This window comes from Lacticaseibacillus suilingensis, from assembly GCF_016861845.1.
GTDB lineage: Bacteria > Bacillota > Bacilli > Lactobacillales > Lactobacillaceae > Lacticaseibacillus > Lacticaseibacillus suilingensis.
Map to the genome: position 1 here is coordinate 57134 of NZ_BOLV01000001.1, position 229191 is coordinate 286324.

General features: G+C 54.0%; 217 protein-coding genes, 2 tRNA genes, 1 pseudogene and 1 riboswitch (2 of these 221 only partly in view). Of the genes and pseudogenes, 141 read left to right on the plus strand and 79 right to left on the minus strand.

The window, feature by feature from the left end; genetic code table 11:
• The 8 genes from JUF11_RS00270 to JUF11_RS00305 form a co-directional block, all read left to right on the plus strand.
• Positions 1–243 carry the 3' portion of an SIS domain-containing protein gene (locus tag JUF11_RS00270; protein ID WP_373305844.1) on the plus strand. Its footprint begins 903 nt before the window's first position, so the window shows 243 of its 1146 coding nt (coding positions 904–1146); the start codon falls outside the window, past its left edge; it ends in the stop codon at positions 241–243.
• Between the two features lie 177 nt (positions 244–420).
• A complete protein-coding gene (locus JUF11_RS00275; protein ID WP_125579208.1) occupies positions 421–909 on the plus strand; it encodes a PTS sugar transporter subunit IIB in 489 nt (162 codons plus the stop codon).
• Between the two features lie 12 nt (positions 910–921).
• Positions 922–1824 carry a PTS mannose/fructose/sorbose/N-acetylgalactosamine transporter subunit IIC gene (locus JUF11_RS00280; RefSeq protein ID WP_204117802.1) on the plus strand — a complete coding sequence of 301 codons (903 nt, stop codon included), beginning with the start codon at positions 922–924 and terminating at the stop codon, positions 1822–1824.
• Positions 1811–2617 carry a PTS system mannose/fructose/sorbose family transporter subunit IID gene (locus JUF11_RS00285; protein ID WP_204117803.1) on the plus strand — a complete coding sequence of 269 codons (807 nt, stop codon included), beginning with the start codon at positions 1811–1813 and terminating at the stop codon, positions 2615–2617. The genes JUF11_RS00280 and JUF11_RS00285 overlap by 14 nt, the downstream gene beginning before the upstream one ends.
• A gap of 26 nt (positions 2618–2643) precedes the next feature.
• Positions 2644–3024: a PTS sugar transporter subunit IIA gene (locus JUF11_RS00290; protein WP_164507798.1), complete on the plus strand. Its 381-nt coding sequence runs from the start codon at positions 2644–2646 to the stop codon at positions 3022–3024.
• A gap of 454 nt (positions 3025–3478) precedes the next feature.
• Positions 3479–4639, plus strand: a complete 1161-nt coding sequence (gene nagA / locus JUF11_RS00295) for an N-acetylglucosamine-6-phosphate deacetylase (RefSeq protein ID WP_125579204.1) — start codon at positions 3479–3481, stop codon at positions 4637–4639.
• A 157-nt stretch (positions 4640–4796) separates the two neighbouring features.
• Complete coding sequence (locus JUF11_RS00300) at positions 4797–6146, plus strand: TPM domain-containing protein (RefSeq protein ID WP_204117804.1); 1350 nt, start codon at positions 4797–4799, stop codon at positions 6144–6146.
• A gap of 101 nt (positions 6147–6247) precedes the next feature.
• The gene (locus tag JUF11_RS00305; protein ID WP_125579202.1) at positions 6248–6736 is read left to right on the plus strand and encodes an AP2 domain-containing protein; all 489 of its coding nucleotides are present in this window, start codon (positions 6248–6250) and stop codon (positions 6734–6736) included.
• A gap of 157 nt (positions 6737–6893) precedes the next feature.
• Here the strand turns inward: JUF11_RS00305 and JUF11_RS00310 are convergent, their stop codons facing one another.
• The 4 genes from JUF11_RS00310 to fba form a co-directional block, all read right to left on the minus strand.
• Positions 6894–8354, minus strand: a complete 1461-nt coding sequence (locus JUF11_RS00310; RefSeq protein WP_204117805.1) for a mucin-binding protein — start codon at positions 8352–8354, stop codon at positions 6894–6896.
• Positions 8335–9855, minus strand: a complete 1521-nt coding sequence (locus JUF11_RS00315; protein ID WP_204117806.1) for a hypothetical protein — start codon at positions 9853–9855, stop codon at positions 8335–8337. Before JUF11_RS00315 ends, JUF11_RS00310 begins: the two co-directional genes overlap by 20 nt.
• A gap of 171 nt (positions 9856–10026) precedes the next feature.
• Positions 10027–11496, minus strand: a complete 1470-nt coding sequence (locus tag JUF11_RS00320) for an ABC transporter substrate-binding protein/permease (protein WP_204117807.1) — start codon at positions 11494–11496, stop codon at positions 10027–10029.
• Positions 11497–11672: 176 nt separating this feature from the next.
• Positions 11673–12554 carry a class II fructose-1,6-bisphosphate aldolase gene (gene fba, locus JUF11_RS00325; RefSeq protein ID WP_125580586.1) on the minus strand — a complete coding sequence of 294 codons (882 nt, stop codon included), beginning with the start codon at positions 12552–12554 and terminating at the stop codon, positions 11673–11675.
• A gap of 247 nt (positions 12555–12801) precedes the next feature.
• Here fba and JUF11_RS00330 point away from each other — a divergent pair, with 247 nt between their 5' ends.
• From JUF11_RS00330 to cysK, 4 genes are all read left to right on the plus strand, one after another.
• Complete coding sequence (locus JUF11_RS00330) at positions 12802–13257, plus strand: CopY/TcrY family copper transport repressor (RefSeq protein ID WP_204117808.1); 456 nt, start codon at positions 12802–12804, stop codon at positions 13255–13257.
• A complete protein-coding gene (locus JUF11_RS00335) occupies positions 13250–15382 on the plus strand; it encodes a copper-translocating P-type ATPase (RefSeq protein ID WP_204117809.1) in 2133 nt (710 codons plus the stop codon). Before JUF11_RS00330 ends, JUF11_RS00335 begins: the two co-directional genes overlap by 8 nt.
• A gap of 146 nt (positions 15383–15528) precedes the next feature.
• Positions 15529–16341 carry a homoserine O-acetyltransferase/O-succinyltransferase family protein gene (locus JUF11_RS00340; protein WP_236000344.1) on the plus strand — a complete coding sequence of 271 codons (813 nt, stop codon included), beginning with the start codon at positions 15529–15531 and terminating at the stop codon, positions 16339–16341.
• Position 16342: 1 nt separating this feature from the next.
• Complete coding sequence (gene cysK, locus JUF11_RS00345; RefSeq protein WP_204117810.1) at positions 16343–17257, plus strand: cysteine synthase A; 915 nt, start codon at positions 16343–16345, stop codon at positions 17255–17257.
• 61 nt (positions 17258–17318) lie between these two features.
• On the opposite strand, the gene JUF11_RS00350 is transcribed toward cysK, so the two are convergent.
• Complete coding sequence (locus tag JUF11_RS00350; protein ID WP_204117811.1) at positions 17319–18032, minus strand: glucosamine-6-phosphate deaminase; 714 nt, start codon at positions 18030–18032, stop codon at positions 17319–17321.
• A 261-nt stretch (positions 18033–18293) separates the two neighbouring features.
• On the opposite strand from JUF11_RS00350, the gene JUF11_RS00355 reads away from it, so the two are divergent.
• Both JUF11_RS00355 and JUF11_RS00360 read left to right on the plus strand, forming a co-directional pair.
• The gene (locus JUF11_RS00355; protein ID WP_204117812.1) at positions 18294–19562 is read left to right on the plus strand and encodes a hypothetical protein; all 1269 of its coding nucleotides are present in this window, start codon (positions 18294–18296) and stop codon (positions 19560–19562) included.
• Positions 19562–21019 carry a hypothetical protein gene (locus JUF11_RS00360; protein ID WP_204117813.1) on the plus strand — a complete coding sequence of 486 codons (1458 nt, stop codon included), beginning with the start codon at positions 19562–19564 and terminating at the stop codon, positions 21017–21019. The genes JUF11_RS00355 and JUF11_RS00360 overlap by 1 nt, the downstream gene beginning before the upstream one ends.
• A gap of 70 nt (positions 21020–21089) precedes the next feature.
• On the opposite strand, the gene JUF11_RS00365 is transcribed toward JUF11_RS00360, so the two are convergent.
• Complete coding sequence (locus tag JUF11_RS00365; RefSeq protein ID WP_204117993.1) at positions 21090–21872, minus strand: alpha/beta hydrolase; 783 nt, start codon at positions 21870–21872, stop codon at positions 21090–21092.
• A gap of 122 nt (positions 21873–21994) precedes the next feature.
• On the opposite strand from JUF11_RS00365, the gene JUF11_RS00370 reads away from it, so the two are divergent.
• Both JUF11_RS00370 and JUF11_RS00375 read left to right on the plus strand, forming a co-directional pair.
• Positions 21995–22843, plus strand: a complete 849-nt coding sequence (locus JUF11_RS00370) for a metallophosphoesterase family protein (protein WP_204117814.1) — start codon at positions 21995–21997, stop codon at positions 22841–22843.
• 66 nt (positions 22844–22909) lie between these two features.
• Positions 22910–23065, plus strand: coding sequence for a hypothetical protein (locus JUF11_RS00375; RefSeq protein WP_204117815.1), 156 nt, complete (start codon positions 22910–22912; stop codon positions 23063–23065).
• 61 nt (positions 23066–23126) lie between these two features.
• Here JUF11_RS00375 and brnQ read toward each other — a convergent pair whose 3' ends face one another.
• Positions 23127–24500, minus strand: coding sequence for a branched-chain amino acid transport system II carrier protein (gene brnQ, locus JUF11_RS00380; RefSeq protein WP_204117816.1), 1374 nt, complete (start codon positions 24498–24500; stop codon positions 23127–23129).
• 461 nt (positions 24501–24961) lie between these two features.
• Between brnQ and JUF11_RS00385 the strand changes: the two genes are divergently transcribed.
• Positions 24962–25396 carry a hypothetical protein gene (locus JUF11_RS00385; RefSeq protein WP_204117817.1) on the plus strand — a complete coding sequence of 145 codons (435 nt, stop codon included), beginning with the start codon at positions 24962–24964 and terminating at the stop codon, positions 25394–25396.
• An 80-nt stretch (positions 25397–25476) separates the two neighbouring features.
• On the plus strand, positions 25477–26166 hold the full coding sequence (gene rpiA, locus JUF11_RS00390) for a ribose-5-phosphate isomerase RpiA (RefSeq protein WP_204117818.1): 690 nt from the start codon (positions 25477–25479) through the stop codon (positions 26164–26166).
• A gap of 193 nt (positions 26167–26359) precedes the next feature.
• Here the strand turns inward: rpiA and JUF11_RS00395 are convergent, their stop codons facing one another.
• The gene (locus JUF11_RS00395; protein ID WP_204117819.1) at positions 26360–27721 is read right to left on the minus strand and encodes an aspartate kinase; all 1362 of its coding nucleotides are present in this window, start codon (positions 27719–27721) and stop codon (positions 26360–26362) included.
• Positions 27722–27827: 106 nt separating this feature from the next.
• Positions 27828–28003, plus strand: a riboswitch (Lysine riboswitch).
• Positions 28004–28078: 75 nt separating this feature from the next.
• Between JUF11_RS00395 and dapD the strand changes: the two genes are divergently transcribed.
• The 8 genes from dapD (at position 28079) to JUF11_RS00435 (ending at position 37898) form a co-directional block, all read left to right on the plus strand.
• Positions 28079–28795 carry a 2,3,4,5-tetrahydropyridine-2,6-dicarboxylate N-acetyltransferase gene (gene dapD, locus JUF11_RS00400; protein WP_204117820.1) on the plus strand — a complete coding sequence of 239 codons (717 nt, stop codon included), beginning with the start codon at positions 28079–28081 and terminating at the stop codon, positions 28793–28795.
• A gap of 121 nt (positions 28796–28916) precedes the next feature.
• A complete protein-coding gene (locus JUF11_RS00405; protein ID WP_204117821.1) occupies positions 28917–30080 on the plus strand; it encodes an N-acetyldiaminopimelate deacetylase in 1164 nt (387 codons plus the stop codon).
• On the plus strand, positions 30073–30951 hold the full coding sequence (gene dapA / locus JUF11_RS00410; RefSeq protein WP_204117822.1) for a 4-hydroxy-tetrahydrodipicolinate synthase: 879 nt from the start codon (positions 30073–30075) through the stop codon (positions 30949–30951). Before JUF11_RS00405 ends, dapA begins: the two co-directional genes overlap by 8 nt.
• A complete protein-coding gene (dapB, locus tag JUF11_RS00415; RefSeq protein WP_204117823.1) occupies positions 30948–31694 on the plus strand; it encodes a 4-hydroxy-tetrahydrodipicolinate reductase in 747 nt (248 codons plus the stop codon). The genes dapA and dapB overlap by 4 nt, the downstream gene beginning before the upstream one ends.
• Positions 31695–31709: 15 nt before the next feature.
• Entirely contained in the window at positions 31710–32882 is a 1173-nt protein-coding gene (locus tag JUF11_RS00420; RefSeq protein ID WP_204117824.1) for an aminotransferase class I/II-fold pyridoxal phosphate-dependent enzyme, read from the plus strand.
• Between the two features lie 5 nt (positions 32883–32887).
• Positions 32888–33979 carry an aspartate-semialdehyde dehydrogenase gene (locus JUF11_RS00425; RefSeq protein WP_204117825.1) on the plus strand — a complete coding sequence of 364 codons (1092 nt, stop codon included), beginning with the start codon at positions 32888–32890 and terminating at the stop codon, positions 33977–33979.
• Positions 33980–34395: 416 nt separating this feature from the next.
• Positions 34396–36120 carry an ABC transporter ATP-binding protein gene (locus JUF11_RS00430; RefSeq protein ID WP_204117826.1) on the plus strand — a complete coding sequence of 575 codons (1725 nt, stop codon included), beginning with the start codon at positions 34396–34398 and terminating at the stop codon, positions 36118–36120.
• Positions 36117–37898, plus strand: a complete 1782-nt coding sequence (locus tag JUF11_RS00435) for an ABC transporter ATP-binding protein (protein ID WP_204117827.1) — start codon at positions 36117–36119, stop codon at positions 37896–37898. Before JUF11_RS00430 ends, JUF11_RS00435 begins: the two co-directional genes overlap by 4 nt.
• 79 nt (positions 37899–37977) lie before the next feature.
• Here the strand turns inward: JUF11_RS00435 and JUF11_RS00440 are convergent, their stop codons facing one another.
• Positions 37978–39123, minus strand: a complete 1146-nt coding sequence (locus JUF11_RS00440; protein WP_204117828.1) for an ArgE/DapE family deacylase — start codon at positions 39121–39123, stop codon at positions 37978–37980.
• Between the two features lie 453 nt (positions 39124–39576).
• Here JUF11_RS00440 and JUF11_RS00445 point away from each other — a divergent pair, with 453 nt between their 5' ends.
• The 5 genes from JUF11_RS00445 (at position 39577) to lpdD (ending at position 44120) form a co-directional block, all read left to right on the plus strand.
• Complete coding sequence (locus JUF11_RS00445) at positions 39577–40410, plus strand: MetQ/NlpA family ABC transporter substrate-binding protein (protein WP_204117829.1); 834 nt, start codon at positions 39577–39579, stop codon at positions 40408–40410.
• Positions 40411–40637: 227 nt separating this feature from the next.
• On the plus strand, positions 40638–41510 hold the full coding sequence (locus JUF11_RS00450; RefSeq protein WP_204117830.1) for a LysR family transcriptional regulator: 873 nt from the start codon (positions 40638–40640) through the stop codon (positions 41508–41510).
• Positions 41511–41621: 111 nt separating this feature from the next.
• Complete coding sequence (locus JUF11_RS00455; RefSeq protein ID WP_204117831.1) at positions 41622–43094, plus strand: UbiD family decarboxylase; 1473 nt, start codon at positions 41622–41624, stop codon at positions 43092–43094.
• Positions 43095–43120: 26 nt separating this feature from the next.
• Positions 43121–43732 (plus strand): UbiX family flavin prenyltransferase, encoded by a 612-nt coding sequence (locus tag JUF11_RS00460; protein WP_204117832.1) that lies wholly within the window; start codon positions 43121–43123, stop codon positions 43730–43732.
• Complete coding sequence (gene lpdD / locus JUF11_RS00465) at positions 43725–44120, plus strand: prenylated flavin chaperone LpdD (protein WP_204117833.1); 396 nt, start codon at positions 43725–43727, stop codon at positions 44118–44120. The genes JUF11_RS00460 and lpdD overlap by 8 nt, the downstream gene beginning before the upstream one ends.
• Before the next feature lie 93 nt (positions 44121–44213).
• On the opposite strand, the gene JUF11_RS00470 is transcribed toward lpdD, so the two are convergent.
• Positions 44214–45083 carry an ROK family protein gene (locus tag JUF11_RS00470; RefSeq protein ID WP_204117834.1) on the minus strand — a complete coding sequence of 290 codons (870 nt, stop codon included), beginning with the start codon at positions 45081–45083 and terminating at the stop codon, positions 44214–44216.
• A 163-nt stretch (positions 45084–45246) separates the two neighbouring features.
• Here JUF11_RS00470 and sstT point away from each other — a divergent pair, with 163 nt between their 5' ends.
• Positions 45247–46530 carry a serine/threonine transporter SstT gene (gene sstT / locus JUF11_RS00475; RefSeq protein ID WP_204117835.1) on the plus strand — a complete coding sequence of 428 codons (1284 nt, stop codon included), beginning with the start codon at positions 45247–45249 and terminating at the stop codon, positions 46528–46530.
• A gap of 403 nt (positions 46531–46933) precedes the next feature.
• Positions 46934–48277: an NADP-specific glutamate dehydrogenase gene (gene gdhA, locus JUF11_RS00480; RefSeq protein ID WP_204117836.1), complete on the plus strand. Its 1344-nt coding sequence runs from the start codon at positions 46934–46936 to the stop codon at positions 48275–48277.
• Between the two features lie 66 nt (positions 48278–48343).
• Here gdhA and JUF11_RS00485 read toward each other — a convergent pair whose 3' ends face one another.
• Positions 48344–48883, minus strand: coding sequence for a hypothetical protein (locus JUF11_RS00485; RefSeq protein ID WP_204117837.1), 540 nt, complete (start codon positions 48881–48883; stop codon positions 48344–48346).
• Positions 48884–49201: 318 nt separating this feature from the next.
• Between JUF11_RS00485 and JUF11_RS00490 the strand changes: the two genes are divergently transcribed.
• The gene (locus JUF11_RS00490; protein ID WP_054662248.1) at positions 49202–49402 is read left to right on the plus strand and encodes a cold-shock protein; all 201 of its coding nucleotides are present in this window, start codon (positions 49202–49204) and stop codon (positions 49400–49402) included.
• A 120-nt stretch (positions 49403–49522) separates the two neighbouring features.
• On the plus strand, positions 49523–50191 hold the full coding sequence (locus JUF11_RS00495) for a Fic family protein (protein WP_204117838.1): 669 nt from the start codon (positions 49523–49525) through the stop codon (positions 50189–50191).
• 59 nt (positions 50192–50250) lie between these two features.
• Here the strand turns inward: JUF11_RS00495 and JUF11_RS00500 are convergent, their stop codons facing one another.
• Positions 50251–50811, minus strand: coding sequence for an NADPH-dependent FMN reductase (locus JUF11_RS00500; protein WP_204117839.1), 561 nt, complete (start codon positions 50809–50811; stop codon positions 50251–50253).
• Positions 50812–50873: 62 nt separating this feature from the next.
• On the minus strand, positions 50874–51431 hold the full coding sequence (locus JUF11_RS00505; protein WP_204117840.1) for a TetR/AcrR family transcriptional regulator: 558 nt from the start codon (positions 51429–51431) through the stop codon (positions 50874–50876).
• A 142-nt stretch (positions 51432–51573) separates the two neighbouring features.
• Between JUF11_RS00505 and JUF11_RS00510 the strand changes: the two genes are divergently transcribed.
• Both JUF11_RS00510 and JUF11_RS00515 read left to right on the plus strand, forming a co-directional pair.
• Positions 51574–52275, plus strand: a complete 702-nt coding sequence (locus tag JUF11_RS00510; RefSeq protein ID WP_204117841.1) for an ABC transporter ATP-binding protein — start codon at positions 51574–51576, stop codon at positions 52273–52275.
• Positions 52276–52288: 13 nt separating this feature from the next.
• Complete coding sequence (locus JUF11_RS00515; RefSeq protein ID WP_204117842.1) at positions 52289–54898, plus strand: ABC transporter permease; 2610 nt, start codon at positions 52289–52291, stop codon at positions 54896–54898.
• Positions 54899–54952: 54 nt separating this feature from the next.
• Here JUF11_RS00515 and JUF11_RS00520 read toward each other — a convergent pair whose 3' ends face one another.
• The 4 genes from JUF11_RS00520 to JUF11_RS00535 form a co-directional block, all read right to left on the minus strand.
• A complete protein-coding gene (locus JUF11_RS00520) occupies positions 54953–55393 on the minus strand; it encodes an OsmC family protein (protein WP_204117843.1) in 441 nt (146 codons plus the stop codon).
• A gap of 68 nt (positions 55394–55461) precedes the next feature.
• Positions 55462–56949 carry a ribosomal protection-like ABC-F family protein gene (gene abc-f / locus JUF11_RS00525; protein ID WP_204117844.1) on the minus strand — a complete coding sequence of 496 codons (1488 nt, stop codon included), beginning with the start codon at positions 56947–56949 and terminating at the stop codon, positions 55462–55464.
• 290 nt (positions 56950–57239) lie between these two features.
• A complete protein-coding gene (locus tag JUF11_RS00530) occupies positions 57240–57857 on the minus strand; it encodes an SDR family oxidoreductase (RefSeq protein ID WP_204117845.1) in 618 nt (205 codons plus the stop codon).
• An 18-nt stretch (positions 57858–57875) separates the two neighbouring features.
• Complete coding sequence (locus JUF11_RS00535; RefSeq protein WP_204117846.1) at positions 57876–58718, minus strand: aldo/keto reductase; 843 nt, start codon at positions 58716–58718, stop codon at positions 57876–57878.
• Between the two features lie 140 nt (positions 58719–58858).
• On the opposite strand from JUF11_RS00535, the gene JUF11_RS00540 reads away from it, so the two are divergent.
• On the plus strand, positions 58859–59560 hold the full coding sequence (locus JUF11_RS00540) for a TIGR00266 family protein (protein WP_204117847.1): 702 nt from the start codon (positions 58859–58861) through the stop codon (positions 59558–59560).
• Positions 59561–59654: 94 nt separating this feature from the next.
• The gene (locus JUF11_RS00545) at positions 59655–60542 is read left to right on the plus strand and encodes an NAD(P)H-dependent flavin oxidoreductase (RefSeq protein WP_204117848.1); all 888 of its coding nucleotides are present in this window, start codon (positions 59655–59657) and stop codon (positions 60540–60542) included.
• Between the two features lie 106 nt (positions 60543–60648).
• On the opposite strand, the gene JUF11_RS00550 is transcribed toward JUF11_RS00545, so the two are convergent.
• From JUF11_RS00550 to JUF11_RS00560, 3 genes are all read right to left on the minus strand, one after another.
• Positions 60649–61026, minus strand: coding sequence for a hypothetical protein (locus JUF11_RS00550; protein ID WP_204117849.1), 378 nt, complete (start codon positions 61024–61026; stop codon positions 60649–60651).
• A 366-nt stretch (positions 61027–61392) separates the two neighbouring features.
• Positions 61393–62133 carry a permease prefix domain 1-containing protein gene (locus tag JUF11_RS00555; protein ID WP_204117850.1) on the minus strand — a complete coding sequence of 247 codons (741 nt, stop codon included), beginning with the start codon at positions 62131–62133 and terminating at the stop codon, positions 61393–61395.
• 2 nt (positions 62134–62135) lie between these two features.
• Entirely contained in the window at positions 62136–62459 is a 324-nt protein-coding gene (locus JUF11_RS00560) for a PadR family transcriptional regulator (RefSeq protein ID WP_204117851.1), read from the minus strand.
• A gap of 142 nt (positions 62460–62601) precedes the next feature.
• On the opposite strand from JUF11_RS00560, the gene JUF11_RS00565 reads away from it, so the two are divergent.
• Entirely contained in the window at positions 62602–63150 is a 549-nt protein-coding gene (locus JUF11_RS00565) for a GNAT family N-acetyltransferase (protein WP_204117852.1), read from the plus strand.
• A gap of 73 nt (positions 63151–63223) precedes the next feature.
• Here JUF11_RS00565 and JUF11_RS00570 read toward each other — a convergent pair whose 3' ends face one another.
• On the minus strand, positions 63224–63760 hold the full coding sequence (locus JUF11_RS00570; protein ID WP_204117853.1) for an NADPH-dependent FMN reductase: 537 nt from the start codon (positions 63758–63760) through the stop codon (positions 63224–63226).
• An 83-nt stretch (positions 63761–63843) separates the two neighbouring features.
• Positions 63844–64794 (minus strand): Dyp-type peroxidase, encoded by a 951-nt coding sequence (locus tag JUF11_RS00575; protein WP_204117854.1) that lies wholly within the window; start codon positions 64792–64794, stop codon positions 63844–63846.
• A 206-nt stretch (positions 64795–65000) separates the two neighbouring features.
• Here JUF11_RS00575 and JUF11_RS00580 point away from each other — a divergent pair, with 206 nt between their 5' ends.
• On the plus strand, positions 65001–66623 hold the full coding sequence (locus JUF11_RS00580; protein WP_236000346.1) for an ABC-F family ATP-binding cassette domain-containing protein: 1623 nt from the start codon (positions 65001–65003) through the stop codon (positions 66621–66623).
• A 97-nt stretch (positions 66624–66720) separates the two neighbouring features.
• On the opposite strand, the gene JUF11_RS00585 is transcribed toward JUF11_RS00580, so the two are convergent.
• From JUF11_RS00585 to JUF11_RS00600, 4 genes are all read right to left on the minus strand, one after another.
• Positions 66721–67299, minus strand: coding sequence for a DUF4230 domain-containing protein (locus JUF11_RS00585; RefSeq protein WP_204117855.1), 579 nt, complete (start codon positions 67297–67299; stop codon positions 66721–66723).
• A 106-nt stretch (positions 67300–67405) separates the two neighbouring features.
• On the minus strand, positions 67406–67912 hold the full coding sequence (locus JUF11_RS00590; RefSeq protein WP_204117856.1) for a GNAT family N-acetyltransferase: 507 nt from the start codon (positions 67910–67912) through the stop codon (positions 67406–67408).
• Positions 67909–68385 (minus strand): hypothetical protein, encoded by a 477-nt coding sequence (locus tag JUF11_RS00595; RefSeq protein WP_204117857.1) that lies wholly within the window; start codon positions 68383–68385, stop codon positions 67909–67911. The genes JUF11_RS00590 and JUF11_RS00595 overlap by 4 nt, the downstream gene beginning before the upstream one ends.
• An 83-nt stretch (positions 68386–68468) precedes the next feature.
• Entirely contained in the window at positions 68469–69092 is a 624-nt protein-coding gene (locus tag JUF11_RS00600) for an HAD family hydrolase (RefSeq protein WP_204117858.1), read from the minus strand.
• A 223-nt stretch (positions 69093–69315) separates the two neighbouring features.
• Between JUF11_RS00600 and JUF11_RS00605 the strand changes: the two genes are divergently transcribed.
• From JUF11_RS00605 to JUF11_RS00640, 8 genes are all read left to right on the plus strand, one after another.
• Positions 69316–70440: an exonuclease SbcCD subunit D gene (locus JUF11_RS00605; RefSeq protein ID WP_204117859.1), complete on the plus strand. Its 1125-nt coding sequence runs from the start codon at positions 69316–69318 to the stop codon at positions 70438–70440.
• A gap of 11 nt (positions 70441–70451) precedes the next feature.
• Positions 70452–73535, plus strand: a complete 3084-nt coding sequence (locus JUF11_RS00610; RefSeq protein ID WP_204117860.1) for an AAA family ATPase — start codon at positions 70452–70454, stop codon at positions 73533–73535.
• Between the two features lie 111 nt (positions 73536–73646).
• Positions 73647–73790, plus strand: coding sequence for a hypothetical protein (locus tag JUF11_RS00615; protein WP_164507870.1), 144 nt, complete (start codon positions 73647–73649; stop codon positions 73788–73790).
• Positions 73791–74004: 214 nt separating this feature from the next.
• Positions 74005–74481 carry an NUDIX hydrolase gene (locus JUF11_RS00620; RefSeq protein WP_204117861.1) on the plus strand — a complete coding sequence of 159 codons (477 nt, stop codon included), beginning with the start codon at positions 74005–74007 and terminating at the stop codon, positions 74479–74481.
• 165 nt (positions 74482–74646) lie between these two features.
• Positions 74647–75132 (plus strand): DUF3278 domain-containing protein, encoded by a 486-nt coding sequence (locus tag JUF11_RS00625; RefSeq protein ID WP_204117862.1) that lies wholly within the window; start codon positions 74647–74649, stop codon positions 75130–75132.
• Positions 75133–75279: 147 nt separating this feature from the next.
• On the plus strand, positions 75280–75660 hold the full coding sequence (locus tag JUF11_RS00630) for a GntR family transcriptional regulator (protein WP_204117863.1): 381 nt from the start codon (positions 75280–75282) through the stop codon (positions 75658–75660).
• 1 nt (position 75661) lies between these two features.
• Positions 75662–76606, plus strand: coding sequence for a DUF5808 domain-containing protein (locus tag JUF11_RS00635; protein ID WP_204117864.1), 945 nt, complete (start codon positions 75662–75664; stop codon positions 76604–76606).
• Positions 76607–76616: 10 nt separating this feature from the next.
• Positions 76617–76955 (plus strand): DUF1648 domain-containing protein, encoded by a 339-nt coding sequence (locus JUF11_RS00640; RefSeq protein ID WP_204117865.1) that lies wholly within the window; start codon positions 76617–76619, stop codon positions 76953–76955.
• A gap of 85 nt (positions 76956–77040) precedes the next feature.
• On the opposite strand, the gene JUF11_RS00645 is transcribed toward JUF11_RS00640, so the two are convergent.
• The 4 genes from JUF11_RS00645 to JUF11_RS00660 form a co-directional block, all read right to left on the minus strand.
• On the minus strand, positions 77041–77655 hold the full coding sequence (locus tag JUF11_RS00645; protein WP_204117866.1) for a sugar O-acetyltransferase: 615 nt from the start codon (positions 77653–77655) through the stop codon (positions 77041–77043).
• Entirely contained in the window at positions 77652–78716 is a 1065-nt protein-coding gene (locus JUF11_RS00650) for an MFS transporter (RefSeq protein ID WP_204117867.1), read from the minus strand. Before JUF11_RS00650 ends, JUF11_RS00645 begins: the two co-directional genes overlap by 4 nt.
• Positions 78717–78811: 95 nt before the next feature.
• A complete protein-coding gene (locus JUF11_RS00655; RefSeq protein ID WP_204117868.1) occupies positions 78812–79369 on the minus strand; it encodes a chromate transporter in 558 nt (185 codons plus the stop codon).
• On the minus strand, positions 79366–79908 hold the full coding sequence (locus JUF11_RS00660) for a chromate transporter (RefSeq protein ID WP_204117869.1): 543 nt from the start codon (positions 79906–79908) through the stop codon (positions 79366–79368). The genes JUF11_RS00655 and JUF11_RS00660 overlap by 4 nt, the downstream gene beginning before the upstream one ends.
• Before the next feature lie 97 nt (positions 79909–80005).
• Between JUF11_RS00660 and JUF11_RS00665 the strand changes: the two genes are divergently transcribed.
• Both JUF11_RS00665 and JUF11_RS00670 read left to right on the plus strand, forming a co-directional pair.
• Complete coding sequence (locus tag JUF11_RS00665) at positions 80006–80884, plus strand: LysR family transcriptional regulator (RefSeq protein ID WP_204117870.1); 879 nt, start codon at positions 80006–80008, stop codon at positions 80882–80884.
• A 124-nt stretch (positions 80885–81008) separates the two neighbouring features.
• Positions 81009–81458, plus strand: a complete 450-nt coding sequence (locus tag JUF11_RS00670; protein ID WP_204117871.1) for a helix-turn-helix transcriptional regulator — start codon at positions 81009–81011, stop codon at positions 81456–81458.
• 48 nt (positions 81459–81506) lie between these two features.
• On the opposite strand, the gene JUF11_RS00675 is transcribed toward JUF11_RS00670, so the two are convergent.
• Positions 81507–82313, minus strand: a complete 807-nt coding sequence (locus tag JUF11_RS00675) for a Cof-type HAD-IIB family hydrolase (RefSeq protein ID WP_204117872.1) — start codon at positions 82311–82313, stop codon at positions 81507–81509.
• A 102-nt stretch (positions 82314–82415) separates the two neighbouring features.
• On the opposite strand from JUF11_RS00675, the gene mutY reads away from it, so the two are divergent.
• The 4 genes from mutY to JUF11_RS00695 all read left to right on the plus strand — a co-directional run bounded on the left by mutY (position 82416) and on the right by JUF11_RS00695 (position 84950).
• Entirely contained in the window at positions 82416–83513 is a 1098-nt protein-coding gene (mutY, locus tag JUF11_RS00680; protein WP_204117873.1) for an A/G-specific adenine glycosylase, read from the plus strand.
• Position 83514: 1 nt separating this feature from the next.
• Complete coding sequence (locus tag JUF11_RS00685; RefSeq protein WP_204117874.1) at positions 83515–84177, plus strand: NAD(P)H-dependent oxidoreductase; 663 nt, start codon at positions 83515–83517, stop codon at positions 84175–84177.
• Between the two features lie 2 nt (positions 84178–84179).
• Positions 84180–84359: a hypothetical protein gene (locus JUF11_RS00690; protein WP_204117875.1), complete on the plus strand. Its 180-nt coding sequence runs from the start codon at positions 84180–84182 to the stop codon at positions 84357–84359.
• Positions 84360–84428: 69 nt separating this feature from the next.
• On the plus strand, positions 84429–84950 hold the full coding sequence (locus JUF11_RS00695; protein WP_204117876.1) for a DUF308 domain-containing protein: 522 nt from the start codon (positions 84429–84431) through the stop codon (positions 84948–84950).
• 74 nt (positions 84951–85024) lie between these two features.
• Here the strand turns inward: JUF11_RS00695 and thiD are convergent, their stop codons facing one another.
• From thiD to JUF11_RS00715, 4 genes are all read right to left on the minus strand, one after another.
• Complete coding sequence (thiD, locus tag JUF11_RS00700; protein ID WP_204117877.1) at positions 85025–85864, minus strand: bifunctional hydroxymethylpyrimidine kinase/phosphomethylpyrimidine kinase; 840 nt, start codon at positions 85862–85864, stop codon at positions 85025–85027.
• A gap of 571 nt (positions 85865–86435) precedes the next feature.
• Positions 86436–86933 carry a hypothetical protein gene (locus JUF11_RS00705; RefSeq protein ID WP_204117878.1) on the minus strand — a complete coding sequence of 166 codons (498 nt, stop codon included), beginning with the start codon at positions 86931–86933 and terminating at the stop codon, positions 86436–86438.
• Between the two features lie 129 nt (positions 86934–87062).
• Positions 87063–88118 (minus strand): hypothetical protein, encoded by a 1056-nt coding sequence (locus JUF11_RS00710; RefSeq protein WP_204117879.1) that lies wholly within the window; start codon positions 88116–88118, stop codon positions 87063–87065.
• Positions 88111–88950 carry an SbcC family exonuclease gene (locus tag JUF11_RS00715; RefSeq protein ID WP_204117880.1) on the minus strand — a complete coding sequence of 280 codons (840 nt, stop codon included), beginning with the start codon at positions 88948–88950 and terminating at the stop codon, positions 88111–88113. The genes JUF11_RS00710 and JUF11_RS00715 overlap by 8 nt, the downstream gene beginning before the upstream one ends.
• Positions 88951–89167: 217 nt before the next feature.
• Between JUF11_RS00715 and JUF11_RS00720 the strand changes: the two genes are divergently transcribed.
• The 3 genes from JUF11_RS00720 (at position 89168) to JUF11_RS00730 (ending at position 91072) form a co-directional block, all read left to right on the plus strand.
• Entirely contained in the window at positions 89168–90328 is a 1161-nt protein-coding gene (locus tag JUF11_RS00720; protein WP_204117881.1) for an MDR family MFS transporter, read from the plus strand.
• A gap of 276 nt (positions 90329–90604) precedes the next feature.
• A tRNA-Ala gene (locus JUF11_RS00725) sits at positions 90605–90677 on the plus strand.
• Positions 90678–90751: 74 nt separating this feature from the next.
• Positions 90752–91072, plus strand: a complete 321-nt coding sequence (locus tag JUF11_RS00730; protein ID WP_204117882.1) for a YjgN family protein — start codon at positions 90752–90754, stop codon at positions 91070–91072.
• Between the two features lie 35 nt (positions 91073–91107).
• Here JUF11_RS00730 and JUF11_RS00735 read toward each other — a convergent pair whose 3' ends face one another.
• On the minus strand, positions 91108–92892 hold the full coding sequence (locus JUF11_RS00735) for a glycoside hydrolase family 35 protein (RefSeq protein ID WP_204117883.1): 1785 nt from the start codon (positions 92890–92892) through the stop codon (positions 91108–91110).
• 114 nt (positions 92893–93006) lie between these two features.
• On the opposite strand from JUF11_RS00735, the gene JUF11_RS00740 reads away from it, so the two are divergent.
• Complete coding sequence (locus tag JUF11_RS00740) at positions 93007–93864, plus strand: helix-turn-helix domain-containing protein (RefSeq protein ID WP_204117884.1); 858 nt, start codon at positions 93007–93009, stop codon at positions 93862–93864.
• A 47-nt stretch (positions 93865–93911) separates the two neighbouring features.
• On the opposite strand, the gene celB is transcribed toward JUF11_RS00740, so the two are convergent.
• Entirely contained in the window at positions 93912–95261 is a 1350-nt protein-coding gene (gene celB, locus JUF11_RS00745; RefSeq protein WP_125580407.1) for a PTS cellobiose transporter subunit IIC, read from the minus strand.
• Between the two features lie 350 nt (positions 95262–95611).
• Between celB and JUF11_RS00750 the strand changes: the two genes are divergently transcribed.
• From JUF11_RS00750 to JUF11_RS00760, 3 genes are all read left to right on the plus strand, one after another.
• Positions 95612–95684, plus strand: a tRNA-Ala gene (locus JUF11_RS00750).
• A 139-nt stretch (positions 95685–95823) separates the two neighbouring features.
• A complete protein-coding gene (locus JUF11_RS00755; RefSeq protein ID WP_204117885.1) occupies positions 95824–96306 on the plus strand; it encodes a DUF2975 domain-containing protein in 483 nt (160 codons plus the stop codon).
• 9 nt (positions 96307–96315) lie between these two features.
• Positions 96316–96519, plus strand: a complete 204-nt coding sequence (locus JUF11_RS00760) for a helix-turn-helix domain-containing protein (protein ID WP_204117886.1) — start codon at positions 96316–96318, stop codon at positions 96517–96519.
• 57 nt (positions 96520–96576) lie between these two features.
• Here JUF11_RS00760 and JUF11_RS00765 read toward each other — a convergent pair whose 3' ends face one another.
• A complete protein-coding gene (locus tag JUF11_RS00765) occupies positions 96577–96747 on the minus strand; it encodes a hypothetical protein (protein ID WP_204117887.1) in 171 nt (56 codons plus the stop codon).
• A gap of 278 nt (positions 96748–97025) precedes the next feature.
• Here JUF11_RS00765 and nrdD point away from each other — a divergent pair, with 278 nt between their 5' ends.
• Positions 97026–99212 (plus strand): anaerobic ribonucleoside-triphosphate reductase, encoded by a 2187-nt coding sequence (nrdD, locus tag JUF11_RS00770; RefSeq protein ID WP_204117888.1) that lies wholly within the window; start codon positions 97026–97028, stop codon positions 99210–99212.
• A 224-nt stretch (positions 99213–99436) separates the two neighbouring features.
• Here the strand turns inward: nrdD and JUF11_RS00775 are convergent, their stop codons facing one another.
• Genes JUF11_RS00775 through JUF11_RS00785 form a run of 3 tightly spaced genes read right to left on the minus strand, consistent with a single transcriptional unit; the run spans position 99437 to position 101915 of the window.
• Positions 99437–100696, minus strand: coding sequence for an MFS transporter (locus tag JUF11_RS00775; RefSeq protein WP_204117889.1), 1260 nt, complete (start codon positions 100694–100696; stop codon positions 99437–99439).
• 15 nt (positions 100697–100711) lie between these two features.
• On the minus strand, positions 100712–101470 hold the full coding sequence (locus tag JUF11_RS00780) for a LiaF transmembrane domain-containing protein (protein WP_204117890.1): 759 nt from the start codon (positions 101468–101470) through the stop codon (positions 100712–100714).
• A gap of 1 nt (position 101471) precedes the next feature.
• Positions 101472–101915, minus strand: coding sequence for a LytTR family DNA-binding domain-containing protein (locus tag JUF11_RS00785; RefSeq protein ID WP_204117891.1), 444 nt, complete (start codon positions 101913–101915; stop codon positions 101472–101474).
• 270 nt (positions 101916–102185) lie between these two features.
• Between JUF11_RS00785 and JUF11_RS00790 the strand changes: the two genes are divergently transcribed.
• The 6 genes from JUF11_RS00790 to JUF11_RS00815 all read left to right on the plus strand — a co-directional run bounded on the left by JUF11_RS00790 (position 102186) and on the right by JUF11_RS00815 (position 112095).
• Positions 102186–102977, plus strand: a complete 792-nt coding sequence (locus JUF11_RS00790; RefSeq protein WP_204117892.1) for a transporter substrate-binding domain-containing protein — start codon at positions 102186–102188, stop codon at positions 102975–102977.
• Positions 102978–103005: 28 nt separating this feature from the next.
• Positions 103006–103707, plus strand: a complete 702-nt coding sequence (locus JUF11_RS00795; RefSeq protein ID WP_204117893.1) for an amino acid ABC transporter permease — start codon at positions 103006–103008, stop codon at positions 103705–103707.
• Between the two features lie 212 nt (positions 103708–103919).
• Positions 103920–110555, plus strand: a complete 6636-nt coding sequence (locus tag JUF11_RS00800) for a mucin-binding protein (protein WP_268886756.1) — start codon at positions 103920–103922, stop codon at positions 110553–110555.
• 367 nt (positions 110556–110922) lie between these two features.
• On the plus strand, positions 110923–111279 hold the full coding sequence (locus JUF11_RS00805; RefSeq protein ID WP_204117895.1) for an iron-sulfur cluster biosynthesis family protein: 357 nt from the start codon (positions 110923–110925) through the stop codon (positions 111277–111279).
• 79 nt (positions 111280–111358) lie between these two features.
• Positions 111359–111778 carry a GNAT family N-acetyltransferase gene (locus JUF11_RS00810; protein ID WP_204117896.1) on the plus strand — a complete coding sequence of 140 codons (420 nt, stop codon included), beginning with the start codon at positions 111359–111361 and terminating at the stop codon, positions 111776–111778.
• A 23-nt stretch (positions 111779–111801) separates the two neighbouring features.
• Entirely contained in the window at positions 111802–112095 is a 294-nt protein-coding gene (locus JUF11_RS00815) for a hypothetical protein (RefSeq protein WP_204117897.1), read from the plus strand.
• 55 nt (positions 112096–112150) lie between these two features.
• Here the strand turns inward: JUF11_RS00815 and JUF11_RS00820 are convergent, their stop codons facing one another.
• Positions 112151–113170, minus strand: a complete 1020-nt coding sequence (locus tag JUF11_RS00820) for an alcohol dehydrogenase catalytic domain-containing protein (RefSeq protein ID WP_204117898.1) — start codon at positions 113168–113170, stop codon at positions 112151–112153.
• Positions 113171–113286: 116 nt separating this feature from the next.
• Between JUF11_RS00820 and JUF11_RS00825 the strand changes: the two genes are divergently transcribed.
• Positions 113287–113721, plus strand: coding sequence for a hypothetical protein (locus JUF11_RS00825; RefSeq protein WP_204117899.1), 435 nt, complete (start codon positions 113287–113289; stop codon positions 113719–113721).
• A gap of 36 nt (positions 113722–113757) precedes the next feature.
• On the opposite strand, the gene JUF11_RS00830 is transcribed toward JUF11_RS00825, so the two are convergent.
• The gene (locus JUF11_RS00830; RefSeq protein WP_125582188.1) at positions 113758–114228 is read right to left on the minus strand and encodes a hypothetical protein; all 471 of its coding nucleotides are present in this window, start codon (positions 114226–114228) and stop codon (positions 113758–113760) included.
• Positions 114225–115388, minus strand: a complete 1164-nt coding sequence (locus JUF11_RS00835) for an AI-2E family transporter (RefSeq protein WP_204117900.1) — start codon at positions 115386–115388, stop codon at positions 114225–114227. Before JUF11_RS00835 ends, JUF11_RS00830 begins: the two co-directional genes overlap by 4 nt.
• Positions 115389–115640: 252 nt before the next feature.
• Here JUF11_RS00835 and JUF11_RS00840 point away from each other — a divergent pair, with 252 nt between their 5' ends.
• The gene (locus JUF11_RS00840) at positions 115641–115835 is read left to right on the plus strand and encodes a hypothetical protein (protein ID WP_204117901.1); all 195 of its coding nucleotides are present in this window, start codon (positions 115641–115643) and stop codon (positions 115833–115835) included.
• A 135-nt stretch (positions 115836–115970) separates the two neighbouring features.
• Entirely contained in the window at positions 115971–116597 is a 627-nt protein-coding gene (gene lexA, locus JUF11_RS00845; RefSeq protein ID WP_125582194.1) for a transcriptional repressor LexA, read from the plus strand.
• 43 nt (positions 116598–116640) lie between these two features.
• Here the strand turns inward: lexA and JUF11_RS00850 are convergent, their stop codons facing one another.
• The 5 genes from JUF11_RS00850 to JUF11_RS00870 form a co-directional block, all read right to left on the minus strand.
• A complete protein-coding gene (locus JUF11_RS00850; protein WP_204117902.1) occupies positions 116641–117414 on the minus strand; it encodes an AEC family transporter in 774 nt (257 codons plus the stop codon).
• A 50-nt stretch (positions 117415–117464) separates the two neighbouring features.
• Positions 117465–118007, minus strand: a complete 543-nt coding sequence (locus JUF11_RS00855; protein ID WP_204117903.1) for a 5-formyltetrahydrofolate cyclo-ligase — start codon at positions 118005–118007, stop codon at positions 117465–117467.
• Complete coding sequence (locus JUF11_RS00860; protein ID WP_204117904.1) at positions 118000–118365, minus strand: DUF488 domain-containing protein; 366 nt, start codon at positions 118363–118365, stop codon at positions 118000–118002. The genes JUF11_RS00855 and JUF11_RS00860 overlap by 8 nt, the downstream gene beginning before the upstream one ends.
• A 112-nt stretch (positions 118366–118477) precedes the next feature.
• On the minus strand, positions 118478–119845 hold the full coding sequence (locus JUF11_RS00865; protein WP_204117905.1) for a class II fumarate hydratase: 1368 nt from the start codon (positions 119843–119845) through the stop codon (positions 118478–118480).
• Entirely contained in the window at positions 119829–120734 is a 906-nt protein-coding gene (locus JUF11_RS00870; protein WP_204117906.1) for a LysR family transcriptional regulator, read from the minus strand. The genes JUF11_RS00865 and JUF11_RS00870 overlap by 17 nt, the downstream gene beginning before the upstream one ends.
• Before the next feature lie 114 nt (positions 120735–120848).
• Between JUF11_RS00870 and JUF11_RS00875 the strand changes: the two genes are divergently transcribed.
• The 5 genes from JUF11_RS00875 (at position 120849) to JUF11_RS00895 (ending at position 127739) form a co-directional block, all read left to right on the plus strand.
• Entirely contained in the window at positions 120849–122504 is a 1656-nt protein-coding gene (locus JUF11_RS00875; protein ID WP_204117907.1) for a malolactic enzyme, read from the plus strand.
• Between the two features lie 3 nt (positions 122505–122507).
• Complete coding sequence (locus JUF11_RS00880) at positions 122508–123485, plus strand: AEC family transporter (protein WP_204117908.1); 978 nt, start codon at positions 122508–122510, stop codon at positions 123483–123485.
• Positions 123486–123631: 146 nt separating this feature from the next.
• The gene (locus JUF11_RS00885; RefSeq protein WP_204117909.1) at positions 123632–124228 is read left to right on the plus strand and encodes a YitT family protein; all 597 of its coding nucleotides are present in this window, start codon (positions 123632–123634) and stop codon (positions 124226–124228) included.
• A complete protein-coding gene (locus tag JUF11_RS00890; protein ID WP_204117910.1) occupies positions 124228–125730 on the plus strand; it encodes a metallophosphoesterase family protein in 1503 nt (500 codons plus the stop codon). Before JUF11_RS00885 ends, JUF11_RS00890 begins: the two co-directional genes overlap by 1 nt.
• A 629-nt stretch (positions 125731–126359) precedes the next feature.
• A complete protein-coding gene (locus tag JUF11_RS00895) occupies positions 126360–127739 on the plus strand; it encodes an LPXTG cell wall anchor domain-containing protein (protein ID WP_204117911.1) in 1380 nt (459 codons plus the stop codon).
• Between the two features lie 91 nt (positions 127740–127830).
• Here the strand turns inward: JUF11_RS00895 and tpx are convergent, their stop codons facing one another.
• Positions 127831–128328 carry a thiol peroxidase gene (tpx, locus tag JUF11_RS00900; protein ID WP_204117912.1) on the minus strand — a complete coding sequence of 166 codons (498 nt, stop codon included), beginning with the start codon at positions 128326–128328 and terminating at the stop codon, positions 127831–127833.
• 146 nt (positions 128329–128474) lie between these two features.
• Between tpx and JUF11_RS00905 the strand changes: the two genes are divergently transcribed.
• Positions 128475–128966, plus strand: coding sequence for a flavodoxin domain-containing protein (locus tag JUF11_RS00905; protein ID WP_204117913.1), 492 nt, complete (start codon positions 128475–128477; stop codon positions 128964–128966).
• On the opposite strand, the gene pepF is transcribed toward JUF11_RS00905, so the two are convergent.
• Positions 128967–130775, minus strand: a complete 1809-nt coding sequence (pepF, locus tag JUF11_RS00910) for an oligoendopeptidase F (protein ID WP_204117914.1) — start codon at positions 130773–130775, stop codon at positions 128967–128969.
• Positions 130776–130899: 124 nt separating this feature from the next.
• Here pepF and JUF11_RS00915 point away from each other — a divergent pair, with 124 nt between their 5' ends.
• The gene (locus JUF11_RS00915; RefSeq protein ID WP_204117915.1) at positions 130900–131244 is read left to right on the plus strand and encodes a hypothetical protein; all 345 of its coding nucleotides are present in this window, start codon (positions 130900–130902) and stop codon (positions 131242–131244) included.
• 389 nt (positions 131245–131633) lie between these two features.
• On the opposite strand, the pseudogene JUF11_RS00920 reads toward JUF11_RS00915, so the two are convergent.
• A pseudogene (locus JUF11_RS00920) lies at positions 131634–132539 on the minus strand (proline iminopeptidase-family hydrolase); the annotation flags it as partial.
• A 126-nt stretch (positions 132540–132665) separates the two neighbouring features.
• Here JUF11_RS00920 and JUF11_RS00925 point away from each other — a divergent pair.
• Positions 132666–135011, plus strand: coding sequence for a cation-translocating P-type ATPase (locus tag JUF11_RS00925; RefSeq protein WP_204117916.1), 2346 nt, complete (start codon positions 132666–132668; stop codon positions 135009–135011).
• Here the strand turns inward: JUF11_RS00925 and JUF11_RS00930 are convergent.
• Positions 134985–135446, minus strand: a complete 462-nt coding sequence (locus JUF11_RS00930) for a universal stress protein (protein WP_204117917.1) — start codon at positions 135444–135446, stop codon at positions 134985–134987. The two genes, JUF11_RS00925 and JUF11_RS00930, sit on opposite strands and share 27 nt — an antisense overlap.
• Before the next feature lie 141 nt (positions 135447–135587).
• Between JUF11_RS00930 and JUF11_RS00935 the strand changes: the two genes are divergently transcribed.
• From JUF11_RS00935 to JUF11_RS00950, 4 genes are all read left to right on the plus strand, one after another.
• Entirely contained in the window at positions 135588–135890 is a 303-nt protein-coding gene (locus JUF11_RS00935) for a hypothetical protein (protein WP_125582229.1), read from the plus strand.
• Positions 135891–136472: 582 nt separating this feature from the next.
• Complete coding sequence (locus JUF11_RS00940) at positions 136473–136991, plus strand: GNAT family N-acetyltransferase (protein ID WP_204117918.1); 519 nt, start codon at positions 136473–136475, stop codon at positions 136989–136991.
• A 24-nt stretch (positions 136992–137015) separates the two neighbouring features.
• Positions 137016–138176: a cation:proton antiporter gene (locus JUF11_RS00945; protein WP_204117919.1), complete on the plus strand. Its 1161-nt coding sequence runs from the start codon at positions 137016–137018 to the stop codon at positions 138174–138176.
• Positions 138173–138829: an HAD hydrolase-like protein gene (locus JUF11_RS00950; protein ID WP_204117920.1), complete on the plus strand. Its 657-nt coding sequence runs from the start codon at positions 138173–138175 to the stop codon at positions 138827–138829. Before JUF11_RS00945 ends, JUF11_RS00950 begins: the two co-directional genes overlap by 4 nt.
• Positions 138830–138877: 48 nt before the next feature.
• Here JUF11_RS00950 and JUF11_RS00955 read toward each other — a convergent pair whose 3' ends face one another.
• Complete coding sequence (locus JUF11_RS00955; RefSeq protein ID WP_204117921.1) at positions 138878–139114, minus strand: winged helix DNA-binding protein; 237 nt, start codon at positions 139112–139114, stop codon at positions 138878–138880.
• Positions 139099–139320, minus strand: coding sequence for a helix-turn-helix domain-containing protein (locus JUF11_RS00960; RefSeq protein WP_204117922.1), 222 nt, complete (start codon positions 139318–139320; stop codon positions 139099–139101). The genes JUF11_RS00955 and JUF11_RS00960 overlap by 16 nt, the downstream gene beginning before the upstream one ends.
• A gap of 139 nt (positions 139321–139459) precedes the next feature.
• Here JUF11_RS00960 and JUF11_RS00965 point away from each other — a divergent pair, with 139 nt between their 5' ends.
• Entirely contained in the window at positions 139460–140341 is an 882-nt protein-coding gene (locus JUF11_RS00965) for an alpha/beta hydrolase (RefSeq protein ID WP_204117995.1), read from the plus strand.
• Here the strand turns inward: JUF11_RS00965 and nrdI are convergent.
• Positions 140329–140793 carry a class Ib ribonucleoside-diphosphate reductase assembly flavoprotein NrdI gene (gene nrdI, locus JUF11_RS00970; protein WP_204117923.1) on the minus strand — a complete coding sequence of 155 codons (465 nt, stop codon included), beginning with the start codon at positions 140791–140793 and terminating at the stop codon, positions 140329–140331. The genes JUF11_RS00965 and nrdI overlap by 13 nt on opposite strands.
• A 182-nt stretch (positions 140794–140975) precedes the next feature.
• On the opposite strand from nrdI, the gene JUF11_RS00975 reads away from it, so the two are divergent.
• The 3 genes from JUF11_RS00975 to JUF11_RS00985 all read left to right on the plus strand — a co-directional run bounded on the left by JUF11_RS00975 (position 140976) and on the right by JUF11_RS00985 (position 143866).
• On the plus strand, positions 140976–141884 hold the full coding sequence (locus tag JUF11_RS00975; RefSeq protein ID WP_204117924.1) for a hypothetical protein: 909 nt from the start codon (positions 140976–140978) through the stop codon (positions 141882–141884).
• Positions 141885–142222: 338 nt separating this feature from the next.
• Positions 142223–143350 carry a vitamin B12 independent methionine synthase gene (locus JUF11_RS00980; protein ID WP_204117925.1) on the plus strand — a complete coding sequence of 376 codons (1128 nt, stop codon included), beginning with the start codon at positions 142223–142225 and terminating at the stop codon, positions 143348–143350.
• Positions 143351–143392: 42 nt separating this feature from the next.
• Positions 143393–143866, plus strand: a complete 474-nt coding sequence (locus JUF11_RS00985) for an S-ribosylhomocysteine lyase (protein ID WP_204117926.1) — start codon at positions 143393–143395, stop codon at positions 143864–143866.
• 69 nt (positions 143867–143935) lie between these two features.
• Here the strand turns inward: JUF11_RS00985 and JUF11_RS00990 are convergent, their stop codons facing one another.
• Positions 143936–144751, minus strand: a complete 816-nt coding sequence (locus tag JUF11_RS00990) for an HAD family hydrolase (protein ID WP_204117927.1) — start codon at positions 144749–144751, stop codon at positions 143936–143938.
• Between the two features lie 106 nt (positions 144752–144857).
• Positions 144858–146279, minus strand: coding sequence for a DHA2 family efflux MFS transporter permease subunit (locus JUF11_RS00995; RefSeq protein WP_204117928.1), 1422 nt, complete (start codon positions 146277–146279; stop codon positions 144858–144860).
• 242 nt (positions 146280–146521) lie between these two features.
• Between JUF11_RS00995 and JUF11_RS01000 the strand changes: the two genes are divergently transcribed.
• From JUF11_RS01000 to JUF11_RS01015, 4 genes are all read left to right on the plus strand, one after another.
• Positions 146522–146938, plus strand: coding sequence for a MarR family winged helix-turn-helix transcriptional regulator (locus tag JUF11_RS01000; protein WP_204117929.1), 417 nt, complete (start codon positions 146522–146524; stop codon positions 146936–146938).
• A gap of 1 nt (position 146939) precedes the next feature.
• A complete protein-coding gene (locus JUF11_RS01005) occupies positions 146940–148301 on the plus strand; it encodes a DHA2 family efflux MFS transporter permease subunit (RefSeq protein WP_236000352.1) in 1362 nt (453 codons plus the stop codon).
• A 111-nt stretch (positions 148302–148412) separates the two neighbouring features.
• Positions 148413–149852, plus strand: a complete 1440-nt coding sequence (locus JUF11_RS01010) for an ABC transporter permease (protein ID WP_204117930.1) — start codon at positions 148413–148415, stop codon at positions 149850–149852.
• Positions 149853–149871: 19 nt separating this feature from the next.
• Positions 149872–150558 carry an ABC transporter ATP-binding protein gene (locus JUF11_RS01015; RefSeq protein ID WP_204117931.1) on the plus strand — a complete coding sequence of 229 codons (687 nt, stop codon included), beginning with the start codon at positions 149872–149874 and terminating at the stop codon, positions 150556–150558.
• 47 nt (positions 150559–150605) lie between these two features.
• On the opposite strand, the gene JUF11_RS01020 is transcribed toward JUF11_RS01015, so the two are convergent.
• The 3 genes from JUF11_RS01020 to JUF11_RS01030 all read right to left on the minus strand — a co-directional run bounded on the left by JUF11_RS01020 (position 150606) and on the right by JUF11_RS01030 (position 154182).
• Positions 150606–151100 (minus strand): DUF4811 domain-containing protein, encoded by a 495-nt coding sequence (locus tag JUF11_RS01020; RefSeq protein ID WP_204117932.1) that lies wholly within the window; start codon positions 151098–151100, stop codon positions 150606–150608.
• Complete coding sequence (locus JUF11_RS01025) at positions 151097–152497, minus strand: MDR family MFS transporter (RefSeq protein WP_373305845.1); 1401 nt, start codon at positions 152495–152497, stop codon at positions 151097–151099. Before JUF11_RS01025 ends, JUF11_RS01020 begins: the two co-directional genes overlap by 4 nt.
• Positions 152498–152793: 296 nt before the next feature.
• The gene (locus tag JUF11_RS01030; protein ID WP_125582262.1) at positions 152794–154182 is read right to left on the minus strand and encodes a hemolysin family protein; all 1389 of its coding nucleotides are present in this window, start codon (positions 154180–154182) and stop codon (positions 152794–152796) included.
• Between the two features lie 118 nt (positions 154183–154300).
• On the opposite strand from JUF11_RS01030, the gene JUF11_RS01035 reads away from it, so the two are divergent.
• Entirely contained in the window at positions 154301–155038 is a 738-nt protein-coding gene (locus tag JUF11_RS01035; protein WP_204117934.1) for a TIGR02452 family protein, read from the plus strand.
• A gap of 66 nt (positions 155039–155104) precedes the next feature.
• Here the strand turns inward: JUF11_RS01035 and JUF11_RS01040 are convergent, their stop codons facing one another.
• Together JUF11_RS01040 and lysA are read right to left on the minus strand one after the other, a co-directional pair.
• Complete coding sequence (locus tag JUF11_RS01040) at positions 155105–155668, minus strand: class I SAM-dependent methyltransferase (RefSeq protein WP_204117935.1); 564 nt, start codon at positions 155666–155668, stop codon at positions 155105–155107.
• A gap of 65 nt (positions 155669–155733) precedes the next feature.
• The gene (gene lysA / locus JUF11_RS01045) at positions 155734–157023 is read right to left on the minus strand and encodes a diaminopimelate decarboxylase (protein WP_204117936.1); all 1290 of its coding nucleotides are present in this window, start codon (positions 157021–157023) and stop codon (positions 155734–155736) included.
• A gap of 145 nt (positions 157024–157168) precedes the next feature.
• Between lysA and dapF the strand changes: the two genes are divergently transcribed.
• Positions 157169–158158 (plus strand): diaminopimelate epimerase, encoded by a 990-nt coding sequence (gene dapF / locus JUF11_RS01050; RefSeq protein ID WP_204117937.1) that lies wholly within the window; start codon positions 157169–157171, stop codon positions 158156–158158.
• 47 nt (positions 158159–158205) lie between these two features.
• Here dapF and JUF11_RS01055 read toward each other — a convergent pair whose 3' ends face one another.
• The 3 genes from JUF11_RS01055 to JUF11_RS01065 form a co-directional block, all read right to left on the minus strand.
• Positions 158206–158571, minus strand: a complete 366-nt coding sequence (locus JUF11_RS01055) for a hypothetical protein (RefSeq protein WP_125582273.1) — start codon at positions 158569–158571, stop codon at positions 158206–158208.
• 350 nt (positions 158572–158921) lie between these two features.
• Positions 158922–159707 (minus strand): tyrosine-protein phosphatase, encoded by a 786-nt coding sequence (locus JUF11_RS01060; protein ID WP_204117938.1) that lies wholly within the window; start codon positions 159705–159707, stop codon positions 158922–158924.
• An 87-nt stretch (positions 159708–159794) separates the two neighbouring features.
• Complete coding sequence (locus JUF11_RS01065; protein ID WP_125580171.1) at positions 159795–160187, minus strand: helix-turn-helix domain-containing protein; 393 nt, start codon at positions 160185–160187, stop codon at positions 159795–159797.
• 288 nt (positions 160188–160475) lie between these two features.
• On the opposite strand from JUF11_RS01065, the gene JUF11_RS01070 reads away from it, so the two are divergent.
• From JUF11_RS01070 to JUF11_RS01080, 3 genes are all read left to right on the plus strand, one after another.
• Positions 160476–160922: a universal stress protein gene (locus tag JUF11_RS01070; RefSeq protein WP_125580169.1), complete on the plus strand. Its 447-nt coding sequence runs from the start codon at positions 160476–160478 to the stop codon at positions 160920–160922.
• A 148-nt stretch (positions 160923–161070) separates the two neighbouring features.
• Complete coding sequence (locus tag JUF11_RS01075) at positions 161071–161613, plus strand: DNA-3-methyladenine glycosylase I (protein ID WP_204117939.1); 543 nt, start codon at positions 161071–161073, stop codon at positions 161611–161613.
• A gap of 11 nt (positions 161614–161624) precedes the next feature.
• Positions 161625–162578 (plus strand): DMT family transporter, encoded by a 954-nt coding sequence (locus JUF11_RS01080; protein ID WP_204117940.1) that lies wholly within the window; start codon positions 161625–161627, stop codon positions 162576–162578.
• A gap of 7 nt (positions 162579–162585) precedes the next feature.
• On the opposite strand, the gene JUF11_RS01085 is transcribed toward JUF11_RS01080, so the two are convergent.
• Positions 162586–162762: a hypothetical protein gene (locus JUF11_RS01085; RefSeq protein WP_164507854.1), complete on the minus strand. Its 177-nt coding sequence runs from the start codon at positions 162760–162762 to the stop codon at positions 162586–162588.
• A gap of 181 nt (positions 162763–162943) precedes the next feature.
• On the opposite strand from JUF11_RS01085, the gene JUF11_RS01090 reads away from it, so the two are divergent.
• Positions 162944–163435, plus strand: coding sequence for a hypothetical protein (locus tag JUF11_RS01090; RefSeq protein WP_204117941.1), 492 nt, complete (start codon positions 162944–162946; stop codon positions 163433–163435).
• On the opposite strand, the gene JUF11_RS01095 is transcribed toward JUF11_RS01090, so the two are convergent.
• A complete protein-coding gene (locus tag JUF11_RS01095; RefSeq protein WP_125580161.1) occupies positions 163432–163671 on the minus strand; it encodes a hypothetical protein in 240 nt (79 codons plus the stop codon). The two genes, JUF11_RS01090 and JUF11_RS01095, sit on opposite strands and share 4 nt — an antisense overlap.
• 178 nt (positions 163672–163849) lie before the next feature.
• Here JUF11_RS01095 and JUF11_RS01100 point away from each other — a divergent pair, with 178 nt between their 5' ends.
• The 5 genes from JUF11_RS01100 to JUF11_RS01120 all read left to right on the plus strand — a co-directional run bounded on the left by JUF11_RS01100 (position 163850) and on the right by JUF11_RS01120 (position 169362).
• Positions 163850–165016: a GNAT family N-acetyltransferase gene (locus tag JUF11_RS01100; RefSeq protein ID WP_204117942.1), complete on the plus strand. Its 1167-nt coding sequence runs from the start codon at positions 163850–163852 to the stop codon at positions 165014–165016.
• A gap of 138 nt (positions 165017–165154) precedes the next feature.
• Positions 165155–165895 carry a heme ABC exporter ATP-binding protein CcmA gene (gene ccmA / locus JUF11_RS01105; protein ID WP_204117943.1) on the plus strand — a complete coding sequence of 247 codons (741 nt, stop codon included), beginning with the start codon at positions 165155–165157 and terminating at the stop codon, positions 165893–165895.
• Positions 165873–167033 carry an ABC transporter permease gene (locus JUF11_RS01110; protein ID WP_204117944.1) on the plus strand — a complete coding sequence of 387 codons (1161 nt, stop codon included), beginning with the start codon at positions 165873–165875 and terminating at the stop codon, positions 167031–167033. The genes ccmA and JUF11_RS01110 overlap by 23 nt, the downstream gene beginning before the upstream one ends.
• Positions 167034–167048: 15 nt before the next feature.
• Positions 167049–167708, plus strand: coding sequence for a TetR/AcrR family transcriptional regulator (locus JUF11_RS01115; protein WP_204117945.1), 660 nt, complete (start codon positions 167049–167051; stop codon positions 167706–167708).
• Positions 167709–167916: 208 nt separating this feature from the next.
• On the plus strand, positions 167917–169362 hold the full coding sequence (locus tag JUF11_RS01120) for an amino acid permease (protein ID WP_204117946.1): 1446 nt from the start codon (positions 167917–167919) through the stop codon (positions 169360–169362).
• Between the two features lie 39 nt (positions 169363–169401).
• Here the strand turns inward: JUF11_RS01120 and add are convergent, their stop codons facing one another.
• Positions 169402–170421 (minus strand): adenosine deaminase, encoded by a 1020-nt coding sequence (add, locus tag JUF11_RS01125; protein WP_204117947.1) that lies wholly within the window; start codon positions 170419–170421, stop codon positions 169402–169404.
• A gap of 117 nt (positions 170422–170538) precedes the next feature.
• Here add and JUF11_RS01130 point away from each other — a divergent pair, with 117 nt between their 5' ends.
• The 6 genes from JUF11_RS01130 to JUF11_RS01155 all read left to right on the plus strand — a co-directional run bounded on the left by JUF11_RS01130 (position 170539) and on the right by JUF11_RS01155 (position 178810).
• A complete protein-coding gene (locus JUF11_RS01130; RefSeq protein WP_204117948.1) occupies positions 170539–171846 on the plus strand; it encodes a pyrimidine-nucleoside phosphorylase in 1308 nt (435 codons plus the stop codon).
• Positions 171847–171991: 145 nt separating this feature from the next.
• Positions 171992–173413, plus strand: coding sequence for a cytochrome ubiquinol oxidase subunit I (locus tag JUF11_RS01135; protein WP_204117949.1), 1422 nt, complete (start codon positions 171992–171994; stop codon positions 173411–173413).
• Complete coding sequence (gene cydB, locus JUF11_RS01140) at positions 173410–174408, plus strand: cytochrome d ubiquinol oxidase subunit II (RefSeq protein ID WP_204117950.1); 999 nt, start codon at positions 173410–173412, stop codon at positions 174406–174408. Before JUF11_RS01135 ends, cydB begins: the two co-directional genes overlap by 4 nt.
• Positions 174409–174441: 33 nt before the next feature.
• Complete coding sequence (gene cydD, locus JUF11_RS01145; protein WP_204117951.1) at positions 174442–176169, plus strand: thiol reductant ABC exporter subunit CydD; 1728 nt, start codon at positions 174442–174444, stop codon at positions 176167–176169.
• Complete coding sequence (cydC, locus tag JUF11_RS01150; RefSeq protein ID WP_204117952.1) at positions 176156–177877, plus strand: thiol reductant ABC exporter subunit CydC; 1722 nt, start codon at positions 176156–176158, stop codon at positions 177875–177877. The genes cydD and cydC overlap by 14 nt, the downstream gene beginning before the upstream one ends.
• A gap of 39 nt (positions 177878–177916) precedes the next feature.
• Entirely contained in the window at positions 177917–178810 is an 894-nt protein-coding gene (locus JUF11_RS01155) for a GNAT family N-acetyltransferase (protein ID WP_204117953.1), read from the plus strand.
• A 71-nt stretch (positions 178811–178881) separates the two neighbouring features.
• On the opposite strand, the gene JUF11_RS01160 is transcribed toward JUF11_RS01155, so the two are convergent.
• A complete protein-coding gene (locus JUF11_RS01160) occupies positions 178882–179838 on the minus strand; it encodes a polyprenyl synthetase family protein (RefSeq protein ID WP_204117954.1) in 957 nt (318 codons plus the stop codon).
• Positions 179839–179927: 89 nt separating this feature from the next.
• Here JUF11_RS01160 and JUF11_RS01165 point away from each other — a divergent pair, with 89 nt between their 5' ends.
• From JUF11_RS01165 to sfsA, 4 genes are all read left to right on the plus strand, one after another.
• Complete coding sequence (locus JUF11_RS01165) at positions 179928–180839, plus strand: 1,4-dihydroxy-2-naphthoate polyprenyltransferase (RefSeq protein WP_204117955.1); 912 nt, start codon at positions 179928–179930, stop codon at positions 180837–180839.
• A gap of 31 nt (positions 180840–180870) precedes the next feature.
• Positions 180871–181962, plus strand: a complete 1092-nt coding sequence (locus JUF11_RS01170; RefSeq protein WP_204117956.1) for a metallophosphoesterase family protein — start codon at positions 180871–180873, stop codon at positions 181960–181962.
• Between the two features lie 656 nt (positions 181963–182618).
• The gene (locus tag JUF11_RS01175; RefSeq protein ID WP_125580127.1) at positions 182619–183080 is read left to right on the plus strand and encodes a universal stress protein; all 462 of its coding nucleotides are present in this window, start codon (positions 182619–182621) and stop codon (positions 183078–183080) included.
• 57 nt (positions 183081–183137) lie between these two features.
• Positions 183138–183860 (plus strand): DNA/RNA nuclease SfsA, encoded by a 723-nt coding sequence (sfsA, locus tag JUF11_RS01180; protein ID WP_204117957.1) that lies wholly within the window; start codon positions 183138–183140, stop codon positions 183858–183860.
• Positions 183861–183897: 37 nt separating this feature from the next.
• Here the strand turns inward: sfsA and JUF11_RS01185 are convergent, their stop codons facing one another.
• Complete coding sequence (locus tag JUF11_RS01185) at positions 183898–185268, minus strand: MFS transporter (protein ID WP_204117958.1); 1371 nt, start codon at positions 185266–185268, stop codon at positions 183898–183900.
• A 475-nt stretch (positions 185269–185743) separates the two neighbouring features.
• On the opposite strand from JUF11_RS01185, the gene JUF11_RS01190 reads away from it, so the two are divergent.
• Together JUF11_RS01190 and JUF11_RS01195 are read left to right on the plus strand one after the other, a co-directional pair.
• Positions 185744–186451 carry a class A sortase gene (locus tag JUF11_RS01190; RefSeq protein WP_236000354.1) on the plus strand — a complete coding sequence of 236 codons (708 nt, stop codon included), beginning with the start codon at positions 185744–185746 and terminating at the stop codon, positions 186449–186451.
• Positions 186452–186527: 76 nt separating this feature from the next.
• A complete protein-coding gene (locus JUF11_RS01195) occupies positions 186528–187583 on the plus strand; it encodes an AI-2E family transporter (protein WP_204117959.1) in 1056 nt (351 codons plus the stop codon).
• A 55-nt stretch (positions 187584–187638) separates the two neighbouring features.
• On the opposite strand, the gene JUF11_RS01200 is transcribed toward JUF11_RS01195, so the two are convergent.
• A complete protein-coding gene (locus tag JUF11_RS01200; RefSeq protein WP_204117960.1) occupies positions 187639–187845 on the minus strand; it encodes a hypothetical protein in 207 nt (68 codons plus the stop codon).
• A 315-nt stretch (positions 187846–188160) separates the two neighbouring features.
• Here JUF11_RS01200 and JUF11_RS01205 point away from each other — a divergent pair, with 315 nt between their 5' ends.
• Entirely contained in the window at positions 188161–188853 is a 693-nt protein-coding gene (locus JUF11_RS01205; RefSeq protein WP_125580116.1) for a 2,3-diphosphoglycerate-dependent phosphoglycerate mutase, read from the plus strand.
• 126 nt (positions 188854–188979) lie between these two features.
• On the opposite strand, the gene JUF11_RS01210 is transcribed toward JUF11_RS01205, so the two are convergent.
• Complete coding sequence (locus tag JUF11_RS01210; RefSeq protein ID WP_204117961.1) at positions 188980–189594, minus strand: DUF805 domain-containing protein; 615 nt, start codon at positions 189592–189594, stop codon at positions 188980–188982.
• A gap of 236 nt (positions 189595–189830) precedes the next feature.
• On the opposite strand from JUF11_RS01210, the gene efp reads away from it, so the two are divergent.
• Both efp and JUF11_RS13160 read left to right on the plus strand, forming a co-directional pair.
• Positions 189831–190388 (plus strand): elongation factor P, encoded by a 558-nt coding sequence (efp, locus tag JUF11_RS01215; RefSeq protein WP_204117962.1) that lies wholly within the window; start codon positions 189831–189833, stop codon positions 190386–190388.
• A gap of 171 nt (positions 190389–190559) precedes the next feature.
• Positions 190560–191900 (plus strand): polysaccharide deacetylase family protein, encoded by a 1341-nt coding sequence (locus JUF11_RS13160; RefSeq protein ID WP_236000356.1) that lies wholly within the window; start codon positions 190560–190562, stop codon positions 191898–191900.
• 51 nt (positions 191901–191951) lie between these two features.
• Here the strand turns inward: JUF11_RS13160 and JUF11_RS01225 are convergent, their stop codons facing one another.
• Entirely contained in the window at positions 191952–192725 is a 774-nt protein-coding gene (locus JUF11_RS01225) for a MurR/RpiR family transcriptional regulator (protein ID WP_204117963.1), read from the minus strand.
• 154 nt (positions 192726–192879) lie between these two features.
• Between JUF11_RS01225 and JUF11_RS01230 the strand changes: the two genes are divergently transcribed.
• Both JUF11_RS01230 and JUF11_RS01235 read left to right on the plus strand, forming a co-directional pair.
• Positions 192880–194283 carry a glycoside hydrolase family 1 protein gene (locus JUF11_RS01230; protein WP_373305843.1) on the plus strand — a complete coding sequence of 468 codons (1404 nt, stop codon included), beginning with the start codon at positions 192880–192882 and terminating at the stop codon, positions 194281–194283.
• An 11-nt stretch (positions 194284–194294) separates the two neighbouring features.
• Positions 194295–195626, plus strand: a complete 1332-nt coding sequence (locus JUF11_RS01235; RefSeq protein ID WP_204117965.1) for a PTS sugar transporter subunit IIC — start codon at positions 194295–194297, stop codon at positions 195624–195626.
• 301 nt (positions 195627–195927) lie between these two features.
• Here the strand turns inward: JUF11_RS01235 and JUF11_RS01240 are convergent, their stop codons facing one another.
• The gene (locus JUF11_RS01240) at positions 195928–197121 is read right to left on the minus strand and encodes a GNAT family N-acetyltransferase (protein ID WP_204117966.1); all 1194 of its coding nucleotides are present in this window, start codon (positions 197119–197121) and stop codon (positions 195928–195930) included.
• A 26-nt stretch (positions 197122–197147) separates the two neighbouring features.
• Complete coding sequence (locus JUF11_RS01245; RefSeq protein WP_204117967.1) at positions 197148–198446, minus strand: PTS sugar transporter subunit IIC; 1299 nt, start codon at positions 198444–198446, stop codon at positions 197148–197150.
• Between the two features lie 146 nt (positions 198447–198592).
• Here JUF11_RS01245 and JUF11_RS01250 point away from each other — a divergent pair, with 146 nt between their 5' ends.
• The 13 genes from JUF11_RS01250 (at position 198593) to JUF11_RS01310 (ending at position 212919) form a co-directional block, all read left to right on the plus strand.
• Positions 198593–199297 (plus strand): GntR family transcriptional regulator, encoded by a 705-nt coding sequence (locus JUF11_RS01250; RefSeq protein WP_204117968.1) that lies wholly within the window; start codon positions 198593–198595, stop codon positions 199295–199297.
• A gap of 88 nt (positions 199298–199385) precedes the next feature.
• Positions 199386–199649 (plus strand): hypothetical protein, encoded by a 264-nt coding sequence (locus JUF11_RS01255; protein WP_204117969.1) that lies wholly within the window; start codon positions 199386–199388, stop codon positions 199647–199649.
• Positions 199649–200740: a DUF871 domain-containing protein gene (locus tag JUF11_RS01260; RefSeq protein WP_204117999.1), complete on the plus strand. Its 1092-nt coding sequence runs from the start codon at positions 199649–199651 to the stop codon at positions 200738–200740. Before JUF11_RS01255 ends, JUF11_RS01260 begins: the two co-directional genes overlap by 1 nt.
• Position 200741: 1 nt before the next feature.
• Positions 200742–201851, plus strand: coding sequence for an amidohydrolase/deacetylase family metallohydrolase (locus JUF11_RS01265; RefSeq protein ID WP_204117970.1), 1110 nt, complete (start codon positions 200742–200744; stop codon positions 201849–201851).
• Positions 201852–201853: 2 nt separating this feature from the next.
• The gene (locus JUF11_RS01270) at positions 201854–202963 is read left to right on the plus strand and encodes a DgaE family pyridoxal phosphate-dependent ammonia lyase (protein ID WP_204117971.1); all 1110 of its coding nucleotides are present in this window, start codon (positions 201854–201856) and stop codon (positions 202961–202963) included.
• A complete protein-coding gene (dagF, locus tag JUF11_RS01275; RefSeq protein ID WP_204117972.1) occupies positions 202963–203706 on the plus strand; it encodes a 2-dehydro-3-deoxy-phosphogluconate aldolase in 744 nt (247 codons plus the stop codon). The genes JUF11_RS01270 and dagF overlap by 1 nt, the downstream gene beginning before the upstream one ends.
• An 11-nt stretch (positions 203707–203717) precedes the next feature.
• Positions 203718–204716: a sugar kinase gene (locus JUF11_RS01280; protein WP_204117973.1), complete on the plus strand. Its 999-nt coding sequence runs from the start codon at positions 203718–203720 to the stop codon at positions 204714–204716.
• Between the two features lie 97 nt (positions 204717–204813).
• Entirely contained in the window at positions 204814–205449 is a 636-nt protein-coding gene (locus tag JUF11_RS01285; protein ID WP_204117974.1) for a histidine phosphatase family protein, read from the plus strand.
• Between the two features lie 351 nt (positions 205450–205800).
• Positions 205801–206772 carry an ABC transporter substrate-binding protein gene (locus JUF11_RS01290; protein WP_204117975.1) on the plus strand — a complete coding sequence of 324 codons (972 nt, stop codon included), beginning with the start codon at positions 205801–205803 and terminating at the stop codon, positions 206770–206772.
• Positions 206773–207184: 412 nt separating this feature from the next.
• Positions 207185–208138 (plus strand): ABC transporter substrate-binding protein, encoded by a 954-nt coding sequence (locus tag JUF11_RS01295; protein WP_204117976.1) that lies wholly within the window; start codon positions 207185–207187, stop codon positions 208136–208138.
• Positions 208139–208173: 35 nt separating this feature from the next.
• On the plus strand, positions 208174–209073 hold the full coding sequence (locus JUF11_RS01300) for an ABC transporter permease (protein WP_204117977.1): 900 nt from the start codon (positions 208174–208176) through the stop codon (positions 209071–209073).
• On the plus strand, positions 209073–209882 hold the full coding sequence (locus tag JUF11_RS01305) for an ABC transporter ATP-binding protein (protein WP_125580080.1): 810 nt from the start codon (positions 209073–209075) through the stop codon (positions 209880–209882). The genes JUF11_RS01300 and JUF11_RS01305 overlap by 1 nt, the downstream gene beginning before the upstream one ends.
• A gap of 949 nt (positions 209883–210831) precedes the next feature.
• Positions 210832–212919 carry an ATP-dependent Clp protease ATP-binding subunit gene (locus JUF11_RS01310; protein ID WP_204117978.1) on the plus strand — a complete coding sequence of 696 codons (2088 nt, stop codon included), beginning with the start codon at positions 210832–210834 and terminating at the stop codon, positions 212917–212919.
• Positions 212920–212962: 43 nt separating this feature from the next.
• Here JUF11_RS01310 and JUF11_RS01315 read toward each other — a convergent pair whose 3' ends face one another.
• Positions 212963–213781: an alpha/beta hydrolase gene (locus JUF11_RS01315; protein WP_204117979.1), complete on the minus strand. Its 819-nt coding sequence runs from the start codon at positions 213779–213781 to the stop codon at positions 212963–212965.
• Between the two features lie 502 nt (positions 213782–214283).
• Positions 214284–216104, minus strand: coding sequence for a pyruvate oxidase (gene spxB / locus JUF11_RS01320; protein ID WP_204117980.1), 1821 nt, complete (start codon positions 216102–216104; stop codon positions 214284–214286).
• 207 nt (positions 216105–216311) lie between these two features.
• Between spxB and JUF11_RS01325 the strand changes: the two genes are divergently transcribed.
• From JUF11_RS01325 to glgD, 4 genes are all read left to right on the plus strand, one after another.
• Entirely contained in the window at positions 216312–218222 is a 1911-nt protein-coding gene (locus JUF11_RS01325; protein ID WP_204117981.1) for a fructose-1,6-bisphosphatase, read from the plus strand.
• Positions 218223–218284: 62 nt separating this feature from the next.
• A complete protein-coding gene (locus JUF11_RS01330; RefSeq protein WP_204117982.1) occupies positions 218285–219115 on the plus strand; it encodes a YitT family protein in 831 nt (276 codons plus the stop codon).
• A 190-nt stretch (positions 219116–219305) separates the two neighbouring features.
• The gene (locus JUF11_RS01335) at positions 219306–220448 is read left to right on the plus strand and encodes a glucose-1-phosphate adenylyltransferase (protein WP_125580068.1); all 1143 of its coding nucleotides are present in this window, start codon (positions 219306–219308) and stop codon (positions 220446–220448) included.
• Complete coding sequence (gene glgD, locus JUF11_RS01340) at positions 220445–221623, plus strand: glucose-1-phosphate adenylyltransferase subunit GlgD (RefSeq protein ID WP_204117983.1); 1179 nt, start codon at positions 220445–220447, stop codon at positions 221621–221623. Before JUF11_RS01335 ends, glgD begins: the two co-directional genes overlap by 4 nt.
• A gap of 634 nt (positions 221624–222257) precedes the next feature.
• Here the strand turns inward: glgD and JUF11_RS01345 are convergent.
• Positions 222258–222983 carry a GntR family transcriptional regulator gene (locus JUF11_RS01345; protein ID WP_204117984.1) on the minus strand — a complete coding sequence of 242 codons (726 nt, stop codon included), beginning with the start codon at positions 222981–222983 and terminating at the stop codon, positions 222258–222260.
• A 169-nt stretch (positions 222984–223152) separates the two neighbouring features.
• Between JUF11_RS01345 and JUF11_RS01350 the strand changes: the two genes are divergently transcribed.
• From JUF11_RS01350 to JUF11_RS01365, 4 genes are all read left to right on the plus strand, one after another.
• Positions 223153–224526, plus strand: a complete 1374-nt coding sequence (locus tag JUF11_RS01350) for a glycoside hydrolase family 1 protein (RefSeq protein WP_204117985.1) — start codon at positions 223153–223155, stop codon at positions 224524–224526.
• A gap of 828 nt (positions 224527–225354) precedes the next feature.
• The gene (gene glgB / locus JUF11_RS01355) at positions 225355–227208 is read left to right on the plus strand and encodes a 1,4-alpha-glucan branching protein GlgB (RefSeq protein WP_204118000.1); all 1854 of its coding nucleotides are present in this window, start codon (positions 225355–225357) and stop codon (positions 227206–227208) included.
• A 13-nt stretch (positions 227209–227221) separates the two neighbouring features.
• Positions 227222–228658: a glycogen synthase GlgA gene (glgA, locus tag JUF11_RS01360; RefSeq protein WP_204117986.1), complete on the plus strand. Its 1437-nt coding sequence runs from the start codon at positions 227222–227224 to the stop codon at positions 228656–228658.
• Between the two features lie 78 nt (positions 228659–228736).
• On the plus strand, positions 228737–229191 hold the beginning of the coding sequence (locus JUF11_RS01365; protein ID WP_204118001.1) for a glycogen/starch/alpha-glucan phosphorylase. It continues 1915 nt past the right edge of the window; 455 of the gene's 2370 nt are visible here — the first part of the coding sequence; the start codon lies at positions 228737–228739; its stop codon lies off the right edge, out of view.

Below are 229191 nucleotides of genomic sequence, written 5' to 3' on the forward strand. Positions count from 1 at the left end.
AAGCGCATTGTGGCCATTGGCACCACGCAAGACCAAACCAACTTCTCCGGCGAAAACTTTGCCTTTGAAACTGGCGTTAAAGATTTACCAGAAGCTTACCAAGCCCTGCCTGACGTGATGTTCGCCCAGACCTTGGCGCTGCTGGCTTCCATCAAAGTCAACAACACACCTGATACACCATCACCATCTGGCACCGTTAACCGCGTGGTCAAAGGGGTTATCCTGCACGACTACGAAGGTTAAACCTAGCACTAAGCTGGGCAGCCAAGTTGCTGTCTGGCTTAGCCTGACGCCCTGAAGCTTCAGCGCGTGAGGCTAGGCTAGTCAGTAGCCTGGAGTGATGCCCGGTTGCATCATTGGTTGTACCAAAGCCATTATTTACTGGTTAGTTTTATCACTTTATTTTAGGGGGTATGAAGTATGGCAATTATTGCATCTCGCATTGACGGCCGTTTGGTACACGGTCAAGTTGCGAACCTGTGGACAACCAAGCTCCAAGCAAGCCGCATCATCGTGGTCGATGATGAAGCTTCCAAGGACAAGATCCAAAAGAGTGGCCTGCGGATGGCTGCTCCGATGAGTGTTCGGCTTTCAGTTTTGGATGCTGACACTGCGGCTGATCACATCAACGCTGGTAAGTACGACTCACAGCGTGTCTTCGTGGTCGCAAAGCGTCCAGCAACATTCCTGAAGCTGGTTCAAAAAGGGGTCCCGATCAAGGAACTCAACGTTGGGAACATGTCACAGACGAACGAAACCAAGTCTGTGTCCAAGTCCATCAACGTGGTTCAAGAAGACATCGATGCCTTCCACGAACTGGACAAAGCCGGAGTTAAGCTGACGGCCCAAATGGTGCCAGCTGATGACTCACACGACTTTTTGCCGATGCTTGCTAAGGTTGAAGGGTAAGGAGGAAGAAAAATGATTGCATGGTGGCAAATTGTTCTCTTGACACTCTATGCTGGGTATCAAATCCTGGATGAACTCCAGATTTATTCCTCAATGAGTGCACCTGTGTTCGCCGGCTTCTTTGCTGGTTTGGTCATGGGCGATATGAAGACTGGCCTGACGATCGGGGCTGCGATGCAGCTGACCGTTCTGGGTGTTGGGACCTTTGGTGGTGCATCTAAGATTGATGCTAACTCCGGTACCCTGCTGGCCGTTGCGTTCTCTGTTGGTACCGGGATGGATCCTAACCAAGCCATCACCGCGCTGGGTGTTCCAGTTGCCGCGCTGATGATTTACACGGATATCCTGGCTCGTTTCTCCAACACGTTCTTCGCACACCGGATCGATGCCCAAGTTGAGAAATTCAACTACAAAGGCATCGAACGTTACTTCGTTGCTGGGGCACTGCCATGGGCTTTGTCTCGGATGATCCCTGTTGGCTTGGGCTTGGCCCTTGGCGGCGGTGTTGTTAACACGATCGTTGCTTACATCAACGGTCCTCTGAAGTGGTTGGGTGATGGCCTGTCCGTTGCTGGTGCTGTATTGCCAGCCGTTGGGTTCGCTATCTTGCTGCGGTATCTGCCTGTTCGCAAGCACATCGCATACCTGCTGCTTGGCTTCACCATTACCAGTTTGCTGACCACGCTGTTCGGCTCCATTCAGAACATCGGGACTGCGCTGGCTGCTGCGCCTAAAGTTGCTGCCGGCCTTGGCAGCTTCAACGGCTTGTCCATGTTGGCCATTGCGCTGATTGGTTTGGCCCTGGCGATCATTGCTTACAACAACAGTACTTCTCAGCCGGCACCAGCTGCCGCTGCATCCACGAAGCAGGCTGATTCTTCAGACGAGGGGGAAATCACTGATGACGAACTATAAGTTGAACGATAAAGACTTCAAGCAGATCAACGAACGCTCACTGTTCGGTTTCCAACTTGGCTGGAACTACGAACGTATGCAGGCTTCTGGTTATCTGTATCACATCCTGCCACAACTGCGTAAGATTTACGGGGATGGCACTCCTGAATTGAAAGAAATGATGGAGACGCACACCCAGTTCTTCAACACCTCAAACTTCTTCAACACCATTATCACTGGTATTGATCTGGCGGTCGAAGAAGAACAAGGCATCAAGGGTAAGGAAACTGTTGCCGGGATGAAAGCCGGCTTGATGGGCTCCTTCGCTGCGATTGGTGACTCTATCTTCGCTGCCTTGATTCCTGCTATCTTTGGTGCGATTGCTGCTTCCATGGCGAAGCAGGGCAACCCAATCGGGATCTTCATCTGGATTGCGGCTCAAATCGTCGTTGACGTCTTCCGTTGGGTTCAACTGAAGATTGCCTACAAAGAAGGGGTTAACCTGGTTACAACCATGCAGCACACGCTGAATGCGTTGACCGATGCCGCTTCCTTGATGGGTGTGTTCATGGTCGGCGCCTTGGTCGCAACCATGATCAACGTCAAGTTTGCTTGGGCCCCAGTTGTTGGGACCGTGCCTTTGAACATCCAGAACAACCTGGACATGATCTTGCCTCGCATTTTGCCAGCCTTGATCTGCGGCTTCGTTTACTGGATGCTGGGTAAGAAGGGCATGACCTCCACCAAGGCGATCTTCATCGTTTTGGTCTTGGCCATTGCTCTGGGTGCCCTTGGTATCATCGCGAAGGCATAATTTCAGAATAGAAAAGGACGGTTATTATGAGTGAATTGGTATTGGTAAGTCACGGTCAGTTCTGCACGGAACTGAAGAAGAGTGCTGAAATGATTATGGGTCCTCAGGAAAACATTCACACGGTCGAACTTCTGCCCAGTGAAGGCCCTGAAGACTTCAAGGCAAAATTTGACAAGACGGTCGAAGGTCTCGGAGATTTCACCGTATTCGCTGATTTAATGGGCGGCACGCCGGCCAATGTGGTAGCGCGTATCCTCATGGAAGGCGAAGGTCATTTCGACCTCTTCACCGGGATGAACCTGCCAATGATCATCAGCTTTATCAACGCTGAGATGGTTGGTGGCGAACCAAACATCGTCGACGATGCCAAAGCCGGCGTTGTCCATGTCAACGAAATGCTGAGCTAATAACCACTGAGGGCCAAGGAGCGATCCCTGGCCCTTTTTTTACAGGCTGCGAAGCGGGGCGTACTTAGCTCGACAATTAGCCTAGCGCTGAGTCTTGTCGGCGGTTTGGGCCGGCTGGGCTCGGCGCGTAGCTAATTGCTCGAGCGTTGCCCCGCTGAGCGCAACTAGAGCAGGCTGCGAAGCTCGGCGGCCTTTGCACGATGGCTAGCCTAGGTTAAGGTTTTGCCGCTGGTTTTAGGCGGCGAGACCTTAACCGTAGCTAGACACTCGTGCATTGCCGAGCTGAGCGCAACTACAACAGCGAGGCGCCAAAGCGAAAAACTCTATTTTTACCGCTGACGCCCTTCAGCCAACCTTTTGTCAGATTCGGGTGTTTGGACTAGACCACTAACCCGAATCCGTGCTACACTGTTGTATGGAAACGCATTACAAATAAACTTAAGGAGATTGTGCAATGAGCTACTACATTCACGCTGCGAAGTTTTTCTTAAAGAACACGACCGAAAATGGCGGGTGGCTTGAAGTCACCGACGATGGTAAGTTCGGCGATTTCATTCCTGCCTATGGTGAAAAGCCAGCCGGCGAAATCAAGGACTACGGGGATCAATGGATTGCCCCTGGCTTGGTTGATACGCATATTCACGGCATGTTGGGCCATGACGTCATGGACAACGACTGGGAAGGCATCAACGAGATGTCTGAAGGCCTGCTGAAGGCTGGGGTGACTTCCTGGTTGCCAACCACGCTGACCGGTCCGTTCGAACAGTTGAACGACGTCTGCAAGACCATCGGCGACCATGCCGGCGAAGAAAAAGGCGCCAAGATCCAAGGGATTTACTTTGAAGGCCCATTCTTCACTGAAGAACACAAAGGCGCGCAAAATCCTAAGTACTTCCGTGATCCTTCCATCAAGGAATACGACGAATGGCAAGCCAGCGCCAAGGGTCTGCTCCAAAAGATGGCTTTGGCCCCAGAGCGTGAAGGTGCCGTTGAATTCACTAAGCACATGAGCCAAGACGGCAAAGTGGTTGCTTTGGGCCACTCCAGCGCGACCTTTGAACAAGCTAAGGCCTGTGTTGAAGCCGGTGCCACCGTCTTCTGCCACACCTTTAACGGCATGTCCGGTTTGAACCACCGCGCACCAGGGATGGTTGGCGCTGCGATGTACATGCAAATCGTTGACGACGAACTGATCTGCGACGGCCACCATGTGCGCCCAGAAGTCGTTGGGGCCTTGATCAAAGACAAGACGCCAGAACACATTGCCCTCATCACCGACTGCATGCAAGCCGGCATGATGCCAGACGGCGAATACATGCTGGGTGAATTCCCGGTTATCGTCGCTGACGGCATGGCTAAGCTGAAGGACGGCGCGCACAGTCTCGCTGGCTCCATTTTGCAGCTTAAGGATGCCATCAAGAACGTGGTTGACTGGAACGATGTTGTCCCAGAAGATGCCATCAAGATGGGCGCCTTAGTGCCTGCTCGTTCATGCAAAATCGACGACAAGTGCGGCAGCATCCTGCCTGGCCGTGACGCCGACTACTTGGTTCTGAACAAGGACATGAGCTTGGCCGAAACCTACCTGGATGGGGTTTCTCGTTACCAGGCTTAATCATTAAGCATCATGCTTCTAAGACTCACCGCATTTGCGCGGTGAGTCTTTTTTTGTTATCGGTAACTCCAAATATCGGCCCTTAGTTGGTGGTCGTCGCTGTTTTTTGCGCGTACACTTAAGGTACCGAAAACGCTTCACGCAATGGAGGATGGGTATGAGTAAAAAGCAATTCAGCGGCTGGGTGTTGCTGCTGGTGGGCCTGATGGTTGGCTTGTGGCGCGGGGGCCAGCAAGTGCAGGCCGCCACGTTGACGCCAGCGCAAGTGACCGAAGCCAAACGCTGGTATCAAGATCCGCAAGGGGTGATTAAGGCCAAGACGCAGCAGGCGCTTTATCAAGCCAATGCCAAGACCTTTGCCAAACTGCCGGGCCATCCGCAAATCGCCGTTATGGTCACCAGTGGCAAAGACGAAGATGAGCTGCAGGACTATGCTAATGAGCAGTTTAAGCGTTATGGTTTTGGCCAAAAAGGCTGGGATAACGGCTTGCTCCTAACGATTGAACCGAAAGAGAAGCACTACTGGTTAGAGGTCGGCTATGGGTTAGAACCGGTGGTCCCCGATGGTGCTGGCGCGGACATCGTTACCGGCAAGGTCAAAACCATGCTTCGGGCCAAGCAGTTCGATCAGGCGATTGCGGCGATTGTCAACAATACCGCCAAGCGCGTGCAGGCGCATGCCAGTGCGATTTCGACCCCGGCCCAAATTACCGCGCGGCGCGCAGCCGAAAAACGGCGTGATCGCGTGATTGTCGGGCTGGTGCTGGCCATGTTAGCCGTTGCTCTTGGCATGACAGTGCGCTTTTTCAGTTTGCGCAATCGCCTGGCGCTAATTTTGACCACACAACCGGATCAGTTTCCGATTCTGGGTCTGCTGGCTTCGGCTGGTATTACGCTGAATCCTGATCGGGTTCCTGGGGGCGGCTGGCAGCTGTTCAATCAGCAAAAAGCGATGCAGCATAGTTTTGCCAAAATCATTCGCCGCGATTATGTGACCTGGCTGGTGAAATTGCCACATCAGGCCCCGCAGCCGTATTTCTACTATCGCAAGGACAGCCCGCAATTAGCTAAAATGCCTGATGCGGCGCTGGCCCAAATGCCAAGTCTGACCGCAGTGGTGACCGATGAAACCCTGCTGGCAGATAATGAATCCATGGCTGGTGTCGTGCGGTCGGAAGTGCAAATCGCCGGCGCCTATGCGGAGCGCTTCGCCCGGTGGCTGCAACCGCAGTCCATCAAGCCGGATGAAGCTAGCAGCGTGTGGTGGGAGTTCTTTATGCATGTGCAGCCGGCAGATGCTGAGTTGAGTGATGAACAGCTGGCTGCGACTTGGCAAATGATACTCAACCACCTGCGCCATCCCGACACTGCCCAAACCGCGATGGCCGGTGTGGCACCCTGGGCAGTCACCTCCTTTGCCCCGGCCAATACCACCAGCGCTGGCGGCTTTGGTAGCGGCGGCGGCGGTGGCGCCAGCGGTGGCGGTGGTTTTGGCGGCAGCTGGTAAAAAGCTTTCGCAAAATTTGCCAAGATAGCGAAAACTGCGGAGAAAGGCCCCCTGCTTTCTAGCCTACAATTTACTTGTAAGCTGGAGAGGGGGAGACACCAATGCGTGTCATGGATTTAACGGGCCAGAAGTTCGGCCGTTTATTGGTTTTACATCGCGCAGGGACCGCAGCGAACGGGAATGCTTCTTGGCAGTGCCGCTGTGATTGCGGCAATATCGTTGTGGTTGATGGGTATCGCCTGCGCCATCACCAAGTGAAGAGCTGTGGTTGCTTGCGGCGAGAGGTTTCCCGGCGTTATGCGGCGAATAACCCAGCGTTTACCGCCCATCAAAAGGCTCACGGCACTGATTTGGTGAGCGATGATGGGGTGCCACTGAATTCATTGATCCGGAGCAAACGAAATAAATCAGGCGTGATCGGCGTGTCTTACAATGCCGCCAATCAACGCTGGTTCGCTCGGCTTCGGCACAATGGTAAGTATGTGTTGCTGAAGGCTTGCGACAGCTTCGACGAAGCCGTTGCCCTGCGCCGCGCTGCGGAACGGCAATATTTAGGCCGGCAGGATACTGCGATTAGCAGTGAAGCATAACGTGAAGGATTGGCCGGCGGGTCAATCCTTTTTGGTCGCAAAAGAGCCGCACTGCTCATCAATCTGGCGATGAGCGGCGCGGCTTTATTTTGTATTTGTTTGAGTGAAGGCTAGGCTACCCATCCGACTAAGTGCGGCCGAGCTCCGCAGACTGATTTTAGCTTGCGGCGCCGAAGTTAATCACGCCGGATAAGGCTTGCCAGTATGAGGCGAGGACCATGGCAGCGGCGACAGGGTCGTTGCCGGCCGCGCCGCCACCGCCGCCGTGACCGCCATGGCCAGTGCCGCCAAGGCTAAACGGGGTGTAAACCATTGGCCGGTCGCGCTGGGCGTCAGTGCTGGTTTCGGTGCGCGTCTTGACAGCTTTGCCAGTCGGTTGCGGAATGGCTTCAGCCACCAAGCTCGGGAGGGGCCGGGAAAAATCATGCGGTGCCGGTTTCTTTACGGCAATGGTCAGGTTTTCTGACTGTTGCGGGAACTCGGTTAAGTCGGCTGTGGCATCATCAGTCACCTGATAGCCTTGCTGTAGGTAAGGCAGGGTGAATTCATGGCGGTTGAAGGCAATCGGACTACCAGCCTCACCGGTGATGGCGATAGCGGTTAGCGGCTGCTTGGTGGTTTCATCCACGATGGTGACCGTGATTTGCGGCTGCCGCTGCTTGGTCAAGTTGACGATAAACTGATTCATGCCAGCCGTGAGGCGATAGTGGTAGACATTGCTGCTGAGCACGTAACCTGCCGGTGCCACCAGCACACGGCTGCCAGTTTCGCCAACCGTGCCGATGAAAGAATCGACTTTGAGCACGCGGCCTTGGTAGAGGTAAGTGATGGCGGCTGGGACAGTGGCGGTAGTTTTGGTCAGTTGCACCGTGAAGGCATTCATGCCGGCCCTGAGCGTATACATAATGGCATTTGCTTGGCCGCTGGCGAGGTGATAGCCATTTGGTACGGCCACTGAGTAGCGGCCGCTTTCGCCCACTGGGCCGACAAACTGATCGGTTTTTACGACTTGGCCATTGTACAAATAAGTAATGGTCGCAGGCACCAGCGCTTTGGCAGTTTTAGCCAACTGCACGACGAACTGGTTGGTGCCAGCCTGTAAGGTATAGGCCAGAGTGGCGGATTGGCCAGCAGCCAATTGATAGCCAGCTGGCAGGTCTACCTGATAGCTGCCGCTGTCGCCAACGAGGCCTTTGAATTGGTCGGTTTTAACAATCTGGCCATTGTAAAGATAGGTCACCGTGGCCGGGACCGTTGCTGGCGTCGGGTCATTTGGCGCGGTGGCGCCAGTTGCTTCGACTCGGACGCGATACAGCGTTTCTGCATGTTGGACGTTGTAAGTCAATGTCGCCTGCTGACCAGCGGCCAACGTGTAGCCGGCGGGTAAGGTGTACGCGCGCGTGCCGTGATCGCCGATGTGGGCGGTGAAGGTTTCGGCGCTAATCTTCGCGGTATCCGTCCAGTACTCGATGGTGACCGTGGCGGCGGTAGCATCGGTTGGCGTGGCAGCTAACACATGGTGCGCCGGCTGGTTGCCCTGCGCCAAAAACGCCCCGGCCATGGCACTGGCTAGTAGCAGCGGTAAAGCGAGATAACGATCATTTTTCGGTTGAGTCATCAGGAGACTCCTTTCCGGCAAGGTCAAAAGGATCAGGAACTGATTCCGGTATCGCTACCATTTTAGCCTGTTTGATCTGAATTGTCAGCTCTGCTAATTCTTGCCAGTCCGTTGAAGTGGGTGGATTGGCCCAGGTCACTTGCGCGATGTTCAAATGATCATCATGAAAGTCTGATAAATAAACATCCGTGTTACGCGACAAGCGCGATTCAATCACGATAAATGCGTTGTCAAAACTGCGCAAGGTGCGGGCAATGTAGTCGCTGTAAATCTGGCCTTGCGCAAAGTCGACACAGACATAAACGCGGTCGCGCACAATCGCGGCAGGCAGGTAATTAATCAACGTGAACATGTAACTGAAGTACAGATTGACCGCCATCGTGTGATTGAGCTGCGGTGCCGGAGTGGCGCGCAGCCGGGCGATAAAGGTCAAAATCAAATGGTCGAAAGCGGGGTAGAGATTGCGGAAAAAGCTGATTTGATCATCATCAATAAAGGTCGTCGGCGCCAAGTAGAAGGTCGTAATCTGAACATGCAGGCCTTGCAACGCCGCTTCAATCGCGGCGTTTTCATGGGCCGGTTCATCCAGCAGGTGATAATCGGCAATCAGCTGCAAAAAGTCTTTGGTCAAATGGTCAGCGACTGGGAGCTGGGCGCCAGCCAGAGCCGCTTTTTCCTCGGCAGCGGGTAAATAATGCCAAGTGACTAAGAAGGCATACAAATAATCCAACTCGTGGTCATCGAGGCCAAAACTGGCCGGTAAAATCCGGTGCAGGCCATTCAGTTGGTCGGGATGACTGGCGATGGTTTGGCTGCCTGGCAGTGCCTTGCCTGTGTGCTGACCGTTGAGCATCCGCAGCAGCCAGATTTTAAGGAAAAACTGTAGCTTAGTCACTTGCGTTGGCATCAAGGTGTGATGGAATTGCGATTCCAGTAGCCGCGTGATTTGCGCCACGGTGCCCTCTAACTCCGCAAACGGACTGGCCACGCCGTTATATGCCACAAAATACAGCTGAAACAGCGCCAGCCGCGTCGCAAACTCTTCGTCTTCAGCTGGGTGCGGCGGCAAGAACTCCTCTTGCTTCAGAAGATGCTTGAGGTGTTCAGCCGTTTCGTAGAACTTGGCATTGCTGATGTAGTGATCTCGCATATAAGCGGTTTTGGGGTAGCGATTAGAGAAAAAGTACTGGTATTCAAAGACCGTAAACAAATAGGACCGCTGCAGATACAGCAAGCGGAGTCGCTGCATGACCACTTTGGTCAGATGATGCCCACGCCAATGGCCCTTGTCGAGGTCATCCAGGTAGCTAGGGGTATCATCAGAGACCTCCACCAGATCCGCGTTCAAGGTGTCGAACATTTTATTCAGCTTGTATTTCGTCTGGCCAAATTCGGCTTGAATGCGCTCGGTTGCCATCAAAAGCGAGGGCTGAGCGCTTAACTTTTGTAGAACCCGAAAATTGGTCGCATCTTCCTGATTAAAAAGTGCGGCTTCATCCACTTTGTTTCACCCTATCTATCAAATTCCCCTTCGTTACCACAAGTATACAGCAAGTTATCTCAAAATATGGTATTCGTAGGAATAAATATATTGGTGAACGTGTTATTTTTTTGGAACATGACAACAAAAAAGTGCGGGCCAAGGCTCGCACTTTCGCGGTTCACAAGTGAATTAAGCATTCGCGTGATGCATTTTCTTTTCAAAATGCTTCAGCACCTTGGACAGACTGTAGGTCATGATGAAGTACAGCACCATCGCAATGGTAATCGGGAGCACCCCGCGGTAGGTATCGGCTTGCACAATCCGCAGCTGGTAAATGAGGTCCGCCACCCCAATGATGGAGACAATGGAAGTTTCCTTGATCAGGGAAATGAATTCATTGCCCAGCGCCGGCCAAATGGCGGTTAAAGCCTGCGGGAACACGACATAGCGCATGGTGTCCTTTTGCGATAGGCCCAGTGAGCGCGCCGCTTCGCTTTGGCCCGGGGCGATGGCTTCAATGCCGCCGCGGAAGATTTCGCTGACATAAGCGGCGGAGTTCAGGCCCACCGCCAGCGTCCCGGCGACGATGGCGGAGATGTTATAGAACATCCCGAGGCCAAAGTAGATGAACATCACTTGCACCATCAAAGGTGTGCCCCGCACAAAGGCGACATAAGCATTCGCCAGCGTTTTGAGCCAAGTGATTGAACCTAGGCGCACGAACGCGAGCAATGCGCCTAGCAGCGCCCCGACAATCAAGGCGACGAAGGAAATGCCAATCGTGTAGCCGACCCCTTTGGCAAAATAAGTCCAGTAATGCCACATGGAGTGGGTTTCAGCACCGGTGCTGATGTACTTGGCGGCGGCTGGGAGGAACTGTTTGTTGATTAGATCCTTTTGCTTGATTTTCGCAATGCTTTTGTTAATGGCAGTTTGGAGGGCGAGGCTACCTTTGGGTAGGGCAATCGCATTGCCGGACTCGCTGCCAGAAACGGTGAAGTGGCCATCAATGGCAGCGAGGCTGGTGTCAGCATTGGCGTAAGCCACCGCTGAGGCGGAGTCTTTAACGATACCGTCGATTTTGTGCGCCTTGAGGGCCAACACTAAGTCGGAGGCATTTTGCATACCCACCGGAGTGGCGCCAGGCATTTGCTGCTTGATCAGGTCGTAGGCAATACTCCCGACCACAGCGCCGACTTTCTTGTTATTGAAGGAGGTGCGGCTTTGGTAATACCCTTTGTCGGTTTTCAACACGATGATATCTTGCTTGGCGGTGTAGTAGGTGTCAGAGAAATCAACGTGTTGCTTGCGTTCGGCGGTGGGGGAGAAGCCAGACAAAATCATGTCGACTTTCCCGGTTTCCAGCGCGACCAGCAGCGAGTCGAAGTCCATTTTCTTGACCACCAGTTTGACGCCGAGATCTTTGGCGATTTGCTTGCCGATTTCAATGTCCATGCCGACAATTTTCTCTTTGCCATTCACATTGGTGGTGAATTCATAAGGCGGGTAGTTCGGCGAATTACCCATAATCAGGGTGCCTTTTTGCTGAATGCGGGCCAGCGAGTCGTCAGTGGCGGCTTGCGGCTGCTGGGGCGGGGTGAGACTGAGAATCATCAGCGCGCTGAAGATAGCGGCAAATACAAGCGAAAGTTTTTTCATGGCCAGGCTCCTTACATAACGATGTCAGGGGCTTATTTTACACATATATTCATAAATATGCAATTAAAATTCAATATTCATTCACAATCGTTTTGCTGCTTGGACTGCCATCACGGTTCCCGACGCAAAAAAAAGCCGCCTCGCAAGAGACGACCATTTTTGGTAAAAGGTTAAGCTTACAGTTCTTCAGGAACCAGCTTAACTGGCTTGGTGCCCATCCAGCCGCTGATTTCCTTGAAGGTATCAGTGATGGCCTTGGTCCCAGGAGCCAGCAACTTACGAGGGTCATAGCCCTTGCCTTGTTGGTCCTTACCAGCTTCGATGTATTCGCGAGTTGCCTTAGCAAAGGCCAACTGGCATTCGGTGTTGATGTTGAGCTTAGCAATCCCCATGGAGATGGCCTTTTCAACTTGTTCCTGAGGGATGCCTGAACCGCCGTGAAGAACCAGTGGTTGAGGAACCGCTTCAGCGATTTCTTGCAGACGGTCGAAGTGCAGGCCCTTCCAGTTGTCTGGGTATTGGCCATGAATGTTACCAATCCCAGCAGCCAAGAAGTCGATGCCGGTGTCGGAGAAGGCCTTAGCATCTGCAACAGAAGCTAATTCGCCTTCACCGATAACGCCGTCTTCTTCACCGCCAATTGAGCCAACTTCAGCTTCAACGGAGATACCCTTGGAGTGAGCCAACTTAACGATTTCCTTGGTCTTGGCCAAGTTTTCGTCAACAGGCAGATCGTGGCCATCAAACATAACGGAGTTGTAACCAGCTGCGATGGCAGCCTTGGCAGCCTCGAAGTCACCGTGGTCCAAGTGAATAACAACTGGCACAGTGATGTCCATTGCCTTAACCAAAGATTCGATCAGCTTTTGGCAAACTTCGTAGCCGCCCATGTACTTAGCAGCGCCCATGGAAGTTTGGATCAGGATCGGCACATTGAGATCTTGTGCACCCTGCAAAAGTGCGCGAGTCCATTCCAGGTTGTTGGTGTTGAACGCACCAATCGCGTAGTGGCCCTTACGAGCAGCCTTAAACAATTCAGTGCCGTTAACTAATGGCATAAGTGAATTTCCTCCTATTGGAAAACAAATTTTTAACTTCATCATTTTAGCATAGATTTTCAGAATATGCGAAGGCAGATTATGCCTCTTTTCATTTTGCCAAAACCGGCCGACTGGGGCCGCGCGTTCGTGGCTTAACGCAACCGAGCTTAAATGAGATGAGTTTTCAGCTTTTGATGCGAAAATTATCGTTGACAAATGTAAACGTCGCTTGTATAGTTTACAAATGTAGACAGGAGGAACGAACATGACCCCAAAAATCGATGATATTAGCCCAGCTGAATGGGAAGTGATGCGCATCGTCTGGACCAAAGGCGAGGTGTCAAGCCATGATCTGATCAGCTTGTTGCAACAAAAGCGCGATTGGAGCGACTCCACCATTAAAACCCTGATTGGGCGGCTGGTGAAAAAAGCGCTGCTGCAGACGACCAAAGACGGCCGCCGGTTCCTTTATACCGCCACAGTGGCAGAAGGCACCGCGATGGACAGCAACGTTCAGGCGATGTTCGCCAATCTTTGTGCCATGAAGCGGGGCCAAACCTTGGTCAACTTGATCAAAGCATTGCCGCTGGCGCAGGCCGATATCACTGCGCTGCAAGCGGTCCTGGCAGACAAGGCGAAGACGGCGCCGGAAATGGTGCCTTGTGATTGCCTGCCGGACGAAACGCAATGCGAAACTTGCGAGGTGAAGGACCATGAATAACGAAGAACATAAGGCAGCAAGCATGACTGAGGACAAGGCGATGGACCATGGGACGAACCATGAGATAATGAATCACGACATAGGTGAGATGGATCATATGGCCATGAGCCACGATATGGACCACATGAACATGGATCATATGGACATGAACCATGGCGATCACATGGGCCACATGGATATGGGCGGCTTTAAGCAGAAATTCTGGTGGTCTTTGATCGCCGCCATCCCAGTATTTATCTTGTCGCCGTTCATGGGTCTGCACTTACCGTTCCAAACGAGCTTTCCGGGCTCGAATTGGGTGGTGCTGGTACTGGCGACGTTCCTGTTCTTCTACGGTGGCCAGCCGTTTTTGAAAGGCGCGCAAGGCGAACTGAAAGCCAAGACGCCAGCGATGATGACCCTGATCGCCATGGGGATCAGCGTTGCTTACCTATACAGTCTGTATGCTTTTGTGATGAATCAGTTCATTGACCCCAACGGCATGGTGATGGATTTCTTCTGGGAACTGGCCAGCTTGATTGTGATCATGCTGCTGGGCCACTGGATTGAAATGAACGCCGTGATGAATGCCGGCAACGTGACCCAGAAAATGGCGGCACTGCTGCCAGGGGAAGCGCATGTGCTAGGGGCTGACGGTAAAGTGACCGCTCTGCCGTTGGCGCAGCTGCAGGCCGGCCAGCAGGTCATCGTCCAGGCCGGGGAAAAGATTCCCGCCGATGGGCTGGTGATTGCCGGCAGTAGTGCGGTGAATGAAGCGCTGGTCACTGGGGAAGCCAAAGCGGTCGCCAAGCAAGCCGGTGACCAAGTGATTGGCGGCGCGGTCAACGGCGATGGTTCGCTGACGGTGAAAGTGACTGGCACCGGCGAATCTGGCTATCTGGCCCAGGTCGCCAAGTTGGTTAGCGATGCCCAAGCTGACAAGTCCAAAGCCGAAACCCTGGCCGATCAAGTGTCGCGCTGGCTGTTCTACGCCGCGGTTTTGGTCGGGCTGATTACCTTTTTCGTTTGGACCGGGATCAGCGGGCTGTCCACTGGGCTCGAACGCCTAGTCACGGTGCTGGTGATTGCATGTCCACATGCGCTGGGGTTAGCCATTCCGTTAGTGGTCGCGCGCAGCACCAGCTTGGCGGCGGCCCATGGGTTGCTGGTTCGTGATCGGCAGGCGCTGGAAACAGCCGGAAAAATCGATACGGTGTTGATGGATAAGACTGGGACCTTGACTCAAGGCACCTTCAAGGTTAACCAGGTGCAGGCCCTGCAGTCTGGCTTGAGTGACGATGACGTGTTAGCGCGCTTTGCCGCGCTGGAGGCACATTCCAGTCATCCGCTGGCCACCGGGATCTTAGCGGCGGCCAAGGCGAAATCACTCGCGGTGGCAACGGCTAGTGACGTTCAGACGGTGCAAGGCGTCGGGCTGACCGGCCACATCGACGGCCAAGCCTATGCGATTGTGACTGCTAGTTACCTACGTGATCATCAGGTGACCTATGATGAATCGCAATACCAGACATTGGCCGCAGCGGGCAATTCGATTAGTTTTTTGCTGCAGGATCAAACCGTCCTGGGCTTGGTGGCGCAAGGGGATGAAATCAAACCCGATGCGCTAACCTTGATCAAGGCGCTGCGGGCGCAAGGGATTGAGCCAGTGATGTTGACCGGGGATAATCAGGCAGCGGCTGAGGCCGTAGCGGCTAAATTGGGCAACATCAAAGTACATGCCGAGTTGAAGCCTGAAGATAAGGCTAAAATCGTCTGGGATTATCAGCACCAAGGCCATCAAGTGGCGATGGTCGGCGATGGCGTCAATGATGCGCCAGCCTTGGCCCGCGCGGCGATTGGGATTGCCATCGGGGCCGGGACAGATGTAGCGATTGACTCCGCTGACGTGGTCCTAGTTAAGAGCGCACCGCAAGACATTTTAACCTTTCTCAATCTGGGTCGAGCCACGACCCGTAAGATGATTCAAAACCTCTGGTGGGGGGCTGGCTATAACATTCTGGCCATTCCGCTGGCCGCCGGCGTGTTAGCCGGCGTGGGCATCATTTTGAGCCCAGCAGTTGGGGCCTTGATTATGTCGGCCTCGACCATCATCGTGGCGCTCAATGCGATGAGTTTGAAGCTTTAACCACAACCCACTGAACCCAGTACTGGAATTAACAAAAATGCAAGCCTTGGATCAGCAAAAAGGCTTGCATTTTTGCTTACGGAAAGATAGTCTAAACCTTGTGACCGGTTACAAAAGGTCAGTAGAATCGAAAGGGGGGAATAGCAATGCGGCCGTTAAAAATTGGCGTTTTGAATGTGATGCATGATAAACAAGCGACGAATGAACGCCTGACCCGCGTGCTCACGCACAGCGGCCAGCCGGTTGAGCTGCATTTCTATTACCCCACTTTGCACTACCCGCAAGGCGCCCCGGCGGCGGTTGCGGCGATTTTATCCCCACTCTCGATTACTGAAGCGCAAACGATGGATGCCTTCATCGTCACTGGCGCGCCGCTTGAGGCGTTGCCTTTTTCAGCAATCACTTATATCGATGAAGTTAATCAACTGTTTGATGCGCTAGCAGCGGCTCATGTCGTCCAACTGCATTTATGTTGGGGCGGCATGGCCGCGCTGGCCCATTTTTATGGCATCGAGAAGCATCTGTTGCCGCACAAGCTGTTTGGCGTTTATCCCCACAAGATCGTGGCCGAAACGCCGCTGCTTGCCGGGTTGCAAGATGGCTTCAAGGCGCCCCATGCGCGGTATGCCGAGATGGATCTGGCCCAGATCCGCCAGCAACCTCAGCTGACGCTCGAAGCGTTGACCGAGACTGGCGATCTACTGCTGGTGGAAAACCATCATGCCGAGCAAGCCTTCATGTTTGCGCATCTCGAATATGGCAGAAAGGGCCTCCTGCACGAGTATCAACGGGAAATCAGCACCTATCCAGACCGCCACTATCGGCAGCCGGAAAACTATTTTGCTGATCCCGCGCACCTGGCAGGCCCGCAGTTTGATTGGGCGGCCACCCAAGCCGTCTTTTTTGACCAATGGGTGGCGCATGTTGCTGAAGTTGTGAAAACTAAGGGGGATAAATAAAATGATTGCAAATAACATTACTGAATTGATTGGCCACACCCCGATGGTGAAGTTGAACCGCGTCGTCCCAGAAGACGCCGCTGATGTGCTCGTGAAGTTGGAATTCTTCAATCCCGCTGGCTCTGTCAAAGATCGCATTGGCCTGGCGATGATTGAAGCTGCCGAGCAAAGCGGCGCCTTGAAGCCAGGTGGCACCATTGTGGAGCCAACGTCTGGGAACACCGGCATTGGCCTCGCTTCAGTCGCTGCGGCCAAGGGCTATCATCTGATTGTGATGATGCCTGAAACCATGAGTGTGGAGCGCCGGGCCTTGATGCAGGGCTACGGCGCTGAACTCGTGCTCACGCCAGGAGCTGAAGGGATGCCTGGCGCGATTGCCAAGGCGGAAGCGCTGGCCAAGGAAAAAGGCTACTTCCTGCCGATGCAATTTGAAAACCCGGCTAACCCTGATATTCACGAACGCACCACCGGGGAGGAAATCATTGCTGATTTAGATGGCACCCCAGATGCTTTCGTGGCCGGCGTCGGCACTGGTGGCACCTTGACTGGGGTTGGGCGCGCGCTACGCAAGGCCAACCCGGAAGTTCAGATTTATGCGCTCGAAGCGGCTGAATCCCCAATGCTGAAGGATGGCCACGGCGGCAAGCACCAGATTCAAGGTATTTCCGCTGGGTTCATTCCGAAGGTGCTGGATGTCGATTTGTACAATGACATCATTGAAGTGACCTCAGAGCAAGCACTGAACATGGCTCGCGAAGTTGGTCACAAGGAAGGCTTTTTACCAGGCATTTCCGCCGGCGCCAATATCTTTGGCGCAATTGAGCTGGCCAAGAAGCTGGGCCGAGGCAAGACCGTGGTCACCGTGGCGCCTGATAATGGCGACCGGTACCTGTCCACTGCCTTGTTCAAATATTAATTACAACCAAAAACGCGCCAGCGCTGGGCCAAACCAGCACTGGCGCTATTTTTGTGCGAAATTATAGTAAGCTGCATGCTGCTTCGTCGGCAATCAGCACAAAGCTTGGGTGCAATGTGAGCAGCGTGGCCGGGACGTTGGCATCGAGTTTACCTGCCATCAGCGTCTTCACAATTTCCTGTTTGCGGGTGCCAGTGGCAATCATCAAGATGTTTTTGGCGGCCATGACACTGCGCGGCCCCATGGTGACAAAATAGTCCGGCACATCAGCCAGATCACCACTAGAAAATTCTGCTACCACCTGCTCGCGGGCCGCTTGGTTCAGCTCAACGCGAGACGTCCAACTATTGAAGGTGGTGGTGCCAGGCATGTTGCCACAGTAATGGCCATCGCTGCCAACCCCAATCAGCATCAGATCCAGCCCGCCATCGCGACGAATACGATCGTCTTGCTCGAGGTAATTATGCTGGTCAAGCCGGTGCACATTCTCCGCGGCGATGCCGGCCGGCTCAAGAAAGACGCGCCGGAGTTCAGAGATAGTGACGCCTTCTTGGTCCTCACTGGCGTAAGGCACTTCATCGAAGTTGTAGAAGTGGACATTGCTGAAACCAGCTTGCCCTTTCACCTGTGGAATTAGGGCTTTGTAGACTTCTTTCGGCGAGGTGCCGCCGGTGATGGCCATGTTCACACGGTGGGGCTGCATCATCATGCCAATCATGTAACTCGCAGTGAGGGTGCCAAGCGCTTCTTCAGTTGCAACTTTGTACAGTCTCATGGTAGGGCCTCCTTGGCAAAACGTGATTGAGATAAGTTTCTCCTATTTCAATCATATCAAAACCAAAGTGAACATGACCAAAATGACACATTGCAAACAGATATAGAGCACCAAAGTAATGGTTGGGACACTTTAACAGTTGTGAATTGCGCAAAGAAACCGCTCACTTTAAAGGCCGCCGCTGGTATGATAGAGAGGAATGGCAACAGCAAACCAAGTATGTTGGACAGGTGAGGATTCTGCTTAGTGGTGGAGGCAAAAATGAGTGAACAAATGATGCGCCAAAGGTTTTATCGATTGGCGCAGATCTGGAGCAAAAATTTTTATCTCAAGGCTGATTCTATTGTGCTAGAGGACCTTGAATCTTCACTTCAGGTACTCAGGGTTGCACTACCCCAAAATTTGGTGGCATGGCTGGAACAGCACCATTTGACTGTTGATGTGATGCGAGACCCTCAGGCGTTAAGCTATCAGCTTCATCGGGGTCAAGACTGGCAAGTGTACGCGGTGCTTGCCCAGTTAAAGTGTCTGGAGTTACGTGACTGGGCACAATTGCTTAGCGTGAACGATGAACAAAATGTTAAGTGGTTCGCCATGCTTTTTTCGGTATATCAGGCTACCTATCAGTTAAGCCCTGACGAACAAGCTGATGCAATTAAGCTCCATGAAACGATTGGTTTACGGCTGACAAGCCATGTGCCTAATGCAAATCAACGGCCTAAATACCAGCGACCCGAAACGGTGCAAACCTTGTTGCTTAATAATCAGGGCGATGCGGTACTCACTGCGGGTAAGGAGCATACTGCAGTAGCCAGATTTGTGAAGACGCGACAGGAGCAAGGACGCCTATCATTGCGTCAGTTCACCTCGCTGGTCAATTTACTCTACCATCACGTGAGAAACTTTCCTGATATGATCCCCACAGATGAATTGAGTACCTGGCAGCTAGAGTTCATCATGATTGATCAAACCGTCATCACCATTAGGGGCAAAATCGGTCAGGATGTCTTCCTAGACCGCGTGACGAGATTGCTCCAAAAATATCTAGGTATAACCGATTTTTGGGGGTTCACAGGGCCAAAGCTTGATCGATTGGTCATCATGGAGATGCGCCTCAACCGCCGACCTGGCTCGTCTTTTCAAAGTCAGGAGGAGTTGGTCTCAATCAACCGGGTGACCGGTCAGCTGCGAGGCCTCAATCAAAGCGGCAACGGTGTGCAGTCCTCAGAGATTGTCGTGCAATTGAACGATATTGATTTTCTTTTGGATCGGATTACTCCTGATGCGTGGACGGACCTTCAGTGGCGAATTCATCATAAAAATAGAAGCGATAACGAAGGCCCGTTTCGTTTCACAGTGAAAGTGGTGACTGAGCAAAGGGGACTAATGGTGCTAACCGACTCTTTTGAGCCCGGTGCAGTACCAAGGCTTTGGATAGAGATTGTACCTTTCATAGAGGGACCGTTAAATCGCGGTCAGGCAATGATTCTTTTTGACCGCGACCGGTTGAAGATTAGGAGGCGAAGGTGATGAGTGTCCAGTTGATTGCCGCAAAATGGCGGGCGTTTTTTGAGCAAACCTGGCACCCTCAGCTTGCTGATTTAGCTAAATGCGAGAAGGAATTACGGCAACAAGGTACTGGCAAGCGGTTGACCAGTTTCACGCCTTCATTACGTCTGGCCTTTTTTTCGGTTCCAGAGTTGATGGATTTAATTGATGATTTGACCGCAAATGATGTTGAGTGGTTTGAGCGCTTGATTGTTACCAAACTCAACTATTTGCAATACTGGCCGAAGCGTACTGTAACCGCCGGTGAGCGAGAGTGGTTGATTGTCGCTTTGAATGCAGCTGCCGGATTGTTTGCCCCATTGCCACCAGGAAAAACTGGAACCATTCTTAGAGTGGCCGTAACCGCTTCATCCGCGGGTGATGAAGACACCCGCGTTGTGAATTCACTTGTGCTTGATGCTGAGCATGGTCAATTTGAACAACGAAATCTCGAGGGAGATGGGAGTTATCAGATTGACGGCGAAAAGCTGTCGACAGGGTCGGCAAAAATACTTTTTTCACAGATTAGTCGTCTATTTGCGACTTGGACCCCTCAGCCAGTTCGTGCTGGTCGTCTGGCGGGCCAAAACAATTGGCTTGTTGAAATGACATATGATGATGGGCATGTGCGTGCCGTGCAGGGCCAAGTTTTTGAACAAGTCGAAGCGCCCTTGGTTTCACTTAGCAATCAAATTCGGAAGGTGCTGGCCAGTCCAAATCTAACTTGGTTTGATTCGCCAACTGATGAACCTATAGTGGCCATAAATTTGGCATTAAATACGCAGAAGCCAGATTATTTAGGCCGCTTCCTTGCGTATTCCGAAAAGATTACCCTCGATTATCTGAACGAGCGTGCTGCTTTCACTCAGTGGGAAGCATACGGGGAGGTGGCACACGCTGAGGCCGATTTCATTCCGGGCAAGGATACTATGAGTCCTTCCCCTTTGGCTTGGTGGAATTTACCGGCTGAGAGGCCAGCCTTTAGTGGCGACCAGCCCAGCCCAATTAGCCTCAGCATAACAACGCCTAATCGGGTGGTACAGCGCTGGTTAATTCCGGACAATCCCCCAGTGGGTTGGTGGCAGTTTGCTCAATCTTTAAAGAGTTTGTTTGGAGATCATATCTTGACTTCTAACAATTTATTACCTCTCTGGTTCGGAGTCGAAATAGATGATGACAAAACCTCAGATGAAATTGATGCTGAAGGACGTATCTTAGTTGTGTCAGTGGTTTTCCGACCAGGGGGTAAAAGATACGATTATTCAGCCGACTCATTCCACCCCAAAATTGGCAGTCGAGTGCTGGTGCCAGTTGGTCAAGACGACGAAGAAAAATGGGTTACCGTGGTCGACCTTCAACGGAAAACGCCGGCCGAAATCAGTCGAGATTTTCCTAGATTGAAAAGTATCTTGGATGTTGAAGGCGGATCTAATGACTAAATGATTTCCAATTGTTTCAACTAACGACCCTTAGCACCGCTTCAAGCGGTGTTAAGGGTCGTTTGTCGAACTAGCCCAGATAAGTGGCCAAAAACAGCTGCAAAGCTGGGAACACATCAGCCAGATACCCTTTGGCATGCCGGCTGCCTGGCAGGGTCTGCAGGGTGAAGGGGATGCCGTGTTGCCCCAGGGCGGCCCCCATTTGAAACAGGCCACTGGTGGGTACGAACTCATTCAGTGAATTGGCCAGATACATCGGCCCGGTGGCGCTGGTGACTTGCGGGGCGACGGAAGCGGCATTGTCATCCGCGGCGGGGATATAGTTCGTGATGAACCACTTGTAAAACGGGTCATTGGCGCCGGTTTGATTAATGGTGGCGCTGGCTTGCTGATTGAAGTGGCTGGTGTCGCCTTCTGCTGCCACCACCGCTTCATGCTGGCTGAGCCAATCGCCAATGTCCAAAATTCCAGATAACGCAATGGTCGGCAAGCCGTGGTTAATGCCCAGCATGGCGGCCAGGTTGCCACCAGCCGAGGAACCCACTGCCGCCAGCTTGGTCAGCGGGAAGGGGAGATCGGCTTGCTGGAGCCACTGATACAAAGTTTCCATATCGTCCTGGGCGGCCGGAAAATGAGCCGCTGGGGCGATGCGGTAATTGGGTACAATGACAAAGTAGCCGAGTTCGGCCCACTGTTCGGCCCAGTCGGCATCTTTGCTTTTATCGCCTCGAAACCAACCGCCGCCGTGAATTTGAATGATGCCGGCGTGGGCTTGCGCAGGGGCGAATAAATCGGCAGTGAGCTGGTGCGCTGGATCGTAAACAACGTCTTTTGTGATTTGGGTCAAAATCATCACCTCCAGCGTCACCTTAGTGGATTTGGCTGGCAACTGCAATTAATTGGCCTTGAACGAAGCCGCTGCCCTTTGAACGCTGGTTTCTGGTACAATAAGCCCGAGATACTGGAGGTGGGCGGATGCAAAATGAAACGATTGCAGTGATGGCAGATGTGCACGGTAATGCGGGGGCATTGCGCGCAGTTTTGGCAGATGCCAAGCAACATGCCGCAACGCGGTATTGGTTTTTGGGCGATTTGTTTTTACCAGGACCAAGCACCATCACGTTGATGAAGCTACTCGAAGATGTGCAACCCGAGGTCTGGCTGAATGGCAATTGGGAATTGGATATGTATGCCATTATGGCCGGGCACTTTAGCTTGGATCACCCCAGTGCGGTGTACGTGGCGCGACTAACTGAGTATGCGCGGCAGTTCATCTCGGAAGCGCAGTGGGACCAGTTAAAAGCGCATCCGATTGCCACCACGCTGACCGTGAATGGCTTAACCATCGGCTTATCGCACAATGACCGTAAGCGGCCAGGCGGGCGCGATTTGTACCCTGCGCAGCCGCAAGCTAATTTTGATCGGTTCGTGACTTCCGACCAAGACTTGGCGGTGTATGGCCATACCCATCAACAGCTGATGCGGCCGACGACTTCCGGCCAGCTGGTGATCAATCCCGGCGCAGTCGGCCAGCCGTATAGCCCATGGCAGCCGTTCTTTGATGATCAGCGGGCGCATTATGCCTTGCTCCACATCGACACCGCCGGCCGGCTTGACGTTGAATTCCGCAAGGTTGAATACGACATTGAAGCGGAAAAACAATTGGCCGCGGAAAAAGGTGTGCCGTATCTGGACCTGTATCGTTACCTGCGCGACACCGGCAACACGATTACGCATAATTTGCCGCTACTCACCAAGGTGAATCAAGAGGAAGGTTACCTGCAGGATGTCGCGGCATATTACCACAAACCGTTGCCAGAATAGCCCACTGATGAAAGCCCTTTACTTATGCTAGCGCCAGGTCTATTCTGAGTGAAAATGAGGCATGGGGTGATTGCCGTGATTTGGTTTCTGGGCATTGGCATATACGGGTATTTTCTAATCGCAAAGCCGCAATATCGGCGGTTCATGATTCCGCTGACCAAGATTTTGATCGTGGGCTTGGCCCTGTATTTTCTGATCATGCGCTGGTGGCTTCAGCGCTAACGGTAGCGACAATAAAAGCGTTCATTCACTGCGAATGAACGCTCTTTTCATGCCGGTCGGGCTATTCCATTTCTTGGGCGCCCGCGTGTTGTCGTTGTTGGACGGCGTAAACCGTCAGGCCCAGCGCTAGGCCAATCAAGGCCGGCACCAGCCAGCCTAGGCCCACCGTGGCAAACGGTAGGTAATCGCGCAAATGCGTAACCGCCAGCCCGACTGCGCTTTTACTGATCACAGCTGGGAAGGCAGCAACCATGTCCATGAGGGCGGGAACGACCGTGAACGCCACGACAAAGCCGTACACCACCGGCGCCCGGTGGAACCAGGCGGAAGTGGTTGACAGGCCAATTAAGACCATGGCCAGCGGGTAAAGGAACATCAACATCGGCGTTGACCATTGGATGATGGTTTCGAGGCCGAAGTTGGCCGTCAGGAACGAAGCAAAACTCATCATCGCGAGCCATGCCGTGTAGCTGACTTTGGGGAAATGCTTGTGAAAATCCTGGGCGAAGGCGGCCACCAAGCCCACCGCGGTGGTTAGGCAGGTGACCGTCAGCATGGTGGCCAAAAGCGCATGCCCGGCGGCACCGAAGTAGTAGGTGATGATTTGGTTGAACGCAGTGCCGCCTTCAGCGCTGGCGGTGAAATAATTAGTCGACATCGCCCCGAGTAAAATCAGCAGCACATACACCAGACCAATTGCGGCAGTGGCGAGTACCCCAGCTTTGGCGGTCACCGCCGAAACGGTGCGATCTCGCTTTAAGCCTAAGCCCCGGACCGCCGTGACCACGGTGACGCCAAAGGCTAAACCTGCCAAGGCATCCATGGTGTTGTAGCCTTGCAAGAAGCCGTTCAGCAAGCCGGCCTGCTGGTAATGTGCCGTGACCGGCGCGCTACTTGGGGCACCGAAGGGATGCAGGAAGCCGACGAAGAACACCACCGCCAGCAGCAGGAGGAAGGTCGGGTTCAGCACCTTGCCAATGGCACTCGTGATTTTGCGCTCTTTGTAGGATAGCAGGAATGCGGCCAAGAAAAACAAGGCAGAGAACACGAGCAAACCGGCACTACTCCATTGTTTCGGCAGCATCGGCGCAATGCCAGTGGTGAAAGCGACAGTGGCGGTCCGTGGCGTGCCGAACAACGGCCCAATGGTGGCGTGAATCAACACCATGAAGGTCAAGGCAAACCATTTACCCAGCGGTCGGCCGATATCATAGACTCCTTCGGCATGCGTGGCACTGATGGCCAGCACCGAAAGCAGCGGCAGCACCACCGCGGTGACCAAAAAGCCGAGGGTCGCTGGCAGCCAGTTGGCCCCAGCAATTTGCCCTAAGTGGAGAGGAAAAATCAGATTGCCGGCCCCGAAGAATAGGCCGAATAACATAGATGCCACCACGACATAATCGCGGGGCTTTAATTGGGGTTCTTCTAGTTGCATAGGGTTTCCTCCTGATTGGTTTGCAATCGCGGCACCAAAAAACGCACCCTCATTCCGAAAATATCGGAATTAAGGGTGCGCTGCACGTTACCACCTTAAATCGTTGCCCTGTCACCACGGCAACCTCTATCTGTACGGCCAAAAAAGGCGATACATGACCACGATAATGGGTGGTTGCCATGGCACGTTACTTAATTCGGTGCCCCGCTCGAAAGGGATATTCGCCGCTACCTTTGTGCTTCCTCTCACCTCACGAAGCTCGCTGACCAAAGAAAGGCGGCTACTGATCTTTCTCATTGCAATTTGATTTGTTAGCGGTGAGTATACGCTGAGAAAACGTGGCGGTCAAGCCCGGACCTAAATCTTTTTCATCGACTGTGTGATTCAGTCGTTAGGCCGATTCACAGCTCGTTGGCTTCCGGTATAATGAAACTAATCAAGGCCAGTCAAAGGAGATTACCATGAAAATTCGTTATGTTGGTTTCGCGCTTGCCCTGCTCCTGGTGAGCGGCCTCGGCGCATGCGGCGTCCATGAGGCCACCCCAACCAAAACGACCACCAGCAGCGCTGCCGCCTCGGTGCGCACCAAGAAACCGGCCGATTACCTGGCAGGGGTGCGGAGCCGGGGGTTATCGATTAAAGGCGTCGCTGATGTCGATGTGAACAATCAACCACAGGCCGTGCAGGCCCAAAGCGGGGTGAAGTTTGTCACCGATAACAACACCGTGTTTACCCTGCTTCAGTTCAAGTCGCAGGCACTGGCCAACCAAGCCCGTAGCTACTATGCACGTCAGGACAATCGGGTTTACAGCAATCGCGGGTTGCTTTTGACCGCCAGTCGCGGCATGGCCAAAGGCTGGTTTGAAAAATACCAACGTGCGATTTTCCGCCAGTAAAGCCGCTGCCGCTTGACAGCACCAAAACTGCTCGCTAAAGTCAAGAGAGAAGCTTTGACATCACCATTTAGGAGGCAATCATGGCGACACAAGACGAACTCAAGCAACAAGCAGCAACGCAGGCCGCAGCAATGGTGCAGCCAGACACCGTGCTCGGGGTCGGTACCGGCTCCACCGTGGCGTTTTTCATTGATGCACTAGGCGCCCGCAACCGGCAGACGCCGCTGAATCTGCAAGCGATTGTCACCACCTCGAATCGCAGCCGCCAGCAGCTTGAAGCCAATGGTTTTACGGTGAGTGAGCTGGCAGCGGTCGACCATGTGGATCTGTGCATCGATGGTGCCGACCGCGTTGACCATGACCTCAACGGCATCAAAGGCGGCGGCGGGGCGCTGACACTTGAGAAAAACGTGGCCATCAACGCCACCCACAATGTCTGGATTGTCGATCAAAGCAAAGTGGTGGACCGGCTGGGCGGCTTTCCGCTGCCAGTAGAGGTCCTGCCTGTATCCTGCGAGCAGAACTTCCGCCGCTTTGACCAGCTGGCACTGCAGCCGCAGTACCGACTGAACGAGGACGGTTCGCGTTATGTCACGCATTACGGCAACTACATCATTGACTTAGCCGTCGATCCGCTGCCAATTCCGGCTGGGCTCGCGGCCTTACTCGATCAGACGGTCGGAGTCGTGGAACACGGGCTGTTTTTGAACATGACCGATGAAGTGCTGATTGCCACCCCAGAAAAAATTGAACACTGGACGCGCCAGTAAGCGCGGAGTCAAAGTGATTGAGACATTATTTGAGACGAGGATAGGCACACGACTATTCCGGAACAGTACGAGCCAAAATGCGACGCCCTAGCCGTATAAGCCAACCGGCCTGCAAAACCTAAGTTCAGGTTTTACAGGCCGGTTGGCTTATACTCTGGGCTAAAACCGCATTTTGTCTCAGCCTCATTTTCGTTTAGGCGTGGTGGTTACTGCTTAAGCCATAGATGGCTTGCACCGCGGCTTGGGCTTGCGCGTTTGGCACCGCCAGCATCAAACTGATGCGCGAGGCCCCTTGGTTGATAACGGCTGGGGTGACGCCAGCGTCAGCCAAGGCCACCATGATGCGCGGCACCAGGTCGATGCTGGCGTAAAGGCCTTCGCCGACGACCATCACAATCGCGAGGTCATCAAGGCATTCCAAAGTGTCAGGCTGAATTTGGGCTTGAACTTCCTCGGTGATGGCCTGCTGCTTGGCGGCGGTCAGTTCATGCTTATCGATGATGACAGTGAGGTCGTCGATCCCACTAGGCATATGTTCATAGGGCACACCGTAATTAGACAAGATCTGGAGTAGCTTCAAGGTGAAGCCAACTTGGGCGTTGATTAAGTAGCGGTGCAGGTAAAGCGCGGTGAAATCCTTCTTGGCGGCGACCCCAGTGATGTGGTGGTGATGTTTAACATTTTTCGTCGGTGAAATCAGCGTGCCCGGGGCAGTGGGGTCGTTGGTGTTTTTGATATTGACGCAAATGTTGGCTTCAATCACGGGAATCAAGGCTTCATCATTGAACACGGAAAAGCCGGCATACGCCAGTTCCCGCATTTCTCGGTAGGTCACCGTGTTGATTGCCCGGGGACCTTTGACCAGGTGTGGATCAGCGGCATAAACCCAGGAAACATCGGTGAAGTTCTCGTACAAGTCGGCGTGCAACCCGCGGGCGAGAATTGAACCGGTAATGTCCGAGCCGCCGCGCGGGAAAGTGACGATGCGCTGCTGTGCATCGAAGGCATAAAACCCTGGCACCACGATGTCGGCATCGGGGAAAGTGAATTGGGCTAAATTGCGATAGGTTTGCGGATCGACTTGCACATGGCCGGGCTGCCCAGCGAGCACAATCCCCAGCGTTTGGGGGCTGACAAAGCAGGCTGGCAGGCCTTGCGCCTTCAGCACCGCGGCCACGAGTTGGGCATTCATGTGCTCGCCTTGGGCCATGAATGCATCCCGCAGATAGGCGGCGCTGCTGTAGGTTTGCTGGGTCAGGCTAATCAGGTGCGCCCGCAGTTTGGCCACCACGTCTTCAGCTAAGGCAAAGTGAGTTTGGATTTCGCTATACCGGGCCAAAATCACGTCAATCAGCGGCAGGGGGTCCTGCCGGCTGAGCACGGCATCGGCCAGTTCCTTCAGCAGGTCGGTGACTTTGGTATCGCCGGCATGGCGCTTGCCTGGGGCCGAGACCACAATCACGCGGCGCTGCGCATCGGCTTGAATAATGCGGCTGACTTTTTCCAGCTGGGCGCCGGTGGCCAAAGAGGAGCCCCCAAACTTAATGACTTTCATAATTTTCTCGCTCTTTTCTCATCAATTGGCTTAAAATTAGCGAAGCGTTCGGATTTTGTCAAGGGTTGACGGTCTCTGGTTATAATTGTATTCTAAGCTTAATCAAATAACTGATAGAGGTTGCGGTCGCCATGAGTACCTTATCCAAGCCCTGACACGGGCAGTGCGGATAAGCGAAAGGGAACACCGCCGAAATCCGCTGGCGGGTGTTGCCACCGGCGGGTTGGGCTACTGGAGAAGATCCGGTGGACTGTCGCAGTCATGCGGGGCGCTATCGTTAATCAATGGTCATTTGACGTCCATCTGGTGAGCGAAACTGCGCACCAGATGGACGTTTTTAATCTAGGAGGAAAGTTTATGCCAGCCCCATTTAATGCCGAACAAATCATCGATTACATTGCCAATGCCCCGAAAACCACACCGCTGCATGTCACGCTGGCTGGCGATATGGCTAAGTTGAGTCCAGTACCGGCAGGCGTGCAGGCCTTTTTCGAGACTAAAACCGGTCAGTTGTACGGGGATGCCGGGGTGATCAAACCGTGGTTAACCGCGAATCAAACAGCCACGACCTCAGTGCGGGTTGAAGCGCTTGGCCGCAACACCGGGGTCCCAATGCTCGACATCAGCACCGTGAACGCCCGGATTGAACCTGGCGCCATTATTCGCGAACATGTCACGATTGATGACAATGCCGTTATCATGATGGGCGCCATTATCAATATCGGGTCCAAAATCGGGGCCGGCACCATGATCGACATGGGCGCCGTGCTGGGCGGCCGCGCCACCGTGGGCCAGCATTGCCACATCGGGGCCGGCGCAGTGCTGGCCGGGGTAGTAGAACCCGCTAGTGCGACCCCAGTCATCATTGAAGACGATGTGCTCGTTGGCGCCAACGCCGTGGTGATTGAAGGGGTGCATGTCGGCCAAGGCGCGGTCGTGGCCGCCGGCGCGATTGTGATTGACGATGTGCCAGCCGGCGCCGTTGTGGCCGGCGTACCGGCCAAAATCATCAAGATGAAGGATGATAAAACCGCCAGCGAAACTGGTTTGATCGACGCTTTGCGGAAGTTGTAGGCTGCCAACCAGGCTGCGGAGCTGGGCGCCCTTAGCCCGACTAACCAGGCTGCGGTTAGCCTGCCGTGCAGCTGTTTCGTGCGTTACTAACCGTCATCACTTTTCCTAAGAAAGGCCGCTTATGCCAGCATTAACCGAATCCGAACTGATTCAAATCCGCCGCCACCTTCATCAAATACCAGAGCTGGCGCTACATGAAACCCAAACCCAGGCTTATCTGGAGCAAGTCATCAATGCTTTAAATTGCCCGTGGCTGACCATTAAACACGTGCCCGCGGTGCCAACCGCGCTGTTGGTCCGCCTGCAAGGCACCGCGCCGCGCCGCACCATTGGTTACCGCACCGATATTGATGCGCTGCCAGTCACAGAAGAGACCGGTTTGCCGTTTGCCTCTCAGCATGCAGGCGTGATGCACGCGTGCGGCCATGATATCCATATGACCGTGGCGCTAGGCGTACTGGCCCATTTTGCCAGCGTTCAGCCGCGTGACAACTTGCTGTTTTTCTTCCAACCCGCGGAAGAAGCGGAGTATGGCGGCAAGCGGGTTTTCGATGCCGGGGCGTTTACCGGCGACTGGCGGCCCGACGAATTTTACGGGCTGCATGATGATCCGCAGCTGCCAGCTGGCCAAATTGCCACGCGCATGGGCACCTTGTTTGCCGGCACCACTGAAATCCACGTCACGTTCACTGGTAAAAGCGGTCACGCTGCTTTTCCCCAAAAGGCCAATGATGCGATTGTGGCGGCAGCGGCGTTCGTCATGCAGGTGCAAACCATCGTCGCCCGCAACGTGGATCCGGTGCGCGGTGGGGTGGTGACCCTGGGCACATTCCATGCCGGTACTATCGGTAATGTGATTGCCGGCAGTGCCCATTTGGATGGCACCATCCGCGCCTTTCGCCAAAGCGATATTGAAATGATGCAGCAGCGCGTGCGGCGCATTGCCGAAGGCGTCGGGGCGACTTACGACGTGCAGGTCGCTTTGAAGCTGATTCAAGGCGGCTATATGCCTGTAGAAAACGCGCCGGCGCAAACCGAAGTTTTGATCGATTACATGACCCAAGCTCCTGATGTGGATTTTGCCCTGGTTCCGCCGGCGATGACCGGCGAGGATTTCGGCTTTTTGCTCCAGCAGTTCCCAGGCACGATGGTCTGGCTGGGGGTGGGCGATCCGGCGCACAGCTTACACTCGGCCCAGCTTAATCCTGATGAAGCCGCGTTGATGCCAGGCGTGAAGGCCTGGGTGGGCTTTTTGACAGCACGAATGGAGGCAACTCATGTTTGAAAATGATGCGATTATCACCGCCATCATCACCCCGTTTACCGATGATGACCAAATCGATTATCCGGCGCTGGATGCGCTGATTGAACGGCTGCTAAGTGAAGGCAGCACCGGCTTTGTGGTAGGGGCGACGACCGGGGAAAGCCCGAATTTGAGTCATGAAGAGAAAATCGCCTTGTTCACCCATTTCAGCGCGCAACTGCACGGCCGGGGCCGGTTGATTGCCAATGTCGGCACCAACAGCACCCGCCAATCCGTGGCACTGGCCCAAGAAGTGTCACGCCTGGCTGGTGTTGATGCCGTGCTCGCTGTGGTGCCGTACTACAATAAGCCAAGCCAAGCGGGCATGGCGGCGCATTTCACTGCGATCGCCGACGCCAGTGCCAAGCCGGTGATGATCTACAACATTCCTGGTCGCAGCGTGGTGCAGCTGAGCAACGTCACCTTGGCCGCGTTGGCGCAGCACCCGAATATTCAGGCGGTCAAACAGTGCACCACGATTGAGGACTTGGCCTGGTTGGTGCAACACACACCGGCGAATTTTGCCGTGTATACCGGAGATGATGATCAGTTCCTGGACGCCCTGCGCGTCGGGGCGAATGGTGTCATCTCGGTAGCGTCGCATTTGTACGGGTCACAAATGGCCGCAGTGCTGGCGGCGCAGCAGCGTGGCCAGCAGGCTGAAGCTGACGCCCAAATGGCCTGGCTGGTACCGCGGATGCATGCCCTGTTTACCTTTCCATCGCCGGCGCCAGTGAAAATGATGCTGGCGCGGCGTGAGGAAGTCAAAAACAAGTTACGGCTGCCACTGCTGAAGCTGAATGCCAGCGAAACCGCGCAGGTGCTCGCGGTATTAGAGGAGGATGCAAAATGACCGAAGTATTCATTGGCGGCGTGCTAGGTAAAATGGGCCGCCAGGTGACAGCCATGATGGCGGAAACCCCAGACCTGACCGTGGTCGGAGGGCTGGTCCCCGCGGCCGCGGCCCCGACGGCTTTTCCGGTGTTCGCCCAGCTGGATCAAATTGATGTCACTGCTGACGTCTGGGTTGACTTCACAATTCCGACGGCGGCGCGGGCGAATGCTGAATATGCGTTGACCCATGGCATGGATGTCGTGATTGGCACCAGTGGTTTGACCCAAGCCGATGAAACCGCGCTGGGTGAATTGGCCCAGGCCAAAGGCAAACATGCGCTGATCGTACCGAATTTTGCCATTTCGGCAGTGCTGATGATGCAGTTCGCCGCCAAAGCGGCCAAGTATTTTCCTGACGCCGAGGTGGTTGAGGTCCATCATTCAGACAAACTCGATGCGCCTTCGGGTACTGCCCGGGCCACGGCCAAATTGATTAGCCAAGCGCGCCAGCACGCGCCATTAGCCCCGCATCAAGACGCGCCGGCGCGCGGCGAGTGGCTCGATGATGTGCCCGTCCACGCCTTGCGGTTGCCGGGTTATGTCGCTCAGGAGGAAGTGCTGTTTGGTGCTACCGGCGAAAGCCTGAGTATCAAGCAGGTCTCTTTTGACCGCTCCAGTTTCATGGCCGGGGTCGCGCTGGCAGTGCGCCAGGTGGCTAAATTGCCCGCGGCCTTGACCATTGGCCTCGATTCACTGCTTTAAGAAAGGAAGCCCCTCATGCCAGCATTAAAAACCGGGCTCGCGTTGGGTAATCGGCGCGTGGCCGCTATTCCGCCTTCTGCGATTCGCGCCGTGGACAACCAAATCTCAAAAATTCCAGGCATCATCAAATTGACCCTCGGCGAGCCGGACTTTCCGGTGTCTGAACATATCAAAGCGGCGACTAAAGCCGCGATTGATGCCGATTACTCACACTACGCCCCCTCATTTGGTTACCTGCCGCTGCGGGAAAAAATCGCCGCCTATCTGGCCAAGCGTTTTGATGCCCACTATGATCCGGCGACCGAGGTGGTGGTCACAGTCGGGGCGACTGAGGCGATTCACGCGGCGATTGCCGGCCTATTCAATCCCGGTGACACCATCATTATCCCCACGCCGACCTTTCCCCTGTATGAAGCCGTGGCCCATTTAGCCGCGTTAAATGTGGTGCTGGTTAATACCGCGCCGGACTTTTTGTTCACGGCGGCCAAACTCCAAGCCACGCTCGCGGCGCATCCTGAAGCCAAGGGGTTGGTGCTGAATTATCCCAGCAATCCCACCGGCGTGACTTACGCGCCCGCTGAACTGCAGGCCTTGGCCCAGGTGGTCAAGGCCAGCAACTTGGTGGTTTTGTCTGATGAAATCTATGCCGAGCTGACTTATGACACCAAGCACCTCAGTATGGGGGCCTTAGTGCCTGAGCAGACGCTGCTGATTTCCGGCTTTTCCAAGTCGCATGCGATGACCGGCTACCGGGTGGGGTATTTTGCCGGCCCGGCCGCGCTAGTGGCACTGGTAGGCAAAATGCACCAGTTTATGGTCACCTGCGGCGCGAGCCCGATGATGATGGCGGCGCAAGAAGCGCTGGCGACCAACTTCGACGATGCCAGCGAGATGAAAGCTATTTATCAACAGCGGCGCGATTTGATGCTGAAGGCGTTGACTGCGGCTGGGTTTACCGCGCCGCGGCCAGCCGGGGCGTTTTACATTTTTGCCAAACTACCGGCCGGCCAAGTGGACGATGTCGCTTTTGTTTACGACTTGGCGGCCAAAGCCAAGGTCGGCGTGGTCCCAGGTTCGGTGTTTGGCCCAGGCGGTGAAGGGTACGTGCGGCTGTCTTATGCCGCTGCCACCGCCGATTTGATTGAAGCCGGCGAGCGCATTCAGCGCTATGTCGCCACAAAGGAGTAGTGCGTATGCAAACAAAGGGTTATGTCGTCGCCATTCTTGGCGCCACCGGGGCAGTCGGCACCCGGATGATTGAACAGCTGGCTGAATCAACCATTCCGGTGAGCGAGCTGCGGTTATTAGCCTCACCGCGTTCTGCCGGCAAAGAGCTGACCTTCAAAGGCCAGCGCATTGCGGTCACCGTGGCCACGCCGGATTCGTTTGACGGCGTTGATCTCGTGCTGGCCTCGGCCGGCGGCGCAGTTTCCGCCAAGCTGCTACCAGAGGCGGTGAAGCGCGGCGCGGTGTGCGTGGACAATACGTCGCATTTTCGCATGGATGACAACGTACCGCTGGTGGTGCCGGAAGTGAATCCTGACGCCTTGAAGGATCATCACGGCATTATCGCGGATCCGAACTGCTCCACCATTCAAATGATGATGGCACTCGAACCGGTGCGGCGCGCTTTCGGATTACGCCGGATCATCGTGTCGACTTATCAAGCGGCCTCTGGGGCTGGTCAGTCGGCCATTGAAGAACTGAAAACTGAGGCGCAAGCGTACCTTGCCGATGAGCCCATGACCGCCAGCGTCCTGCCAGTAAAAGGCGCCGCTAAGCACTATCCACTCGCCTTTAACCTGCTGCCGCAAATCGATGTGTTCGAAGATGACGGCTACACGCATGAAGAGTGGAAAATGATTCACGAAACCAAAAAAATCATGCTCGGTGACAAAAATGCCCCTAACATCAAAGTCACCGCCACCTGTGTCCGGGTGCCGGTGCCGATTGCCCATGGCGAATCCGTCTGGTTTGAAGTAGCTGAAGGGCAAACCCCGACTGCCGCTGAGCTGCGGGCGGAAATGGCCAAATTTCCCGGCCTCGTCGTCCAAGACGACCCCGCCCAGCAACTCTACCCGCAACCGCAAACCGCTGCCGGTAGCCGCGACACCTTCGTCGGCCGCATCCGGCCCGACCAAGAAACTCCCGGCGCCTACAACTTATGGGTCGTTGCCGACAACCTGCTGAAAGGTGCGGCCTGGAACGCCGTGCAAATCGCAGAGGAATTAGTCGCCAGAGACTTAGTTCGCGTCCCCGCCGGCAGTGCCGAGTTATTTGAATAATAGAATGAAAGCCGCAGCAATGCGGCTATTTTTGACCGTGCAATTAGCATGTAGCTTTTCTTGAACAGCCATCGTGCAACAACAAGTCACTCTTCAGCCAACTGATGCGTCACAGGCATTGATTAGCGTAGAAACACCATCGTAGGGCCGGTCAACCGGAGCAGGCAGGGGCTCAGTGGTGAAATTGTTCTTAGTCAGCGGTTTTAGCTGACTTAGAACAAGCCGCGACTTTGAGACTCGCAGCGCGAGGCTCAAAGCGCTGGCCACCACGTTCCAGCCCCTGCCTGCGGAGGTTGACCGGCCCGGCTCTAATCTAAAACTCCTAATCGAGCTTAGCCAATCTTGACTGGCCCTGCCTTGATTCTCATCAATTATTCAGATACGCTTATCTAACTAAGCATTATAAGGAGAACCATATGAAAGTACTCATACCGTATCTGAAACGTTACTGGGTCAACGCAACGGTGGCGACAGTGGCGGTGCTGGTGCTCGTCTTCGCGACGCTGTGGCAGCCGCGGCTACTGCAAACCGTGATGGAAGCCATCATGGCGAACGATAAAAGTACCGTCTGGCAGGACGGCCTGTGGCTGATTGCCTTGGCCGTGATTGGCATCATTGCCGGCATCATCAACACCGTCTATTCGGCTAAGCTGGCGCTAGGGGTGGCCACGGATTTGCGGGCCGACCTCTACCAACACGTGCAAAAATTTGCCTATGCCGATATCGAAACTTTTTCTGCATCGAATTTGGTCGTGCGGATGACCAACGATATCCAGCAGGTGCAAGGGGTCGTGATGGCCACCTTCCAGCAGGTCACGCGGATTCCGTTCTTGTTTTTAGGCGGCCTGATTTTGGCCTTAATCACCATGCCTCAGCAGTGGTGGGTGATTTTGATCATGCTGGTGATCATTGTGGCGGTGGCGATTGTCGCCTTCAAGCAGTTGAGCCGGTTATTTGGCCGGACTCAGCAACTGATTGAAAATGTGAACACCGTAGCCCGGGAAAATCTGATGGGCATTCGTGTGGTCAAATCCTTTGTTCAAGAAGACAACCAGATTGCCACCTTTGCTAAGCCCTCTGACGAGCTGCGTGACGTGACCACGCGCATTGGCGAGGTCTTTGCCGTGTTGATGCCGGCGTTCTTCCTGACAGCCAATATCGCCATTGCGGTGGCGGTTTATTTGGTCGGGCAAGAAGCCACGCTGCATCCGACCTACATTGCCGCCATCAGCAGTTTCACGTCCTACCTCAGCCAAATCCTGTTTGCCGTGATTAACGGCAGTTTCATGATGACTTTTGCCACCCGTGCGTTTATCTCGCTGAAGCGCATCAACGAGGTGCTGGATCATGCGCCAAGCATGACGTTTGCTGAGGGACCGGAGCGCGAAGTGGCAGGCAACATTACTTTTGATCATGTCACCTTCACCTATCCCGGCGACGACAAGCCGACGCTGCAAGATGTGTCCTTCACGATTGCGGCGGGGGACATGCTGGGCATCGTCGGCGCCACTGGCTCGGGGAAAACGACCCTCGCCCAACTGATTCCGCGCCTGTTCGACCCAGATTCTGGCCGCGTGCTCATCGGCGGGGTCGATGTGCGCGACTTGCCGGAAAAAACGATTCGCGACGCGGTGGCTTTTGTGCTGCAGCGGTCGACGCTGTTCTCAGGCACCATCGCGGATAACCTCAAGCAGGTGCAGCCTGAAGCCACCAGCGCAACGATGCGCCGGGCGGCGGAAATTGCGCAGGCGGCTGAGTTCATTGAGCGTCTGCCGGAAGCATACAACGCACCGGTGGAAGAGCGGTCAGCGAACTTCTCTGGGGGCCAAAAACAGCGGCTGGCGATTACCCGCGGCGTGATTGCAAATCCGGAAATTTTGATTTTGGATGATGCCACCTCGGCGCTTGATGCCGAATCGGAAAAGCTGGTGCAAGAAGCCTTGGACCGCGATTTGAAACATACGACCACGGTGGTGATTGCGGAAAAAATCTCCTCGATTATCCGGGCCGACCAGATTTTGGTCATGGATGAAGGCCGCGTCGTGGGCGCCGGCACGCACCGGGAATTGGTGGCAAACAACACGATTTATCAGGAAATCTATCAAACCCAGAAGGCCAAGGAAGGGAGGCTGCCAGCATGAAAGATTTGAAAATCGCCGGGCGTTACTACTGGCATTACCTGAAACCTTATGGCTGGGGCTTCCTGTTCACCGCCATTTTGATTGGCATCAGTACCGCCTGTGTGGTGATCGCGCCGACTTACCTAGGCCGCGCCATCAGCGAATTGACGGAATACCTGAAACTGTGGTCGAATCCGGCCACTCGTGGCGGCGCTAATCTAGCTGATTTCCACGGCACGTTGATTGCCTATGTGTTATTTTATTTTGGCGATGCCAGCTCATTGTTGATTGCTAGTTGGCTGTTAGCCAAGATTACGGCGTACTCCACCGGCACCATGCGGATTGGCTTGTTTCGGAAAATGCAGCGCATGCGGGTGCAGTATTTTGACCAGCACAGCGACGGGGATATTCTCGCCCGTTACACCTCGGATTTGGACAACATTTTCAATGCGTTGAACCAGGCGCTGATTGACGTCTTCCTCGCCATTGCCCAGCTGATTGGGATTTTGATCATGATGTTCAATCAAAATGTCACCTTGGCCTGGATTACCATGGCCACGACGCCAGTAGCATTGGGTTTGGCGGCGTTCGTCATGCATAAGGCCGCGGCCGCCGTAGATCAGCAGCAAACCGACGTCGGGGCGCTGAACGGTTACATCAACGAACAAGTCACGGGTCAAAAGGTGATTATCACGAACGGCCTGCAAAAAGACTCGGTGGCTGGCTTCCAAGTCCACAACCAAACCGTCCGTAAAACCGCCGAACGCGGCCAAATTTGGTCCGGGATTCTTAGCCCCTTGCTGTCTGGTTTGTCCTTGCTCAATACCGCCATCGTCATTTTTGCCGGGTCCTGGCTGGCCCTCAATGGTCAAATGAGCACCGGCGCGGCTTTGGCGTTGGTGGTTGTGTTCGTCAATTACGCCCAGCAGTACTATCAGCCGATTATCACCTTGACAAGTTTGTATGGCATGATTCAGCTGGCCATCACCGGCGCACGGCGGATTGACGAGGTCCGCAGCCAGCCTGATGAAGTGCGGCCGGTCAACGGCAAAGCGATCAATGGTATCAAGTCCGAGCTTAAAATCGATGACGTGCGCTTCAGTTACCTGCCAGGCAAGGAAATTTTGCATGGCGTGACCATTGACGTCCAGAAAGGCGAAATGGTGGCGCTGGTTGGACCGACTGGCTCCGGGAAGACCACGGTGATGAATCTGCTGAATCGCTTCTATGATGTTGATTCCGGGCAAATCACCATTGACGGGGTGGATCTGCGCGATTTGGATCTCACCCAGTTGCGGCAGACGGTGGGTATTGTGCTACAAGATCCGCAGTTGTTTACCGGTACGATTGCCGATAACATTCGCTTCGGCGAACCCACCGCGGGGATGGACCGGGTGATTGATGCGGCCAAGCAAGCCAACATTCACGACTTCATTATCAGCCTGCCTGATGGCTATGATACCAAGGTTTCCGACGAGCAGAATATTTTCTCTGCCGGTCAGAAGCAGCTGATGTCGATTGCCCGCACGATTTTAACCGATCCGCGGTTGTTGATCTTGGATGAAGCCACGTCGAACGTGGACACCGTAACCGAAGCCAAGATTCAAAAGGCCATGGATAACGTGATTCAAGGGCGCACCAGCTTTGTCATAGCGCACCGCCTCAAGACGATTTTGAATGCTGACCGAATTGTGGTGCTGCAACATGGTCGCATCATCGAACAAGGCAGCCATCAGGAGCTGTTGGATGAGCATGGCTTTTATGCGAAACTGTATCGCAATCAAATGGTGTTCGACTAATTTTCTGAAAATCAGCGTCAAAAAGCCATCGGCAAGCTGCCGGTGGCTTTTTGAATGGAATCATGTTATTTAATTCAACTTAGGCGAAGTAGTTCTTAGCGAAAGTTTCGTAAATGTCGATAGCCGCTTCGTAGCGTTTGATCGAAACGAATTCATTCAGCTGGTGGGCCTTTTCCGGGCCGTCGCTGGTTGGGCCATACCACACAATATCGAACTTGGTCGGGCTCTTAACGAACTCTGAGGCATCGGTAGCGCCGTTAACGAATTCGCGCTTCAGTTGCTCGCCCCGCACGGCCTGGATGGCATCATCCAAAACGTTGACCGCTTTGCTATCGGGGTTGTCGTTAACCGGAATAAAGCTATGAATCAGCTTAAACTCCAAGGTGCCAGGGCGCCCGTCATTCGACAACTTTTCTGCTAAGCCTTGCAGGCGCTTGGTGACCTCATCGTTTAAGAACACTGGCGTTGGGCGGGCGTTCCCACGTAATTCAGCGTAATCAGGAATGGTGTTGATCTGCTTGCCGCCGTTGATGATGGTGATGGTGTGGACAAACGGGCCGAGGGCTGGATATTCTGGCGCGTCGTCAAACAAGTGGCGTTCTTCGGTGATAAAGTCGGCCAGTTTTTGGATGGCGTTAATGCCTTTGCTTGGCTGGGAGCTGTGAACAGACTTGCCGTGGCTGATAATCCGGTAGTTGTAGGAGCCGCCATGCCCGGTCTTGATGGTCTTGTCGCCGCCTTCACCCACCAGCAAAGCGCTGAGATCATCGGCATAGCCTTCTTCGGTCAGTTGCTTGGCGCCATACGCGCCATATTCTTCGCCAACAGTCGCCAGCAAGCGCACGTGATGCGGGAAACCGGCCTTTTTCAGGCGAATCAACGCCAGTACCAAGCCGGCTAAGCCAGATTTCATATCCGCAGTGCCGCGGCCGTAAAGCTTGTCGCCGTCTTCATACGGTTCGAAGGGATCATGGTCCCACTTGTCCGGATCGCCAGGGTTGACCACATCTTCATGACCGGTGAAGCCCAAAATTGGGCCAGGGGCATCGGGGTTCAAATCGGCCACCAAAGAATCACGGCCAGGGGCATAGTTCACCAGTTTGCTATCAATGCCATTTTCAGCCAATTTGGCTTGAATCACCTTGGCGACGCTGGTTTCGTTGCCGTTAGCGGTGGATGAATCAATGCGAATCAGGTCTTTCAAAAACTCTAAATCTTCACTCATTTCTTTCACGCTCCTTTTGGCTAACAGCTAAACACCAAAAAAATTAAAATGCAAGGGTTGACATTAAATTTTTGCGAGGCTATACTCATGCTAATTTCATAAATGCATCACGTGATCGAGTGAGTAGATTTCCCAAGACTGTACAGAAAACCTGGCAAAGCTGAGAGCAGGGTAGCAAGGGTAATCGAACATGGCTCGAAGATGATCGTTCAGCTGAGCAGACGCAAAGTTGAACTGGCCGGCTCCCATTACTGAGCACCCGGATGTTTGTCCGGATGAGGTCGCTAGTTTTAGCGACGAATTAGAATGGTACCGTGGGCCCGCTCACTTCTAACTTGGTTAGAAGTGGGCGTTTTTTTGTGGCATGTGCAGCGCACACATGCCACCGATCACGGGGTGCAAGCATGAATCGCGATGCCAGCGCATCACGCAACTACACGAGGAGGAACTCACATGAAAAAAGTGTTGAAGACATTAGCATTGGTTGGCGTATTTAGTTTAGGACTGGTCTTGGCGGCTTGCGGTAGCAACAAGTCAGCCGATACGACGAAGACCACCACCGTCAAAATTGGGGTCGTTGGCTCAGACAACCGAGTGTGGAAGCACATTCAGCCGAAGCTGAAAAAAGAAGGCATTAACCTCAAAATCGTTGAATTTTCTGACTATTCTCAGCCCAACAGTGCCTTGGCCGATGGCGACGTTGATTTGAACGCCTTCCAGCACCAGTTCTTCCTGGATGACTGGAACAAGAAGCACAACCAAAACCTGACCACCATTGGTAAAACCATCATCGCCCCAATGGCCATTTTCTCCAAGAAAATCACCAAACTCTCCCAGCTGAAGAAAGGCGATTCCGTTTCCATTCCTAACGACGCCACCAACGAAGCGCGGGCATTGGAACTGCTGAAGACGAACGGCTTTATCACCTTCAAGAAAGGCACCGGCAACCTGCCAACACCAAATGATATCAAGACCAACAAGTTGAACCTAGATATCAAGGTGCTGGATGCCGCTCAGCTGCCATCTTCCCTGCAAGACGTGACTGCCTCTGTCATTAATTCTGGGGTCGCCTTGAACGCCAAGCTCGACTTTAACAAAGCGCTGGATATCGAAAAAGTCACCAAGGCTTCCATTCCGTGGATCAACATCATCGTGGCCAAGAAGAAGGACGTCAACAACAAGACCTACAAGAAGATTGTGAAGGCCTTCCAGACCAACGATACCAAGAAATATATCAAGAAGATTTACGGCAAAACTGAACTGCCAGCTTGGGACTACAAGTTCTAGGCTTCTATAATAGAAGAAAACGACCCTTGACTCGCAGTTGAAGCCGTACAAACTGTGGTCTGCCGCCAATCAGCGGCCGCAACCCAATATCCCTTAGTCTGACCGGATGACCTGTCTGCATCCTCCGGTTAAGACTGAGGGATATTTATTTGTTCAGCTTGCGCTTTTCCCGCTGGCCTTTCACCGCTATAATATGCCTGACTGGAATAGATGGGGAGGTTGCGCTGATGGATACGCAGAAACTGCGGACTTTTGTGACGGTGGCGGCAACGTTGAATTATACCGAGGCGGCGGCGCGGTTGTATACCACGCAAGCCACCGTCTCCAAACAAATTCTGGCACTGGAGAAGCAGTGGCAGGTGACCTTGTTTTCCCGCGCCCATCGCCAGGTCCAGCTGACAGCGGCGGGGCAAGCCCTGCTGCCGAAAGCGCAGGCGGTGGTGACCGCAGCTAACGCCTTGCAAGCCGCAGCCGCCGCGGTGCAAACCGGGGCCGGTAGTCGGCTGCGCATCAAAACGATTCCTTCGATTGCCAATTATCGAGCTTTTAACCAGATTGCGGCGTTTCACCGCACGCATCCGGAAATCCGGTTGCAGCTGACGGAAGGCGAAACCGATGCCGTGGCCGAGGCCTTAACCGCCGGCGAAGCGGACATCATTTTTACGCGCCTGTTTGATCAACCTGATGCGGCGACGGAAAGTGTGATTGGTGAAAGCGACGCGCTGCAGGTGCTGGTGCCTAAAACCTCGCCGCTGGCCCGCCGCCAGGCTTTGACCGTGCAAGATTTGGCCAATGAGGATTTACTGCTGCTAGGTGAAAGCACCTACCTGATGCAGCCGGTGCGGCGGTTGTTTGCGGCGCAAGGGCTGACGCCGCATCTGACCTACCAAGGCCAGCGCATTGATTTGATTCTGGGGATGGTCAGCCGCGGGTTAGGCATTTCCATTGTGATGCAAAAAGCGGTGGCATTGACTGATTATCCGGCCTTAACCTTGGTGCCGCTGACCCCAACCGTGACGTCACACCTGGCCTTCGTGCGCCGCCACGGCCATCATCATCCGGCTAGTGATGCGTTTTGGGCCTTTATTCAGCGGGGCTAATTTCGCCTTGACGTATCTATTCCATATTGGCATAGATGCGTGTTGGCAATGAATTGTTCGCCTCGTGGCTTGCCTCCATAATGAAGTTATCAACTCACGGAGGTATGCGAAATGGCAGAAAAATATGACTTACGCAAAGTGTTGGCCGAAATCCAGGCCGTGCCTGGCCAGTACCACGAAACCGATAAGGAAATCGATCCTGATGCCGAATTGGCTGGGGTTTATCGCTATATTGGCGCCGGCGGCACGGTTCAGCGGCCCACGCAAGAAGGCCCAACGATGATGTTTAACCACGTCAAAGGCTTCCCTGATTCTCGGGTTTTGATTGGGCTGCAGGCCTCACGCCGGCGCGTCGGCCTGATTTTGCATCATGATTATCACACCTTGGGGCAGATGCTTAATGATGCGGTTGCCCATCCAGTGAAGCCGGTCACCGTTACCAAAGCAGAGGCCCCGGCCCAGGAAGTCGTTCATTTGGCCACTGATACGGATTTTGATATTCGGAAGCTGCTCGCGGCGCCTACGAATACCCCAGTGGATGCTGGCCCTTATATCACCATGGGGGTCGTTTATGGTCACAGCCCAAATGGTGAGCAAGAAGATGTCACCATTCATCGCATGGTGCTTGAAGACAAAGACACCATCGGTATGTACATCATGCCAGGCGGCCGGCATATTGGCGCCTTTTTGAAAGAATATGAAGCGAACAGCAAACCGATGCCGATCACGATTAATATCGGCCTCGATCCCGCCATCACGATTGGGGCGACTTTCGAGCCACCGACCACGCCACTTGGCTACAACGAGCTGCAAGTGGCGGGGGCGCTGCGCCAGCAGCCGGTTGAAGTGGTTCCAGGCGTGGCAGTCGATGCCAAGGCCATTGCTCGGGCCGAATGGGTGATTGAAGCGGAAATTCTTCCTAATACCAAGATGCAAGAAGATATCAACACGAATACCGGCTTCGCGATGCCTGAATTCCCAGGCTACAATGGGACCGCTAATCCGGCGGTCAATGTCGTCAAAATCAAAGCGGTCACGCACCGTCAAGATCGGCCAATTGTCCAAACCACCATCGGCCCGTCTGAAGAACACGTTTCGATGGCCGGCATTCCCACTGAAGCCTCCATCCTCAGCTTGGTGGACCGGGCCATTCCCGGCAAGGTCAAGAATGTTTACAACGCCCCAGCTGGCGGGGGGAAGCTGATGACCATCATGCAGATTCACAAAGAGGATGAAGCAGACGAAGGCATTCAAAGGCAAGCTGCCTTGCTGGCCTTTTCCGCGTTCAAGGAACTCAAAACCGTGATTTTAGTCGATGAAGATGTGGATATCTTCGATTGGAACGATGTGATGTGGACGATCAACACCCGGTTCCAAGCCGATCGTGACATCATGGTGCTGGAAGGCTTGCGCAATCATCCGCTGGATCCTTCCGAATTACCAGAATATGACCCGGCCCGCATTCGGGTCCAAGGCATGTCGTCAAAGCTGGTGCTGGACGGCACCGTACCGTTTACGATGAAGGATAGTTTTAAGCGAGCAAGTTTCAAAGAAATGAAGAACTGGGCTGATTACTTGAAGTAACCGGCCAGCGCAAGGAGGCATTCACTATGACTAAAAAGATTGTTGTCGCGATTACTGGGGCTTCTGGTACCATTTATGGGCTGCGCTTGTTAGAAGCGCTGGCGGCTGATCCCTCTGTGGAAACCCATTTGGTTATGAGTCCCTGGGCCAAAGAAAATTTGGCCGTTGAAGCCACCGACTACACGGAAAAGACGGTCCGCGCCTTGGCTGAGGTGGTTTACGATGACCGCGATCTTGGAGCTAGCATTGCCAGCGGCAGTTTTCAACACGATGGCATGGTGATCGTCCCTGCCAGCATGAAAACGGTGGCGGCAATCGCCACTGGCCTAGCCGATAATTTGATTGCGCGGGCCGCGGATGTGACGCTGAAAGAACGGCGGCCCTTGCTGGTCGTGCCGCGCGAGTCACCGTTCAATCAAATTCACCTTGAGAATATGCTGAAGCTGGCACGCATGGGCGTGGAAATTATTCCTCCGATTCCAGCGTTTTACAATCAGCCCCAGACCATTGATGATTTGATCGATCACAACACGATGAAACTGCTGGATCATTTGCACTTAAGCAATGATTATAGTCGGCGCTGGCAAGGCTTGGCCGCCGCCAAACAAGCCGCGCGTCAGGAGGCCTTTCATGCCTGAGCATACTTTTACCGTCACCCGCAGCGGCTATACGATGCAAGCTAAGCTGCGGCGCGAAAATCAAGACGTGTTGATTGAACTCACTGGTGGCGATGTGCCACATTATGGCGTCGTCACGGCGGTGAGCCTGCATCAGCCGCTGCAAACCATTGCCTTACCGAGTCGACCGGGGCATCACCATCAAGAAGGGGTGTTGACCGAGCGGGTGGCTACGGTGATTGCACCGGTGCTGCAAAGCAACGCCTTTATCGTCGGCGGGCTGCATGTGAATCGCATTAGCAAACAACAACTAGCCGTGGCTGGCGCCATGGCGCAAGCGCTGGGCGAGCAAATTCGCGATTATTTGGCCACGCATCCGCGCACCAGAATAGAAGAAGAGTTTTCTTAAAGTGTGTCAAAAAAATCGGTTCCCAAACCAAACTTGATTGTTTGATTTGGGGACCGGTTTTTGGTTTCATGAAATCCTGCTTTGCGCCGCGCGTTACTTGGCCGCGTAAGCGTCGGCGGCCAGCAGCAGGCCGCCCATGACGCCAGCTTCATCGTTAAGGCCGATGCGGACGATGTAGTCATCAAGCGGCGGGGTGTCGATGTAGCCTTGGACATAGTCGCGGAACTTTTCGCGAATCATGGGTAGGAGTTGTTCTTGGTGCATGATGCCCCCACCGAAAATAATGATGTCAGGGGACAAAATCATGGCGGCATCCAGGCAAGCTTGCGCCAGATAGCCAGCTTCCAATTCCCAGGCCGGATCATCAGGCTTTAGTTCGGTGCCTTTTTTCCCGGCGCGTTCTTCAACGGCGGGGCCAGCGGCTAAGCCTTCCAGACACTGGTTGCCATGGAAGGGACAGCGGCCCTGATAAGTATCGCTGGGGTCGCGCTGAAGGAAAATGTGCCCCATTTCAGGATTGGAATAGCCTTGCAGCAGCTTGCCATCGTGAATGTAGCCGGCGCCAATGCCGGTGCCAACGGTCCAGTAGAGCACATTCTTGTGGCCCTTGCCGGCGCCAGCCTTCCACTCGGCATAGCCGGCTTCATTGACGTCAGTGGTGAAGGCATAAGGCACGTCAATCGCGGCTTGCATGGTGCCAAGGAAGTCGTAATCGCGCCAACCGGGCTTCGGCGTGGAGGTGATGTAGCCATAGCGCGAAGAGTCCGGATCAATGTCGGCCGGGCCAAAGGTGCCAATGCCAATGGCCGACACCGGATTAGCGTTAAAAAAGGCAATCACTTGCGGAATCGTTTCTTCCGGGGTCGTGGTCGGAATCCGGGTTTGCGCAATCACCGTACCGTCTGCTGTCCCAGTGGCGCAGACAAATTTAGTGCCGCCAGCTTCAATCGAACCAAAAATCATTTTTTCACGTCCTTAGTAATCGTTTTCACTATAGAATAGCGCTGTTTTCCTCGCGATGCTAGACCAATTTTGAAAATTGGTCCTATTGAATGTGCATCTTTGCTGGACAGATGTTTCTGTATCGTGTACAATCGCTAATATTAACTTAGAAGGAGCGATTGCCATGTTTGCAAAATATCGATCGGTATCATTGATTGTTAGAATTTTAATTGGCCTCGTCATTGGGGCCTTGTTAGCGGTGATCGTACCCTCATGGAGCGGGATTGGGCTGTTGGGCGAATTGTTCGTCGGCGCCTTGAAGGGGATTGCGCCAGTGATGGTGTTCTTCCTGATCATGTCGGCGGTGTCTGGCTACAAGTCCGGCGGTGAAAATCATTTTGGCACCGTGATTGTGCTTTACTTGAGTGCAACCTTGCTCTCGGCATTTGCCGCCGTGGGGGCTTCTTATCTGTTCCCCGTAAAACTGGTGCTGCCAAAAGCGGCGGCTGTGGCCGCAGCGCCGAAGAGTTTGAGCAAGGTGTTGTCCGACCTGTTGACCAACGCAGTGGGCAATCCGCTGAGTGCGATTGTGAATGCTAATTACCTGTCGATTTTGTTTTGGGCCTTGATGATTGGTTTTGCCTTGCGGTTGACCTCGAAAGAAACGCGCAAGGTAATCACTGAAATCTCTGGTGCCATCACCCATGTGGCTCAGCTCGTGATTGAGCTGGCGCCATTTGGGATTGCCGGCCTGGTGTACACCACCATCAGTGAAACCGGCTTTGGCGGCATTGCCCAGTACGGGAAGCTGGTGGTGCTGCTCGTGGGCACGATGACATTTGTCTATTTGGTGGTCTACCCCTTGATGACGTTCGCCTACACGCGGCAAAATCCTTTTCCGCTGACCTTCTGGACGCTGAAGCGGTCGGGAATTCCAGCCTTCTTCACGCGCAGTTCCGCCGTGAATATTCCGATTAACTTGCAGGCCTGCGAAGACTTGGGGCTAAACAAGGAATCTTATTCCGTGTCGATTCCGCTGGGCGGGTCAGCCAATAGTGGCGGGGCAGCGATTACTGTGTCCGTCATGACCTTGGCGGCGTGTGCGACCTTGGGCATTCAAGTGTCCTTCCCGCTGGCTTTCATTCTCTGCGTGCTGACGGCCCTCGCCGCCACCGGTGCTTCTGGTATTGCTGGGGGCTCGCTGTTGATCATCCCGATGGCCGCGAGCTTGTTCGGGATTTCTAACGATGTGGCGATGCAGGTCGTCGGCGTCGGCTTTGTGATCGGGGTCATTCAGGATTCCGTCGAAACCGCCGTTAACTCGGCTTCCGATTTGCTGTTCACGGCTACGGCTGAATACGCTGATGCCCGCAAGAAGGGCCATCCCGTCGATATCAGCGCCGCCATCCGCCGGGCGGAAGGCAAGGCTGATCCGGCGGTGGCCGCAAACGCACCAGCAACGAAGTAGATCGTACTAGGCCGCAGAGCGGCAGGTACGGCGCCGAGGCATGTTGGTCCGGTTGCGGGGTCGGCTGGGGCCGAAATGCGGTCGCCAGCCTCAAATACGAGCCAGCATCGCGCATGCGCGCCCAACGCTGTCTCGCATTTGCCCCCAGTTGGCCCAGGAGCTGCCTGCTTCGCAGTCACCTCCTGGGCGAACTGATTCGTGGCGGGACCACCACGCCCCTCTGCCGCACCTACCGCTTTGCTCCATAACCGGCAACTGGTGATAGAAACACGAACAAATGAAACGGATGAAAGCAGGAATACTGTCTTTCGTCCGTTTTTTAGTTTGCTAGAGCAAATAAATCGCCGGTTTCATCCGGTTTTGTGCTAATATGAAACAAATTGAAAAAAGGATAGGTGACACTATGAGTGAAGCAGCAGCCTATATTGCCCAGGTCAAGGCGCAATTGATGAAGCGCGATCCGAACCAACCGGAGTTTCAAGAAGCCGTAGCGAATTTCTTAAACACCATTACGCCAGTGTTTGCGGCGCATCCGGAATATCAGAAGGCCGCGATTTTGGAACGGTTAACCGAACCAGAGCGCGCCCTTCAGTTCCAGGTGGCTTGGCAAGATGATCAAGGCCACATGCAGGTCAATCGTGGGTACCGGGTCCAGTTCAATTCTGCGATTGGGCCATACAAAGGCGGGCTGCGGTTCCATCCGAGTGTCAACTTGTCCATTGTCAAATTCCTAGGCTTCGAGCAGATTTTCAAAAACTCGCTGACTGGGCTGCCGATTGGCGGCGCCAAGGGCGGATCGGATTTTGACCCGAAAGGCAAATCCGATGTCGAAATCATGCGTTTTTGCCAAAGCTTCATGCTGGAATTGAGCAAGTATATTGGGCCAGATATGGATGTGCCCGCCGGGGATATCGGCGTTGGGGGCCGCGAAATTGGCTACCTGTATGGTATGTATAAGCGCCTGCGCGGCAGCGAACGCGGCGTTTTGACTGGCAAAGGCCTGAGCTATGGCGGCTCATTGGCGCGCACCGAAGCCACAGGTTACGGCTTGATCTATTACCTCGATGAAATGCTGAAGCACAACGACCAAAGCCTCGCTGGGAAAAAGATTTTGGTGTCTGGGGCCGGCAACGTGGCGATTTATGCCATTAAGAAGGCACAAGAATTAGGGGCCACGGTCATTTCCGCTAGTGATTCCAATGGTTATGTCTTGCAAGCAGATGGCATCGATTTGGCCAAGCTGCAAGAAATCAAAGAAGTGAAACGCGGCCGGATGAGTGATTATGCCGCGGCGGAACCAACCGCCGAATATCACGAAGGTTCGCTGTGGGACGCCGAGGTGGCATACGACATTGCGCTGCCATGCGCGACCCAAAACGAAATCGATGGCGCCCAGGCTGAGCGTTTGGTCAAGGCTGGCGTCATCGCGGTGGCCGAAGGGGCGAATATGCCAAGTACCCCAGAAGCCATCAAGGCGTACCAGTCGGCTGGTTTGTTGTATGGGCCAGCCAAAGCGGCCAATGCCGGTGGGGTCGCTGTGTCGGAACTCGAAATGAGCCAAAATTCGCGGCGCACCAGTGACAGTTTTGCCGCAGTGGATGCCGAATTGAAGGAAATCATGATTCATTTGTTCCAAGCCAGCGTTGACGCTGCCAAGACCTATGGCACGCCAGAAGATTATCTGGCCGGAGCCAACATCGCCGGCTTTATCAAAGTGGCCGACGCCATGCTCGCGCAAGGTTGGTAAACCTGATTCAAAAAAGCTGCTCGCACCGCTGCAATTTTGCAGGGGACGAGCAGCTTTTTGCTTAGCCTAATGCTCACCTAAATCACGCCAGATACCGGTTTTACGATCTAGGGTGTTGGCAATTTGGACTAAGGCAGCATGTTCAGCATCGCTGATCAAGTTGATGTCGATGGTGTAGTTCGCATCAAATTCACGACTGATTTGTTTCATTAACGCATTGCGGCGCTGGCGCGGCGGGTTTTGCACTTTCAAAATCAAGGTCGAATGGATCACCGCCATGCCGCGGATGTTGGACCAAGGGAGGAAGTTACTTTTTAAGGTGAAGACATTGCTGTTGTCGCGAATCCCGTCGTGATCGAAGACCAAACTCGGCTGCTTGGCCTTGCGAATGCCTTGGAAGACTAAAAACAGCGCAGTTAACGCCAGCCCGAATATCCCTAAAGTCATTAAGATTGCCCCAAATGTCGCGTTGTTAGCCCCGAGTTGCAGGCGACCTTGCTGCAGAATGATGACGCAGGCGGCCACGGCGAAGGCGCCGCCGAAAAGCAACTGGAAGATGAGATGGAATAGGCTGGGGCGGATGGTTAACGGCGAAATGTCTTGCATGGTGATCCTCTTTCTATCTAATAGTAACCTTAAAATACCATAGACGCCGGGGTTCTGCACGGGGGGATGGGGAAATAACGGGTAACTGTCAGGCTAAGAGCGGCTTCAAGTCGCTGAACTAGGCTACCCATCCGGCTAAGGGCGGCCGCGCACAGCAGCCTGCCTGATAAAAAAATAGTTTTTCCCTGCTGGCTGTGGTACACTGAACCTAGTAATTGATGAACTGAAACAATTGTGTTCTTGCATAATGGATTTCCTTTCAGCGATTACCAGTTGTTTTTGTCACTATAGGTTTTTAATGAAGGAGATTCACTCATTATGCAACAAGGTACTGTTAAATGGTTCAACGCTGACAAAGGTTACGGCTTCATCACTGGTGAAGACGGCAAAGACGTTTTCGTTCACTTCTCCGCTATCCAAGGCGACGGCTACAAGACGCTTGACGAAGGCCAAGCTGTTAGCTTCGAAGTAGAACAAAGCGACCGCGGCCCTCAGGCTGCCAACGTTACCAAGCTGTAATATCAGCGTGGGAAGCACCTTCTCGTCATTGCGACGGGAGGGTGTTTTTTTGTTCAGACGGCCAGGCATAAGCCATGCTAAAATGGTTACAAAGATGTTTAGCAAGATGGGAGAACAATTATGGCGTATGAGGATAAATATCATTTAACGCGTGATTTGAATCGGCGTTATGCGCGGAGTAATTTTGATGCGCTCGTTCATACCAATTCTCGGTTTGAAGGCATCAACACCACCTTGCCACAAACTCAGGCCATTATGCGGGGGCTTGGTGTCAATGGCGTCTCCCTTGACGATAGCAATACCATTGTTCAGATCAAACGTGGTTGGGACTATATCACCCAAGAGGATGATCCCATTTCGCTTCAGATTGAACAGAATATCAATTTAATCGTGGCGAAATATGATGCCTTGGTTCCTGGTGAGCTCCGCAGCGGTCAAGGAGCAGTCGACATTGGCGATGAAAACGATTGGGTGCCGCCGATGATTGATGAACAAGCAGAAGAAAAATGGTTGACTGAGCTCATGGCGTCAGATAAATCCACCACAGAAAAGGCCATGCGACTCATGTATCACGACATGCGCCAGCAGATTTTCTGGGATGGCAATAAACGGTCAGCCACGCTTGCTGCTAATAAAGTGATGATTGATGGCGGTGCCGGTTTAATTAATGTCCCGCTCACCATCTGGAGTGAGTGGAATGAATTAATTGCCGCTTTTTACAAGAGTGGTAAAGAAAAGCCCTTGCTTGACTGGACTTACGACCATGCTGTGCAAGGCGTGAAACTGTAATACGGTAGCCTAAACAAACAGCGCCATGAATCCTGCTTCGGGTTCATGGCGTTGTTTGTTTATGAGGTTAATCGTTCAAAAAAGGCGATGTAGCGCTCGACAATCAGGCTGAAGAAATCCACGGTGTCAGGCTTGAAGTGAGGCTTGCCACCATCTTCACTCAGGTGCGCGTTCACGTTGCCGATATAAGCTTCCGGTTGCTGGAGAGTCGGCATGTCGAGGAAGGTCAACGTTTGGCGAATGCTGTTGTTGGCGGCGTACCCGCCAATTGCGCCAGGCGAGGCCGTGACCACCAGCGCCGGTTTGCCAGCAAAGACATTCTGGCCCCGCGGCCGTGAGCCGACATCGAAGGCGTTTTTCAACACTGCCGGGACGCCGCGATTATATTCAGGACTGAAAATCAGAATACCAGCCACGCCTTGGACCGTTTGCCGAAAGTCGGTCCAAGCCACTGGCGGCTGTGTGGTGTCCAAGTCTTCATTGTAAAAGGGTAAATGCGCGATGGCGATTTCCGTCACGTCATACTGGCTGGGAATCAGCGAGCGAAAAGTGTCGGCGACGATGCGGTTATACGAATTTTGCCGCAAGCTACCGACTAGAATACCAAGCGTTTGCGTCATACTGTGCCTCCTTTAAGCGTTCCAATAACGCGCTTTTTATACGAGGCAGATGGCCCGGGCCGCTAATGATTTGCTTGCAGCATGCCGGCGCTCCGGGTGATGACCTGAGCGATTTGGGCCGGGGTTTGCTGGGCGCCGGTTTGCAGCCAGCGGGTGATCACGCGCACCGCGCCGCTGAGGAAGAATTCGAAATAGTAGGCCAAAACCGCCGGATCGTGTTCATTGAACCGTGTCGCATAATCTTTCAGCGAGGCCGCTTTGATTGGCAGCAGCAGCGCTTGGAGCACCGGGCTTTCGGTGAGTTCACTGATGATAATGGCGGTGGCAGTTTCGTTTTGCTTGAGTAAGGTCAGAATCTGAGTGAGCCAAGCCGCTGGACTGGCATCCTGCTGGTCGATGAGGGCGGTGACCTTGGCGACGAGGTCGGTTTCGATCACCGCAAATAAATCAGCCGGATCGCGGTAGTGGGTATAGAACGTGCCGCGATTCACATCGGCCACCTGGCAGATTTCCGTCACGGTGATGTGCGCCAGAGGCTTGGTTTGGAGGAGCTGCAGCAACGCGGCTTGCAGCTGCTGCTTGGTCGCTTGCGCGCGGCGATTATTTTTAGTGCCAACCATGATTTTTCCTTCTTTCCAACATTAAACGGTGGGGTGTTGATTTAATGACAGATGGGCGGTGATTGGCGGTTGCACCAGCCGCCTGAACCTTGCATAATAATCTTATTATACCAACAGTGTGTTGAAAAGATGGAGGCTGGTCATGGCATATATCGAAGTTTGCAATGAAACCAAGCAGTATCAAATGGGCGAAACCAAAATTCTCGCCAACAATGATGTGTCGTTCAACTGTGAGGAAGGCCAACTGACGGTGATTCTGGGCCCCAGTGGTGCCGGCAAGTCGACGGTGCTGAACATTTTAGGCGGGATGGATGTGCCCACCAGTGGCCAAGTCGTGGTCGATGGCGTTGATATTGCGCGCTTCAATGATAAGCAGCTCACCGCGTACCGCCGTGATAGTGTCGGCTTCGTCTTCCAGTTTTACAACCTGATTCCCAACCTCACCACCAAAGAAAACGTTGAACTGGCCAACTCCATCGTGCCAGATGCCTTGGACGCTGAGGCCACGCTTAAGGCGGTGGGGCTGGGTGATCGCATTGATAATTTTCCCTCGCAGCTCTCCGGCGGCGAGCAGCAGCGCGTCGCGATTGCGCGCGCCTTGGCCAAAAACCCGAAGCTCCTGCTGTGCGATGAACCAACCGGTGCGTTGGACTATGAAACCGGCAAGCAGGTCCTCCAGTTGCTGCAAGATGCTTCCCGCCGCGATGGCAAAACCGTGCTGATCATCAGCCACAATGCCGCTTTGGCCAAAATGGCGGATCGGGTGATTCGCATAAATGACGGCCGGGTCCGGTCAGTGGTGGATAATCCGAACCCAACGCCAGTCGCCGAGATCGAATGGTAAGGGGGCGGCGTTCATGACTCCCATGCACCGTAATATGTGGCGTGAAATTGGCGCCAATAAAGGCCGCTTCGTCGCCATTGTGTTGATTATTTTGCTTGGTACTTTGACCTTCGTCGGCATTCAAGGCGCCGGTCCGGGTCTGACGGATTCGATGGATCAAACCGTGAAGAATGAGCACCTTAGTGATGTGCAGCTCTTTTCGTCGACCGGGTTCACAGCGGCCGATGTCCGTACCGCCGAAAAGGTCAGCGGCGCCCAAGCTGAGCTGGTCAAGTTCAAGTATGTTACCGGCGGCAAAGATGACTGGGCGATTGCGCTTTACGGTTACCAAAAAGTCGCCAAGCAAAATCAGCTGGTGCTACGCAGTGGCCACTTGCCCAAGCAGGCCAACCAAATCGTGTTGGATCAACGCGCCAAGGCCGATTACGGGTACAAACTAGGCCAAACCTTGACCTTCAGCAAAGATGCCAAACTCAAGCAACGAACCTACAAGATTGTCGGCTTTGCCGATTCCCCGCAGTATGTCGACAATAACGAGCGCGGCGCCGCCAATGTCGGGGATGGCAAGGTCCGCTTTTTCGCTTACATTCCCGCCCAGGAAATGAATTCGGCGGTGGCCACGCAGCTTAACGTCGGCTTTGCCAGTTTGCAAAGCAAGAACAGCTATGCGGCAAGTTACCAAAGCGCGGTGGCGAAGCAAAAGGCGGCGTTAAAGCGGGTGTTCAAAGCCCGAGCTAAAACTCGCAGCGCTGCCTTGTATGCGCAAGCACTCGCCCCCATCACGGCGCAGGAAACCAAGCTTCAAGCGGCGCAAAGCCAATTGGACGCTGGACTGGCGCAAGTCAAAGCCGCTTCTGGCGGCCAGGTGACCACGACGCCTGAGCTCACGGCGCAGCAGGCCCAGCTCACGGCCGCCACCAAGAAGTTGGCGGCCGCGAAGCAGGAGGCCAAAACAGCGACCCAAACCACATACACCTGGCAAACCCGCGAAGATCTCCCTGGCTTTTCCGCATTTGGCGACAGTGCGGACCGGATTGCCGCGATTGCCAATGTCTTCCCGGTGTTCTTCTTCCTGATTGCGGCGCTGATTACCTTCACCACCATCACTCGCATGGTCGAAGAAGCCCGCGGGCAAATCGGCACCTTCAAGGCGTTGGGCTTTGGGCGCTTGGCGATTGCCCGTAACTACATCGTTTATGCCCTGATGGCAGGCCTGCTCGGCGGGATCATTGGCGGCGTGGCCGGCAATCTTACGCTGCCACGCTTCATTGTGTCGCTTTATGATGCGGTCATTCCCATGACCGCCACCATTCCGGTGATGACCGGCAGTCTTGTGATTGCGGTGGCCTTTTCGCTGGTGGCAACAGTAGGCGCGGCAGCCCTGGTCACGCACCGCGAGTTGGCAGAGCGGCCGGCTGAGCTGATGCGGCCGCGCGCTCCGAAATCGGCGAAACGGATTTTGCTCGAGCGCATTCGCCCGCTGTGGCGGCACTTGAGCTTCAACGAAAAAGTCTCTTATCGCAACTTGTTCCGCTACAAGAGTCGGATGATCATGACGATTGTCGGCATTGCTGGCGGTACCGGCCTGATTTTGACCGGCTTTGGCCTGCGCGATTCGATTAGCGCCACCGGCAGTCAGCAGTACGGCCAAGTGTTCCACTACGATGCCACGGTGGCGTTGGCGGCGGCGAATAAGCAAACTGCCGCCATCGACCTGATCAAAGCCAGTGGCAAGTATCAAAGTAGTTTGCCGATTAACCAAACCAGCGGCAAGGCGCAGGCCAACGGTGAACAGATTAATGATATCAATCTGTTTACGCCGCGCGCCGGGCACTTCAGGCGCTACGTGACCTTGGCCAATCAGGGCAAAACGTATGCGCTGCCCACGCAAGGCTTGGTCATTAGTCAAAAAATCGCCAACAAGCTGCAAGTGAAAACTGGCGACACGGTGACTTTTACCCGCGCGGGCAAAAAAGCGGTCAAGATCAAGGTGAGCGGCGTCACCACGAACTACATCGGGGTGTTCGCCTACATGAGTCCCAAGGCGTACACCGAAGCCTTTGGCCAGGCGCCAACCACCAATGCGTTATTGGTGAAGCTGGCCAAAATGTCTGATCAGCAGCGGCAGCAATTGGCGCATCGCTTGCTTAAGGATGAAGCGGCGCTGGGGACTAGCTTTAAGGCTGATGCGACCCAAAGCATCAGTAACATGGGGACTTCGCTTAATCCCATTGTCTTCATTTTCATCCTGCTATCTGGGATTTTGTCCTTCGTCGTGTTGTATAACTTAACCAACATCAACGTCTCCGAGCGCATTCGCGAACTGTCCACCATCAAGGTCCTAGGGTTCTACGACCGCGAAGTGACCATGTACATTGTGCGGGAAAACATTGTGATGACGCTGGTCGGGATTGTCTTTGGCTATGGGGTCGGGTACGGCTTGCTCCGGTACATTTTGCATCAGGCCGAAACCACCCAGGTCATTTTCCCAGTGCTGCTGAACGCGATGAGCTATGTTTGGGCGACGCTGCTCATGCTCGCGTTCACCGGGATCGTGATGCTGGTCACCCATAAGCGGCTGCAGCGGATCGACATGGTTGGGGCGTTGAAATCTAACGAATAAGGGTAAACAAAGACCACCGGCACAGTCGGTGGTCTTTTTTGCGGAGGCAAGTGCTTATTCGCCTAGGTTGGCATCGTCAGTGAACTGATCCACCAGCTGGAAGGAGACATTTTCGTTATCCTTCAGCAGCTTGGCCACCGGACATTCATCTAGCGCGGTGGCAATCAGCCGTTGAGCGTCGGCTTCATCATGCTGCGGCATTTGAATTTGGGCCGCCACCAAAAACTGATACCCAGGTTGGTCGCGGGTGATGTCGATGCGCACCCGGACCTTGGAGTCTTCCGGCGTATGTTCGCGCGCCTCAATCAGGCGAATGGTGGCGTTGAAGCAAGTGGCCAAAGCAAAACCGATGAATTGCTCAGGATTGGTGCCAGGCGCGGCGATCAGCGAGCTGGATACCCCGAGCGCCAGGCCTTCATCGCCTTCAACGAAGCTGGTACCGGTTAAGCCATTGTGATTTTGGACGAAGGTATGATACAGCGACACATTACTCATGCAAATCCCCTCCTTAGGTTGTTGCCTTGAGGGTAGCACAACGCCGGCAGTTCGTCTGGTTTGAACGCTTATGCTTGCACGGGTTCAAGCGTCACGATTTTGGTGGCGACGCGGTCAATGAAGGTCTGGTCATGTTCGATGAACAGCAGCGTCGGCTGGTTGGCCTGCAGGCTTTGTGCCAGTTGGTCTTGATTGTACAAGTCGAGGTAGTTCAAGGGTTCATCCCACACCAACATATTGGCCGGCGTGACTAATGAGCGTGCCAGTTCGACTTTTTTCTGCTGGCCCATGCTCAGTTGCTCAATGGGGGTGGTGAAGGCAGTGCGCTCCAGGCCCAGTTTCTTGAGGTTATTAAGCAGGCTTTCGTAATCCAAATGATGGACGGCGGCGAAGTCCTTCAGGAGGCCGCGGTTATCTGGCACCTGGCGCATCAAGCTCAACTGCAGATGCGGCTGGGTGATGTTGCCGGTGGTGGTGCCGGCGAACTGACCGAGCACGGCGCGCAGCAGCGAGGACTTGCCAATCCCATTGGGGCCGACCAAGGCCACGCGTTCGCCAGGCCGGACATCAAAGGACACCGGCTTGAACAGTGGCTGCTCGTAGCCAACGGTTAAATCAACGACATGCAGGTAAGGGTCGTGGTGGTCAGGGAGGGTGTTGATGGTGAGGGCTGGGACGTCCTCGATATTTTTGAGCAGCTTCGACTTGGCATCGATTTCCTTATCCATTCGATGCTCGAGGTTAAGGCGCTTTTTCATTTCCCGCGTGGCCATGTGACTGATGCGACCGCGATCTTTGTGGGCGCTGTTGAATTCATGGCGGCTGCCGTTGATGTCTTTTTCACGGCTGTCGGCCCATTGCCCCTTGGCGCGGGCGCTTTGCTGCAGCCGGCCGATTTCGTGCTTGAGTTTGCTGTTTTCGGCTTGTTCAAAAGCGTTTTGGCGGTCGCGCGCTTCGGCGTAGACGTCATAGTTGCCTTGATAGAGCGTGATATCGGCTTTATCGATGGCCAAGGTATGATCAGTGGTCGCATTCAAAAAAGCGCGGTCGTGGCTGATGAGGATGAAACCGGACTTTTGCTGAAGATATTGTGCCACTAACGCGCGGCTAGCCTGGTCCAGGTGATTGGTGGGCTCATCAATCAAGGCAAAGCCGCTGGCCTGCGTGAAGAGCAATGCGAGGCGGACCTTGGTTTGCTCACCGCCGGATAGCGCCTGATACGGCCGCCACAGAATATCGGGATCGACGTGCATCAGATTAAGCTCACGTTCCAATTCCCACTGCTCGGCGTCGCTGACGGCCTGCATGGCGTACAGCGTGAGCTGGCTTTCATCGGCAATCGGTTGGGGAAAATAGTTGAACGTGAGCGGCGTGGTGATTTGGCCGCGATACTCATGCTGATGCTGCAAGAGCTCCAGCAAGGTGGTTTTGCCCCGGCCGTTGCGTCCGACCAAACCAAGGTGCCAACGGGTATCAAAGTTGAATGAGACATGGGAGAACAATTCCGGTTGGCCCGGATAGCCAAAAGATAAATCAGTTAATTCAATGGTCGCCATGAGGCAGCACATCCTTTCTAAAGGACGCGCCTGAAACAGGGGACACTGGGCTTGGCAGCACACAAAAAGGACCACGCCGAAACGTCGCCCTCTGAAAAATCAGTGAGCCGTTTCGGTAAGCCAAGCCAAAAGTGTCGAGATTCCTCCCCAGATTTCAGGGCTTCGACAAATTCGGTATTGGCTTACTTCAACGGCTTCACTTCCGATCGATTTAATAATGAGATTATGCACGCTTGTTTGGAAAAAAGCAACTGCGCACCCAAAATAACTGGTTATCCGGCGATTCTGGTTTAGAAGGCTTGGGCAATCGGCACGGTGCCGCTCGCGATTTTAATCGTCTCGCGATGCAGCTCCGACGTGACGGCTTCCACCAGCACAGTCGCGACATCTTGGCGGCTGATGGTGCCATTGGCCGCCGGCTGCAGCGTGATTTTGCCGGTGCCGGCTGCGTTGGTCAGCGCCACCGGCTGGACAATCACCCAATCGAGCATGGTGCGGGTCCGCAACCATTCATCGGCGTAGAACTTGGCGATGTAGTAGTCGTGCAGCACATCCGGCCACTGGTCACGAAGCTCGGCGTTAATCGTGCTGAGTTGAATAAACCGGGTCACGCCGGCTTGCTGGGCGGCGGCCATGGTTTTGACCGCGCCGTCCAAATCGATGGCCAGCAAGGATTTACCAGCAGAACCGGCAGCAAAAATCACGGCATCGGCGCCGGTCATTGCGGCTGCTAATTCATCAATCGGTTGGTTGAGATCAAAAGCCACCGGCGTGAAGGCACTGGAAGCCGCTGGCGCTTGACTAGCGGGATCGCGGTAGCCGCCCATGACTTCGCAGTCATTGGTGAGTAGCGTTTCGACAATTAATTGGCCCACTTGACCATGGGCGCCAACAACAAAGACTTTCATCTGGATAACCTCCTTGAATTAGAGCGATTGCAAAGCAATTTTAGCCGTCGGTGCCGGGAAGGCGGCATCGATGATCGCTTCATCGGCGGGCGTTAAGGTTGCGGTCAGCGCCTCGAGATTAGCGGCCATATGGGCAGGATTGCTGGTTTTGACCAGTGGCAAAACAGCGTCGCGGCCGGCCCAGGCCAGGAGTAGTTGGTGCGCACTCAGGTGTTTGGCTTTGGCTAGGGCTTGGACGCTGGCTGTTAGCTTGATCTGATGCCCGTCACCTGAGCCAAAGGGTGAGTAGCCGAGCATCGGTAGCTGATGGCGCCGTTGGTACGGCAGTAAATCATATTCAATGCCGCGGGCGGTCGGATTGTAAAGCACCTCATTAGCAGCGAGGTTCGCGCCTTTGGCAAACGCGCGAACCGATTCCAAATCGGCCACATCAAAGTTGGAAACCCCGTAAGCGCGGATCAAGCCTTCTTTTTGCAGCGCCACTAGGCCAGCCATGGTCTCGGCGATGGGTGTAGTGCCAGGCCAGTGTAGCAGGTACAAGTCGAGGTAGTCGGTGTGCAGCCGGTGCAAACTGGCCAGCAGCGACTGGCGCATCAGCTTAGCCGTGGCATGCCACGGGTAAAACTTTGACACTACGAACAAATTTTCCCGTGAGTAATCGGGAAGCACCTGCCCAATCAGCGTTTCCGCGCGGCCTTCGCCGTACATTTCGGCGGTATCAATCAAGGTCAGACCGGCATCTAGACCAGCGCGCAAGGCCGCTTGTTCCTGCTGACTTTGCGTAGCGTTGCCTTCACCCACATGCCAGGTGCCGATGCCTAAAGCCGGTACGGTTTGCCCAGCGATGGTCATAGTTTTCATCACTTGCACCTCCTGCCTCGATGATAGCACGCACCTAGCGCGATGTAACGAAATTCTTATCATTAGTAAGTGAAAACGTGGTCGCGCAGCTAACGGCTTTGCGCTACACTGCAAGTATCATCGAGATTGGAGGAGAGAATATGGAGTATGAACTGAAAGGTGAAAGCCCATTTCCGCTGGCGTTAATTCACTTGGACCGCGGCGATAGCGTGCAAATTGAAGCCGGGGCGATGCTGTATCACAATGGCAAAATCACGCTGGAAGGGCATATGAACAGCAATGGTAAATCTGGCCTAGGCGGCTTGATGAGTGCGATTGGCCGGAAGATGACTTCAGGGGAGTCGTTTTTCATCACAACCGCCACTGGCGCTGAGGCTGGTGGCGCGCTGGCGATTGCCCCAGCCAATCCAGGGCCAATTACCGAGTTGCCGGTGGATGACAGTCATCAATGGCGGCTCAACACCGGCGCCTTTTTGGCCACTGACACTGCCGCTGGCTATTCGATGGTGCGGCAAAAAGTGGACGCCGCTGTGTTCGGTGGCACTGGCGGGTTGTATGTCATGGAAACCCACGGTACCGGCAAAATGCTGATTTCCGCTTATGGAGATCTGCTGCCCATCGATCTCGAGGGCGAGGATTACGTGATCGACAACAACCATGTCGTGGCGTGGGATCGCAACCTGGATTATCACATTGAAGCCGCCAGTGGTAGCTTCGGTTACACTACCGGTGAAGGCCTGGTGAACCGATTTTCCGGTCGCGGGCGGGTGTACATCCAAACCCGTAACGTTGAGGCCCTGGCTGATTTGGTCAAACCCTTCATGCCCACCAGTTCGGATTAACCTCCCTTAAATTTATGGTGGCGTTTACACCTCATCGCGAGTACGCTGGAGGTAACGGGTTGCTTATTAGGCAACCAGCGAAGGGGGACTGGATATGACAACCACTTTAGGCACTAGATTGCCACTCATTCAAGGCGCACTGGCCGGCATTTCAAAGGCATCACTAGTTAGTGCGGTGAGCCGCGCTGGGGGTTTAGGCGTATTGACCACCGCCAATCGCAGCGTGGAGCGGCTCAGTGAAAGCATCGCCGCGGTGCGCGCCGCCACCGATCAGCCGTTTGCGGTCAACTTGATGCTCCAACAACCGAACATGGCTGAGGTGGTGCCTTACTTGATTGCTCATCCGGTGCCGGTGGTGACCACCAGTGCTGGCACCCCGAAACGTTTCATCGCCGCGCTCCAAGCAGCTGGCACCAAAGTCGTCGCGGTGATTCCGTCAGTCAAAGTCGCTGAGAAAATGGCCGCGTTAGGCGCCGATGCCATTGTGGCAGAAGGCATGGAATCTGGTGGCCATATCGGCACGGAAACAACTTTTAGTCTGGTGCGGCAAGTGACCGCCGCTGTTAATCTGCCGGTTTATGCCGCCGGGGGCATTGCCGATGCCGCTGGCGTTAAGGCGGCCGAAGCCCTTGGCGCAGTCGGCGTGCAAGTGGGGACCGCCTTCATGGTCGCCCATGAAACCTCCATCAGTGCGGCCTACAAAGCTGCGATTGTGGCCGCTAATGATACCGCCACAGTGGTCACTGGCCACGCGCTGGGGGATGCGGTGCGGTGCTTGAAGAATCCATTGACCGACGCCTACTTTAAAGCAGAAGCCGCTGGCACTAGTGCCGACGACCTGCACGCACTGCTGGACGGCAGCTTGGAACGGGCCATTGCCGGGGATTTGGAACATGGCACCTTGATGGCGGGGCAAATTGCTGGGATGATTCAAGGAACCGCTCCGGCGGCGACGATTGTGAATCGACTGTATCCACAATGATGAATGTGTTACGCATAGTGTCAAAAAACGCTTCAGGCATGACCTCTTTTGGTCGGCCTGAGGCGTTTTTGGTGTCTGCGGAAAGTTGTACCATTCACGGTGGCGTTCAATGCACCTGGGTGGCCTGGGGTTGCCTGTACTTGAAAAACAGGATGATGGCTAACCAGATTAGGGCCCCGCCAGCTTGGAACCAAAGGTCATAGAACGTCTTATGAAAGATGATTCCCAGTACCAGGGCAATTATCAATGCCACTAATGCCGCCAAGTCGGCGCGGCGGCGTTGATGGTTAGCATTAACGAGTAACGCGATGCCAGTACCCAAAAAGAGCAAGCCTGACACCGACTCGACCAGGGTAAACGGACTGTCAACGACGAGAACGCGGGTGAAAACCAAGGCAATCAGTGCTAGCCAAAGAGAAGCCAAGCCCATTAGCGCGCAGATACCGCCTAATATGTATTGCAGCACAGTTAGAGTTTTCTTCATGACGACACCTTTCTAACGCTCGAGAAAGTGACCAGTCCAGACTATTGAGAGTAAATGCCAAATTACTTATCTAGTGATTATTATGAACAAAGGGCACAAAAAATGCTCTTATAAACTGTTTAATCTAATATCTCAACAGTCATTTTATCATAAATGCCAATTAACCGGTAAAAAGGCTTTTACGATGATAGACGTGCCAGCATCGAGCGGTCGAAGGATAGATACTTGACTGGGTATACTTGAGGAAACGTCAAGTAGCGGGGATGGATGCTCTGCTCCGGATCCGACGCGGATGAATCGGTTCATTGGAGTGCATAACGTGTAAAAAGGCGCTGCCTCCCTTATTCGAGAAGCAGCGCCTTTGCTTTAGTGAAACAATTGTCCAGGCCGGGCCTCGGCCAAACGTTTATATCCGTTGTTGATGGCTTGCACATAAATCATGTAGAACACCCCAATCGCCACCATCAAAAGCAGCAAGACGGCGCCGAGATTATCCGCAATAATGATGGCCGGAATAATCGAGCAAATGCAGCAGGTGATACCGGCCACCAGCCCAATCATGCGCGGCCGCTGGTAAGCTTCGAGCCGGCGGGCAGCGAGGCGGTTGATGCTGGGGGTTACCGCAAAGTGCCTCAATCCGCGAGCGACGCGGCGGCGATGCGTCGTGGCAAAGATAATCGAAGCCACGCCGCCGGACACTGCTAGTAAAAAGCTGATGGCACTCAGGGCGTCTGTGTCTGGATTACGATCGAAAAACACAGCTAGCGCCACACTGGCGATGCAGAGCGCCACGCCCAAGCCCAGCCCGGCGGCATAGCGGAGTGTGGCTTGCCAATAGCCTTGGGCATCTTCAGCGGTTAGGGCTTCCGGTGCTTCGGCGTCCTCGCTGGTCGCTGGGTGCACATCCAGCGCCGCTAGCACCTCGTCAATCGAGCCTACTGAGCTGATGACTTCACCTAACGCCTCACTGGCGCTCAGGCCCCGCGCTAAGGCGTCGTGGTAATGATCCTCCATCGCCGCCAGCAGGTCAGCTTTGGCCTGCCGCACCGCTGCGGAGGGTGGGACATCCTTGAATAATCCGTCGAGATACACTTGTAAGCTTTCCATTGTTACTCCTCCAAAAAATGGGTGACGACGCCTTGGACCTGGTGCCACTCTTGCTTTTTCGCTGCTAAAATCGTGCGGCCAATCGCGGTGAGATGGTAGTAAGTGCGTGGGCGGCCATACGAGAGTTCACCGGCATAGGCGCTCAGCGCGCCGCTTTTGACCAGGCGCGTTAGGGTTGAATACAACGTGGTTTCGCGCAGGGTGTAGGCGTCGTTGGTGCCAGCGGTGATGGCTTTGCTGATTTCAAACCCGTACGAATCGCCGCGTGCGAGCACGGCCAAAATAATGGCATCGTTGTACCCGCGCATGCTATCGCTTGAAATCACTACCCTCACCTCCGATTACTCCACCTGATGAAGTAATCATAGCACGAACTTGTAGCCGGCGCTCTCGTGCTTAAGACCGATTCTGGCTTGCGAGTGCTGATCAAGAGAGGTAGGGTAAAAACAGGTTTCGAGGAGGGATACAATGTTCAGTTATTCGGTTGATGATGAGATTGAATTGGCAATACCACGACCAGCGTTTGATGCGCCAGCTTTGTTCAAGTTGCTTGAGGCTGACCGCTCAGTGCTTAGCCGGTATCTGCCTTGGGTCAATCAGACCAAAACGGCGGCGGATGAGGAACAAGCGCTCCGGCTATTCAATACGCATCTGGGCACTGGCCAATCCCTTAATTTAGTGGTGATGGTGGCTGGTGAGGTGGCGGGTATGATTAGCTTTAACGACTTTGCGGCTAATCAAAGTGCCGACGTGGGTTACTGGCTTGGCGCTGCCTTCCGCGGCCGTAATGTGATGCATCGTGCAGTGGCCGGCTTGTGCGAGCTTGGCTTCAGCGAGTACGGGCTGAACAAGATTATCATCCGGGCTGCCATCGATAATGCGGCTAGCAATGCCGTTGCGCGCAAGGCCGGCTTTCATTTAGATGGGACCTTGCGTGATGGCGAGCCGTTAGCGGATGGCTTTCACGATGAAAACGAGTGGTCGCTGCTCAAACGGGAATGGGTAAGCGGGGATTAAGTCAATCAGTTGATCTCACCAAAACGACCCGAATCACGTCACGCTGACGTGCTTCGGGTCGTTTTTAGTCGGTTTAAGCCTCGACGAATTTGATGAAGTTGGTCATGCAAGTATCGAGAAATTCGATATCCTTTTGGTCAGTCAACCTGCCGTTAGCATCGAAGGCGTTCATCGCGTGGGCGAGCAGGAATTCATTGCCCGGCATCACATGGGCGGCAATACTCATTGAATCCAAAATTTGCCGCAGATGGCCTTGGGCGCGGACCGTGCCTAGTGGTCCTAGCGCAGCCCCGACAATCATCACTTTTTTACCAGCTAAGGGATGTTCTACCCGCGAGCACCAATCGAGGGCATTTTTCAAAACCGCGGGAATACTGTGGTTATGCTCAGGGGTGGCGATAATTACCGCATCGGCCGCAGCAATCGCGGCGCGAAAGTCGACCACCGTTTGGGTGGGATGGTCTTCGTCATCCTGATTGAACATCGGTAACGGTTTGGTTTCCAGCAAGCTCAGCTCGACCTGACTGGCGTAGCGCTGCTGCATGAACTTGAGCAACATTCGATTATGCGAACCTGAATAATTATTCCCGACAATGCCAACTAACTTCACGCTAGTCACACTCCATTCTTTGAATTGAATAGGTTATTATTCACGCAAAAATGGCAAAAGTGCAACCTTGAAGCTCGATTGGCTTATTTCTGCGGTAAGTCCTCATCCGCAATTGCCGCCAAGGTGTCCTTGGACGGAATGAAGAACACTTCGCCGGTGATCGGCGTCGAGAAGTCGAGTAAGCGGTCGGATTGGCTGAACATGTTATTCAGCATGCGCTTGGTGACGCTCCAGTGGCGGGCGTAACCGATGAAGTAGGTGCCTTTAACGTCCTTCGCCGCATCGGCAAACGGCACGTTCATGCGCACAATTTTGTGCTCGATGCCACCTTCGTTATCCTGCGAGGCGAGGTTGTGCGCATTTTTGAGTTTGTCTTCGTCGGCTAGTTCAATGTCAGTGAACTTCTTGCGGCCAATTGCGGCTTCCTGCTGCTCGACCTTGAGCTTGTCCCAGGCTTTCATGTCGTGCAGATACTTCTGGGCAAAGGCGTAAGAACCATTGATGAAAGTTGGGTCCTCATCGCCAATCACGGCGTATTCCGGGGTGTCCAAGGCGCTAGGATTTTCCGTGCCATCCACGAAACCAATGATAGCGCGGCCTTCAAAGTACCGGAAGCCGTGAGTTTCGTCCAAGGTCTCGGTGGTGTCGCCGATAATGGTCATGATTTCTGACAGCAGTTCGTATGGTACCGCTGAATTGCGGGCCCGCAGGTGGAAAAAGAGATCTGCTGGGGTGGCCGGTGCAGTGTGCTTAGGGCCAACGATTGGGGCAAACTCCTCCAGCTCGGCTGGTACTTGGGCGGTCGGGAACAGGTAGTCCCACGCTTGGCGCGAGAAGCCAAAGGCTACGGCCAGCCCGCTATCAGGGTAACGAATGGCCATGCTGTTGTTGAAGGCTGGCAGGTGCTCAGCCAGATCCGTGATGGCCGCCAGTTCTGCGGCTTGGTCTTGGCGCTTGAGGTTCATGGTAGCGAAGATGATGTTGTCCCCAGCATCTTTATAAACATCTTGGACGTTGCGTAAATCGATTGGCATAACTTATCCCTCCAAATTAGAATCATTCTATTAATAATTTACCATAGATAGTGAGGATTTTGGGCGAATTTGCTCAAATAAGTTTTGCACAATATAAAAAACGCTTGCCTGCCAATCGCCGCAGCGTGGCTTGTTTACTGACCGGGCTTTTGGTATCATGATTCGAATGCATATAGTAGAAAACAACAGTAAAGTGAGGTAGCGCAGTGCTTACAGTTTCCAACGTTTCCATGACGTTCTCGGATCGGACCTTGTATACCGATGTTAATTTGAAATTCACGCCGGGCAATTGCTATGGCATCATTGGCGCAAATGGCGCCGGGAAGTCAACGTTCCTGAAGATTTTGGAAGGGCGCCTCAAGCCGACTACCGGCAGCGTGAGCCTCGATCCGAACGAACGGATGAGCAGCTTGAAGCAGGACCATTTTGCCTTCGATGATCAGACGGTGATGAACACAGTGCTGCAGGGTTACACCCGGCTGTATGAAGTCATGACGGAAAAAGATGCGCTTTACGCGAAATCGGACTTCTCCGAAGTCGATGGCAACCGCGCGGCGGAACTGGAAGGCGAGTTCGCTGAAATGGACGGCTGGAACGCGGAAAGCGACGCTAGCCAGCTGCTCCAATCCTTGGGCATTGGCGAAGCGATGCACCAGACGCTGATGGCCGAGCTGCCAGAAGGCGAAAAGGTTAAGGTCCTCTTGGCGCAGGCACTGTTTGGCAAGCCTGATGTCTTGCTGCTGGACGAACCGACAAACGGGCTGGATCCGCAGACCATCGACTGGTTGGAAGACTTTTTGGCCGACTATCAAAACACAGTGCTTGTGGTCAGCCATGACCGCCACTTCCTGAACGCGGTGTGCACGATGATGTGCGACGTGGACTTCGGCAAAATTGAGCTGTTCGTCGGCAACTACGACTTCTGGCTGGAAAGCTCCAAGCTGGCGCAACAACTGCGGAGCCAGCAAAACGCCAAGAAGGAAGAACAGATCAAGCAGCTTCAAGAATTTATCGCGCGCTTCTCGGCGAACGCGTCCAAGTCCAAGCAAGCGACCTCCCGGAAAAAGCAGCTGGATAAAATTACGTTGGATGACATCAAGCCGTCCTCGCGTAAGTACCCTTATATCAAGTTTGAACCGGAACGCGCCTTGGGCAACGACTTGCTACGGGTGGAGAATGTCTCCAAGACCATCGATGGCGAAACCATTTTGGCCAATGTGTCCTTTATCCTGCGGCCTGGCGATAAAACCGCGTTCATTTCCCGCTCCGACGTGACTGCCAGTGTGCTGATGCAGATTTTGGCCGGCACCATGCAGCCTGATAGTGGTACCGTCACTTGGGGCGTGACCACCGCTCGCGCCAGCATGCCGCGTGACTTGAACCCAGAATTCGCCGACGACCGCCTGGACATTCTTGAATGGCTCCGGCAATTCGCCAGCAAAGAAGAAAGCGACAACACCTTCCTGCGCGGGTTCCTGGGCCAGATGCTGTTCCGTGGGGATGACGTGCTCAAGCAAACCCCAGTCATGTCTGGGGGCGAGAAGGTTCGCGCCTATCTGGCCAAAATGATGCTCAGCAAGGCCAACGTGCTGCTGCTGGATGATCCGACCAACCACCTGGATCTGGAAAGCATCACGGCGTTGAATGATGCGTTGATTGATTTCAAGGGGTCGCTCCTCTTCACCAGTCATGACCATCAGTTCATTCAGACGATTGCCAACCACATTATCGAAGTGGGGCCAAAAGGCATCGTCGATCGCGCTGACACGACTTATGATGAGTTTATGGCGCATGACGTGGCGCAAGCGCAAGTTAACGATATTTATTAGCAAAAAATCACCCGTGATTCGCTGAGAATCACGGGTGATTTTGGCTTTCAGGCAAATTTTATTTTGAGATGGATCGGATCCTTGCCGAACATCTTGGTCAGGATGGTTTCGGCACTTTGCCTTGAAGTCTCAATGATATTTTTTTCTTCATAATGTCTTGCTTGGCAGTGTCAGCAAGTTTGGCTTGAAGCTTAAGCCCCTTATCATTTTTGTCATTGACCCAGACGCTGTCTTTCAAGTCGTAATACTGATAGGTGGCCTTTGAATCGTCGTCTTTAAGTATTAGTTTCACGCCTGGCTTTGGCATATTAACCGTCATCGTTTTTGACTTTTCGTCGTAGTGGCTTGTGGCCTTATTCAAGTCGTAGTAGACCTGAGCCTTGAAGTGGAAGATGTAGAGCGATTTCTCCGTACCCATCTTTAAACCTAAAAATCTGCCGGACTCTGATGTCTCAACAGTCTTATCGTAAAAGACGCTGGTCGTATCCAATTCACCAATGTTTTTAACCGTATAATTGCTGGTGCTAACCGTGTCTTTTTCATCAAAAAAATGCAGACTTTTGACTTTCCAGATACCGAGGGTCAATACAACAATAACAATGCCAGCACTTATTGCCCATTTGATAATTCGAGCCTTAGTCCATTTCTTTTTCTTACTCTTCTCATCGCTTCGCATCCCCAGTAAATCCTCCTATATTCCATTTTATAACTATAATGATTATGCGCTCAGCGACACTTTTTTGCTACAATTATCCGGTTTTGTACCTAGTCATTTGCGCATTTTAATCATTGTTTTTTACAAACTGCGGGCCCCGGCCGTAGATGGCTTCCTCCAGCGGCCCGAAGTCGGTCTGAGTCTGTTTGCGCTGGCTTGTGGCATGGAAACCTTGCTGCTCATAGAAGCGTCGGGCCGGCAAATTATTCGTCAGCACGACTAAGTAAATCGAACTGAAATCCGGTTCAAGCCGGGCCAGCGCACCTTGCATTAGCAGTTGGCCGATACCTTGGTGTTGCTGGGCTGGATGCACATAAATGGAGTACAGCTCACCGGCACCGGCAAACCGCGAATCCCGCGCCGGTCCGAACGCGCAAACGCCAGCTAGTTGGTCTTCGGCCAGTGCCAGTAGCGTCTGGTTTTGCCGCTTTTCTGGGTGCCACGTCGTCGGCGTCAGCTGGTCAAGATAGCCAGCTGGAACCAGGTCGCGATAGGCCACTTGCCAGGTGTCATAGTATAACTGGGCCACTGCGGCAAAGTCAGTGGCCGCGGTGGCGGGAACTATTTTAATCAATCTGTTGCCCCCTTGCTTGATGCTTTGATCGAATCAATCGAGTTGAGTTCATAGTCAAGAAGATCAAATTTAACTTTGCCCTGGTTCAGGTCCTTGCTGTGCAGCTTGAGTGTCATGGTGTAAGTCGCTTTCACCGGGAAGGGCTTCGTGGCCTTAACCTGATAGATCAGGAGATATTGATGTTTTGGCATTTGCTTCTCCACGCGGAGGCCGATGCCTTTAAACTTGCTAGCATCGGCACTCGGGTCGCCGGCGGCCAGGGCGCGGTGAGCCAGCTTCCAGAATGAAGCGTTCTGGGTGTCGTTCAGTTGGTTGACCTGATCCGAAAACAGCACGCGCGTTTTGGCGACATTGTAACTAGGCGCGGTGTCCGGTTCTGGTTTCGGCTGCGATGTTGTTGTTCCGCAACCGGCGAGTCCAGCCACGCCAACCAGCACCAGTACCATTAACACAAAGCGATAAACATGTTTCATCTTCAAAACCTCCATTAGATAGTGACGACAAATATTCGTCCTACTGAAGGCGTTGTTTTTTTCGCGAATTTTTAGGCTGAAGGCTAAAGCAGTTGCTTCAGGTCAGCCGGAGTTTGAAGCCGTGCGGCAATGGGGTCAAATTCTGGGCCGGGTTGAGGCGTGGTCCAAGTGGCTAGGGCGAAGGCGACCTTGGCGTCATGCGCTGCCTGCGCATCAGTCGCCGTATCACCAACGTAGACCGTGTCAGCGACATCGCCACCCACGCGCTGCATGGCCAGCAAAATTGGATCACCAAATGGTTTATTGCGCTTGGCTTCCCCAGCGCCCACAATGGTATCGAAGTAGTGACTGAACCCAAAACGCTGATCATCAATACTGTATTGATCGCGATTTTTGGATGTCACGATGCCGGTTTTGGCGCCAGCTGCGCGCAACGCGACCAAGGTGTCTTTCATGCCAGGGAACCAATCCACGTCATCGACAAAATCCAGCGAGTCTTGCGTCCATTCCTTGACCGCTGGCGCCACCGCGTCGCCTTCAAACCCAAGCCGGCCCATCGTGACGGTGGAAGGAATGCCATTGGAAAAGCGCAGCTCATCCAGGGTGAATTCCTGACCATGCCGCCGCATCGTTTTTTGCAGGCCTAATAAGTACATCGTCACCGAATCCAGCAAGGTGCCGTCGATATCAAAAATAAAAGTTTTCATTGTCACGCCCCCATTCCTTACTAGTATACTCGAAACCGCTGTCATCGAAAACGAGTAGCCGTTGACAGTGGTAAGAACGAGTGTTTGGATTATAGAAGAAGACTGCGGAGCTGGGCGCTCGAGGGTGCCCAGCGGAACGCAACAAAAGGCTGCAAAGTGGGGCGCACTTCCCGCCTGCAGCCAAGAACGGTTTCCCATTATCAACTCTCCAGGAGGTTTCCTTATGCGGATCATGCATACCGCCGATTGGCATATCGGCAAACGACTTAACGCGTTCGACTTACAAGACGATCAAGCGGCGGTGTTTGAACGCCTGGTCAAGGTCGCGCAGGAACAGCAGGTAGACGCCATCATGATTGCCGGCGACTTATACGACCGGGCACTGCCGAACGAGACGGCAGTGACCATGGTCAATGGCATGTTGCACCGGCTCAATCGCGAACTGGGGTATCCACTGTTGGTGATTTCGGGAAATCATGATTCGGCCGTGCGCCTGGGCACTGGGCGGGAATGGTACGATGCCACGCAGCTCTATTTGAACACGGAACTGGCCCAAGCCTTTACACCAGTCGAGTTGGGGGATGTGCAGTTTTTCCTGCTGCCGTATTTTGAACCGGTGGCGGCGCGGCTGTATTTTCATGATGACAGTTTAACCAATATCAACAAAGCGATGCATCGGGTAGCGGCAGCGCTGGAAGAAAAATTCGATCCAGCGAAAAAGCATGTGCTGATTGCCCACTTTTTTGCGGCAGGGAGTAAGCATTCCGAATCCGAGACCTTGGTGAACGTGGGCGGCCTGGATGCGGTGAGCGTTGACGACCTGCAAGCCTTTGACTATGTGGCGCTAGGACATTTGCACAATCGCAAGGCCCTCAATGAGCCGAAAGTGCAATACAGCGGCTCGCTGCTCAAGTATTCCGTGTCGGAAGTGACCCAGGAAAAAGGTGTCTACATTCTTGATACCGACACCATGAATCGGCATTTTATCAGTCTGGCGCCGCTTCATGAGGTGCAACAGCTGACTGGCAGCTTTAAAGAATTCTCCGATTCTGATCATTTTTCCGCTGCCGAGCGTGATGCCTACACGGCCATCACCTTGACGGATGTTGAGGTGATTCCCAATGTCATGGCTAGCCTCCGTCAGGTCTTTCCGCGCATCATTGAGTTGAAACGTGAGCAACATGTCCAACTGGAAACGGCCACGCAAACCAATGTCAAGCTTGGGCCGATGCCGCTACTGGCGGATTTTTATCAGCAAGTCACTGGCAGCGAGCTCACGCCGGAGCAGGAAACCTGGGCCAAGGCTGCGTTAGCTGAAGCCAGTCGCAGTGAACTGGGCCAAGAATAGGAGGCGCCGTGATGCAACTACTTGATTTACACATGCAGTATTTTGGCCCGTATCGCGATGAAACCGTGGACTTCGCCAGCTTTGCCCAGACGCCACTGTTCTTGATCAGTGGTAAAACGGGCAGCGGCAAAACCACGATTTTCGACGCGCTGGTATTTGCGCTGTACGGTGATACCTCTGGCGACGACCGCACCGGGGATGAAATGCGCGCCAATTTTGCCAGCGCCGACGAGAAAACCCGGGTGACCTTGCGCTTCACGCATGGCGGCAAGACTTATGAAATCTGGCGCGAGCCGGCGCAAGAGCTGGCCAAAAAGCGCGGCAGCGGCACCACCACCACGACCATGAATGTGTGCCTGACGGTGTTCGAGGACGGCAAAGAAACTGCCCAGTGGACCAAAAAGCGCGATGTAGCGCCGCGAATTGCTGACCTGCTGCATCTGGATGCCGATCAGTTCCGCCAAATCGTGATTCTCCCGCAAGGTAAGTTCCGGCAGTTTCTTGATGCTAACAGCGATGATAAAGGGGCGCTGCTGCAGCATCTGTTCGGCACCAGCTTGTACGCCCGCTGGCAAACCACGCTGAAAACCAAGGCCAAGCAAAAGCAAACCGCGGTGGCCAAACAGACGGAGCGCCTGAAAACCCTGGCCTCGCAGTTCCAGTTTGAAGACCCAGCGCCGGCACCAGAAACCCCGCTGCCAGAGCAAATCAAAGCCATGGCCACCACCTTGGCCGATTTGACGACGCAACATGAAGCGGCTGAGGCCTCCTTAACCGCTGCCCAGACCGCCTACGAAAAAGCCAATCGGGCTTACCAACAGGGTACGGCGTTGCAACAAGCTTTTCAGCAACAAGCGAAGGCTAAAGCCGCGCTGGCAGATCTTGATGCCAATGCCGCGACCCTAACAGCACAGCAGCAAGCGCGGACGCAGCTGCAGTGGGTGCAAACTCATCGCAGCGACTATGACCACTTGCAGCAGGCGCAAGTCGAGTTGAACCGGTTGAATGACCGCATCAAGCAAACAACAGTGGCGAAGCAGCAGGCTGAAGCTGCCTTGGCCAAAGCCAGCGCCACCGCCGACCAGCTGGCCAGCCAGCAGGCGGCGATGACCTCCCAGCAAAAGCGCGCCGATCAGCTGGCCATACTGCAACCCCAGCTTGAGCAAGTGGCGGCATTACAGGCCGCTAACACCAAAGCGACGAAGGCGGTCCAGCAGGCTCAAAGCCAGCTGGAGCGGGCTAGCGCTCAGGTGACCACCACCAAAGCCGCACTGGCTGCGACCCAAACGAACTTGGCGGCGCTGACCGCTTCCGACCAGCAACCAGCCCTACAGGCAGCCAGTGAACGTTTGGCCGCTCAGACGCCGGTATATCGGCAGTGGCAGACGACTGGTCAAGAGTTGGCGCAAAGTCAAAGCCAGTTAGCCACTGCCACCACGCAGGCCCAAGCGGCGCAGGCTGATGCGGCGACAGCTAGTGCTGATTACACCGCGCTTCATGACGCGCAACTCAACAATCAAATCGCGGCCCTGGCGGCGCAGCTTTCGCCTGACGCACCGTGTCCGGTGTGCGGGAGCACCACGCATCCGCATCCGGCTACCACCGCTGTGGCGCCAGTGACGGCGGAAGCGGTGGAGGCCGCCGATCAAAAGCGGCAGCAGGCTCAACAGGCGGCCACGGCGGCGCAGGCGCAGGTGGATCAGCTGACCGCACAAGTGACCAAGCTAGCAGCGCGGCAAGCCGAATTAGCCGCGCAGCTCAGCGACGACGGTGCGGTGGCAGCCGCCTATCAGCAGCTGACGACGCAAGTGACCACCTTGAAACAAGCAGTGGCGGCGGCGACCGCCAAGCGTGACCAGTTGTTGCAGCAACAAGAAACGCAAACGCAGACTTTGGAACAGGCGCAAGCTGCCCAGACCGCCGCTCAAAACCAGGCCCATCAGGCAGAAACCGCGGCAGCTAGCGCGAATGCAGCTTTGACCACGGCGCAAGCGGCCTTGCCTGATAATGCGCCGGCCTTGGCGGATTTGAAGCAAGAACACCAAGACCTCACCGCTGAACTGGACCGTTATGCGCAAGCGCAGAAGGAAAATCAGGCGGCTTTGAGTACGGCCAAGGAAGCCGTAGCCGAGCATAAGGCCACGCTGGCTAGTCAGCAAGCCCAGCAGAAGCAAGAGCAAACCACCGCCGCGCAAGCGCAAAGTGCATTTGCGGAGGCCAAAACAGCCGCCTTGGGCCCAGCGCGCCCATTTGCTGACTGGTTGAAGCAATTACCTGAGCTGGTCAAACTGGAGAATGCCATCGCCACTGCCAAAACGCAGCGTGATCAGCAAACGGCGCTCTTGGCGCAAGCCACCCGGCAGATTAACGGTCAGGCGATGCCTGACGTTGACGCGTTGCAAACAGCGCGCCAAAGTGCGACTGAGGTTCAGGCGCAGGCCCAGGCGGCTGCGGTCACTTTGGCCCAAACGCTTCAACGCGACCAAAAACTGCATGATACCATCAGCAAGGATTTTGCTAGCAATCAAACCGCGTTGGACGAGGCAGTGGCCTGGGACAATTTGGCCCAGGTGTTGTCCGGCACCAACGCGCGGAAGTTAAGCCTCGAACGGTTCGTGCTACGCGCGTACCTAGCTGAGGTGCTGAAGGTGGCCAATGTCCGGCTGGCAAAGTTAACCGCGGGCCGCTATCAATTCGTGCTCCACGACGAACCAGGCAGTTATCGCAATGACTCAGGCCTTGAAATCGATGTGTATGATGATCAAGTCGGTCAAACCCGGTCGGTGCACACGTTGTCCGGCGGTGAAAGCTTCATTGCGGCTTTGAGCCTCGCCCTGGCACTTGGTGAAGTCATTCAACAAGAGGCTGGCGGCGTCTCCATTGATGCCCTGTTCGTCGATGAAGGCTTCGGCTCTTTGGACATGGGCAGTCTGAACGTGGCGATGGAGGCTCTGGAAAGCATTGAAGGCCAGGCCCGCATGATTGGCATCATCAGTCACGTCGCCGAGCTCCAAGAAACCGTGCCCGATCAGCTGCAAGTAACCGCCGATGGCAATGGCCAGAGTCATCTGAAGGCCGTGCATGCGGACCGCTAATGCTTAGCACTTGAAATCGTGATGTGCTAACATCGGCAAAAAGTGTTATCATATGTCTGTCGAGAGATGAAATGCCCTCAACTCTATTTCAAAGAAAAAGAGGCGAGAATGATGGCAGGAAAACTCAGTAAGCAGGAACGCAAGGCGTTGATCCAAGAAGCAGAGAAAAAACGCGCTGAGCACCCGGCAAAGAAGACCGAGTCAGGGTTTGCCACAATCGACAAAGAAGCCGAGAAGCTTGAGAATGAACACTAGTTTTTTCATTCGCACTGACTCTGTTCAAAACCAAAAAACCGCCCCGCAGCTTGGCTGCAGCGCGGTCCGATCCCAGCAAGCTTAGGCTTGGTGGGATTTTTTGATTGTCAGCCTTTTCGTAAGGGTTTACACTTGCTTCAAAACGCTAGGTAGCAGATTTGCATTGTAGCTGAAGTATCTGAGCGTGCTCATTCAGGCAGACGGGAGAAACAAGATGGTAGATTATATCAAGACTTTACGAGGTAGTGTAGGACATCAGCCAATCATCTTGAATTTTTCGGGTGGCATTTTAATGAATAATCGACACGAGATCTTATTGCAAAGACGTCAGGACTTTCACGAGTGGGGCCTGCCAGGTGGTGCTTTAGAGCTCGGCGAAACCGTAACGCAAGCATGTCAGCGGGAGTTTCGAGAAGAAACGGGACTTGAAGTGGGCATCAAGCGCATGTTAGGTATCAGTAGCAGTGGTCTTCAACATTACGTCAATGGGGACGTTGCACAGGCGATTGTTACTTTTTTTGAGGTGAGTTGGTTTAGTGGTGAACTTAATCCGGATAACGATGAAACAACAGCGTTGCAATTCTTTAATCAGCATCAGTTACCGGATATATTCAGTCCACAACATGAGGTGATTATCAGTCACTTCTTTGCTGACCTTGAACGAGGACAAGCAACCGTATATTATGATTAGCTTGCTTGGATACCAGCTTGATGCAAAATGTGAGCATATCAACATTTTATGCCAGATTGTCAATTTGATTGTGAACGGCCAAAATACTCCCAGTTTAGGGTCGTTTCCAAGACTTGGCAAGGCCTTACATGCAGATCTCAACACGCTATTTTGGGAGGAAAAGGCATGAAAAAAACTTGGCAGGACCGGTTGGTGGTGTATTGGTGGGGTATCAAGCAACCATACGATGAGCATGCGCGAGCTGAGGTGGGACGCATTTCAACGATAGCACTGTTATTCTTGGTGCTGGTGGAATTTGTCCTGTTGATGAGCTTAACTTTTTTTGATCAACAATGGCTGGGCTTTGTGGCCCTGTTAGTGCTGGTCGCAGCGATGCAGTGGGTCGCGATGGGCATAAAAAAGGCTGGCTTAACCACAATTGAGGCGACAACCAACGAAATGTCAACTGTGCTCAAACAGCTAAAATGGGAATCGATCCGTCGGGGTCTCGTTTTCGGTGTCGTGATTGCTGCTATGATTGTCTTGTTGGATGCGAGCAAAGGTGATTTCTTTTGGACTGATCCACTATGGCTCGGTGGGGTTACCGGTTTGGTTTACATGGTGACGAACTATTATGCTCGCAAAGGTGAGATAAAAGTGATTGATGAATAATGCTGACACCCCATTTGGCCGCGGCCAGGTGGGGTTTGTTGTCCATGCCTGGTAGTGCCCTCATAGTGGCAGTCCTGGCTTCAGAAAAGGCTTGCATGGCAGCACGCTGAGTGTTATACCGTTCGTATAACAGTAGGAGGCGCTAGCATGGAGCTAACCGTTGATTTTGCCAGTACGGTGCCGATATACACCCAAATCCGGAATGCTGTGATTCAGGCGATTGCGGATGGCCGTCTCAAGTCTAGTGAAGTCTTACCCTCAGTGCGCGCCTTGGGCAGTGCGTTAGGCGTGAATTATCATACGGTCAATAAGGCCTATACCCAATTGGCAGATGAAGGCTTCATCACCATGCGCCGCGGTTTAGGCGCCATGGTGGCTGAGCAGTTGCCTGCGGTGGATCCGCACTTTGAAGCAGAAGTGGTACCGCAGATGAAGGCTTTGTTCACTGAGGCCAAGGTGCGCACGGTTGATCGGCAGACGCTGGTTGCGTTGATTGATCAAGTCTACGATGAAGGGTGGCACCACTGAGATGACAGCCTGGATAACCTATGTCGTCACTGCCGCGGGGTTGACGCTGGTGGCGCTGATTCGACCATTTTTAGGCCGACAAAATGAACTGTTTGGCGTCGTTTTTGGCACTCGTAACATACGCCAAGACCAGGTTGGCCGTAGCTTGAAGCAGCAGTACCTGATTGAAACGCTGTCCCTGGCGGTGTTAGTGTGGGGCGGGCTAGCGTTAATGGCCTGGTGGCACCAGCAACCACCTTATTTAGCCCTGGGCATGATTGCTTTTCTGTTAGCCGCATTGGCGGCGACGGCCAATGCCCATCGGCTAAGTAGCCAGTATCACCAGCAGTTGGCGGTACCGGAAGCGATGCGCGTCAGCGTGGATCTGACCCAGTTGGCCAACGAGCAGACGTTAAGCCCGGTGTGGGGCATGGTTCTACTGCCCTTGGTCGGTGTGGGTTTTGCGTTGCCTTGGTCGGCTGTGGCCTGGGCTAACCTGACCGTTGGGCTAGTCGTTGGCGGCACGTTTTTGCTGACGCGGCATTTGGCCGCCAATGTGCATGGACTGGCTGCGGCGCCTGGCGCCGCGCAGGCCCGCAATATTTTGCTGAGTTTTTTGCTGGCCGTTGCGGTTGTGGCTCAGGGCTTCGGCCTAGCCTGTGCTTGGCAGCCCGCACAGGCGGGTCTGTTTTCACTCGTATTTGGCCTGCTCACCTTGCTTGGGCTGTTACTCTTGCTGATCACCTGGCTGCAGGTGACGCGCCGGCAAGCCCCAGCAGGAGCTGTGCGCACGGATAATGCGCGTTGGTATTGGGGCGTTTTTTACTATGCGCCTAACGATTCGTCGTTGTTCGTGACCAAACGGATTGGCGTGGGCTTGACGCTGAACTATGCGCATCCAGCTTCGTGGTTTTTGCTGCTGGGAGTGGTGGCAGTGGTAGCCACCATCGCGGTCTTGAGCAACTGAGGGGAAGAACATGAAAAAATTTCGGTGGTTAAATTGGGGCATTGTTCTGGTAGGTATGCTACTTACTGTCGGCTTCATCGCCCTTAGTCCAAATCAGGTCGTGATGCACTTTAACGGCAGTGGGGCCGCAGATAGTTGGAGCAGTCGCTGGGGATTATTCCTCGAGCCAGCCATTTTGGCCGGGCTTGGATTGATTTGTGATCGGGTCGCCGCAGTGCAACGGAAGCGGTCAGGGATGCAAGCCGTGCCAGTAGTGCTGTTTAACGAATGGCGTTATCTAGCGCTGATGGGGCTTGTCCTGATTGGGTTTGCTTTGCTGCAACTCTCGCAAATGGGTTGGCTCAATTAATGGTGAACGGTTGGCCAAGCGAAGTTAAGTGATGGCATAAACACAGCCGGCACGCTCTGAAAATTGCATGCCGGCTTTGTTTGGTTTAGTTGAACATGTTTGGTTCAATCCGATGGTCCTTGAAGTAGAATGCGCGGTCATGTTCGTTAACCGGCCGGGCCACTTTGCACGGATTACCATACGCCACCACGTCGCTGGGCAAGTCGTGAGTGACCACGCTACCGGCACCGATGACGACGCGATCACCAATCGTGATGCCAGGCAGAACAATCACACCAGCGCCCAGCCAGCAGTTTTCGCCAATATGGACCGGGGCATTGTATTGTAGCCCGCGAGCCCGCAGCTCTGGCAAAATCGGGTGGCCGGCGGTGGCGATGGTGACATTCGGCCCGAACATGGTGCGACTGCCGACGTAAATATGCGTATCATCAACCAGCGTCAGGTTAAAGTTGGCGTAGACGCGCTCGCCAAAGTGGACGTGATGCCCGCCGAAGTTAGCGTGGAATGGGGGCTCTAGGTAGCAGCCTTCACCGATGTCGGCGAACAGTGCTTTTAACAAAGCGGTGCGCTTGGCTTTTTCGGTTGGTCGTGTTTGGTTATAGTCGTAGAGCTTGTCCAAGTAGGTCAGCTGTTGGGCAGAAATCTCAGCATCGCTGGGATCGTAAAGCGATTCGTCGTGCATTTTTTCAGATTCAGTCATGATTTGCTCCTTTGCGTGTTAATGATGGTGAGTAGCGTACCTAAAGCGATGACAGCCAGTGCGCCAGCCATCCAGCTTAAGGCATTAATCGTCATTGCCCCCGGGCCGAGGTGGCTGAGGCTATTCCATAATGGCGGGGCGAGGAAGGAACTGACGACGGTGGCAATGGTTAGGCTGCTCGCAGCGAGGTCAATCTGGTCTGGCGCCAGGCCAAGGTTGGTGCGATACACCAAGTATGGCCCTGTGTAGGAATAAATCCAGTTGAAAAAGATGGCGGCGGTAATGACCCCAGCTGGTCGTTGCCAGGCGAGCATGGCCCACACACTCAGCGCCGCCCCGAGATAGCCAAGGGCCAGCACATAAGGGCCAAGCCGGGCATGCAAGCGGCCGAAAGTGAGCCCTGCTAGCAGCCCGCCTAAGTTCATCCCGGCGAGGGTCCAGTTGGCGACAGCGGCATCAATCTGATGCCTAGCCAATAGCACCGGGAGTTTCAACTGCACGCCCCAAATCAACACGTAAGTCACTAAGGCCAAAAGGCACAGTCCCCATTTACTGAAGGGTAGAGTGGCCCTTTTGGCTGCAGCTGGTTGACTTGGTTCCGGGCGGGTCGGCCCAGGTAGGACCTGGGCGGCCAGACCGGCTAGGGGCAACAGCAGTAAGTATAGTCCAAACACACTGCGCCACCCAAGCGTGACCACTAGGCCTGCCAGTGCCATGAGCAGGGCGTTACCCAAGGCGGAGATGCCGGTTTGGTAACCGAGTAAGCGTGCTCGCAACTCGCCGTGATAGACCCGGGCAATCAGGCCAAGGGCATGCGGCGAAAACAAGCCCCCGCACACCACCCACCGACTGCCAAAGCGGCGCGTAAGCCAAGGGTTGGCCAGGAGCGTCACCAGCGCGGCGAGGTTCGCCACGGTCACCAGCCATTCAATGCCGGCAGCGGATTGAGTGGGGTAGACTTGCTGCAAATGCGGAATCAAGCCCGTGATCAAACTGCTGCAGCCGCCAACCAAGGACAAGCTGAGGATGCTGGCTAGGAGCCAAGGTTTGCTTTGTCGCATCGAAAAAGGCCTCGCTTTCTAGCGAGTACCTTATCATGGCAAACTTTGAGTGACGCGACAGTATTCAAGGCAAGCGAGGACATAATCGCGAGCAGTTAAACCAGGTAATACCACACGCCGCCGATGAGGCCGGCAATCAAAATTGAAAATACCGGATTGAGGTGCCATTTGGCGTCCATGAGCAGGACAATCACGAGCACCAGCAGGTTCGCCCAGTTGAGCTGGGCTTTTGCAATTTGGCCGAGCGTGTCCACGCCGCCAATGGTCGTCAGCGCTAGTGTGACCGCAACCGCCAGCACTAACCCGGCACTGGCCGGCTTAATGCCACGCAAAATGGCGCTGAGCCCCCAGTTGTTTTTGATGCGATGTTCGAAATGCAGATAAAGTGGCACAATCACCAGTGAAGGCACGCAAACCGTCAAGGTGGCCGCTAAAGCGCCGGAAAAGCCGGCGGTGAGTTGGCCAATGTATGTCGCAGAATTAATCGCAATCGGGCCGGGAATTAGGCCATCCAAGGCATTGAGATCGGCGAATTGCGCGGCGCTTAACCCCAGATGTGCGGATTCGGCATAAATCAGTGACAGCATGGCATAGCCGCCGCCGAAGCCAAGAAAGCCGATTTTCAAAAAGGCTAAAATCAACGTGATAATCATGACTGCTCCTTCCGCGGCCGGGCACTGATTAGGCCAATGACCCCAGCCAAAATGATCAGCGTGGGCGCGCTCAGCAGGTTAAATAAGGTCGCCAGCAAACAACCCACCGCAATCGCCAGGCTGAGCGGGTCCTTCAGGTTATAGCGGGCCAAACCGTACGCCGCCGAAAACAGGAACGCCGCCGAAGCTGCCCGAATCGCGCTCATGATGCTTAGAAACACGCCACTTTGCGGGACGTGTTGATAGCCGATGGTCGCCGCCAGCATCAACACAAAGGCGGGCAAAATGGCACCCAGGCCGGCTGCCAACATGCCGCTTTTGCCATTGACCTTTTCGCCGACGAAGCAGGCGTTGGTCAGGGCAATCACACCGGGGAAAGTCTGCGAAAGCGTGGTGTATTCGTATAATTCGTCGCGCGGCAGCAGCTGCCGCTTTTGACAGAGTTCACGTTCAATCACTGGGAGCATCGCCATGCCGCCGGAGAAGGTGAAGGTGCCGGCCATGAGGTACACCTTGAAGAGTTGCCAGTCTTTGTTCATCGTTAAAACCTCCGCTTCCAGCATAGCAAGTTGCGGGTATAATTGAAAATATATAAAGCAAGCATCAAGTATACCGAATTGGTTATAGGAGGGCGGCATGAATCAACGACAACTCCGGATTTTCTTGGCGGTATGTGACCATGGCACCACGGCGGAAGCGGCCAAGCAGCTTTATCTCTCTCAGCCGGCAGTTTCCAAAGCCTTACGCGACTTGGAAACAAACATTGGCGTGGCGCTCTTTGACCGCGAAGGCAACCGCCTGCGCCTCAATCAAAAAGGCGCGGCCTTTCGCATTCAGGCCACGGCGTTGCTGCGAGATTATGAGCAGCTGGCGCAATTTGGCGCCCGTAGCCGCCACCAGTTGCCACTGCGGGTGGGAATGAGTTTAACGTTTGGCCAAGCCACCATGCCCGCCGCCATTGCCCGCTTTCAGCAGGCCCAGCCGCAAGTGCCACTGCAACTCTTCGCGGAGAATGTCGCTCAGATCCAGGCCCGCTTGCGCCGCGGTGAGATTGATTTGGCTTTGGTCGAAGGCACCATGGCCGAGGCGGCATATACCGCCCAGCGGCTTTCTACTTATGCGTTGTGGGCGGTCGGGGCGCCGCAAGCAGCCAGCCGGTTGACCTTAGCAACCGTGACCAAACAGCGTTGGTTGCTGCGCGAGGTGGGGAGTACCTTGCGCGATCGTTTTGAGGCGGCACTGCATCGCCAAGGCCTGCAGGTGCAGCCTTGGCTGGAAAGTACGAATACCACGGTGCTGACGAATGCGGCGGCGGCTGGCCTGGGGCTGACGATTTTGCCGGCGCCACTGGCCTTGCCACTGCTTGAGGCGAACCGACTCGTGAAAGTTACGCTACCTAAAGCGCTAGGCATGCGCACGGAGAATTATGCAATTATGCGCCAAGATGGCGTTCAAGATATGCGGCAAGTGATGATTCGCTGTTTTCAAGCGGCTGAATCAGCCTCAGCTTTGTAGTTAGGGCCTGGCCGCGGTGTCCAGAAATTACCATGTTAACAAGGCGGGCACAATTGCCGCTATTTTGCGCTAGTGCTCTTCGTTAAACCTCGCTAAACTAGGGCCATACGAAGGAGGCAAAAACATGCAGATTGGTAATCAATTATTCGCCGCTCGGAAAAGCAGCGGCTTATCGCAGGAGCAAGTCGCGGCTAAGCTTGGCGTGAGCCGGCAGACGGTATCGAAATGGGAAACGGATGAGTCGCTGCCAGATATTTACCAGGCCAAGCGACTCGCCAACCTGTATCATTTGACGCTTGATGAGTTGACCACTTTTGACGCTGACGTGGATGCCTTAGAAGAAGCCATCACCCAGACACCGGCGGAAACCGTGGCCAAGGTCGACTGGACCGCACTATGGGCGAAACAATATCCCATCTTGGCCAGCTATCCGGCCGAGGTGGCGACGGCCAAGTACACGGCCGCCTTAGAAGACTTGCTGCGTGATTTACAAAGCACCTACCATTATTCTGATCAGGATGCTGGGCTGGTGCTGAAAGATATTTTGGGCAAACTCATCGTGCCTGAAGCGTAACCAAAACAGGTTCATCGCGGATTAGTCCGGCGATGAACCTATTTTTGATTAAAGGGCAAATTTACGAATCGCTTGCGCCAGCCCGTCGTCATCGTTGGCGGCGGTAACGTAATCGGCATGGGCCTTAGCTTCGGCCGTCCCGTTGCCCATGCTGACGGCCACCCCGGCGAAGTCAAACATCGGTAGGTCGTTACCTTCATCACCCACCGCCATCACATTCTCGGCCGTCAGATTGAGCTGCTCAGCCAGGTCGCTCAGGGCCTGGCCCTTGTTGACAATCGGATCCATCAGTTCAATAAAGTTGCGCCCGGCGCGCACCACGTAAAAGCGGTCTCGGAACGCGGCTTTCACGGCGGCTTCGCATTCATCCAGCAAGCTCTCCGGCCCTACGAAGGCGCCTTTGGCAATAGCAAAATCGGCTGGGAGCTCATCAGGTTGGCGAATGAACAGCCCGGCTTCGCTTTCCGCAGCCTGTTCGACAATCCACCAATCCACGTCGCGGTTGGCGGTGTAAATGTTGCTGTGGGCGTCGAGCACATTAGTGGGCAGGTGGTGGGCCTGACCGTAAGTGGTGATTTCACGGTAAGCGGCGTTATCAAGCAAGTGCTTGGCCATAACCTGCCCAGAAACGGTTTCCGTGACCGCGCCGTTGTAAGTGATGACATATTGCTCATCGCCGGCAAGGCCCAGTTCATCGAGGAACGGTTTCGCGCCAGCCAGTGGGCGGCCGGTGCACAGCACGACTTTGATGCCTTGGGCTAGCGCGTCCTGCACCGCCTGTTTGGTAGTAGGCAGGATATGCCGCTGTGAGGTCAGCAAAGTGTCGTCGATATCGAGCGCAATCAATTTGATCATCGTATGCCTCCTGAAGTTGATACCTGAATCATAGCATAGCTGCCGAAGCCTTGTGCAAGCCGACTAGCTTTTCCGTATAATGAGAGGCGAGGTGAACTTGCTTTGGAAAAATTAGATTGGCCGCCAACTAAAATTAAGGCCTTCCGCCAGGCGCTGCTCAACTGGTACGACGCCGAAAAACGCGATCTGCCGTGGCGACGCGACCATGATCCTTATCATATTCTGATCAGCGAAACGATGCTGCAACAAACCCAAGTGGCAACCGTGATTCCCTACTATGAACGCTTCTTGGCTCAGTTTCCCACGGTTAAGGCGCTGGCTGCCGCCCCGGAAGCGGCGGTAATGAAGGCCTGGGAAGGGTTGGGCTATTATTCCCGCGCCCGCCGCTTGCAGCAAGCGGCCCAACAAGTCGTCCGCGACTATGGCGGTCAATGGCCGACCACTGCCGCGGAGCTGCAAGCGTTGAGCGGCATTGGGCCATACACAGCTGGCGCCATTGCCAGTATTGCCTTCAACGAGGCCGTGCCGGCCATTGATGGCAATGCCTTTCGCGTGTTTGCGCGGCTGTTTTGCATCGAAGACGACATCGCGAAGCCCCAAACCCGCGGTCGCTTTGAAGCGTTGATCGGCCAGTTGATTGACCCTGAGCGCCCGGGAGATTTTAACCAGGCGGTGATGGACCTAGGCTCCTCCTACATGCGCGCGAAAGACCCTGATCCGGCGCATTCGCCGGTGGTGGCTTTCGACCAAAGTTATCAAACCAATCGGGTCTTGGATTTTCCGGTTAAAACCAAGAAGCCGCGGCCTAAGGTAGTGCCTTATTTCGCCTTGGCCATCGAAAGCCCCGCTGGCTGGTTGCTGGAGCAGCGGCCTAACTCGGGCATGCTCGCCGATTTGTGGATGTTTCCGCTGGTGGCGCGCGCAGAGCTTGAAGGTGACCTAGACGCGCAAATCGCCCAGGCGGCGGCACAATTTGCGGCAGAAGCCGGCATCGCCGTTGAGTTGCAACTAGCCGACGCTAAGTTAGTTAAACATACCTTTACCCATCAGCAGTGGCAGTTGACCTTATTAACTGCGGCAGCGCCAGCCTTTGATCTGGCCGTGTTGCCAGCGCGCTGGGTGCCAGCTGCAAAGCTGGCCGCCGTGGCACTACCCACGGTGCAAAAGAAGTTGTTTAAGGCCCTGAACGGAGGCAAGTAAGATGAAAACATTGGTGATTGTGAGTCATCCTGAATTGAGCAACTCACCGACGCAACAATTCCTCAAAGCCAGCGCGACACCGTTAGCTGACGTGACCTGGCACCATTTGGATGCGGCACAACCCTTCGCTGTGGCCGAGGAGCAAGCGCAACTGCTGAAGGCCGATCGGATTGTGCTCGAGTTTCCCCTTTATTGGTATGCCGCACCGGCCAGTCTGCATCAATGGCTCGCGGATGTGTGGACCGATGAGTTTGCGGTTCGGCCCCAGCAGCTACGCGGTAAGAGCTTGGGCTTGGTGGTGAATTTCAGCCAACCGGAAAAAGCCTATCAACTCGGCGGAGCGGAAGGCGTCTCGATCAGTGAATTATTGGCGCCATACGCGGCTTTGGCGCGTAAAACCGGCCTGAAGCTGCTGGCACCGCTGACGATTGCCCAATTTGCCTACCAAACTGAGAAGCAGCGCGCGGCACTGCTGGTGCAATATCAGCAGTATCTCACCGTTGACCAGCCGCAGCATTTTGACGCACAAGCGGCTTGGTGGTTGCAGCAGCTGGCAAACAGCACCGATCCGACGCTCACCATTTTGGCTGATACGTTGCAGCAGCGCCAAGACCGCTTAGAATCACTGCAGCAGACGCTGGCGGAATTGAAGCAGGGGGACTGAGCATGGACGACACAACAGAATGGTTGTTAAAAACGGCACAGACCCAAGCGGAGCAGGCCAAGAGCTATGAAGAAGCCGCATTTTTCATGGCGCTGCAGACCTTCATTCAAACCCAGGCCAAGCGGCTCGAGCAGGCAGAAGGCGAAGTCGATGGCCGCACCTGGGACCACGAACGCTGGTAAATCATGCTTGCGCCCGAGGAGCGGGTTACTGGTCAGTGTTACACTGGGCCTTAGAAAGGCGTGATCGGATTGAAAAATGCCATTGATAAACTGACGCGTTACGCATGGCTCAAAGCGCTCTTGCTGGCGCTGGTGGGCGTGTGGTTCCTGCTGGCGCCATACAGCGTCTACCATGTGGTGAAGTATGTGTTGATTGGTGGGGTGATGCTGATGGCAGCCGGCGCCTTTATCGACGCGTTTCGCGACCAAGGGCAAAGACAAACGGCCTTGTGGCGCGGCAGCGGGCTGCTCATCGGCGCTTTGGTTTTGAGCGTGCTCTTGCGGCCGGCTTTGTCGATGCTGCCAATGATTGTTGGGATTATTCTGGTGATTTATGGGATTACTCGCATCACCACCGCCCGGGATCGCCAGCAGTATGTGAATGTGTCGCCCTTCCCCACGATTATTTACGGTTTGGTCGTGGCCATCACGGGGATTGTGCTCTTATTCAATCCTTTTGGTTCCATCCTGGCCTTGTTGCAAGTGCTTGGGGTAATTTTGATTGTGATGGGCGTCGCAGAATTGATCGATATTCTGCGCGGCCACCGGTAAAGCTGACAGAATGACAAAACGAGTCCTTCAACGCGTGTATCCGCGCTGGAGGGCTCGTTTTTGAGTGGTTAAATTTAATCGTCTGAAGTAGCAGTGAAACTTGGCTGCACGATGGCGTTGGCCCAGTGGTTGATGGGCCCGAATTTGTGACCAACAGGAATTTCATTGGCAATGGCCGTGTCGACAAAATGCTTGGCCAGGCGAATCGCATCTTCCAGGTCGGTGCCTTTACCGAGTTCCGCGGTGATGACTGCGCTGAGGGTGTCGCCGGTACCGTTTTTGCGGGTGGTGGGGAAATAAGGACCAGTGAGCCAAAAATGCTTGCCATTTTCGAGCAGCACGTAATCACGGACCTGGGTTTGCTCGTCGCTATCATGGCGGCCTTTGAGCACCACGTTCTTGGCGCCCATGGCACGAATTTGCTCCGCGGCTTGGATGATAGCCGCGTCATCGTCGAGCTTGAGACCGGTCAGGTGCTCAGCTTCATAGAAGTTAGGCGTGATCACCGTGGCCATTGGAATGAGTACCTTTTTCAAGGTGTCGAAGGCGCTGGTTTCCAGCAGCATGTTGCCATGCTTGGTGGAAATCACCGGATCAAGCACTAGGGGGCCGAAGTCATATTTTTTCAAATTCTTCGCGACAGCTTCAATCATGGCTGAGTCAGCCAACATACCGGTTTTGGCGGCACGGATGTGTAAGTCAGCAGCCAGTGCGTCGAATTGATGATCAATAAAGTCCAGCGGCATCAAGGTGCTATCTTGGATGCCGTAAGAGTTGCCGGCGACCGCGGCGGTCAAAATCAAGGCGCCGTATGTGCCGCGCATGAAGAAACTGTGCAGATCCGCTTGGGCACCTGCACTGCCATCGCTATCCACGCCAGCGATAGTCACGACTTGTGGTAATTCGTTTGCCATTTCTTCTCTTCCTTTCGCAATCCCAGCGCACGCACCGCCGGGTCTTCGTGGCTCTAATCATAACCGGAAAAGGGCGTCTTGACAACTAAAGGCGTCAGGCAGCGGAGTGGAGCCGTACTTAGCCGGATGGGTAGCCTAGCTCAAGGCATTGCCGTTGTACTTTGACGGCGAGGCCTTGAGCGTAGCTAGCCACTCCGGCGTTGGCTCCACGTAGCGCGACTAGGCCGCAGCCTCGGCCGGTGAGGCTCCGGGGCGCGGCGGTCCGGCTGCGGGGTCGGCTGGAGCCAAAAGGCGGTCTCCAGCCTCAACGGCAAGCCAGCATCGCGCTGCGCGCTCAACGCTGTCTTGCCGTTGCCCCCAGTTAGCCCAGGAGCAGCCTGCTGCGCAGTCTCCTCGTGGGCTAACTGTTTCGCTGCCGGACCACCGCGCCCCTCCGCCTCACCGGCCGGCACCGCTAGATAACAGTCAATTAACGGCTGAACAGTCACTCCTTGGCCTGATTCGATTGTAAAAGCATGACTGTTTTAGTTGAGTGAGGCAATCAAGCCACATATCAGTCAATCAATTTAGGCTATTTCACGCTATCGAAATACGAATGCTCTTTTTGATAACGGGACCTTCGAGCAAAGACGGCCAGGTTGAAGAACCACTGGCCCAGCGCCCCGAAAAAGAGGAGCCCAGTGCCCACGGCGATGCGGGTCAGCACATTTTCGTTGTACGGCGGGAGTAGTGGAATTAGCGCACCCAGTGTCACTAGCAGCGCGGCGGCGCGCGGTTGCTTCAGCTTACGACCGGTGTCAAAGAACAACGCCAGCCCCACGCCGATGCCAATGAGCAAAAGCAAGAGCACCCACCAGTCTTGAATAGATCCGAGGTTGCCTCGGAGGCGAACGAGGCCATATTCGCGAATCTTATGTTTAGTTAGATATGAATCAAGCGGGTAATACTCAAGCTCGTAAAGGCGGAGCTTGAAAAATAAGCCCATGCTGAGGCCATACAGTAGCAGGTAAAGCAGGGCAGCATATTTGTGGAAGAAAACCAAGCGGCGATATTGTTCACTTTGAAGCACGGTCATCACCCTCTAATCAATAGCTAACCACACTCTCATATAGCGATATCATGACTGCAGAGGACAGTGGTGTCAAGTAAAACAAAACCCCACCATCTTGACGACGGCGGGGTTTGCGTGATGTTGAGGTTAGTTGAACGCGCGGCGCTGCGGGAGCACGGACTTGAGCCATTCACCGATGAAGGGGTACTGGTTGTCCAGCTCGATCAACTGCACGGTTTTTTCCGGATAGCTCAGTGCCAGTTGGTTGCGCGCGGGGTCCATGGTCACCGTCATGACGTTGTGGTTCGGCAGGTCAACGGCGTATTGGCCGCGATTGCTGCCTTGGCGCATCAAGATGGCATTGGTTGACGCAATGACGAACAATTCATCCAGCGCCGGTGAACTTTGCGACGCTTGGACTTGCACCCGCAGGCGGAGGCGCTGGCCGACGAGTTCATCAGGAATCGTGGTGGAAGCCCAGGTGAAGGTGTCGTCTTGGACATCAGAGGTGCCGAGGTCTTTCCAGTCATGCTTGCTGTCATCGAGGACGCTGTAATCCACGACATTGTTGTGATCCAGCGGCAAAGAAAGCTTAACGTTGCCGGAAGACTTGATTTCTGCCATGGTCGCCAGCGGTTGGCCGTTGTCGAACTTGGTGGTAAAGGCCAAGCCGTCGACTGGTTGGAGCACGGTTTCGTCAATGGTCCGGAACCGTAAGCCAGCGGTATAGAAGACTTTGATCATTTGGCTCATCGCCCGCACTTCGTCATCCGGGTAGCCGAGGTCGGGGTCTTTGGCGGTGATTTGCAAAAGCGTTGGCAGGTTCTTGGCAATTAGGTGGCCATCTTCAGTTAAACCGCCATCGATCACTAACAGCTCCTGGTTTTTGTCTGGGCTGGCCAGGTAGATGGTGATGGTGCTGCGATCCCCATCGCCAACGGCTGGCTGGAACCAAAGCCGTTCCACGAAAGTCGCGGCAATGCTGCCGCCCAGGCGAAGCGCTTCTAGCAGCTTGTCCGCTAACAGCGCGGTGTAGCTGAGCGTGGTGGCCTGAATAGCAGGCAGATTGCCTTGCCACAGAGGGTCATTGCGCAGAAAGTCGGTGCGCTTAGCGTAGGCCGCGGTGACTTGGCGGCGGGCATCAGCGGCATTTAAGGCCGTGGTGGTAATTTGTTGAATTTGTTGATCGTGAAAATTAAGCATTCGTTTGCTCCTCCTTTAGCTCCAAGGCGCGCATGAAGTCCTTTGGTAAGTTCGCCAAGATATTCTTGAACTGTTCAAGCGAGCTGAAGGTGGTGGTGACGGCTTGGTATTCATACCGCGTGATGGCAGCGGAAACTTGCAGCTGCCGCTTTTGCGTGTCGAAGGTTTCATCCGCAGTGGCTTTGGCCGCGTCAAACCGGGCCTTTAATTGCACCTGGTCAGTGGTTGGGGCTTTGCGGCTCGGCTGGCTGGGTTGGTCAGCATCGGGATCCACGAAGCTCTTTAAAAAGCCGCGGACCCGAGAACTCCCAGAGTCGGGATTAGCTTTGGGGGCAGTGACCGCTTCCGCTTCCGCGTTTTCTAACTGCTGGTGCAGCCGGTCGACTTCCTGATAAGTTGCTTTGCGCATGGCTTCGACTTGGTTGTCGAGATAATGGCTTTCATCTTGGGCGAAGGCTTCCAGTTGCGGCATGATAGCCACTTCACTGTCCGTGCGCTGAACGATGGTGCGGGCAAAGACGTCGATGGTCCCGAATTGGCGGCGGTGGTACCAATCGCCAAAGAAGACCTCACCTTGGTCGCTGACTTCAAAAAACGGCACATGTTCGCGCAGGAAGCCGATGAAGTCCTGGCGTAAGTAGTCATGCAGCTCATGTTCGGCTTGCTTGTCGTAAGCCAAAATGTAGCCCGGCGTTTCTGATAACGCTAACCGCAAATTCTCGGCGGTGTTATCAATGCCTTGATATAAACGATAACTTGAACGGTCGGCCCAAGCAGCGGCGAAATTTTTGAAAAAGGTTGTTTGATAATTAAGACTGGTTTCTACTGTCATATCGATTCCTCTCGCATTCTTAGCTGATACCTTCAGTTTACCGCAACCGCATGGGTTTCGGAACCGCTCGCAACTATTTCTCAAGGAATAACTCTCTGTAATATTTTCAATTTAGTAAAATGAGAAACTGCCCATTTTCGCAGACAGGGTGGGGCTTTTTCGCTAGAATGAGGTGTTAACTGCGCAAGCTAGACGTTGGTCGAGGGGGAGAGTGTTGATGGCACGCAAGGAATTAACGTTAAAGTGGCTGTTTTTAGGGTCGCTGATTACCAATACTGGGATCAGCTTCATTTGGCCGCTGACGACGATTTACATGCACGAATATCTCGGCGAACCCTTAACCACGTCGGGCATCGTGTTGTTTTTTAATTCCGTGGCCATGATGATTGGCAATGTGGTCGGCGGGCGGCTGTTCGATCGCTGGTCGCCTTATCGCACCATTTTGACAGGGATTGCCTTGGACGTGATCACCGCGGGCGCGCTGATCATGTGGCATGGCTGGCCAGCCTATCCCCTGTATCTGGTAATCATGGGTTTTGGGAGCGGTATGGTGAACACCGCGCTGAATTCTTATGCGACCTTATCCACCAGCCGGCGTTCGAGTTATGTGTTCAACGTCTTGTACTTCATGTCGAACCTCGGGCTGGTCATTGGCACCTTGATTGTCGGGTACGTCTTACCGTTGGGGATTAGTTACATCTTCGCCTTGGCCTTTGCGTTGTTCACGTTGTTCTTCATCGTGGCGCTGATTCATTTCAATGTACCGTCGCGTAAAATCGAAAAGCAGGTGAAAGCGGCCGGCGCGCGGCGGGACAACCCGCATCAGGTGCCGATCATTTTGCTGCTGATCACGCTGTTTTTAACTTGGGTGGCGTATGAACAATGGCAAAGCAATATCTCGACTTTCATGCTCGGCCTGGGAATGAAGGTGCGGGATTATTCCTTCCTTTGGACCTTCAATGCCGTGCTGATTGTACTGGGCCAGCCGATTTTAACCGCTTTTGACGACTGGCTGACCAAGCATATTCGCTTGCGCCTAGGCGTAGGTTTCACCTTGTTTGGCTGTGCTTTCCTGATTTTGATTGGGGCCAAATCTTACTGGCTATTCATGCTGGCGATGGGCGTGTTGACCTTGGGCGAAATCCTTGCGTTGCCGTCGGTATCGACCTACGTGGATATGTACACCGAAGCCGCCGAAAAAGGCCGATTCCAAGGTTATGTGCAAATGTTTGCCTCTGCCGGCCGGGCGGTGGGACCACTGATCGGGGCCTTGGTGATTGAGGCAATCGGGTACCACCCATTATTCTTGATGCTGGCGCTGATTCTGTTTGCTTCGATTGGCATATTCAGTTGGCACGCCGCTCGTTTACATGGATAACTTATGCAATTCATAAATTAAATCCTAAAAATTCACAATTTCTTCACAACTTATCGTTATGATAAGAACATAGAAATGAGCAATGCCATTTCTACCCCAACCCTATTTTTCATTTTTACTCCTCCAAAGTAGAAATCGTCACGCGCCTACCCATCGCGTGACCAAGCAAAAGGTCGCTTGCCCGCGGCCTTTTTGCTTGCGCGCGATTAGCCAGCTGGGTAGGCGGAATTGTGCTTTACAGGATGCGGTTCTATGCTACAATGTTAATTGTGTTTTGGGTCCGTAGCTCAGCTGGGAGAGCGCTGCCTTCGCATGGCAGAGGTCGAGAGTTCGAATCTCTTCGGATCCACTGGCAAAGGCCACCGAGTTTTCATTTGAAAACTCAGCGGCCTTTTTTGCTACTACGAATTGGAGGACAAAAGTATGGAAATGAAATACGGGCGAGATTCGTTTTTTGATGGCTCACTCCTGTCGCTAGTGGGGTGGACGCTGCTAGGCGGCATCATCACTGCCATCACCTTTGGCATTTGCTATCCCTGGGCGCTGTGCATGATTTACGGTTGGAAAATCAACCACACCGTGATTGAAGGCCACCGGATGCAGTTTTCCGGTAGTGCCGTGGGGTTGTTCGGCAATTGGCTCAAGTGGTTCTTCCTGACGTTGATTACCCTGGGCATTTATGGTTTCTGGGTGAGCATCAAGCTCGAAGACTGGAAGGCTAAGAACACGTATTTCCTGAATTGACACCTTGCCTACTTGGCGGCTGTGATTGGCTCAAATCATGGTCGCTTTTCTGATTCTGGGAGGTAAAGCGGGGTCTTGCGTAAGGTTAACGTGGGCTGATACTGCCCCTCGGTTTCAAAGATGATGATTTCATTCTCGCCTGCTTTGAGAAAACCATGAGCGATATAAAGTGAGAGCGTCGGGCCAACCAGCCAGAAGCGGCCAAGATTGACGCCATTCACGAACATGCAGCCCTTACCAAACCCGGATAAATCGGCGAAAGTATCTTGGGGAGCGGCGCAATTGAATCGGTATTGGTAAAAAGCCGGTTGGTGTGGTGACCACCCCTGGCTGAAGTCGAGTTGGTCAAGGTTTTCAAGTGGCAGTGGATAATGCTGCCAATTCAGCACAAAATGCAGGTCCGCCATGACGCCAGTGCGGATACCTTTGTGCTGAGAGGCGGCCAGAAATTTGTGGCCATATTGCACCCGGCCCATGTTTTCAACCAAAATGGCAAGTTGGTTCGTCGGCCGCGGCAGGGGGATGGTGATATCATTGCCGATGGCTGCTGGTTCTTGGGTTTCAATGAGCTGTTGATTGATGAAGACTTGCGCGCGGTCGCTCACATCAATCAGGCGCAAGCGCTGAGTGGCGCTGTCGTTCGGCAGGTCGGTAACGTAAAGCAGGTAGCCCGTATTTTGACCTAAGGCTTCCATCGTTTGTGGATACTGCGAAGACTGCCTCTGAGCGAGCTGCGGTAAAACATTGAACAAACTGACCTTGCCTGCCAAAGGGATGGCCGTCACCGCCATCGCGGGTTTTACCCGCGGCGGTAGTTGCTTGACGTTCGGTAGCACGCTTTTGACCACTTGCTGCAACGCCGTGTATTTGGCCGTGGGATTGCCTTGCTCATTCAAGGGGGCGTCGTAATCATACGAGGTAATTTGTGGCAAATCGCGCTGACCCCGAGCCGAGGCGCCATTCATGAAGCCAAAGTTGGTGCCGCCATGAAACATGTATAAGTTGAGACTACCGCGCTGCAGCACGCCGCTTACTTCACTGGCGAATTCAGCGGTGTCGCGGCGGACAATCGGTTCGTGCCAGCGATTGAACCAGCCAGTCCAGAATTCCATGCACATCAAGGGCCAGTCTTTGCCATGCTGCCGCAGAAAAGTTTGCAACGCGATCATATTATCGGCGGCATGACTGCCGAAATTGCCGGTAGCGAGCACGTCGTCATCAATCAAACTACCAGCGCGCAGTGCCGCCTGCCAGGGCCCATCAGAGGTGAAGAATGGCTGTGTGAGCCCATGCGACGTCATCATCTGTTTCAAGGCCCGGAGATAGGCCTTGTCTTCGCTGTAAGAGCCATATTCATTTTCAATTTGAAACATCAAAATATTGCCGCCTTGGTCGAGCTGAAGCGGGGCTAATTGTGGCATCAGCTGATCGTAGTACGCATTGACTTGGCGTAGGTAGGCCGGGTCATTGGATCGAATGCGCATGGGTTTGTTGAGCAACCACGCGGGTGTGCCCCCAAACTCCCATTCACCGCAAATGTAGGGCGATGGCCGGACAATCGCGTACAAGCCAAGCCGCTGGGCCGTCCGGAGAAAGGCGGCCAGGTCATGGCCACCGCTAAAATCAAACTGGCCTTCATGGGGTTCGTGAATATTCCAAGGCACGATGGTTTCGACGGTATTGAAGCCTAGGGCCTTGAGGTTGTACAGCGAATGTTCCCAATCACTGGGGTGAATGCGAAAGTAGTGGATGGCACCTGACAAGATCTTAAAGGGCTGACCATCCAGTAAAAAGTCATGTTCAATCTTGAAACGAGTCATAACGGCCTCCTTAGATAGACAATATTTGGCTTACGGGTTTAACATAGACGAAAAAAGTCCGTTTAAGAATAGGTAATCGAACCAGTTCATGGACAATAATCTCAGGAGGCCGTGATGAGAACGCTGGAAGCTAACTTTGATGATGACACGCAGCTAGTGTTCCCAATCAAAAATGATTCGGCTGCGCTGGCTCATCCACTGATTTCAGGGACAGCTCCAGTCGAGCTGGGCCATTATGCAGTGGCGCGGCACCATTTCCAAATCCGACCACAAGGCCAAGCCGACTGGCTATTGCTACACTGCCTAGAAGGCGAAGGGGAGGTGGTGGTGGCGGGCCAGCGCCAGCAGCTGCGGGCCAATGAACTGCTTTGCATTCCGCCCCAGACCCCGCATGAGTATGCGGCTTCGCATAAGGCCCCGTGGACCTTGGTGTGGTGCCATTTTCGGTTGGGCTCTGCGGCTTCAGGTTTGGTGACGCCATCCATTCAGCGGCTTCAGTCGGCGGCGCGCCAGCAACAGTTGTTAGCGCATTGGAGCGAGCTGTTCGCAGTGTGTGCGGCCCAGTACACCGTGGCCAATGCAGTGTGTGCGAGCCAGCTCTTACGATTGATTTTGGCAGAAAGCTACTGGTTGGCCGATGATCAGCCCCAGGCGGCAGGCAATGAACATCTGACCCAAGCTATTTTGCATATGCAGCGGCATCTCGGCGTGCATCAGACTTTGGCCGAACTGGCACAAGGCTTGGCGCTACCCAAAAGTACGCTGTCTCGCTTATTTCATCAAGCTTATCAAATGGGCCCGCTGGATTATTGGACTCGCCTGCGGATGGAAAAAGCCTGTCAGCAGCTACGAATAAGCCGAACGCCAGTCAAAACTATTGCGGCTCAGCTGGGTTATGCCGATCCGCTGTACTTTTCCCGCCAGTTTAAGCGCGTTATCGGGCTGGCGCCGAGTCAGTACCGGACGCGGTAGCTAAAAAGCCCCGGCGCAAATTTTGCGCCGGGGCTTGTGCTTGAGGCTTATTGATTTGATTCGTGAGCTTGTTCTTGCTTGAGCAGCATCCGGTCATATTTGCGAATGAATGGATACCATACCAGGAAGGCAACCAAAGCACAGATAATGGAGAGCACCGCGCCTTGCCAGCTGGCGGTGGCAATGAACCCACTCAGGCCCACTGGGGTTGGCCATGGTTGCTGCAGAATGATCTTCGGTACCAAGCCGCTAGACACGCCAAGGTAGCCGACAATCCCAGCGGCCAGTGGCGCACCGATAAATGGGATTAAAAGCTGTACGTTATACACGATTGGCAGCCCGAACAAAATCGGCTCGTTGATGTTGAACAGGGCAGGGACAATTTCAACTTTCCCAATTTCTTTCAGTTGCACGGACTTCGCGCGGAATGCAAGCCAGATGGCCACGCCCAGGGTCGCACCAGCCCCACCGATGATAACGAAGGCATTCATTGGATCGCCTGCGAAGAAGTTGTTTTGCCCACCAACGTTAGCGGCCAAGTTGGCCAGCACGATTGGGGTGTAGAAGGAACTCATAATCGTGGAGCCGTGAACCCCGAACCACCAGAGGAAGTGGATCAGGAAGATGATGATCAAGAAGCCCCACCAGGTGTTGGCGATGTTGCTGATGAAGGAAAATGGAATGTAGAGAATTTTGAAGATGTCAGTGCCGGCCAAAACCAGCACCATGTTCAGCACGGTCACAACCGCAGCCACGCAGGCGCCAGGAATCAAGGCGCTAAAGGAGTTGGACACACCAGGCGGCACGGAAGCTGGCATTTTGATCTGCCAGTTGTGTTTGATGGTGAAGCGGTAGATCTGCACCGTCAGCCAACCAACGACCAGACCGGTAAAAATCCCCACGGAGCCAATCCGGGTAATCCCACCGGCGGAAACGGCATACCCGCCGCCGATGATGTTGTCTTTGTCCAAAGAGGTGACAAAATTCATCATGCCACCTTTCCAGATCAACTGAGGCACGGTGATGAACATGCCCATCATGAACATCCACAAGCCGTTCAGCGGATTAAGCGAGAGGTGTTCTTCCTCCCGATAAATCTCGGTGTAGGTGTAGGTGAAGGTCCCAGCAAAGACCAGCGCTAAAATCCCCATGGTGGCATTGAACACCACTTGGAACAGTACCGCAAAGCGGCCCACGGTGCTGGCATACCATTCAGCAAACCCGGGAATTGGGAAAGCTTGCGGCAGCACCGTCAAAATCAAGAACATCGCCCCAATAATGGAGAATGCAATCACGCTATACCCTGCCTGCATGATTGCCCGCACGAATCTTGATCCGGAGAACTTGCCCGCCCAAGCGGCGAACGAATCGCGAAAAGAACTAGATGTGTCGGCCATATCATATACCCGCTAGCCGGAAGCGATGGTTAGAGCAATTTCGGTCTAGCTATCCTTTCGTTAGAATAATTTGATTGAAAAAACAGAATAAGATCATGTCACAGATCGCAGAACTGAAGACCACCACCGCTAAATGCCTTGCCTTCAGGTATGCAAGAGAAACGACTCACAATCATAGATTTCTTGTAAGCGCTTCCCTATATTTCCACTATAACTGTCTTGACCCGGGTGATGCAAGTGGTATACCTAGTGAATTGAGGATTTTTTTACCGACTGCACCGTTTAGTGTGAGAAAAGCGCTTAAGGGCTTGTCAGCGCTGTCTTTTTCCGGTAATCTATCTTTATCGAAGGGGTCCTTAGCTCAGCTGGGAGAGCGCTTGCATGGCATGCAAGAGGTCGACGGTTCGAACCCGTTAGGATCCAGCGCAAGCAAAAAGCCGTGATTTGCCACATAACTCGTGGTGAATCACGGCTTTTTCGTGGCTTGATTTAACTTTTTCTTTATCGATTATCGATAAAAAATCTGCGATACTAGCGTTAAACCATGCAGGAGGCAGATTGAATGAAAGCAAGTACCTGGTTTTTAAGAGTGACGCTCGGCGGGCTGGCGCTGCTAGCGGTGGTAATTGGCGTGATTCCAGTCCCCATTATGTTAAGCAAAATGGGCCATGGCGCGCCGGTGGGTTTGAACGGTGTGGTTGTGAGCTTAGGCGTGGGAGTATACCTTGCCCTGCTAGCTTTTTTGGTGGCAGTGGTGGTGGGCGAACAGCTGCTGAGTGTGATTGAGCGGGGGACCGCGTTTACCAATCAGGCGCTGACCAAACTACGTCACCTCACCTGGGCGTTGGTGGTACTGACGGTTGGCGTGTGGTTGTGGCTACCTTTTATCTACACAGCCGCGCGGTTAGATGATGCCCCGGGCCTAATGGTGATCGGGTTGGCAGTAGCGCTGGTACCGGTGGTGTTAACGGTTTTTATGGCGGTGTTAACGCGCTTATGGCAGGCGGCGCTGGCCTATAAAACAGACACCGACCTGACCATTTAGGAGGTTGCTATGATTGAAATCAATCTGGAAACGCTACTGGCCCAACGGCACATGACGCTCACCGAATTGGCAGGTGCGGTTGATATCACCATTGCCAATCTCTCAGTGCTCAAAACCGGCAAGGCTAGGGCAGTGCGCTTTTCCACTTTGGCGAAGTTGTGTCAGGTGCTGGACTGTCAGCCTGGGGACATCCTGAGCTATCACGAAGCATAAAAAACGGCGAGTAAACGCTCAATTGAGCGCCTATTCGCCATTTTAATGGTTGCACGGTTACTTCTTAATATAGGTGACATAAGCCCAGTACAGCGCGGCGATAATCGCCAAGAGCAGGGCGAGCTTGATGATCATGCTGATGATCCCGGCCACGAAAGGCAACAGGAACAAGCCAAGCACAATAATCACAACGAGGACCAGAATTTGTTTGAGTTGGTCTTTTTGCATCATTTACCTCCAGATGGTTGTGGGTGAACCCCACAACTCGACAGGCTTAATTATAGCAAATTTTATGAGCGCCAAAACCCGCCGAGGCCAGAATCAGGCTAAGGTATGAGACGGGACGCGCTTTCAGGCTATCTTCATAGCAAAAGATTAAATAGCATACAATACAATATCTAGTTATTTCTTCGGAAAAATTCGATATTTACACTACATCTTGTGGCAGTGTGATAGACTAGCTATATTAAGTTTCAAAATGCACAAGACAGAGGAGCGAATAGCCGATGATCGATTTGAAAGTACAAATCAGTGTTAAAAAACGAGACGGCCGCATTGTGGCGTTTGATCAAAGCAAAATCACGCGGGCGATTACTAAGGCCGCAAAGGCAGTGAACGGGGAACTGGCCCCAGCTGACTACACCTTGATTGAACAGATTGCCGATGATGCCGTGGCCACCATCACTGAACGTTTCAAATCGGACGTCCGCATTCCCGAGGTGCAAAGCATCGTGGAGCAGGCTTTATTTGATGCGCACCAGTATGACTGGGGCGAGGCCTACACCAAGTATCGCGTGCAGCGCGACATCGAGCGCAGCAAGAAAGCCGATGTGAACTATAACGTCCAAAAGCTGCTGGACCGCGATTCCACAGTCGTCCACGAAAATGCCAACAAGGACTCGCGCGTGTTCTCCACGCAGCGCGACTTGACTGCCGGCGCCGTAGCCAAGGCGATTGGCCTGAAGATGTTGCCGCCGGCTGTAGCCAATGCCCATTTGCGCGGCGATATTCACTGGCACGACCTGGACTACACGCCTTACATGGCCGAAACCAACTGCTGTTTGATTGACTTCAAAGAGATGCTGACGAATGGTTTCTGCATCGGCAATGCCGAAGTCGAAGCGGCGCACTCCATTCAGGTCGCAGTGACCCAGATGACCCAGATTATCGCCAACGTCGCTTCCAGCCAGTATGGCGGCTGCTCCTCTGACCGCACTGACGAGGTCTTGGCACCGTTTGCCGAGAAGAATTACCAGAAGCACCTAGCGGAAGCCACCGAGTTGACGCAAGATCCCGACACCGCCGAAGCCTATGCCAAGCGGCGGACCAAAAAGGACATTTATGATGCTTTGCAGACGTTGGAATACCAAGTTAACACCTTGTATTCAACGCAAGGCCAGACGCCTTTTGTGACGGTTGGTTTTGGTTTAGGAACGAGCTGGATCGAACGCGAAATCCAAAAGGACATTCTCAAGATTCGCATTGCCGGCTTGGGCAAGGAAAAGCGCACCGCGATTTTCCCGAAGCTGGTCTTCACGCTGAAAAAAGGCCTGAACATGGCGCCGGAAGATCCCAACTACGATGTTAAGCAGTTGGCTTTGGAATGCGCCACCAAGCGCATGTACCCTGATGTGCTGTCGTATGACATGATCAAAAAGCTCACCGGTTCCTTCAAAGCACCGATGGGTTGCCGCTCCTTCCTGCAAGGCTGGACCGACCCTGACACCGGCAAAGAAGTCAACGCTGGCCGCATGAACTTAGGCGTCATCACCCTGAACCTGCCGCGGATTGCGATGGAATCCAAAGGCGATAAGGATAAATTCTGGTCCTTGTTGGAACAGCGCCTCGACATCTGCAAACAGGGCCTAGTTTACAAGGTGGAACGCGCCAAGCAGGCGACGCCAGAGTCCGCTCCGATTTTGTACAAGTACGGGGCATTCGGCAAGCGCCTGAACGACGATCAGAAAGTCGATGAACTTTTCAAGAATTCCCGCGCGACGGTTTCCTTGGGCTACATCGGCCTGTACGAGGTTGGCACCGTCTTCTATGGCCATGCCTGGGAGAAGGATCCGGAAGCCAAGGCCTTCAGCATTCAAGTGGTCAAGGATTTGTATGATCACTGCGAAGCCTGGGAAAAAGAATACGGCTACCACTTCTCAGTTTATGGCACGCCGTCAGAATCGTTGACGGATACCTTTGCCCGGTTGGACAAAAAGCGCTTCGGCGTGGTCAAGGACATCACCGATAAGGACTACTACACCAACTCCTTCCACTATGACGTCCGCAAGACCCCAACGCCATTTGAGAAGCTCGACTTTGAAAAGGATTACCCGCAGTATTGCTCTGGTGGTTTCATCCACTACTGCGAATACCCGAATTTGAAGCAAAACCCGAAGGCCCTAGAAGCCGTTTGGGACTATGCCTACGATAAAATCGGGTATCTCGGCACCAACACGCCAATCGACCAATGCTTCGAATGCGGCTTCAAAGGCGAATTCAAGGCGACTGCCAAAGGCTACCAGTGCCCGCAATGCGGCAACCACAACCCTGACACCTGCGACGTGGTCAAGCGCCTCTGCGGCTACCTCGGTAACCCCAACAAACGGCCAATGGTTCACGGCCGCCAGGAAGAAATCATTCACCGCAAGAAGCACATGGTGATTGGGAATGATGACTTGGCAGGACAAGCATAAAAAAGGCTGCGAACAAAGGCGAACTTAGCCCGACAGCCAGCCTAGCTCAGGGCCTTGAAGCTGATTTTTGGCTTTGAGGCCCTGAGCGTAGCTGGATGCTCGGGCGTTGCCTTTGTGAGCGCAACTAAAGTTTGCCACCCGAAGCGCACCCTGACTGAAATCGAAAGACAATCAAAATGGCACCGCCTTACAATCGAGGCGGTGCCATTTTTGTCGAGGCGGAACTAAGCTTTGACCAAATTCTCCGGGCGCTTAAGCAACTGCTGCTGCGCGATAATTCCAGCAAACATTGCCGTGATCAAAATCAGTACTGCGCCGGCGCCGAGGAAAATTTGGGCGGCGGGGACGTGATCGAACAACCCACCGAAGAACACCACGCCGATGGGTGACAGCAAAGTGCTGATGGCCATGTCCAAGGCAAAGACGCGGCCTTGCATCTTGTGGGGGATGATTTGCTGCATGAAGGTGTTCAGCGGCGTGTTGACGAACACAATCACGGCGCCGTTGAGCAAACTTTGGGTGAAATAAATCACCGTCATGACCGGTTTGGAGAAGCCGAGCAGCGGCGGCAGACCCGTCGTCATAAAGATGACCGAGAGCAGGGCAATGTTGAGAAACGACACGGTCACCGGGTGGCGCTTGAGTTTGACTGCGGCGAGCAAAAGGCCGCCGAGGAACATCCCAACGGCAAAGCCGGAGTCGATGAACCCGTACTGGCGATCAGACAGCTTGAGCGTTTGAATCAGCAGGTAGGGCAGGCCTACGTTGATGGCGGCGAACACCAGATTGATGACGGCGCCAGAGGTGGTAAGCACTAGCAGGAGCTTCTGATGGAGCAAGAACTGAAAGCCGCCTTTGAAGTTGGTCCACAGCGAGGTTTTGGTTTGCTCGGCTTCTTCGGCCTGCGCGGCGGCGGAGAACTTTAAGCCCAGAATGGCGACCAACGCCACCAGCTCAAAGCCGATTTCAATGTAGGCAAACACGTTGATTGGCACCAGTGTGTAGACGAAGGCGCCGAGCAGGGGAGCCAAGAAGGTCGCTAGCGACGTGATGGACTGGTTCAGGGAGTTGACGCGCTGCAACTCATCGCCGTCAAAGAGTTGGACTAGGCTAGCGGTCAAAGTGGTGCTCAGAAAGTTGTCGGTGATCTGCAAAATGATGATGAGCACAATCAGTTCTGGATAGTACGCCTGAGGCCAGAGCTGAAAACTGAGGCCGAACAGCAGTAGGCCAATACTGGTGGCAATTTGGGCCAAAATCATCACCCGGCGATGGGCAAAGGTGTCCACCACGTAGCCAACGAAGGGCATCATAATCAGTGCCACCAATGGCCCGGAGATCATGCTGACGCCCATGCTTAGCGCCGAGCCGGTGCGATGCAAAATATAGAGGCCAATGGCAAAGGACAACATGCCACTGCCAAAGGTGCCGGCGAATTTGAGTACCAGCATGCGAATCATTTGGGGAGAACGAGTTTTGGCCATAATTGGGCTCCTTTATTAGATGTAGTGCACCGTGACATCGCCGACATGGAAGTTGCCGGTTAACAAGACCTCTGGCCCTGATGGCACCGGCGTTTCGCCTTTTTCGGAGTAATCAACGGCAAAAGTCGGGAGCTTGGGTTGCAGATTCCATTCTTTGGGGATGTAAAGATCGACATCGCCGATTTGACCCAGCAATTCAATCGTCGCGGGTTCGGTGGTGATTTGCGCCTTATCGAAATAGACTTTGGCTTCACCCATATTGACGCGAATGCGAGCGTGGCGGAAGTCGGTGGTATTCACGTAGCGGACGGCACTACCCATGCGGACGCTGACCTCAAAGTTGGTCGGGGAATCGTCTTCCTGATAGTTTTGCTTGATCTCTTTGTTGGCTTTGTGCCAATCGCCGAGCGAGTAGCTGGTATCATTGACGACCAAGGTGCCATGATGCTCGTGCTTGGCTTTGGCCGGCCGGAAAATCAGTTCCAGGCCAATACTGATGAGCGCGGCTGCCCCGAGCAAGGTCCAGGGGACGAGGCGCTCAATTCCCAGCGGCTGGGCAAAGAGAATCCCGAGAAAACTCAGGCTGAATGCCATGCCAACGAAACTGAGGCTGGCGAGGCTTTTGAGGAAAGCGGCAACCAAAATCATGCCCCCCACGAGTGGCCAAAACGAAATATTGATGGTGAACATCCCTAGCTGCCCGGTGATCAAAACGCCAGCGCAGACGAGGAAGAACAAGCCCCAAAACCAGTTATGCCAATTATATTTTTTCATGTTAAAGTCCTCTCATTTCATCTAAACGTTCTGTTAACTGCTTGTAGTAACGGCGCGACGCGTAAATCTGTTTGTGCGTCCCACCGAAGCTGACCAAACAGTTGGACAGCGAACGGTTCAAGGCGCTCACGGCAAGTAAATTGATAATCGTCGATTTGCTGACCTGTAAAAAGATGCCAGGTAAGCGGGCGGCGAGGGTGTAGAGCCGTTCTTTGCTGAGGTAGAGGTCGTCTTTGGTATGGACTTGCAGCTGACCGCCCTCAGTTTGAATAAAGATGATTGCAGCTAATGGCAAGTAGCTTTCTTTGGCCCCTTGATACACCGCCAAGGTCGCCTCGGTCGCATCTAGCTGAGCCTTTAGTTTAGCGGCGAGTTTCGGGTCGTTGCTGCGAATAATGACTTCTGGTTCTACCCAGCGCGGATCTTGTTCGAACTTAATATTCATACTGTCCGCGCTCCTTTCTGCTGACAGGGTTTATTAGACCATTAAAATTCGCTAAGGAAAACACTTTGGCCGTAAGTGGTCAAATATTCGCCTCAACCGGTCGTCTATTAGTGTATGGCAGGTGGCAGTCGGCAGCAATCAACCACAGCTTGAGTTGAGAAGGTGAGGCGGTTCTCATCAAACCATGAGAATTAGGAGAAATGATTCGATTACGAAAAGTAAGCAGTGTATAATAGGCGGTATTGATTTTCAGAAACGGGGGAGAATAATATGAAAAAATGGTTACTCGCTTTGACCAGTCTGGTACTCTTGGGGGCCTTGGCCGCATGCGGGAGCAAACCAGCCAGCAAGGATGCAGGTAGTGACATGAAGCTCGTCACCCCGAAGACCTTGACCATCGGCCTGGAAGGTACCTACCAGCCGTACAGCTACCATGAAAACGGCAAGCTCACTGGCTTTGAAGTGGAACTCGGTAAAAAGATTGCTGCCGAACTCAATTTGAAGCCTAAGTTCGTTGAAACCAAGTGGGATTCCCTGATTGCTGGGCTCGACGTGAACAAGTATGACTTGATTCTGAACAATGTCGCCAAGACGCCAGAACGCGCAGCGAAGTATCGCTTCACGGCGCCTTATACCTCAGGCAAGTCGCAGTTGGCGGTCAAAAAGGACAACACCACGATCAAGTCGATTACCGATATCAAAGGTAAGAAAATGGCCCAAAGTGTGACCTCGAACAATGCCGCTAACGTCAAGAAAATGGGCGGCGTGATTGTGCCAGTTGAAGGCTTCGCCCAGTCTGTGACCCTGATTGAACAAGGCCGCGCAGAAGGCACGGTGAACGAAGCGGCGGCCTTTTATTCCTATTTGAAGCAGCAGCCAAATGCTGATATCAAATTAATCAGCGTCGGCAATGCCTTCAAAGCTAACCCAGCGCGCGGTTTGCTGCGCAAGGATGAAGGCACGCTGCAAAAAAAGGTGACCCAGGCCATCGAAAAGTTGCGCAAGAACGGCCAGTTAGGTCAATTATCTAAGAAATATTTTGGCAGTGATATTACCAAGTAATTAGAACGCAGAACCAAGGAGGCTATTTATGAGTGCATGGCAAATTGTGACCAAATCACTACCCGATTTGTTGGTGGCGATGTTGAAATACACAATCCCGATTACCCTGATTTCATTTGTATTAGGGCTGATTTTGGCTGTGCTCGTTGCCTTGGTGCGGATCTCGCCCTCGCGTAAGCCACTGATGCAAGGACTCAAGGGGCTGAGCTGGTTCTATGTGTGGATTTTCCGGGGCACGCCGCTCTTGGTCCAACTGTTTCTGATCTTTTTCGGCCTGCCTTACCTCAAGGTTAATGGCGCCCCCATTATCGAATTGAACGCCTGGACGGCCGGCATTTTGACTTTCGCGTTGAACACCGGCGCTTATGCCTCAGAAACCATCCGCGCGGCGATTTTGTCGGTGCCGGAGACGCAGTGGGAGGCGGCACGCGCATTAGGAATGAAAAAATCTTTGATTTTACGCCTCGTGGTTTTCCCGCAGGCGCTGCGCATTGCCCTGCCGCCACTGTCCAACAGCTTTATTAGCTTGATTAAAGATACGAGTTTGGCGAGCGGCATTACCATCATCGAAATGTTCCAAGTCAGCCAGCAATTCGCTGCGCTATACTACAATCCACTGGTGTCCTACAGCCTGGTTGCGTTCCTGTATTTGATGCTGACCACCGTGCTGACAGGTGTTCAAGCCTGGTTGGAGAAACGCACCAGCCGGTATCTCATTCAAACGGCTTGATTGCGATTGTAAATATAATCTGAATTAGACCAGTCAAAAAAGCACTACCGCGCGCTTGCCCAGCAAGCTCACGGTGGTGCTTTTTTGCTCCCTTAACAAATTCAATTATTAATAATAGATTTTGTTAATATTGACGTTTCAATAGCTGGCGATGATGTTAGGATAACCTTGAATCTATGTAGGTAGAACAGATTAGAGCTGGGGGGATTACGATGCAACATCGTTCATATCGGCAACTAAATCAAGCACTCACGGAAAAAAAGGAACATTTTCGCATGTATAAGGTTGGCAAGGTCTGGCTGACTGCCGGGGTTAGTCTACTGTTTGTCAGCTTGCTCAGTGCGGCCCCGCAATTAGCCGTTAAGGCTGATACTGTCAGTGACGCGCCGCAGGCAACCGCCACCACGAAAAATGCGCAAACGGCCGCAGCCGCCACTACACCCGCAGCGGCGGCTAAGGTTGTGATTCAGGCCAAAACCATTACTGCCGGGACCGACATGGCGCAGGTGGTGATGCCAGTTCAAATCGAAAATTTGACGGCCCCAGCCTGGACAGCCAAGGACTTTGACTACACGCAAGTTCAGGCTGATCAAGCTGGCACGTATCGCGTCAACATAAGCGCCCAAGGGCTTGCTGACCTGAAAGCCGCTAATCCTGGCGTGGATGTGACCACTGCGACGGTGACGGCTGGCACGCTGACTGTGCAAAAGGGCCAAGCAGTCGCCGCCACCTCTGCGGCAACCCCGGACACAACGAGCTCGGCAAATGCAGCCTCGGCAATTAACACCAAGGCCACTACCGCCCAGGCCAGTGCTGCCACACCGGCCCCGCAAGCGACGAGTGCCGAAGCTGGCACGCCAACGACCAGCAACGTTTATGCTAATGTAACCACCTCTACCGATACGATTGGTTACGGTAGTGGTGCCACGAGCCTGGTGGTGAATTTCTCGATGAACGCAGTGGCAGGGGATACTTTCACCATCACGATTCCTGCTGGTGGGGCGGTCATTGATAATGCTGAAAATGCCAAAGTCACCACGTTGACGGCCGCACAAGGTACCACCACGCGATCGACCGGTAAAGATGGTTCGCTGGTTGTGACCAATCACTTCATAGCGGCTGGCAGTTACCAACAAGCCATTACCATGGCGCTTAAGAGTACTTACAATGGCCAAGCCTCCCCTGCGCCTGACATTGGGACGACGACCCAGACTGGTTCCTATAGTAAAAATGATGTCCAGCAAGGTACCTTCTCGATTACCCAGGTTGTGAACCCACAGGCCAAGCCGACCGCCCCAACGCGGGTTAATCCTCAAACCGGCGTCGTGGCGGTTTTGCCCAACCAAAATTATGTCTATGAATTTCGGGTGAATGAAAACACCGGCGTTGACTCGCAGGATAAGTATTATTCTGCCCTTGTTAATTCAGGGGTCAATTATGGCACCACGATTACCCTGCCGGTGCCGACCGGATTCACGCTGAATGAGGCCTTAACGAAGCGAATCAATGGCTTTACCGATGGCACTATCATCACGCAGCCTGGTGGCACAGGCAACGCCATCATCATCACGGCTCCTAAAGGCGCTGGCCAGCAGAGCTGGCAAAATCCGCGGGGTTATCTGTTAGTTGGCGCCTATGACGTCGCCCAAGCGGCAGCAACATCGACACTCACCGCCAGCGGTGCCGCCACCGTGGTGCAGCAACATAGTGACGATCCCACCGATACCGTGACCTACTCAGCTAATGCCGCTTGGACCGAGCAACTGCTCGGCGCGAATAAGACCGGCGAGGCCGCGGCCAAGGTCACCGTGAATGGGAATAGTTCGAGCACGCCGGAACAGCTGGTGTTGGATCAAGATTCCAGTGATGATCCGGCCAATCTGGGCCGTTTTTCCTTTACTTATCAGGCGCCAGCCGCAGCTAAAGATCTCACGATTACAGCCGCGATTCCTAACGGCTTAGCGGTTAATCAAGTCACGGTACCGACCCTTCAGTACTCGACCAAGGGCTATCTGCCTGATACCACCAGTTATGCTTACACCTTGACCCTGCAAGATGGCACCACTGAAACGGGCACCGTGGCAGCCGGCGGCACCATCACCAGCAGCGGCGTGATTCGTCAATTAGTGCTGCAGCCAAATACGATAGAAGCCGGAGCGACGGTGGGTGACTTTACGCTGATGGGCCATTTAGCTGCGACCTATGATGATGGCACGGCGGTTAAAGTGGGTGATCAGCTTAAGACGCAAGTGACGGTCGCGCAAAATGGATCGACAATTGGTGGCGCCGATTTCACGCAAACGGTCAAAGAACCCTTCGCTTTCGCTGGTGGTCAAGTGCGGCAAGACGATAAATCGGCCGGGGCCATCGGGGGCATCATGCAGCTGGCCGGGTCTGGTGACTATCCGCATACCGCGAATACCGTTTTCGAGCCCATCTTGTACTTTGTGTTGCCCAAAGATACCAGCATCGAAAATATGGCCACTAATCTCACCACGGCTGATGATAAACAGGGCCTCACCACGACGCCTGGCCACCCGACCGTCACGCAGTTCAAGGCGGACGATGGTCGGACCGTGGTCGAATTCGATTACACGGGCACCGGTGAGTCGGTCAACACGACGACATACGGGACTGGCGGCTACATTACCCTCCGCAACTTGGCCGATGCGCTAGCTGGGACCAGCGACGGTGAAATTTATATGACTTCGGCGACCACCACGATTCAGCCCCACATGTATTTGGGCAAGGTCACTGATCTGTCATTAACCGCTGGGGATGCCAATGCAGTGTTGCTCGACAAGCAGCCTTGGTCCATCACCACGGTTTCCTCAGTTTACGGGGCTGCCTCGGCTCAAGGTGATGAGGCGAACCCGACGGATAATGCTAGCTTGGCCAGCACCAGCACCAAGCCGCTCACGTTCTATGTCACGTTGGCCAACACCACCGGTATCGCCAACGGTCCGGTGGGGATGGCGGTTAATTTACCAGTGACAGGCCAAAATGGTTCAACCTACACCTTTAATCTCACCGGCCCAGTGGCTTTGCCGACCGGAATCAGCGGCACAGTGTATTACAGCACGAACCAGGCCGATTTGAGCAAGGAACAGACCCAGATGGATTTGACCGGGTACGTGACCGCCGACCAAGTCACCGATTGGTCCGCTATTCGCTCAGTTTACATTGCTGTCGACACGTTGGCCCCGAATTCCTCGACAGGTCGGCTCGCGCTGGTCGGCGCCACCAGCTTGCCAGTCAGCGAGGAAATTGGGACTGAAGGTTATTTGCAAACCGGTTTCTTCGCGCAATCCCTGGCAGTCATGGCGCAACAACAAGCGGCTTCGATTAAGATTGTCCGCGAGAGCAATTTGACAACTCGGGTCCACTATGTCGATGCCAACGGTCAAGACCAGTACATCATTTTGCCTGACCTCAAGCAAAATCTGGCCGAAAAGACGGATCAGGTCTTCGCTAACTTACCAACGACTGCCGCTACCCTATCCGCCGCGGATCAGGCGCTCTTGCCGCAAGGATATAAGTTCGTCGACCATCAAATCACCTTGTATGCCAAAGATGGTAAAACTAAGCTGGCCACTTTGGCTGATAATCCCGCCGTTTTGATGAGTGCTGAGGCTGAGGATGGCTACCTGCAGTACGAGCTGCAGCCACTTTCGACCCAACTAACCGTGCAATATGTGGACACCATCACCGGTGGCATGGTGAAGACCGATGCGATCAAGGGCAACGTTGGTGACACAGGTGAGTATACCGTTCAGGTGCCAGCTCACTATGTGCTTGCGGCCGGAGAAACCGCGACGCGCGCGTACACGTTGACCGTCGATGCAACAGCGCCCTTGGTGATTAAGCTCAGCCATGAGATTACTCATGGCAACGTGACGACCACGCGCACCATTCATTACGTGATTGCTGGCACTGATCAAAGCAAAGCCCCAGCCGCCACCATTCAGACGGTGGAATGGCTGACTTCGACGGACCAGGTGACCGGCGCGACGATTGCCACGCCGCAAGCAGGCTATGCCGCAGCGGTCAGTCCAACCGTGACGGGGTACACGCCGAAACCATCAACAGTTGCGGCTCAGGATCTTGTCGCTATCGCGCAAACGCCAACGAACAGTACTGTTACCGTGACCTATACGCCCAATGACACCAAGCTAGTCGTGCAGTATGTGGATGATGTGACTGGCAAAGAAGTAAAGTTCACGCCATATTTGGGCAAAGTCGATGAACCGTTGACTTACACGGTTGATTTCACCGGGCTAACCGGCTATCGCTTAGCAGACGGTCAAGCGGCGCAAGGCACGATGACGCTGACGGCAGATGAGGCGCAGAACATTGCCGTCATTCACCTGACCCATGAGCTAACCTATGGCCGGGCCACCACGACTCGGACCATCACTTATCGCATCGCGGGTGATGACCAAAGCAAAGCGCCCAAGGCCGTGACGCAAATTGCCAGCTGGCTGACCACAACCGATCAAGTGACTGGCGTGACCGTGGCCACCCCACAAAATGGTTACGGCGCGGTGGTCAGTCCGACCGTGAAAGGGTACACTCCAGATCTCACCGTAATTGCCCAGTTAGGCTTGGCCGCGACGACTGAAGCACCGAAAAACACTGAAGCCACCGTGCTGTATACGCCAGATGCCGCATTACTGAAGGTGCATTATGTTGATGATGTGACGGGTAAAGAAGTCAAGCTGCAAACGCTCGTTGGTCAAACCGACGGCACCATTACCTACCAGGCTGACCTGAGTGACCTTAAGGGTTACCGGTTAGCGGACGGCCAAGTGGCAGGCGGGGTCTACCAAGTTCTCGCACCAACTGGCGAGGTGACGATTCACCTAACGCATGAGGTCAATGACGGCACGCTGCAGACGACCCGCACCATCCAGTACGTGATTGCCGGCAGCGACCAAAGCAAGGCACCGGCGCCAATCGCGCAAACCGTTACCTGGCATACCACGACAGACAAAGTGACCGGGGAAACCGTGGCCACCCCGCAGGCAGGTTACCCTGAAGTGACCAGCCCGACGGTGGCGGGCTACACCGCTGATACGCCGGCAGTCGCTCAGCAGGCGCTGCGAGCAACCACTAAGCTGCCAGGTGATAGCACGGTGATGGTGACCTATACCCCAAACGCGGCGACCTTGACGCTAGCCTATCTTGATGATGTGACTGGCAAGACGGTGGCAACAGGGACGGTGGCCGGGACGACGGATGCTGTCGGCAGCTACACCGCGGACTTGAGTCGCTTAACCGGGTATCGGTTGGCTGATGGCCAAGCCGCGCAAGGGACTGTGCACCTGCCGGTCGGTGGCACCACAGTGGTGATTCACCTGACCCATCAGCTGGCGTATGGTCAGACCACGACAACGCGGACCATCACTTACCAAATGGCTGGCGGTGATCCAAGCAAGGCGCCAGCGCCAGTCGTGCAACCGGTGCTCTGGCACACAACGACGGACAAGGTGACCGGTGAAACGGTGGCCACCCCGCAAAGCGGTTATTTGACTGTTACCAGTCCCGCTGTTAGCGGCTACACCCCAGATCAGGCGCAAGTCGCGCAACTGGGCTTAGGAGCCACCACGACCCCAACCAATGCCACGGCCACGGTGATTTATTCACCGAATCCAGCGCTTTTGACCATCAACTATGTCGATGATGTCACCGGGCAAACGGTCAAAACTCAAACGCACCCTGGCAGCATCGATGAAAGCATTAACTATGCGGCGGACCTCGCTGGCCTGAGTGGTTATCAGCTGGCTGAGGGCCAACCCGCGCAAGGCACGTATCGGTTCAATGGCGCATCCGGCACTGTGACCATTCACCTGACCCATCAGGTGACCTATGGTGAGATTACCACGACGCGCACCGTCATTTACCAAATGGCCGGCGGTGACCCAAGCAAGGCCCCGGCGTCAGTCGTGCAGACCGTGCAGTGGTTGACCACCACAGATGCTGCGACCGGCCGCACTGTGGCCACGCCGCAGTCGGGCTATGCCGCGGTGGTGACACCAACGCGAACCGGCTATACCGCAAACCTTGAGCAGGTTGCGCTTTTGAGCTTGGCGCCGACCAGTGCGCCGACTGCGATCACTGTTCATGTCACGTACACCCCGGATGCGGCAACGCTGACGGTGCGTTATGTCGATGACGTCACTGGTGAAACCGTCAAAACGCAAGCCTACGCTGGCCAGACCGATGAACCGGTCACTTATCAGGCCGACTTGAGCGGGTTAACCGGCTATCGGCTGGCTGATGGGCAAGCTGCGCAGGCGACCGCGCAGTTAGCCTCAAGGGCCAACACCGCGACCGTCCACCTGACCCACAAGCTGACGTATGGCACCGTGACCACGACGCGGACCATTTTGTATCACATGGCCGGCGCTGATCAAAGCAAGGCGCCGCAAGCCGTTGTCCAAACTGTCACTTGGAAAACCGTGACCGATGACGTCACCGGTGAGACCGTGGCCACGCCGCAAGGAGGCTATGCCGCAGTCACCTCACCGACGCTTGCCGGGTATACGGCCGACCTTAAACAGGTGGCACAGCAAGGGTTGGCTGCTACCACTTTGGTGCCGGCTAATGCCACGGTGCTCGTCACCTACACGGCCACGCCAGCGGCGCAGGCGGGTGGCACCAAGCCGGCCGTCAAGGCGCAAATGCCGTCAGTCAAGCAGTCGACAGCTGCCGGTCTCACTGCCAAGCAAGCTAAAGCCCTGCCCAAGACTGGCGACGCCGATGCTTCTGCGCTCACCGTCAGTGGCCTTGCCGTGCTGGGTCTGCTGCTTGGGCTCAGCGGCTGGCGGAAACGGGAAAATCGGTAACTGCTTGACCGTCTCGAGACTAAAATAACCGGCTCATCAGCGCTTGACGGCGCCGGTGAGCCGGTTTTTTGGCCAAAAAAATGGCCGCCGCTGGGTGGGCGACGGTCAAGTAAGGATTGACCCACCGGCTGGGCGGCCGGTGAGTGATTTTTACTTTGGAGGAGTAAAAATGAAAAAGTTGGGTATGGGTATGGAAATGAGTGGGTAGCTCATTTCTATGGTTCCTAATGTAATCCCTGAATGTGAAGAAAGTATGACGAAATGGGCCAATAATTTGAAAAAATACTTAAGCCTTGCAAAAGTGGTTCAGAGCACATCGATTGCACTTTGCCGCCAAAACGACTACCTTGTCAGCGGAGGTGAAAACATGGAAATTCAATTTGATGAAGCATCGCAGGCGAAGCTCAAGGGTCACCTGGGACCGGATAAAAAGCTGCTGCTGACCTTCGAAGATGGGGTGGGGCAATACTCGCAGCATGCTATGATTCACATGATGGTGCAGTTTACGATTAACGTGGTGGCGCAGGCGGCACCGACCGAGGGTTACAATACCACCATCGAGTCGAACTTGGGCCCGATTTTGATCAAGGACTACTCGACGGAAGACCTGGATCCGCACATGACGGTACGCTTTAATCCCACGCTCAATACCATGAGTCTGAACGGGGATGGCGGCGTCATCGACAGTGCGCTCGGGTTTATCGACTTCACGGCCCGCGCGTAATTCAGGCTTAAAAAAGCGCTTGTGTTCAATTCCCATTGCGTTAAAATCATTCTGGTAACTACATTCGGGGGTTGGACTTGTGAATTATACGTTTGAATCGGCACTGACCATTCATGAAATTAAAGCACTTTATGGCGCAGTGGGCATGACGCATTACCTCAAAGATGCGGCAGAAACCGCGCGGGGCATTGCGAACTCAACTTTGCTCACTGCCCGCGATGGCGACAAGCTGGTAGGCCTGATCCGCGGGGTCTCAGACATGCATACCATTGTGTTTATCCAGGATTTGTTGGTGCTACCAGACTATCAGCACCAAGGCATCGGCCGCGAATTGCTGAGCGAATTCGATGATTATTTCAAGCAGGGTGATCGCATTGTAGTGGTCACCGATAACGCGGCGCTAAGTGCCTTTTACACGGCTGCCGGGTTTATCCCAGGCGACCAGTCGCAAGCGACCACCTTTGTCCGGCCGCGCCGGCTGCTTGAGCCTAAGTATTAATTTTGGTTGAAGGAGGTCAATTCATGGAACCAACAGCAAACGTTCTGCGCACGCAAAAAGCGGAAGGCGCAGATCTCATTATGGAGAAAGGCTACGTCACCGAACGTGATGAACCGATGATGATGGACGCCGCCTGGTGCCATGAGTTGCTCGCCCAAATCAACGATGAATTGCGGCTACGCACGCTGAAAGAGCGCGCGGTGCTCAACTTGTTCAATTACTACATGGGGCCAGGGAGCATTATCTATGATCCCCAGCGCCTGACCGCCGATCAGGCCAAAGCCACCTTGCAAAAGGCGCTGGGCTTTACTAAATAGGCATGCTAAAGGGCCACACCAACCTTTTCGTTGATGTGGCCCTTTTCGTGTGGCCTTAAGCTTCAAATGGCCCAGTGAGCACTATTTTGCCGACCTGATGGCCTGAGGTGAGCTGTGTTAGCCCTTGCTTCAACGTGGCGACCGAAATGGGCTGCAAGGTCGTGGTGACGCTGGCATCAAGCAGGTTAGCCGCGGCCAGGGCCGCCAGCTGCGATAGGATGTGGCCCTGACTGGCGGCATTGAAATCATAGTCGGTTTTGGCGAACATGTACTCGAAGTCCAAACTGGCGGCTTTACCCTTCAATGCGGTGACGTTTAGTGGCCCTTGCGGCGTGACCAAGGCGCCGACATGGCCGAAGGGGGCGACCACCTGACTAGCCAGGGCCAGGTAGGGCTCAGTGGCATACAAAATTGCCACGCCATCAAAGGCGGGCTGGCCGGCCAGCGTGGCCGCCAAATCCTGATGATAGTCTAGCGGCTGGTCAACGCCATGCTGCCTTAGCCAGTCAAAGTTTTGGGGACTGGCAGTGGCGGCGACGGTCAAGCCGGCCCAATGTGCCAGCTGACTGAGCATAGAGCCGACCCCACCGGCCCCATTAATGATCAGCAGGCGCTTGCCTTGATTAGCTAAGGCCTCGGCGTGAAAACCCATTTTCTCAAACAACAGCTCCCATGCCGTCAGTCCTACTAACGGCAAAGCCGCCGCAGTTTGATCAGACAGCCCGGCCGGCACGCCGGCTATCAATTCTGCTGCGACCGCCTGATACTGCTGCCAGCTGCCGGGGCGCTTGGTGGTACCGGCGTACATGACCCGCTGGCCCATCGTAAACTCGGTGACGGCGGCGCCGCACGCCACAATTTCACCGGTGGCATCATAACCGAAAATCCGCGGCTGCGTTTGCTTAGGCAAACTGGCACGCATTTTTTCGTCCACTGGGTTCAGGGAAATCGCCTGTACTTTGACAATCACATCAGTAGGCGCTGGCGTCGGCATTGGTAGCGATACTGCCACGAGGCTCTGATCATCGGCCAGCGGGCGGCCTTCATAGGCAGCAAAAGCAAGATTATTGGACATCGAATCGACCTTTCTATCGGGCAGCCGGCAAACATTTCCGGCTACATTCTTGACTCACTATGTCTATGGTAACTGTTTTCTGCTAAAATGGAAAAAACGAGAAAGAAGGCTTCTTGATGCCAGGCAAGCACGAAAGCACAGAAAAAAAACATACCACGTGGTGGGTCAACGGTATCTTGCTGGTGTTCGGCGCGCTGTTCACGGGGTTTGCTTGGTACGCCACTAATCCCAAAACCTTGGTGGCTCAAGTCAGCACCGTCAGCTTCGGCTTTGGCCTGGTCGTCCTGATTGGCCTGCTCGCCTATCTTGATGATCGGCCTTTTACCCGCGTCGGCCGCTTTGCGGTGGATCTGCTGGTGGGCCTGGCGATTGTGGCCTTGATGTATGTCTTCATGATTGGCATCACCGTGTATTGGCAAGTGATGGCGATTGCCGGGGGGATCGTATTGCTACTGGCGGCGTTGTTCGCCATTCGCAAACCGGTCAAGGCTAAGCCTCATCACATCACCCGCGATATTGACGAGCCAGAAGATGAAACGCCAATTGAATAAAGCAAAAAAATTCCGAGTCAACCGACTCGGAATTTTTTATTGGACTTGTTGAATTTTAATTTCAATGGCTTCTGGCACCCGCGGCCGCAGCACGTTGAACAGGGTCTGCAGATCAGAGCGGAAGGTTAGGCGAATGTAGCGCCGCGGTGAGATACCGAAAACCCCAACCACGAGGCTTTGGCCGTTCGGCAGGGTGAGGGGCGTCAAGGTGACGCCGACCAGTTTGGTGTAAGGCACCACCCGGGCAAAAATGCCAACGTTAATCAGGCGGGTCGGCGTGAGACCGGTGCTGCCGGACATCACGGTGAGCGTGATGAAGGCGGCGATGAAGACAATGTACCAGATATTGGCGATGCCAGTGGTTAAAAACCAAAAGCCCAGCACCACCGCCATGAACAGTTGAAAAGTGCTGTACGAGGCACGAAAGTCGATGCGACTTTGCCAAAACAGATAGTAGCCGCTCAAGGCGAGCAAGGCGACATCAAGTAAAATTAGGAATCCATTCATTTTTCAGGGCCAACTTTCTGTGTGATGGTTTGCGGGGACTCTTTCGGGTACAAGCCAGAGACTTGTTGATACCAGCGGAACAGCCTCGTCACAATGATCTTAAGCACTGCGAAGCCAGGGATGCCGAGAATCACGCCGAGCAAACCGAACATGTTACCAGCAGTGAGCAGCACCACGACAATGGTAATCGGGTGCATCTCTAGTTTACTCCCCATGACAAATGGTGAGATTAACTGGGTTTCCAGCAGCCATTCGACAAAGAACACGATGATGACGGCGATGAACATCTTGGGGCCTTGAATGGCGCCCATCACCAGTGCTGGAATCATCGCCACCGCCGAGCCGAAGTACGGAATGAGATTGAGCGGCCCGGCCAGCAGCCCGAAGATCAACCCGTAGCGTAGGCCAATCACGGTGTAACCGAGCATGAAAATCATCGCGACAGCCATGGCCACGGTTAACTGCCCTTGCACATAGGACCCGACTTTGAGGTTCATTTCATGGAGCATGTCGCCAATGCCGCGGCGCTGGCGAGTCGGGACCAGCTGGAGCACCATCGTGGTAAACTTGTTGCCTTCTTTAAGCATGAAGAACAGGACGATTGGGGCCGTGGCAATGGTGACCACGACATTGCCCACTGCGCCGACAATGCTGCTCAATGAATTCAAGGTGCCAGACAAAATGGTGGAGCCGCGATTGGACAGCCAGGACTTGATCTCATTGGCGAATTGGTTGATGTCCGACTGCGAGAAGATGTTTTGCTTATCATTGAGATCAGTGAACAGCTTGAGGCCGCTTTCCCAATAACTCGGCCAGGCTTCCACAAAGCTCCGCACCTGAGCCTCGATCGGCGGCACGACCCGCACAATCGCTAGGACGATCAGGCCAATCACCACGACGAAGACGAGGAGAATGGCGAGCATGCGTTTCAACCCGCGCTTTTCCAGCCAATTCACAATGGGATTGAGCATGTAAAACAAGATTCCGGCCAAGATGAACGGCGGGGCTATGATGCCGAGAAAGTTCACGGCTGGTTGCAGTAGCCAGGCGACTTTGGTGAAGATCCACACCGCCAGCAGCGTCAGGACCAAATCAAAAATCACCACAGCGAATTTACTATCTAAGAACCGGTGATAGAACCAAGAATTTTTCTTTTCCATTCCGGCTTCCTCCCTCTTGCTTATCAGTTTTATCATACCGAAAAAGCCGCGTGAAAGCGAATAGGACGCGGGACCGATTTTAACTGCGGTGACGCGCGATGAATCTTTACATTACTGCTGTTGTTTGTATCGGAAAAACGATAAATCCCCACTGGTCGGCTTTTAGTGTAAATTGCTAGATACAATAACTTTACAAAAGCCGGGGTTTCTGTATAATAGGGAGTATCAAATCTCGCGGGGGAGGGAAACACAATGTCACTGAAGATGTTAAAGTGGAGTTTACGGGCGCTGATCGTGCTGACTGTCATCTTGCTGTTCACCAATGCAGCGGCGATCGGCATCGGTCTGATGGCAGTCGATCTGATTGTCGGTGGTCTGTATCTCATGCATAAGTCGGCGTGCGACCGCCGCCAAATGCACCATTTAAGCTTAATGCACCGCCTATAAAGGTCGGAAGTCGTTGCCAAACTTGGCAGCGGCTTTTTGGTTGGCACAGAATGCCGATATGACGCGATTTTCCCCTTGCAAACACGCGTTCGCACTGTTATGATGAAAGAAACTAATGAGCGGAGGCGGACGGCGATGCCATCCCAAGCAAGTCAGAAACGTTGGAAACAGATCCTGCAAACCATTTACGAATCAATCGATGGCCGCGGTTATCCGCCGACGGTGCGCGAAATTGGCAAGGCCGTGGGCTTGAGTTCCTCAAGTACCGTGGCGGCTTATTTGGAAAAGCTACTGGCGGAAGGCTACATCGCCAAAGACCCGGCTAAGCCGCGGACGCTGGAAATCACCAAGGCGGGCCGGGAATACATTGGCGTCGGCGAAAGCGGCATTCCAATTGTCGGCACCGTCGCCGCTGGGGTGCCAATTACCGCCATTCAAAACGTCGATGACTATTTCCCAGTGCCGGATGACATCCCGTATCCTGCTGATGAACTCTTCATGTTGCGGGTGCAAGGGAATTCGATGATCAAGATTGGCATTTTGAATGGTGATCAGATTATCGTCAAAAAACAAGAAACCGCCGAAAATGGCCAGATTGTGGTGGCCATGACGGCGGAGGATGAAGCCACCGTCAAGCGGTTCTACAAGGAACCCGGCCGCGTGCGGCTGCATCCTGAAAACGACATGATGACGGACATGTTCTTCGATGATGTCACGATTTTAGGCGTGGTCGTCAGCTTGTACCGCCCAGCACTCATTTAAAAGCCAAACTAAAAAGGCCGCATTTGCGGCCTTTTTGCGTGGACTAAAGGTGTTGGACTAGCGTCATCAGAATCGGAATCACCACAATCGAGAATAATGTGGTGGCCGACACGGTGATGGCCGCATTGCTGCTATCGGCACCGTAGAGCTTCGCGACGACTGGGGCATTGGTCATGACTGGCATCGCGGATTGAAGAATGAAGACCTGCTTCATCAACAGTGGCACTGGTGCGAACACGACCAAAGCATACATAATCAGAGGCGCAAAGAGGAACCGGCCACTGAAGACGCCCAGCAGCGGCGGCGAGAACACTTTGCCCAGAGTCTGGCGCCAGTCGAAGTAGGCGGCTTGTTGGCCGTCTTTTTGAATCAAGTACACCCCCACGGTCCAGAAAATGGTGGTGTTGGCCATGTAGTAAACCAGCACATAGGGCAGGCTTTTCGGTCCGAACAAGGCCATGTTCACCGGCAGGCCGATGAAGACTGTATTGGAGTTGAAAAACATCGACTTGAACAACCCGCGCCGCGCGCGAGGCACGGCCAAGGCCTTCGCCACGCCAAACGATAGGCCGAACAAAATCGCCATCGACAGCACCGGAAAGCGCAGGTCCGGCAGCAGGCGGGCTAACTCGCGAGCGGTGAAACGACCACAAATGGTTTCGACCATATAAGCTGGCAGCGCCACTTGGGTTACGACTTTCGCAATGATGCGACTGGAGCGGTCATCGAACCAGCCGCGAGCCGTGAGCGCGTAGCCGAGCGCCACCAGAATCAGAATTTCACTCACGCCACCTAAACTTGATAAAAATGCAGTCAACCAGAAGACTCCTTTTATGTAAAACCGGCCCTGTGGTAGCGGCCGGCGGGTTAAAGCTGAATTAGGGTCTGAATCGGAATATCGAATGACTCGACCGGCCACTGCGGCGTTTCGAAGGCCATGACACTTGGCACTAATGCGACGGTGGGACCGGCGTACTGGGCCAAAAACCGATCGTAGTAGCCGCCGCCAAAGCCAATGCGGTAATGATCCTTCAGGCTAAAACCAATCCCAGGCACAATCATTAAGTCTGGGTTTTGATTGACTAAAGTCGCATCATAAGGCGGCTCCGCCAGCCCGAATTTACTCGTGATCCGGCCGGCCGGGCCAGGGTCTGGTAAAAAGGCCATTTGCCGTTTGGGCATCACTCGCGCCAGCAGAATCTGTTTACCGGCCTTTTGCGCGGCGGCCATCAGCGGCGCCGTGGCCACCTCCAGCGGGGAACTGACGGTGGTGGCGATTGTCTGGGCTTGTTGCCACAGCGGGGTGGCCATGAGCTTGCTTAGCAAAGCTGCACTTTCGGCTTGCGTTTGGGCGGCGGCCGCTTTGAGCCGGGCGATTTGGCCGGGGCGGAAGGCATTTTTGTCAGGCATGGGCGAGCTTCTCCTTAAGGTAGGCGGTAAGCACGACGGCGTTGTTATGGGCTTCATCTTTCGCGCCGAACAGTAGGAGCACCGACTGCTGGGCCGCCTGCGCCTTGACTAAAGCAAGCAAGGCCGGCGTATCAGGATTGGCGTCGAGCTCAGCGGTGTAGCGCTGCTGGAATTCAGGAAATTTTTCGGGATCATGCCCAAACCATTTGCGTAATTCAGTGGAGGGGGCAATGGTCTTGGCCCAGTCGTCGAGGCGGGCATTGACCTTGCTGATGCCGCGCGGCCAGACCCGATCCACCAACAAGCGAAACCCTTCAGGCTGTTCGTGACTGTAAATCCGAACCGGAATAATCGTCATGTTTTTCCCTTCTTTCTGAAAATACCTTACCCCTTGATTAAAGGCGCTTCAGGCAGCAACGTCAAGTGAACGCGGCCAAGCCCAGATGGAAAACGGCTTGAATCAGGCTAGTCTAAGCTTCCGGTTTCGCCATTTTCAGCGGATCCACCCACTGTTCGTATTCTGCCGCTGTGACCTGGCCAGAAGCTAGCGCTGCGGCTTTGAGGGTGGTGCCTTCTTTTTGAGCAGTTTTGGCAATTTTGGCGGCTGCTGCATAGCCGATGTGCGGCGACAAGGCGGTGACCAGCATCAAGGAAGCGTCTACCAGCGCGGTCATTCGCTTTTCGTTGACCGTTAAGCCTTGCAGCAGGTGGAAATCAAATTGAGCCATCCCGCCAGCCAGCAATTCACAGCTTTCCAAAAACGCGCTGATGATAACCGGTTTATACACGTTCAACTCGAAATTGCCTTGGCTGGCGGCGATGCTAATGGTGACATCATTGCCCATCACCCGGGTGGCCATCATGGTCAGCGCCTCGGCCTGAGTCGGATTGACTTTGCCCGGCATAATCGAGCTGCCTGGTTCGTTAGCCGGAATGTGCAACTCGCCGTAACCGCCGCGAGGGCCGCTGGCGAGAAAACGAATGTCATTGGCGATTTTGAGCAGATCAGCGGCCAAGGTTTTGAGCGCCCCATGCACCGCGGTGAGCTCGCTATGGGCACTCAGGCCGTGAAATTTGTTGGCCATGCTGCCAAAAGGCAAACCGGTCAGTTCAGCAATGGCCTTAATCATCGCCTGTGTTGCAGCTGGCGTCGTATTCAGCCCGGTGCCGACTGCGGTGCCACCCAAGGTGAGCGGCAGCAGGTGGGTCTGCGCCTCCTGCAACATCGACACATCGGTTTCCAAAGTCGCGCGCCAGCCACTGACTTCTTGGCCAAAAGTCAGCGGGGTGGCGTCTTGCAGGTGCGTGCGTCCAAGCTTGACCACATTGGCATAGGTGGCCTCGTGCTGGCGGCAGGTGGCGATCATTTGCTGCGCGGCGGCGATGACCTGTTGCACCGCGGGATAGGCTGCCATGTGCATGGCGGTGGGAAAGGTGTCATTGGAGCTTTGGCCGCAGTTGACGTGGTCGTTGGGCAGCACGGTTTGGCCGAGTTGCTGCGTGGCCAAGTGGGCAATCACTTCATTCACGTTCATGTTGGTTTGAGTGCCGCTGCCGGTTTGATACACATGCAAGGGAAAATCGACCATCAAAGCCTGGTCGTCCAGCGCGAGTAACCGCTGGCACACCTGAATAATGGCCGTTGCAATCGGCTGCGGCAAGGCGTGGCCGCCGTTCACCGTCGCGGCGGCTTGTTTAATGGTGATCAGTGCGCGAATCACTGCACTGGGCATCAGCGGCCCAGTGGCAAAGTTATGCCGGGAACGCTCGGTTTGCGGGCCCCAGGCCGCCTGGTCAGGAATCTCAACCGGGCCAATCGAATCATTTTCTATGCGCATGGTATTCTCCTTTCGCGGCTGCCAGTAGAATCTGCGTCAGCTGCGTTAATTCCGGCGTCGGGGCGGCGTTTTTGCCGGCGACCAGCGCGATATCAAAGGCGGGTTGGTTGGCGGCGATGATGGGAATGGCCACCAGATTGTCGCTGGGCAGGACCGCCATTTGGGCGAGCAACGCAATGCCGACATGGGTTTGAATCATCCGCTTCAGCAAGCTGACATCAGCAGTGCGATAAACAATGCTCGGCTGTACGCCGCTGGCATGCGTGAACCAGGCGAAGGCCTTCGTGTGAACAAAACCTTCCGTCAACGTGACAAAGGGTTCATCGGCCACTTCGGCAAAAGTCACCGCTGGCTTTTGCGCCAGGGGATGGTCCGGTGGCACGACTATCGTGAAGGGACTGGCAGTGAGCGGTTGTACCTCAAGCGCCGGCGCATCCAGCGGACCACTGGAGCCGAGTAGCCCTAAATCCAAACTGCCGGCGCGCAAGGCTTCGAGCAAGTTTGCGGACCCTTTTTCCAGTGGCTGAAGGTGCTGCATCAGATCAGCGGCGACGAGCTGCGGGGCGAGCTTAGGAAAATAGAAGTTCCCAATGATTGGCGGCAGACCCAAACGGATTTTGGACGAGCGGGCCCGGGCCAGTTCGGCTTCGGCCGCAGTCAGCTCGGCGATGATGACCTGCACATGCCCAGCCAGCTGCTCGCCGGCCGGGGTGATCTTGATCACACCATGGCTTTGGTCCCGGTCAATCAGTTGAATGCCAAAATGACTTTCCAGTCGCTTCACCGCCATGCTGATGGTGGGCTGCGTCACATGAAAATTCGCGGCTACTTGCGAAAAACTTTTTATTTTTGTCAGGGCCTGAAAATATTGCAAGTCTCTGGTGTTCATTAGCGCCCGTCCTTTCGTCTCATATCAATAAATCTTATCACAAACGAGCGGTTTGACTATATTTTTTTCCGCCGCGTATGCTGGGTTTTGTCAATTAGGAAAGGACCGATCAAAATGAAATATACCCCACAACAATTACTCCATGATCCATTTTTGAATAAAGGCACCGCGTTTAGCCAAGCTGAACGTGATCAGTACGGGCTCAACGGCTTGCTGCCAAGCGCCATCCAAAGCCTGAGCCAGCAAGTGAAGCAGGCCTATGCCCAATACGAAACCAAGCCGACTGCGCTACTCAAGCGGCAGTTTTTGATGCAGTTGTTCAACACCAACCACGTTTTGTTCTATCAACTGTTCTCCCAGCACATTGCCGAATTCATGCCGATTGTGTATGATCCAACGATTGCTGACACCATTGAAAATTACAGTGCGTTGTTCGTTGAACCGCAAAATGCGACTTATTTGAACATTAATGCCCAAAATCAAATCGAGTCGGCCTTGAAGCACAGTGCTAATGGCCGCGATATTCGCCTGATTGTGGTCACTGATGCGGAAGGCATTTTAGGCATTGGCGACTGGGGCACCCAAGGCGTTGATATCGCCGTGGGTAAGCTGATGGTGTATACGGCCGCCGCCGGCATCGACCCGAGCCAAGTCTTGCCTGTCGTTTTGGATGCTGGCACCAACAACCAGGCGCTGCTGGATGACGACCTGTACCTGGGCCTGCGCCAAAAGCGGGTCTACGGTGAAGCCTACCATGCCTTCGTTGACCGCTTTGTGGCCGCCGCAGAAGGCATGTTTCCAAATCTGTACCTGCACTTTGAAGACTTCGGCCGCGCCAACGCCGCCGACATCCTAGATCAATACCAGGATCAATACACTGTCTTCAATGATGACATTCAAGGCACCGGGATCATCGTGCTGGCTGGGTTGCTCGGGGCGATGAACATCTCTAAGCAAAAGTTGACCGATCAAGTTTATATGAGCTTTGGCGCCGGGACTGCCGGCGCCGGCATCGTGGCCCGCGTGTATGATGAATTCATTCAGCAAGGCCTCAGTGCCGACGAAGCCCGCAAGCATTTCTACTTAGTGGACAAGCAAGGCTTGCTGTTCGATGATGACCCGACGCTAACGCCGGCGCAAAAGCACTTTGCTCGCAGTCGCAGTGAATTTGCCCACCCAGAGGCCTTGACCAGTTTGGCCGCCGCAGTGACTGCGGTGCACCCAACTGTCTTGGTCGGCACCTCGACTCAACCTGGCACCTTCACCCAGAGCATTGTGGAAGACATGGCGGCGCACACCGAACGCCCGATCATCTTCCCCCTGTCCAACCCAACCAAGCTGGCGGAAGCGACCGCTGAAGACTTGATCAAATGGACCGATGGCCGCGCCTTAGTGGCCACCGGGATCCCGGCCGCTGACGTGACTTATGATGGCGTGACCTATGCGATTGGCCAAGCTAATAATGCGCTGGTTTACCCTGGCCTGGGCTTAGGCACGATTGCTGCCACCAGCAAACGCCTGACCGACGGCATGATTTCCGCCGCTGCCCACAGCTTGGGTGGCTTGGTCGATGTTGACCAGCCAGGCGCTGCGGTACTGCCCCCAGTCACCAAGCTGGATCAGTTCAGTAAGACGGTGGCGAACGCTGTGGCAGCCCAGGCCGTCGCGGAAAAGCTGAATCAAAACCCGATTACGGATGTCAAAGCCGCTGTGGCCGCGATGCAGTGGCAGCCCGTCTATCACGACCTTGATATCGAACCGGAGGTGTAAAAGGTGACCGCATTATATACTTCTATTGAAAGCATTTTGACCATTGTGCTGATGATTGCGCTGGGCTATCTTCTGCAGCACAACGGCTGGTTCGATGACAATTTTGGCGGGACGATTTCCAAATTGCTGATGAAAGTGGCTTTGCCAGCTTCTATCTTTATCTCTGTACTGCAACGCCTCACACTGAAAAAACTGGTGAGTTTAAGCTCCGGGTTAGTGTACGGCTTTGGTGCGGTCATTCTAGGCTACTTGATTGCCTTCTTGCTGGTTAAACTGCTGAAGGTCAAGCCCGGCCGGCGCGGGACGTTCATTAACATGTTCGTCAACGCCAACACGATTTTCATCGGCTTGCCTCTGAATTTGGCCTTGTTCGGTGATCAAGCGACGCCTTACTTCCTGATGTACTACGTGGTCAACACAGTTTCCACTTGGACGCTGGGTGCGTTCTTGATGAGCTGGGATGATCCAACCAAAGATGGCAGCACCAGTTCTTCCTTTAACTGGAAAAAGCTGCTGCCAGCGCCGCTCGTCGGTTTCTTGGTGGCGCTGGTCTTCTTGCTGCTGAACATTCCATTCGTGAATGTCGGCTGGTTAGGCTTTGCCGTCAACACCTTGACGTATGTGGGGAACTTGGTCACACCACTGTCCTTGATTTACATCGGGATCATTTTGGCCAAGGCAGGCTTCAGCACCATTCGCTTTGACCGCGACTCCGTGGTGGCGCTGCTTGGCCGTTTCGTGTTAGCGCCAGCGTTGATTTTCACTTTGATCATGCTGGGCGCGCATGCCGGCTTTGGCATGCCAAGTCTGGAAGCCAAGACCTTGATTATTCAAGCCTCTGCGCCTGGTCTGGCAGTGTTGCCAATTCTGGCCACCGAAGGCCATGGGGATGTCGAATATGCGACGAACGTGGTCACCTTGTCGACTGTGTTGTTCGCAGTAGTGGTGCCGATTATCATGTTACTGATTCAAGGCATCTAATGCTCCAGTTAAGTCGATCGCTCCTGCGGTCGACTTTTTGCGTGCAGCTAAATGCGCTGGGCTTCGCAGCCTAACCGTGAAAAGGCTTTATCTTGGTTCCCGCCTGGTGTAACCTGTATGCATTAAAGCAAAAAGGACGGTTCACGATGAAGAGGCAACGCAACGCGCTTTTGCTGATTGTCGCCGGTGATGCTGTGATGGCATTCGCGTATGCCAAATGGCTGGTTCCCAATCAAATTATTAATGGTGGGGTCACCAGTTTGGCCCAGATTATGCATCAACTGGTGCCGGCCATCAGTATCCCCGTGGCCAACAATCTGTGGCTGGCGGGCTTGCTGATTTTGGCCTTGGCTTTCTTGGGCCGCGAGGTGTTTCTGAAGTCGTTGTTTTCGAGCATCGTGTACTCGCTGTGTTTCACGCTGTTTTACGATTGGTCGGTGCAGGTCACCATTCAGCCAGTGGTGGATTTACTGCTGGCGTCAGGGTTGATTGCTTTTGGTTATTTCGCCTGCTTAACCGCGAACGCTTCGACGGTGGGCGTGGATGTGTTGGCGCTGATTATGCAGCGGTTTCGGCCCCAGACCAATCTCAGTCATGCTATCCGCGGCTTTAACATTGTGGTGCTAGCCGCCGGGCTGCTGGTCTTTGGCTGGCAAGCGGTGGCCTTGGGAATCGTGTTTGCCGTAATCTATACCGCAGAATTGAATTGGATGTTGCAGCATTGGGGAAAGGAGGCCGTGTGATGGCCTTGAAGCAGGGATTGAATTTGTTTTTACTCGCGGACTTGCATCTTGGCAGCGAGCGCCACACCACCGCCGCATTCCACCATGCCTTGGTGAATATGCGGCATCTGGATCCCGATGCTGCCGTAGTGATTGCCGGTGATATCACCGATACCGGCGAAAAAGATCAGTTTCAGGATTGCTGGAAGAGCCTTGACCGCGTGCCGGCGGAGCAACTGATTGTCGGGCTGGGCAACCATGATGTCCGCGGGCCTGATCCGCTGACTTGGAACAACGATCAAGCGGCCGATCCCGAGTATTTTCGCCAAAACGTGTTGCCCGAATACAGCCGGCACTACTTACGGCGGCTCAAACCCGACCAGCCTTGGCAGCCTTATTTCAGTCAGCGGTTAGGGGATTATCAGTTCATTGTTCTAAACACGGAAAAAGGCTTGAAAGACAGCTCCTATCTTTCCGCTGCGCAGGTGCGCTGGCTGGATGCGCAGCTGCAGGCAGGAGAAAACAGCGGCTGCATCAACATTGTGTTGTCACACCAGCCGCTGCGTGACACGCATTGGCGGAGCAATTTTGGTGGGGGCTTTGGTCTTCAAGACGCGGTGGTGAAAGACGTGCTGCGTCGTCACCCCAATACCTTTATTGTCAGTGGCCACATTCATAACGGCTTTGGCGTGGCGGAGGTGATACCCCGGTCATACGGTACCTGCATTGACTTACCGGCGTTTGCGTTAAGTGAAAATGGTCGCACCGGGTCTGGCTTAGGTTATTACTGCACCTGGACCCATGACGCCATGAAGTTTGAAGCTTGGGATTTTGCCATTAATCGACCGTTGGCGGCTTATGACTTCACCCTGAAAACCACCACGCTGGCGGCGGCGATGCCAGACCTCAGTGTCTTGCATCCGGAGTCGGCGCAGCATGCCTTGCAACTGCTGTACCGCAGTTATGATACCCGGTTGTTTGACGATCCCCGCACCGATCAGCACACGGCGCCACCGGTTCAATCTTTATTTGGGCCTGAAGTGCAGGCGCAAATCCAGACCTTGCTGGCCAGTGCTTATCCGCGGCCGGCACAACGGCCGCCGATAGACTTGCGCCCCTATCATGGCTACTTTGCTCAGCGCGATGAGTATGTGGCGGCCATCGAACGGTTCACGGAAAATCTAGCTGGCGACATGCGCAGTGGTCAGATAGAAGCCCAGTTAACGCGGCAGTTCGTCGCCGCCCGGCTCAATCTCCTGCGGCCGCAGTTGGCGCGGTTTGATGATGCCACGCTCAAAGCCGCCGTTGAAGAAGCCCAGCATGTTCTGGTGGGAGTCTTTCCCCGCGTTGACTTTAGCCGGCTGCAAGCTTTGATCGATGAGCATGCGGCCGCAACCAGCGCCGAGCTGCAGCTGGCTTTAAACGCCGGCCGTTATTTAATCAAGGATCACGCTGCTACTCAACCAGCTGTAGATGGCCTGATTGCTGAGATAAAACGGCTAGTACAGGAAAAAGAAAATTAATTTTAGGCCCAGGTTAGTTATTTCTAGCCTGGGCCTTTTTTGATTCAAAAAATGATAAGTCCGGCGTCACAGTGAGATAGTAACCAATCAAATATACAATATACTACCTGCGATAATGATAGGTTAAAATTCGACGATTTCCAAAATAACGAACAAAAAGTCAGCTTTTCACAGTGTCCTTACCATCAAAAAATAACAATATTTTCCCTGCCGAGAATTTAGGTACCACTGACGGAAAATTGCGGTACTTCGTCGATATTAAACGGCATTAAGGTTCTTCGTTACCAGGATTCCAAACGAGGAAAGGGCGGGATAAACGTTGATTTCAGTGTATTTTGCGGGCATTGACGGGGTAAAATTTAATTTTTGAGATCTGACTTGAAAACGGGTCTTTGCAAACCGTACCACTGTACCGTTTGCGGCTGGTTGCTCCAAAAAAGTCGAGTATCAGTGAAGCACGGATTCCAAAAATACTAAAAAATTTACGTCTTTTCTGCGTGGGTTATTATAGACAATTATTTATATCGGTATTACACTTTAGTCGATATCCGTAGAGAAAAACTCATAATAAGCGATAAAGGGGAATTTGGCGGATATAAATTTGCATTATCCTATGGGAGGAATTTGATATGAAGAATCGTCAAGGGGCAAAGAAACTCTATAAGGCTCACAAGACCTGGATTGCAGCTGGTCTTGCGGCAGCAACACTGTTCAGTGTTCAAGCCTTGGGTACGCAGACCGTAGCTGCTGATGCGACGCCTGCACAAACGGAAACCGCGACAAAGACCGAGCTACTTAATGTGATTGCGGGCAACAAAGATCAATTTGCTCAGCAAGGCGTGGGAAATGTCACCGATACCGTGACAGGTAAGTCCTTCTACGGCGATCTTGATGCTTTGAAGGCGCAAGTCGAAAACGGCACCATCACGTCAAAGACGCAACTGTTTGAAGCATTGAAGCCGGTGATGGAAGGCTTTAAGGAATACACCAAAGAACAGTTTAAAAAACAAGTCGCAGCAGTAGGCAATCAGATCTACACGCCAACTGGTCGGACCTATTTTGGGCAGATTGACTATCTCTTCAATAACGCTACGGTAACTTCCGATGATGATTCGACTAATTTAAACCTCGACTATAGCGCCTTGCAGGATGTGTTGGATGCAGCCAAAGAAGCAGCATCCAAAAAAACCATCAAGATTGATTACATTAATGAAGATAACAATGAGGTAGTTGGGCAAACGAGCTACACGATTGACAGGAGCGCTGCGGTCTCCTATGACCAAGTCAAGGAGAACTTGCCGAAAGATTACCGTCTTGATACGACAAACAAGGGTCGTTATGACGAAGCTAACAATAAGTACTATGTTCCGGTCAAGGCAACGAAGACGATTAAGGTTGACTTGATTGATGAAGAGACCAATGAGGTACTTAATGGACTGAGCTATACGGTTGACAAGGGTTCTGGTGTTCCCGCAGCTGAAGTTGAGAAGGAATTGCCGGCTGGTTACACCATTGATGCAGCAAATATCAAGTACGACGAAAAGTACAATAAATACTATGTGCCAGTTAAGGCGCCAAGCAAGACCATCAAGGTGGACTATATCGATACCACGACGCTCGAAGTGCTGAAGCAAACCTCATACACTGTTGCTTCAAAGGGTGGCGTCAGCCGGGATCAGATTGAAAGCGATGTGCCAGCCGGTTATACAATTGACGAAACTCAAATCGGTTGGGATCAGGCTAACAACAAGTACTACGTCGGTGTTTACAAGAAGGCTAAGGTTACCCCAACCACGACAGTAACCACGCCAAAGACGCCAGCAACGCCAACTAAGACCTCGACTTCAAAGTCGACAACGCAGGCTAAAACAGCCCCTGCTACTAAGAAGGCAACCAAGACCCTGCCTAAGACAGGCGACACGACCAACACGGTTGCTTCCTCGATCGGGGTGGTTGCGGTGATCGGTGCCTTGTTCGGCTTGGCCGGCACCACCAAGAAGCGCGCCTAATTAAGGCTTCACCCGAAAGTCTCTCTGCGGAGAGGCTTTTTTGCGTGGAATCAAAGAGCCTGCCGCGAGGCGACAGGCTCAAGGGTGAGCGTCACTTGGCGTGCGTTTCGAGGTAAGCCAAGGCGCTATCGTAATCAGGTTCTTCGGTTTGTTCTTCAATCAGTTCGCGGTAAACAATCTTGCCTTCAGGATTGGTGATCCAAACGCTGCGAGCATTGGTGTTATTATCAGCAACATACAGGCCCATGGCTTGGCCAAAGCTGCCGGCTTCGTCAGAGAGCAGTTGCATCTGCTTGACGCCTTCCGCTGCGCACCAGTTTTGCTGCTGAGCAATGGTGTTGGTGGAAATGGTGAAGAAGTTGATGTCGGCAAAGCCATCGGCGGCTTGATTGAAGTTCTTGGTGGAGACGCTACATACGCGGGTATCGATATCTGGCACTACGCTGATCAGGCTATAGTGGCCTGCTAAGTCGCGGTCAGAGACGGTATGGCCATCGGCGGCTTTGACGGTAAAAGCCGGCAGGTTGTGGCCGATCATTGGCGGTTCGCCGTTTGTTTGCTGCGGCGCACCATGACGGGTGATTTTCAAAAGAATCCCTCCTATTGAACGAATCGGCAGTCCAAACGACTGCGCTCATCTTCAGTTTAGCATAGAAAAGGCTGGGTGTGTTTCTTTGCGGCTAGCGCTTACGGGTTGCTACAATTGAAGTGAGCCTTTGCAAAGGAGGTGCAGCCATGGCTAAGGTGGTCGTTGTTTATTTATCGCAGTCGGGGTTTACTCAGAAATACGCGATGTGGATCGCGCGTGAGCTGCACTGCGAGGTGGTGGATAGTAAGTTCGTCACCACGCCAGATTTGGTGCAAGCGCGTCTGGTGGTGTACGGTGCGCACGCCAAAAATTCTGGGGTGATGGGGTTTCGGCAGTTTTACGCCCGGTTTCAGCTTTCGTTGCCGCAGCAGATGATTGTGTTTGGCACCGGGATTCAGCCGGCGGCGCAACTGGATTTGTCAGGGATTCGAGAGCGAACCTTTCGCAAATGCCAGCGCGAACCGCAGCTGTTTTACTTCAACGGTCAGGTCGATGAATCAGCGCTACCGCTGCGCTTGAAGCTACCGTACCATTACCATCAGCGCAGGCTCACCGAGGCGCCGCCGCAATGCGGGGTGCGCACGATTTTACCGTTGCTGGAAGCGGTAGATCGGCTGGATGAAAAAGGGTTGCTGTGATCACCCGTTGATTTGGGTGGTTAAGGCTTCAATCTGGTGTTCCGTGTCGTCAAGGAAACTGATCATTTGCTTCAGTGGTGCATCAGTACTGATGTCCACCCCGGCGACTTGGGCGGCTTCAAGTGGGGCCTTGGTGTCACCAAGGGCCAAGAAGCGCTGCCAGTCAGCAATCGCCGCTTCGCCATCTTGAGCGAGGCGCAGGTAGGCCGAAGTTGAGATTACCATTGAGGCCGAGTAGGTGTAGGAATATAAGCCCATATAATAATGACTTTGGCGCATCCACGTCAGTTCTGGCATGCCATCGTCCAAATCAACGGCATCGCCCCAGAACTGGTGCAGGACGCCTTTTTTGATTTCATTCAACTTAGCGGCGTCGAAGGACTCGCCGGCGTCAATCAAGGTGTAAACCTCGCGCTGGAAGGCTGCTTCCAGCAAGTGGGTGACACAGTTGTGGAAGTAGGTATCGGAAAGCAGCCGGCTCAAGGCGTAGCGCTGCAGCCGCGGTTCCTGGTACTCACTGAGCAAACTGTGGGTCAGTAGCAGTTCGTGGAAGGTGCTGGGCGCTTCGCTGATGTAAGTCGATTGTCCGCTGGCCAAAATGCTGTGTTGCTCGCCGGCCAATGTCATTTGCCCGGTGTGGCCGAGTTCGTGCACCAGGGTGTAGAGCGCTGGCAGCGTATCCGCCCAGCTCATTTCGACATACGGATGCACGCCGTAAACACTGGCGGCAAACGCGCCCGATTCCTTGCCCTGATTAGCCGCAAAATCCACCCAACGCTCTGGGAAGGCCTGCATAATCCGAGCTTGGTAAGCCTGGCCCATGGGCGCAATCGCCTTGGCAATGGCAGCTGGCGCTTCCGCCAGACTGATGGTAGGCGTGTAGGTCAGATCCAAGTCGATTTGCAAATCGGTGTAGCCAATGTGATCGAGACCCCAGAGCTGTTTGATGAGCGTGACGTAGCGCCGCATGATTGGCGCGAGGCCGTTCATCAGGCCGTCGATTTGGCGGTCGAACATTTCACGGGTGACTTCCTGCGGCGCGAGTAAGTAATCGAAAACGGAGTCAAAACCGCGCATGGTGGCCAGCGTCTTTTCCTTGGCCACTTGCGCATAGTAACCAGCCGCCATCGTGTTTTGGTAGCGCGCGAGGGTGGCGCAGAATTGATGATACGCGGCGCGGCGCACTTTGGTGTTGGGGTGCTTTTGATATTCCTCTTCATATAGAACAAAGGAGAGCGGATACGTTTGCCCATCCACTTCGAAGCTGCCGAAATCCATGTCCCCAAAAATGGCCTGACTACGCATGGTGTCCGGTGCGTTCAAGGCGGGATCGAGTTCAGCCAGCACCTGCTCAGCCGCCAGCGGCAAGGCGTGATGCTTTTCGAGCAAAATGTGGCGGATGAAGGCGGCATGGTCTTCAGTGTCTTCCGCGGCCTTGAGCACTGCTTCCGGCTGGCCTTGCAGCTCGGTGGTAAAGAATTGCAGCTGGGCGTCGTTTTGCGCCAGCAGGCTTTCCACCCGGTGCAGGCGCGCATTGGCCTTGGGGTCGGTGGTGTCAGCAGATTGCGGCAGGAAGGCGTAAGCGCTAATGTGATCGGCGAGCACTTGTAAGCTGGCGTAGTCGTCGAGTGCGTCGTCAATCACCGGCGCCTCGTTTAACCGACCAGAATAAATGCGAACGAAGTCGGTGGTGAGGGCTTGCAGTTGCTTAATGGCACTTTCAAAATCAGTCTCGGTGGCAAAAATAGCAGTGAGGTCCCAAGTTAGCGCGGGATCAACGGCGCTGCGCGGTGGTAAGGCGGTAGGCATACAATCACTCCTTCATTTCAGTTTGGCCTCAGTATAGCATGCAAGCTAATGGGATTATCAGCTGTGCGTTTTTTTCGGCTGTTATTTTTGGTAAACTAAGTGAAAACAAATAAGGAGGCCGCGTATGATTAACAATAATCAACTGGTGACACGGTACTACAATCTCAAGGCCAAAAATAATGAGTTGTTCAAGGTCACAGAAGGTTATGTGGACGAACAGGTCAATGCGTTGTACGAGGAGCTTGACCAACATTTTGTCGATCGGCTGGAAATCGATGTGCAGGTGGCGATGGATAAGGCCCAAAAGGCTGCGCCTGAGCTTGATCCGGCGGAATTAGAAGTGGCCGTCACCAACAACATCATGAAACATCTCGATGATTTGGGTCTTTCGGTGTTGCCGCCGCGCTTAAGCGAGCCGAACACCATCGTTGCCCATTTGAACTTCTTCAACCACAGTCGGTACTACTAAAAACATCCCACCTGACTTTTTTTAGTCAATGGTGGGATGTTTTTTCGTGCCGCGGGTGCGGGCGGGGTGGCTCCGGGGCGCGGCGGTCTGGCTGCGGGGGACGGCTGGAGCCAAAAGACGGTCTCCAGCCTCAAATGCGAGCCAGCATCGCGCATACGCGCTCAACGCTGTCTTGCATTTGCCCCCAACCAGCACAGGAGCAGCCTGCAAAGTGCGCAGTCTCCTCGTGTGCTGGTTGTTTCGCGGCTGGACCGCCGCGCCCCTCCACCACCCCGCCCGCACTCGCTGGACAACAGAAAAGGCTTCGTCGGCTTGGTGGGAAATCGGCTGTCTGAGAATAGGCAATCGCGGCAATAGCATGAGTGGTAAGCGAGTGGCTGCTTTTCAGCGGCAGGCATACTACTGCTGAAAAGCAGCCACTCACCCAGGTGCTTGAAGTAATCGTCTGGGTTATCAAGCATCTGACCGTGGCCGGCGCCAGGGGTGATGTGCAAGGTGGCGTTGGGGATGGTGGCGGCCATCCGCCGCGCTGCGGTTAACGGCATGGTTTCGTGGCCGCCGAAGGTCAGGTAGGTGGGCACGGTGATGTTGTGAATGTCGGCGCGCCGGTCCCAGTCTTTCAGCGCCCCAACCATGACGAATTCGTTGTCGCCTTGGAAGTAGTTATAAACTGGCGTGCCCATCACCGAGATCAGGTGCCGGGGCTGGGGGTCGCTTTGGTGATGCAGGTAATGTTCGCCCAGTTCAGCCACCAGGGCTTGATACTTGGCGTCCGTGAAGGCGTGGTCGGCTTCGATTCGCTTCATGTAAGCGACCTGGTCGGGCGTGAACATGCTTTCGCGAATCGCATTGATGTTGACGATGTATTCATCCAAATTGTCGATCATCGAGCTGAGAATCAGGCCTTTGAGGTGCTCACCGTACCGCAAGGCGTATTCGATGGCGAGCACGCCGCCCCAGCTTTGGCCTAACAAGAAAAAGTGGTCGAGACCTAGCTTTTGCCGCACTTCTTCGACTTCATTGACGTAGTAGTCAATATTCAAAAATTGCTCGCGAATGGCGGGGTCGGTCCAGTCTGGTTGATCCGAGTACCAGGAGCCGAGTTGGTCATAGCGGGTGGCAGTGACGCCATAAGGGGCGAGGCGTTCACCGAAGTTTTCAAAGACTTCATTGGTGCCACCAGGCCCGCCATGCAGCGTCATCAGCTGAATGGGGCCATTGCCGCGAGTTTGCGTCCAAAGATGGTAGCCATTGGCCAAGGTGACAAAATGGGTACCGTTTTTTGCTGTTTTCATTGTCTCACCTCATTGTTCTATGCCTTATTCTACCGCGCAGGCACCTAAAAATCTCTTAATTCAAGGCGTTCGCCGGCATTTTGCGGCGGCTATCGGCTAGAATGAGAATAGAAGGAAGGTGGCCATATGGCAGAGCAGTCGACAAATGCAAGTGGGTTAACCAATGAAGAAGTGGCCAAGCGCGAGCAAGCAGGCCAAGTCAACACCCAACCGGCGGCGTTAACGCCTTCAATCGGCCAAATTATCAGTGGCAACACCTTCACCTTGTTTAATTTCGTGAACTTAGCCTTAGGTGTCCTGATTGCCACCACTGGTAGTTACAAAAATCTGCTGTTTTTGTTCGTGGCGATTATCAACACCGCTATTGGGACGTTCCAGGAAATTCGGGCCAAGATTCAAATCGACAAAATGCGGATTTTAGCCGAAACGCCGGCCCAAGTCCGGCGGGACGGTGCTTTGCACACCATTGCGCAAACGGCCATTGTGTTAGGCGACCTGCTGGTGCTCAAACGTGGCGATCAAATTCCGGTCGACGGGGTGGTGCGCGAAACCAGCGGCGTGGAAGTGGACGAAAGCCCGCTGACTGGGGAAGCCAATCCCATCAGTAAACAGGTCGATGATCCGCTATACTCCGGCAGCTTTCTGGTTGCGGGACAGGTGGTGATGCAGGCCACGGCGGTGGGGGCAACCACATTTGCCGCCAAGCTGGCCAATGAAGCCAAGGCGGGGCCGCAAACGCAAAGCCAGCTGCTGGCCACCATCAACCGCATTATTCAGGTGCTGACCTACGTGCTCATTCCGCTCGGGGCCGCGTTATTCATCGTGTCCATGGTGCGGCGTGGTAATTACAACCGAGCGATTTTGTCGACCAGCGCTGCCATGATTGGGATGATTCCCGAAGGCTTGGTGCTGCTAACCAACGTCGCGCTGGCGGTATCGTCGCGCAACTTGGCAAAGCGGCGCGTGCTGGTGCGAGCGCTGCCGGCGATTGAGGCCTTGGCCCGGGTGGATGTGATGTGCTTGGACAAAACCGGCACCATTACCTCTGGCAAACTGCGCATCAGTGGCGTGTATCCAGCGGCAACGAGCAGCGAAGACGCCGTGATCAAGGCCGCAACGGCGGCGGTTTACGCATTAAATGACGATAACGAAACCGCACTGGCCATCAAACAGGCCTGGCCGCAGCAACCGAGCGTCACCGTGGTGAATACGATGCCGTTTTCGTCCGCGCGGAAATGGTCTGGCGCCAGCTTCAGCGATGGTACCAGCGTTGTGATTGGGGCACCGGAGTTTGTCTTTCCTGCCGGCTTGCCGCCAACCGTCAGTCAAACGATCGCCAAGGCGACCCGCGCGGGGTACCGGGTGCTCGCCGTGGCTGAGACTCAGCAAGGCCTGGCAATGCCGCTGGCTGGCATGCAGCTGTTGGGCTATCTCACCATCAGCGATGAAGTGCGACCTGCCGCGGCTGAGACCTTGGCGTTTTTCGAAACGCAGGACGTGACGCTGAAGATTATTTCCGGCGACAATCCCCTGACCGTGGCCAATGTCGCCCAGCAAGCTGGCCTGACCCACGCCGAGCACTGGGTGGACATGCAAACTGTGCCTGACGAGGCGGATTTCAACCAGCTGGTGCAAGACTATACCGTGTTTGGCCGGGTGACGCCGACGCAAAAAAAGCACCTGATTCAGGCGCTTCAGCAAAACGGCCATACCGTGGCGATGACAGGGGATGGGGTCAACGATGTGTTGGCACTGCGGCAGTCGGACTGCGCGATTGCCATGGCTTCTGGGGCCGAGGCGGCGAAGTCGATTGCCGACTTTACCTTGCTGGATTCCAACTTTGATGCGATGACCGGCGTCTTAAACGAAGGGCGCCGGGTCATCAACAACATCGAACGGGTGGCGTCGATGTACCTGGTCAAAACCATTTTCTCTGTGATTTTAACCGCGATTTTTGTTTTTCTGCCGCTGGATTATCCGATTACCCCGATTAACCTGACCCCGGTGTCTGCGATTGCCGTGGCCATTCCGTCATTCTTTTTGACCTTAGAGCCGAACTTCCAGCGTGTCACCGGCCAATTCTTCCAAAAAGTGATGACCATCGCCGCGCCGGCGGCCTTAGCTGTCGTCGGGTACACGCTGCTGCTGACGCGCTTTGAGTACCTGTGGCACTGGGACTTTGCCTTCACTTCGACGCTGGTGGTGTTCATGATTGGCGTCATCGAGCTCCATGTGGTGGGCCTAGTGTCGCGGCCGTTCAACCGGTTCAAAACCCTGATGCTGGTGCTTTTGCTGGTAGCCTTTTTCGGGGTGTTCTTTGTGGTGAACGGCGTGTTCTCGCTGGCCAACTTGTGGCGGTGGGACCGGGCGTTGGTTTATGTGCCAATGCTGCTGTCCAGTCTGCCGGTGTACTTGCTGCTCCAAGAAGTGCTGGGCAAACGCGTATTATCTCGGATCAACTGGCGCTTCTGACGCGGTGACAATCAGCACATCACATGGTGCATTTTCCGTGACAAAACTGGCCACCGAGCCCATGAACATGCGCGTGGCGGCGTGCTTGGTTGCGCGGCCCAGAATAATTAGACTGGAGTGGTATTCTTGCGGGAAATCCAAGGCAATCACGGTGCGCGGATTACCGAAGCGCAAGTGATACGCCACGGTTAAACCTTGAGCTTGCAGCTTTTTGGCTTGCTCATCCAGCTCAAGTTCGGCGCGCGTTTCGGCGTTGTATAAAATCGTGCCATCGACATCAGGTTGTTGATAAAGACCCACATGGTAAGAGCGGGTATCGATGACGTAGAGTAGATCGATCACCACGTCTTCTTGCGCCGCAATCGCCTGAGCTGTCGCCACCGCCTTGCCTGCCGCTGGTGAGCCATCATAGGCCACCAAAATGCGTTCTGTCATGTTCGCCACATCCTTTCTGTCTTTGTTGTACCATATCTGGCCGCGCCAAGGGGATGAAAAGGCCTTGCCGTCTCAACAAAGATAGCGTTTTCCCTCGCAATTTGGCGGTGAATTGGTATGATAGAGACAGGAGGGATGGCCATGTTCAAAGAAACGAAAGCAATTGCAAAACAGTTCGTCGAAACGGCGCAAGAGCCCATTCACACGTTTGATAATATGCTGAAGGATGACCCAGAACTCGTGATTCCCTTGGCCATTATTCACACCGTACCTGTAGCGCTCATGATTATCGGCACCACCCAGATCATTATCGGGCACCAAAAACTGCGGGCGGAAAAAGAACGCACCAAGCAAATCAGACTCAAGGCAATGCTGCACCACGGCTGCCGGCATCATCATGGCATCAAGCCGCACATGCACAAACTGGCCAAGCCAGAAGTGTAAGTTTGGTTCACAATTGCGAGCACCCCTAGGCAACTTGATTTACCTGCCCAGGGGTGTTTTTGCGTCTGCTCGCCACACTCCGCAGCCTTCATAGTTGCGCTACGGTTGGCAACACTCGAGTCGCTAGCTACACCAGTTGGCTCGCCACCCAAAAGCGGTAGCAAACCATCTGGCGAGGCTATTCATCCGGCTAAAAGCAGCCACACTCCACAGTCTGCTATATCGCCTGTTGAGGGCAACCGGAGCGGGGAGGGGCTCAGTGGTGAAATTGTTCTTAGCCAGCGGTCTAGGCTGGCATAGAACAAGCCGCGACTTTGAGACTCGCATCGCGAGGCTCAAAGCGCTGGCCACCACGTTCCAGCCCCTCCCCGCGGAGGCTGCCCGGGCCTGCCTTTAGTCGCGCTGCGTGAAGCCAACGCCTGAGCGATTAGCTACGGCAAGCACCTCGAAACCCAAGCCCAGCTTCAAGGCACTTGCCTAGGCTACTCGTCAGGCTAAAACCGGCTTCACTCCGCTGCCTCAATTGCCAAAAGCGCATTTTTGCGCGACAATAAGAGCACTATCTTTTACTGGAGGCACAGCATGGCAACTATTTATATGCGGCAAGGCACACCGGCGGACATTCCGGCGATTATGGGCATCATTGATGACGCCCGCGCGTTTTTGCACGCCCAAGGCATCAACCAGTGGCAAGGCACCTATCCAGATCAGCCAGCAGTGGAAGCTGATTTAGCCAAAGGCACCAACCGCCTGCTGATTGTGGATGGCCAGGTGGCCGGTAACGCTAGCCTCCTGGAAGGACCGGACCCGTTCTATGGCAAAATCGATGGCCCCGGTTGGGTCGGCGCTGCGCCTTACATGATGATTCATCGCTTTGCCGTTTCGGCCAAGATTCGCGGCCAGCATCTCAGTAAATTGTTTATGTCCAATCTCATCACTGAGGCCTATAAGCGCGGGTTTTACGACCTGCGTATCGACACCCATGCTCAAAACAAAATCATGCAGCATGTCATTTTAGGCAACGGCTTTGAGTATCGCGGCATTGTCTATCTAGATGAGCCAGTACCAGAACGCAACGCGTACCAGTTGTTATTGAAGTAGGAATCGACGCAGAAGGGAGCGGCGATGGGGTATTTAGGCGTGTTGGCGTTGATCTTATTAGCAACGCTGCTGCTCAGTCATTTTAGTTTAAAAATTGGCATTCCCGCCGTGATCGGCGAGCTGGTGGCTGGGATTGTGTTTGGGCCGGCGCTACTGAATTGGATTCAACCCAGCCACATGATTAGCGAATTCAGCGAAATCGGCGTGATTGTCCTAATGTTCATCGCTGGGCTGGAAAGCGACCTGACGATGCTCAAGAAATATTTCCGCCCGGCGGTGCTCGTTGCCGTGATTGGGGTCATCGTCCTTACCGGCGTGATTTTTGCCTTCGCTTCGGCTTGGGGCTTTTCCTCTGTCGCGGCTGCTTTTCTGGGGATCACCTATGCCGCCACTTCGGTTTCGATTTCCGTTGAGGTGCTCAAAGAGCTTAACGCCCTCGATAGTAAAAGCGGCGCCACCATTTTAGGCGCGGCAGTGGTGGATGATATTTTGACGGTGATCATCTTAAGTGTGGCAGTCGGGGTCTTTGGCACCGGCGCTAAGACCGCGGTACCGCTATGGCTGACGCTGATCGAGCAGGTGCTGTATTTTGGCCTGATTTATCTGGTGGTCAAATGGCTAGCGCCGCTGGTGATGCACCTGGCCCAGCATCTGCTGCCGGTGGCGTCGGTGACGTTAGGGTCGCTGCTGCTATGTCTAGGTATGGCGTACCTGGCGGATTTGCTGGGGCTGTCAGCGGTGATTGGCGCGTTTTTCGCCGGGGTTGCCGTGAGTGAAACCAAGTATCGAGCTGAAGTGGACCAAGCGCTGGAAGCGATTGGCTACGGGGTGTTCATTCCGGTGTTCTTCGTGTCGATTGGCCTCAACATGCGGTTTGTTGGGGTGCTGCACGATTTCTGGTTCATCGTGATTTTGACGGGGTTGGCCTTGCTCACCAAATGGTTGGGCTGCGGTGCTGGCGCCAAGTTCGCGGGGATGGCTTGGTCAGATGCCAACATCATCGGCAGCGGCATGGTCAGTCGTGGCGAAATGGCCCTGATTGTCGCTCAAATTGGCTTTGATGCCCACTTGCTCCATCGCGATTTTTATTCCAGCGTGATCATTGTGATTGTGCTGACGACGTTGATTGCCCCATTTATGTTGAAAGCTGCGTTGAAGCGGCAAGCAAAGGAGATTGATGAATGAAGTCCCTGTTTTTTGATTTTGATGGTACGATTGCGAATTCCGAAAAAGGGATTATCGATAGTATTCACTACATGATTGATGCCATGCACTTGCCGCAACTCGATGATGCGACGTACCGCAACTTTATTGGTCCGTCGCTCACCACCAGTATGAACAAATACTACCCAGCCTTGAGTGCTGCAGAAGTGACGCGCACGATTGGCTATTACCAGGAACACTATCAAGTTGAGGGCATCTTTGAGCTCAGCCTTTATCCTGGTGTGACTAAAGCGCTGGATCAACTGCGGCTGGCTGGCTATCAGCTCAATGTCGCTTCTGCCAAGCCAGAGCCCATGATCAAGCGAATCGCTGAGCACTTTGACCTGAATCAGTATTTCTCAGGCTTGTATGGCGCGACGCTGGATGAGCGGATTCGGTCGTCGAAAACCGCGGTGTTGGAATACGCCATTGCTTCTGCGAACGCGGATCCGGCGCGTAGTGTGATGATTGGCGACCGCGATACCGATATGATTGGCGGCGAAAACAATCATGTCAAAACCCTCGGCGTGACTTATGGCTTCGGCGACGCGCAAGAGCTCAACGGCGCCCACGCCATGGCGCTGGTCGCCAGTCCGAGTGAATTACCAGCAGGGGTCGCCCAATTGCTCGCTTAGGCCAAACGAAAGCCGCATCCTCCCAAACCGGATGCGGCTTTCTTGTGCTTATTTGGTGGTTTGCGCCGGCGTATCTAACAGTAATTCACTGGCGGTTTGAAGCATCGTCAGCAGGTCCAAAAGTTTCTGCTCGCCCATGATCGCCACCCAACGATCAAATTCGGCCTTGCTCAAGGCACTGGCCTGCGCTTCGACCCGTTTGCCCAGTGGGGTCAGTTGGAGCAGCCGGCGGCGGTGATCGCCATTATCAGAGGCCTGAGTCACATAGCCTAGGTCGCGCAGCACCCGCAGCTGGCGGGCTTGGTAACTTGACGCTTGGCCACAATATCAGTCAGTGTGGCCACCTCATGAGTCGCCAAATCGTTCAGAATCTGGTATTGTTCAAAAGATAACCGAAATTGAGTCAACGGTTTGGAAATTTCGGTTTCGATATGTTTGATCGTCGTGAAGTAAATATTAATGAACTCGCGGCGTAGTCTTTGTTCTTCCATACCCATGCTCCTTATTGTCTCGATACCGTTAGTCTATCTCAAATAACGATAGACGCCAAACCTTTCCCGTGCCAATATAGATAAAATAGGGGGCCGAAATTTGAAACGAAAATGGACAATCATCTTAACCACTTTGGGGATGGTCATTTGTGGCGGCTTGGCCGGCGCTTCGCTTTATTTTTACCAATTTGCCTTTGTGCCTAGTCGCAAGACCTTTTTGAGCCATACCACCAGCCCGGCGGTGGCCAAGGCGCAACACTGGCTCGCCCAGACGACCAAAACCACCTGGCATCAAACGACCCCAGACGGCTTAAAGCTAGTGGCGGATTACGTCCCAGCGGCCAAGTCGACGCTGAAAACAGTGGTGGTGGCGCATGGCTACATGGGTACCAAAGAAAAAATGGCCCGCCAAATCAAGCTGTTTCATGACGCTGGCTTTAATGTGCTGGCGCCAGATGATCGCGGTCATGGCCAGTCGACCGGTAACACGATTGGCTACGGCTACCAAGACCGCGGCGACTACCTGCGTTGGCTAAACCAAGTGATTAAGCGGGTCGGTCGGCATAGCCAAATTGCGTTGTATGGCGAGTCCATGGGCGGCGCCACGGTGATGTACCTCAGCGGCGAACAGCTGCCCAGTCAGGTCAAAGTCATTGTCGAAGACTGCGGCTATACCAGCATCATGGATGAGCTGGCCGCGCAAGCCAAAGCAATGTATAACCTGCCGCGCTATCCACTGGTGCCGACCGTCGCTTTGACGGCTAGTCTGAAGGCAAAATACAATGTGTTCCAGGCGTCAACGATTGCGGCCTTGCATCACAACACCCGGCCGATTTTCTTCATTCACGGCGCCCAAGACAACTTCGTGCCCACGGCGATGGTGCATCGCGAGTATGCGGCTACCAGCGCACCAAAAAAGCTCTGGGTGGTCCCGAAAGCCGGACACGCCCAGAGCTTGGCCAAAGCGCCAGCCGAGTACCGACAGCGCGTGATTGGCTGGATTGATCGTTATTTCGCCTGATCAGCCTGGCTGGTTTGCACCAAGATTTCATAGATTCGCTTGGCATCCACGGCGTTACCGCGCAGTTCATAGTCCGCTAAAAACGGTACGTCGAACTCCCGGCAGTATTCCTTGGCGGTTAAGCAGTATTGTTCGTTGAAGTTACGATTGCCTGAGCCAATGATCCCGCGACACCACGCGGCATTGCCGGGTTCGCGCATGTAATCACCCATGGCGGTGGTCATCAGTTCATTGAAGCCATTATCGATGCCATTGCCGCCATCCAGGTAGGTGGGAATCATCACAAAATAAGGCGCAGTTTCACCTTCAGCCTGCGAGGCGTCTGAGATTTCCGTTAAGTGAATCAGCGGTTGCGCGGAATCGACCTCATGCTGGGCTTCAGCATAATGAGTCAAACGCTGGGCGAAGGCGCGGGTGTTACCGGAAATTGAAATGTACAGTAAGTTGATCATGAAGGGAGACTCCTTTGCGGCGGCGGTCGATGGCGACTGCCGCTTTTCGTTACGCTAACTGTACCACGAAATCGGCTACTACTGGTAGTGCCGTTTTAACTGGTGAGATACCAGATGCAGTACGCCGTCCGGTCGCAGAATCGCGGTGGTTCGGGTATAATGGGAGAAACGGAGGCACACACATGCGAGGAAAATACACAGGGGTCAGTCGCGGCTGGCTGGGGTTATTCAGTTTAATCTATACGGTGCTCCTGATCGTATTTGGGGTGGGCCTCAGCTTTGCGCTGACTTTTGGCCGGGAAACGCAAATGCGACGGGCCCTCACCAACTCGGCGAGCCTGACCAGTTTTCAGCAGACCATCACGGCCTCGGCGGTCAAGGTGGAAACCGGCGCTGATTTGCCGGTAGCCCCGCAAGGCAACCTCGTGACGAAGACGACGCTGGCCCGCGGCTTGCGCACCGGACTGGCGGTCAGCGCCAACTTTGGCCAGGTGCCACAAACAAGCAAAGCGATTGACTGGTCATTTATCAGTACCGATCCGGATTCTGCGAGCAAGCTGACGTTAGCGCCGCTGCTGAAAGAAATCGATCAGCGGACCGCCGCCTCATTGCAAAAGCAAGGGCAAGCCTATCCGGCCGCGATTCGGACCCAGGTGAAGGCCGCGGTGCAGGAACATTTTGACAAGGTCATTCTGGATACCATGATGGCGCATGGCATTGGGCTAGCCTACCCGATGTTCGCGCTATTTAGCCAAACCGCGGCGATTGTTGGCGGCATTTTGGCGGCGGCGGTGCTGCTGGTCATGCGCGCCGTCAGTCACAGCTGGGCGCGGTGGCTGCGAGTTAGTGGCCGGATTACTTACCTGATTGCCTTGCTAGCTGGGCTGGGCGCCTTGCTCGCGGCGCTCCCAGCGTTTGCGCCTTACATTAAGCTCAGCGGCGTTGGCACGCCGGTTATTCTCCAAATGCAGGCCCAGTTTGTGCCGGTGTGGCAGCATGTCGCCGGAATTGTGGCGATTGTGGGCTTAGTGATGGCCGGTTTGGGGCAGCTGCTGCGGCTGCGTGAGAAGCGCACGCCGGCGGCAAATTAAAAAAGGATGTTGACATTATGAGAGCAAGGCCATAAGATGACCTTATTCATATCACGTGCTTTGCGGAGAAGAGAGCCATGGCGCGACGGACAGAGAACCCGGTTGGTGAGAAAGGGGCCGTCGTTAATTGGTGAAAATGAGCTCCAAATAGCTGACCTCCAGTTCACGCTGCTGGTCCGATTGCGGTCGTTACCCCGCCGAGTATCAACAGGTACTTAAGCCGAGCTTGGCTCGGGAACAAGGGTGGCACCGCGACTTTTCGCCCCTTGATTTGGCATTTTGCCGAATCAAGGGGCTTTTTTCATGCCAACACGTGGTTCATCAAGGAGGAAATCATCATGACTGCACAAACCGATACCATTCCATTCACCGCCGATTTAGTCGGCTCACTACTGCGCCCGCAAACCCTCAAAGACGCCCAAGCCGCCTTGGCCGCCGGCGACATCACCGCCGCTGAGGCCCTGGCGGTGCAGCATCAGGAGATCAAGCGCATCGTTGATCAGCAGGTGGCGTTAGGCTTCAAAGCTGTCACCGATGGCGAATTTTCACGCCAGTATTGGCACCTAGACTTCTTGTGGGGCCTCAATGGCGTCGATGAAATTCAGCATGCCACCTACGAGCATAACTTCAAAGGTGATATCAACGCCGCAGCAAATGTCACCTTAACCGGTAAAATCAGCTACAACCCAGACCATCCGTTCTTTGCCGCCTTCAGCTATCTGCAATCGATTGTACCGGCAGGCGTGCTGGCCAAGCAGACTATTCCGAGCCCGGCGCTGTTGTTCCGCGATCACCGCAGCGACCACTGGGCCAAGTATTACGCCACCATTGCCGATTACGAAGCCGCCGTGGTGGCCGCTTATGTGGCGACCATTCAGCATTTTTATGACCTGGGCTGCCGCTACTTGCAAATTGATGACACGAACTGGGCGTTTCTGATTCAAAACCTGCGGGAAAATGAGCATGATGAAGCCGCCAAACAGCCTTATGTGGAACTGGCGGAGCGCGCGCATCGGGTGCTGGCGGCGATTTTACCGCAGCTGCCCAAGGATTTGACGGTGACGTCGCATATTTGCCGCGGCAACTTCCAGTCGACTTACCTGTTTGCTGGCGGCTATCAGTACGTGGCGGATTACATTAAGGACTTGCCATACGCTGGGCTGTTCTTGGAGTATGACAACGACCGCGCCGGGGACTTTACGCCGCTGGCTAAGCTGTGGAATCATGATGAGCATAAGCGCATTGTGCTCGGGCTAGTCACCTCCAAGTTTGCTGAGTTGGAAGACCCAGCCGCGATTAAGGCGCGCATTCAGGCGGCAACGGCATTTGTGCCGCTGGATCATCTCGCCTTATCCACTCAGTGCGGCTTTGCCTCAACGGCGGAAGGTAACAAGGTGACCGAAGCGCAGCAATGGGCCAAGCTCAAATTAGTGCAAGAAATTGCCGCCGAGGTTTGGGCCAAGTAGCGTTACACTAGAAGTAACAGGAGAATAAGGAGGAATTTTCACATGGCAAAAGTTGAAAGTTTTACGTTGGATCACACAAAAGTGAAGGCCCCTTATGTGCGGCTGATTACCGAGGAACACGGACCTCAAGGGGATGTCATTTCCAATTATGACTTGCGGTTGGTCCAGCCCAACCAAGCGGCCATCGATACGGCCGGCTTGCACACCATCGAACACTTGCTGGCGAGCTTGTTGCGCGACCGGCTGGATGGCGTGATTGACTGTTCACCCTTTGGCTGCCGCACTGGTTTTCATTTGATTACCTGGGGCACCCACAGCACCACCGAAGTCGCTAAGGCTTTGAAATCAAGTCTTGAAGCCATTGCTAACGACATCACTTGGGCTGATGTGCCAGGCACGACCATCGAGTCCTGCGGGAACTACAAGGATCACAGCCTCTTTTCCGCTAAGGAATGGGCGAAGTTGATTCTGAGCCGAGGGATTTCCGACCAACCGTTTGAACGGCATGAGGTTTAAGGTAGGTCATTAGAATCAAAACAGCGCTTCGCTCGCACCATGAGCGAAGCGCTGTTTGCGTTAGGCGGACTAAGCTTTGCCACCGAAGAAGTCATCAAGAAAGACCGCGACGCCATCATGATCGATGTCGAGGGTATGAAACTTGGTTGCGGCTTTGACTTCGGCGTTGGCGTTGCCCATGGCGACACCGTAATGCACCGTGGTCAACATTTCCAAGTCATTGCTACCGTCGCCAAAGGCCATCGTGCGCGCCATGGGCTGGTTAAGCCGCTCACAGACCCGCAAAATCGCGGTGGCTTTGTTGATGCCGTGGCCGGTAATTTCGATGTTGTCCGGCGATGAGCTGGAGGTATCGATATCTTGGACTTGCGCCATGGCGACGCGCGCCTTGGCCAAGTTGGCCGGGTCTTGATCGAAGGCAATCGCGTTGATAATCCGATCGGCCCAGCGTTTAAGTTGCTCCACCGAGTCAATGGCGACGTAATGGTTGGGGTCTTCGCCAGCAATGCGCACCTGACTATCTTCAGAGATGCCTTTGGTCATCGGCCGCAGATACAGCACCTGAGATTGGGTGAAAAAGTATTGCGGCAGCTGATATTCATGCGCTACCCGGTAGATTCCTTCTAGCGCCCGGGGGGTGAGATGCTGCACGTACAGCTTTTCATCCACGCGGCTGATGGTGCCATTGGAGCAAATGATGTCCAAATCCGGTCCGATGCGATCCGCCATTTCGGTGGCAGAAAACAGCGGTCGGCCGCTGGCGATGAAGAAACGATGCCCTTGCGCGCGGTACTTGGCAATGGTATCCACCGTGCGTTTGGAGGGATACTGACTGGGCCCGACAATGGTGTTGTCGATGTCCATAAAAATGGCATAAGGCGACATAGTGACCTTCCTTTTTCCGTGATTAGCTTCAGTCTAAGCGTTTTCACAGACAGGAACAAGGGCTTTTAGGTAATAAAAAAAGCGGTGCTGCCACCGCTTTTCAATCTTATTTAACGGGTACATCTTGGCTCTTCACTTTGCCGCGAACCGCAAAGGAAATCACGAAGGCGACAGCGGCGATGATCAAGACGAAGATGAAGCCGTAGTGGGCGCCAACGGTCCAACCGGCGGCACCTGCAGCTTGCCGGCCGCCAACGGCCAACATGCTCGTCGCCACCGCAGTCGCGACCGCGCCGACGATTTGTTGCAAGGTGTTCAGCACCGCACTGCCGTCAGCACTTTCAGCGCCGTTCAAGGAGTTCAGGCCATAAGTTTGAGCTGGGGACATGGCTAAAGGCGCCCCAATCATCAAGACAATATGACCAGCAATGACTTGCCCTAACGAGCTGTCGGCGTTGGTCATCAGTAAAATCAACACGCCCAGCATGGCGATGATGAAGCCGCCGCGGGTCAGCCATTTGGCACCGAAGCGGTCATACATGCGACCGGCGAGTGCTGAGACTAACGCGTTAACGACGCCCCCTGGCAGCATGGCAATCCCGACCATGGCGACCGGCAAGTTCATCACCCGCTGCAGGTATTGAGGCAGGAGGTACATGGAAGCCAAAATCACGCCGAAGTCGAGCATGACGAGCAAGGTGCCGGTGGTGAAAGCGCGGTTTTGGAAGACGTGCAGGTTCAGCATTGGCGCCTGATCATGCAACTGGCGGGTGGCATAAACCGCCAAAGCGGCAATACCGACGACTAAAGCCAGCAGGACGCGCGCTGACAACCAGCCGGCGTCACTGGCCATGGAAGTGCCGACCACGATGCCGGCAAAGCCGATGGTTGACAGCAGGATCGATAGCCAATCGACGGGCACCGCTTTTTGTTCAAAGGCGGTGTCCATGGCGATGGCAGCTAAGATGAAGGCCACCACCAAGAAAGGCACGAAGAGCCAGAAAATCGCGTGCCAAGAGGCGACACCTAGCAGAATGCCGGTGACCGTGGGGCCAATGGCAGGGGCGAACATGATCACCAAGGCAGCGAGGCCCATGACAGTGCCAAGGCGTTGCGGCGGGAAGATTTGCATTGCGACTGAGAACATCAGCGGCAAAATCAAGCCAGTGCCGATGCCCTGCATCATCCGGCCAACCAAGACCACTGGAAAGACGCTAGCGGTGGCGGAGATGATGGCCCCCAAGGCAAAGGCCCCAAGTGCGAACAAGACGATTTTCTTAGTGGCAAAGCGCTTGGACAACAAGCTCGACAGCGGCATGCAGATGCCGATGACCAGCATGTAGCCGGTGACTAGCCATTGGATGGTGCCTTGCGACACATTCAAAGCCGCCATCAGGCTAGGCAACGCGATGTTCAAGGCAGTTTCGGAAAACATGCCAACGAATGACCCGATCATCAGACCGAGCATGGCTAAAGCAGGGTGGGCAATTTGCACCCGCGCTTTAGGTAATGATTGTGATAACTCCATAGTATAAAAACTCCTTACGTTTAATGATGACAGAACCGGCCGCGCCGGGATAAAAAAAGTCCCCATGGCTTGGCCATAGGGACTTGGCAGCGCCATAATAGGCGGAATGACGCTGCGATTTGTTCTGTTTGGGGCAGATGCCCAACGAGTGATTATCATACCGGTTTGGCGAAAGTTTTTCAACCATTTTCTGAAAATCGTGTTAGACTAAACGTTAGTGTGCTAACGAAAGAAGGATAAACATGACAGAAAACTACGGCCGTAGCATCAAGCTGGCGGCCAATCATATGACTCAAAACATGGATGCCTATGCCCAGCAATTTGACTTGACCGGCACGCAGATGTCGATCCTCGACTTTATTGTCCATGCGCCGGCAGTCTGCCTGCAGCGCGACATTGAAGCTGAATTTGCCATTCGGCGTTCGACGGCCACCGGGTTGCTCAAGCGCATGGCGGCGCGCGACTTGATCGTGGAACAGCGCTATGCCGGCGATACCCGGCAGAAGCAAGTGACGTTGACGGCGAAAGGTCAGGCGCTGCAGGAAGCCACGTCAGCCTACATTCAGCGTTCGCAGGCGGCGTTCGTCGCGGCGTTTTCGCCGGCGGCGCGGGCGCAGTTTAGTGAAATGTTGGCATATTGGCGAAAGGTGAGCGAATAAAGTGAGTAACGAACGTAAAGTCATGGGGGCGATTTTCGCCACCGGTTTATTGTCTTTCAGCGGGGTAATTGTGGAAACCGCGATGAACATCACGTTTCCGACTGTGATGCGTGAATTTAATGTGGGGACAAGCACGGTGCAGTGGCTGACCACCTTGTATCTGCTGATCGTTGCCACCGTCATTCCCTTGTCGGCATTTTTGAAGCGCCGCTTTAAAATGCGCCAGCTGTTTTTGGTGGCCAACTTGCTCTTTATGCTGGGGCTGATTTTGGATGCCACGGCGCCGGCGTTCTGGGTGCTACTCCTCGGCCGGGCGGTGCAAGGGCTTGGGACCGGGATTGCGCTACCCTTAATGTTTAACATTATTTTGGAACAAGTCGCTCCGGCTAAAATCGGCATGATGATGGGGGTGGGCACGTTGATCACCGGCATTGCGCCAGCGATTGGCCCCACGTTTGGTGGCTTGATCACCACCTATTTAAGCTGGCGGTATATTTTTGTCTTCTTGTTGCCGGTGCTACTGGTTTCGCTCGGGCTCGGGTGGACCTGCATTCTGCAGAAGAGTGCCTTGGCCCCGAGCCGTCTGGACAAACTCAGCGTGGGCTTGCTGGTGCTGGCTTTTGCCGGGTTGATCTATGGCGTCAGCACCATCAGTGGCGCAAATGTCCTGGTCAGCGTGCTGGCGATTGTGATTGGGGCGCTGGCGCTGAGTGCCTTTGCAGTGCGTTCGCGGCATGAGACTCAGCCCATTTTGGATCTGTCCCCGTTCAAGCAAAAGAAGTTCGCTCAATTTGCCATCGCCTTCGTTTGTTTTCAAATGATGGCTTTGGGGCTGTCGTTTGTGCTCCCTAATTACCTGCAGTTGGTTAACCAAGCCTCGGCCTTGGCCGCCGGGTTGATTGTGCTGCCTGGGGCGGCGATTGGGGCGGTGCTCGCGCCAATCAGTGGGCGCCTGTACGACCATTTTGGTCCGAAGCGCCCGATCATCAGCGGCGTCACGGTGGTGCTGCTGGGGATGCTGGTGTTTGTCATCAATGGCATGCCGCTCAGCGATGCGCAAGTGCTGGGGTGTTATGTGCTGTTCATGTTCGGTGTCGGTTTAGCCTTTGGCAACATTTTGACCACGACCTTAGCCCAGCTGCCCAAGCAGCAACAAGCCGATGGTAATGCGATTATGAATACCCTGCAGCAGTTTACCGCGGCGCTGGGGACAGCCATTGCCTCAGCCATTGTGGCGGGCGGTCAAGCGGGCCGCAGCCAGATTGCCGGCACGATGCTGGGCAGTCAGTGGGCGCTGTGGTTCCTGCTGGGCTTGGCGGTGATTGCATGGCTGCAGTTGACTTGGACCTTGCGCCGGCGATAAAGGTCTAGAATTACCCGCTTTTTTAACCTAATCACTTCATAACTTTCTCACATTTGCTCCGTACCCTGAACTTAGTCATTGTGACAAATAGTTCAGATGGGAGCGAAAGCGATGAATTTTGTGAAACGTGCATGGTTGAACTTGATTGCCAAGAAAGGCCGCACGCTATTATTGGTCTTGGTGACGTCTGCCATTATGTTATTCGTCATGGCGGGGCTGCTGATTAAAGCCGCCGCCGATCAAGCCACGACCAATGCCAAAGCCAGTATCGGGGCGACCTTAACCCTGAGCGCTAACCGGGAGGCAGCGTTTAAGGCGATGCGCAGCAGTAGTGGCACACCGCCGTCAGGAACCAGCGGGCAAAAGCCGTCCTTATCCATGAGTCCGGTTAAACTCAGCACCGCCAAGAAGATTGCGGCGCTGCAAGGCGTGGAAAGCTACTCTGTCAGTGTTTCGACCTCAGTCAATGCCAAGAGTTTTGACGCGGTCAGCACCACCAGCTCTAGTCAGGGGCCAGGGGGCCAGGATAGCAGCCGCGGCGACATCACGGTGGCTGGGGTCTCCAGCACTGCCAGCAGCAGTGAATTTAGCCAAGGCAACTACACGATTACCAAAGGCCGTGGCTTAACCACCGCCGATGAAGGCACCCAAAATGTCGTCATCGAGAGTGAACTGGCTAAGGCCGATAGCCTCAGTGTTGGTGACACCATCACGGTGAAAAAGACCAGTGGTAGCGGCACTTACAAGCTGAAAATTGTCGGCATCTACAAAGCCAAGAGTAGCGCCACGGCCTCGATGGGGCCAATGGCCAGCGACCCAGCGAATACGATTTACACCAGCTACACCTTGGCTAATACGATCAAAGGTACCAAGTATGCCAACACGGCTGATTCGGTGGTCTTTACCGTCAGCACCCCAAGCAAGGTGGCTAGCGTGAAGAAGACCGCTTCCAAGCTGATTTCCAGTAAGTTTAGCCTGAGTGCCGATGATCAGAATTACCAAATGGTGAAAGCATCGATGCAATCCGTGACCAGCTTTGCGGATAAAATCGTGTGGCTGGTCGCGATTGCCGGTACCATTATTTTGGCTTTGATAGTCATTTTGATGATCAGAGAGCGCCGCTATGAAATTGGCATCCTACTGTCCTTAGGGGAACGGCGCTTCAAGATCATTGCCCAGTTCTTCGTTGAATTGTTGGTCATCTTGTTGGTTGGTGTCGGCATTGCCAGCGCCGGCGGTAAATTCGTCGGCGACAAACTCGCAGCGCAAGTCATCAGCAGTCAAACCACCACGACCAGCACCCAAGGGATGCAAGGGCCTGGTGGGCAACCTGGCGGCAGTGGTACAGGCACCAGCAAGAGCGGGACGCCAGGGCAGATGCCAGGACGGACGCAGGCGGCTCAGCAGAAACAAACCCAGCTAGCCGTGAAAGTGACGCCACAAGCCATTCTCTTGTTGTTTGGCTTAGGGCTAGCGATTATCTTGATTGCGATTTTGATTGCCGCAGCCGGCATTTTGCGCCTGCAACCGAAGACGATTCTGATCCAATAAGCGTAGAAAGGAGCCAACTATGTTAACGACTGAAAATTTAAGTTACTGGTACACCGTTGAAGAAGATTACTTGTTCAAAGACGTGAACTTGCAATTCACTGCTGGGCACTCCTACGCGATCGTGGGTCAGTCGGGTTCTGGCAAAACGACCATGGTGTCGCTACTGGCCGGGCTCGATACGCCCAAAGCCGGCAAAATTCTGATTGAAGGCGTCGATATTCGCAAAATTGGCCTGACGCAGTACCGGCAGAGCAAGGTCAGCATCGTGTTCCAGGCGTACAACCTGTTCACATATATGTCGGCGCTGGAGAACTTAATGACTGCCATGGCCATTACGAAAGCCGAGCACCGCGGCGACCGCGAGTTTGCTAAAGGCATGCTGCGCAAGCTCGGGTTGACCGACCAGCAAATGACCCAAAACGTCCAGCGCCTGTCTGGGGGCCAGCAGCAACGCGTCGCCATTGCCCGCACCATGGTGTGCGATGCCCCGCTGGTGGTTGCCGACGAACCCACCGGCAACCTGGACGAAGGCAACACCGATGAAGTGATTGCCTTGTTCAACCAGATCGCTCATGAACAGCAAAAGTGCGTGATCATTGTCACCCATGAACCCACTGTGGCTGCGCAATGCGACGGCGTGTTGCGCCTCGCCAAGCGTGAATTCACCTGGGAAAAACAGCCGGCGCTAGCGACGCAGCCAGCCTAAATTGTGAACAAAAAGCTCTCCCTGCGCAGGCAGGGAGAGCTTTTGCGTTACTTCTGAATGAGCTGCCAGCTGGCTGGCACCGTGAACTGATAAGCACGGTGCAGCGTCTGCCGGTTTTGCCCCGACCAGGCAAACCAAAAGGCGTAGAAGGTGTTTTGATAACGTAACTGTTTGGTTTTGATGGTCAACGCGGCCGTTTGACCGCGTTTGACTTGAACGGTCGTTGTGACGCCAGGCTTGGCGGCGACGGTTTTGTTACTCAGTGGGTTAGGCCGATACACCACGACCTGATTTTTGCCGTTCGTCCCAATCTGCTTCACCAACAGCGTATTGTCTTTGACGCCGGAAATGCGCTGGGTGGTGCTGGTGGTAACGGTTTTTAGTCCAAAATGGCTGAGGTCATTGGCCGCAATCGCCAGCACGCTGGCAATCAAGATCAGGGCCAGCGCCCCCATCCAGCCGCTGCGAGCGCGGCCGCGAGGGGCTAGCACCGCGACCAGGAAGAAACAAAAGGCGGCGAGCACCAGAATAACGAGAATCACTGCGCATCACCTCCCTGATCGATGGGGTCCTTCTTCAACATGAAGGACAAAGCGAACCCAAGCGCGGCGAGAATGAGCGATACCACGAAGGCGGCACGATAACCGGCCACGGTAGCATTGTTCATGGCCCGGGCAAAGGCAATCGGGTCAGTTTTGGCCAAGGCGCTGGCTGGCGTTTGGCCTTTGGTGACGGTCGATAGCACCGAAACCAAAATCGCAGTCCCAATGGAAGCCGCAACTTGGCGAATCGTGTTGTTCACGGCGGTGCCATGGTTGATCAGATTATTCGGCAGGCTGTTCATGCCAGCAGTGGTGACCGGCATGGTGACCATGGTGATGCCGAACATCCGCACGGTGTACAGCACCGTGACGAACAAAATCGGCGTGTCAGCGGTCAACGTGATCAACGGGAAGGTGCCTACCAAGAGCAAGAACAAACCACAAGTGGCTAGGCGCTTGGCGCCGATGCGGTCAAAAATCCGGCCGGTGACCGGACTCATAATCCCCATCATGATGGCCCCGGGCAGCAAAATCAGCCCAGAGTGGAAGGCACTTTGGCCGCGAATGGTTTGAATGTACATCGGCAGCACCATTTCGACGCCGACCATGGACATGAACGCCACCGCCGTCAAAATCACGGACAACGTAAAGGATTTGCTCTGGAACACGCGCAGCTCTAGAAGTGGCTTGGCCAGGTGCAACTGGCGCCGCACAAACAGGCCGACAACGATTGCCCCGAATAGCAAGGTGCCAATTACCAGCGGGGAACCCCAGCCGGCATCGCCAACACTGGAGAAGCCGTACAGCAGGGAGCCAAAGCCCAAGGTGGATTCGACGACGGATAAGAAGTCAATTTTGGGGTTAGTGGTGGGTAGCACTTTGCGCATGCTATACGCAGACAGCACAAGCACCAGGGCGGCAATCGGCAAAATCACGGAGAACAAGGAGCGCCAGCCGTGATTGAGCAGCACCCAGCCAGAAAGCGTTGGCCCCACCGCTGGGGCGAGGCCGATGACGATACCGGCAATCCCCATCGCCGAACCACGCTGGCTCGGCGGGAAAATGGAATACATCACGGTTTGGAAAGTCGGGGCCGACATGCCGACCCCCATGGCCTGTATGAGGCGCCCGGTCAAAAGCATTGGGAAGCTGGTCGCAAAGCGTGACAGCAGCGTGCCCAGGAAGAAGATGGTGATCGCCGTCATATGAAGGTATTTGACATTGAATTTACTCAGCAACCACGCGGAAACAGGAATCATGATTCCCATCACTAGCATAAAGCCGGTGGTCAACCATTGGACTGCGCTGGCATTGATGTTAAAGTCCCGCATCAAAGTGGGAAACGCAGTGGTCAGAATCGTTTGCGTCAGAAAAGTCGTAAACGTCCCAATCAGCATGGTGATCACCAACAAGTTGCGGTTATACGGTTTACCGTTAACATCTGTTGGCTGATTCACATTTTCAGTCCTTTCATTATGAAATTACAAAGAATTATTCTAGCACTTATTTTTAGTGAGGGCTAGTGGGCTACCAGCAGGCGGCCGTGATTTGACGGGGCTGGGCTAGCTTTTACCCAAGACTGGTTCAAGGCCAGCCCGTCAAAATGAAAATTGCTATCAGTAAGCTTTCATGGCTATTTTCATGTTTATTTTCGCATAATAAAAGGACGCTTGTCAGCGTCCTTGCTTGGTGCTTATTGTTGCGGCAAATCTTCTTCTTCGCCGTCGCCGTCCACATCCATGGTGCGGGGAATTTCCGGCCCCACGGTGACTTCAAACCAATTGGCAAAGCCGCGGCTGTAATCGGTGACCGTTAAGTTGAACCGGTCAATCACCACCGAATCGTTGCGGCGCAGATCCGGATGATCTTCCATCAAAAAGCCGGCGATCGTGACAATATCGGATTCCTGAAACTGGCGCAGGTTTGTATGGAAGAACCGTTCGAAGTCGTACAGCGTGGTTTTACCAGAGATTTTGTAGACATTTGGCTGGTCGGTTTTGATGATGTATTCATCGGAAACGTCGTCGATTTCATCTTTGACGGTCCCGAACAGCTCTTCATAAATATCCTTATCCGTGACAATCCCCGAAGTACCACCATACTCGTCGACCACGACGACAATGGGCGTTTGTTTTTTGATCATCTGTTGCAAGATATTGTGAATCGGCGTTGCTTCTGGCACAGTGATCATCGCCCGCAGCAGTTTGGAGACGCGCACGGTGTCATCGACTTGGGCCTGCTTGACCAGATCGTAGATGTAGACGTAACCCAGTACCTTATCCTTGTCGCCATCGGCCACCACAGGGAAGCGGCTATAGCCTTCTTGCAGGTAGTCGCGGATGACTTCATGCACCGTGGCTTCGATGTTAATGACCACCAGGGACGTCCGGTCAACCATGATGTCATGGGCGGTTTTGTCATTCAAATCAAAGGCGCGCTGCATGTAGGTGACATCGTTTTGGTCCATATCGCCAGTGGTGACGGCGGCTTTGGATAAATTCAAGATTTCCGCTTGCGAGAAAGCTTCGTTGCCTTCATCCGCCGGCTTCATGCCCATCAGGCGCACCAGGCCATTGGCGGAGGTGTTCAGCAACCAAACAAAAGGATAGAATGCAAGGTGGAAGTAGTGCAGCGGCGTGACAATCAGCATTAACACTTTGATGGGAATATCAATGGAGATGTTCTTCGGCACGATTTCGGTGATGACGACTTCTAAGTAAGTCAAAATCAACACGCCAATCACGGCGCCGGCGGCATGCAGCCCGCCTTGCGGTAGCTGCAGGTGGGTAAGCTGCATCAAATCGATCAGTAAAAACTCAACGGTTTCTTCCCCAATCCAACCCAAAATGATGCCGCACACCGAGGTGCCGACTTGGGTGGTGGAGAGATACTCATTTAACCGGTGAACCATATTCAGCGCCCGTTTGAGCTTGGCGCGGTTGCCTTCGCCGTTATCAATCATTTCTTCTAGCGCACTGGGGCGGCTTTGCACCAGTGCAAACTCGGCCGCCACGAAGAACGCAGCGAAGATAAAGGTAACGACCATGACCAGCAAATTAGAGGCGACTTGGCCACTTGCCATTTTTCTAATTCCCCATTTCAATCAATTCAGTATGGGTATATTGTAGCATCTTTCGTTTGGATATGAGCGGCGGCGGTGAAAGCAGCGAAAAATCCGCCAGCCGTGTCAGGAGGAGCCCATGAATCAAGTCCAGATGGTAAAAGCAGTCTTAGCAGCATACGCCACCGATTCTGACCGGCCGCATAGTCAGCTGATCGCGACGCGCCTGCCGGCTACCCCGCCGCTTGGCGTTCAGCCGGTGCGCTGGCGGCTGGTGAATGAAGATGTGGTGCAAACCATGCGGGAAGCCACCGGCCACATTGGAGTGATGAACTTTGCCAGTCCCACCAATCCTGGCGGCGGGGTGGAATATGGTGCCAAGGCCCAGGAAGAAAGCATCGCCAAATGCACGTACCTGCTGCCGCAGCTGCGCCTGTTTGAAGCCACGTATTACGCGCCGAACCGAGCGGATGATCATCACGGCTTGTTCAGCGCTAGTTTGATTTACTCCGCGCATGTGCGGCAGGTGTTTGGTGAAAGCGGCCAACGGTTAACCGATCATTTCGTGGATGTGGTAACGGTGGCGGCGCCTAACCGTAGCGCTTTTCCGCGCTTGACCACCGAACAAACCGGCCCCGACCTGCAATTGAAAATCAGCCAAACCCTGCGCGCCTTCAAGGCCAATGGTGCGCGGGTCATCATTTTAGGCGCCTTTGGAACTGGGGTGTTCGCTAATCCCGCCGCACAAGTGGCCGCGATTTTCCGGCAAGCATTGACACAACCTGAATTTGCCGGGGTGTTTGATGATGTGATTTTCTCGATTTACGACCAAGCTGGGCGGACCTTCGCGGCTTTTCAAGCCATCCTTGGTGCATAAAAATCGCGTCTTGGTACCGCCAAGCTGGCGGTGCTAAGACGCGTTCATTTTTATTTCGATAATGAGTTAATGTTGTCGGCGTTGCTTCGGGTTACCGGCGGCTTTGGCGCGCTGGGCAATGATGATCAGACTGCCAGCCAGTTCAGACTGTTTGGGCCGGAAGCACTCGGTGACCGTTAGCCAAGAAGACAGCTTACTGCGTACTTGGCCTTCGCTTTGACCGCCTGACACAGCGAGGAGCATTTGCCCGTTTGGCCGTAGCAATTTGGCCAGCAAATGAGAACTGCGGTGCAGGTCATCGGTGGGTAAACTGAATGGGCCGACAATCAAATCGTAAGGTCCAGTGAGTAAATCATACCGGCGATCAGGCATGATGCGAAACCGCAGGCGATCCGAGCTGGCCAAATCCCGCGCATGGCTGATGGCAGTGCCGTCATGATCCACGCCTAAAACGGCAATGGCGCCAGCATTGATCGCCGCGCGACAAAACGCGCCATCATGGCAATGTAGCGCTAGCACGCGGGCCCCAGCCAGCGGTGGCACTTTGGCCTGCAGCACCTGCCACAGCGGTTCATGACTGGCAGTGGGTAGGGCACCAGCCTCTGGTTTCATTTGCGGATAGGGTTCCATCTCAGCACGACCTTTCATCCTTATTATAAGGGAATTGGTCCAGCCAGGAAAGCGTCGGCCAAGGCTCACAGATAAGACAGGTCGTTTTGCACCAAATCGGCATCGGTTTCGCGGCGCACCACTAGTTTGGCCTGGCCATTTTCGGCAAAGACCACGGCTGGCCGCGGATTGCGATTGTAGTTGGAAGCCATTGAATACCCGTAAGCACCAGTCGCCAACACAGCAATCACGTCGCCAGGCTGGGTAGCCGGCAGCGGCGCTTCATCAATCAAAATATCGCCGGATTCGCAGTACTTGCCAACCAGGTGCACGGTTTCTAGCGCCGGGGCCTGCGGCGTGGCCGCTTTGACCGCGGTGTAGTGGGCCTGATAAAGGGCGGGCCGAATATTGTCACCCATACCGCCATCAACGGCGACATAAGGGCGCAAGCCTGGCACGTCCTTGCGGCTACCCACGCGGTATAGTTGATAGCCCGCGGGCCCGACAATCGAGCGACCCGGTTCAATCCAAATCGCTGGCTGCGCGAAAGGCAAGGCGGTTTCCTGCAGGGTGGCCAAAATGGCGTCAACGAAGTCCGCGGCCGGCAAAGGATCATCACCATCAGTATAGCGAATGCCAAAGCCGCCGCCTAAATTCAGCACTTGCGGCGTGAAGCCGAATTCTTGGTGCCAAGCCTTCAGCACCGACAGGAGTTTGGTGGCTGCGGCTTGAAAACCGGCCACTTCGAAAATCTGACTGCCAATATGGGCGTGAATGCCCAGCAAGTTGAGCTGTGGCGCGGCTAAAGCCAGCTTGGCGGCTTGTTCGGCTTGCCCGGATTCAAGGTCAAAGCCGAATTTGCTATCGGTCTGCCCGGTTTGATCATAAGCGTGGGTGTGGGCTGAAATGCCTGGGGTTAAGCGCAACAGGATATTTTGCTGTTTTTCCGGCGTCGCCTTCAGCAAGCCCTGCAGCAGGTCAAGCTCATAGAAATTATCCACAATGATAGTGCCGACGCCAGCCGCTAGGGCCGCTTTGAGCTCCGCTTCACTTTTATTGTTGCCATGAAACGAAATGTTGGCCGCGGGGAAGTTGGCCTTCAAAGCCGTGTAGAGCTCACCGCCGGAGACCACATCGACATGGCAATGCTCTTGCGCTGCGACTTGATACATCGCTACCGTGGCAAAGGCTTTGCTGGCATAGCTGACTTCATAAGGCACCTGACGTTGTTCGAACACTGCGGCAAAGGCCCGAATTTGCTGGCGGATCGCGGCGACGTCATAAATATAAGCGGGGGTATCGAATTCTTGCGCCAAAGCTAAGGCGTCGCAGCCGCCAATGGTGAGATGACCGGCTGCGTTAGTGGTAATGTCCATGAGAGCTCCTCCTTGAGAACATGCGCGTTTGACTAGCAGTCTAGTCTAGTTGCCGGTTGAGGGTCAAGGGCATTATGGCAAGTCTGTTCAGGTTGTGCTACAATTCGTTAAAAATTCACTTAGTATTTTCTCATGGAGGTCAATCATGGCAGAATTGCGCAAGGTCCACGGCTCGGAAAATAGTTTCTTTTTACTCGATCAAACCACGCTGGCCCAGCCGCTTCCTGCTGCAATGCTCAAGGCCTTCACCCAGCGCATCACCGACCGCCAAACTGGTTTATTAGGCGGCGCCGATGGGGTGCTGGTAGTCGATGATGCGCCTGGGGCGGCAGGCCGCATGACGGTGATTAACGCTGATGGGACATACGCCAAAATGTGCGGGAATGGCTTGCGCACGGTGGCGCGGTACTTAGGCGAGAAAACTGGCCAGACCCAGTTTACCGTTCAAACCGCTGAGGCCAAGCTGTCAGTGCACCGCGAGGCGGACCTGGCCCCACAAGTGCCGGCGTACAGCGTGGAAATCTCGCCGGTCAGCTTTGAACCCACAGCGCTGCCTTTTGCCGAACTGAACACAACGAAAATTATTAATCAAGTCTTGCCCGCCATCGACCCAGCGTTGCACTTCACGGCAGTGGCAGTACCCAATCCGCACCTGATTGCTTTTGTACCGGAAGCCGAGCTGAACGGGACCAAGATTGGGACGATTGGCCAGCGGCTGAATGCCCCGAATCCGTATTTTCCTGAAGGGGTCAATGTGACCTTTGCCACGATCGAAGCCCCGCACACCTTGTTTGCCCGGACTTATGAGCGTGGCGTGGGCTTCACCAACGCTTGCGGGACGGGGATGGCTGCCACCAGTTTGGCCTTTGCCTTGACTTCAGATCAAACCGATTTTGATCAGCTGAACAGTGTCTATAACCCTGGTGGCATGGTGCAAACCGTGGTGCATGAGGCGAATGGCACTTACTGGATTGAACTGATCGGTAATGCTACGGTGACAGACTTGATCGACGTGCCAGATGCAGCGCTGGCTGCCGGTGAGTTCACTGGCGCGCAGGTGGCTTCAACCGGCGAGGAAGCGGCCTATCAAGCTTTCGTCAAACAATTACCGTACCGGCTGGTCGCCACGCGTTAAGGGCAAAAAAGGCCCTGATCGCGATGATCAGGGCCTTTAGCATGCCATTAGTCGACGAAGACCAATTGGAATTCATTCGCTTTGGTGTCAATGTTGACGGCAACGTGGCGGTTGAGATCGGCCACCAAGTTGCGAGTGAATTTCATTTTATCTTCGAAGTCGGTGTAATCCTTCGTTTCAGGGATGCTAGTGAAGTCAAAGTTCTCGCCGATAAAGGCGGCATCTGTGACGTAGCGCAGGTTGTTTTCATCGTGGCGGCTACCTGGTTTAAGCACGCTATCGATGTAGTGATAAAGCGTCGCTGGAGCGAAATTCAATGGCCGGTCCAATTCGGTTTTGATCGTGAAGTTCGGCACATCATCCGCCAGTGTATCGTTGACTTGAACCTGAGTTAACCCTTGATAAAGTTTCATTGTTTTCACTCCCTTTTTTCTATAGTATAACGCGTTTTCTCGTAGGCTGCATGAGCGAGGGCTAGTGTAGCTGCCGGGTCGGTCAGCTTCCGCCGGCAGGGGCTGGAACGTGGTGGCCAGCGCTTGGAGCCTCGCCTTGCGAGTCTTCAAGTCGCGGCTTGTTCTAAGCCAACCAGTTGGCTAAGAACAATTTCACCACTGAGCCCCTGCCTGCTCCGGCTGGCCGGCCCTAGTGTGATTTTTGGCTTCGCACACGATCAATGGTAAATAACCGCAATACGCCGCCAAGTCTAATGAAGACTGGACGGCGTATTGGCATCATTCATGGTGATTGTAAACGAGTCAGAAGGCTATTTGAGATACAGGGCCCGCAAGTCCTGACGCTGGCTGTTGGTCAGCAGGAGTTCGTTGGTCAGGTAGTCATTCAAGCTGCCATACTCGCGATTGATGGTGAATAAGGCGGAGTCCAGGTATTCGTTGGCCACGCCGCCGAGGGAGCGGTACGAGGCTTGGAGCGCGGGCGAGCCGCCTTGGGCCTTGATTTCGTTGACCAGGCGCTGACTTTCACCAACCAAGAACAGGTTGGAAGCGAGGTAGTCTTGGCGAATGGTGACGGGATCGACACCGAGCGCGGTGAGGAGGTACACAGCGCCCATACCGGTGCGGTCTTTGCCGGCACTGCAATGGAAAAGCAGGGCGCCATCGGCTGGCATGCCCAGCAGCAGGTCAAAGAACTGGCGGTAGGCTTTTTTGGCACTTGGCAGTTGCACAATGGCGGCATAGGTTTTGACCATGCTGCGAAAACCGGCCAAGGGATCTTGGGCTAATTCGGTGTGCTTTTCTTCTTGCGATTTGGTGACTTTGGTTTCATCGGTGGGAAACACCGGGGTGAACTGGTAGTCGACGCCTGCTGGCAAGCGGTCAGGCGAGTCGGCCCGCTCTTCTGGCGAGCGGAAGTCGACATCGACTTTCAAACCGTAGTCCGCCAAAAACGCTTGGTCACGAGTTGACAATTCGTTCAGCCGGCCGGAGCGAATCAGGCGGTTCGAGGCGACGGTTTGGCCGGCTTTGGTTGGGTAGCCGCCAAGGTCGCGAAAGTTGAAGCCGTGGTGAATCGGTAATTCATTGGGTGTCAAGGCAAAGTCCTCCTTCGTGAATTCGGTTTCAGTATATCAAAGTTGGCCAATAAAAAAAGCCGCCGCAGCGACTTTTTGGGGTAAAGCTTAGTTCTCTTCTTGGGCACTGCCGATAATCAAACCAGCGGTGAAAGAAGCAACGAGATCTTTTTTGGTTTGCGGCAAGCGGTCATTGTTATAGGTCAACACCGTTTTGTCGGAAAGCAGATCTTCCACGCGAATCACGTTGTATTCACTCAGATCGATGCTGGACTTGTCCTTGGCGTACTTGTCAGGGTAAGCCAGCGCCAAAATATCAACGGCTTCAGTATCGTAGTATTCAGCCAACTTACGAATGCTGCGCTCGCTAGGTACGGTTTGGTCGTTCTCCCATTTGGTGAAGCTAGCAGGAGAAGTATGTGTGGCCTTGGCCACTTCCACGATGGACTCGCCGCGACTCTTGCGAATCTGACGAAGGGCACTACCAACGGTTTCAGTCATCTATGTCACCACATTTCTATTAATTTCAATCATTCGAGTTTTTACGCTCTGCACGTTATCTAATGTAGCCGTTTCAAAACGGTAATGCAACGTTGATTAAACAATTTTACTGATTCATTTATTATCAAGCTGACAATAAGGCTAAAATGTATTCATTATCGATTAGAGTGGTAAGCACAGGGCGATAACTTAACCGGATTGTACATTTTTGGACACGTGAAAAATGGTCCTGCTTGTTTTTAGGGCGGGGATGATTTACGCTTAAGTAAATGAGAAGGATGTGATCATATGGATCAGGAATATAACACCATTTTGGTTCCAGTTGATGGCTCTGACGAAGCAGAACTAGCTTTTTCAAAGGCGGTCAAGGTCGCGGAAACCAATCATGCGCATCTCGATCTGCTTAATGTGCTTGATACCAAGCAGTTCATTGGCGGCTATGGTGGGATGATTTCCGGCGATGCGATTTACCAGCTGACCCAGGATGCGGAACAGTATCTGACCGGTTTGCAAGATCGCGCCAAGGCGGCCGGCCTTGAAGATGTTGACATCCACGTGCGCTTCGGTAATCCTAAGACGGTCATTGCGACGGATTTTCCGCATGACCACAACACGGATTTGATCATGATCGGCGCCACCGGTTTGAACGCGGTGGAGCGGGTCCTAGTTGGCTCAGTGACCGAATATGTTAACCGCACCGCGCCTTGCGATGTGTTGATTGTCAAAACGGCTTAGACCACTCAGCGGGCTCGCCACTTCTTTGTGAAGCGGCGAGCTTTTTTTGCGGCAATTTTTCTGCCGAAATGGTCGCCAAGCGATTGACATTTGCCGGATTTGCAGGTAGTTTTGCACGTGGCAATTAATCTGAAAGGTGGCGAAGGCGATGGTCGAGCAAGCGCGCGCGTGGTGGGAGAAAAGTGCGGTCCTTAAAGCGTACTACGAGCAAGAATGGGGTCAGCCTACGCATGATGACCAAGCTTTGTTTGAACTGATGAGCTTGGAAAGTCTCCAAATCGGGTTGAATTGGGAGCTGGTGGTCAACAAGCGGGCCGCTTTTAATGAAGCTTTTCATCATTTTGAGCTTGATCAGGTGGCAGCGATGCCAGCTACTGTGATTGAGGGCCTGATGCAAGATTCCCGGCTGATTCGCAACCGGCGTAAGCTGGAATCCATTCCGCATAACGCCCGCGCGGTGCAGGCCATTCAAAAGGAATATGGCAGTTTTGATGCCTATGTTTGGCATTTCACTGGCGGTCAGCAAATCATCAATCGCCCGCTAACCTGGGCGGCGGTGCCGGCGCAAAGCCCGCTATCCAAGCAGGTCGCTACCAGCATGAAAAAACACGGTATCACCATGATGGGGCCGGTGACGGCGTATAGCTTTTTACAAGGCGCCGGCGTCATCGATGATCACTTGGCACAATAGGAATAATCAAAATGCAAAAGAAACGATTACTGGGAATTGGCTTAGCGATGTTCGGTGCTTGCTTGTGGGGTGTGTCTGGCCCGGCGAGTGAGCTTTTATTTGCCCAAGGCGTCGATGTGGCTTGGCTCATCAGTTCGAAAATGCTGATTGCTGGGGTGCTGACCATGTTGTTGGCCTTGGTGAAGGCGCCGCAAGCGGTGATGGCGCCTTGGCGCAACCGACGCGATGCCGGCCAAATGGTGATTTTCATTCTGTTCGGCATGATTACCATGCAGTTCATCTACTTTAAAGCAGTGGCCGTGGGCAATGCCCCCACAGCAACGATTCTGCAGTACTTGGCGCCGGTGGTGATTTTGGTGCTGTCAGCGTTCATGGCGCGCACCTTGCCCCGGCGGCAAGATGTGCTCATCATTGCGTTGGCCATGTTTGGCACGCTGATGGTGGTCACCAAAGGGCACTTGACCCAGCTGGCGATTGGCCCGCGAGCCTTGTTTTGGGGCCTCTTGGCGGCGCTGGCGGCGGCGATGTACACCATGCTGCCAGCTGGGCTGCTGCGGCGGCATTCACCCTTGGTGGTGACAGCGTGGGCCCAGTTGTTGGGCGGGCTGGTAATGACCGCGTATCGGCCGGTGTGGCAAAATCCACCGCACCTTGATCGCACCGGCATCGCAGCGTATGCCTTTGTCGTGCTGTTCGGCACGTTAATCGCTTATTTGGTTTACCTCGCCAGTTTGCAGTATATTTCCGCCACGGCGGCTAGCTTGCTGGACGCCTTTGAACCGCTTGGCGCGACAGTGGTGTCAGTGCTGATGTTTCACCTTCACCTCGGCGGGCCGGAACTGCTGGGTGGCGCGTTGATTATTGCGACCGTATGCTTAATGGCGGTGGCTGGGCCAAAAGCACCGAAAGTGAAGCCAGCCGTGGCCACGGCGAAAATTAAAAAATCACGCAGGCGGCCTGCGTGATTGCTCATTATTGATGTGAGTGAGGTGCTGCTAAATTCGGCAGCCGAGTTTGATGTTGATCGGGTCTCAGCGCTAAGATATAGCCGTTTTTCACGCGCAGTTTGTACGTGATTTGGGGCTTGAGCTTGAGCGGGTGCCCTTGCGCATCAAACACCGGCAGTTGCGGTTGTTTGATGGTAGGCATAGTCAAGACCTCCTTAACTCCATTGTAGCATCGTTGGCAAGGGGCATTGAGTTGTCAAAGGATGGTGGCGTGCTAGCCGGTAAGGCTTTGGCCCGGCCGCGCAAAAATGATACAATATCGAGGATAGTTTCATTCAACTGGCGGTTTGCCAGTTAAGCTTAGTGCGCATAGGAGGATACAGATGGATCAATTTGAAATCAGTGAACTGGCGGATTGGCTGGAAGCCCATCACGATCAGCTGTTAGATAAGGCGGAATTGATGCCAGTGGCCAAGGTGCAGGCAGCAGTCGATTACCTGCAAGTCCTCGCCGCCCCAGCTAAGTCTTATCTGGATCGCAAGCAAGGGGCTTATGATCAGGATGAATCTGATCACAAGTTGAACTTACTGGCCGACGAACAGCCGCTAGCGGCGGTGGAAGATCGCATCATGGTCAACCATGTCGATGGCTCCATCACCGAAGATCAGATTAATTTCACCTACAACCATGAGCCCGTTTTTGAAGGCGGCTACCAACCGAAGAAAGACCTGAACATCGTTAAGTTTGGGCTTGAAGTGATCGGGGCGGTGGCGACCACGGGTCATTTACAAACCGTGACCGCCGCGTTGTCCAAAGATGCCGTCGTGACGTTGGTCGTCGCTTCGGCGCGGTTCCGCCAGTGGCAAGAAGCCTAGGCTTCCGCCGGCAAGAGCCAATCGGTATCGAATAATTCATGGAGCCGGGTTGAAACCGGCACCCACAGTTGGGCTTTTAAAATGGCGCTGATGACTTCCCAAAAGGCGGGGTCGTCACGCTGTTTTTGATTCGTTTCCACCATGAAGGCCCGGCCGTGTTCGTCGCGGGCAATAATTTGCGGGTAACTGATTTGTTCCAACTGAGCGGTGATAACATTCGTTTGATTGAGTTTCATATTGATCATCCTTTCGAATAAGTTCAGTGTACCCAGGGGGTGGGGCTAAACTGTGGTCGGAATGTGGTTAAAGTTTGATTTTGAGCATAAGAAAATCATAAGGCAAAATCGCGCGTGGCCTGCGCGCGCAGGCGCCGTAAGGTATACTGGAAGCAAAGCCTTTTAGAGGAGGAACATGATGACGACAGTGAAGCAACTTACACCGCAAGATGAAGCCAGCTACTACGCCTTGGCCCGCTATGCGTTCAACAAACCGACCAGCGAAACGCGCGACCGCGCGTTTGCTAGCCTTTACGCGCATTCAGCGGCCTGGGGCGTGGGGGAACCCCTAGCCAGCGGGGTGCTGGGGACGCACTTTGAGGTGGATTTTGCCGGTGTGGGTTACGGCATGAGCGGCATCGGCTATGTGGCGTCATACCCGGAAGCCGCTGGCCAAGGTGGCATCGGGGACATCATGCGCACCGCCTTTCAAGCGATGCGGGCCAATGGCGAAACCTTGTCCTACCTGGCGCCCTTTTCCTCGACTTTTTACCGCCGCTTTGGCTATGAAGGCGCCTTTGACCAGGTGACCCATGTCTTGCCAACCCATGCCTTTCCCAAAGTGCCAAAGCGTGAAAGCGGCGTGACCGTGGTGCGGGTGCCATTTCGAGCCGCCATCAGCGCCATGGCGGCTGTTTATGGCCGCAGTAAAGACGCCACGCGCGGCGGATTGCGGCGCGCCGATTGGTGGTGGCTGAATCTGGCTGATCATTACCCGGACCGCGAAGTGGCAGTGGCGATGATGGGTGAGCGGCCAACAGGCTACATGGTCTACCAACGCGACGGCGACACCTTCCGAATTTTTGAGCTGTTCCATGATGACTTGGACGCGCTGTTGGCCTTGGCTCGTTTCACTGGCGGCCATCGCTCAGCGTATCGGCAGTATGTCTTCACCACCGGCAACCCGGAATCCATTCACGATTTGCTGCCGGATCCCAGTGAGCTGCAAACTTCGGTGCGCGCGTACATGATGGCGCGGATTGTCGATGTGGCCGACTTTATGCAGCGCTATCCCTACCAAGTCAGCGATTTGGCCCCGACCTTAATCGCCATCCAGGATGATTACATTCCGGAAAATGCAGGCCTGTGGCAGCTGGCGATTAGTGATGGTCAAGTAAGCTTCACCCGCGCCACTGGCGAGCCGCAGATCACGTTGTCGATTCAGCAACTGGTGAAAGCCACATTCGGCGTGCGTTCGCTGCGCGCGGCCTACACGCTGGGCTTAGTGGATGGCGATCCGTTCACCATTGCCAGTGTGGGGGAAGCTTTCCTCCAGCGGCAAACGCAGCTGTACGATTATTTTTAGCCTTCAGCCTCGATTCCAAGCGAATCGAGGCTTTTTATTTGGCAATCATTCAAATTTAGTTGACACTGGTTAGCGTGAAACTATAATGAGTGAGTACTCACTTACCCAAACGGTGAGCCGAAAGCGAGGTTCAGAATAATGGCAACAACCATTCAAGTGACAGACTTAAACCAGGGTTACGGCAAAACCACTGTGCTCTCAGACATCAACTTAACGGTGACGGCTGGCGAAATCTTGGCTTTGATCGGCCCCAGTGGCGCCGGGAAAACCACCTTGGTCAGCACCATCATGGGGATGCTCCGCCCCAAGTCAGGCACGGTACGGGTGCTGGATACTGCCGTGCCTAATCGGGCGCTACTGGCCAAAATCGGCTACATGGCCCAAACCGATGCCTTATACACGACGTTGACGGCGCGGGAAAACTTACATTTTTTTGGCACGATGATGGGCGTCCCGCGAGCGCAACAGGATCAGCAAATGGCCCATGCGGCGGCGGTCGTTAATCTTGACCACGACCTCGACAAGGCCGTCGCCGATTACTCTGGCGGTATGAAGCGGCGCTTGTCGCTAGCGATTGCGCTGCTGGCTGATCCGCCGCTGTTGATTTTGGATGAGCCAACGGTCGGCATCGATCCCGAGTTGCGGCAGCAGATTTGGCAGGAATTACACCGGCTGGCAGATGCGGGCAAAACCATTTTGCTGACGACGCATGTGATGGAAGATGCCGAAGAAGCCGATGAACTGATGATGATTAGAGGCGGGGTAGCCATCGCCCAAGGCACGCCAGCCAAGTTGCTGGCTGAGTATCAGGTGCCCACCATTGAAGATGTGTTCTTAAAAGCAGGGAGGGTCCAAGATGCGCACACGCGGAATGATTAAACGCGTCATGACCGAAATGCTCCGCGATAAGCGGACCTTGGCCTTGATGTTTGTGGCGCCGCTGTTGATTTTGACGTTGATTTACTTTTTGTTTCAATCTAGTGGCAGTACCACAGCCACGCTGGCGGTGAAAAATGTGGATTCCACTTTGCAGACCGCGCTGAAAAACGATAATCTAAAACTGAAAGCTACGACGAGCGATGACTCGGCCAAGCGGATCATTCGGCAGCACGACTATGCCGGGATGTTGGTGCAAAAGGGTGACAAGCTAACCTTGACGCTAGCCAATGATGACCAAACCAAAGCCACCATCATCAAATCCAGTCTGCAAGCGGCGCAAATCAAGCTGAAGACCAAGGCGGCTGGCGCCGCGCTGCAGGCCCAGGCCAAGGCCATCAAACAATTGTCGACGGCGCTCGCGGCGGCGACTAAAGCGGCGGGGATTACGCCGGCAACGCCGCAAGCCGGCACCGCGCAGGCCGCAGGGAGCACGACGTATCAAACGAAGACGCATTATTTATATGGCGACAAAGACTCCACCTTCTTTGATACACTGCTCCCGATCTTGATGAGTTTTATCGTGTTCTTCTTTGTTTTCTTAATCTCCGGCATTGCGCTTTTGCGCGAGCGCACCACTGGCACCTTGTATCGGCTGCTGGCGACGCCGGTGCGGCGCGGGGAAATCATTACCGGCTATCTGACCGGGTATGGCCTGTTTGCCGTGATTCAAACCCTGCTGATTGTAGTGTTCACGATGTACGCCTTCAAAATTCAAATCCTCGGCTCGATTTGGCTGGTGATTTTGATCAATCTGCTGCTGGCGATGCTGGCGCTGACCATGGGCCTGTTCATCTCGACCTTTGCCGGGAGTGAATTCCAGATGGTGCAGTTCATCCCCGTGGTGGTCATTCCTCAGATTTTCTTCTCGGGCATCATCCCCGTGGTCACGATGCCCGGCTGGCTACAAGCCATCGCCCATATTATGCCGCTGTATTACGGCGCTGGGGCCATGAGTCAAGTGGTGGAAAAAGGGGCCGGCCTGAGTGCGATTTGGCCGGATTTGCTCGTCATGTTGGCTTTTGCGGCAGTTTTCCTGCTGCTGAATGTGCAAACCATGAAGAAGTACCGGCAAGTGTAACGAAAGGAGCGCAGCATGGTCGTTCATAACGTTGATAAACTATTCGAGGAAAGCCTCGCCAAAAGTGAGCTGTCAGCCAAGCAAAAGGCCGTCTTGCGCGCGAGCTTAGACTTATTCGCTACCCAAGGCTTCGATCGCACCAGCACCCGCGATATCGCGCAGGCGGCCGGTGTGTCAGAAGGCACCGTGTACAAACGGTTCAAAACCAAAGACGCTATTTTGCAGGCGCTACTGGCGCCGTTTGTGGACGAAATTATCCCGCAAATCGCTGGCGAGTTCGTCGACAACACGATGACCAAAGTGCCTGCCGAGTTTGAAACCTTGCTCCACACCATCCTCTTGGACCGGTTCCATTATGTGATGGACAATTACCGCGTGGTCAAAATCATTGCTAGTGAAGTGCTGCAGCGGCCGGATTTGGCCCGCCAGGTCACCGACCGGGTGCGGCAGCTGTTCGTCGAGCGGTTCTTCCCGGTGATTGAACATTACCAACGCGCCGGCCAGCTGGTGACCTGGCCGCCGTTGCAAGTGATCAGCATGATTGCTGGCACCATGCTGAGCCAAGGGGTCATGATTTTCATCACCAATCAACCGCACCCGGATGTGGCGACGATGGTGGATCAATGCGTGCAGTTCTTGATGAAAGGCCTCTCGCCCCAACCATTAGAAAAATAAAATGATCGAGCCCGACACAAATTTTCATTTTTGTGTCGGGTTTTTATAGTTTAATCATTTTTGTCTAAAAATAAGCGATTTTTGAGAGTATATTCACAAGCTTTTAATCGTATTTTACCAACACCCTCACCGAAACTCTTGGCTTTGTCAGCTAAAATCAATGCTAATTACTTATTGATTACTGATGCGAGAATTTGGGGGAATTGGAATGGCTGATAGCAAGAAACAATTGCGCTGGTACAATGTGGCGTTAATCGCTTTCGTCGCCGTATGGGGCCTAGGCAATGTCGTCAACAACTATGCGCAGCAAGGTTTATCTGTAATCACCTCGTGGGTGCTCATCATGCTGCTGTACTTCGTGCCGTATGCACTGATTGTGGGCCAGCTGGGCTCTGCATTCAAAGATGAGAACGGCGGTGTGTCATCCTGGATCAAGCGCACCTCCACGAAGCGGTTGGCATATTATGCCGCTTGGACTTACTGGGTGGTGCATGTGCCCTACTTAGCCCAAAAGCCGCAGGGGATTTTGATTTCCCTCAGCTGGCTGTTCAAGGGCAACGGGAACTTCGTCAAAGAAGTGAATTCTGTGACCGTGTCCCTGATTTGCTTAGCTTTATTCTTGGCCTTTCTGTGGCTGTCTTCCCGCGGTCTGGCCACACTGAACCGGATTGGCTCGGTGGCCGGGACGGCGATGTTCATCATGTCGATTCTGTTCATTATTTTGGCGGTATCGGCACCGTTCATGACCAAAGGGGCCACCATTGCCACCCCGCACATGGATCGCCTCAGCACCTACCTGCCGAACTTTAACTTAAACTACTTCACCACGCTTTCGATGTTGGTGTTCGCGGTTGGCGGCGCGGAAAAAATCTCGCCTTATGTCAACAACACCAAAAACGCTGCCAAAGAATTCCCAATGGGCATGTTGGTGCTCGCCGGAATGGTCGCCTTGTGCGCGATTTTAGGGAGCTTTGGGATGGGGATGCTGTTTAACTCCAGCCACATTCCTCAAGACCTGATGGCTAACGGCGCTTACTTGGCCTTTGCTAAGCTGGGCGGGTACTATCATGTCGGTAACGTCTTCGTGATTTTGTACGCCTTGGCCCAAGCCATGGCCCAGATTTCGGCGCTGGCCTTTTCCATCGATGCCCCGCTGAAGATTCTGCTTGGCGATGCGGATCCTGAATTCGTGCCAAAAGGCTTGCGGAAACTCAACGCCAAAGGGACGCCAATCAAGGGGTACTGGATGACTGGGATTTTGGTCAGCCTCTTGATTGTGGTGCCGAGCCTTGGTATCGGCAACATGAACATGTTGTACAACTGGCTGCTGAACCTGAACTCAGTGGTGATGCCGCTGCGGTACCTATGGGTGTTCCTGGCTTACATCATGCTCAACAAACATCTGGAGAAATTCCAGTCCGAGTATGAATTCGTCAAAAATCGCAAGGTCGGCATGGTCATTGGCGGCTGGTGTTTCTTCTTCACCGCCTTTGCCTGTGTGATGGGGATGCTGCCGAAGATTTCCTACAGCGCCGATCCAAGCACCTGGTGGTTCCAAATGGCCTTGAACATCATCACGCCACTGATTTTCCTGGCGTTGGGCTTGATTTTACCAATGATTGCTCGGCGGCAACACACGGCCCTGAACGAATAAATAAAAAAATGCCATCCGCAAGGGTGGCATTTTTGGTGGCTAGAGATAAGGCCGATAGTCGGCATCGAGCCGCTGATGCAGCACGGCTTTTTGTGCCTCGGTGCAAAAAGCAGCGGTCACGGCATCGTGATTAAACTGCAACAAGTCGGCAATGGTGACGCCAAAATTCTGAGCAAATAACCAATACTCGCGGGTTAAGGTCGTGTTGGATACCGTGCGGTTATCGGTGTTGATGGTGACCTTAGCCTCGGCTGCGCGTAAGGCCTGATAGGGAAAATCAGCCAGGCTGGTGGCGGCGCGAGTTTGCAGATTCGAAGTCAGGCATAATTCTGCCGTGGCGCCGCGCTCAACAAAGGCTTGAATGACTTTTGGTTCATGCGTGAGGGCGGTGGCGTGACCGATGCGCTGGATGCCAAATTGTAAAGCTAGGTAAATATTTTCGGCGCAGTGGCATTCCCCGGCATGGAGCGTCAACGGAATCCCAAGCCGCTGCGCTTTTTGAATGCTGGTTTGCAGCACTGCCGGCGGGAAGTCGGCTTCGTTGCCGGCAAAGTCCCCGCCTACCAAGCCGTGGCCGAGCAATGGGGCGGCTTGCTTAAACATTGCGTCATTGCTGGCCGCAGGGAACTGCCGCATGCCGCAGACCAAGGCGCGGGCAATGATATCGAATTGGGCCATGCCGCGATGCAAGCCGTCGATCACGGCCTGGATCGTGTCTGCGGCGGACAGACCTTCATCCATCGACAGAATCGGCGCGAAGCGGACTTCGATGTACCGGACGTTTTCGGCGGCAGCTTGGGCCACCACATCATAGGCGGCCATGCTCAAGGCTTCTTTGGTTTGGAGTAGCGGCCGGATGAAATCGAAGGGCTTAAGATAGTCCATCAGGTCGGTGGCGTCAGGCGGTGCGGTGACGAGCTGCCGCAGCGCCTCATCGCTGGCGGGTAGGGTTAAATTGATGCGAGCGGCGAGTTTTCTGATCATTTCCAAACTTAATGAGCCATCCAAGTGGCAATGCAATTCAACCTTGCCTAACTGGTGCAGCGTGTGTTCATCCATGCTAATCGCTCCTTTAGTCTTCTGCTTTGAGTGTAGCACATCGATTTGCCTTGAGCCGGGAAAGCGCTACAGATTCTGGTACAATGAAGACAGAACATATAGAAAGCTGGGATTGTAATGCGGATGGTGGACTTAATTGCCAAAAAGCGTGACGGGGGCACTTTAACCAAGCAAGAAATTGATTGGCTGATTACAGCCTATGTCAATGAAGAGGTGCCGGATTATCAAATGAGCGCCTTTTTGATGGCAACCTACTTCAAAGGCATGACCGATGAAGAGCAGGCGGCGCTGGCTTTTGCGATGCTCAATTCCGGCGATCGGCTGGATCTCAGCGAGATTCCTGGGATTAAAGTCGATAAGCACAGTACTGGCGGCGTGGGTGACAAAATCAGTATTCCCTTGACGCCACTGGTGGCTTGTTTAGGGGTGCCGGTACCGATGATTTCCGGCCGGGGCTTGGGCCACACCGGCGGCACCTTGGACAAGCTGGAAAGCATCCCGGGGTTTAATGTCAACTTAAGCGAATCGGCCTTTCGCGCCCAAGTCAAAACCATTAAGCAGGCGATTGTGTCAGCCAGCGGTGATTTGGCCCCAGCGGACCGCCGCATTTATGCCTTGCGGGATGTCACGGCTACCGTGGAGTCGATTCCACTGATTGCCAGCTCGATCATGAGCAAAAAAATCGCCAGCGGCACCAACGCCTTAGTCTTTGACGTTAAAGTTGGCAATGGCGCCTTTATGAAGACGGCGGACCAAGCGGAAAAACTGGCGCAGGCCTTGGTGGCGATTGCCAAACAGGCTGGCGTGAAGGCTGTGGCACTTTTAACCGACATGAATCAACCGCTGGGTGTCACCATTGGTAATAGCTTGGAAATCGCCGAGTCCATTGCCATTTTGAAAGACCGCGGACCCAAAGATGTGCGGAAGCTGACCATCACCGAAGCCGCCCACATGCTGGTGCTGGGCGGCAAAGCGCCAGACCTCGAAACAGCCATTGGGATGGCTGAAGATGCCTTGCGCGACGGCCGGGCGCTAGCGGCGTTCAAACAACTGATTGCCGCTCAAGGCGGCGACCCGATCGTGGTCGACAACCCGAAGCTACTGCCGCAAGCTGAATACAAAATTCCCGTGACCGCCGCGACCGCAGGGTATGTCACTGCGATTGACACCAACGCCCTCGGGCTAGCGGTGATGCAACTCGGCGGCGGGCGGGCCAAGAAGGATGATGCCTTAGATTTGGCCGTGGGGCTGGTGCTGCACAAGAAAGTGGGCACCCCAGTGGCTGAAGGCGAAACCCTAGCCATGATTCATGCCAGTCAGCCAACTGCGGCGGCGGTGGCCCAGCTGGTGCAAGCGGCGTTCACCATTGGCGACCAGGCACCGGCCAAGCAGCCGCTGATTCAGAAAATCTTGCCTCAAAACTAGTTTTCACGAAGAAATCTTTGCTAAAACCAGATTTAGCAAAGGTTTCTTTTCAGTTCCGGTGCCCGCCGCGCCTGCACCTGGCGCTATACTATGATTAGTGTGAAAACGATTGCGCTAATTATTGGAGTCAAGGAGGGGTTTAAGCATGCTTGCAGGTTTAACCGTGCTCGACCTGGCCCGCTTTCAATTTGCCATGACCACAGTGTTTCATTTCTTCTTCGTGCCGTTTTCTATCGGCATGGCGCTGTTAACTGCCATTATGGAAACACTGTATGTCCGCAAAAAGCAGGCCGTCTATTTAAAAATGGCCAAGTTTTGGGGCCGGATTTTTCTTTTGAGTTTTGCTGTTGGGGTGGTCACTGGGATCATCCAAGAATTTCAGTTTGGGATGAACTGGTCGAATTATTCCCGGTTCATGGGGGATATTTTCGGGGCGCCGCTGGCGATTGAAGCGCTGCTGGCGTTCTTCATGGAGTCCACCTTTATCGGCTTGTGGATGTTTACTTGGGACCGGTTCAAACCCGCGGCCCATGCGGCGCTGATTTGGTTCGTCTGGCTTGGCACGACGCTGAGTGCGATTTGGATTTTAAGTGCGAACTCGTTCATGCAGCATCCCACTGGGTTTGCCATTAATCCCGCCACAGGACGCGTGAAGCTGGTGGACTTTGGGGCCGTGATTTTGAACCCGCAGCTGTGGGTTGAATTCCCGCATGTCATTTTTGGCGCCTTCACCACGGCCAGCTTTGCCGTGGTCGGGATGGCGGCTTGGCAACTGCTGAAAAAGCGTGACGTTGACTTTTTCCAAAAGTCCCTGCGCATCGGCTTGATTGTCGGCTTGGTGTCCGTCGTGGGTGCAATCGGCGTGGGCGACACCCAGACCCAGTTCATTATCAAGGACCAACCGATGAAGTTTGCCGCCACCGAAGGCATCTACAAGGATACCGGCGATCCGGCGGCTTGGACCTTGGTGGAATTGATTGATACTAAAAAGCATACGGTTAAAGGTAACATCGAAATTCCGTATTTGCTGAGTTTGCTGTCTTACCATAAAGCGAACGGTAGCGTGAAAGGCATGGACACTGTCAATGCCGAGCTACAGCGAAAGTACGGCAAAGATAAGGATTACTATGTGCCGGTCAAGACGCTGTTCTGGTCATTTCGCGTGATGGCTGGCGGCGGGGTGCTGCTGGCATTGCTCGCGGTGCTGGGGCTGTGGTTCTCCCGCAAGAAGAAGGACACCTTGTTGAACCAGCGGTGGCTCTTGTATCTGCTGGGGTTAGCACTGTGGTTGCCGTTTATCATCAATACGGCGGGCTGGTTCATTACTGAACTGGGCCGCTATCCATGGGTGGTTTACGGTCTTTATACGATTGCCGACGCCGTGTCGCCAACCACAACCGTGCCGCAGCTGCTCATCACCAACATCGTTTACTTCTTGTTGTTCACAATGCTGGGCGGGGTCATGATTTACTATTGCCGCCGGGTCTTGAAGCAAGGACCAGACGGACCACTGGATACGGACTATGGCACCAGCGATCCCTTTGCAAAGGAGGCGTTTGCTAAATGACAGCCTTGCAATTGCTATGGTTTTTACTGCTCGCCGTGCTGTTTATCGGTTTCTTCTTCCTTGATGGCTTCGACTTCGGGGTGGGGATGGCCACGCGGCTGTTAGCCCATGATGAAGCTGAACGCACCCAACTGGTCAGCACCATTGGCCCGCATTGGGATGGCAATGAAGTGTGGCTGATCACGGCAGGTGGGGCGATGTTTGCTTCTTATCCGCTGTGGTATGCCAGCTTGTTTTCTGGTTTCTACTTGCTGTTCTTTTTGGTGCTGGTGGGCTTGATCATTCGCGGGGTGGCTTTCGAATTCGCCGCTCATGCAGAAACCGAACGCGGCCGCAGCATTTGGCGGTGGGCCCTGTTCTTTGGTAGCATCATTCCGCCGTTTTTCCTCGGGATGATTTTTACCGCGATTATTCAGCCGTTGCCGATCGACCAAGCAGGTAATGTGTTTGCTACCTTTGGCAACCAGGTCAACTTGCTGACAATCGTTGGTGGGGTGGCCGTGGTACTGATGTGTCTGATGCATGGGCTCAACTTTATCCGCCTGAAAACCGAAGGCCCGCTGCGCCAGCGTGCGCGGGCGCTGAACGCCAAACTGGCTTGGGTGCTGTATGCCGGTGAAGTGGTGTTTGCGGCCCTGGTCTTCTTCATGACCGATTTCTTTAAGGCGCGGCCGGTGTCCACCACCTTGATTGTGGTGTTGATTGTGGTTGCCGCCGTGGCAGCGCATTACGGCGCTGTGAAAGATCGCGAACTGTTGTCCTTTATCAGCAGTGGCGCCGGCTTAGCCTTGGTTGTAGCGTTGATTTTCAATGGCTTGTTCCCGCGGGTGATGATTGGGGTTAATCCGGCCCATTCCATCTTGATTCAGGATGCTTCGGCCAGTCCGTTGACGCTGACCATCATGACCGTGGTGACCTGCATTTTGTTGCCGATTGCACTGGGCTACTTCATTTGGAGCTATGTCGTATTCCACAAGCGCGTGGCGGCCAAATAAGCTTGAACGAATGACATTTTTAAGGAGGCTCGCATGATCGATAAACGATTGTTGCAGCTGCCTGGAATCCGAAAAATTATGCTGATGCTTGCCGCGCTTACGCTGGGGCAGGCATTTGTTATTTTAGGCCAAGGGCATTTTCTTGCAGCAGGGATAGTTCACGCTTGGCATTTGCTCCCCATGGCGGGGCTAGTGCCTTATATCCTAGGCTTTGGTCTGGCCTATGCCGGGCGCCAGGCGATTACCTGGGCGCGCAACGCTTTAGCGGAGCATTATGCGCGGCGCGCGGCCAGTGACCTACAAACCCGCCTCTTGGCCCAGGTGTATGCGCTGGGGCCGCAGGCAGTGGCGCAGGAAGGTACCGGCAATTTGGTGACCATGGCGCTGGATGGCGTGGGTGAAACGCAAAATTATATTGAACTGATTTTGAATAAAGTGCTGAGCATGATGATCATTCCTTGGGTGTTAGTGGGGTACATCTTTATGCAACAGCACCTGGCTGGGATCGCGTTGCTCATTATGTTTCCCGTCATTATTTTATTTATGGTGATTCTGGGGATGGCGGCGCGAGACGAATCGGAGCGCCAGTATGCCGGGTTCCAGCGCATGAGCAATCACTTCATCGACTCGCTTCGCGGACTGAAGACCTTGCAGCTGATGGGCATTAGCAAACAATACGCCCAAAACGTCTACACCGTCTCGGAAGACTATCGCAAGCAAACCATGAAGGTGCTGCGCATTGCGATGCTGTCGAGCTTTGCAATGGATTTTTTTGCCACCTTGTCGATTGCCGTGATTGCGGTGTTCATGGGCATTGACTTGCTGAATGGTAAGTTGAGCTTATACCCAGCGCTGGTGGCGTTGATTTTGGCGCCAGAGTATTTCATGCCGATTCGCGAATTTGGCAGTGACTATCACGCTACTTTGAATGGGAAAAACGCCTTGACCGCGATTTGGCAATTGCTGGCGCTGCCGGTACCGCAGCCGGCGACGCAGCAACCAGAATTGGCCGGCCCGCTGACGTTAACCGCTAGTGACCTGACTTTTCAGTACCCGGATCGCGATGATGGCATCAAGCAGGCTAGCTTTACTTTGCATGAAGGCCAGAAGGTGGCGATTATTGGCGCCAGCGGCTCCGGCAAGTCAACCTTGCTGAACTTGATCGGTGGCTTCTTACAGCCTACAGGGGAGCCCTTTACGTTGAATGGTACGCCGCTTGCCCATTTGGCCCAGCCGGCCTGGCAGGAACACCTGTCCTACATTCCGCAAAATCCTTATTTGTTTGCCAATACGATAGCGGAAAACATTCGCTTTTATCAACCTGAAGCCAGCGAAGCGGCGGTGCAACAAGCGGCGAGCGAAGCCGGCCTCAGTGATTGGCTCAGGACGCTGCCTGAGGGCTTAGCGACCCGTATTGGCGAAGGCGGCCGCGGCGTTTCTGGCGGCCAGGCCCAGCGCATCGCCTTAGCGCGCACGCTACTGGCCAAGGAGCGGCGCATTTGGCTGTTTGATGAACCGACGGCGCATTTGGATATTGAAACTGAATCCGAGCTCAAAGCAACGATGCTGCCGCTGTTTGCGGGCCGGCTGGTGATTTTTGCCACCCACCGGCTGCACTGGCTCAATCAGATGGATTGGGTCATCGTGCTCGCTCATGGCCAAATCGTGGCGCAAGGGGCACCAGCGGACTTGGCGGCCCATTCCGCCGCTTACCGGGCTTTGGTGGCGCAGATGAAGGGGGAAGCACATGTTCAAGCATGATCACTGGGTGAAACCCGATTTGAAACGGTATCGGTGGCTTTTGTTTTGGTCGCTGACGCTGGGGATTTTAACGTTTGTCTGCGCCGGGGCGTTGATGTTTACTTCCGGTTACTTAATTGACTTTTCCGCGCGGCAGCCGCTGTTTGCGGCGATTTACGTGCCAGTGGTGTTGACGCGGGCGTTTGGGATTGGCCGCCCGGTGTTTCAATATCTGGAGCGCCTCACCAGCCATAACTGGGTGTTGCGCGTGACCAGTCACATGCGGCGCAAGCTGTATCAGGTGCTGGAAACGGACGCCGCTTTTTGGCAGGAACATCGGCGCACTGGCGATTTGCTGAGTTTGCTGGCGGATGATATTGGTCACATTCAGAATTTATACTTACGCGCGATTTTTCCCACCGTGGTGGCTGGCGGGTTGAGTTTGCTGATCACCCTGGGGCTGGGGATTTTCGATTGGGGCTTTGCGTTGTGGATTTTGCTCCTGTTGTTAATCCAGCTGATTCTGATTCCTTGGTGGGGTCTGCTGGTGGAAAAAAAGCGTAAGCAACGCCAAAAAGCGTTGACCCAACAAGCTTATGGAGATTTGACCGATGCGACCTTGGGCCTGAGTGATTGGACGATTACCCATCATGAGCAGGCCTTTCTTCAGCAGGCCACGCAGGCGGCCACGGCGTTAGCAGCGTCTACCCATACCAGTCGCAAGTTCCAATGGTGGCGTGATTTCTGCGGTGACCTGGCCTTTGGTCTGATTCCAGCGGCGCTGCTGTGGTGGTCCGCGGCCCGGTTCGGCAGCGGTCAGGTGACGGCAAATTGGATTGGTAGCTTTGCGCTGGTGATGTTCCCGTTAGCGATGGCCTTTTCCAGTGTGGCCCAGGGCGTAGGCGAATGGCCCACTTACCAAGGCGCGTTGCAACACTTGAATGATCTGACGCCAAGTGAGCGGCCGTTGCCGGCACAATTAGCCGCGCCAACGCAAGTGCAGGCGTTAACGTTGTCAGACGTGCATTTTCGTTACAATGACGCGGCGCCAGAGCTCATCAGCGGCGTTGATCTCAGGATGAAGCGCGGCGAGAAAATCGCACTACTTGGGCCCAGCGGGATGGGCAAAACCACTTTGCTCCAGCTGGTGTTAGGTGATTTGACCGCTACCAGTGGCCAAGTGCTGCTGGACGGCCAAGCGGTGTTGCAATATCAAAACGTGCGGCCACAACTGTTTGCCGTGCTGGATCAAAGCCCGTTTTTGTTTAATACCTCAGTGGCCAACAACGTGCGGTTAGGCAACGAAACCGCTACCGATGCTGAGGTCTGGGCTGCGCTGAAAGCCGTTCAGCTCGATCAATTGGTGGCCAGCTTGCCGCAAGGGGCGGACACCCCAGTGGAAGAGGCCGGGTTTGCCTTTTCCGGCGGTCAACGGCAGCGCCTGGCGTTAGCGCGGATTTTGCTCCAAGATGCGCCAATCGTGCTGCTCGATGAACCCACCGTGGGGCTTGATCCCATCACCGAGCAGGCGCTTGTTGCCACAATGTTTGCGGTACTGAAGGATAAAACGGTCCTCTGGGTGACCCATCACTTGCAAGGCGTTGACCGCTGCGATCAGGTCTTGTTTCTTGAGGATGGGCACCTGACGTTGCAAGGCCGGCCGCAAGAGCTGCTGGCGACCAGCGCCCGTTATCGGCATTTGTACGCCTTAGATGCTGGGGAGATATAATGTTACACTAAGCGCAATTGAATTTTGGGGGCATCAGCAATGCAAATTGAGCAAACCGTACAACTTAGCCAGGGCCAACGCACCGCGGCCCAGGCGCTGCTGGCGGCGGTGCAGGCGGCAGATGGCAGCGCCAGAGATCCTTATTTGAGTAATCAGTTCAACGTCGACTTAAACATGCCGGCGTTTTTCTTGGCTTACGTGGATTCAGGCTTAGTGGGGCTGGTGACACTATACGCCGATGAGGCGCCAGGTGGCTTAGTGGATGTGACCATTAACGTGCATCCAAACTGGCGCCGGCGCGGCATTGCTAGCCGGTTGTGGCAAACGGCTGCCGCGGTACTCAAGCAAGCCAGCTACGACCAGGTTGAATTCATGACCGAGCAAGGCTTTTTGGCTAAGGCGCCAGCGTTTGCCGCCCAAAATCAGTTGCAGCGCGAGACTGAGTTTGAATATCAATTAGCCGCACCGGCGCAGCGACCAGAACCGTCGGACCCCGCCATCACCGTGGCCAAGCTGCAACCGGCCGAAATTTCGGCCTTGCTCCCAGCATACTGTGAAGCCTTTCCTGAAGTAGATGAAGCCGAGGCGCGCCGCTATCTGGAAGCCAATCTGCACTCCGAACACAACGCCCCATATGTTGGTCACTATCAGGGCCAAATTATCGGCTACTGTGGGGTCGATTATGGCGCTTATGATTATCTGTTTGGCTTATTTATTGCCGCGCGTTTTCGCGGGCAAGGTCTGGGCCAGCGGTTTTTGGCCCAGCTGATGGTGACTTTGGCGCACACGCGCAGGCGGGCCTTGAAATTAGGCGTCGAAAACACTAATCCTGCTGCCTTACATGTCTATCAAAAAGCCGGGTTTCAAATTGAAACGACGGTCTACTATTTGACGCCGCAAGCCGGCAGCCGCTGGGGCCTCAAGGCGGACTAACCGAATCAAAGCCAGCCGACCACCATTTAAGGCGGGCCGACTGGCTTTGTTTGCGCTTGTTGAGTTGAATGTTACTGCTGCCGCGTGAGCAAGGCCTGGGTTAAGTTCATCAGGTCCGAACGCGGCTGACCGGCGGGGAAAGTCTGCAGCGTCACCATCGCTTTTGCGGTATAACGCGCAGCTAGGTCCTGTGCTTGGGGCAGACCTAACTGGCGAATCTGAGCTGCGGCAGCGGTTCTGGCTGTTTCGTCTGTGCGGGCGGCCAAGATCACCGGCTGCAGCTCAGGCGCCTGGGCCAAGGCGTACAAGACGGGCAAGGTGTAAATGCCGTTTTGCAAGTCTTCGAGACCCGGTTTGCCGGCGGTCGTGGTGTAATCCAGTAAGTCATCGGTCATCTGAAAGGCCATGCCCACTGCATGCCCGTAGCGCGCAGCGGCGTGGCATTCGGCCGCGGTGGCTCCGCTCAGCGTGGCGCCTTGCCACGCTGCTAGCTCAAATAGCGCCGCAGTTTTACCGCTGATTTGCCGCAGGTATTGGTGAATTGTGATGGGGTGGTCGCGGCGCACGGCATTTTGATCCAGTTCCCCGAGCAAAAGGCGGCGCATCACCCGCGCGTTGCGGCCGACATTGGCCACGTCTGGCGCAGCTTCGGCTAGCAGCTGAAAGTATACGGCAAACAGGTAGTCACCGGCGTAAATCGCCGCTTGGTTGCCGGATTCCTGCTGAATGGTGGTTTGTCCGCGGCGGCGGTCGGCATGATCCAGCACGTCATCGTGAATCAGCGTGGCCAGGTGCAGCGTTTCGATCGCGGCGCCGGCTGCGACCAGCGATGGATTGTCAAGGTCATGAAAACGCGCTAGCATGAACATGAGGCCGCTGCGGAGCATTTTACCGCCGGCATTGATTTGGGCTTGGACCCGCGCGTTAACCGCAGGCACGCGCAACTGGCTCGCAGTTTTAAGCCGCGCCTGCACGGCAGTGAGCTTTGGATAGATTTCCGGGTAACGCAGCCAAGCGGCTTTGACCATAATGGGCCTCCATTGAAATGATTATAATTTAACTTTAGCTAAAAAAAGTCGCGGGGGCAAGTCAAGCCGCCGCCAAAAAGGAGCGTTTCATGCGACCAGCGGTATTGTTTGAACTTGTGGAATTGAAGGCTAAGACCGCCTCGGTGTTTCCGTTTTTGCTTGGGACCTTGTATGCTTGGTATCATTATCATGTGCTTCATCTGCCCGAGCTGATCATTTTTTTCATTGCGATGCTGCTGTTCAACATGGCGGTGGATGCCAATGACAATTATCAGGACTACCGGCGCGCCACGAAAACCCAAGCCTTGGCCTTTCGGGAAAAAACGAATATCATTGGCAGAGAGCACCTCAATCCCCGCGCCATTGGCTGGCTGATTGCCGCCATGATGACGGTCAGCGCCATTTTAGGGCTCTGGATGGTGAGTCGCACGGGTTGGCCGCTTTTGTGGCTGGGGTTGTTTAGCTTTGCCGTGGGCTATGGCTATGCCGGCGGGCCGCGGCCGATTTCAACCACGCCGTTCGGGGAGTTTTTCAGCGGCTTTACCATGGGGTTTGTGATCACCTTGATTGCCGTGTATGTGAATGCCTTTAGTCAAGCCTCGCTATCAGCGTTTGCTTGGCCGGTGTTTCTGGCTTCTGGGCTGGCGCAAGCCGCGATTGCCGCGCTCCTGTTGGCGAATAACATCGCCGATGAGGCCGAGGACAAGGCGCTGGGCCGGCGCACCATTGTTTACTACCTGGGCCGGCAAAAGAGCTTGTTGCTGTTTAAGGCGTTGTATACCGCTGGCTATATCTCACTGCTCTTGGCAGTGGCGGCGCAGGCGTTGCCAAAATTGGCGCTGCTGGCCATTTTGACGGCGCCAGTGGTCATCAAAAATGTGCGCGGGTTTGAAGCCAATCCCGACAAACAAAAAACGTTCAAATTAGCCGTGAAGAACTTGCTGCTGACCACCTTGGCGCTGGTCGTAGCGGTCGGTCTAGGCGTGTGGACCCATATTTAAGCGGGCAGCTAGCCCCTGAGGAGGAATTGCCATGTTGCGTCACCAAAATATCTCGATTCGCCATTTTGCCAAAAAAGATCTCACGGCCTTTGCCGACTGGGTGCGGCCGCAGCTGAGCAAGTCCGGGCTGAACATGGCGGTCATCACCGATACCCATGATCGCACCGCTTTTTCGCGCACCTTTTACGGCCCGAATGGCTACTGGCATGTGCAAGAGCAGCACTGGCTGGCGGGAGAGCTGCCGATTGACTGGCGCATTCACCTCGGCGATTTGGTAGATGGCTCGGAGCCGTCGTTTTTGACCTTGTGGCGGCTACGCAATATCGTCGCGGACTATGAGGCCGACAGCCTGCCTTATGTGATTGCCAAAGGGAACCACGACGACAATGACAAATACGCCGAACGCAATCGGCGCTTTGCCGGGAGCTTCCACCCCTGGGTCTTTAACGAAACGGTACTGCGGCCGATGGGCTTGCAAGTGGGCGGTCCGACCATTAGCCGCCACGGCCTGTCGTACTTTGACTGGGCCAATGTCCGCGTCATCGTCATGAATACCTCTGATGTGCCCGTCCGCTGGGTGAGTGGCCGCAAGAACTACGATTTGAAAAAAACGCTGGCCATGACCGCTGGCCAGATTCAAGAGCTGATCGATGCCTTGCAAACCGCTGGCAGTCGCGATGTCTTGATTATGAGTCATGCCCCAGTGATGACACGCAGCGGCAAACCAGGCCTGCGCTATAACGGCAAGCAGGTGCATGAAGTGCTGCGCGCCTTTAATGCGAAGTTGGCCGGACAGGTGCAGTTTGGGGAGCATGGCGATTTCGGCGGCCAGGCGACCTTTGACTTTGCGCAGACGAACGGCACGATTATTGCCGCGGTGGCCGGGCATTGGCATACGGAAGAGGATTTTCGTATTAATGGTATTCATTACAGCCTGCTGAACTGCAGTGCCTTGATGGGCCGCCTGCACGGGTTGACGACGAATTATAACCGCAAATGGAATCGGCTGATCAACACGCCGAGTGAGTACAGCGGGTATGTTGTGGCAGTGGAACCGCAAAGCCGGCGCCTGAAACTCTTTGGCTACGGGGCCGCGAGCCCGCTGCGGCAGTTTGAATATTAGTCATTCAGTTGAACAACTCAATTAAATAAATAACGCGTAAGCGCTTGCACAAAACAGCAACGCGTGCTATATTATAGGTGGAGTTAAGGGAGGTTCTCGGAAGATCCATCCACAAGAGACCGGCTCATTAACTGAGAGGTTGTCCAACACCGAGCAGCGAAGAGTCCAGGTACAGTATGTACTGTGCCACCCAGTGTTTTAAGAATTACCCGAACCTTACCAACAAAATCAGCAGCACAATGGAGGTGTGAGTCTAATAACAAGACTCAGTAATCCAAGCGGCATGACAGCGTGATTAGGGTGCATATCGGTTGATTGAATAACAACAAACAACGCCAAGTTATCTGGCCGCACCAAAGTTCCACTCGCCGTCAGATCGTACAAGTGAATATAGATATAGAGGTGTCGCAGTATCAGAGTTAAGCAAGATGAACGAAACCAAGACACCGAGAACAGCCTCAACTCCTAAGGGCTTCGAATCGTGATTAGTGCAAGATCCGATTTGAAGCCTATTTGTGTGGCTACGAGTGGTTCCAGCGCGGCGTCATCACACTTCATGGTATAATAGCATTAATGATTTCGCCCGCCCTGGTTTTGGGCAGCAAAGCGTGTATAATAAGCATTGTTAGGTAAGCCTAAAAACAGGAGGCGTTCCAATGGCAACAGAAGACGATTTTGAAGTAGAATCGATGCATTACAACCGCTTGTTGCTCGCGGTTGATGACGATGATGATGAATCATCACGCAAAGCGTTCAACTACGCGTCAACCTTAGCCAAGATCTACAACATCCCGCTTGGCATCGTTTCGGTGCTGGAAACCGGGGACTTAAATATCTATCAATCGCTGTCACCTGATTTACTGAGCGAACGGCGCGGGCAAATGGCCGCTCACCTCAACACTTACGTGGAGAAGGCTAAGGCCTTTGGCGCGCAAAACGTGCAACCGTTGATTGGGGAAGGCAAGCCCGCCGGCGTGATTTTGGATGAAATTGTACCGGCGTTCAAGCCAGATTTGATTATTCTAGGTTCGCATGAACGGCGCGGGCGTTCACGCTTGGGCCATGTCGCTGGTGAAATTGCGCGGGAAGCCGACGCGTCAGTGATTATTGTCCGGTAAAGATGCTGGAGGCAAAAACGAGGCGGCGCTTGCTGCCTCGTTTTTGCGTGAGGAGAAATGATGGCAAATTTGATTCAAATCGGGCATGTGATTGCGCGCATCAGTCGCTTCACCGTGACGGTGCAATTGGGCCAGCAAGTGGTGAACGCCCATCTCAGCAATACTGGGCGCAATAAGGAGCTGCTGCGAGTCGGGACCCCAATCAGCATTCGCCGCGCCGCCAAACCAGAACGGAAAACCCCGTATGATATCTTGGCGGTGCGCCGCGACGGCCGCTGGATTAATATTGATAGCTTGGCGCCTAACCGGGTGGTGCGACGGGCCTTAATGGCCGGTCAGTTAAAGCTGCCTGGGTGTCCGCTGCCTTACGCCGTGCATCCTGAAACCCAATACCTTGATTCCCGCCTGGATTTTGCCGGCCAGGCCCAAAATGGCCAACCTTGGTTTGTCGAAGTCAAAGGGGTCACTTTGGCCAATGGCCCCCTGGCCGCTTTTCCCGATGCGCCGACTGCCCGCGGCTTGAAACATGTCCATACGCTGACCCATGCGGCCCAAGCCGGTTACCGCGCGTACTTGGTGTTCGTCGTGCAAATGCCCGAAATTAACCGCATGACGATTTATCAGGAAAGGTTTCCAGAGCTAGCCCCTGCCGTCACCGCAGCCAAAGCGGCCGGGGTCAAAGTGCTAGCTTATCGCTGTGTCACTGGGCCTGGTCAAATCAAACTCGGGGCGCGGATTCATTTTGATGAAAACCTGCCGTTTCACGAAGTTCTCAGCTGATGCCAAGCAAAAGGCCCGCAATGTGCGGGCCTTTCGCTTATCGATGATCAGGCAGAGTCAGCCCGAGCAGCAGGCCAACCACGCCTACGCCGGCAAAGGTGAGGAAAGTGGCAGTGAAGGCCGTGAGCACGCTCCCAGTCGCCAGCTGAACCTGGGTGAGGATTAAGGTTGCAATCGCCACCCCACTGGAGCCGAGCAACTGACGCACGGTGGTCACTGCGGCGGTGCCGTCTGAAATCAAAGCATTCGGTAGGGCATTGGCCCCCGCCGTGGTGGCTGGCATCATGACGAAGGCGTTGCCAGCTTCGGTTAACATGGCGCCGAAGATTGCAACAGGCAGTGGCATATGCCCCACGAGTAGACCCAGTAGCAAAAAACCAACGATAATGAGGCTCATGCCAATGACAATCGTCCGCCGCGGGCCAATTTGATCCAGCAACCGCCCCGCCCGCGGATTAAGCAGGCTGAGGAGTAGCGCCGCCGGGACCAAGGCCAGCCCAGAAATCAAAGGCGAGACCCTCAGCACTTGTTGGAAGTAAAGGGGCATCACAATGGTCGTGACAATCAAGGCAATGTAAGAAATGCCGGTCATTAACACGGCTTTCGTGAACAACAGCGTGGCAAACACGCGCAGCTGCAGCAGCGGTTTGGCGGCGTGCAGCTGCCGGTGTATGAACCAAACTGCCGCGGCCACTGCTAGTACCAAAATCACCCAAAGTAGCGCGCTCATGCCGCTGTGCGTCGCCTCAGTGAGCACATAGAGCAAAGCCGGGAAACTAGCGGCTAGCCCGACTGAAAGCCAATCCAGTGGGGTTAACCGTTGCGGCATGACATTATGAATAGTGAAACTGGCGGCGGCCAGTACCACCAGTGAGACAATCAAAAATAAGGTAAAGAGCGCCCGCCACGGAAACCAGGTCAACAGCACCCCGGAAATGATGGGTCCGACTGCCAGCGCCGAGCCCATCACCAGGCCGGCAATCCCCATTGTACGCCCGCGACTGGCGCGCGGCGTGATCGACAGTAGGACGGTTTGATAACTGGGAAAAATGATGCCAACGGCGATGGCCTCCAAGAGCCGGCCCACCATGAGCAAGGTAAAGCTAGGCGCCCAAATACACAACGCCGTCCCCAGTGCGAAGATGACAATGACCGCCTGAAAGAGCCGTTTGAACGGCACATTGTTCAAGAGCCAAGGCGACACGGGAATCATCAAGCTCATCATCAGCATGAAGCCAGTGGTGAGCCAAGCCACGGTGCTGGCGCTTAAGTTAAAACTGCGCATAAACGCTGGATAAGCGGTACTTAACGAAGATTGGGAGATCGACATGGCAAAAGTGCCTGTGAGTAAGGTCGCAATAAAGGCTGCTTGCGAATGTTGTGGAGCAGATTGAACCGATTTAGCCATGAGTGACTTCCTTTCAGTCAGGGAGTTAGGTTCCCCTAACAACGGTTCAATTATAATCATACTAAACTGAGATGCAAGGGTACGCTACGCAATGGTCGGCGGATTGTTTGGTCAATCTTTTCATTCAGCATTAATCCCATAAGGTTACACGAGGCTAGAATTGATCAGACTGGAACAGGGGGTGCCTTGATACTTCAGTGACCAGATACTATAGGCCCGACCAACCGGAGCAGAAATGGACTCAGTGGTGAGTTTGTTCTTAGCCAGCGGTCTTGGCTGGCTTAGAACAAGCCGCGACTTCAAGACTCGCGCAGCGAGGCTCGAAGCGCTGGCCACCACGTTCCAGCCCATTTCTGCGGAGGCTGGTCTACCCGGGCGCTAACGTCTCACAACGGTCGCGCGGCCATTCGGTTGTACTCAATTCATTAGCACGGTATAATTGAACTAACGAGTAGGTACGGAAAGGGTGTTGGATTTGGCAAAAAAACAACCATCACGCGCAAAAAAATGGGCCTGGCGAGGGGCCTGGCGAGTGCTCCTCACGCTGGGGCTGCTTTTGGGGTTGGCGATGGTCTTCAATGAACAAATCAAGTTGTTTATTGTCGATTACATGAGCCGCACTACGCTCAACGGCGTCAACAAAAAGTCAGTGGCCAAAAACAACAATAAGAAGGCCAACTACGATTTTGGCGCCGTCGATGACCTTGATCTCGGCGCCGTGGGCAATGCCGCGATGAATACCAAAGATGCCATTGGGATGATTGCAATTCCGAAGGTGTCGTTGTATTTGCCCATTATGAAGGGCCTCTCCAACAATAATTTGTCAGTGGGCGCTGCGACCATGACGGCAGATCAGAAAATGGGCGAAGGCAATTACGCCTTGGCTGGGCACGATACCTCGAGCAAAGGGGTGCTCTTTTCCCCACTGGGGTACGTCAAAAAAGGCGACAGTGTCTATTTGACCGATATGACGAAAGTTTATCGTTACAAGGTCACGGATAAGCGCAACATTGACCAGTATGAGGTACAGTGGGTCGATCCGGTCAAAGGCCAAAAGCTCATCACCCTCATTACCTGTGAAGTGATGACCAAAACCCGGGCGGACCGGATTATGGTGCGCGGCGAACTGGTCAGCGTGCACAAAGCCACCAAGGCCAAGCTTAAAGTGTTTAAGGCAAATTGAGAATTCAGCCGGCGGCGTCCGGCTTTTTTCTTTGGCTAAGGCTGCGGTATAATAAGCGCGCATCGAGGAGGAGAACATGACCCGATATCAACAATTTTTAGCGAATGAAAAAGTGCGCCGTGGCACGGTGCTGCTGAGCCTGGTGCTGATTTTATGGCTGGCGCGCAGCGTCATGAGCACCGTGCTTTTGACTTTCATCTTTGCCTTTCTGGTCACACGTTTGATCAAGGCGCTACGCAAACATATTCACGTACCAGCGGTTTTGGTCGTCGCGCCGCTTTACATTCTCATTCTCGCGGCGATGGGTTATGCGGTGATCCACTATGTACCGGCCGTGGTGGAGCAAACCGTGACCTTGGTCAATTCGGTGACGGATTTTTACAACAGCAAGGCCTTCGCCGATAATCAGGCCATGCAGTGGTTGCTGAACGCCCTCAATCAGATGAATCTGAATGAACAGCTCAAAAACTGGCTCGCCACGCTGCTGGCGTACGCTGGCAGTATTGGCGCGATGGGCGTCACCTTGGTGTTGTCGCTCATCCTGAGTTTCTTTTTCTCCATGGAAATCGATGAATTGCAGCGGTTTGGCACCAAGTTCACCCATTCGACCTTCGGCTGGTATTTCAGTGATGTGATGTATTTTGCCGATAAATTCATCAATTCTTTCGGGGTAGTGATTGAAGCGCAGTTGTTCATCGCTTTGGTCAACACCCTGATCACGACCATCACGCTGATTTTCCTGAAAATGCCGAATATTCCTAGTCTGGCGATTATGGTGTTCTTGCTGTCACTGGTGCCTGTCGCCGGGGCGATGATTTCGGTGGTGCCGCTGTCGATTATTGCTTACACCGTCAACGGCCTGCAAGGCGTCTTATCCATTGTCGTGATGATTGTGGTCATTCACCTGCTTGAAACCTATGTGCTTAATCCTAAGTTTATGAGTAGCCGCACCAAACTGCCCGTGTTTTTCACCTTCGTGGTGCTGATGGTGGGTGATCGTTTATTTGGCACGTGGGGGCTGATTGTCGGCATTCCCATTTTCACCTTTATCTTGGATATTCTCGGGGTTAAGAAACTGTCACAGGAAAAACCGACGTTGCCAAAACTGCCGCAATCCAAGTCTAAAGACTAAGGCCGAATGAGCAAAACAAAATGGACGCTTCTGCTTTTAGGCAGGGCGTCCATTTTTACTGGCGGTGAAAGATTTTATGCAACAGTCCCGCAATCAAGGCAAAACCGCCGCCAATGAGCAGAATATCCATGACGCCATGAATAATCGAAAGCGTGCTGCTTTGATCAACTGCCAACCGCAGCGCCGGATCGTTGACGTACACGATAAAATACACAATGCTAAGGAGCCAAAAGCCGACTACCGCGAGCCAAAATTTACGCATGAGCATTCCTCCTGCTTCAAACTATACCAGAAGTTACCCGATGGCGGCGAAGAAATGCAAACCCGATTGGCTAAGTACGCCCGTTCTGCAGCGTGATAGGTGCGCTCCGGTCGGACAACGCGGGCGTGGCTTGCTACGCGCAGCACCTCGAAGTCAAAATGCGGCTTCAATGCGCTGCGCTAGGCAATCCATCCCGCTAACAGCGGCCGCCCTTTGCAGCGTGATTTCATGCGCGAAAGTTTCTGAAAACTATGCTATAATTTACCGTTGTAAAGTCAGCTTGCTGGCAAAAATAAAAAGCGAGGTAATCTCTAGATGGCAAAATTAGTGCTTATCCGTCACGGTCAAAGTGAATGGAACCTGTCTAACCAGTTCACCGGTTGGGTCGATGTTGACCTTTCCGAAAAGGGGACTGAAGAAGCGAAGGAAGCGGGCCGCCGCATCAAGGCTGCTGGGCTTGAATTCGACCAGGCTTACACCTCTGTTTTGACCCGTGCGATCAAGACTTTGCACTACGCATTGGAAGAATCCGACCAACTCTGGATTCCAGAAACCAAGACTTGGCGCTTGAACGAACGTCACTATGGCGCTTTGCAGGGCCAAAACAAGGCTGAAGCAGCCAAAAAGTGGGGCGACGAACAGGTTCACATTTGGCGTCGTTCCTACGACGTGTTGCCACCACTGTTGAGTGCTGACGACGAAGGCTCAGCTGCTCAGGATCGTCGTTACGCTAACCTCGACCCTCGCATTGTTCCAGGTGGTGAAAACTTGAAGGTCACCTTGGAACGGGTTATTCCTTTCTGGGAAGATCACATTGCGCCAGATCTGCTGGCTGGCAAGAACGTTATCGTGGCTGCCCATGGTAACTCCCTGCGCGCTTTGACCAAGTACATCGAAAACATTTCCGATGAAGATATCATCAACTTGGAAATGGCTACTGGCGAACCAGTGGTTTACACCTTCAACGACAAGTTGGAAGTGCAAGACAAGACCAAGCTGAGCAAGTAAGCTCACGCCCAACTGCGAAGGCAGTTGGGTTTTTGATTCGGCCTGGCCGATGACATGGCATGAAGCTTCAATTGAGCGACAAAGCAAAGAGGGTCCTCGCATTTGCGAGGACCCTCTTTCTAATCACTAGCCTTCTGTATAAGGCTTATCGTTATCGTCATGTTTGGATTCGAACATCGCATCAGGTTGAATGCGGTCGTCTAAACCATGGTCCGAATTATGCGGCAGTGGTTTGGAAGGTAGCAGGCACAGCAGCATCACCGAGATATTGAAGCCCCATTCGACATACCCACCGATTTTAGTTTGCGCTGGGTAAATAATCAGCAGCACCCAGAACACTAGCACTTGAATGAGGTATACCCACCAAGGCAGGCCGGCATCTCGATAGCGGCGAATGACCAACGCCAAGGCCGGCAGCAGGAGGATGAGTAAAATCACGATCAGCAGGAGTCCACCAAGGATAAAGGCCGGACCGGCGTGACCGAGGGCGGCCAGCATGTCTTTTTGAGTGTAAGAGGCCGCTGTGGCCATCGTCCCCAGCAAGGCCGCGAAAATGGCGAAGAACGCAATGACGCCGGCTAACACCCCGAATAGTTGAATCCACCAATATTCACTGCGCGATGAACGCCCGCGAAAATGCGCGTAATTCCCGAAAAACGCCTTGAGCGCGGTGAAGCCGGTGGCCCGGTAATAACGATTATCGGCTGCTTCTTGTTCATCTGCTTGTGATTTTAATGCCATGTTGCCCAACTCCTTGCCCTATTATTGCCTTTATTAAACCATATCAGCCAAATAAATGCGAAGAACATTCCTGATTTTCGCGGGTAAAACCTATGCTATACTAGGGAACGAGACGATCAATTCATCTGATCGATAAGGAGTTTCTATGATTAATTTATTTTTAGTGCGGCGGGCATTACCGCCCCCGTGGCAGCGCATTTGATGGCGTCGCATTCGCAAATAAAGGAGATTAATTCATGGTACAAGCAGTTGATTTACGCGCAGGCATGACTTTTGTTAAGGACGGCAAGCTGATCAAAGTGATCGAAAGCAATCACCATAAGCCAGGCAAGGGCAACACCTTGATGCAGTTGAAACTTTACGATATTCGCAGCGGGTCCACGGTTCAAACCACTTACCGGCCAAGTGAAAAAATCGAGCTGGCGGTGATGGAAGACAAACCAGCCCAATACCTGTACACCCAAGATGACATGGCTTACTTCATGGACATGGCCACCTATGAGCAATACGAATTGCCAGTGGCCAGCATCGAAAGTGAAATGAAATATTTGCTGGAGAACATGGAAGTCAGCATCGAATTTTACGGTAACGAAGTGATTGGTGTGACGTTGCCGACCACGGTCGAGCTGACCGTGACTGAAACCCAGCCTTCAATCAAAGGCGGTTCGGTGACTAATGGCGGCAAGCCAGCCACCATGGAAACTGGCGTCGTCGTCAACGTGCCTGACTTCATTCAGGCCGGCGAAAAATTGGTGATCAACACCCAAATGGGCACTTACGTCAAGCGGGCGTAATGCACGGACGTCAGGCGAGTCATCGCTTGGCGTTTTTTATTTTCACCAAGCGCGGAAAAAGCGGGCGGGTGGTTTATGAGATTCTTTCAAAAAACTCTAATAGAACTATTATGACTTAGCCGTAAATACCCCGTATACTGAAGACAGAATGCGAAAGTGAGGAGTTCGGGGATGAGACAGCAACGTTATCAACATCGGCAGGCGCGAGGATGGCTTTGGGGCGCTTTGCTGGCCCTGCTGGTCATCGCCGCCATTGTTGGCTGGCGGTATCAAACCAAAGAAGCGCCGGTCAAACAAGCGCAGGCTGAAACCAAGGCCCACCTCACGCAGGTGCTGGCCCATGCGCATGGTACCAAAATCAAGGAGAAAATTGCCGGCGGCCAAGCCATTTTTGTGTTGCCTAAAGGCCATCAGGTGCCAGCATCACTGCGCGCAACCGTCAAAAGCAAGCTGGCAGCGATGCCGAAGCGCGCCAGTGATAAGGCAGTCGTGGCGACGGTAGCTTTGACCGCCGCGCCTTTAGGCCTCACCACGATGGATACCAGCTTGGAACAGCTGTACACCCAGGGCACCAAAATGCACCGCACCGTCACTCAAGAGGCGCCGCACACCCTCGATGCTGCCGGCAAGCGGGCAACAGTGGCGGCTTTGGTGACCACCGATGAAGCACGCCGGGCCATCAACTATGCCGCCAAGCAGGCCTTGGTCAGCGGGAAAAAGCTGTCATCATCGGCACTGGCCGCCGTGCTGAGCCGACCGCTGTTAAGCAAGTTGACAGCGACGAATTTTGTGCTCAATGAGCATGACCTGATGATTCAAGATGCAGACGGTAAGCCGGAAGTGACCTTACCGTTGGCCGCAGTCAAGCCATATCTCAAAGACAGTCAGAACCAGCCTGCCGCTGGCAAGGTGATCGCGTTGACCTTTGATGATGGGCCAGATCCGCGCACTACGCCGCAAGTCTTGCAGATTTTGCGCCAGCACCAAGCCAAGGCCACCTTTTTCATGGTCGGCACTGGCATTGCCCATGATCCGCAGTTGGCCCGGCAAGTCGCCGACGAGGGCAACGAGGTCGGCACTCATACTTATAACCATCCTTATTTGCCTGGCCTGTCGCCGGCAGCGGCGCTCGATGAAACTTATGGCAAAAACATTGCGACCTACTACGCGGCCTTTGACCGTCTGCCGCCGTTTTTGCGGCCGCCATACGGGGCAATTTCCAAGGCCAATGCGGCGCAAATCGAGCTGCCAGCCATTCAGTGGAACATCGACTCACAAGACTGGAAGTCGCGCAACCGAGAGATGATTATTGCCCGCATCAAAGCGGCGGCGCGCTCTGGTAGCATCATTTTGATGCATGACATTCAGCCTGCCACCGTGGCGGCGTTGCCAACGGTGATTAGCGACCTGAAGCAGCAAGGCTATCAGTTCAAAACGGTAAGCGAGCTGCTTGGGCAGCAGCTGTTGCCAAGCCATCAGTACTTCAGTTTAGGCGATCAACGCCTGATTTGATTACGCACAAATGCGGCCTGTCGGAGGTTTCCGGCAGGCCGCATTTGCTTTTCAGGTCGGCATATCAGTTAGGCTGTGCACGCTTTGCGCAAGTTTTTCGAGAATGTATAAGGCCGGGAGTTGGGTCGTAATTTCGGTTTCCTTTTCGGGATCGCGAAAGTTTTTCTGCACAGTTTCGCGGGTGATTTGATACGGAATGTTCACATTGGCTAGCTGAGCAATGGTGGAGCGGTCAGCGCTGCAAATCGAGATAATGGTGGCGTGCGCCGCTTTAAGATGTTCCATGTATTCAATGACTTCTTTGGTTTCACCGCTGACCGAGGTAACGATGAAGACCGTTTGTTTCAAGAAAATACTTGAGAACATTGAAGAGGGGTAATTCGAGGGGTCGGAGATTTTGAGCGCAGGGATGGATAAATTCGAGAAGTACAAGGCACCATATCCGCCGATGGCCTCCGAGGTGCCGGCTCCCAGAAAAAGTACCAGGTCTTTGCCCTTGAGCAGTTCAACCGCTGAGGTGAGCCGGTCCTTGAAGGCCTCATTTTGGGTTGATTTCAAAAAAGCGATGTATTCTTGCACATGCGATTCTTTGGGGGCGTAATGCGAGGTATTGGCCAGGTACAACTTGAGCCTTACCTTGAATTCACCGTAGCCTTCGCATTCGAACTTATGGCAAAAGCGCAAAATCGAAGCCGTGCTAGAATGTGTCTTCTTGGCCAGAGTACGAATGGGCAAGTATGGGACCAAGGCCATGTTCTCATTAATATAGTTGAAAATCTGCAAGTCCAAATCGTTGAGCTTGGGTGTATGGGTCAAAAATAGCATTGTTGCCTCCACAATGTAACGCTATGTGTCCATTTGGTGACAAAAAACGACTCACCGTGACAAGTAACGGAACCCGGTGAAACGCTTTCACCTCATATGAAATTATTATAAGGTTATAGTGTTCCAAGGTCAATTGAAGGAGGACATGGCTGTTTTGACTAAATTACAGTTTCCAAAAGGCTTCTGGTGGGGTGCTGCAACTAGCGCGACTCAATCAGAAGGGACGGTGCCAGGTGATGGCAAAGGGGAGAATATTTGGGATTACGCTTCGACGCACTATCGCAATCGGTTCTTTAATGGAGTGACCACCGCGCAAACTTCGCGGTTTTACGTTGACCACGAGGCTGATGTTGAGCGGATGGCTGCCATTGGGATGAATTCACTGCGCACTTCGATTTCCTGGTCGCGTTTAATCCCTGATGCCAGCGGTCAGGTCAATCCGGAAGCGGTGCGGTTTTACCGAGCAGTCTTCAGCCAGATGAAGGCAGCTGGCATCAGCCCCTTCGTCAACCTCTTCCACTTTGATCTGCCGATGTATTTGCAAAATGAAGGAGGGTGGGAAAATAAAGCCACTATCACCGCCTACGCTCATTACGCGGCGGTGTGTTTTGAACAGTTCGGAGACTTGGTGGATCATTGGTTCACCTTTAATGAACCGATGATCCCTGCTGAAGCCGGTTATCTGCATGACAGACATTATCCTTTTGTTGTCGACTTCAAGCGGGCCGCCCAAGTCTTGCATAATATCATCGTGGCCCATTGCCAAGGTGTCGCCGCTTTCCGGCAGACGCAATTAACGTCTACCATCGGTATCATCATGGATGTCATTCCGGTGTATCCGCGCAGTCAAAATCCGGCTGATCTGAAGGCCGGCGAAATGGCAGATTTGTTTTACACGCGGAGCTTGAATGACGCGATTTTGAAGGGTCGTTATCCTGAAGAGTTGGTCGCAGTGTTGCAAAAGTACGACCAGATGCCTGGGGCGGTCACAGCTGACGAATTGGCGCTGATTGCCGATACGAAGATTGATTTGCTTGGGATTAATTACTACCGGCCGCGGCGCGTGAAAGCCCGTGAATCTGAGCCGAACCGCGAAGGCGTCTTTTCCCCAGAATGGTTCTTTGATTCCTATGACATGCCGGGACGGCGGATGAACACCTCTCGCGGTATCGAAATCTATCCTGAGGCGCTGTATGACATTGCCAAAAAATTGGACCGTGATTACCCTGGAGTGCCATGGTTCGTCTCGGAAAACGGGATTGGCATTCAGGATGAAGAACAGTTCATTAAGGATGGCATGGTTCAAGATGACTATCGAATTGAGTTTTTGAAGGAACATCTTTATTACTTACACAAAGCGATTCAAGAAGGCAGCCACTGCCTGGGTTATCACATGTGGACCTTTGTGGATTGCTGGTCGTGGATGAATGCATACAAGAACCGTTATGGGTTTTACCGGCTGGATCTAGCCACCGGTGAGAAGACGGTTAAGAAGTCGGGCCAGTGGTTTAAACAGGTTGTGGCAGCCAATGCAATCGACTACGATGTCGAAGAATAGGAGGAGTCATTGTGTCACATTATTTTGACGCGCTGTCGGTCCGCTTACTCCCAATTGCGAACAAGATTGGGGATCAGCGCCACCTGCAAGCCATTCGTAACGGGTTAATCTCGATTTTACCGCTGACGATTGTCGGCTCATTCTTTACAATTTTGCTTAATTTACCCATCAACGGCTACTCGGATTTCATCGCGCCGTACGTGGCCATCCTAGATGTGCCATTCCGTTTCACAGTCGGTTTGATGGCACTTTATGCTAGTTTCACCATTGGTTCGTATCTGTCCGATTCCTATAAGCTTGATAAAACCACTGGCGGGATCTTATCAATGTTGGGCACTTTGCTGATGGTGATGCCGGTCCAGATTGCCAAGGGCGTGACCACTGCCGGCAAAGCCGTGGCGGCCGACCGTTATATTCCATTGACCCCATTAGGGTCCCAAGGATTGTTTGGCGCGATTCTGGCAGCCTTGATCGCAGTGGAAATCTATCGATTCTGTAAGGTTCACAAGCTTGAAATCAAGATGCCTGATGGCGTACCGCCGGTTGTTGGGGAGTCGTTCGCTGCCTTGCTGCCGACCTTGCTGGTAGTCCTCATCTTCTGGATTCCACGGCATTTCCTGGGCATCAACATTAACGAACTCTTGTCGATTTTGATTTCACCTTTAAAGGGTTTCCTGACCGGAAATAACCTGCTTGGCGGGATTGTCACTCAGTTCTTTATCTGCTTGTTCTGGACCATGGGGATTCATGGCCACGCGGTGATGGGCCCAATTATTCGTCCGTTCTGGGATCAAGCGATTATCGAAAACGCTGAATTGTTCCAAAATGGGATGAGTGCGTTCAAGCTGCCTAACATCTTCACGGAACAGTTCTTCCAGTGGTACGCCCAAATGGGTGGGACCGGTGCAACGCTCGCATTAGTGGTTCTGTTCTTGTTCTCGAAGTCCAAGTATCTGAAACAGCTTGGTCGGCTTTCCATTTTGCCAGGGATTTTTAACATCAACGAACCAGTGATTTTTGGGGCACCAATCGTCATGAACCCATTATTGGCTATTCCATTTATCATCGTGCCAATCGTGAATACCATCATCATTTATGTGGTTACAATTTTAGGCTTTATGCCTCGCATGATGGTGAAACCGCCATTTTCCATTCCGGCACCACTGGGGGCTTTGATTACTACCAACTGGAATTGGTTTGCCTGCCTGATGGTGTTTGTCTGCTTCTTCGTTTCCCTCGTCATCTACTATCCATTCTTTAAGGCCTTTGAAAAGACACAAATCGCTCAAGAAAAAGGGGAGTCAGTATCAGACCTGATTAAATCAGAGCAATCTGCCTCATAGCCTGACTTAGCACATGCCTGAGAAGATGCCTGCGGGTGTCTTCTTTTTTACGCCACGAGCATGGCTAGGACACACCGAGACGATGAAAGCGCCGCAAACCGGAGTGGTTTACCAGCATACCAAGGCTGGATACTGATGCGTGAGTGCATGTCGGCGAGGTAAAGCACATCGGCCGGTCTTCGAAGGAAGCCGCGGAGCGCCAGCCAGTGGCTCCTGGGAGTCAAGCAGCATCAAAGCATCGTGAAATGCTAGAGGACAAAAAGACCTGCACCGCAAGCGGCACAGGTCTGATCAATCTAAGTTAGAAGTAATCCCACAGCATAGGCACCAAATTGGGTTGGACGAGCCGGTTCAGTGCGGCAGCCTGGTCAGTGTTTAAGTTCAGTTGCATCAAGTCTTCTGCTCGCCGGTAACCCAGCAAGATCTGCGTCAACTCGCGGATGTCGATGGTAAGTTCTGCAGCGTCATCAGTGGGCTGGCAGGCGATAGTGCCGTTTTGCCCAGTGAGTTGCCAGGTGCGGTTATTGGCCGGCAGGAAGTCATCCGTGACCGTCAAAGTTAGCTTGAAGTCCCGATCGGTTGGTACATGGTAGTACTTGAAGAACATTGGTAAATCGACAATGCGCGCCATCATGTAAGCTTCGCTGGTGGCCGTCATGGATTTCTTCACATGAGGATCCGAGAAAGCATCGATGCGTGGCCGTGGGTCGCCAGAAATGTAGTCGAACGCGGCATAGGTGCCTTTGTGGCGCGCGATGAAATTGAGCAACTGCCAGTACGCGGTTTTGCTGGTCCAGAAGAATTCTTGGATGCTGAGTTGCTGGTTGCCATCGCGACTGTAGATGACATAGCCCTCCAGCTTGCCTGCCACCAGACAGGTCGCCACTTCCCAAGTGGCGTGTTTCAAGGTCAGATAGTCTTGCCACCAGGCGCTGCGGATCGTGCCACCACCTTGGTTAAAGGGATGGGCCTCGTGGAAGGCGGCGATGCTCGGGCCAGCTTGGGCAAAAGATTCCCGTTTGATGCTGACTTCATCGGTTTTGGCAAAGTCAGGCAGGGCCAGCTTGCCGACATCACGAGTTTGAACGTGGTAGTGGACGCGATCAAAGACCTGCTCGAACCCAAACCGGCGGTAAAAAGGAAATGAAAACGGGGCGAGGTAAGCTAGCGGAACCTGATCAGCTTGACAGTCCTCGAAGAACCGGTGCATCAGTTTCGTGATATTACCATGACCTGAATCTTCGGGATAACTGGAAACATAGCTGATGCCGCGCATCGGGATGCGGTTTTGATGAAATTGCGTCTCAAAGGGAATGGCGAGAAAGCCGGAACTCAATTCGCCATCCTCGATGGCCCCATAAGCGAGGCTATGACGGTAAAGCTGACCGAAAAAGGCCTGCCGCTGCGGCGTATCTTGGCGGTTAAATGCATATAGCGTCAGCTGGTAAAAACGAGCTTCATCTTTGACCGGGTCCAGTTTAACGTCAACACCCAAAAAATCAGATCCTTTCTATTTGCCGGCTACGCTTCGGCGTCAGCCTTGGCTTCAATGGTGAGTTGTTCGCGTTCGAAAATCTTGAAGAATGGATAGTAAATCGCAATGGCAATCAAGATGTTGACTACGTTCAAAATCGCGGCCGGGATACTCCAATTGGTACTCATTAAGGCGCCGATCGGGCCGATCATGGTAAATGGTAACTTCGCCATCATCATCGGCACTAAGCCGGTAATCGTGGCAATGTAAGAAACAATGGTCAAAACGATTGGTGAGAGAATGAACGGAATGACCAAAATCGGGTTCATCACAATTGGGGTCCCAAAGACTAGCGGTTCAGAGATGTTGAACAGCCCAGGCACAATGGTCATTTTACCCATTTGCTTGGCAAACTTCGAGCGAGAAGTGAGGAAAAGAATGGCCAGGGCAATCGTTGTCCCAGAGCCCCCGATTTGGACGAACCACTGCAGGAACTGTTCGGTGAAGATGTTTGGCAAAGCGTGCGCGTTACCAGACTTGGCAAAAACATCCATGTTTTCCAAAATCGCTGCGTCCCACATTGGCCGGATAATTGGGCCCAAGACGTTTTCGCCGTGAATCCCGAAACTCCAGAACAACTGAATCAGGAAGACTGTCAGCAAACCACCGAATAGGCTGTTCCCAACCATGAAGTGCTTCAGCGGTGATACCAGCAAGGTGATGAAACTGTTCATATCAAACTTCAAGCCGTAACGCAGGCCCCAGAACAGCATCATGATCACAAACGCTGGAATTAATGCTTCAAAGGACTTCAGCACAGCCGGTGGGACCGTGGCTGGTAGCTTAATGGTGATCTTGTGTTCAACGAAGAAGTGATAAATTTCCACTGACACCACGGCGGCAACAATCGCGCCGAACAAACTGGTGGAACTGATGTCCGCGATGGACAGATAGTTACCAGCGGAGATGACGTTCTTCACATCTTCAGTGACCCGCACTGGGGTCACCACCGAAATGAGGTACCCCACCACAGCAAGCAGCCCTGAGCTCAGAGGATCGAGTTTGTATGAGCTACCTAAGTAATGCGCTACGGAAAAGGCGGCATACAGGCCCATAATCCCAACGGTGAACCGGAACGGAATATCAAGAATCGGGCGGAAGCCGGCAATCATTTGGTCGTAACCGTCGATTGGGAGATTCAGAAAAATGACAAAAATGGAGCCCACGATCGTCAGTGGCATGATTGAAATCAAGCCGTTACGAATCGCGAGCAAATGACGCTGGTTACCGATTTTATCGGCAACTGGCATGAAATACTTCTCAAGGAAGTCCATCAGTTTCTTCATGATCATTGCTCCTTTGCAAAAATAGTTGAATGAGTTCTGTGCACAAGGGGAGTGTAACATTATAACGTTATAGTGTAAACGTATACTTTCCAAAAATCGTATGGTACACTGGCGGTATATTATCTGAGAAAGCTAGGTTTGAGCGGATGAAAAGAACCGGTATCTTATATAAGGACATTGCGGAGGACATCAAGAAAAAAATTTTCAAGGATCAGTATGCCCTCAACCAAGCAATTCCTACCGAAAACGAATTAATGGCTGAGTACGATGTCAGCAAGATTACCGTCCGTAATGCGGTGGAAATCCTGTCGAAGGAAGGCTACCTCAAAAAGCAAAGTGGTAAGGGGACCTTTGTCATTAGCAATCGCCCGTTTAATCGCTTGTCCAAGGCGGATTCTTTCTCCACGATTTTGGAAGCTGAAGGGCGGCAGATGGAGAAAAAAGTGCTCAGTATTGCCTCCTGCCGTTACACTGAGGTGCCTGAAGCGTTTGGCAGTGACACGCATCAAGACATCACCAAAATTGAGCGTCTTTACTTATTAGACGGCGAACCGTTTATCTTCTTCGTCCACTACTTGCGCATTCCGATTGAGCAGATTTCAGCTGGGTCTTTGGAAGAGCACTCACTCTATCAAGCGCTCAAGTTGGCGAATATCACCGTCAAGCGCTTCGAGGATACCTTCGCCACCCGCAAAATTGATGATGCTGTCACCAAGATGCTGAAGCTACCGTTCCCATACGCGATGCGCCGCTTGCGGCTGGGATATGATCAGTTTGATGAAGTGGTGGAGTACTCGTTAGCGACCTATAACACCAGCGTACGGCCGTATCAAATCGATTACGAAGTCTAATGAAAGCCCTCACGAAAACAAATCACTAAAGGGTTTACACTGAAAGATTATAATGTTATGATTGTATCGCAATGAAAGGGATGAAGACATGATAATTGCATTGGTCATGGTGTTTATGATTAGCGCGGTCGTGGTGGAACGAGAATGGTTACCTGCTTTTGTCACCAACTTGTCAGGGTTCAAAACCATTTTGCTTAGTGTCGGCGTCATCGCGCTGAGCATTCTCGTGACCTGGCCCTGGGCCATCAAGTACTTCGTGGTGCCGGCAGTAACGGTCTTTATGTCGCTGGTGATGCTGCACAAGTTCAGCCGCATCAAGAGTCTTCATCCGGAAGGGAGTAAGAAACGTTGATTCCACGACGCTTAGGCATTTCCATTTATCCCGATCACAGTGATGAGGCGCATAACGAGCGCTATCTCCACCAGGCCGCTGCCAACGGCTTTTCTCGACTCTTTATGAGCATGCTGGAGATTACTGAGGACAAAGACCGGGTGGTGGCGAAATATCGCCGGCTCATTCAACTCGCGAAGAGCTTAGATTACGAGGTCATCTTAGATGTGGCGCCGAATATCTTTGCGCAGTTAGGCATTTCTTACGATGATCTCAGCTTCTTCGCTGATCTCGGGGCCGATGGCATTCGCCTGGATCAGGGCTTCGATGGTCAAAAAGAAGCCTTGATGACCTATAACCCCCAGCACCTGATCATTGAACTCAACATGAGCAATGACGTCGCCTATCTAGATAACATCCTGAGCTACCAGGCGAATAAGCCTTTCTTGTATGGCTGCCACAACTTCTACCCGCAAGAAGGCACCGGCCTGCCAGAAGATTTCTTCATGGCCTGCACCAACCGGTTTAAGCGCAACAACTTACGCACCGCCGCGTTTATCAGCTCGCAAGTGGCCACCATCGGGCCATGGTCCGTGAACGACGGCTTGCCAACCTTGGAGGCGCATCGCCACTTGCCGATTACGGTGCAGGCCAAGCACCTGTTTGCCACCGGGGTGATCGATGATGTGATTATCGGCAACGCCTATGCCAGTGATGAAGAGCTCGCGGCATTAGGTGCCTTGGATCGCTATCAGCTCACCTTTAACCTGGCGCTGCTGCCAACGAGCAATCCGGTTGAACGCACAATTGCTTTTGATTGTCAGCACGTTCGCCGTGGTGATATTACTGAGAGGGTGGTGCGCTCGACGGAGGTGCGCAAGCAGTTTGCTGCTGAGGCCAATGCCCCGCATGACAACACCCGGCAGTTTGAACGCGGTGATGTGGTGGTTGGTAACGATGATTTTGGTAAATATAAAAATGAATTACAAGTGGTGCTTGAACCACACACGGATGCTCGGAAAAATCTGATTGGCCATATCAGTCAAGCTGAACTGCCGTTGTTAGATTTCGTGGGGCCGTGGACAAAATTCAAGTTTGAGGAGCGTAAGTAGCATGACAGACATCTACATCAAAAATGGTCGCACTGCGGCTGGTGAACCCATCGAAGTCGGGATTACCGCAGGGAAAATTTCCGCAGTTGGTCCTAAGTTAAATCTGGAAGCCGGCAAGACGATTGACTTGCACGGTGAGAGTTATGTGTCAGCGGGCTGGATCGATGATCACACCCACTGCTATCAGAAGCTGACGCTGTACTATGATGATCCCGATTTGGATGGCGTACCGACTGGGGTGACCACTGTGATCGACGCGGGCTCAACCGGCGCCGACAACATTGGCGACTTTTATGACATCACCCGCAACAAGAAAACCAACGTCTACGCGATGATCAACGTGTCCAAAACGGGAATCTTGGCTCAGGATGAACTGGGCGATATGAGCCGCATTCAAGACGACTTGGTGCTGGATGCTTTGAAGAAGTACCCAGACTTTATCGTCGGGCTGAAGGTCCGGGAAAGCCACTCGGTGGTTATCGACAATGATGTCAAGCCCTTGATTGCCGGCAAACGCATTCAGCACGAAATGGGCGACATGCCGCTGATGGTGCATGTGGGCGCCAACCCACCAGAACTCAAAGATGTGCTAGCCTTGCTGCAAAAAGGTGATATTTTGACCCATGCCTACAACGGCAAACCCAACGGCATCATTGACCAGGATGGCAAGATTGAAGACTTCGTGTGGGATGCCTACCGCCGCGGCGTGATTTTTGATGTCGGTCATGGGACAGATAGTTTTAACTTCCACACCATGGAACTGGCCCATGCGGCGGGGCTGGATCCGTATTCTCTGAGCAGTGATATTTACCACACCAACCGCGAAAATGGCCCCGTCATTGACTTAGCCACCTGCATCGAGAAAATGCTGCTGCTTGGCTATGATTTGCCGAGCCTGATTGACATGGTGACCAAGGCGCCGGCAAAGAACTTCCACCTCAACCAAAAAGGTGCCTTGGCAGTGGGTAAAGATGCCGACGTCACCATTTTCCAAGTTCGCAAAGGGCACAAGACTTTGACGGATTCGAATCACAACACCCGCGACACGGATACGCTGGTGGTGCCAACCACTACGATTGTCGCCGGCCAGGTTTACGAATTGGAGGACTAATCATGAGTGAAGACGTTTATGCCCAATATGGGCTGAAACAAGTGATCAACGCCAGTGGGAAAATGACCATCCTTGGCGTCTCGAAAGTGTCCCAGCCGGTGCTTGATGCCCAGCAATTTGGCGGCACCCACTTCTTTGAAATGAAGGACCTCACGGAGAAAACTGGCGCTCATATTGCGAAGCTGCTGGGTGCAGAAGGGGCGATTATCGTCAATTCCGCCTCGGCGGGGTTAGCCTTGGCGGTGGCTGCTTTGATTGGCCGCGGTAGTCAGTATCACGCTTATCATTACAACGACCCACGCTTTACCAAGCGGGAAGTGATCATGCCTAAGGGCCACAATGTCGACTATGGTGCCCCAGAAGAAGTCATGATTGGCCTGGGCGGCGGGCAATTAGTCGAAGCCGGCTATGCGAACATGTGCACGCCGGAACACATTGAAATGATGATCACCGACCAAACCGTGGCAGTGCTGTATGTGAAGTCCCATCACACCGTGCAAAAGAGCATGCTGACGGTGGCGGAAGCCCTCAAAGTGGCCCATGCCCACAATTTGCCCCTGATTTTGGATGCGGCGGCGGAAGAAGACTTGATCAAATACGTCAAAATGGGCGTCGATTTGGTGGTCTTCAGTGGCGCCAAGGCGCTGGAAGGCCCAGCTTCTGGCCTGGTCTTTGGTAAGAAGCAATACATCGACTGGATCGAGTTGCAAAGCAGCGGCATCGGCCGGGCAATGAAGATCGGCAAGGATAACATTTTAGGCTTAACCGCCGCCATCGAACAGTATCTGACCAATGGCCCTGAAGCCGGCGCTCACATGAAAGCGCGGCTGGCGCCATTTTTGACCGCGTTGAATGAAGTGCCAGGACTGGCGGCGAAACAGCAACAAGACGGTGCTGGCCGCGAAATCTATCGCGCCAGCGTCACCGTCAAGCCTGAGGCGCCGCTGACCGCCAAGCAAGTCACCGCAGCACTGAAGGCCGGCAACCCGGCCATTTACACCCGTGAATATCGGGCCAATGAAGGGATTATCGAATTCGATATTCGTGCAGTTGATCAGGATGAAATGGACCAAATTGTGGCCCGGTTGAAGACCATCATGGAGGCAAAATAATGACTGACTTGAAACCTAACTACTACCAAGGCCGCGTGGCGTTAAACGTCCTGGCTAACTCGGTTGCCAACGCCAAAGCGTGCTATGACGCCGCCGAAGGGCATGTCGTGCTGGGCGTGCTGACCAAGAACTACCCCACCGATGAAGCCGCCATTGCCGACATGAAGTTGTATCAAGCGGCGATTAACAATGCCGTTTCGGTCGGGCTTGGCGCCGGCGATCCCAACCAAAGTCAAATGGTGAGCCGCGTTAGTGCCGCGATTGCCCCGCAGCATGTTAACCAAGTTTTCACCGGGGTGGGGACTAGTCGGGCGCTGTTGGGTCAGCATGATACCGTCATCAATGGCTTGGTTTCACCCACGGGCCATGTCGGCACTGTCAATATCGCCACTGGGCCATTAAGCAGCCAGGCGCCAGCCGCTGAAGTGCCGATTGAAACTGCCATCGCCTTGCTGAAAGACATGGGCGGCACTTCAATCAAGTACTTCCCCATGAAGGGCCTGGCCCATGAAGCAGAGTTTCGCGCCGTGGCGAAAGCTTGCGCCGATCACGACTTCGACTTGGAACCAACTGGCGGCATCGACTTGGCCAACTTTGAGGAAATTCTGCAGATTGCGTTGGATGCCGGCGTGAAACGCGTGATTCCGCATGTTTACTCCTCTATCATTGACAAGGCCACTGGTGACACCAAGCCTGAAGATGTGGCGGCGCTGCTCGCCATTGTCAAGCGGCTCGTCGACTAGGAGGCCTGATCATGACCATCGCAGCGTTTGGGGAAGTGATGCTGCGGCTGACGGTGCCTGACCACTTGCTTTTGGAACAAACCGATCAGCTGCAAATGAGTTTTACCGGCACCGGCGTCAATATTCTCGCCAGTTTGGCGCATTTTGGGCAGGACACGCGGCTGATTTCGGCCGTGCCAGCGAACCGGTTAGGTAGCGCAGCGCAAGGCGCGCTGCGTCGCATCGGGGTGGGTGACCGCTTTGTCCAGCAGCGCGGCGATCATCTCGGCAGTTTCTTTGTCGAGCTTGGCTATGGCAACCGGCCGGAAAGCGTCACTTATCAAAACCGGCTGGCGAGCGCATTCGGCACCAGCACCGTGGCGGATTATCCCGTGACCGCGGCGCTGCAGGATGTGGATGTGCTGCATATTTGCGGCATCTCCTTGAGCCTGACTGCAGGCACTCGTGAAGCGGCGTTTGCCTTTGCCGAAGCTGCTGCTAAGCAAAAGACGGCGGTATGCTTTGACTTCAACTACCGAGTGGCGCTGAACCAGCACAATACGCACGAACAAATGCGCCAGTATTATCAGCGGATGTTGAAGTCCAGCCAGGTGGTGTTTGGCAGTCGGCGGGATTTAACCGACCTCATGGGCTATCCGCGGGATACCACGGATGAGCCGTTGTTCAAGCAGTTCTTAGCTGATTATGATTTGCGTGTGTTTGCCGGCACTAAGCGGCTGCAAAAAGACGGCCGCGACTTCATCCAAGGCTTCGTCTGCGATGAAGCCGGCTTGCACTGGTCCGAGCCGCAGGAGCTGATGATTTTGGATCGCATCGGCGGCGGGGATGCCTATGCCGCAGGGATTATCTATGGCCTGACGCAGCAATGGCAGGTGGATCGCAGCTTGACCTTTGCCGTGGCCAACACCGCCTTAGCGCATGCTCAAATTGGCGACAGTCCCCTGGCCACCTTGGCGCAAGTGAATGCCTTCATTGCCAGCAGCGGCGCCACTGGGGGCTTGATTCGATAGCAGCTTTGCTCAAAGGCGATCACGTCAAGCGGCGTGATCGTTTTTTGCGTCTCATGCGCCACAGTTGGTTTGGTATAATCGTCAAGGAGGCAAGACAATGACTGAATTTTATCTGGTGCGGCACGGCGAAACTGAAATCAACCAGCGGGGGGAAATCAACGGCGGGCTAGTGGACTCGCCATTAACCGCGAAAGGCCGCACTGGGGCGGCCAGGGTCGGACAGGCGCTTGCTCAGCATCGTTTTGTGCAAGTGTTAAGCTCGCCGCTACCGCGGGCGCTGACCACGGCCCAAATGATTGTGGCCGCTAATGATGACCCGCACACGCCGCTGCAGGCGGCCAATGGCTTGTGGGAAATGCGCCTCGGGGCCTGGGATGGCAAGCGGCCAGATCAGATTGAAGATGGCTTAGGGCGGGAGATCTACTTTCACCGGCCGTTGGAGTTTGACGCTGATTATGCCCCAGCGATTGGCGCCGAGCGCTATGCGGAGGTGGAACAGCGCGTGGTCCCGGTGATTACCACCGCCGCAGCCGCGCATCCCAGCGGCAAAATTCTGGTGGTGGCACATGGTTTGGTGTTTCAAGTGCTGGTCAATGCGCTGTTGGGTCGACCGCTCGCCTTGCTGCGGTCGTTGCCGATTTTACAAAACACGACGGTGACCAAGCTCAACACTAGCGACGGCAAGCATTTTGAGCTGATTTATCGCGACCGCGCCCCACTGGCAGAAAAATAATTTTACGATAAGCCTTGACACCATTTTCTAATTATCGTAAGGTCTACACATGCCAGTTAACTGGCGCGAAGGAGTGTTGATCATGACAGAACTTAATCCAACACAACTTAATCGCTCGTATTATTACGGCTATTACGGATAGCGGCTTGCGCTTCTAGGGTGCAAACCGCGCAGCAGGTTTGCATCCATGATAGGCGTCGTATTTTGATGACATTAACCGCCACATGGATGAGAAGACTCTTCCATGTGGCTTTTTCTTTCCGGAAAGAAGATGGCCGGCCGTGTGGGAGATTCCTCGCGGCCGGCTGTTTTTGCCTTCGCCACACGAATAATTTCTGGGAGGAAATCAAAATGAAAATCAAGCATATGTTAATGGGTGTTGCCGCATTGAGTCTGACGTTGAGTTTAGCGGCTTGTGGTAGCAAAAGTAGTGACAAGCAAACCGTCAAGGTCGGAATCCTGCAGCTGATCGATCAAAGCGCCTTGAATGCCGCCAACAAAGGCTTCAAGGCAGAACTGGCCAAAGAAGGCTACAAAGGCGCTAAGATCAAATTTGACAGTTTGAATGCCCAAGGCGACCAAGGCAATCTGAGCTCCATGTCGGCGCGGCTGAAAAGCGATAAAAACGACCTGAACCTGGCCATTGCGACGCCAGCGGCTCAGGCCTTGGCCAAAGCGGATAACCAGACCCCGATGGTGTTTACCGCCATCACTGATCCAAAATCTGCCGGCTTGACCTCATCCACCAAGGCGCCTGATAAGAACGCCACTGGGGTCACCGACATGGTGGATGTCAAAGGCCAAATCGACTTTGCTCACCAACTCTTCCCGAAGGCGAAAACGATTGGCCTGTTGTACAACGCCGCCGAAGAAAATTCGGTGGTCCAGATCAAAATCGCCAAGCGAGAAATCGCTAAGTTGGGGCTGAAAGCCGTGGTTAAAACCGCTGCCACCACCAACGATGTCCAGCAGGCGGCCGAAACCTTGGCCAGCCAGGCGGATGTGATTTACATCCCAACCGACAACACCGCCGCAGCCGCGATGCCAACCATCGGCAAGGTCTCTGAAGCCAAAAAGGTCCCTGTGATCACCGCCGACGCCACCATGGTGAAACCCGCCGCTGTTGCCACGGTCGGCATCAACTACGAAGATTTGGGCAAGCAAACGGCCAAACTGGCGGTAAAGATTTTGAAAGGCAAAAAAGTGTCTGATCTGGCGATTGAAGCGCCGGCCAAGTCCACTTTGGTCACCGATGCCAAGCGCATGAAGCTGTTCGGCCTGACGCAAGCGCAAGTCGAAAAGGCCGCCAAAGCCGTCGAATAGGCTTGGCACCAGGTTTTCCCGCCGGTGATCTGTGAAATAAGCGAATTGTCCTTGACGCCTAGTTGAATGAGCGGTATTCTCATTTACATACCAAAGGTTAATCTTTGGGGTAAAGGACGTGTTGAACATGAACCGAGTAATGACAACACAGCTTAATCACACATTTTTCGCCGGCTTTTTCGGATAGCGGTTTGCATCATGGATGCAAACCGCAGGGTTTGTATCCATGATGGCCGGCACATCTTAACGTGCAATTAACCGCCACATGGATCGTAGCAATCATCCATGTGGCTTTTTCTTTTTCCCGGGAAAAAAGGGCCAGTCACTTGGATGATTTCCAAATGGCTGGCCCTTTTCTATTCTGGGCTGGCCGCGGTCCCAGCCGAAGGTCGACGTCCAGGGGGAAAACAACATGAAAATGAAACAAACATTGATCGGCCTTGCCGCCGTTGCCGCACTGACCTTAGCAGGATGCTCCAGTAAAACCAACGCCCAGGAGACCAAAACCGTCAAGGTCGGGATCTTGCAATTGATCAACCAAACCGCGCTGGATGATGCGCGCAAAGGCTTTGAACAAGAACTCGCCAAGGAAGGTTACACCGGCGATAAAATCAAAATCGATTACGTCAATGCCCAAGGCGACCAATCCAATCTGCAAAGCATGAGCCAGCGCCTGAAGCAGGACAAAAACGATGTCAATTTGGCCATCGCCACCCCAGCCGCGCAGGCCTTAGCTAAGGCCGATAAGGACACGCCAATGGTCTTCACCGCTGTCACCGATCCGAAGGCGGCCGGCCTGGTCACCAACGCCAGCCAGCCGGACCAAAATGCCACCGGCGTCACCGATATGGTGGACATTAAGGCGCAAATGAAATACTTACTCAAGCTCTTCCCTAAGACCAAAACCGTGGGTCTGCTCTATAACGCCGCCGAACAAAACTCGGTGGTGCAAATCAAGTCCGCCATCAAGGTCGCCAAGCAATTGGGTCTGAAAGTCGCCACCACCACCGTCGCCTCGACGAATGACGTGCAGGCTGCCACCGAAACGCTGGCCGGCAAGTGTGATGCGATGTACCTGGTCACGGATAACACGGTGGCCGCGGCGATGCCAACCGTCGCCAAGGTCTCGTTGAAGAAACACGTGCCTGCCGTTTGCGCCGCTTCGACGATGGTGCAAGACGGTGGGGTCGCCACCCGCGGGATTAGCTACAAAGAATTAGGCCGCCAAACGGCCAAACTCGCCATCAAGATTTTGAAAGGCAAAAAAGTCAAAAATCTGCCAGTTGAAGCACCAGCCAAGACCATGGTCATCAAGAACGAAAAAATGATGAAGGCCTTCAATCTGACCGACGCAGACGTGAAATAGTTCTCATTCTTAGCACTTAGTTAATGGAGGTTAACATGGACATCCTGGTATCGAATATCTCAGTCGGCTTTTTATGGGCCATCATGGCAATCGGGGTTTATCTGACTTTCCGGATTCTCGACATCGCTGATATGACCGCTGAAGGCAGTTTTCCGTTAGGGGCTGCCATCACTGCACATCAGCTGGTTTCGGGCACCGGCCCGATTTTAGCCACCTTGCTCGGTTTTTGCGGCGGCGCGGCCGCGGGTTTTGTCTCCGGCGTGCTGCACACCAAGCTGAAAATTCCGGATCTCTTAACCGGGATTTTGACCATGACCGGCCTGTACTCGGTGAACTTGTTCATCATGAAAGCCGCGAATGTGTCACTGCTTTCGAATATCAAAACGGTGTTCACGATGGCCACTATCGGCGATAGCACCATCACCACGATTGTCATCGGGGTGGTGATTTTGGCCATTGTCATCGGTCTGCTGGTGTTCTTCTTTAATACGGAAATGGGCTTGGCGGCTCGCGCTGTGGGGGATAATCAAGCGATGGCCGCCGCTAACGGCGTCAACAATGACAACATGAAAATCATCGTTTACATGCTGTCCAACGGTTTGATTGCCTTGTCTGGGAGTTTGATGGCTCAAACTAACGGCTTCGCGGATGTCTCAATGGGGATTGGCACCTTGGTCATTGCCTTATCAGCGATTATCATTGCCGAAATCCTGATTCGCAATGTCAGCTTCGGCAAGCGCCTGGTGATGATCATTGTCGGGGCCATTATTTACCGCCTGATTATTGCCGGCGTCTTGCAGCTCGGCGTGGATCCGAATTACCTGCGCCTCTTCTACGCGCTGATGCTGGTGGTCTTCTTGGCCTTACCGCTGGCGCAAAAGGAAATCAAACAAAGCCGCGCGCGGCGTGCTAATAAACGGGAGATGAATAACTGATGACAGAGCCTGCTTTAGAAATCCATCGTTTGAATCAGTATTTTGAACAAGGCACGCCTAACGAGAATCACGCCTTGAAGAACATCGAGTTGACCTTGCAACCCGGCGAATTCGTCACCATTATCGGTGGGAACGGAGCCGGTAAGTCGACCTTGCTCAACAGCGTGGCGGGGTCGCTGCCGATCAGCCAGGGTCAAGTGAAAATTGCCGGCCAAGACGTCACGTATCAAAGCGTGGCCAAACGTGCCCAGCTGATTTCACGCGTGTTCCAGGACCCGCGCTCCGGCACGGCACCACTGCTCACAGTGAAGGAAAACATGGCGCTGGCGCTCAAGCGCGGCACCTGGCGCAATTTCTGGCGCCGCGGCGTGAAGCACGATGATTTGGCTTTGATGAAGGAAAAACTGGCCAGCCTGAACTTGGGGCTGGAAGATCGCCTCGATGCCGAAATCGGCTTGCTCTCAGGTGGGCAGCGCCAAGCCATTACTTTGCTGATGGCGACGCTGAACTTGCCAGAACTGCTGCTGCTCGATGAGCACACAGCGGCGCTGGATCCGCAGACGTCGGCGACGGTCATGGCGCTGACGCAGCAAATCGTTTCCGCCCAGCACATCACCACCTTGATGATTACGCACAACATGCAGGATGCCCTGAAGTACGGCACCCGCCTGATCATGCTCGACCATGGCCGCATTGTCGTCGATTTGCCGGCCGAAAAGAAGCACGGTCTGACCATTCCCGACCTGCTTGACCTGTTCAAGGCTCAAAGTGGCAACGAACTCAGCGATGACGCCGTTCTGCTTGGCTAGAACCACCAATCCCTACTCAATTGAGTAGGGATTTTTTTGTCGGCGGCCACGGGTGCCGGCGGTGGTGGGCTCCGCTTGGGGCGCGCGGCTTGCTGTGCGGCCGGTCCGAGCCGAAAACCGGTCTCGGACCTAGTTTTAAAGCCGCAGTCGCTGACGCTCCAGTGCGTCTTCAAAACTGCCGCGATAACGACTGGTCAACCTGCAAAACCCGCAGTTTGACTAGTCGTTATCGTTTCACGGCTAGCCACGCGCCCCAAGCTCCGCCCACCGCCACCGGCACCAGCTCAATAACAATAGTGGGGTGAGTTGGCAGTCGTGCTGCGGAGGACGGCTGGGCCGGGCCACTAGATAACAGTAGGTCGGCCCGAGTCAGCTCGGTGATGTCTCATCCGAACTCAATGGCTTTGTGATAAACCCTTTTGATAGACTGGGATTTCTTCAAGGTGATAGGGTGATAGTGGGCATGGCGCTTCATGATTGCCTTGACTGTTATCGAGGGGGTTTGGTGATGGTGCGCGTAGCTTGGTGGGGACTGGCAGTGAATCGATTAGCGACAGGAAGACCGGCGCGGGTTTGGCGCTGGGCTTCCCAGAGCTAATCGCGGCAAAGTTGAAGACACCAATGAGCGCAGCGAAGGTGGCTTCAACTTTAGGTTCGAGACCGGTTTGTGGCTCGAACCGGCCGCACAGCCAGCCCCCGCCAAGCGGAGCCCACCATCGCCAAACCCGCGGCCAGGAACTTTGAAAAAGAAATCAGAAAAATTAGCACTCTACTTGCACGAGTGCTAAAACGGTGGTATTATATATTATGTAAACAAGAGCCGGACGAACGGTGCGGTCGAATAGAGAAGCAAACACCGCCGCGTTGGCGGTGTTTTTGCGCCTTGTTTACTGAGATGAAGTAACGTGTCCGCATGGCTCAGGCGATGCGTCAGAGAGGAAGGATAATAATGGCTAATTTTTCAGATTCGTTTTTTGATCATGATATGGATGACTTTTTCAACCAAGTCATGCGCCAGATGGGCGATGGGCGGGCACGCTATGTCGTTAATGGCCATGAATTGACCCCAGAAGAAGTCGCGCAGTATCAAGCGCAAGCAGGACAGGGACAAGATATTCCGGTCACACAGCAAGCACAAAAACCGCAAAAACAAGATATTTTAGGCAAATTGGGACGTGACCTCACCGCCGAAGCCAAGGCTGGCACCTTGGATCCAGTGATTGGTCGCGACAAAGAAATTCAGGAAACTGCTGAAATTTTGAGCCGCCGGACCAAGAACAATCCGATTTTGGTCGGGGACGCCGGTGTTGGTAAAACGGCTGTCGTTGAAGGCTTGGCGCAGGCCATTGTGAAAGGCAACGTGCCCGAAGCCATTCGCGACAAGCGGATTGTTTCCATCGACTTGTCGAGCCTGGAAGCTGGGACCCAGTATCGCGGTTCTTTTGAACAGAACATTCAGGATTTGATCAAGGCCGTCAAGCAGCAGGGTAATGTCATCTTGTTCTTTGACGAAATCCATCAGATTCTCGGCGCCGGTACCACTGGCGGCGAAGACGGCAGCAAGGGCTTGGCGGATATCATCAAGCCGGCGCTTTCCCGCGGTGAAATTACCGTGATCGGGGCCACCACGCAGGATGAATATCGCAATACCATCATGAAGGACGCGGCGTTGGCACGCCGGTTCAATGATGTCACCATCAATGAACCGAGCCCGGAAACCACGGTCCAGATTTTGCAAGGCGTCAAAGGCCTGTACGAAAAGCACCACAATGTGGAACTACCAGACAATGTGCTCAAAGCGGCAGTGGATTATTCCATGCAGTATATTCCGCAGCGGTCGTTGCCAGATAAGGCCATTGACCTGATTGATATGACTGCGGCGCATCTGGCCGCCAAGCATCCAGTGGTGGATAAAGTCACCTTGGACAAGCAGCTCAAGGACTTGAACGCCCAGAAAGACGCAGCGGCTAAGGCCGAGGACTTTGAACAAGCCGCTAAGTTGAAGCAGCAAATTGAAGCTTTGGAAGTAAAGAAGAATGACACGGGCACCGAAAAGCCAGTGGTGGCCACGCCAGATGATGTGGCGCAGGCGGTCGAACGCTTGACTGGCATTCCCGTGGCACAAATGGGCGCCAGTGACATTGAACGCCTGAAGAACATTGGCAAGCGCCTGAAGGGGAAAGTTATTGGTCAAGACGAAGCCGTATATATGGTGGCCCGGGCCATTCGCCGCAATCGCGCTGGCTTTGATGAAGGCAATCGGCCGATTGGCAGCTTCCTGTTTGTTGGGCCGACCGGGGTCGGCAAGACGGAGCTGGCCAAGCAGTTGGCGCTGGATTTGTTTGGCAGCAAAGAGGCGATTATTCGCCTTGATATGTCTGAATACAGCGACCGGACGGCGGTATCCAAGCTGATTGGGACTTCTGCCGGCTATGTTGGCTATGAAGATAATGGCAATACCTTGACCGAACAAGTGCGGCGCAATCCGTATGCGATTGTGCTGCTGGATGAAATTGAAAAGGCGGATCCGCAAGTGCTGACCCTGCTGCTGCAGGTGATGGATGACGGCCGCCTGACCGATGGCCAAGGTAATGTGGTCGATTTCAAGAATACTGTGATTATCGCGACCTCGAACGCTGGTTTTGGCAATGAAGCTTTAACTGGCCAAAAGGACGCGGATCAGGATTTGATGAAGCGGCTGGCACCTTACTTCCGGCCAGAATTCCTGAACCGGTTCAACGGCATTGTCGAGTTCAGCCACCTGTCCAAGGACGACTTGGGTAAAATCGTGGATCTGATGCTCAGCGATGTTGACACCACGCTGGCGAAGAAAAGGCTCACTTTGACTGTGACCCCTGAAGCCAAAGACTGGCTGATCAACCAAGGCTATGATGAAGCGATGGGCGCGCGGCCATTGCGGCGGGTGATTGAGCAAAACATCCGCGACCAAGTCACCGACCATTATCTGGATCATCCAGCTGACAAGGCCCTAAAGGCCACACTGGTCGATGACAAGATTGTTATCCAAGCAGCGTAAAGCAAAGCGGCAGTCCTCAAAAAAATGAGGGCTGCCGCTTTTGTTATGGCCAAAGAAAATGATTCGTCGCGCCTGCGACTTCTAGGTTATACCGCAGCAGGCTATGTTGGGCTTGGGGACCGTAGATGGGTAGCGTGCGGTAACTGCGCAACCGCCGGCCGAGCAGGTATTTCAACGAGCGGGAGGAAACATTGAGTACTTTGCCATCCCAGTAGGTGCCGTCGCCGATGTTGCCGTAAATGTTCAACACATCGACCTGGTTCACTGGAAAATGCCGCCGCAGCCGAAGCGCCCGGCGAAAATCCGGGGCAAACCACGGTGGCCTGCCATCAGGGCCAAGGTGATGCTGCCGGCGTAAGTGGTGCACCCCGGGCACGCCATTGAAGTTGGCGGCGATGGCCACATAGCGTTGCAGTTTCGGTAGCCCAGGCACATCACCATACCGGAGCTCATAAAACAGAACGGCGGCATTGCCCAAGCTGTGGGCGACAATATTAAACTTGGTGATTTGGTAGCGGCTTTGCAGCGTTTCAATGACGTTGCGCAACCAGTCGGCAATGCGATGGTAATTGAGCGTGCGATTGTTTTTAAACACGACTTTGATCAGCGGCCGATGGGTGGCAACTGGCCAATCGCCGGCAAGGTGAACTTGACCATCACCATCAACCGTTGCCGTGACCACCGCGGTGGCATGATCCGCGCGCTGCGCGGCGGTCATTAGTGGCACCATTGAATTGGGACCACCATGATGCCCATGCAAATACAGCGTTGGTACCTGCCGCTGAACGCTGGCATGCACTGTTTGCGGCGCCAGTCCGAAGGTGATAAGCGCGAGTAAAATGACCCACCATCCTTTTGTCATTGACCTGCGCCTCTTTTCTGAAATTACCTTTAGTCTAGTAGAAGATTCAGGCGGCGGCAAATAACAATGTTGTAAGGCAGGCTGCGGAGCGAGGCCGGTATTGGCCGGATGGGTAGCCTAGCCTGAAGCCTTGCCGCCGCTTTTTGGCGGTGAGGCTTCAGGCGTAGCTGCTGCCGCATGTCAGTCTGTATGTGCTTTGCGCTACAGACTGATCAAATCGCTCAGGCGTTGGCCTCATGCAGCGCGACTACCCTGGTCATATGGATGCCCCGCCTTTGCTTACAGCCTGGATAGTTGCGCTCGCCAAGGCAACGCCCGAGCATCCAGCTACGCCCAAGGCATTGTCGCCAAAAACCGGCGGCAATGCCTTGAGCTAGGCTGGATGTTGGGCTAAGACCGCCTTGGTTCGCAGCCGGGATTCAAAAACGCCGCCTGGCACTGGGCCAAGCGGCGCGATTTCTGCTTCGGCAAAAGTAGAAGGTAACTGTGATAAGGAATGTGGCTAGAGGGTAACCTGCGCTTCATCAAGGAAGTGCTGCAGCGGTTTGAGTTCTTCGCCGTCGTAGTAGTCGAACAGGCCTTGGAGGTCATCGACATGGTGTTCAACATCATTGGCATTGAACGCCGGATCGACCGTTTCCACCACGCGGCCATCCTTAATCGCGACTTTCAGCGCTTCAACTGGGAATCCACGCTTCAAGGTGATTTTGGCATTGATGACAAAGGGCCGACCAGCAGCGAGCACCTCTGCCGCCTGATCAAAAGCAGCTTTCAAATCATCGCTCTTGGTCACGGTGACGCCTTCGACGCCCATGCCTTCCGCGATTTTGACAAAATCTTGGTCTTCCAAGTCAATGCCGCTGTAATCATGCATGCCAGGAATGTCGGCTTGCTCGTCGCGGATAAAGCCCAAGGTGGTGTTGGAGGTAACAATGTTCAAAATTGGCAGATGGTATTTCTTTTCGGTGATCAGATCTTGCATGACCATGGAGAAGGCCCCGTCCCCAGAAATGGACACCACTTGCCGGTCAGGGAAGCTCAACGCCCCGGCAATGGCCCCGGGGATGCCGGCGCCCATCGAGGCGAACAAGGCAGAAACGACCCACTTGTTGGTTGGTTTAACGTTCATGTACCGCAGCAAGTTGATGGTGTTGTCGCCAACATCCAGGGACACCACGGTGCGGTCGTTAGCGATGCGATTGAGTTCGTTGTAGACCGGTTCGAATTCAAGCGGATCGGTGCGGCGCGTGGCGAGCTTCTTGAGGTAAGCCTGCCAGTTCTTTTGGTCCGCCACGGCGGCTTGGAAAAAGGCGGAAGCCGGCTGCGGCTGGCTGCGTTCAAGCATCTTGTTCACAAACTGGGTGGCGTCGGCCCAGACGCCCAGGTCGAGGTAGTGGTGGCGGCCGAATTGCGCCTCGTCATGATCAACCTGAATGAACTTGAAATCATGGCGCGTGTACACATTATTGGCAAACGGGAAGTCTGTCCCCAATGCAATCACCAGGTCGGCAATATCCATGATTTCGTTGGCGGCTTTGGAACCAGCGCGGTTAACCGGGCCGAGGTTGCCTTCGTAATCTTCGGCTAGCAGGCCTTTGGTCAAACCGGTCATAATCAACGGAATTTGCAGTTTTTTGGATAATTCAATCAGCTGATCGCCGCCGTTTTTGATCCCACGGCCGACGTGAATGACTGGCCGCTTGGCGGCTTTGAGCATGGTCAGCACCTGATCGACTTCTTCATCAGTGGCTGCTGGTTCCGGCTGCGGCTTGTTATCCGTCGGTGAGGTGCTCTTGTAGGGCACATCCGGGATTTGCACGTAGCCGAAGTCGTTAGGGATGATGACGACTGCCACGCCGCGATGCTTGTAGGCTTCACGAATGGCTTTGTCCACGACGTAAGGCAAGCTTTCTGGCGTCATGACAGTGCGACAGTAGCAGGAGACGTCAGCAAAAATCGGGTTTTCGTCGAATTCTTGGAAGAAGTTGTAGTTCATTTTGTCATGTGGCACCTGGCCAATCAGCGCCAGCACCGGCGCGTGGTCCTCGCGGGCGTCGTACAGCCCAGTAAGTAGATTGGTGGCGCCAGGGCCGGCGGAGCCAAAGGTGACGGCGATTTTGCCGGTGAGTTTGGCATCGGCCGCGGCGGCTAACGCGCCCACTTGTTCATGGCGGACCTGGATGTATTGAAGGCGTTCTTTTTCCTGTTCCAAAGCAGACATCGTGGAATTAAAAGAACCGCCGGGGTAACCAAAAATATGTTTAACGCCCCAAGCCTCAATCACTTTAAGCATGGCGACGCTGGCTGGTGTGGTGTTTGTCATGATGAGCACTTCCTTGTATGTGGTGTTATTTAGTTGTCTACAACTATCACGTTCACAATGTATCACGAATTGAAACCGATTACAACAGATAATTCAAAAAAGTAATACAACGATTAAGAAGTGCTCAAGCCGAATGACAACGTTTTAATTACGGCCGTTTCTGTGCTACAGTCAAACGCATAGTCGAGAAGACAGAGGAGGCAGCACATGAGCCAAGATCCCACGGCGCCGTTCCAGACGGTGCCAGCTATCACCACCGAGTTGATCAACTTAAGTGCCATTTTGAATTTGCCGAAGCCAACCGAAGCGTTCATGAGCGACATTCACGGGGAGTACGATGCGTTTTCCCATGTCTTGCGCAATGGCAGTGGCAATGTCAAAACCAAAATCAGTGAGTGCTTTGGCGGCCAAATGACCGAGCAAACCCGCCAGCAGTTTGCCTTTTTGGTCTATTACCCCAGCGAAATGGTGGCGCGCGCCCAGGCTGCGCTGGCACCGGCTGAGCTGGAGCAGTGGTACCGCGACCAGGCGCTGCGTTTGGCGCAACTGCTGGCGTACACCGCAACGAAGTACACCCGCTCGAAGGTGCGCAAAGCCTTGGCGCCAGAGTTCGTGTATATTACCGAGGAGCTTTTGTTCAACGACCCGCAAGCGGCGGATAAGCGCGCCTATTACTGGGCCATCATTCAAAATCTGATTGGCCTGGGCCAGGTGACAGCTTGGATTGAGGCCACCGCGCACACCATCCAGCAACTAACGGTGGATCAAATTCACATTATCGGTGATATTTACGATCGGGGGCCGGCGCCGCACCGGGTGGTCGAGGCGTTGATGCGCCGCGGGCATGTCGATTTCCAGTGGGGCAATCATGATATTTTATGGCTTGGTGGGGCCGCGGGTTCGGCGCTGAATATCGCCAACTTGGTGCGGATTTGCGCCCGCTATGCCAACTTGGATATTTTGGAAGACACTTATGGTATCAACCTGCGCCACCTCGCCCAGCTAGGGGAGCGCTATGATGGGGATAATCCGGCGTTTCAACCGAAAGTCTCCGCTGACACCACCCTCAGCGCTGGCGAGCGGCGCGCCATTACCCAAATTCACCAGGCCATTTTGATCATTCAACTGAAACTGGAAGGCCCAGTGATCAAGCGGCGCCCAGAATTTGGCATGGCAGGCCGTTTGCTCCTGGACAAGCTTAGCCCGGACCGCCAGACCATTACGATTGACGGCCAGACCTATTCGCTCACTAATGGCTGCTTTGACCTGGTCGACCCGGCGGATCCTTACCGGCTGACCGCAATGGAACAGTCGGTCATTGATCAACTAGTACAGGCCTTCATTCATTCCGAAAAATTGCATCGGCACATGGACTTCTTGGTCGAAAATGGCAGCATGTACCGCAAAACCAATGGCAACTTGCTGATTCACGGCTGTGTGCCAGTCGATGAGGCCGGTGAGTTTGTCGGGTTAACGCTAGCCGGCAAGACCTATCGGGGGGCGGCGTTGTTTGATCTGCTCGGCACTAACCTGGTCAAGGCCTACCAAAATCCGGAACCTGGTAGTTTGGCCAATGACTTGCTGTGGTATTTATGGACCGGCCCGTATTCACCGCTGTTTGGTAAACAAAAAATGACCACCTTTGAACGCTATTTCATCGAAGATAAAGCGGCGCATGATGAACAACCCAATCCTTACTATCGATTGCGGCATGAGCAGGCATTTGTCCAAAAATTGCTAACGGCGTTTGGGCTGGATGGCGAGCGCGGGCATGTCATTAACGGCCACACCCCAGTGAAAAAAGGCAATTCGCCGATTATGGCCAATCGTCAGATGCTGGTGATCGATGGCGGTTTTTCACGGCCCTACCAGAAAACCACCGGCATTGGCGGCTACACCTTGCTGGACAATTCCTATGGGATGCAGCTAGTGGCCCATCAGCCATTTGTGTCGCGCCAAGATGCGATTGCGCATCTGACCGACATTGTATCGACCAGGCGGGTGGTGGAAACCGAGGCCCGGCGGCGAACCGTGGCGGAAACCGATATTGGCCATCAGTTGCAAGTCCAAATCTGCCTGCTCAAAGCGCGCCTGCAGCGGCTAACTAGCGGTCAATGATAATCTTTGGTAGAGTAGTTATATAAGCTAACAGTTAACGACCTGACCAAAGGAGGAACGCCATGCCCAAACTTAACCCAACCCTTAAGCGCGGCCTGATCATGCTGGTAGCACTGGAACTGATCGCCGTCAGCATCAATTTGTTTTATGCCCCGCATGGCGTGGCCGCTGGGGGCGCGACTGGCTTGGCCATCATTGTGCAAGAGCTATTAGGCATCCCGCTCAGTGCAACGACTTTAGCGGTCAACGCGGTGATGCTGGCGCTGGCCTGGTGGCTGCTGGGCCGCGGGACGTTTCGCCGCATTCTGGCCGGCAGTATCTTGCTGCCGGTGCTCCTCGCCCTGACGCCGCAGCGCATGATTGTTGAAGATCGGCTGCTAGCGGTGATGGTCGGAAGTGTGATTTTTGCCGTCGGGGTGGCGCTGAATTACCGCATCGATGCTTCCAGCGGCGGGACCACGGTGCCGCCACTGATTTTCAAAAAATATTTCAACGTCAAACCGGCAGTTGGGCTGTTCGCCATTGATTTTGTGATTTGCTTGCTCAACATTCCAGTGGCCGGGCTGGAAGCCTTTATCCTAGCGGTGTTCGCTGTGGGCCTTAGCAGTCTCGTGATGAATTACGTCGAAACCGGGCTGGATCGCAAAAAGGCCGTGTATGTCATGAGCAGCCAGTTGCCCGCCCTGAAGCAGGCGCTGACCGCGACTGGCGATTACGGTCTGACCATTCATCAAGTGCTGGGCGGTTTTTCCGGCCAGCCGCAGGAAATGCTGATGGTGGTGGTGGAGCAAACCAACTTCCGCGCGTTGATCGATCAGATCCACCAACTCGATGCCGCCGCCTTTATCTTGGCGGTGGAAGCCACTGAGGTGCATGGTGGCTCGCTTAATTAAACCTGTTGCAGTCGTCCATTTTCGGGACGACTTTTTTGTTGTGCGCCAAGGCTTATTGATAGGTTTTTGCCTTATTCCGTGCTACGCTCTCGGTGAGAAAACGGGGTGGTGGCTTGACAAAGAAAATTGACAGCGCTTTATTGACGGGCAAGTTAGGAGGGAGCCGCTACTGCGGCCGAGGAGGAGCAAAATGAGCACGGAAATGTTGGGGATGATTCTTGCCGGGGGGCAGGGAACGCGCTTAGGTAAGCTAACCAAAACGACGGCCAAGCCCTCGGTACCTTTCGGCGGGCGTTATCGCATTATTGATTTTACGTTGAGCAACTTGAGCAATTCCGGCATTAATACCGTGGGGGTCATCACCCAGTACGAGCCGCTGGAACTCAATCGCCACATTCAAAATGGCGGCGCCTGGGGTTTGAACGAAACCGGCGCCGGTGTCACCATTTTGCAACCCTACGCTTCCAGCGAAGGGGCGAAGTTTTTTGAAGGAACCGCCCATGCGATTTATCAAAACATTGCTTACATCGATGCTTATGATCCGCAGTACCTATTAGTGTTGTCTGGTGATCATATCTACAAAATGGATTACGCCAAAATGCTGCGCGCCCACAAGGCCAAACATGCCGCCTTGACCGTGGCGGTAATGCCAGTGCCTATGGCCGAGGCCCCGCGGTTTGGCATCATGAACACCGACGACACTGACCGCATCATCGCCTTTGAGGAAAAACCCGAGGCACCGAAGTCGAATCTGGCCTCGATGGGCATTTATATTTTCGATTGGCCCACTTTGCGCCGCTACTTATCGGAAAGCTACGCCACTGATGGCACCTTGGAAGACTTTGGCCATGATGTGATTCCGGCTTACCTGGCGCATAACGAACCGACATACGCCTATGCCTTCCATGGTTATTGGAAAGACGTCGGTACGATTGCGTCGCTGTGGCAAGCCAACATGGAATTTCTGTCGCCGAATAATAGCCTGCACATTGCCGACCGCAACTGGCGGATTTTCTCTCAAGCAGAGGCGCTGCCACCGATGTTTTTGACCAAGGCGGCGCATGTCACGCAGTCGATGGTGACAGATGGCTCCTACATCGCCGGTACCGTGACCCACAGCGTGTTGAGCCAAAACGTCAAAGTCGGTGAAGGCGCTCAAATCGTGGACTCGATGATTATGCCTAATGCTGTCATTGGCAAAAATGTGCACATCGACCATGCCATCATCGGCGAAAATGCCGTGGTGGGCGATAACGGTGATGTGCTGGGTGACGCCGAAAACATTGCCGTGGTTGGCTATGGCGAAGTCGTCGGCAGAAAGGAGAAAGCATGACTCAAGGAGAAATGGCAGCCATCATTGACTTGAATGAGGAAGATGATGCCTTGCGCCCGTTGACCACCTACCGCCCAGTGGGCACCTTACCGTTTGCTGGCCGCTATCGGTTGTTGGATTTTCCGCTGAGTGCGGTGGCGCATGCCGGCGTCCACAGTGTCGCGCTTTTTATGCCGCGTTCCGCCCGCTCAGTGCAAGATCATGTCCGGGACGGTTCATCCTGGAATTTGGATTTGATTCAAGGCGGCGTGTTCATGTTCCCGTACATGGCCACGCGGGATTATTCCGACTCGCAGTTGCGGCATCGCTATTTTGACGACTACACGACCTTCTTGCGGCGCAGCGGGGCGCCTTACACGGTGATCATTGGCAGTCGCAATGTGGCGTCGGTCGATTTGGCCGCGGTGCTGGCTTATCACCAAGCCGGCGATGCGCCAGTGACCGTCGTGTATAAGAAACTGGCCGAAGCGGAAATGGCGCCAAGCGATTGGACGCTGACCTTATCGGAGCAAGGCACGGCCAGCGCGGTGGTGCCGACTGAGGCCCGGCGTGAACCGGCGGACGCCGATGGCAAGGTGCCGAGTTTTATGGATACCTATTTGCTGGCGACGCCGGATTTGATTGATATTTTGGATGCCGCCGCGGAAAATGATACCTTCCGGCCGCTGCCGGCGCTGCTGCGAGATTACGTGGTCGCCAACAACGCCAACGCCTTTGAGTACACCGGGTATTTGGCCCGCATCACCTCGCTGCAGCGGTATTTCGATTACTCGCTGGGGATGCTGGACGAAGCCAATTACCAGGCGTTGTTGTTCTCGGCGGTGCCAGTGCTGACCAAGAGCAAAAACGAGGTGCCAACCTTCTTTGCGCGCACCGCCAAAGTCGAAAACAGTTTGCTCGGTACGGGGTCGTACATCGAAGGCCAGATCAATCACAGCGTCATTTTCCGCAGTGTGGTGGTGCACCAAGGCGCGACCGTGGACAACAGTGTGATCATGCAAGGCGGCAAAATCGCCAACGGTTCCAAGCTGAGCAATGTGATTTTGGACAAAGGCGTCGTCATTGGGCCGAACCTAACCCTGGCCGGCACGCCTGACCAGCCGCTCGTCATCGGCAAGAACCAAACCATTCTCTCTGCCGCTGACATTCCGCAAGCGGCAGCGACCAAAGCCTAATCGGATTAAAAATGCCTCGGCTCATGATGAACCGAGGCATTTTTTGGTGCGGGCCGCGGGGTGCGGCGGCGGTGGGCTCCGCTTGGCGCGCGAGGCTGGCGGTGCGGCCGGTTGGAGCCACAGAGCGGTCTCCAACCTAGTTTTGAAGCCGCAGTCGCTGGCGCTCCGGTGCGTCTTCAAAACTGGCGCGATAACGACTGGTCAACCTGCAAAATTCGCAGTTTGACTAGTCGTCATCGTTTCACGGCTAGCCTCACGCCCCAAGCTCCGCCCACCACCACCGCACCCGGCTAGATAGCGGCTAACTATGGTTAAACATATTGCCTAGTTTTTTCGCTTGAGTGGGAGCTAGTTGAGGTCAGTTTACTAGCGGACTAGGAATTTTGTTATGCAGCGGTTGCGGTCGGACAAGGCAGAGGGGTAAAAGTGCTGTTGCGGTGAAACGAAAAATACGGTAAGACTGCGCTTTTGGCAGACTTACCGTATTTTTCGGGGACAATCCGGAGACTCGAAGCCGAGCATCGCGAGGGGAGGCTCCGGATTGAGGGCCGAGACCTTGGCTCGGCCCGGCCCCACTGCAACAGCACTTTTGGCCCCGGCGCCTTGGCCGACCGTAATCGCGACCGCGAGATTGTTAGCCTTGGTTTAAGGGGTCGATTTCGACATCGGCGATAACGCTGCTGGTTGCATACGGGAAGTGGCTTTCGGAGTATTCGAAAGGCTCACCTTCGTCGGTGTAGCTCGTTTGCTTGATGACCAGCACCGGGTCGTTTAACGTGGCGCCAAGGGCTTCAACGTCATCGGTGGTCGCTTTAATGGCGTAGACCCGGCGGTGGGAGCCGGCGACGCGGATGCCGGCTTCGTGGAGCTGACGGTAAATCGAACCTTCTAGCATGGCCTCAGTCAGCGCGATGACTTTGGTGGGCATGATCGTGTGCTCATAGGAGAAAATCTTGCCATCGACATAGCGCACGCGGCGAATCACATACACCGGGTCACTGGCGCCAATGAGCAGGGCTTCTTGTTCATCCGGGGCTGGCATGCGGGCGGCAAATTCCAGTACTTTGCTTGTGACCTGGTGGCCGCGCTGCGTGGCGGTGGTGCCGAGTGGATCATCAATGGTGGTGCGAGCCGCGCCGTCATCAGGCTTGAAGTCTTTGCGTAAAAAAGTACCTGAGCCGCGCTTGGAATAAACCACGCCTTCCACAATCAGTAGCTGCAAGGCTTTGCGAATGGTGATGCGCGTGGTGTGATAGGTTTTGGCGAGCGCTTCCTGATCTGGTAGCATCGCACCCGGCGCATAAGCCCCGGTGGTGAAGGCTTGGCGCAGTTGATTGGCAATTTGTTGATATTTGTACATCGGAACCCCTCCTTGGGTCTGAGCCGACTTGTCGTTTCTATTGTACCGTACTTAACCGGCAAAACAATCCACGAGAAAAATATGTATATACTTTTTTCGAGAAAAGGCTTTTATTTTCGAGAAAGGCATGGCACAATGGTAGCGAATACAAGATAGGAGGATGCAGCAAATGAGTCAAGCATTGCCAAAAGGATTTTTGTGGGGGAATTCGACCTCCAGTATGCAAACCGAAGGCGCCTGGGATGAAGGCGGCAAAGGCAAATCAGTTTATGACGTGCGGCCAGCCACCAAAGACGCTTCCGACTGGCATGTCGCCGTTGACGACTACCACCGCTATGACGAAGATATTGCACTGATGGCTAATCAAGGCATGAACTGCTATCGGTTCCAGATTTCCTGGAGTCGCGTGTGCCCAACCGGGGATGGCGAGTTCAACGAAGAAGGCATCAAGTTCTATTCCGACCTGATCGACAAGTTGATCAAGGCCGGCATCACCCCGATGATTTGCCTGTATCACTTCGATATGCCGCTGGCGTTGGCTGAAAAGTACAACGGTTTTGCCAGTCGGCATGTCGTTGAAGCCTTCATTCGCTTCGGCGCCAAAATGGTCGACGAATTTGCCGACCGGGTGCCATACTGGATTACCTTCAATGAACAGAACCTGTACTTCATGTCCGACGCCTACCGCATTGCCGGTGATTTGAATGGTGAACGTAGCACCAACGCGCTTTACACCATCAGCCACCATGTGATGGCCGCCCACGCCGGCGTGGCCAACTACCTGCATGCTCATTCCGAGGCCAAAATCGGTGGCATGTTGGCTTATAGCGAAGTTTATCCGGCCAGCTCCAAGCCGCTGGACATTATGTATGCTCGCCAGCTGGATGAATTTTTGAATAAGAACTTGATTGATGTCTTCACCGCGGGCCATTACTCCACGGAAGTGATGAATTTCGTCAAAACCCACGACATTGACATGGACTTCACTGAGGAAGACAAGGCCAGCTTCGCCGCGCTGAAGAGCGACTTTTTTGCCTTCAGTTATTACCGCAGTGACCAAATCAACTCCGACAAGGTGCCCGTCAACACCATTCCTAACCAGTACCTGGACTACGGCGGCGAGCCCGTGCCAGGCCAGCGCGTGAATGAATGGGGCTGGAACATTGATCCGCTCGGCTTCCGCGATATTTTGACCAAAGTGTACAACCAGTATCACTTGCCAATGTTCCCCATCGAAAACGGGATTGGCATTCGTGAAACGTATACCGGTAAAGAAATTCAGGATGACTACCGGATTGACTACCACCGCGTCCACATTCAGGCGCTGAAGGATGCTGTTTATCAAGATGGCGTGGATGTCATCGGCTACCTCGGCTGGGGCCTGATCGACATTCCTAGCTCAAGCGGCAACATGGACAAGCGCTACGGCATGGTCTATGTCAACCGCACCAACACTGACCTCCGTGATCTCAAGCGCGTTCCAAAGAAGTCCTACGCTTGGTTCAAACAAGTCATCGCCTCTAACGGCGCCCAACTTGACTAACTGACTGGGGCCGCGGGGGCAGGCACAGCAGGCGCCGGGGCCAAAAGTGGCCCTGCAGTGGGGCCGGGCCGAGCCAAGGTCTCGGCCCTCAATCCGGAGCCTCGACTCGCTGTGCTCGCCTTCGAGTCTCCGGATTGTCCCCGAAAAATAAGGTAAGCCTGCTAAAAGCGCAGTCTTACCTTATTTTTCGTTTCACAGCAGGACCACTTTTACCCCTCTGCCTGCCGCACCTGCCCCCGCTCGATAGCGAGATGACCGCTATGGTTTTGCTGCTACGAGCGGGGTGGCTGCTACGAGCGGGGTGGCTGTTACCATGGGGGTTCGGCCACAGAGGACGTTTTACATTGGCTAATCGAGAACGCGAAACCGGGTTAGCGCGTCATTTGGTGATTGATCTGAAGCAGTTTTTGGTGGTGTCTGCGCGCAACGCATTAACACTTGCTCGATACTGTTATCAAGCGGGGAAGGGTGGTGAGGCAAAGGGACGGGGTGGTCCAGCAGCGAAACATTCATCACACGAGGAGACTGCGCCCTTTGCAGGCTACTCCTGTGGTGAATGGGGGCAACTTTGAGACGACATGGAGCGCGCCAGCGCGATGGTCGGCTCAAAGTTGAGGCTGGAGACCGCTGTTTGGCTCCAGCCGGCCCCCGCAGCAGGACCACCCTGTCCCGGCGCCACACCGCCCTTCCCCGCGGTAGTTCAGGCCTATCACAGCCAAAGTGGTAGGCCTTTTTGTGTGCTGCGAGCGCGAGGCTTATCGCGAGGGAAAAACGCAAACACGTGCTATACTCGCGGTGGAAACGCTAACAGAAAGCGAGGGGATGGCAATGGCGGAGGAGCTTTTGCCGTGGCTGTATCTGTTCAATCGCGGGGAGGATACGCAGGCGTATCACCGGTTTGGGGCGCATCAAGTCGCGCCAGGGCAATGGCGGTTTGTGGTATGGGCGCCGCATGCGCAGGCCCTGGCGATTGTTGGTGATTTTTCAGCTTGGCAACCGTTGCCGCTGACCGCAGTTGAGGAAACTGGGGTGTGGCAAGGCACCTTTGAAGCGGCAGCTGGGCAGCTCTACAAGGTGCAGATCACGACTGGCAGCGGTGAGACCCTAGAGAAAATCGACCCGTTTGCCTTTGCGTTTGAGCGCAAGCCGGGCACCGCGGCCCGGTTAGTGGCGGAACTGGATTATGAGTGGCGTGACCGCAAGTGGCTCGCGCATCGTCAGCAAAGCCGGGCCTATGACCAGCCGCTGAATATTTACGAGCTGCACTTAGGCTCGTTCAAACGCCATGACGACGGCAGTTACCTGACATACTTAGAAGCGATCGATGAAGTCTTGCCCTATGTGAAGAAAATGGGGTACACCCACATCGAATTAATGCCGCTGATGGAGCATTTGCTTGATGCCAGCTGGGGTTATCAATTAATGGGCTACTATGCGCCGACCAGCCGCTTTGGAGCGCCAGCGGAGTTTCAAGCGTTTGTTGATGCGGCGCACCGGTTGGGGCTGGGCGTGATTATGGATTGGGTGCCAGGACACTTCATTCGTAACACCGATACCTTGGCTCAGTTTGACGGCACGCCGACCTTTGAGTATCAAGACCCGCATCGCGCGGATAACGTGCGGTGGGGCACCTGGAACTTTGACCTTGGCAAAACCCAAGTGCAGAGTTTTTTGATTTCCAGTGCGATGTTTTGGCTGCAAGTCTATCATCTCGACGGGTTGCGGGTGGACGCGGTGTCCAACATGTTGTACATGGATTACGACGCCGGCAAAGAGCACGACCGCAACCAAACTGGCGGGCGGGAAAACCTCGAAGGCATAGCGTTTTTGCGGCGGCTCAATACGGAAGTGTTTGCCGCCCATCCTGATGTGTTGATGATTGCCGAGGAGAGCTCTGACTTTCCGCAAGTGTCGGCGCCAGTTGATGCGGGCGGGCTGGGCTTTAACTACAAATGGAACATGGGCTGGATGAACGACACGCTGCGCTACTTCAGCCTCGATCCTAGCGTGCGGCTGGCGCATCCGGAGCTGCTGACGTTTTCTTGGGTGTATATGCATAACGAACAGTTCATTCTGCCGTTTTCCCATGATGAGGTGGTGCACGGCAAAAAGTCGCTGATGCACAAAATGCCTGGCGACCGGTACAACCAGTTTGCAAACTTGCGGACGATGATGGTGTGGCAGATGACTTTTCCCGGCAAAAAGTTGCTTTTCATGGGTAGCGAGTGGGGGCAATTCCTGGAGTGGCGGGATTGGAGCCAGCTGGAATGGCGCGACTTGGCCGATCCGCTGAACGCGGCGATGCAACAATTCACCGCGACCCTCAACAAACTGTATCGGCGCACGTCAAGTCTGTGGGCCCGCGACCATTCGCCGGCGGGTATTCAGATTACCATTGGGGATAGCAATCAGTACCTGAGCTACATTCGGTGGGGCAAAGGGCAAGACTTTCTCGTGGTGGCACTGAACCTGATGCCAGAAGAACGTCAACATTTCATCGTGCCGGTGCCGCGTAGTGGGACCTATACCGTAGTGCTGAATACCGAGAGCTATCACTTTGGCGGTACCTGGCGGCGGCTGCAGCGGACGCTGCGCACGCGCGGGGTGCCGGCGGGTGATCAACCTGATAGCGTGGAAGTGGTTCTGCCAGCAATGGGCGCGCTGCTGATTGAGCAGCGGTAAGGAGGCAGCAACAATGAAAGTCTTATTTGCAGCAGCGGAAGGCGTTCCGTTTTATAAAACCGGCGGGCTCGGTGATGTCGCTTATGCGCTGCCTAAGACCTTGCGCCAGGCGGGGGTCGATATTCGGGTGGTGTTGCCATACTACGGTCAATTATTTCCCGCGCAATATCGCGCGCAGGTGTCAGATGTCGCCCAGTTTACCGTCATGGTTGGGGGCGAGCAGAAGTATGTGGGCATCAAGCAACTGCAATTAGGCACGGTGCCGTATTATTTCATCGACAACGAGGAATTCTTTGGGCGCGAAGGACTGTATGGGTACTGGGATGATGGCGGGCGGTTTGGCTTTTTCCAAATGGCGATTATCGAGATGCTACAGGTCATCGACTTTATTCCTGACGTCTTACATCTCAATGACTGGCACACCGCGTTCATTCCGGTGCTGCTGAAGGACAAATACAGCTGGATTACGCCTTATCAAAGCATCAAAACCCAGCTGACCATTCACAATCTGCAATTTCAAGGCTGGTTCCCACCGGCAGTACTCACTGATGTGTTTGGGATCGGCCGTCAGTTCTTTCACGATGATGGGTATGCTCAAAACGGGGCAGTGAATTTCCTTAAAGGCGGCATCAACTTCGCCGATTTGGTATCGACGGTGAGCCCCAGCTATGCCCGGGAAATTCAAACCCCGCAGTTTGGCGAGCATCTCGATGGTACCTTGCGTAAGCAGGCAGGTAAATTGGTTGGAATCTTGAACGGCATTGATACCCAGCTTTATGATCCAGCCACCGATAAACATTTGCCGGCGCATTACACGGCCGGTGATTTAAGTGGTAAGGCCAAGGATAAGCGCGCCTTGCAGCGCAGTGTGGGCTTGCCACAACGTAAAGTGCCGTTATTTGGCATCGTGTCGCGGCTGACCCGGCAAAAAGGCATGGATCAGTTGCTGACGGCGCTGAATGTGCTGCTACCAGGCGAGGACATTCAAGTGGTGATGCTTGGCACCGGTGATTCCGAGCTGGAAGTGGGTTTTAATACCTTGCGCGATCGGTTTGCTGGCAAGGTGGCTAGCTTGGTCAAGTTTGATGAGGCCCTAGCCCAGCAAATTTATGCCGGGGCCGATTTCTTCGTGATGCCAAGCGCCTTTGAACCCAGCGGCCTGGCCCAAATGATGGCCATGCGTTACGGCACCTTGCCTATTGTGCATGAAACCGGCGGCCTGCGTGATTCGGTGACCCCGTATGACGCCACGACCGGCGCCGGCACCGGGTTTTCGTATTATGATTTCACGCCGCAAGTCTTGATTGACACCTTGGTGCGCGCGGCTCAGGTCTACCGTAATGAGCCGGCAGCGTATCAGCAGTTGCAGCAACAAGCCATGGCGGCAGATTTCGCCTGGCCCAAAGCTGCCAAGCAATATCTGAGCGGGTATGAGCGATTGCTAGGCTAAACGCCACGTTCTGAACCGCGGCGTGTCGCTATTCAGGCGAGGTAAGGAGGAATTTTTTTGCTCACGACAAAGGCATTTATGCGGACGCTTCACGACAATGCACTGGGTTTGTTTGCCGATGAACTCACGCATCTGTCCACCCAGCAACAATATCAAGCAGTAGCCGTCACCATCAAAGGCTATTACGGCAAGCAATGGGCCGCCACCAAGGCGCAAGCAGACGCGAAGCAAACCAAGCAAGTTTATTATTTTTCCATTGAATTCATGCCCGGGCGCCTCATGGCCTCCAATCTGCTGAACCTTGGGATCAAGGACACAGTGGAGGCTGGGCTGCGCGAGCTCGGGTTGGACCCAGCCGCCATTTATGCGGCGGAAGTGGATCCCGGCCTCGGCAATGGCGGCTTGGGCCGCTTGGCGAGTGCGTTTTTGGATAGCATGGCTTCGGTGGGGATGGCAGGTAATGGCAATGGGATTCGCTACCAATACGGTCTGTTTCAGCAGCGCTTCGTCGATGGTTACCAAGTGGAGCTGCC

Excerpts from the sequence above, each read along its gene's own strand:
- JUF11_RS00435 (WP_204117827.1), top strand. The coding sequence starts at position 36,117 with ATGAAAGATTTGAAAATCGCCGGGCGTTACTACTGGCATTACCTGAAA.
- JUF11_RS01300 (WP_204117977.1), top strand. The coding sequence starts at position 208,174 with ATGGACATCCTGGTATCGAATATCTCAGTCGGCTTTTTATGGGCCATC.
- JUF11_RS00535 (WP_204117846.1), bottom strand. The coding sequence starts at position 58,718 with ATGAAAACTATGACCATCGCTGGGCAAACCGTACCGGCTTTAGGCATC.
- JUF11_RS01030 (WP_125582262.1), bottom strand. The coding sequence starts at position 154,182 with ATGGCAAGTGGCCAAGTCGCCTCTAATTTGCTGGTCATGGTCGTTACC.
- JUF11_RS00370 (WP_204117814.1), top strand. The coding sequence starts at position 21,995 with ATGCAAAATGAAACGATTGCAGTGATGGCAGATGTGCACGGTAATGCG.
- JUF11_RS00310 (WP_204117805.1), bottom strand. The coding sequence starts at position 8,354 with ATGACTCAACCGAAAAATGATCGTTATCTCGCTTTACCGCTGCTACTA.
- JUF11_RS01195 (WP_204117959.1), top strand. The coding sequence starts at position 186,528 with ATGACCCGATATCAACAATTTTTAGCGAATGAAAAAGTGCGCCGTGGC.
- JUF11_RS00670 (WP_204117871.1), top strand. The coding sequence starts at position 81,009 with ATGCAGATTGGTAATCAATTATTCGCCGCTCGGAAAAGCAGCGGCTTA.
- JUF11_RS00660 (WP_204117869.1), bottom strand. The coding sequence starts at position 79,908 with ATGAACAAAGACTGGCAACTCTTCAAGGTGTACCTCATGGCCGGCACC.
- JUF11_RS01035 (WP_204117934.1), top strand. The coding sequence starts at position 154,301 with ATGAATCAAGTCCAGATGGTAAAAGCAGTCTTAGCAGCATACGCCACC.
- JUF11_RS01225 (WP_204117963.1), bottom strand. The coding sequence starts at position 192,725 with ATGCTATTTTTGACCCATACACCCAAGCTCAACGATTTGGACTTGCAG.
- JUF11_RS00740 (WP_204117884.1), top strand. The coding sequence starts at position 93,007 with ATGAGAACGCTGGAAGCTAACTTTGATGATGACACGCAGCTAGTGTTC.
- JUF11_RS00470 (WP_204117834.1), bottom strand. The coding sequence starts at position 45,083 with ATGATTTTTGGTTCGATTGAAGCTGGCGGCACTAAATTTGTCTGCGCC.
- JUF11_RS00625 (WP_204117862.1), top strand. The coding sequence starts at position 74,647 with ATGAAAAAAACTTGGCAGGACCGGTTGGTGGTGTATTGGTGGGGTATC.
- spxB (WP_204117980.1), bottom strand. The coding sequence starts at position 216,104 with ATGACAAACACCACACCAGCCAGCGTCGCCATGCTTAAAGTGATTGAG.
- JUF11_RS00790 (WP_204117892.1), top strand. The coding sequence starts at position 102,186 with ATGAAAAAATGGTTACTCGCTTTGACCAGTCTGGTACTCTTGGGGGCC.
- JUF11_RS01055 (WP_125582273.1), bottom strand. The coding sequence starts at position 158,571 with ATGAAACTTTATCAAGGGTTAACTCAGGTTCAAGTCAACGATACACTG.
- JUF11_RS00795 (WP_204117893.1), top strand. The coding sequence starts at position 103,006 with ATGAGTGCATGGCAAATTGTGACCAAATCACTACCCGATTTGTTGGTG.
- JUF11_RS00885 (WP_204117909.1), top strand. The coding sequence starts at position 123,632 with ATGAAGAGGCAACGCAACGCGCTTTTGCTGATTGTCGCCGGTGATGCT.
- JUF11_RS00820 (WP_204117898.1), bottom strand. The coding sequence starts at position 113,170 with ATGTCCAATAATCTTGCTTTTGCTGCCTATGAAGGCCGCCCGCTGGCC.
- JUF11_RS00760 (WP_204117886.1), top strand. The coding sequence starts at position 96,316 with ATGATTGAAATCAATCTGGAAACGCTACTGGCCCAACGGCACATGACG.
- JUF11_RS00940 (WP_204117918.1), top strand. The coding sequence starts at position 136,473 with ATGGCAACTATTTATATGCGGCAAGGCACACCGGCGGACATTCCGGCG.
- JUF11_RS01280 (WP_204117973.1), top strand. The coding sequence starts at position 203,718 with ATGACCATCGCAGCGTTTGGGGAAGTGATGCTGCGGCTGACGGTGCCT.
- JUF11_RS01310 (WP_204117978.1), top strand. The coding sequence starts at position 210,832 with ATGGCTAATTTTTCAGATTCGTTTTTTGATCATGATATGGATGACTTT.
- JUF11_RS01255 (WP_204117969.1), top strand. The coding sequence starts at position 199,386 with ATGATAATTGCATTGGTCATGGTGTTTATGATTAGCGCGGTCGTGGTG.
- JUF11_RS01100 (WP_204117942.1), top strand. The coding sequence starts at position 163,850 with ATGACGACAGTGAAGCAACTTACACCGCAAGATGAAGCCAGCTACTAC.
- glgA (WP_204117986.1), top strand. The coding sequence starts at position 227,222 with ATGAAAGTCTTATTTGCAGCAGCGGAAGGCGTTCCGTTTTATAAAACC.
- JUF11_RS00830 (WP_125582188.1), bottom strand. The coding sequence starts at position 114,228 with ATGAATGGATTCCTAATTTTACTTGATGTCGCCTTGCTCGCCTTGAGC.
- cydC (WP_204117952.1), top strand. The coding sequence starts at position 176,156 with ATGTTCAAGCATGATCACTGGGTGAAACCCGATTTGAAACGGTATCGG.
- pepF (WP_204117914.1), bottom strand. The coding sequence starts at position 130,775 with ATGCCTACCGCCTTACCACCGCGCAGCGCCGTTGATCCCGCGCTAACT.
- JUF11_RS00455 (WP_204117831.1), top strand. The coding sequence starts at position 41,622 with ATGGCAGAAAAATATGACTTACGCAAAGTGTTGGCCGAAATCCAGGCC.
- JUF11_RS00835 (WP_204117900.1), bottom strand. The coding sequence starts at position 115,388 with ATGGAAAAGAAAAATTCTTGGTTCTATCACCGGTTCTTAGATAGTAAA.
- JUF11_RS00360 (WP_204117813.1), top strand. The coding sequence starts at position 19,562 with ATGAGTGTCCAGTTGATTGCCGCAAAATGGCGGGCGTTTTTTGAGCAA.
- JUF11_RS00610 (WP_204117860.1), top strand. The coding sequence starts at position 70,452 with ATGCAACTACTTGATTTACACATGCAGTATTTTGGCCCGTATCGCGAT.
- JUF11_RS00460 (WP_204117832.1), top strand. The coding sequence starts at position 43,121 with ATGACTAAAAAGATTGTTGTCGCGATTACTGGGGCTTCTGGTACCATT.
- thiD (WP_204117877.1), bottom strand. The coding sequence starts at position 85,864 with ATGGCAAACGAATTACCACAAGTCGTGACTATCGCTGGCGTGGATAGC.
- JUF11_RS00330 (WP_204117808.1), top strand. The coding sequence starts at position 12,802 with ATGACCCCAAAAATCGATGATATTAGCCCAGCTGAATGGGAAGTGATG.
- sstT (WP_204117835.1), top strand. The coding sequence starts at position 45,247 with ATGTTTGCAAAATATCGATCGGTATCATTGATTGTTAGAATTTTAATT.
- JUF11_RS00365 (WP_204117993.1), bottom strand. The coding sequence starts at position 21,872 with ATGATTTTGACCCAAATCACAAAAGACGTTGTTTACGATCCAGCGCAC.
- JUF11_RS01110 (WP_204117944.1), top strand. The coding sequence starts at position 165,873 with ATGCGCACACGCGGAATGATTAAACGCGTCATGACCGAAATGCTCCGC.
- add (WP_204117947.1), bottom strand. The coding sequence starts at position 170,421 with ATGGATGAACACACGCTGCACCAGTTAGGCAAGGTTGAATTGCATTGC.
- JUF11_RS00815 (WP_204117897.1), top strand. The coding sequence starts at position 111,802 with ATGGAACCAACAGCAAACGTTCTGCGCACGCAAAAAGCGGAAGGCGCA.
- glgD (WP_204117983.1), top strand. The coding sequence starts at position 220,445 with ATGACTCAAGGAGAAATGGCAGCCATCATTGACTTGAATGAGGAAGAT.
- JUF11_RS00275 (WP_125579208.1), top strand. The coding sequence starts at position 421 with ATGGCAATTATTGCATCTCGCATTGACGGCCGTTTGGTACACGGTCAA.
- JUF11_RS00875 (WP_204117907.1), top strand. The coding sequence starts at position 120,849 with ATGAAATATACCCCACAACAATTACTCCATGATCCATTTTTGAATAAA.
- JUF11_RS00805 (WP_204117895.1), top strand. The coding sequence starts at position 110,923 with ATGGAAATTCAATTTGATGAAGCATCGCAGGCGAAGCTCAAGGGTCAC.
- JUF11_RS00285 (WP_204117803.1), top strand. The coding sequence starts at position 1,811 with ATGACGAACTATAAGTTGAACGATAAAGACTTCAAGCAGATCAACGAA.
- JUF11_RS00615 (WP_164507870.1), top strand. The coding sequence starts at position 73,647 with ATGGCAGGAAAACTCAGTAAGCAGGAACGCAAGGCGTTGATCCAAGAA.
- JUF11_RS00640 (WP_204117865.1), top strand. The coding sequence starts at position 76,617 with ATGAAAAAATTTCGGTGGTTAAATTGGGGCATTGTTCTGGTAGGTATG.
- JUF11_RS00710 (WP_204117879.1), bottom strand. The coding sequence starts at position 88,118 with ATGCTTAATTTTCACGATCAACAAATTCAACAAATTACCACCACGGCC.
- cysK (WP_204117810.1), top strand. The coding sequence starts at position 16,343 with ATGATTGCAAATAACATTACTGAATTGATTGGCCACACCCCGATGGTG.
- JUF11_RS13160 (WP_236000356.1), top strand. The coding sequence starts at position 190,560 with ATGAGACAGCAACGTTATCAACATCGGCAGGCGCGAGGATGGCTTTGG.
- lpdD (WP_204117833.1), top strand. The coding sequence starts at position 43,725 with ATGCCTGAGCATACTTTTACCGTCACCCGCAGCGGCTATACGATGCAA.
- JUF11_RS00430 (WP_204117826.1), top strand. The coding sequence starts at position 34,396 with ATGAAAGTACTCATACCGTATCTGAAACGTTACTGGGTCAACGCAACG.
- lysA (WP_204117936.1), bottom strand. The coding sequence starts at position 157,023 with ATGGACATTACCACTAACGCAGCCGGTCATCTCACCATTGGCGGCTGC.
- JUF11_RS00995 (WP_204117928.1), bottom strand. The coding sequence starts at position 146,279 with ATGGAGTTATCACAATCATTACCTAAAGCGCGGGTGCAAATTGCCCAC.
- JUF11_RS00865 (WP_204117905.1), bottom strand. The coding sequence starts at position 119,845 with ATGCGCATAGAAAATGATTCGATTGGCCCGGTTGAGATTCCTGACCAG.
- JUF11_RS00645 (WP_204117866.1), bottom strand. The coding sequence starts at position 77,655 with ATGACTGAATCTGAAAAAATGCACGACGAATCGCTTTACGATCCCAGC.
- JUF11_RS01325 (WP_204117981.1), top strand. The coding sequence starts at position 216,312 with ATGAGCCAAGATCCCACGGCGCCGTTCCAGACGGTGCCAGCTATCACC.
- JUF11_RS00555 (WP_204117850.1), bottom strand. The coding sequence starts at position 62,133 with ATGGAAAGCTTACAAGTGTATCTCGACGGATTATTCAAGGATGTCCCA.
- JUF11_RS01285 (WP_204117974.1), top strand. The coding sequence starts at position 204,814 with ATGACTGAATTTTATCTGGTGCGGCACGGCGAAACTGAAATCAACCAG.
- JUF11_RS00765 (WP_204117887.1), bottom strand. The coding sequence starts at position 96,747 with ATGCAAAAAGACCAACTCAAACAAATTCTGGTCCTCGTTGTGATTATT.
- JUF11_RS00405 (WP_204117821.1), top strand. The coding sequence starts at position 28,917 with ATGCCAGCATTAACCGAATCCGAACTGATTCAAATCCGCCGCCACCTT.
- JUF11_RS01120 (WP_204117946.1), top strand. The coding sequence starts at position 167,917 with ATGGCTGATAGCAAGAAACAATTGCGCTGGTACAATGTGGCGTTAATC.
- dapB (WP_204117823.1), top strand. The coding sequence starts at position 30,948 with ATGACCGAAGTATTCATTGGCGGCGTGCTAGGTAAAATGGGCCGCCAG.
- nrdD (WP_204117888.1), top strand. The coding sequence starts at position 97,026 with ATGATCGATTTGAAAGTACAAATCAGTGTTAAAAAACGAGACGGCCGC.
- JUF11_RS01165 (WP_204117955.1), top strand. The coding sequence starts at position 179,928 with ATGCGACCAGCGGTATTGTTTGAACTTGTGGAATTGAAGGCTAAGACC.
- JUF11_RS01345 (WP_204117984.1), bottom strand. The coding sequence starts at position 222,983 with ATGTACAAATATCAACAAATTGCCAATCAACTGCGCCAAGCCTTCACC.
- JUF11_RS00855 (WP_204117903.1), bottom strand. The coding sequence starts at position 118,007 with ATGCCTGACAAAAATGCCTTCCGCCCCGGCCAAATCGCCCGGCTCAAA.
- JUF11_RS00785 (WP_204117891.1), bottom strand. The coding sequence starts at position 101,915 with ATGAATATTAAGTTCGAACAAGATCCGCGCTGGGTAGAACCAGAAGTC.
- JUF11_RS00800 (WP_268886756.1), top strand. The coding sequence starts at position 103,920 with ATGCAACATCGTTCATATCGGCAACTAAATCAAGCACTCACGGAAAAA.
- rpiA (WP_204117818.1), top strand. The coding sequence starts at position 25,477 with ATGGCGACACAAGACGAACTCAAGCAACAAGCAGCAACGCAGGCCGCA.
- JUF11_RS00895 (WP_204117911.1), top strand. The coding sequence starts at position 126,360 with ATGAAGAATCGTCAAGGGGCAAAGAAACTCTATAAGGCTCACAAGACC.
- JUF11_RS00935 (WP_125582229.1), top strand. The coding sequence starts at position 135,588 with ATGTTCAAAGAAACGAAAGCAATTGCAAAACAGTTCGTCGAAACGGCG.
- JUF11_RS00355 (WP_204117812.1), top strand. The coding sequence starts at position 18,294 with ATGAGTGAACAAATGATGCGCCAAAGGTTTTATCGATTGGCGCAGATC.
- JUF11_RS00600 (WP_204117858.1), bottom strand. The coding sequence starts at position 69,092 with ATGAAAACTTTTATTTTTGATATCGACGGCACCTTGCTGGATTCGGTG.
- JUF11_RS00505 (WP_204117840.1), bottom strand. The coding sequence starts at position 51,431 with ATGGTTGGCACTAAAAATAATCGCCGCGCGCAAGCGACCAAGCAGCAG.
- JUF11_RS01025 (WP_373305845.1), bottom strand. The coding sequence starts at position 152,497 with ATGCTGATTGGGACGTTTACGACTTTTCTGACGCAAACGATTCTGACC.
- JUF11_RS01290 (WP_204117975.1), top strand. The coding sequence starts at position 205,801 with ATGAAAATCAAGCATATGTTAATGGGTGTTGCCGCATTGAGTCTGACG.
- JUF11_RS01185 (WP_204117958.1), bottom strand. The coding sequence starts at position 185,268 with ATGGCTAAATCGGTTCAATCTGCTCCACAACATTCGCAAGCAGCCTTT.
- JUF11_RS00985 (WP_204117926.1), top strand. The coding sequence starts at position 143,393 with ATGGCAAAAGTTGAAAGTTTTACGTTGGATCACACAAAAGTGAAGGCC.
- JUF11_RS00425 (WP_204117825.1), top strand. The coding sequence starts at position 32,888 with ATGCAAACAAAGGGTTATGTCGTCGCCATTCTTGGCGCCACCGGGGCA.
- JUF11_RS00860 (WP_204117904.1), bottom strand. The coding sequence starts at position 118,365 with ATGACGATTATTCCGGTTCGGATTTACAGTCACGAACAGCCTGAAGGG.
- JUF11_RS00450 (WP_204117830.1), top strand. The coding sequence starts at position 40,638 with ATGGATACGCAGAAACTGCGGACTTTTGTGACGGTGGCGGCAACGTTG.
- celB (WP_125580407.1), bottom strand. The coding sequence starts at position 95,261 with ATGGCCGACACATCTAGTTCTTTTCGCGATTCGTTCGCCGCTTGGGCG.
- JUF11_RS00550 (WP_204117849.1), bottom strand. The coding sequence starts at position 61,026 with ATGAAGAAAACTCTAACTGTGCTGCAATACATATTAGGCGGTATCTGC.
- JUF11_RS00440 (WP_204117828.1), bottom strand. The coding sequence starts at position 39,123 with ATGAGTGAAGATTTAGAGTTTTTGAAAGACCTGATTCGCATTGATTCA.
- fba (WP_125580586.1), bottom strand. The coding sequence starts at position 12,554 with ATGCCATTAGTTAACGGCACTGAATTGTTTAAGGCTGCTCGTAAGGGC.
- JUF11_RS00925 (WP_204117916.1), top strand. The coding sequence starts at position 132,666 with ATGGCAGAGCAGTCGACAAATGCAAGTGGGTTAACCAATGAAGAAGTG.
- JUF11_RS00775 (WP_204117889.1), bottom strand. The coding sequence starts at position 100,696 with ATGGCCAAAACTCGTTCTCCCCAAATGATTCGCATGCTGGTACTCAAA.
- JUF11_RS00290 (WP_164507798.1), top strand. The coding sequence starts at position 2,644 with ATGAGTGAATTGGTATTGGTAAGTCACGGTCAGTTCTGCACGGAACTG.
- JUF11_RS00980 (WP_204117925.1), top strand. The coding sequence starts at position 142,223 with ATGACTGCACAAACCGATACCATTCCATTCACCGCCGATTTAGTCGGC.
- JUF11_RS01095 (WP_125580161.1), bottom strand. The coding sequence starts at position 163,671 with ATGAAACTCAATCAAACGAATGTTATCACCGCTCAGTTGGAACAAATC.
- JUF11_RS00630 (WP_204117863.1), top strand. The coding sequence starts at position 75,280 with ATGGAGCTAACCGTTGATTTTGCCAGTACGGTGCCGATATACACCCAA.
- JUF11_RS00650 (WP_204117867.1), bottom strand. The coding sequence starts at position 78,716 with ATGCGACAAAGCAAACCTTGGCTCCTAGCCAGCATCCTCAGCTTGTCC.
- ccmA (WP_204117943.1), top strand. The coding sequence starts at position 165,155 with ATGGCAACAACCATTCAAGTGACAGACTTAAACCAGGGTTACGGCAAA.
- cydB (WP_204117950.1), top strand. The coding sequence starts at position 173,410 with ATGACAGCCTTGCAATTGCTATGGTTTTTACTGCTCGCCGTGCTGTTT.
- JUF11_RS00930 (WP_204117917.1), bottom strand. The coding sequence starts at position 135,446 with ATGACAGAACGCATTTTGGTGGCCTATGATGGCTCACCAGCGGCAGGC.
- JUF11_RS00500 (WP_204117839.1), bottom strand. The coding sequence starts at position 50,811 with ATGACGCAAACGCTTGGTATTCTAGTCGGTAGCTTGCGGCAAAATTCG.
- JUF11_RS01075 (WP_204117939.1), top strand. The coding sequence starts at position 161,071 with ATGGTCGAGCAAGCGCGCGCGTGGTGGGAGAAAAGTGCGGTCCTTAAA.
- JUF11_RS00635 (WP_204117864.1), top strand. The coding sequence starts at position 75,662 with ATGACAGCCTGGATAACCTATGTCGTCACTGCCGCGGGGTTGACGCTG.
- JUF11_RS01270 (WP_204117971.1), top strand. The coding sequence starts at position 201,854 with ATGAGTGAAGACGTTTATGCCCAATATGGGCTGAAACAAGTGATCAAC.
- JUF11_RS00445 (WP_204117829.1), top strand. The coding sequence starts at position 39,577 with ATGAAAAAAGTGTTGAAGACATTAGCATTGGTTGGCGTATTTAGTTTA.
- JUF11_RS01210 (WP_204117961.1), bottom strand. The coding sequence starts at position 189,594 with ATGGCATTAAAATCACAAGCAGATGAACAAGAAGCAGCCGATAATCGT.
- JUF11_RS00585 (WP_204117855.1), bottom strand. The coding sequence starts at position 67,299 with ATGCGAAGCGATGAGAAGAGTAAGAAAAAGAAATGGACTAAGGCTCGA.
- JUF11_RS00665 (WP_204117870.1), top strand. The coding sequence starts at position 80,006 with ATGAATCAACGACAACTCCGGATTTTCTTGGCGGTATGTGACCATGGC.
- JUF11_RS00690 (WP_204117875.1), top strand. The coding sequence starts at position 84,180 with ATGGACGACACAACAGAATGGTTGTTAAAAACGGCACAGACCCAAGCG.
- JUF11_RS01295 (WP_204117976.1), top strand. The coding sequence starts at position 207,185 with ATGAAAATGAAACAAACATTGATCGGCCTTGCCGCCGTTGCCGCACTG.
- JUF11_RS00320 (WP_204117807.1), bottom strand. The coding sequence starts at position 11,496 with ATGAAAAAACTTTCGCTTGTATTTGCCGCTATCTTCAGCGCGCTGATG.
- JUF11_RS00530 (WP_204117845.1), bottom strand. The coding sequence starts at position 57,857 with ATGAAAGTCTTTGTTGTTGGCGCCCATGGTCAAGTGGGCCAATTAATT.
- JUF11_RS00575 (WP_204117854.1), bottom strand. The coding sequence starts at position 64,794 with ATGCCAATCGATTTACGCAACGTCCAAGATGTTTATAAAGATGCTGGG.
- JUF11_RS01010 (WP_204117930.1), top strand. The coding sequence starts at position 148,413 with ATGAATTTTGTGAAACGTGCATGGTTGAACTTGATTGCCAAGAAAGGC.
- JUF11_RS00510 (WP_204117841.1), top strand. The coding sequence starts at position 51,574 with ATGGCATATATCGAAGTTTGCAATGAAACCAAGCAGTATCAAATGGGC.
- JUF11_RS00545 (WP_204117848.1), top strand. The coding sequence starts at position 59,655 with ATGACAACCACTTTAGGCACTAGATTGCCACTCATTCAAGGCGCACTG.
- JUF11_RS01000 (WP_204117929.1), top strand. The coding sequence starts at position 146,522 with ATGACAGAAAACTACGGCCGTAGCATCAAGCTGGCGGCCAATCATATG.
- JUF11_RS01315 (WP_204117979.1), bottom strand. The coding sequence starts at position 213,781 with ATGACAAAAGGATGGTGGGTCATTTTACTCGCGCTTATCACCTTCGGA.
- JUF11_RS00350 (WP_204117811.1), bottom strand. The coding sequence starts at position 18,032 with ATGAGACTGTACAAAGTTGCAACTGAAGAAGCGCTTGGCACCCTCACT.
- JUF11_RS01330 (WP_204117982.1), top strand. The coding sequence starts at position 218,285 with ATGCCCAAACTTAACCCAACCCTTAAGCGCGGCCTGATCATGCTGGTA.
- JUF11_RS00515 (WP_204117842.1), top strand. The coding sequence starts at position 52,289 with ATGACTCCCATGCACCGTAATATGTGGCGTGAAATTGGCGCCAATAAA.
- JUF11_RS01080 (WP_204117940.1), top strand. The coding sequence starts at position 161,625 with ATGCAAAAGAAACGATTACTGGGAATTGGCTTAGCGATGTTCGGTGCT.
- JUF11_RS00990 (WP_204117927.1), bottom strand. The coding sequence starts at position 144,751 with ATGTCGCCTTATGCCATTTTTATGGACATCGACAACACCATTGTCGGG.
- JUF11_RS00945 (WP_204117919.1), top strand. The coding sequence starts at position 137,016 with ATGGGGTATTTAGGCGTGTTGGCGTTGATCTTATTAGCAACGCTGCTG.
- JUF11_RS01130 (WP_204117948.1), top strand. The coding sequence starts at position 170,539 with ATGCGGATGGTGGACTTAATTGCCAAAAAGCGTGACGGGGGCACTTTA.
- JUF11_RS00605 (WP_204117859.1), top strand. The coding sequence starts at position 69,316 with ATGCGGATCATGCATACCGCCGATTGGCATATCGGCAAACGACTTAAC.
- JUF11_RS00915 (WP_204117915.1), top strand. The coding sequence starts at position 130,900 with ATGATTAACAATAATCAACTGGTGACACGGTACTACAATCTCAAGGCC.
- JUF11_RS01350 (WP_204117985.1), top strand. The coding sequence starts at position 223,153 with ATGAGTCAAGCATTGCCAAAAGGATTTTTGTGGGGGAATTCGACCTCC.
- dapA (WP_204117822.1), top strand. The coding sequence starts at position 30,073 with ATGTTTGAAAATGATGCGATTATCACCGCCATCATCACCCCGTTTACC.
- JUF11_RS01135 (WP_204117949.1), top strand. The coding sequence starts at position 171,992 with ATGCTTGCAGGTTTAACCGTGCTCGACCTGGCCCGCTTTCAATTTGCC.
- JUF11_RS00280 (WP_204117802.1), top strand. The coding sequence starts at position 922 with ATGATTGCATGGTGGCAAATTGTTCTCTTGACACTCTATGCTGGGTAT.
- JUF11_RS01015 (WP_204117931.1), top strand. The coding sequence starts at position 149,872 with ATGTTAACGACTGAAAATTTAAGTTACTGGTACACCGTTGAAGAAGAT.
- JUF11_RS00595 (WP_204117857.1), bottom strand. The coding sequence starts at position 68,385 with ATGAAACATGTTTATCGCTTTGTGTTAATGGTACTGGTGCTGGTTGGC.
- JUF11_RS01070 (WP_125580169.1), top strand. The coding sequence starts at position 160,476 with ATGGATCAGGAATATAACACCATTTTGGTTCCAGTTGATGGCTCTGAC.
- JUF11_RS00675 (WP_204117872.1), bottom strand. The coding sequence starts at position 82,313 with ATGATCAAATTGATTGCGCTCGATATCGACGACACTTTGCTGACCTCA.
- JUF11_RS00965 (WP_204117995.1), top strand. The coding sequence starts at position 139,460 with ATGGTCATTTGTGGCGGCTTGGCCGGCGCTTCGCTTTATTTTTACCAA.
- JUF11_RS01200 (WP_204117960.1), bottom strand. The coding sequence starts at position 187,845 with ATGCGTAAATTTTGGCTCGCGGTAGTCGGCTTTTGGCTCCTTAGCATT.
- JUF11_RS01155 (WP_204117953.1), top strand. The coding sequence starts at position 177,917 with ATGCAAATTGAGCAAACCGTACAACTTAGCCAGGGCCAACGCACCGCG.
- JUF11_RS00490 (WP_054662248.1), top strand. The coding sequence starts at position 49,202 with ATGCAACAAGGTACTGTTAAATGGTTCAACGCTGACAAAGGTTACGGC.
- JUF11_RS00890 (WP_204117910.1), top strand. The coding sequence starts at position 124,228 with ATGGCCTTGAAGCAGGGATTGAATTTGTTTTTACTCGCGGACTTGCAT.
- JUF11_RS01265 (WP_204117970.1), top strand. The coding sequence starts at position 200,742 with ATGACAGACATCTACATCAAAAATGGTCGCACTGCGGCTGGTGAACCC.
- glgB (WP_204118000.1), top strand. The coding sequence starts at position 225,355 with ATGGCGGAGGAGCTTTTGCCGTGGCTGTATCTGTTCAATCGCGGGGAG.
- JUF11_RS01115 (WP_204117945.1), top strand. The coding sequence starts at position 167,049 with ATGGTCGTTCATAACGTTGATAAACTATTCGAGGAAAGCCTCGCCAAA.
- JUF11_RS01065 (WP_125580171.1), bottom strand. The coding sequence starts at position 160,187 with ATGACTGAAACCGTTGGTAGTGCCCTTCGTCAGATTCGCAAGAGTCGC.
- JUF11_RS01160 (WP_204117954.1), bottom strand. The coding sequence starts at position 179,838 with ATGGTCAAAGCCGCTTGGCTGCGTTACCCGGAAATCTATCCAAAGCTC.
- JUF11_RS00655 (WP_204117868.1), bottom strand. The coding sequence starts at position 79,369 with ATGATTATCACGTTGATTTTAGCCTTTTTGAAAATCGGCTTTCTTGGC.
- JUF11_RS00305 (WP_125579202.1), top strand. The coding sequence starts at position 6,248 with ATGCGTGTCATGGATTTAACGGGCCAGAAGTTCGGCCGTTTATTGGTT.
- brnQ (WP_204117816.1), bottom strand. The coding sequence starts at position 24,500 with ATGCAACTAGAAGAACCCCAATTAAAGCCCCGCGATTATGTCGTGGTG.
- JUF11_RS00335 (WP_204117809.1), top strand. The coding sequence starts at position 13,250 with ATGAATAACGAAGAACATAAGGCAGCAAGCATGACTGAGGACAAGGCG.
- nagA (WP_125579204.1), top strand. The coding sequence starts at position 3,479 with ATGAGCTACTACATTCACGCTGCGAAGTTTTTCTTAAAGAACACGACC.
- nrdI (WP_204117923.1), bottom strand. The coding sequence starts at position 140,793 with ATGATCAACTTACTGTACATTTCAATTTCCGGTAACACCCGCGCCTTC.
- JUF11_RS00685 (WP_204117874.1), top strand. The coding sequence starts at position 83,515 with ATGAAAACATTGGTGATTGTGAGTCATCCTGAATTGAGCAACTCACCG.
- JUF11_RS00300 (WP_204117804.1), top strand. The coding sequence starts at position 4,797 with ATGAGTAAAAAGCAATTCAGCGGCTGGGTGTTGCTGCTGGTGGGCCTG.
- JUF11_RS00975 (WP_204117924.1), top strand. The coding sequence starts at position 140,976 with ATGCGAGGAAAATACACAGGGGTCAGTCGCGGCTGGCTGGGGTTATTC.
- JUF11_RS00340 (WP_236000344.1), top strand. The coding sequence starts at position 15,529 with ATGCGGCCGTTAAAAATTGGCGTTTTGAATGTGATGCATGATAAACAA.
- JUF11_RS01245 (WP_204117967.1), bottom strand. The coding sequence starts at position 198,446 with ATGAAGAAACTGATGGACTTCCTTGAGAAGTATTTCATGCCAGTTGCC.
- JUF11_RS01305 (WP_125580080.1), top strand. The coding sequence starts at position 209,073 with ATGACAGAGCCTGCTTTAGAAATCCATCGTTTGAATCAGTATTTTGAA.
- JUF11_RS00565 (WP_204117852.1), top strand. The coding sequence starts at position 62,602 with ATGTTCAGTTATTCGGTTGATGATGAGATTGAATTGGCAATACCACGA.
- JUF11_RS00395 (WP_204117819.1), bottom strand. The coding sequence starts at position 27,721 with ATGAAAGTCATTAAGTTTGGGGGCTCCTCTTTGGCCACCGGCGCCCAG.
- JUF11_RS00420 (WP_204117824.1), top strand. The coding sequence starts at position 31,710 with ATGCCAGCATTAAAAACCGGGCTCGCGTTGGGTAATCGGCGCGTGGCC.
- JUF11_RS01090 (WP_204117941.1), top strand. The coding sequence starts at position 162,944 with ATGGATCAATTTGAAATCAGTGAACTGGCGGATTGGCTGGAAGCCCAT.
- efp (WP_204117962.1), top strand. The coding sequence starts at position 189,831 with ATGGTACAAGCAGTTGATTTACGCGCAGGCATGACTTTTGTTAAGGAC.
- JUF11_RS00755 (WP_204117885.1), top strand. The coding sequence starts at position 95,824 with ATGAAAGCAAGTACCTGGTTTTTAAGAGTGACGCTCGGCGGGCTGGCG.
- JUF11_RS00715 (WP_204117880.1), bottom strand. The coding sequence starts at position 88,950 with ATGACAGTAGAAACCAGTCTTAATTATCAAACAACCTTTTTCAAAAAT.
- gdhA (WP_204117836.1), top strand. The coding sequence starts at position 46,934 with ATGAGTGAAGCAGCAGCCTATATTGCCCAGGTCAAGGCGCAATTGATG.
- JUF11_RS01085 (WP_164507854.1), bottom strand. The coding sequence starts at position 162,762 with ATGCCTACCATCAAACAACCGCAACTGCCGGTGTTTGATGCGCAAGGG.
- JUF11_RS00905 (WP_204117913.1), top strand. The coding sequence starts at position 128,475 with ATGGCTAAGGTGGTCGTTGTTTATTTATCGCAGTCGGGGTTTACTCAG.
- JUF11_RS01040 (WP_204117935.1), bottom strand. The coding sequence starts at position 155,668 with ATGGAACCCTATCCGCAAATGAAACCAGAGGCTGGTGCCCTACCCACT.
- JUF11_RS00720 (WP_204117881.1), top strand. The coding sequence starts at position 89,168 with ATGGCACGCAAGGAATTAACGTTAAAGTGGCTGTTTTTAGGGTCGCTG.
- JUF11_RS00385 (WP_204117817.1), top strand. The coding sequence starts at position 24,962 with ATGAAAATTCGTTATGTTGGTTTCGCGCTTGCCCTGCTCCTGGTGAGC.
- JUF11_RS00825 (WP_204117899.1), top strand. The coding sequence starts at position 113,287 with ATGCCAGGCAAGCACGAAAGCACAGAAAAAAAACATACCACGTGGTGG.
- sfsA (WP_204117957.1), top strand. The coding sequence starts at position 183,138 with ATGATGGCAAATTTGATTCAAATCGGGCATGTGATTGCGCGCATCAGT.
- JUF11_RS01175 (WP_125580127.1), top strand. The coding sequence starts at position 182,619 with ATGGCAACAGAAGACGATTTTGAAGTAGAATCGATGCATTACAACCGC.
- JUF11_RS00735 (WP_204117883.1), bottom strand. The coding sequence starts at position 92,892 with ATGACTCGTTTCAAGATTGAACATGACTTTTTACTGGATGGTCAGCCC.
- lexA (WP_125582194.1), top strand. The coding sequence starts at position 115,971 with ATGCCATCCCAAGCAAGTCAGAAACGTTGGAAACAGATCCTGCAAACC.
- JUF11_RS00520 (WP_204117843.1), bottom strand. The coding sequence starts at position 55,393 with ATGAGTAATGTGTCGCTGTATCATACCTTCGTCCAAAATCACAATGGC.
- JUF11_RS00730 (WP_204117882.1), top strand. The coding sequence starts at position 90,752 with ATGGAAATGAAATACGGGCGAGATTCGTTTTTTGATGGCTCACTCCTG.
- dagF (WP_204117972.1), top strand. The coding sequence starts at position 202,963 with ATGACTGACTTGAAACCTAACTACTACCAAGGCCGCGTGGCGTTAAAC.
- JUF11_RS00495 (WP_204117838.1), top strand. The coding sequence starts at position 49,523 with ATGGCGTATGAGGATAAATATCATTTAACGCGTGATTTGAATCGGCGT.
- cydD (WP_204117951.1), top strand. The coding sequence starts at position 174,442 with ATGATCGATAAACGATTGTTGCAGCTGCCTGGAATCCGAAAAATTATG.
- JUF11_RS00485 (WP_204117837.1), bottom strand. The coding sequence starts at position 48,883 with ATGCAAGACATTTCGCCGTTAACCATCCGCCCCAGCCTATTCCATCTC.
- JUF11_RS00780 (WP_204117890.1), bottom strand. The coding sequence starts at position 101,470 with ATGAAAAAATATAATTGGCATAACTGGTTTTGGGGCTTGTTCTTCCTC.
- JUF11_RS00870 (WP_204117906.1), bottom strand. The coding sequence starts at position 120,734 with ATGAACACCAGAGACTTGCAATATTTTCAGGCCCTGACAAAAATAAAA.
- JUF11_RS00950 (WP_204117920.1), top strand. The coding sequence starts at position 138,173 with ATGAAGTCCCTGTTTTTTGATTTTGATGGTACGATTGCGAATTCCGAA.
- JUF11_RS00620 (WP_204117861.1), top strand. The coding sequence starts at position 74,005 with ATGGTAGATTATATCAAGACTTTACGAGGTAGTGTAGGACATCAGCCA.
- JUF11_RS01250 (WP_204117968.1), top strand. The coding sequence starts at position 198,593 with ATGAAAAGAACCGGTATCTTATATAAGGACATTGCGGAGGACATCAAG.
- JUF11_RS00540 (WP_204117847.1), top strand. The coding sequence starts at position 58,859 with ATGGAGTATGAACTGAAAGGTGAAAGCCCATTTCCGCTGGCGTTAATT.
- abc-f (WP_204117844.1), bottom strand. The coding sequence starts at position 56,949 with ATGGCGACCATTGAATTAACTGATTTATCTTTTGGCTATCCGGGCCAA.
- JUF11_RS00840 (WP_204117901.1), top strand. The coding sequence starts at position 115,641 with ATGTCACTGAAGATGTTAAAGTGGAGTTTACGGGCGCTGATCGTGCTG.
- JUF11_RS00960 (WP_204117922.1), bottom strand. The coding sequence starts at position 139,320 with ATGGAAGAACAAAGACTACGCCGCGAGTTCATTAATATTTACTTCACG.
- dapD (WP_204117820.1), top strand. The coding sequence starts at position 28,079 with ATGCCAGCCCCATTTAATGCCGAACAAATCATCGATTACATTGCCAAT.
- JUF11_RS01205 (WP_125580116.1), top strand. The coding sequence starts at position 188,161 with ATGGCAAAATTAGTGCTTATCCGTCACGGTCAAAGTGAATGGAACCTG.
- dapF (WP_204117937.1), top strand. The coding sequence starts at position 157,169 with ATGGCAGAATTGCGCAAGGTCCACGGCTCGGAAAATAGTTTCTTTTTA.
- JUF11_RS01170 (WP_204117956.1), top strand. The coding sequence starts at position 180,871 with ATGTTGCGTCACCAAAATATCTCGATTCGCCATTTTGCCAAAAAAGAT.
- JUF11_RS01335 (WP_125580068.1), top strand. The coding sequence starts at position 219,306 with ATGAGCACGGAAATGTTGGGGATGATTCTTGCCGGGGGGCAGGGAACG.